203 protein-coding genes, 1 rRNA gene, 1 other RNA gene, 1 pseudogene and 1 riboswitch (1 of these 207 cut by a window edge) are annotated in these 230,686 nt (G+C 56.0%); of the genes and pseudogenes, 103 read left to right on the top strand and 103 right to left on the bottom strand.

Annotated elements, in window-relative coordinates:
- A protein-coding gene (gene yfcF / locus OC597_RS10180; RefSeq protein ID WP_262208595.1) for a glutathione transferase crosses the window boundary here: on the top strand, window positions 1-72 show its 3' portion. It extends 564 nt beyond the left edge of the window; the window shows 72 of its 636 coding nt (coding positions 565-636); the start codon falls outside the window, past its left edge; the stop codon is at window positions 70-72.
- Between the two features lie 71 nt (window positions 73-143).
- On the opposite strand, the gene OC597_RS10175 is transcribed toward yfcF, so the two are convergent.
- Genes OC597_RS10175 through OC597_RS10165 form a run of 3 tightly spaced genes read right to left on the bottom strand, consistent with a single transcriptional unit; the run spans window position 144 to window position 4,180 of the window.
- Window positions 144-1,388, bottom strand: a complete 1,245-nt coding sequence (locus OC597_RS10175; protein ID WP_262208593.1) for an aromatic amino acid transport family protein — start codon at window positions 1,386-1,388, stop codon at window positions 144-146.
- Between the two features lie 58 nt (window positions 1,389-1,446).
- Window positions 1,447-2,901 (bottom strand): NAD-dependent succinate-semialdehyde dehydrogenase, encoded by a 1,455-nt coding sequence (locus OC597_RS10170; RefSeq protein WP_261463322.1) that lies wholly within the window; start codon window positions 2,899-2,901, stop codon window positions 1,447-1,449.
- Window positions 2,902-2,914: 13 nt separating this feature from the next.
- Entirely contained in the window at window positions 2,915-4,180 is a 1,266-nt protein-coding gene (locus OC597_RS10165) for a 4-aminobutyrate--2-oxoglutarate transaminase (RefSeq protein WP_085119098.1), read from the bottom strand.
- A gap of 128 nt (window positions 4,181-4,308) precedes the next feature.
- On the opposite strand from OC597_RS10165, the gene pdxR reads away from it, so the two are divergent.
- Window positions 4,309-5,775 carry a MocR-like pyridoxine biosynthesis transcription factor PdxR gene (gene pdxR, locus OC597_RS10160; RefSeq protein WP_262208590.1) on the top strand — a complete coding sequence of 489 codons (1,467 nt, stop codon included), beginning with the start codon at window positions 4,309-4,311 and terminating at the stop codon, window positions 5,773-5,775.
- 26 nt (window positions 5,776-5,801) lie between these two features.
- Here the strand turns inward: pdxR and OC597_RS10155 are convergent, their stop codons facing one another.
- Entirely contained in the window at window positions 5,802-7,421 is a 1,620-nt protein-coding gene (locus OC597_RS10155; RefSeq protein ID WP_262208572.1) for an ABC-F family ATP-binding cassette domain-containing protein, read from the bottom strand.
- Window positions 7,422-7,719: 298 nt separating this feature from the next.
- Here OC597_RS10155 and OC597_RS10150 point away from each other — a divergent pair, with 298 nt between their 5' ends.
- From OC597_RS10150 to OC597_RS10140, 3 genes are all read left to right on the top strand, one after another.
- Window positions 7,720-9,741 carry an oxidoreductase gene (locus OC597_RS10150; RefSeq protein ID WP_262208570.1) on the top strand — a complete coding sequence of 674 codons (2,022 nt, stop codon included), beginning with the start codon at window positions 7,720-7,722 and terminating at the stop codon, window positions 9,739-9,741.
- Between the two features lie 84 nt (window positions 9,742-9,825).
- Window positions 9,826-10,098, top strand: coding sequence for a helix-turn-helix domain-containing protein (locus OC597_RS10145; protein WP_261257731.1), 273 nt, complete (start codon window positions 9,826-9,828; stop codon window positions 10,096-10,098).
- Window positions 10,091-11,347: a type II toxin-antitoxin system HipA family toxin gene (locus tag OC597_RS10140; protein WP_262208569.1), complete on the top strand. Its 1,257-nt coding sequence runs from the start codon at window positions 10,091-10,093 to the stop codon at window positions 11,345-11,347. Before OC597_RS10145 ends, OC597_RS10140 begins: the two co-directional genes overlap by 8 nt.
- Here the strand turns inward: OC597_RS10140 and rlmG are convergent.
- Window positions 11,341-12,480 (bottom strand): 23S rRNA (guanine(1835)-N(2))-methyltransferase RlmG, encoded by a 1,140-nt coding sequence (gene rlmG, locus OC597_RS10135; RefSeq protein WP_112347093.1) that lies wholly within the window; start codon window positions 12,478-12,480, stop codon window positions 11,341-11,343. The genes OC597_RS10140 and rlmG overlap by 7 nt on opposite strands.
- A gap of 149 nt (window positions 12,481-12,629) precedes the next feature.
- Between rlmG and OC597_RS10130 the strand changes: the two genes are divergently transcribed.
- From OC597_RS10130 to sstT, 5 genes are all read left to right on the top strand, one after another.
- Window positions 12,630-13,136, top strand: a complete 507-nt coding sequence (locus OC597_RS10130; RefSeq protein ID WP_099062136.1) for a M48 metallopeptidase family protein — start codon at window positions 12,630-12,632, stop codon at window positions 13,134-13,136.
- 72 nt (window positions 13,137-13,208) lie between these two features.
- Window positions 13,209-14,189, top strand: a complete 981-nt coding sequence (locus OC597_RS10125) for a Gfo/Idh/MocA family protein (protein ID WP_261425077.1) — start codon at window positions 13,209-13,211, stop codon at window positions 14,187-14,189.
- Between the two features lies 1 nt (window position 14,190).
- On the top strand, window positions 14,191-14,922 hold the full coding sequence (locus OC597_RS10120; protein WP_261257736.1) for a glutamine amidotransferase: 732 nt from the start codon (window positions 14,191-14,193) through the stop codon (window positions 14,920-14,922).
- Window positions 14,923-15,180: 258 nt separating this feature from the next.
- Complete coding sequence (locus OC597_RS10115) at window positions 15,181-16,158, top strand: TerC family protein (RefSeq protein ID WP_099062133.1); 978 nt, start codon at window positions 15,181-15,183, stop codon at window positions 16,156-16,158.
- A 265-nt stretch (window positions 16,159-16,423) separates the two neighbouring features.
- A complete protein-coding gene (gene sstT, locus OC597_RS10110) occupies window positions 16,424-17,659 on the top strand; it encodes a serine/threonine transporter SstT (protein WP_261257738.1) in 1,236 nt (411 codons plus the stop codon).
- A 65-nt stretch (window positions 17,660-17,724) separates the two neighbouring features.
- On the opposite strand, the gene OC597_RS10105 is transcribed toward sstT, so the two are convergent.
- The gene (locus OC597_RS10105) at window positions 17,725-19,215 is read right to left on the bottom strand and encodes a UxaA family hydrolase (protein WP_262208567.1); all 1,491 of its coding nucleotides are present in this window, start codon (window positions 19,213-19,215) and stop codon (window positions 17,725-17,727) included.
- Between the two features lie 20 nt (window positions 19,216-19,235).
- On the bottom strand, window positions 19,236-20,648 hold the full coding sequence (gene uxaC / locus OC597_RS10100) for a glucuronate isomerase (RefSeq protein ID WP_262208565.1): 1,413 nt from the start codon (window positions 20,646-20,648) through the stop codon (window positions 19,236-19,238).
- A gap of 387 nt (window positions 20,649-21,035) precedes the next feature.
- Between uxaC and OC597_RS10095 the strand changes: the two genes are divergently transcribed.
- The 11 genes from OC597_RS10095 to OC597_RS10045 all read left to right on the top strand — a co-directional run bounded on the left by OC597_RS10095 (window position 21,036) and on the right by OC597_RS10045 (window position 28,547).
- On the top strand, window positions 21,036-22,334 hold the full coding sequence (locus OC597_RS10095; protein WP_261285352.1) for an MFS transporter: 1,299 nt from the start codon (window positions 21,036-21,038) through the stop codon (window positions 22,332-22,334).
- 116 nt (window positions 22,335-22,450) lie between these two features.
- Window positions 22,451-23,227 carry a transcriptional regulator ExuR gene (gene exuR / locus OC597_RS10090; RefSeq protein ID WP_085119120.1) on the top strand — a complete coding sequence of 259 codons (777 nt, stop codon included), beginning with the start codon at window positions 22,451-22,453 and terminating at the stop codon, window positions 23,225-23,227.
- A 185-nt stretch (window positions 23,228-23,412) separates the two neighbouring features.
- The gene (locus OC597_RS10085) at window positions 23,413-23,859 is read left to right on the top strand and encodes a hypothetical protein (RefSeq protein ID WP_261257746.1); all 447 of its coding nucleotides are present in this window, start codon (window positions 23,413-23,415) and stop codon (window positions 23,857-23,859) included.
- A gap of 139 nt (window positions 23,860-23,998) precedes the next feature.
- On the top strand, window positions 23,999-24,673 hold the full coding sequence (locus tag OC597_RS10080; RefSeq protein WP_261257748.1) for a DedA family protein: 675 nt from the start codon (window positions 23,999-24,001) through the stop codon (window positions 24,671-24,673).
- Complete coding sequence (mzrA, locus tag OC597_RS10075; RefSeq protein WP_261257749.1) at window positions 24,673-25,044, top strand: EnvZ/OmpR regulon moderator MzrA; 372 nt, start codon at window positions 24,673-24,675, stop codon at window positions 25,042-25,044. The genes OC597_RS10080 and mzrA overlap by 1 nt, the downstream gene beginning before the upstream one ends.
- Before the next feature lie 222 nt (window positions 25,045-25,266).
- Window positions 25,267-25,638, top strand: coding sequence for a DUF1090 domain-containing protein (locus OC597_RS10070; RefSeq protein ID WP_261257751.1), 372 nt, complete (start codon window positions 25,267-25,269; stop codon window positions 25,636-25,638).
- 164 nt (window positions 25,639-25,802) lie between these two features.
- Complete coding sequence (locus OC597_RS10065) at window positions 25,803-26,108, top strand: ElaB/YgaM/YqjD family protein (protein ID WP_004948431.1); 306 nt, start codon at window positions 25,803-25,805, stop codon at window positions 26,106-26,108.
- A gap of 2 nt (window positions 26,109-26,110) precedes the next feature.
- Window positions 26,111-26,512 (top strand): phage holin family protein, encoded by a 402-nt coding sequence (locus OC597_RS10060; protein WP_099062125.1) that lies wholly within the window; start codon window positions 26,111-26,113, stop codon window positions 26,510-26,512.
- Window positions 26,509-26,796, top strand: coding sequence for a YqjK-like family protein (locus OC597_RS10055; protein WP_261425073.1), 288 nt, complete (start codon window positions 26,509-26,511; stop codon window positions 26,794-26,796). The genes OC597_RS10060 and OC597_RS10055 overlap by 4 nt, the downstream gene beginning before the upstream one ends.
- 295 nt (window positions 26,797-27,091) lie before the next feature.
- On the top strand, window positions 27,092-27,487 hold the full coding sequence (locus OC597_RS10050) for a DoxX family protein (RefSeq protein ID WP_099062123.1): 396 nt from the start codon (window positions 27,092-27,094) through the stop codon (window positions 27,485-27,487).
- A 73-nt stretch (window positions 27,488-27,560) separates the two neighbouring features.
- On the top strand, window positions 27,561-28,547 hold the full coding sequence (locus tag OC597_RS10045) for a glutathione S-transferase family protein (protein WP_261425072.1): 987 nt from the start codon (window positions 27,561-27,563) through the stop codon (window positions 28,545-28,547).
- A 35-nt stretch (window positions 28,548-28,582) separates the two neighbouring features.
- Here OC597_RS10045 and OC597_RS10040 read toward each other — a convergent pair whose 3' ends face one another.
- Window positions 28,583-29,488, bottom strand: coding sequence for a LysR family transcriptional regulator (locus OC597_RS10040; protein WP_085119136.1), 906 nt, complete (start codon window positions 29,486-29,488; stop codon window positions 28,583-28,585).
- 107 nt (window positions 29,489-29,595) lie between these two features.
- Here OC597_RS10040 and OC597_RS10035 point away from each other — a divergent pair, with 107 nt between their 5' ends.
- The gene (locus tag OC597_RS10035) at window positions 29,596-30,297 is read left to right on the top strand and encodes a pirin family protein (protein ID WP_261425071.1); all 702 of its coding nucleotides are present in this window, start codon (window positions 29,596-29,598) and stop codon (window positions 30,295-30,297) included.
- A 58-nt stretch (window positions 30,298-30,355) separates the two neighbouring features.
- Here OC597_RS10035 and rnpB read toward each other — a convergent pair.
- Window positions 30,356-30,734, bottom strand: an RNA gene (gene rnpB, locus OC597_RS10030) — RNase P RNA component class A.
- Between the two features lie 41 nt (window positions 30,735-30,775).
- The gene (rsmI, locus tag OC597_RS10025; RefSeq protein ID WP_085119140.1) at window positions 30,776-31,639 is read right to left on the bottom strand and encodes a 16S rRNA (cytidine(1402)-2'-O)-methyltransferase; all 864 of its coding nucleotides are present in this window, start codon (window positions 31,637-31,639) and stop codon (window positions 30,776-30,778) included.
- A gap of 62 nt (window positions 31,640-31,701) precedes the next feature.
- Between rsmI and OC597_RS10020 the strand changes: the two genes are divergently transcribed.
- From OC597_RS10020 to dolP, 4 genes are read left to right on the top strand one after another with little or no spacing between them, the layout of a single operon-like run.
- The gene (locus tag OC597_RS10020; RefSeq protein ID WP_261425070.1) at window positions 31,702-33,732 is read left to right on the top strand and encodes a penicillin-binding protein activator; all 2,031 of its coding nucleotides are present in this window, start codon (window positions 31,702-31,704) and stop codon (window positions 33,730-33,732) included.
- Window positions 33,729-34,082, top strand: a complete 354-nt coding sequence (locus OC597_RS10015) for a YraN family protein (protein WP_262208558.1) — start codon at window positions 33,729-33,731, stop codon at window positions 34,080-34,082. Before OC597_RS10020 ends, OC597_RS10015 begins: the two co-directional genes overlap by 4 nt.
- A 51-nt stretch (window positions 34,083-34,133) precedes the next feature.
- The gene (gene diaA, locus OC597_RS10010) at window positions 34,134-34,724 is read left to right on the top strand and encodes a DnaA initiator-associating protein DiaA (protein WP_004948462.1); all 591 of its coding nucleotides are present in this window, start codon (window positions 34,134-34,136) and stop codon (window positions 34,722-34,724) included.
- Window positions 34,725-34,733: 9 nt separating this feature from the next.
- Window positions 34,734-35,309: a division/outer membrane stress-associated lipid-binding lipoprotein gene (gene dolP / locus OC597_RS10005; protein ID WP_099062118.1), complete on the top strand. Its 576-nt coding sequence runs from the start codon at window positions 34,734-34,736 to the stop codon at window positions 35,307-35,309.
- A 45-nt stretch (window positions 35,310-35,354) separates the two neighbouring features.
- On the opposite strand, the gene mtgA is transcribed toward dolP, so the two are convergent.
- From mtgA to mnmL, 4 genes are all read right to left on the bottom strand, one after another.
- The gene (gene mtgA, locus OC597_RS10000; RefSeq protein WP_262208556.1) at window positions 35,355-36,086 is read right to left on the bottom strand and encodes a monofunctional biosynthetic peptidoglycan transglycosylase; all 732 of its coding nucleotides are present in this window, start codon (window positions 36,084-36,086) and stop codon (window positions 35,355-35,357) included.
- Window positions 36,083-36,736 (bottom strand): isoprenoid biosynthesis glyoxalase ElbB, encoded by a 654-nt coding sequence (gene elbB / locus OC597_RS09995; RefSeq protein WP_261257768.1) that lies wholly within the window; start codon window positions 36,734-36,736, stop codon window positions 36,083-36,085. The genes mtgA and elbB overlap by 4 nt, the downstream gene beginning before the upstream one ends.
- Window positions 36,737-36,973: 237 nt before the next feature.
- Window positions 36,974-39,313 (bottom strand): aerobic respiration two-component sensor histidine kinase ArcB, encoded by a 2,340-nt coding sequence (gene arcB / locus OC597_RS09990; protein ID WP_262208553.1) that lies wholly within the window; start codon window positions 39,311-39,313, stop codon window positions 36,974-36,976.
- Window positions 39,314-39,405: 92 nt separating this feature from the next.
- Complete coding sequence (gene mnmL / locus OC597_RS09985) at window positions 39,406-40,344, bottom strand: tRNA modification radical SAM protein MnmL/YtqA (protein WP_261258011.1); 939 nt, start codon at window positions 40,342-40,344, stop codon at window positions 39,406-39,408.
- Window positions 40,345-41,036: 692 nt separating this feature from the next.
- Here mnmL and gltB point away from each other — a divergent pair.
- The 3 genes and pseudogenes from gltB (at window position 41,037) to OC597_RS09970 (ending at window position 47,591) form a co-directional block, all read left to right on the top strand.
- Window positions 41,037-45,501, top strand: a pseudogene (gene gltB, locus OC597_RS09980) (glutamate synthase large subunit).
- Between the two features lie 10 nt (window positions 45,502-45,511).
- Entirely contained in the window at window positions 45,512-46,930 is a 1,419-nt protein-coding gene (locus OC597_RS09975) for a glutamate synthase small subunit (RefSeq protein WP_085119156.1), read from the top strand.
- Window positions 46,931-47,111: 181 nt separating this feature from the next.
- Entirely contained in the window at window positions 47,112-47,591 is a 480-nt protein-coding gene (locus OC597_RS09970; RefSeq protein WP_261257774.1) for a hypothetical protein, read from the top strand.
- Window positions 47,592-47,658: 67 nt separating this feature from the next.
- Here OC597_RS09970 and sspB read toward each other — a convergent pair whose 3' ends face one another.
- From sspB to zapE, 5 genes are all read right to left on the bottom strand, one after another.
- The gene (gene sspB, locus OC597_RS09965; protein ID WP_099062111.1) at window positions 47,659-48,156 is read right to left on the bottom strand and encodes a ClpXP protease specificity-enhancing factor; all 498 of its coding nucleotides are present in this window, start codon (window positions 48,154-48,156) and stop codon (window positions 47,659-47,661) included.
- A gap of 5 nt (window positions 48,157-48,161) precedes the next feature.
- Window positions 48,162-48,803, bottom strand: a complete 642-nt coding sequence (gene sspA / locus OC597_RS09960) for a stringent starvation protein SspA (RefSeq protein ID WP_085119652.1) — start codon at window positions 48,801-48,803, stop codon at window positions 48,162-48,164.
- 336 nt (window positions 48,804-49,139) lie between these two features.
- Window positions 49,140-49,532 carry a 30S ribosomal protein S9 gene (gene rpsI, locus OC597_RS09955; protein WP_085119653.1) on the bottom strand — a complete coding sequence of 131 codons (393 nt, stop codon included), beginning with the start codon at window positions 49,530-49,532 and terminating at the stop codon, window positions 49,140-49,142.
- Between the two features lie 15 nt (window positions 49,533-49,547).
- Window positions 49,548-49,976, bottom strand: a complete 429-nt coding sequence (gene rplM, locus OC597_RS09950; RefSeq protein ID WP_012147045.1) for a 50S ribosomal protein L13 — start codon at window positions 49,974-49,976, stop codon at window positions 49,548-49,550.
- A 276-nt stretch (window positions 49,977-50,252) separates the two neighbouring features.
- On the bottom strand, window positions 50,253-51,380 hold the full coding sequence (gene zapE / locus OC597_RS09945) for a cell division protein ZapE (RefSeq protein WP_262208549.1): 1,128 nt from the start codon (window positions 51,378-51,380) through the stop codon (window positions 50,253-50,255).
- A 231-nt stretch (window positions 51,381-51,611) separates the two neighbouring features.
- Here zapE and zapG point away from each other — a divergent pair, with 231 nt between their 5' ends.
- From zapG to degS, 3 genes are all read left to right on the top strand, one after another.
- The gene (zapG, locus tag OC597_RS09940) at window positions 51,612-52,013 is read left to right on the top strand and encodes a Z-ring associated protein ZapG (RefSeq protein ID WP_261257785.1); all 402 of its coding nucleotides are present in this window, start codon (window positions 51,612-51,614) and stop codon (window positions 52,011-52,013) included.
- 194 nt (window positions 52,014-52,207) lie between these two features.
- The gene (degQ, locus tag OC597_RS09935) at window positions 52,208-53,578 is read left to right on the top strand and encodes a serine endoprotease DegQ (protein ID WP_261425062.1); all 1,371 of its coding nucleotides are present in this window, start codon (window positions 52,208-52,210) and stop codon (window positions 53,576-53,578) included.
- A gap of 96 nt (window positions 53,579-53,674) precedes the next feature.
- Complete coding sequence (gene degS / locus OC597_RS09930) at window positions 53,675-54,733, top strand: outer membrane-stress sensor serine endopeptidase DegS (RefSeq protein WP_261257789.1); 1,059 nt, start codon at window positions 53,675-53,677, stop codon at window positions 54,731-54,733.
- A 70-nt stretch (window positions 54,734-54,803) separates the two neighbouring features.
- On the opposite strand, the gene murA is transcribed toward degS, so the two are convergent.
- The 7 genes from murA to mlaF form a co-directional block, all read right to left on the bottom strand.
- The gene (gene murA / locus OC597_RS09925) at window positions 54,804-56,063 is read right to left on the bottom strand and encodes a UDP-N-acetylglucosamine 1-carboxyvinyltransferase (RefSeq protein WP_012147050.1); all 1,260 of its coding nucleotides are present in this window, start codon (window positions 56,061-56,063) and stop codon (window positions 54,804-54,806) included.
- Between the two features lie 55 nt (window positions 56,064-56,118).
- Complete coding sequence (gene ibaG, locus OC597_RS09920) at window positions 56,119-56,373, bottom strand: BolA family iron metabolism protein IbaG (RefSeq protein ID WP_012147051.1); 255 nt, start codon at window positions 56,371-56,373, stop codon at window positions 56,119-56,121.
- A 140-nt stretch (window positions 56,374-56,513) separates the two neighbouring features.
- Complete coding sequence (gene mlaB, locus OC597_RS09915; protein WP_099062106.1) at window positions 56,514-56,816, bottom strand: lipid asymmetry maintenance protein MlaB; 303 nt, start codon at window positions 56,814-56,816, stop codon at window positions 56,514-56,516.
- Window positions 56,816-57,445 carry a phospholipid-binding protein MlaC gene (gene mlaC, locus OC597_RS09910; protein WP_261285363.1) on the bottom strand — a complete coding sequence of 210 codons (630 nt, stop codon included), beginning with the start codon at window positions 57,443-57,445 and terminating at the stop codon, window positions 56,816-56,818. Before mlaC ends, mlaB begins: the two co-directional genes overlap by 1 nt.
- 14 nt (window positions 57,446-57,459) lie before the next feature.
- Complete coding sequence (gene mlaD / locus OC597_RS09905; RefSeq protein WP_261257794.1) at window positions 57,460-57,993, bottom strand: outer membrane lipid asymmetry maintenance protein MlaD; 534 nt, start codon at window positions 57,991-57,993, stop codon at window positions 57,460-57,462.
- Window positions 57,994-57,997: 4 nt separating this feature from the next.
- Window positions 57,998-58,780 (bottom strand): lipid asymmetry maintenance ABC transporter permease subunit MlaE, encoded by a 783-nt coding sequence (mlaE, locus tag OC597_RS09900; protein ID WP_085119661.1) that lies wholly within the window; start codon window positions 58,778-58,780, stop codon window positions 57,998-58,000.
- 4 nt (window positions 58,781-58,784) lie between these two features.
- Window positions 58,785-59,600 (bottom strand): phospholipid ABC transporter ATP-binding protein MlaF, encoded by an 816-nt coding sequence (mlaF, locus tag OC597_RS09895; protein WP_099062102.1) that lies wholly within the window; start codon window positions 59,598-59,600, stop codon window positions 58,785-58,787.
- A gap of 4 nt (window positions 59,601-59,604) precedes the next feature.
- Here mlaF and OC597_RS09890 point away from each other — a divergent pair, with 4 nt between their 5' ends.
- The 12 genes from OC597_RS09890 (at window position 59,605) to npr (ending at window position 67,946) form a co-directional block, all read left to right on the top strand.
- Window positions 59,605-59,883 carry a hypothetical protein gene (locus OC597_RS09890; RefSeq protein ID WP_262208545.1) on the top strand — a complete coding sequence of 93 codons (279 nt, stop codon included), beginning with the start codon at window positions 59,605-59,607 and terminating at the stop codon, window positions 59,881-59,883.
- 20 nt (window positions 59,884-59,903) lie between these two features.
- Window positions 59,904-60,881, top strand: a complete 978-nt coding sequence (locus OC597_RS09885; RefSeq protein WP_261257797.1) for a calcium/sodium antiporter — start codon at window positions 59,904-59,906, stop codon at window positions 60,879-60,881.
- Between the two features lie 16 nt (window positions 60,882-60,897).
- Window positions 60,898-61,884 carry an arabinose-5-phosphate isomerase KdsD gene (gene kdsD / locus OC597_RS09880; RefSeq protein ID WP_261257799.1) on the top strand — a complete coding sequence of 329 codons (987 nt, stop codon included), beginning with the start codon at window positions 60,898-60,900 and terminating at the stop codon, window positions 61,882-61,884.
- A gap of 17 nt (window positions 61,885-61,901) precedes the next feature.
- On the top strand, window positions 61,902-62,456 hold the full coding sequence (gene kdsC, locus OC597_RS09875) for a 3-deoxy-manno-octulosonate-8-phosphatase KdsC (RefSeq protein ID WP_085119665.1): 555 nt from the start codon (window positions 61,902-61,904) through the stop codon (window positions 62,454-62,456).
- Window positions 62,453-63,031 carry an LPS export ABC transporter periplasmic protein LptC gene (lptC, locus tag OC597_RS09870; RefSeq protein WP_085119666.1) on the top strand — a complete coding sequence of 193 codons (579 nt, stop codon included), beginning with the start codon at window positions 62,453-62,455 and terminating at the stop codon, window positions 63,029-63,031. The genes kdsC and lptC overlap by 4 nt, the downstream gene beginning before the upstream one ends.
- Complete coding sequence (gene lptA, locus OC597_RS09865) at window positions 63,000-63,539, top strand: lipopolysaccharide ABC transporter substrate-binding protein LptA (protein ID WP_085119667.1); 540 nt, start codon at window positions 63,000-63,002, stop codon at window positions 63,537-63,539. Before lptC ends, lptA begins: the two co-directional genes overlap by 32 nt.
- A 6-nt stretch (window positions 63,540-63,545) precedes the next feature.
- On the top strand, window positions 63,546-64,271 hold the full coding sequence (gene lptB, locus OC597_RS09860; RefSeq protein WP_085119668.1) for an LPS export ABC transporter ATP-binding protein: 726 nt from the start codon (window positions 63,546-63,548) through the stop codon (window positions 64,269-64,271).
- Between the two features lie 50 nt (window positions 64,272-64,321).
- Entirely contained in the window at window positions 64,322-65,755 is a 1,434-nt protein-coding gene (rpoN, locus tag OC597_RS09855; protein ID WP_099062099.1) for an RNA polymerase factor sigma-54, read from the top strand.
- Between the two features lie 23 nt (window positions 65,756-65,778).
- On the top strand, window positions 65,779-66,066 hold the full coding sequence (gene hpf, locus OC597_RS09850; RefSeq protein ID WP_004948547.1) for a ribosome hibernation promoting factor: 288 nt from the start codon (window positions 65,779-65,781) through the stop codon (window positions 66,064-66,066).
- Window positions 66,067-66,229: 163 nt separating this feature from the next.
- Window positions 66,230-66,691 (top strand): PTS IIA-like nitrogen regulatory protein PtsN, encoded by a 462-nt coding sequence (gene ptsN / locus OC597_RS09845; RefSeq protein WP_099062098.1) that lies wholly within the window; start codon window positions 66,230-66,232, stop codon window positions 66,689-66,691.
- 131 nt (window positions 66,692-66,822) lie between these two features.
- The gene (gene rapZ / locus OC597_RS09840; RefSeq protein ID WP_012147065.1) at window positions 66,823-67,677 is read left to right on the top strand and encodes an RNase adapter RapZ; all 855 of its coding nucleotides are present in this window, start codon (window positions 66,823-66,825) and stop codon (window positions 67,675-67,677) included.
- Window positions 67,674-67,946: a PTS phosphocarrier protein NPr gene (gene npr / locus OC597_RS09835; protein ID WP_012147066.1), complete on the top strand. Its 273-nt coding sequence runs from the start codon at window positions 67,674-67,676 to the stop codon at window positions 67,944-67,946. The genes rapZ and npr overlap by 4 nt, the downstream gene beginning before the upstream one ends.
- 53 nt (window positions 67,947-67,999) lie before the next feature.
- On the opposite strand, the gene OC597_RS09830 is transcribed toward npr, so the two are convergent.
- The 10 genes from OC597_RS09830 to OC597_RS09785 form a co-directional block, all read right to left on the bottom strand.
- Complete coding sequence (locus OC597_RS09830; protein ID WP_261257806.1) at window positions 68,000-69,916, bottom strand: BglG family transcription antiterminator; 1,917 nt, start codon at window positions 69,914-69,916, stop codon at window positions 68,000-68,002.
- A gap of 51 nt (window positions 69,917-69,967) precedes the next feature.
- Window positions 69,968-71,182: a lactonase family protein gene (locus OC597_RS09825; protein ID WP_261257809.1), complete on the bottom strand. Its 1,215-nt coding sequence runs from the start codon at window positions 71,180-71,182 to the stop codon at window positions 69,968-69,970.
- Between the two features lie 92 nt (window positions 71,183-71,274).
- Window positions 71,275-72,015, bottom strand: a complete 741-nt coding sequence (gene dagF, locus OC597_RS09820; RefSeq protein ID WP_085119674.1) for a 2-dehydro-3-deoxy-phosphogluconate aldolase — start codon at window positions 72,013-72,015, stop codon at window positions 71,275-71,277.
- Window positions 72,012-73,130 carry a DgaE family pyridoxal phosphate-dependent ammonia lyase gene (locus OC597_RS09815; RefSeq protein ID WP_261257811.1) on the bottom strand — a complete coding sequence of 373 codons (1,119 nt, stop codon included), beginning with the start codon at window positions 73,128-73,130 and terminating at the stop codon, window positions 72,012-72,014. The genes dagF and OC597_RS09815 overlap by 4 nt, the downstream gene beginning before the upstream one ends.
- Entirely contained in the window at window positions 73,114-74,253 is a 1,140-nt protein-coding gene (locus OC597_RS09810; RefSeq protein WP_261285368.1) for an amidohydrolase/deacetylase family metallohydrolase, read from the bottom strand. Before OC597_RS09810 ends, OC597_RS09815 begins: the two co-directional genes overlap by 17 nt.
- 62 nt (window positions 74,254-74,315) lie before the next feature.
- Entirely contained in the window at window positions 74,316-74,966 is a 651-nt protein-coding gene (locus tag OC597_RS09805) for a DUF4310 family protein (RefSeq protein WP_037416299.1), read from the bottom strand.
- Between the two features lie 11 nt (window positions 74,967-74,977).
- Complete coding sequence (locus tag OC597_RS09800) at window positions 74,978-75,754, bottom strand: DUF4311 domain-containing protein (protein WP_012147073.1); 777 nt, start codon at window positions 75,752-75,754, stop codon at window positions 74,978-74,980.
- A gap of 30 nt (window positions 75,755-75,784) precedes the next feature.
- The gene (locus OC597_RS09795; protein ID WP_261285369.1) at window positions 75,785-76,081 is read right to left on the bottom strand and encodes a DUF4312 family protein; all 297 of its coding nucleotides are present in this window, start codon (window positions 76,079-76,081) and stop codon (window positions 75,785-75,787) included.
- Window positions 76,081-76,446 carry a glycine-rich SFCGS family protein gene (locus tag OC597_RS09790; protein ID WP_012147075.1) on the bottom strand — a complete coding sequence of 122 codons (366 nt, stop codon included), beginning with the start codon at window positions 76,444-76,446 and terminating at the stop codon, window positions 76,081-76,083. The genes OC597_RS09795 and OC597_RS09790 overlap by 1 nt, the downstream gene beginning before the upstream one ends.
- A gap of 34 nt (window positions 76,447-76,480) precedes the next feature.
- The gene (locus OC597_RS09785; protein ID WP_085119678.1) at window positions 76,481-76,828 is read right to left on the bottom strand and encodes a glycine dehydrogenase; all 348 of its coding nucleotides are present in this window, start codon (window positions 76,826-76,828) and stop codon (window positions 76,481-76,483) included.
- Window positions 76,829-77,253: 425 nt separating this feature from the next.
- On the opposite strand from OC597_RS09785, the gene rnk reads away from it, so the two are divergent.
- Window positions 77,254-77,664: a nucleoside diphosphate kinase regulator gene (gene rnk / locus OC597_RS09780; RefSeq protein WP_261257825.1), complete on the top strand. Its 411-nt coding sequence runs from the start codon at window positions 77,254-77,256 to the stop codon at window positions 77,662-77,664.
- Window positions 77,665-77,707: 43 nt separating this feature from the next.
- On the opposite strand, the gene OC597_RS09775 is transcribed toward rnk, so the two are convergent.
- From OC597_RS09775 to OC597_RS09765, 3 genes are read right to left on the bottom strand one after another with little or no spacing between them, the layout of a single operon-like run.
- A complete protein-coding gene (locus tag OC597_RS09775) occupies window positions 77,708-78,496 on the bottom strand; it encodes a sulfite exporter TauE/SafE family protein (protein WP_261285370.1) in 789 nt (262 codons plus the stop codon).
- Window positions 78,489-79,370, bottom strand: coding sequence for a formyltransferase family protein (locus tag OC597_RS09770; protein ID WP_261285371.1), 882 nt, complete (start codon window positions 79,368-79,370; stop codon window positions 78,489-78,491). Before OC597_RS09770 ends, OC597_RS09775 begins: the two co-directional genes overlap by 8 nt.
- A complete protein-coding gene (locus tag OC597_RS09765) occupies window positions 79,367-80,821 on the bottom strand; it encodes an FAD/NAD(P)-binding protein (RefSeq protein WP_261463305.1) in 1,455 nt (484 codons plus the stop codon). Before OC597_RS09765 ends, OC597_RS09770 begins: the two co-directional genes overlap by 4 nt.
- A 281-nt stretch (window positions 80,822-81,102) precedes the next feature.
- On the opposite strand from OC597_RS09765, the gene OC597_RS09760 reads away from it, so the two are divergent.
- Window positions 81,103-81,888: an AraC family transcriptional regulator gene (locus OC597_RS09760; protein WP_261257832.1), complete on the top strand. Its 786-nt coding sequence runs from the start codon at window positions 81,103-81,105 to the stop codon at window positions 81,886-81,888.
- Here the strand turns inward: OC597_RS09760 and cybC are convergent.
- Window positions 81,885-82,271, bottom strand: coding sequence for a cytochrome b562 (cybC, locus tag OC597_RS09755; protein WP_085119680.1), 387 nt, complete (start codon window positions 82,269-82,271; stop codon window positions 81,885-81,887). The two genes, OC597_RS09760 and cybC, sit on opposite strands and share 4 nt — an antisense overlap.
- A 156-nt stretch (window positions 82,272-82,427) precedes the next feature.
- Window positions 82,428-83,768: a metalloprotease PmbA gene (gene pmbA, locus OC597_RS09750; protein ID WP_099065079.1), complete on the bottom strand. Its 1,341-nt coding sequence runs from the start codon at window positions 83,766-83,768 to the stop codon at window positions 82,428-82,430.
- Window positions 83,769-83,945: 177 nt separating this feature from the next.
- Here pmbA and yjgA point away from each other — a divergent pair, with 177 nt between their 5' ends.
- Window positions 83,946-84,494 (top strand): ribosome biogenesis factor YjgA, encoded by a 549-nt coding sequence (gene yjgA / locus OC597_RS09745; RefSeq protein WP_085119683.1) that lies wholly within the window; start codon window positions 83,946-83,948, stop codon window positions 84,492-84,494.
- Window positions 84,495-84,524: 30 nt separating this feature from the next.
- On the opposite strand, the gene OC597_RS09740 is transcribed toward yjgA, so the two are convergent.
- The 5 genes from OC597_RS09740 to aaeX all read right to left on the bottom strand — a co-directional run bounded on the left by OC597_RS09740 (window position 84,525) and on the right by aaeX (window position 88,635).
- Complete coding sequence (locus OC597_RS09740) at window positions 84,525-84,824, bottom strand: barstar family protein (protein ID WP_261257841.1); 300 nt, start codon at window positions 84,822-84,824, stop codon at window positions 84,525-84,527.
- Window positions 84,825-84,829: 5 nt separating this feature from the next.
- Complete coding sequence (locus OC597_RS09735) at window positions 84,830-85,279, bottom strand: ribonuclease (RefSeq protein WP_112347131.1); 450 nt, start codon at window positions 85,277-85,279, stop codon at window positions 84,830-84,832.
- 242 nt (window positions 85,280-85,521) lie between these two features.
- On the bottom strand, window positions 85,522-87,489 hold the full coding sequence (aaeB, locus tag OC597_RS09730; RefSeq protein WP_261257843.1) for a p-hydroxybenzoic acid efflux pump subunit AaeB: 1,968 nt from the start codon (window positions 87,487-87,489) through the stop codon (window positions 85,522-85,524).
- Window positions 87,489-88,424: a p-hydroxybenzoic acid efflux pump subunit AaeA gene (gene aaeA, locus OC597_RS09725; protein WP_112347133.1), complete on the bottom strand. Its 936-nt coding sequence runs from the start codon at window positions 88,422-88,424 to the stop codon at window positions 87,489-87,491. Before aaeA ends, aaeB begins: the two co-directional genes overlap by 1 nt.
- A 7-nt stretch (window positions 88,425-88,431) precedes the next feature.
- Window positions 88,432-88,635, bottom strand: a complete 204-nt coding sequence (gene aaeX, locus OC597_RS09720; protein ID WP_085119167.1) for a p-hydroxybenzoic acid efflux pump operon protein AaeX — start codon at window positions 88,633-88,635, stop codon at window positions 88,432-88,434.
- Window positions 88,636-89,068: 433 nt separating this feature from the next.
- Here aaeX and aaeR point away from each other — a divergent pair, with 433 nt between their 5' ends.
- Complete coding sequence (gene aaeR, locus OC597_RS09715; protein WP_085119168.1) at window positions 89,069-89,980, top strand: HTH-type transcriptional activator AaeR; 912 nt, start codon at window positions 89,069-89,071, stop codon at window positions 89,978-89,980.
- On the opposite strand, the gene OC597_RS09710 is transcribed toward aaeR, so the two are convergent.
- Window positions 89,943-90,320, bottom strand: coding sequence for a hypothetical protein (locus OC597_RS09710; protein WP_262208536.1), 378 nt, complete (start codon window positions 90,318-90,320; stop codon window positions 89,943-89,945). The two genes, aaeR and OC597_RS09710, sit on opposite strands and share 38 nt — an antisense overlap.
- Window positions 90,321-90,322: 2 nt before the next feature.
- Window positions 90,323-90,604: a zinc ribbon domain-containing protein gene (locus tag OC597_RS09705; RefSeq protein ID WP_262208535.1), complete on the bottom strand. Its 282-nt coding sequence runs from the start codon at window positions 90,602-90,604 to the stop codon at window positions 90,323-90,325.
- A gap of 208 nt (window positions 90,605-90,812) precedes the next feature.
- Here OC597_RS09705 and uriH point away from each other — a divergent pair, with 208 nt between their 5' ends.
- Window positions 90,813-91,757 (top strand): uridine-preferring nucleoside hydrolase UriH, encoded by a 945-nt coding sequence (gene uriH, locus OC597_RS09700; protein WP_262208534.1) that lies wholly within the window; start codon window positions 90,813-90,815, stop codon window positions 91,755-91,757.
- Between the two features lie 88 nt (window positions 91,758-91,845).
- On the opposite strand, the gene OC597_RS09695 is transcribed toward uriH, so the two are convergent.
- From OC597_RS09695 to csrD, 13 genes are all read right to left on the bottom strand, one after another.
- A complete protein-coding gene (locus OC597_RS09695) occupies window positions 91,846-92,523 on the bottom strand; it encodes a hypothetical protein (protein WP_262208532.1) in 678 nt (225 codons plus the stop codon).
- 295 nt (window positions 92,524-92,818) lie between these two features.
- Complete coding sequence (locus OC597_RS09690) at window positions 92,819-93,202, bottom strand: CDI toxin immunity protein (protein ID WP_262208531.1); 384 nt, start codon at window positions 93,200-93,202, stop codon at window positions 92,819-92,821.
- A gap of 5 nt (window positions 93,203-93,207) precedes the next feature.
- A complete protein-coding gene (locus tag OC597_RS09685; protein ID WP_262208530.1) occupies window positions 93,208-102,852 on the bottom strand; it encodes a hemagglutinin repeat-containing protein in 9,645 nt (3,214 codons plus the stop codon).
- Between the two features lie 26 nt (window positions 102,853-102,878).
- Window positions 102,879-104,552: a ShlB/FhaC/HecB family hemolysin secretion/activation protein gene (locus tag OC597_RS09680; RefSeq protein WP_262208528.1), complete on the bottom strand. Its 1,674-nt coding sequence runs from the start codon at window positions 104,550-104,552 to the stop codon at window positions 102,879-102,881.
- A 291-nt stretch (window positions 104,553-104,843) separates the two neighbouring features.
- On the bottom strand, window positions 104,844-106,289 hold the full coding sequence (gene tldD / locus OC597_RS09675; protein WP_261285384.1) for a metalloprotease TldD: 1,446 nt from the start codon (window positions 106,287-106,289) through the stop codon (window positions 104,844-104,846).
- A 7-nt stretch (window positions 106,290-106,296) separates the two neighbouring features.
- Entirely contained in the window at window positions 106,297-107,157 is an 861-nt protein-coding gene (gene nit1, locus OC597_RS09670) for a deaminated glutathione amidase (RefSeq protein ID WP_099065513.1), read from the bottom strand.
- Window positions 107,154-110,969: an AsmA2 domain-containing protein YhdP gene (gene yhdP / locus OC597_RS09665; RefSeq protein ID WP_262208526.1), complete on the bottom strand. Its 3,816-nt coding sequence runs from the start codon at window positions 110,967-110,969 to the stop codon at window positions 107,154-107,156. Before yhdP ends, nit1 begins: the two co-directional genes overlap by 4 nt.
- 104 nt (window positions 110,970-111,073) lie before the next feature.
- Complete coding sequence (gene rng / locus OC597_RS09660) at window positions 111,074-112,543, bottom strand: ribonuclease G (protein WP_012147102.1); 1,470 nt, start codon at window positions 112,541-112,543, stop codon at window positions 111,074-111,076.
- Between the two features lie 38 nt (window positions 112,544-112,581).
- Entirely contained in the window at window positions 112,582-113,166 is a 585-nt protein-coding gene (locus tag OC597_RS09655) for a Maf family protein (RefSeq protein ID WP_207977309.1), read from the bottom strand.
- A 10-nt stretch (window positions 113,167-113,176) separates the two neighbouring features.
- Complete coding sequence (gene mreD / locus OC597_RS09650) at window positions 113,177-113,665, bottom strand: rod shape-determining protein MreD (RefSeq protein WP_012147104.1); 489 nt, start codon at window positions 113,663-113,665, stop codon at window positions 113,177-113,179.
- The gene (gene mreC / locus OC597_RS09645; RefSeq protein WP_261285387.1) at window positions 113,662-114,666 is read right to left on the bottom strand and encodes a rod shape-determining protein MreC; all 1,005 of its coding nucleotides are present in this window, start codon (window positions 114,664-114,666) and stop codon (window positions 113,662-113,664) included. The genes mreD and mreC overlap by 4 nt, the downstream gene beginning before the upstream one ends.
- Before the next feature lie 94 nt (window positions 114,667-114,760).
- Complete coding sequence (gene mreB, locus OC597_RS09640; RefSeq protein ID WP_012147106.1) at window positions 114,761-115,804, bottom strand: rod shape-determining protein MreB; 1,044 nt, start codon at window positions 115,802-115,804, stop codon at window positions 114,761-114,763.
- Window positions 115,805-116,216: 412 nt separating this feature from the next.
- Window positions 116,217-118,148, bottom strand: coding sequence for an RNase E specificity factor CsrD (csrD, locus tag OC597_RS09635; RefSeq protein ID WP_261257875.1), 1,932 nt, complete (start codon window positions 118,146-118,148; stop codon window positions 116,217-116,219).
- Between the two features lie 286 nt (window positions 118,149-118,434).
- Between csrD and acuI the strand changes: the two genes are divergently transcribed.
- The 14 genes from acuI (at window position 118,435) to OC597_RS09565 (ending at window position 134,886) form a co-directional block, all read left to right on the top strand.
- A complete protein-coding gene (gene acuI, locus OC597_RS09630) occupies window positions 118,435-119,412 on the top strand; it encodes an acrylyl-CoA reductase (NADPH) (protein ID WP_261257877.1) in 978 nt (325 codons plus the stop codon).
- Between the two features lie 123 nt (window positions 119,413-119,535).
- A complete protein-coding gene (gene msrP, locus OC597_RS09625) occupies window positions 119,536-120,537 on the top strand; it encodes a protein-methionine-sulfoxide reductase catalytic subunit MsrP (protein WP_261257879.1) in 1,002 nt (333 codons plus the stop codon).
- Window positions 120,538-121,137 carry a protein-methionine-sulfoxide reductase heme-binding subunit MsrQ gene (msrQ, locus tag OC597_RS09620; RefSeq protein ID WP_099065506.1) on the top strand — a complete coding sequence of 200 codons (600 nt, stop codon included), beginning with the start codon at window positions 120,538-120,540 and terminating at the stop codon, window positions 121,135-121,137.
- Window positions 121,138-121,378: 241 nt separating this feature from the next.
- Window positions 121,379-121,831, top strand: a complete 453-nt coding sequence (gene aroQ, locus OC597_RS09615; RefSeq protein WP_020832079.1) for a type II 3-dehydroquinate dehydratase — start codon at window positions 121,379-121,381, stop codon at window positions 121,829-121,831.
- Between the two features lie 32 nt (window positions 121,832-121,863).
- Window positions 121,864-122,328 carry an acetyl-CoA carboxylase biotin carboxyl carrier protein gene (accB, locus tag OC597_RS09610; RefSeq protein WP_261285391.1) on the top strand — a complete coding sequence of 155 codons (465 nt, stop codon included), beginning with the start codon at window positions 121,864-121,866 and terminating at the stop codon, window positions 122,326-122,328.
- A gap of 10 nt (window positions 122,329-122,338) precedes the next feature.
- Window positions 122,339-123,688: an acetyl-CoA carboxylase biotin carboxylase subunit gene (gene accC / locus OC597_RS09605; RefSeq protein ID WP_012147113.1), complete on the top strand. Its 1,350-nt coding sequence runs from the start codon at window positions 122,339-122,341 to the stop codon at window positions 123,686-123,688.
- 140 nt (window positions 123,689-123,828) lie between these two features.
- Window positions 123,829-124,071: a YhdT family protein gene (locus OC597_RS09600; RefSeq protein WP_112347145.1), complete on the top strand. Its 243-nt coding sequence runs from the start codon at window positions 123,829-123,831 to the stop codon at window positions 124,069-124,071.
- Window positions 124,061-125,506, top strand: coding sequence for a sodium/pantothenate symporter (panF, locus tag OC597_RS09595; RefSeq protein ID WP_261257889.1), 1,446 nt, complete (start codon window positions 124,061-124,063; stop codon window positions 125,504-125,506). Before OC597_RS09600 ends, panF begins: the two co-directional genes overlap by 11 nt.
- 12 nt (window positions 125,507-125,518) lie before the next feature.
- Complete coding sequence (prmA, locus tag OC597_RS09590) at window positions 125,519-126,400, top strand: 50S ribosomal protein L11 methyltransferase (RefSeq protein WP_261257891.1); 882 nt, start codon at window positions 125,519-125,521, stop codon at window positions 126,398-126,400.
- A 486-nt stretch (window positions 126,401-126,886) separates the two neighbouring features.
- Window positions 126,887-127,852 carry a tRNA dihydrouridine synthase DusB gene (dusB, locus tag OC597_RS09585; protein ID WP_037410551.1) on the top strand — a complete coding sequence of 322 codons (966 nt, stop codon included), beginning with the start codon at window positions 126,887-126,889 and terminating at the stop codon, window positions 127,850-127,852.
- A gap of 21 nt (window positions 127,853-127,873) precedes the next feature.
- A complete protein-coding gene (fis, locus tag OC597_RS09580) occupies window positions 127,874-128,170 on the top strand; it encodes a DNA-binding transcriptional regulator Fis (RefSeq protein WP_000462905.1) in 297 nt (98 codons plus the stop codon).
- Between the two features lie 356 nt (window positions 128,171-128,526).
- On the top strand, window positions 128,527-129,447 hold the full coding sequence (lpxP, locus tag OC597_RS09575; RefSeq protein WP_207977303.1) for a kdo(2)-lipid IV(A) palmitoleoyltransferase: 921 nt from the start codon (window positions 128,527-128,529) through the stop codon (window positions 129,445-129,447).
- Window positions 129,448-129,569: 122 nt separating this feature from the next.
- Window positions 129,570-130,265: a CTP synthase C-terminal region-related (seleno)protein gene (locus OC597_RS09570; RefSeq protein WP_262208510.1), complete on the top strand. Its 696-nt coding sequence runs from the start codon at window positions 129,570-129,572 to the stop codon at window positions 130,263-130,265.
- Window positions 130,266-130,950: 685 nt separating this feature from the next.
- A complete protein-coding gene (locus OC597_RS09565) occupies window positions 130,951-134,886 on the top strand; it encodes a non-ribosomal peptide synthetase (protein WP_262208508.1) in 3,936 nt (1,311 codons plus the stop codon).
- A gap of 31 nt (window positions 134,887-134,917) precedes the next feature.
- Here OC597_RS09565 and OC597_RS09560 read toward each other — a convergent pair whose 3' ends face one another.
- Both OC597_RS09560 and OC597_RS09555 read right to left on the bottom strand, forming a co-directional pair.
- Window positions 134,918-135,607: an LrgB family protein gene (locus OC597_RS09560; protein WP_112347148.1), complete on the bottom strand. Its 690-nt coding sequence runs from the start codon at window positions 135,605-135,607 to the stop codon at window positions 134,918-134,920.
- The gene (locus tag OC597_RS09555) at window positions 135,600-136,022 is read right to left on the bottom strand and encodes a CidA/LrgA family protein (protein ID WP_099063569.1); all 423 of its coding nucleotides are present in this window, start codon (window positions 136,020-136,022) and stop codon (window positions 135,600-135,602) included. The genes OC597_RS09560 and OC597_RS09555 overlap by 8 nt, the downstream gene beginning before the upstream one ends.
- Window positions 136,023-136,159: 137 nt before the next feature.
- Between OC597_RS09555 and OC597_RS09550 the strand changes: the two genes are divergently transcribed.
- Window positions 136,160-137,047, top strand: coding sequence for a LysR family transcriptional regulator (locus OC597_RS09550; RefSeq protein ID WP_261285395.1), 888 nt, complete (start codon window positions 136,160-136,162; stop codon window positions 137,045-137,047).
- A gap of 28 nt (window positions 137,048-137,075) precedes the next feature.
- Here OC597_RS09550 and OC597_RS09545 read toward each other — a convergent pair whose 3' ends face one another.
- From OC597_RS09545 to OC597_RS09525, 5 genes are all read right to left on the bottom strand, one after another.
- A complete protein-coding gene (locus OC597_RS09545) occupies window positions 137,076-138,725 on the bottom strand; it encodes a Na+/H+ antiporter (RefSeq protein ID WP_261257905.1) in 1,650 nt (549 codons plus the stop codon).
- Between the two features lie 196 nt (window positions 138,726-138,921).
- A complete protein-coding gene (locus OC597_RS09540) occupies window positions 138,922-140,283 on the bottom strand; it encodes an NCS2 family permease (RefSeq protein WP_219017089.1) in 1,362 nt (453 codons plus the stop codon).
- 337 nt (window positions 140,284-140,620) lie between these two features.
- Window positions 140,621-141,028: a VOC family protein gene (locus tag OC597_RS09535; protein ID WP_261257907.1), complete on the bottom strand. Its 408-nt coding sequence runs from the start codon at window positions 141,026-141,028 to the stop codon at window positions 140,621-140,623.
- 47 nt (window positions 141,029-141,075) lie between these two features.
- Window positions 141,076-141,744, bottom strand: coding sequence for a glutathione S-transferase family protein (locus tag OC597_RS09530; protein WP_262208506.1), 669 nt, complete (start codon window positions 141,742-141,744; stop codon window positions 141,076-141,078).
- A complete protein-coding gene (locus OC597_RS09525) occupies window positions 141,741-142,184 on the bottom strand; it encodes a lipocalin-like domain-containing protein (protein WP_262208504.1) in 444 nt (147 codons plus the stop codon). The genes OC597_RS09530 and OC597_RS09525 overlap by 4 nt, the downstream gene beginning before the upstream one ends.
- Window positions 142,185-142,395: 211 nt before the next feature.
- Between OC597_RS09525 and bhsA the strand changes: the two genes are divergently transcribed.
- On the top strand, window positions 142,396-142,656 hold the full coding sequence (gene bhsA, locus OC597_RS09520) for a multiple stress resistance protein BhsA (RefSeq protein ID WP_112347154.1): 261 nt from the start codon (window positions 142,396-142,398) through the stop codon (window positions 142,654-142,656).
- A 56-nt stretch (window positions 142,657-142,712) separates the two neighbouring features.
- On the opposite strand, the gene OC597_RS09515 is transcribed toward bhsA, so the two are convergent.
- Window positions 142,713-143,630: a LysR family transcriptional regulator gene (locus OC597_RS09515; RefSeq protein WP_261257912.1), complete on the bottom strand. Its 918-nt coding sequence runs from the start codon at window positions 143,628-143,630 to the stop codon at window positions 142,713-142,715.
- 130 nt (window positions 143,631-143,760) lie between these two features.
- On the opposite strand from OC597_RS09515, the gene OC597_RS09510 reads away from it, so the two are divergent.
- Both OC597_RS09510 and OC597_RS09505 read left to right on the top strand, forming a co-directional pair.
- Window positions 143,761-144,510 carry a 3-oxoacyl-ACP reductase family protein gene (locus tag OC597_RS09510; RefSeq protein WP_261257914.1) on the top strand — a complete coding sequence of 250 codons (750 nt, stop codon included), beginning with the start codon at window positions 143,761-143,763 and terminating at the stop codon, window positions 144,508-144,510.
- Between the two features lie 199 nt (window positions 144,511-144,709).
- The gene (locus tag OC597_RS09505; protein WP_262208502.1) at window positions 144,710-146,260 is read left to right on the top strand and encodes an MltF family protein; all 1,551 of its coding nucleotides are present in this window, start codon (window positions 144,710-144,712) and stop codon (window positions 146,258-146,260) included.
- A gap of 80 nt (window positions 146,261-146,340) precedes the next feature.
- Here OC597_RS09505 and ssb1 read toward each other — a convergent pair whose 3' ends face one another.
- Window positions 146,341-146,886 carry a single-stranded DNA-binding protein SSB1 gene (gene ssb1, locus OC597_RS09500; protein ID WP_085119715.1) on the bottom strand — a complete coding sequence of 182 codons (546 nt, stop codon included), beginning with the start codon at window positions 146,884-146,886 and terminating at the stop codon, window positions 146,341-146,343.
- 277 nt (window positions 146,887-147,163) lie between these two features.
- Here ssb1 and uvrA point away from each other — a divergent pair, with 277 nt between their 5' ends.
- Window positions 147,164-149,995 (top strand): excinuclease ABC subunit UvrA, encoded by a 2,832-nt coding sequence (gene uvrA / locus OC597_RS09495; protein ID WP_099063581.1) that lies wholly within the window; start codon window positions 147,164-147,166, stop codon window positions 149,993-149,995.
- A gap of 222 nt (window positions 149,996-150,217) precedes the next feature.
- Entirely contained in the window at window positions 150,218-151,270 is a 1,053-nt protein-coding gene (locus OC597_RS09490; protein ID WP_099063616.1) for an NAD(P)-dependent alcohol dehydrogenase, read from the top strand.
- A gap of 37 nt (window positions 151,271-151,307) precedes the next feature.
- Here OC597_RS09490 and maa read toward each other — a convergent pair whose 3' ends face one another.
- From maa to OC597_RS09465, 5 genes are all read right to left on the bottom strand, one after another.
- On the bottom strand, window positions 151,308-151,865 hold the full coding sequence (maa, locus tag OC597_RS09485) for a maltose O-acetyltransferase (protein WP_314733059.1): 558 nt from the start codon (window positions 151,863-151,865) through the stop codon (window positions 151,308-151,310).
- Window positions 151,866-152,031: 166 nt separating this feature from the next.
- Window positions 152,032-152,385: an MmcQ/YjbR family DNA-binding protein gene (locus tag OC597_RS09480; RefSeq protein WP_261257918.1), complete on the bottom strand. Its 354-nt coding sequence runs from the start codon at window positions 152,383-152,385 to the stop codon at window positions 152,032-152,034.
- 4 nt (window positions 152,386-152,389) lie between these two features.
- Complete coding sequence (locus tag OC597_RS09475) at window positions 152,390-152,806, bottom strand: secondary thiamine-phosphate synthase enzyme YjbQ (RefSeq protein WP_012147138.1); 417 nt, start codon at window positions 152,804-152,806, stop codon at window positions 152,390-152,392.
- A 135-nt stretch (window positions 152,807-152,941) separates the two neighbouring features.
- Window positions 152,942-154,135: an amino acid aminotransferase gene (locus OC597_RS09470; RefSeq protein ID WP_262208500.1), complete on the bottom strand. Its 1,194-nt coding sequence runs from the start codon at window positions 154,133-154,135 to the stop codon at window positions 152,942-152,944.
- 81 nt (window positions 154,136-154,216) lie between these two features.
- Window positions 154,217-154,684, bottom strand: coding sequence for an Lrp/AsnC family transcriptional regulator (locus tag OC597_RS09465; protein WP_099063584.1), 468 nt, complete (start codon window positions 154,682-154,684; stop codon window positions 154,217-154,219).
- Between the two features lie 214 nt (window positions 154,685-154,898).
- Between OC597_RS09465 and OC597_RS09460 the strand changes: the two genes are divergently transcribed.
- Window positions 154,899-155,666, top strand: a complete 768-nt coding sequence (locus OC597_RS09460; protein ID WP_261257923.1) for a transporter substrate-binding domain-containing protein — start codon at window positions 154,899-154,901, stop codon at window positions 155,664-155,666.
- A gap of 42 nt (window positions 155,667-155,708) precedes the next feature.
- Here the strand turns inward: OC597_RS09460 and alr are convergent, their stop codons facing one another.
- Window positions 155,709-156,788, bottom strand: coding sequence for an alanine racemase (gene alr, locus OC597_RS09455; protein ID WP_261285402.1), 1,080 nt, complete (start codon window positions 156,786-156,788; stop codon window positions 155,709-155,711).
- A gap of 17 nt (window positions 156,789-156,805) precedes the next feature.
- Window positions 156,806-158,230 carry a replicative DNA helicase gene (gene dnaB, locus OC597_RS09450; RefSeq protein ID WP_085119722.1) on the bottom strand — a complete coding sequence of 475 codons (1,425 nt, stop codon included), beginning with the start codon at window positions 158,228-158,230 and terminating at the stop codon, window positions 156,806-156,808.
- A gap of 179 nt (window positions 158,231-158,409) precedes the next feature.
- On the opposite strand from dnaB, the gene OC597_RS09445 reads away from it, so the two are divergent.
- Both OC597_RS09445 and OC597_RS09440 read left to right on the top strand, forming a co-directional pair.
- On the top strand, window positions 158,410-159,399 hold the full coding sequence (locus OC597_RS09445; RefSeq protein WP_261425037.1) for a quinone oxidoreductase: 990 nt from the start codon (window positions 158,410-158,412) through the stop codon (window positions 159,397-159,399).
- Between the two features lie 118 nt (window positions 159,400-159,517).
- Window positions 159,518-159,949 carry a lysozyme inhibitor LprI family protein gene (locus OC597_RS09440; protein WP_261257930.1) on the top strand — a complete coding sequence of 144 codons (432 nt, stop codon included), beginning with the start codon at window positions 159,518-159,520 and terminating at the stop codon, window positions 159,947-159,949.
- Between the two features lie 313 nt (window positions 159,950-160,262).
- Here OC597_RS09440 and pspG read toward each other — a convergent pair whose 3' ends face one another.
- Both pspG and dusA read right to left on the bottom strand, forming a co-directional pair.
- Window positions 160,263-160,481 (bottom strand): envelope stress response protein PspG, encoded by a 219-nt coding sequence (pspG, locus tag OC597_RS09435; RefSeq protein ID WP_085119725.1) that lies wholly within the window; start codon window positions 160,479-160,481, stop codon window positions 160,263-160,265.
- A gap of 159 nt (window positions 160,482-160,640) precedes the next feature.
- Window positions 160,641-161,651, bottom strand: coding sequence for a tRNA dihydrouridine(20/20a) synthase DusA (gene dusA, locus OC597_RS09430; protein WP_262208496.1), 1,011 nt, complete (start codon window positions 161,649-161,651; stop codon window positions 160,641-160,643).
- 205 nt (window positions 161,652-161,856) lie between these two features.
- Here dusA and OC597_RS09425 point away from each other — a divergent pair, with 205 nt between their 5' ends.
- The 4 genes from OC597_RS09425 (at window position 161,857) to zur (ending at window position 164,369) form a co-directional block, all read left to right on the top strand.
- A complete protein-coding gene (locus tag OC597_RS09425; RefSeq protein ID WP_261257933.1) occupies window positions 161,857-162,390 on the top strand; it encodes a tetratricopeptide repeat protein in 534 nt (177 codons plus the stop codon).
- A 37-nt stretch (window positions 162,391-162,427) separates the two neighbouring features.
- Entirely contained in the window at window positions 162,428-162,928 is a 501-nt protein-coding gene (locus OC597_RS09420) for an RNA polymerase sigma factor (RefSeq protein WP_212568985.1), read from the top strand.
- Window positions 162,925-163,683 (top strand): anti-sigma factor family protein, encoded by a 759-nt coding sequence (locus tag OC597_RS09415; RefSeq protein ID WP_261285404.1) that lies wholly within the window; start codon window positions 162,925-162,927, stop codon window positions 163,681-163,683. The genes OC597_RS09420 and OC597_RS09415 overlap by 4 nt, the downstream gene beginning before the upstream one ends.
- 173 nt (window positions 163,684-163,856) lie before the next feature.
- Window positions 163,857-164,369 (top strand): zinc uptake transcriptional repressor Zur, encoded by a 513-nt coding sequence (gene zur, locus OC597_RS09410; protein ID WP_012147151.1) that lies wholly within the window; start codon window positions 163,857-163,859, stop codon window positions 164,367-164,369.
- 108 nt (window positions 164,370-164,477) lie between these two features.
- Here zur and OC597_RS09405 read toward each other — a convergent pair whose 3' ends face one another.
- From OC597_RS09405 to OC597_RS09390, 4 genes are all read right to left on the bottom strand, one after another.
- Entirely contained in the window at window positions 164,478-164,687 is a 210-nt protein-coding gene (locus OC597_RS09405) for a CsbD family protein (RefSeq protein WP_012147152.1), read from the bottom strand.
- A 303-nt stretch (window positions 164,688-164,990) separates the two neighbouring features.
- On the bottom strand, window positions 164,991-166,337 hold the full coding sequence (gene dinF / locus OC597_RS09400) for an MATE family efflux transporter DinF (protein WP_262208493.1): 1,347 nt from the start codon (window positions 166,335-166,337) through the stop codon (window positions 164,991-164,993).
- Between the two features lie 101 nt (window positions 166,338-166,438).
- Window positions 166,439-167,047 carry a transcriptional repressor LexA gene (gene lexA / locus OC597_RS09395; protein ID WP_012147154.1) on the bottom strand — a complete coding sequence of 203 codons (609 nt, stop codon included), beginning with the start codon at window positions 167,045-167,047 and terminating at the stop codon, window positions 166,439-166,441.
- Between the two features lie 121 nt (window positions 167,048-167,168).
- Complete coding sequence (locus tag OC597_RS09390; RefSeq protein ID WP_261257941.1) at window positions 167,169-167,537, bottom strand: diacylglycerol kinase; 369 nt, start codon at window positions 167,535-167,537, stop codon at window positions 167,169-167,171.
- A gap of 149 nt (window positions 167,538-167,686) precedes the next feature.
- Between OC597_RS09390 and plsB the strand changes: the two genes are divergently transcribed.
- On the top strand, window positions 167,687-170,152 hold the full coding sequence (gene plsB / locus OC597_RS09385; protein WP_261257943.1) for a glycerol-3-phosphate 1-O-acyltransferase PlsB: 2,466 nt from the start codon (window positions 167,687-167,689) through the stop codon (window positions 170,150-170,152).
- A 59-nt stretch (window positions 170,153-170,211) separates the two neighbouring features.
- Here plsB and ubiA read toward each other — a convergent pair whose 3' ends face one another.
- Together ubiA and ubiC are read right to left on the bottom strand one after the other, a co-directional pair.
- Window positions 170,212-171,084, bottom strand: a complete 873-nt coding sequence (gene ubiA / locus OC597_RS09380; protein WP_085119732.1) for a 4-hydroxybenzoate octaprenyltransferase — start codon at window positions 171,082-171,084, stop codon at window positions 170,212-170,214.
- 17 nt (window positions 171,085-171,101) lie between these two features.
- Entirely contained in the window at window positions 171,102-171,626 is a 525-nt protein-coding gene (gene ubiC / locus OC597_RS09375; RefSeq protein ID WP_262208490.1) for a chorismate lyase, read from the bottom strand.
- A gap of 397 nt (window positions 171,627-172,023) precedes the next feature.
- Between ubiC and OC597_RS09370 the strand changes: the two genes are divergently transcribed.
- From OC597_RS09370 to OC597_RS09360, 3 genes are read left to right on the top strand one after another with little or no spacing between them, the layout of a single operon-like run.
- Complete coding sequence (locus tag OC597_RS09370; protein ID WP_099063598.1) at window positions 172,024-173,406, top strand: MFS transporter; 1,383 nt, start codon at window positions 172,024-172,026, stop codon at window positions 173,404-173,406.
- 22 nt (window positions 173,407-173,428) lie between these two features.
- Entirely contained in the window at window positions 173,429-174,430 is a 1,002-nt protein-coding gene (locus OC597_RS09365; protein WP_262208488.1) for a LacI family DNA-binding transcriptional regulator, read from the top strand.
- Between the two features lie 22 nt (window positions 174,431-174,452).
- Window positions 174,453-175,436, top strand: coding sequence for a nucleoside hydrolase (locus OC597_RS09360; RefSeq protein WP_262208486.1), 984 nt, complete (start codon window positions 174,453-174,455; stop codon window positions 175,434-175,436).
- A 55-nt stretch (window positions 175,437-175,491) separates the two neighbouring features.
- On the opposite strand, the gene malM is transcribed toward OC597_RS09360, so the two are convergent.
- From malM to OC597_RS09340, 4 genes are all read right to left on the bottom strand, one after another.
- Window positions 175,492-176,400 carry a maltose operon protein MalM gene (malM, locus tag OC597_RS09355; protein ID WP_261425027.1) on the bottom strand — a complete coding sequence of 303 codons (909 nt, stop codon included), beginning with the start codon at window positions 176,398-176,400 and terminating at the stop codon, window positions 175,492-175,494.
- Between the two features lie 95 nt (window positions 176,401-176,495).
- On the bottom strand, window positions 176,496-177,791 hold the full coding sequence (locus OC597_RS09350) for a maltoporin (RefSeq protein ID WP_261285410.1): 1,296 nt from the start codon (window positions 177,789-177,791) through the stop codon (window positions 176,496-176,498).
- A 29-nt stretch (window positions 177,792-177,820) separates the two neighbouring features.
- Window positions 177,821-178,930, bottom strand: a complete 1,110-nt coding sequence (gene malK / locus OC597_RS09345) for a maltose/maltodextrin ABC transporter ATP-binding protein MalK (protein ID WP_099063603.1) — start codon at window positions 178,928-178,930, stop codon at window positions 177,821-177,823.
- Entirely contained in the window at window positions 178,923-179,894 is a 972-nt protein-coding gene (locus tag OC597_RS09340) for an alpha-amylase family glycosyl hydrolase (RefSeq protein ID WP_261285411.1), read from the bottom strand. Before OC597_RS09340 ends, malK begins: the two co-directional genes overlap by 8 nt.
- 359 nt (window positions 179,895-180,253) lie before the next feature.
- Here OC597_RS09340 and malE point away from each other — a divergent pair, with 359 nt between their 5' ends.
- The 3 genes from malE (at window position 180,254) to malG (ending at window position 183,990) form a co-directional block, all read left to right on the top strand.
- The gene (malE, locus tag OC597_RS09335; RefSeq protein ID WP_037416088.1) at window positions 180,254-181,447 is read left to right on the top strand and encodes a maltose/maltodextrin ABC transporter substrate-binding protein MalE; all 1,194 of its coding nucleotides are present in this window, start codon (window positions 180,254-180,256) and stop codon (window positions 181,445-181,447) included.
- A gap of 63 nt (window positions 181,448-181,510) precedes the next feature.
- Window positions 181,511-183,088, top strand: coding sequence for a maltose ABC transporter permease MalF (gene malF / locus OC597_RS09330; RefSeq protein WP_261257963.1), 1,578 nt, complete (start codon window positions 181,511-181,513; stop codon window positions 183,086-183,088).
- Between the two features lie 11 nt (window positions 183,089-183,099).
- Window positions 183,100-183,990: a maltose ABC transporter permease MalG gene (gene malG, locus OC597_RS09325; RefSeq protein WP_112347184.1), complete on the top strand. Its 891-nt coding sequence runs from the start codon at window positions 183,100-183,102 to the stop codon at window positions 183,988-183,990.
- Between the two features lie 88 nt (window positions 183,991-184,078).
- Here the strand turns inward: malG and psiE are convergent, their stop codons facing one another.
- Window positions 184,079-184,486 (bottom strand): phosphate-starvation-inducible protein PsiE, encoded by a 408-nt coding sequence (psiE, locus tag OC597_RS09320; protein ID WP_012147169.1) that lies wholly within the window; start codon window positions 184,484-184,486, stop codon window positions 184,079-184,081.
- 225 nt (window positions 184,487-184,711) lie between these two features.
- Here psiE and OC597_RS09315 point away from each other — a divergent pair, with 225 nt between their 5' ends.
- A complete protein-coding gene (locus OC597_RS09315) occupies window positions 184,712-186,148 on the top strand; it encodes a capsule assembly Wzi family protein (RefSeq protein WP_261257964.1) in 1,437 nt (478 codons plus the stop codon).
- Between the two features lie 62 nt (window positions 186,149-186,210).
- Here the strand turns inward: OC597_RS09315 and pgi are convergent, their stop codons facing one another.
- On the bottom strand, window positions 186,211-187,857 hold the full coding sequence (pgi, locus tag OC597_RS09310; RefSeq protein WP_261257966.1) for a glucose-6-phosphate isomerase: 1,647 nt from the start codon (window positions 187,855-187,857) through the stop codon (window positions 186,211-186,213).
- Between the two features lie 271 nt (window positions 187,858-188,128).
- Between pgi and OC597_RS09305 the strand changes: the two genes are divergently transcribed.
- The 5 genes from OC597_RS09305 (at window position 188,129) to OC597_RS09285 (ending at window position 199,656) form a co-directional block, all read left to right on the top strand.
- Window positions 188,129-189,937, top strand: coding sequence for a cation:proton antiporter (locus OC597_RS09305; protein WP_261257969.1), 1,809 nt, complete (start codon window positions 188,129-188,131; stop codon window positions 189,935-189,937).
- A gap of 52 nt (window positions 189,938-189,989) precedes the next feature.
- Window positions 189,990-190,183: riboswitch (Lysine riboswitch) on the top strand.
- Between the two features lie 108 nt (window positions 190,184-190,291).
- On the top strand, window positions 190,292-191,659 hold the full coding sequence (gene lysC / locus OC597_RS09300; RefSeq protein ID WP_261257970.1) for a lysine-sensitive aspartokinase 3: 1,368 nt from the start codon (window positions 190,292-190,294) through the stop codon (window positions 191,657-191,659).
- Window positions 191,660-191,803: 144 nt separating this feature from the next.
- Entirely contained in the window at window positions 191,804-192,721 is a 918-nt protein-coding gene (panS, locus tag OC597_RS09295; RefSeq protein WP_207977261.1) for a ketopantoate/pantoate/pantothenate transporter PanS, read from the top strand.
- Window positions 192,722-193,106: 385 nt separating this feature from the next.
- Window positions 193,107-194,783 carry a ShlB/FhaC/HecB family hemolysin secretion/activation protein gene (locus OC597_RS09290; protein ID WP_262208480.1) on the top strand — a complete coding sequence of 559 codons (1,677 nt, stop codon included), beginning with the start codon at window positions 193,107-193,109 and terminating at the stop codon, window positions 194,781-194,783.
- A 49-nt stretch (window positions 194,784-194,832) separates the two neighbouring features.
- Window positions 194,833-199,656: a hemagglutinin repeat-containing protein gene (locus OC597_RS09285; protein ID WP_262208479.1), complete on the top strand. Its 4,824-nt coding sequence runs from the start codon at window positions 194,833-194,835 to the stop codon at window positions 199,654-199,656.
- A 51-nt stretch (window positions 199,657-199,707) separates the two neighbouring features.
- Here OC597_RS09285 and OC597_RS09280 read toward each other — a convergent pair whose 3' ends face one another.
- From OC597_RS09280 to OC597_RS09255, 6 genes are all read right to left on the bottom strand, one after another.
- Entirely contained in the window at window positions 199,708-201,357 is a 1,650-nt protein-coding gene (locus tag OC597_RS09280; protein ID WP_085119750.1) for a Na/Pi cotransporter family protein, read from the bottom strand.
- A gap of 161 nt (window positions 201,358-201,518) precedes the next feature.
- A complete protein-coding gene (locus OC597_RS09275) occupies window positions 201,519-202,511 on the bottom strand; it encodes an ABC transporter ATP-binding protein (protein WP_262208475.1) in 993 nt (330 codons plus the stop codon).
- 4 nt (window positions 202,512-202,515) lie between these two features.
- Window positions 202,516-203,301, bottom strand: coding sequence for an ABC transporter permease (locus OC597_RS09270; RefSeq protein ID WP_261257981.1), 786 nt, complete (start codon window positions 203,299-203,301; stop codon window positions 202,516-202,518).
- 17 nt (window positions 203,302-203,318) lie between these two features.
- Window positions 203,319-204,158, bottom strand: coding sequence for an ABC transporter permease (locus OC597_RS09265; RefSeq protein ID WP_219017109.1), 840 nt, complete (start codon window positions 204,156-204,158; stop codon window positions 203,319-203,321).
- Between the two features lie 9 nt (window positions 204,159-204,167).
- Entirely contained in the window at window positions 204,168-204,965 is a 798-nt protein-coding gene (locus OC597_RS09260) for an alkaline phosphatase family protein (RefSeq protein ID WP_129936882.1), read from the bottom strand.
- Between the two features lie 11 nt (window positions 204,966-204,976).
- Window positions 204,977-206,038 (bottom strand): ABC transporter substrate-binding protein, encoded by a 1,062-nt coding sequence (locus OC597_RS09255; RefSeq protein WP_099065628.1) that lies wholly within the window; start codon window positions 206,036-206,038, stop codon window positions 204,977-204,979.
- 192 nt (window positions 206,039-206,230) lie between these two features.
- On the opposite strand from OC597_RS09255, the gene OC597_RS09250 reads away from it, so the two are divergent.
- The gene (locus OC597_RS09250; protein ID WP_262208468.1) at window positions 206,231-206,941 is read left to right on the top strand and encodes a UTRA domain-containing protein; all 711 of its coding nucleotides are present in this window, start codon (window positions 206,231-206,233) and stop codon (window positions 206,939-206,941) included.
- 36 nt (window positions 206,942-206,977) lie between these two features.
- Here the strand turns inward: OC597_RS09250 and metH are convergent, their stop codons facing one another.
- A complete protein-coding gene (gene metH / locus OC597_RS09245; protein WP_410001336.1) occupies window positions 206,978-210,673 on the bottom strand; it encodes a methionine synthase in 3,696 nt (1,231 codons plus the stop codon).
- Window positions 210,674-210,871: 198 nt separating this feature from the next.
- On the opposite strand from metH, the gene iclR reads away from it, so the two are divergent.
- The 13 genes from iclR (at window position 210,872) to OC597_RS09180 (ending at window position 224,101) form a co-directional block, all read left to right on the top strand.
- Window positions 210,872-211,702 (top strand): glyoxylate bypass operon transcriptional repressor IclR, encoded by an 831-nt coding sequence (iclR, locus tag OC597_RS09240; protein ID WP_099065625.1) that lies wholly within the window; start codon window positions 210,872-210,874, stop codon window positions 211,700-211,702.
- A 74-nt stretch (window positions 211,703-211,776) separates the two neighbouring features.
- A complete protein-coding gene (gene yhfZ, locus OC597_RS09235; RefSeq protein ID WP_261425012.1) occupies window positions 211,777-212,676 on the top strand; it encodes a GntR family transcriptional regulator YhfZ in 900 nt (299 codons plus the stop codon).
- Between the two features lie 162 nt (window positions 212,677-212,838).
- Window positions 212,839-213,723 (top strand): hypothetical protein, encoded by an 885-nt coding sequence (locus tag OC597_RS09230; protein ID WP_262208465.1) that lies wholly within the window; start codon window positions 212,839-212,841, stop codon window positions 213,721-213,723.
- A gap of 144 nt (window positions 213,724-213,867) precedes the next feature.
- Window positions 213,868-214,221: a hypothetical protein gene (locus OC597_RS09225; protein ID WP_261285421.1), complete on the top strand. Its 354-nt coding sequence runs from the start codon at window positions 213,868-213,870 to the stop codon at window positions 214,219-214,221.
- 78 nt (window positions 214,222-214,299) lie between these two features.
- Window positions 214,300-215,475 carry a YhfX family PLP-dependent enzyme gene (locus tag OC597_RS09220; RefSeq protein WP_262208463.1) on the top strand — a complete coding sequence of 392 codons (1,176 nt, stop codon included), beginning with the start codon at window positions 214,300-214,302 and terminating at the stop codon, window positions 215,473-215,475.
- Window positions 215,472-216,701, top strand: coding sequence for a phosphopentomutase (locus tag OC597_RS09215; RefSeq protein WP_262208461.1), 1,230 nt, complete (start codon window positions 215,472-215,474; stop codon window positions 216,699-216,701). Before OC597_RS09220 ends, OC597_RS09215 begins: the two co-directional genes overlap by 4 nt.
- On the top strand, window positions 216,698-217,591 hold the full coding sequence (locus OC597_RS09210; RefSeq protein WP_262208460.1) for a phosphotriesterase-related protein: 894 nt from the start codon (window positions 216,698-216,700) through the stop codon (window positions 217,589-217,591). The genes OC597_RS09215 and OC597_RS09210 overlap by 4 nt, the downstream gene beginning before the upstream one ends.
- Window positions 217,592-217,596: 5 nt before the next feature.
- Window positions 217,597-217,950: a DUF2620 domain-containing protein gene (locus OC597_RS09205; RefSeq protein WP_261425006.1), complete on the top strand. Its 354-nt coding sequence runs from the start codon at window positions 217,597-217,599 to the stop codon at window positions 217,948-217,950.
- Between the two features lie 10 nt (window positions 217,951-217,960).
- On the top strand, window positions 217,961-219,262 hold the full coding sequence (locus tag OC597_RS09200; protein ID WP_261285426.1) for a YhfT family protein: 1,302 nt from the start codon (window positions 217,961-217,963) through the stop codon (window positions 219,260-219,262).
- A gap of 343 nt (window positions 219,263-219,605) precedes the next feature.
- Entirely contained in the window at window positions 219,606-220,145 is a 540-nt protein-coding gene (gene gntK / locus OC597_RS09195) for a gluconokinase (RefSeq protein WP_099065624.1), read from the top strand.
- A complete protein-coding gene (gntU, locus tag OC597_RS09190; RefSeq protein ID WP_261257988.1) occupies window positions 220,142-221,479 on the top strand; it encodes a gluconate transporter in 1,338 nt (445 codons plus the stop codon). The genes gntK and gntU overlap by 4 nt, the downstream gene beginning before the upstream one ends.
- 110 nt (window positions 221,480-221,589) lie before the next feature.
- The gene (gene edd / locus OC597_RS09185; RefSeq protein ID WP_262208456.1) at window positions 221,590-223,404 is read left to right on the top strand and encodes a phosphogluconate dehydratase; all 1,815 of its coding nucleotides are present in this window, start codon (window positions 221,590-221,592) and stop codon (window positions 223,402-223,404) included.
- A 55-nt stretch (window positions 223,405-223,459) separates the two neighbouring features.
- Window positions 223,460-224,101 (top strand): bifunctional 4-hydroxy-2-oxoglutarate aldolase/2-dehydro-3-deoxy-phosphogluconate aldolase, encoded by a 642-nt coding sequence (locus tag OC597_RS09180; protein ID WP_115183629.1) that lies wholly within the window; start codon window positions 223,460-223,462, stop codon window positions 224,099-224,101.
- A 30-nt stretch (window positions 224,102-224,131) separates the two neighbouring features.
- Here OC597_RS09180 and aceK read toward each other — a convergent pair whose 3' ends face one another.
- From aceK to rrf, 5 genes are all read right to left on the bottom strand, one after another.
- The gene (aceK, locus tag OC597_RS09175) at window positions 224,132-225,886 is read right to left on the bottom strand and encodes a bifunctional isocitrate dehydrogenase kinase/phosphatase (protein WP_261257991.1); all 1,755 of its coding nucleotides are present in this window, start codon (window positions 225,884-225,886) and stop codon (window positions 224,132-224,134) included.
- 70 nt (window positions 225,887-225,956) lie between these two features.
- Window positions 225,957-227,264, bottom strand: a complete 1,308-nt coding sequence (gene aceA / locus OC597_RS09170; protein WP_099065619.1) for an isocitrate lyase — start codon at window positions 227,262-227,264, stop codon at window positions 225,957-225,959.
- A gap of 47 nt (window positions 227,265-227,311) precedes the next feature.
- Window positions 227,312-228,910 carry a malate synthase A gene (gene aceB / locus OC597_RS09165; protein ID WP_262208453.1) on the bottom strand — a complete coding sequence of 533 codons (1,599 nt, stop codon included), beginning with the start codon at window positions 228,908-228,910 and terminating at the stop codon, window positions 227,312-227,314.
- 387 nt (window positions 228,911-229,297) lie between these two features.
- Window positions 229,298-230,227: a homoserine O-acetyltransferase MetA gene (gene metA / locus OC597_RS09160; RefSeq protein WP_044553861.1), complete on the bottom strand. Its 930-nt coding sequence runs from the start codon at window positions 230,225-230,227 to the stop codon at window positions 229,298-229,300.
- 376 nt (window positions 230,228-230,603) lie between these two features.
- Window positions 230,604-230,686, bottom strand: a 5S ribosomal RNA gene (gene rrf / locus OC597_RS26695); the annotation flags it as partial.

Genomic DNA, 230,686 nt, shown 5'->3' with positions numbered 1-230,686 from the left:
TATGCGCAAAAGCAGTGGCAACGTCCCTCGGTGCAGGCCTGGTTGGCGCTGCCGGATAAAATGCGCGGGTAAAAAAACCGGCGGCCACGACGCCGCCGTTCTCAATTATCGAGAAACAACATCACTTCTTGAGGGAAGGCAATTCACCATCCAGAGGGCAGATAACCAAACAACGACGCAATCGCGTACACCGCGCTGCCCAGATACAGCAATACGATGCTGACCTGCAACAACGGGTGTGTGATCCAGCTGCACTGCCAGCGTGGCGTTTGGTCGCCGTGCTTGCGCGCCCCACGCAGGATCAGCATCGGCATGATCGACAGGATCACCCCGCTGAATACCCCGGCGAAATACAGCGCGTTAACGAAGGACACCAGCCCGCTGTAAGCCAGCACGAACGGCGGCAACACCACCAGCATCAACACGCCAAAACGGCGCAGCGGCTGTTCGTCATTCCCCAGGCTGAACTGGTCGAAAATATTGGTCAGGAAGCTGCCGCCCAATCCCCAGTAAGAGGTCAGCATCGCGCACAGAGCAAAGATGTTGGCGGAGAAGAACGCCCACTGCCCTAACGCCTGGCCCCAGGAGATGGTCGCCACATCAGAGATACCCGCCAACCCGCTGAGTGCAATCACCGACATCGGCACCGCCGCCAGCAGCACAAAGGTCACCGCCATACCGACCATAATCGCCTTGGGCAGTTGCTCCGGCTTGTCCGAGAAGCCGCGTGCCATTTCCGGCACGATGTATTGCGCCGAGAAGCAGAACACCACCACGTTGAATACCGGCACCATAAAGCGCCAGTCACCGTCCAGCAGGTTGCGCATCTGGGTGGTGTCTTTAAGCAGCGTGGCCGCCACCAGCGCGGTCAGCATCACTACCATACCGATACTGATAAACTTTTCGCCACGGCCAATCGCCTTCAGCCCCAGGTACAACACCCCCGCGGCCGGCACGAAAAACAGCAGGCTGCCGATCGCCGGGGAGATACCAAACAGGGACTGCAACAGCTTGCCGCTGCCGGTCATGTAGGCGGTCAGCGCCCCGACGCTGTTAACGCAGACCGAAGCAAACATCAGCCAGGCGCCAATGCCGCCGACATAACGTTTTGCCAGCCCGCTTAATTGCAGGTGGGCGCGGGTGCGCAGGGTAGATTCGGCGACGTACAGCATGGTGATGGTGGTCAGGCTGCCCACCAGCACCAGCCAAAACAGTAATGGTAAAAAACCGGCCTTGCTGGAAGCGTAAGCGATAGACAGCACGCCGGCGCCAATGTTGGTGCCGACAATCATCGCCACCCCTTCGAGGAAACTCAGTGATTTGGTGGGTGCAGGTGCTCGCACCCCGGCGACAAGCGCCGGAGAAATAGAGGTATTATCAGCAGACATACGGCATCCTTTGTCTCCCGGCGGCCCTGGCCACCGGGATCGGTTAATTTCCCGGTGGTTAACAGCTCACATCGATACACAGGTATTTCAGCTCCAGATATTCCTCAATCCCGTAACGCGATCCTTCACGTCCGAGCCCTGACTGCTTCACGCCGCCAAACGGCGCGACTTCGTTGGAAATCAGTCCGGTATTGATGCCGACCATGCCGTATTCCAACGCTTCAGGTACCCGCCACTGGCGCGAGGCGTTCTGCGTGAACAGGTAGGCGGCCAGGCCGAATTCGGTATCGTTGGCCATGGCGATGGCTTCCGCCTCATCATGGAAACGGAACAGCGGCGCTACCGGGCCAAAGGTTTCTTCTTTGGCGAAGCGCATTTTCTGCGTCACGCCAGTCACGACTGTTGGCTGGAAGAAGGTCCGTCCCAGCGCGTGTGGCTGACCGCCGATAGCGATCTGCGCACCCTTGATCAACGCATCGTCGATATGGCTTTGTACTTTTTCCACTGCGTCCTGGTCGATCAACGGCCCCTGAGTAGTGCCCTCCTGGCTGCCGTCGCCGACTTTCAGTTGTTCGACCGCCGCCACCAGTTTGTCCACCAGACGGTCATAAATGCCATCCTGTACATAGATACGGTTGGCGCAAACGCAGGTCTGGCCGCTGTTGCGGAATTTGGAGGCCATAATGCCCGCCACCGCCGCGTCCAGGTTGGCGTCGTCGAACACGATCACCGGCGCATTGCCGCCCAGTTCCAGCGACAGTTTTTTGATGGTTGGCGCGCACTGCGCCATCAGAATGCGGCCGACCTCGGTCGAACCGGTAAAACTCAGTTTGCGTACTACCGGGCTGTCGCACAGCACTTTACCCACCTGAGCAGCATCGCCGGTGACCACCTGCAATACGCCCGCCGGAATACCGGCATCCTGCGCCAGCTTGCCTAACGCCAGCGCGGTCAACGGCGTTTGTTCCGCCGGTTTAACGATAATGACGCAGCCTGCTGCCAGCGCCGGCGCTACCTTGCGGGTGATCATCGCCGCCGGGAAATTCCACGGCGTGATCGCCGCGCAAACGCCAATCGGTTGTTTGACCACCACCAGACGCTGTGAGGCCAGCGGCGCCTGCAATACCGCCCCGTCGACCCGTTTAGCTTCTTCGGCAAACCAGGTGATAAACGAAGCGGCATAGGCCACTTCGCCACGCGCTTCCGCCAATGACTTGCCCTGCTCAGCGGTCATCAGCTGCGCCAAATCTTCCTGCGCTGCCAGTACCTTGTCGGCCCAGGCCAGCAGCAGTGCAGAACGTTGCTTGGCCGTCAGTTGTTTCCAGCCTTGCTGCGCTACCTGCGCTGCGTTAATCGCCTGCTGGGTTTCTTCACCGCTGACCAGCGGAATGCTGGCCAATTCGACGCCGGTCGCCGGGTTGATCACCGCTTCACGCTTGCCGCTCAGCGCATCGCACCACTCACCGTTAATCAGGCACTGGCTGCGCAGCAGCTCGGGATTATTCAATTTCATTGCCAATCACTCCTTATTGAGCCAGCGCGCGAGAAAGAATGCCCAGCGCCTTGGTGAACTGGTCTTCAGGAATGGTCAGCGGGTACAGGAAACGGATCACGTTGCCATTGACGCCGCAGCTCAGCAGCAACAGGCCTTCTGCCAACGCTTTCTGCTGCACCTGACGGGTAATCTCCGCCGAAGGCTTGCCGGTCTTCGGATCGTTGAACTCCACCGCCACCATCGAACCCTGCGCGCGGATATCCACGATCGCCGGGCTGGTCTGGCGCGCCTGCTGTAGCACTTCCACCAGATGCTGGCCCAGACGTTGCGAACGCTGGCACAGTTGTTCTTCTTCAATCACCTCCAGCACCGCCAGCGCTGCCGCCACCGCCAGTGGGTTACCAGCATAGGTACCACCCAGCCCACCCGGAGCTGGAGCGTCCATCACTTCGGCACGTCCTGCCACCGCCGACAGCGGCATACCGCCCGCCAGACTTTTCGCCATGGTGATAAGGTCGGGTTTCACGCTGTAATGATCCATGGCGAACAGCTTGCCGGTACGGGCAAAACCGGTCTGCACTTCGTCGGCAATCAGTAAAATGCCGTGTTCGTCACACAGCGTACGCAGCGCTTGCATGAATTCGGCCGGTGCGATGTTGAAACCGCCCTCGCCCTGTACCGGCTCCAGCACGATCGCCGCAACCTGCTTGGGATCGATATCCGCTTTAAAGATACGTTCCAGGCTGTTCATCGCGTCTTCGGTGGTCACGCCGTACAGCGCATTCGGGTATTGACCGTGGAACACTGAACCGGGGAAGGGTCCGAAGCCCAGCTTGTAAGGGGCCACTTTGCCGGTCAGCGCCATGGTCATATAGGTACGGCCGTGGAAACCACCGCCAAAGGTGATAAGCCCTGGGCGACCGGTATGGGCACGGGCAATTTTGACCGCGTTCTCTACCGCTTCGGCACCGGTGGTGAAGAAGGCGGTTTTGCATGGGCCTTCGATTGGCGCACGCTGGTTGATACGTTCCGCCAGCGTGACGTAGCTTTCGTAAGGAACAATTTGGTAAGCGGTGTGGGTGAAAGCCTTCAGCTGCTTTTCAATCGCGGCGATCACCTTAGGGTGGCGGTGCCCGGTATTCAGTACCGCAATACCGGAGGCGAAATCGATCACTTCATTGCCTTCTACATCCCACAGCGTGGCGTTCTCTGCGCGCTCTGCGTAAAAATCACACATCACACCTACCCCACGCGGGGTGGCATCCTGACGACGTTGATTCAATTCTGCGTTTTTCATGTTGTTCTCTCCGGTCGGTGGGCGGTGCCATCTGTACGTTTCGTTCACATTCGTGAAACAATGACGTTTATTTACACAGGATGTGGCCCTATAATCGAGAGCCAGTTACGATTAATTGAGGGATCCAATTGCGCTCATTGAGTGGTGACCTGTTATTGCAGCGTCTCGGCGAACAGCCCGATGACAAGCTGCATAAACGGCTATATAACGCGATCCGCACCAGCATTCTGGACGGCAGCCTGCCGCCCTCCAGCCGCCTGCCCGCCTCACGCGATCTGGCGCAGGAGCTTAGCCTTTCACGTAACACAGTTTTAACCGTTTATGAACAATTACTGGCAGAAGGATATGTTCTGGCGCGCGCCGGAAGTGGTACATTCGTCGCCGAAACCGTGCCGGACAGTTGTTTATCCACTGCCAGCGCACCAGCAGGCAGTGACGGGGAACAACGGGGTATTGAACTGTCAGAACGCGGTGCCGCTCTGTTGCACCACGCCAGCGCCAGCCCGAAACAGTGGGGAGCCTTTATCCCCGGCGTGCCCGATGTGAATGCCTTCCCACACCAGTTATTCAGCAAAATCCAGGCACGGATCAGCCGTCGCCCGGCCCCGCAGCGCCTGACCTACAGCAATCAGGGTGGCAGCCCGGAACTGCAGCATGCGTTGGTGGATTATCTGCGTGTGGCACGCTCGGTACGCTGTTCACCGGAGCAAATTCTGATTACCGAAGGTATCCATCAGGCGATAGATCTGGTGACACGGCTACTGTGCAATCCTGGCGACGACGCCTGGATTGAAGAACCGGGCTATTGGGGGATCCGCAATATCCTGCGGATGAACGACGTGAATATCTGCCCGCTGGCAGTTGATGAGGCTGGCATGGTACCGCCGGAGCAACCCACAAGTGCACCGCGACTGATATTTGTTACTCCGTCGCACCAGTATCCGCTGGGATCGGTGATGAGTCTGGCACGGCGACAACGCTTGCTGGCGCTGGCGCGCAACGGCGGCGGATGGATCGTTGAGGATGACTACGACAGTGAATTCCGCTTTTCCGGCCAGCCGATCCCGGCGTTGCAGGGGCTGGAAGCCGACGCGCCGGTGATCTATATCGGCACCTTCAGTAAAACGCTGTACCCGGCGCTGCGGCTGGGTTACGTGGTGTTGCCAAAGCCCTTGATGGCGGCGTTGAAAACCGCCCATGCCGAGCTGTACCGCGGCGGTCACCTGCTAATCCAGACCGCATTGGCGCAGTTTATTCAGGAAGGTCACTATACGGCTCATATTCGTCGTATGCGGTTGTTGTACGCCCGACGCCGGGCGTTTCTGACCGCATTGATCGAACAGCATCTGGGCAAGCAGGCGTTGAGCGAATTCAACAACAACGCCGGGCTGCACCTGATCCTTAACCTGCCGGACGAGGCTGACGACGTGGCGATCGCCGCCGTCGCCAACGAACGCGGCGTACTGGTGCGGCCGCTGTCGCGTTACTACATGCTGCCCAACCATCGCCGTGGCCTGCTGATGGGCTTCGCCTGCGTGCCGGAAGAGCAAATGGCCGCCGCCTTTACCCTGCTGCTGGAATGCATTAATCCCTGAAACGAAAAGGCGGCCACGGTCTTCCATCAAAAGACCTGAAGTTGCCACCCTTCCTGCCGCCACTGCAAACGGTGGGTCAATTTCAACGCCTGCAAAAAGGCCTCATCGTGGGAAACTACCAGCATCGCACCGGGAAAACTGGCCAGTGCGGCCTCGATCGCCAGCGACGACGCCAGATCCAGGTGGTTGGTCGGTTCATCCAGCAACAACAACTGCGCTGGCTCCTGCCGCCACAGCATGCAGGCCAACGCCGCTTTCAATCGCTCACCGCCACTCAGCGCCGCCAGCGGCAACAGCACCCGTTCGGCGTTTAGCTGTAACTGTGCCAACTGGCTACGCATCCTGCCCTCGTTGAGCGGCGAATCCTGCAGGCCAAGGTGTTCAACCACCGAAAGCGACAGATCGAGCTGCGAAAGATTCTGGTCGAGATAAGCCGTCGGCAGCGGACAGTGGCAATGACCGCCCCTGGCTGCCCATTGCCCCAGGATCACCTTCAGCAAGGTAGATTTACCGCAGCCGTTCGGGCCGGTCAGCGCCACGCGCATCGGGCCATCGATACGTAAATCCAGCGGCGGCATAGTGATAAAAGGCAGTTGCAACTGTTCCAGCACCAGAACCTGTTTGCCCGCCGCCACAGCACTGCCCGGCAGGGTCAACATGACCGGGCTGTCCTCCTCCACCCGCTGCCAGGCTTCACGCACCGCGGCATCGAGGGAGCCTTTCTGCTCCTGATGCTGTTTACGCAGCGTACCCAGGCTCTCTTTGGCCGCGGCCTTGTAAGCCACGCGCTCAAAGGAGGCGATGTTCAGCGTATCGACGGTTTTCAGCGTCTGCGCCGAGCGCCGCTGGCTGATGCCGTGTTCTTTCTGCTGTCGGGCACGAGTGCGCCGACGTTCCTGACGCGCATGTTCCAGCCCGGCACGGGCCGCCTGCTGCTCCAGCTCACGCTGGTGGCGATAATCATGGTAGTTACCGCCGTAGCTGTGCAGTGCGCCGGGCGTCAGCTCGACAATACGCTGCATGCGCACCAGCAGTTGTCGATCGTGGCTGGCGACCAGCAAACCGCCACGCCAGCTTTCTAACTGCTGATACAGCCCCTCGCGAGCGCGAGTATCAAGATGGTTGGTCGGTTCGTCCAATAACAAGAAGTCGGCGTTACCCAGCATCGCGCCGCACAATGCGGCGCGCATCCGTTCGCCACCACTGAGATCCTTCGCCGGCCGTTGCGGATCGAAAGCCGGTAACCCGGCGGTGGCAAATGCAGCCTGCAAACGATCGTTCAAATCCCACTGCCCTTCCAGACGATCGATATCGTCCGCCTGCGGCCGCCCTTGCTCAAGGCGGGTCAGTGCGGCAAAGGTCTCGCCGTAGCCCAGCAGTTGGGCCAGCGTGGTCTGTGGCGCGATGTCTGGCTGCTGTGCTACGTAGGCCAGTGAAGCATGAGATTCGACATGCCCACCACCGGGCAGATCCAGCCCGGCAATCAGCCGTAACAGACGAGTTTTTCCGACGCCGTTGCGCCCAACCAAGCCGCAGTGCTGTTGATCGAAAGTGAGATCCAATGGGCCGAACAGCGTTTCGCCGTCAGCAAACTGGCAGGTCAGTTGATGTAAAACAAAATGAGGGGACTGCGCAAAATGAGCCATAAGCACTCCTGGATGAGATCAAAACATCCCCACATGGCACCGGTGTGCTCAACGTGGGACAAGATATCAACAGGCGTGTTTGTTCATTTTCGGTGATGGCTCCGCAGAGAGAAGGAATTTCAACGCACAAATGCTAACCGATTTGTTGTTCACGATGCAAACAACAATAAAGATCCATGACATCTATCACATTCAGCGCAACGCAGATTCCCAACGGCAGAGACAACGGCTAGATTTATCTCATCCGACCACTTGGTCGTACATAATAATAATGATGAAAGATGCGATGGAGACTGCAATGAGCAATTACCCACACCTGCTGGCGCCGCTGGATCTCGGCTTCACCACCCTGAAAAATCGGGTGCTGATGGGATCAATGCACACCGGCCTGGAAGAACTGTCCAATGGCCCCGAGCGTATGGCCGCTTTCTATGCCGAACGCGCAGCGGCCGGCGTGGCGCTGATCGTCACCGGCGGTATCGCCCCCAATGAAAAAGGCGTGGTGTACCGCGGCGGCTCCACCCTCAGCCAACCGCAGCAGGTTAGCCACCACCGCATTGTCACCGAGGCCGTCCATCAGGCCGGCGGCAAAATTGCGCTGCAGATCCTGCATGCCGGTCGCTACAGCTATCAGCCGCAGCCGGTCGCGCCCTCCGCGCTGCAGGCACCGATCAATCCCTTCGCCCCCACCGCGCTAAGTGAGGTGGACATTCTGCAGACCATCGCCGACTTCGCCCAATGCGCAGCACTGGCGCAACAGGCCGGTTACGATGGCGTCGAGGTGATGGGTTCCGAAGGCTATTTGATCAACCAATTCCTGGTGTCGCGCACCAACCAGCGCGACGACCAATGGGGCGGCAGTTTCAGCAACCGCATGCGTTTTGCCGTGGAGATCGTCCGGGCCGTGCGGCAGGCCGTCGGCAGCGACTTCATTCTGATTTACCGTCTTTCGATGCTGGATCTGGTAGAGGACGGTTCCAGCTGGCAGGAGATCGAGCAGTTGGCACTGGCGGTTGAGCAGGTGGGCGCGACGATTATCAACACCGGCATCGGCTGGCATGAGGCGCGTATTCCGACCATCGCCACCATGGTACCGCGCGCCGGTTTCAGTTGGGTGACCCGTAAACTGATGGGCAAAGTGCGCATTCCGCTGATCACCACCAACCGCATTAACGATCCGGCGGTAGCGGAACAGGTATTGGCAGACGGCTGCGCCGACATGGTATCGATGGCTCGCCCATTCCTGGCCGACGCCGCCTTTGTGCAAAAAGCCGCCGAGGGCCGTGCCGACGAGATCAATACTTGTATTGGCTGTAATCAGGCCTGCCTCGACCAGATTTTTGAAGGCAAACTCACCTCTTGCCTGGTTAACCCACGCGCCTGCCGCGAAACCGAAATGCCCCTGATCGCGGCAGAAAAACCGAAGAAACTGGCGGTGATCGGTGCCGGACCTGCCGGACTGGCGTTTGCCACCACCGCCGCCAGCCGTGGCCACCGGGTGACGTTGTTCGACGCTGCCGATCAGATTGGCGGCCAGTTCAATATTGCCAAACAGATCCCCGGCAAAGAAGAATTTCATGAAACCCTGCGCTACTTCCGCCGCCAACTGGCACTGCTGGAAGTCACGCTAAAGCTGGGCAGTTGGGTGACGGCGGCCGATCTGGCTGAATTTGACGAAGTGATCCTCGCCTGCGGCATTGTGCCGCGTACTCCGGAAATCCCCGGTATTGATAACGCCAGAGTCCTGACCTATCTGGACGTACTGCGCGACAAAAAACAGGTCGGCCAACGAGTGGCGATTATCGGTGCCGGCGGCATCGGCTTCGACACAGCCGAATACCTCAGCCAGCACGGAGTATCAAGCAGCCTGGATCAGGCTGAGTTTAACCGTGAATGGGGCATCGACGACCAGCTTAACCAACGCGGCGGGCTGGCAGCGCAGGGGCCAGTGGCGCCACATGCGGCCAGGCAAATCTATCTGCTGCAACGCAAAACCAGCAAAGTGGGCGAAGGCCTGGGGAAAACCACCGGTTGGATCCACCGCACCAGTCTGGCGATGCGCGGCGTGAAAATGCTCAATAGCGTGAATTACCAGCGTATTGACGATGAAGGGCTGCATATTTCGCGAGCCGAGCAGGAAAGCTGCTTGCCGGTCGACACGGTGATTATCTGCGCCGGGCAGGAACCGCGTCGTGAACTGCAGCAACCGCTACTGGAGATGGGCAAAACGGTACATTTGATTGGCGGAGCGGACGTGGCCGCCGAGCTGGATGCTCGCCGCGCTATCGATCAGGGCACGCGGCTGGCGATGGCGCTGTAAAAACTGCTACTATAGTAGCAATAAATGCCTATAAATGACCTTATTTGCTATAATAGTAGCAATTAAGGTCGTCATAGGTGCACCATGATTTCCCTACACACTCCCTACGATACGCAACTCGCCTTGCAGGACTACCTGAAGCAATTGCGTAAACGCCATAAATTGTCCGTCACCGCCTTGGCTAAAGTCTCCGGGGTACCCAACAGCACCATCCGCAAATTCGAAGCCAGCGGCAATATCTCATTGCGTCAGTTCCTGATGCTCTATGACGCTCTTGGCAATCTGAATGAACTGCATCAACTGACCAAAAGCCAAAATAAGCCGCAAACTATCGAGGAGGTATTGAAGAATGCTTAATGTCCCTCTGTGGGTAAAGCGCCGTCTGAGCGATGGCAATGTGCAAAATGTTGGGCAGTTGGCAGAAAACACCACTGGTGTTTATTTCCGTTACGACGAAAGCTATTTAGCCTCTCATCAGAGTTCACTGTCCCCCTTCAACTTACCCTGGGATAACGCTTTACATCAGGCACCCCAACAGCCGCATTACGGGCTACAGGGCATTTTTGCCGATAGTCTGCCGGACGGTTGGGGGCTTTATTTGATGGATCGAGTATTTCGAACCCATGGTTATAACCCCAGAAAAATTAGCGTATTGGAACGGTTGGCCTTTACCGGTGAACGTGGGTTTGGTGCTTTATTTTATGAGCCTGACTTGCCATTCTCCCATCAGGATAACTCACCCGATTTAACGTTGATAACGCTAGGGAACGAAGCCGTTAAGGAATTTGAAGGGACGGAGTCACACCTGATTGCTCATTTGATGAATGCCGGCGGATCAGGAGGAGCACGGCCAAAACTAAGCGTCACTCGGTTAGCTGATGGCACTTTTTCTACTCAACAGAATGCTATCGGCAAGAAGCTTTTGGTGAAGCTAACGTCAGAGAAATTTGCCCTTGGCCACAGTGAAAGCCAGATCGAATACGTTTATATGATGATGGCACGGCAAGCGGGAATAGAAGTTGCAGACTTTACTTTGCTCAATATCGGTAAAAACCGCCATTGGCTCCAGCAAGATCGCTTTGACTGTGTGGGCGACCATGGCCGTTGGCACATGATTTCTGCCAGCGGATTATTGGATGCCCCATTCCGCGAACCTTCACTGGATTATGTCGATCTGATTAAGGCGACCCGAATACTCTGCGGTGTGGAAGAAGCCAGAAAGTTACTACGACGAGCCTTGTTCAATTATCTGACGGTAAATCAGGACGATCACGCCAAAAACTTTGCTTTTCTGGCCGATGATCAAGACAACTGGCGGCTATCCCCCTGCTATGACATCGTTTATAGCCCTTCGCCTTATGGTCAGCATATGACGGCTTTTAACGGTAACGGTTCGCAAATTACCGCATCGGCAATGACGATGATGGCCGGGCAGGCAGGTTTGGCAAACGCCAAGGCCGCAATGAATATGGCCGAAGAAATTTACAGCGTGGTAAGCCATTTCCAACAACAGGCTAATGCGGTCGGGGTACCAACCGCATTAGCCAAAGAGATTCAACGAGATATTGATGGAAAATGGCTGGCGCTACGCTCTGCCAATCAGTAACGTGCGCCGGATTTTACCGCTTTCAGGATCACGAACTTCTTGTTGGATGCGATCAGGGTGCAGTTGCCGAACAAACGCTTCAGCTTCTGGTGGTAATCCAGATGGCGGTTACCGACGATGCGCAGCTCGCCGCCGACCTGCAGGCAACGCTTGGCGTCACAGAACATCTGCCAGGCGGTATGATCGGTGATCGCATGCTGCTGGTGGAACGGTGGGTTACACAGCACCGCCTGCACGCTTTCACGCTCAATCCCCGCCAGCGAGTTATTCACTTCAAACTGACAACGATCCATATCCTGCGGCAGGTTATGTTCCACGTTCAGTTCGCTGGAGGCCACCGCCATGTAGGACTCATCAACAAAGCTCACCTGCGCTTGCGGGTTCTGCATCAATGCGGCCATGCCGATGATACCGTTGCCGCAGCCGAGATCGATGATGTGGCCTTCAATGTCATGCGGCAGATGATCCAGGAACAGGCGTGCGCCAATATCCAGGTTGCTGCGTGAGAACACGTTGGCATGGTTGTGGATAATCCAATCAGTGCCATCCAGCACCCAGTTGGTGGTTACCGGCGCTGCCGGTGGCACGATATCGGCGACGTCACAGTGGATCAATCGCGCCTTCTTCCATGCCAGGCTGGTGCGAGTGGGGCCGAGCACCTTTTCAAACAGCTGCATGGTTGAGGTATGCACGTCACGCGCTTTGGCCCCGGCGATGATCACCGTGTCCGGTGCCACCACATCACGCAACGCACGCAGTTGCTGTTCCAGCAAAGCCAGCGCTTTAGGAATACGGATCAGCACCACCGCCGGTGACGCAGGCAATTCGGCCAGGGTGTCCAGCAGCGTAACCTGCTCCGGATCCAATTCATTGAGCTTCAGGTTATGGCGCGTGGCCAACTGGCTCATATAGGAATCGCTGATGCTGTAAGGCTGATGACCGTGCAGCGCACAGGCCAGCGTGCCAAAGTTGTCGTTGAAAATCAGCACCGGACGATCGCCAATGTTTACATTTTCAAGCTGTTGCAGCAGATATTCGTCCGCCGCTTCCCACGCCTGTAGTTGGGTGGATTCTTCCTGTTGGGGATAACGTTCCAGCTCAAGTTGCTGTGTTCCCAGATCGAGTTGGCTCATTGCCCCTCCTGACTGATAAAATTTGGGCTGTTTATCCCCTAAAAACGTCCGGCAGTAAAATGTTTTTTCGGATAAATTGCCCTTTGCGGGCTTTGCGCGAAAAAACATCATACAATGACCCGCTGAATTATGGCCAATACGGGAAGACGATGTCCGAACTGACTTACCTGCAGGGTTACTCTGAACATCTGCAAAGCCAGGTGCAGCAGTTGATCGACCAGCAGCGTCTGGGTGAAGTGCTGTTACAGCGCTATCCCCAGGTGCACGACTGCACCACCGACAAGTCGCTTTATCAGTTTACCGTCGATCTGAAAAACCAGTATCTGCGCAATGCCCAGCCGCTGAGCAAAGTGGCCTACGACGGTAAAATCCAGGTAATGAAACACGCACTCGGCATGCACACCGCCATTTCCCGCGTGCAGGGCGGCAAGCTGAAGGCCAAGGCAGAAATCCGCGTGGCGACGGTATTCAAGCTGGCACCGGAGCCGTTTCTGCGCATGATCGTGGTGCATGAACTGGCGCACCTGAAAGAGAAGGATCACAACAAAGCCTTCTACAGCCTGTGTTGCCATATGGAACCCAATTACCATCAACTGGAGTTCGATACCCGGCTGTATCTGACCCACCTCTCCGTGTTTGGCAATCTGTATGCATAGCAGGATTCGCCTTCGGTAAATGCCGTGATAATCTGATTCTTTCTACCCGTCGCCTGGGAACCGGAGATATCTATGATTCGCTTTGCCGTTGTTGGTACCAACTGGATTACGGAACGCTTTATTGACGCCGCACACGAAAGCGGCAAGCTGAAGCTGACCGCCGTCTATTCGCGCAAGCTCGAACAGGCGCAGGCATTTGGTGCCAACTACCCCGTCAGTCTGTTTTTCGATTCCCTTGAGGCGCTGGCCCAGTCAGACGCCATCGACGCGGTTTACATCGCCAGCCCCAATAGTCTGCACTGCCAGCAGTCGCTGCTGTTCCTCAGCCATAAAAAGCACGTGATTTGCGAAAAACCGCTGGTGTCCAACCTGCGCGAAGCCGAGAAGCTGGTGGCCTGTGCGCGTGAAAATCAGGTGGTACTGTTTGAAGCCTTTAAAAGCGCCCACCTGCCCAATTTTCTGACTCTGCAGCAAACGCTGCCGAAAATCGGCCGGCTGCGCAAAGCCTTTATCAACTATTGCCAATACTCTTCGCGCTACCCACGCTATCTGGCCGGTGAAAACCCAAATACCTTCAACCCGCAGTTTTCCAACGGTTCGATCATGGACATTGGTTATTACTGCCTGGCCAGTGCCGTGGCGCTGTTCGGCGAGCCTAAATCGGTGATCGCCAGCGCGAGCTTGCTGGATACCGGCGTTGATGCGCACGGCACCGCCTGCCTCAACTACGGCGATTTCGATGTGACGATCTCCCACTCCAAGGTCAGTAACTCGGACATTCCGAGCGAGATCCAGGGTGAAGAAGGCACGCTGGTGATTGACAAAATTTCGGAGTGTCAGGGCGTGGTGCTAACGCCACGCGGTGGTCAGCGCCAGGATCTGACCCAACCGCAGCATATCAATACCATGCTGTATGAGGCGCAAGTGTTCGCCGGGCTGGTGGAGAAACGGCAGGTGGAGCATCCGGGGTTAGAGAATTCGCTGATTATCGCCCGCCTGCTGACCGAAATCCGCCGCCAGACCGGCGTGGTTTTCCCTGCCGACGGAGAATGACATGAAGCCGTTATTACTGATGCAAACCGGCGACGCGCCGGAGGTGATCCGCCAGGAAAAAGCCAATTTCGACGGCATGTTCCTGCAACAGGGAAACATTGATGCCGATCGCGTACAGATCGTGCACCTTCCCGCAGGCGAACAACCGCTGCCGCCGCAACACTACTCTGGCGTGGTGATCACCGGTTCACCGGCGATGGTCACCGAGCAACTGCCGTGGAGCGAACAGGCCGCAGAATGGCTGCGCCAGGCCATGCTGATCAAACTGCCTATTTTTGGCGCCTGCTACGGCCACCAGCTGCTGGCCTATGCGCTTGGCGGGGAAGTCGGCTACCACCCGCAGGGCATGGAGGTCGGCACACTGGAAATAGAACTGTTGCCCGCCGCCGCCAATGACCGGCGGATGGCGATGCTGCCGCCACGCTTCAAGGCGAATCTGATCCACGCGCAGAGCGTATTGACGCCCCCTGCCGGTGCCGTGGTGCTGGCGCGTTCACAGCAGGATGCTTATCAGATCCTCAGTTATGGCGATAACGTGCTGACCACCCAGTTCCACCCAGAGTTTAACGGGGCGGTGATGCACCAGTATCTGAGCTGGCTTGGCGAGCTCTATCCGCAGCAACAGGAGGAGTATCAGCTTAAGCAACAGCAGGTTAGCGATACGCCGTTCAGTCGGCTGCTGTTGCAAGGGTTTGTCGTCAGCCTGGGTGCACAAAAAGCCCTGGCCGGGTAACGCAATAAACGTTGACCGCCGACACATTTTGCATTACTTTCTGCCGTGCAAAGGGGAGTAACTTCATTGCCGGTTAATCGTCATTACGGTGCGCAAGCACCCGGTTACCGGGCAACCTGATGTCAGGGCGCACTAAGGTGCACCTTCATCAACGTTGTAAGTGAGACCTTGCCGGAAGGCGAGGTTTGCTTGCAGCGTTCATAAGAGCGGCTAGCGTCTTCCGACGTTGGCCGTTTTTGTTTTTGAAGGATATCTCTGATGATGAATACCGTTGGCACACCTTGGTTATGGGGCAGCTTTGCCGCCATCATAGTTGTGATGCTCGCAATCGACCTCCTGCTGCAGGGCCGCAAAGGCGCACATACCATGACGCTGAAGCAGGCCGCCAGCTGGTCGCTGGTGTGGGTCAGCCTTTCTCTGCTGTTCAACCTGGGTTTCTGGTACTACCTGAACCAAACTGCCGGGCGTGCCGTCGCCGATACCCAGGCGTTGGCCTTCCTCACCGGTTACCTGATCGAAAAAGCGCTGGCGGTTGATAACGTCTTCGTCTGGCTGATGCTGTTCAGTTACTTTGCCGTTCCGGCCAACCTGCAGCGTCGGGTGCTGATTTTTGGCGTATTGGGCGCGATCGTACTGCGTACCATCATGATCTTCGCCGGTAGCTGGCTGGTGACCCAGTTCCAGTGGCTGCTGTACCTGTTCGGCGCTTTCCTGCTGTTCACCGGTATCAAGATGGCGTTGGCGAAAGAGGATGGGGGAGCGATTGGCGACAAGCCGCTGGTAAAATGGCTGCGTAGTCACCTGCGCATGACCGACAACCTGGAAGGTGAGCGCTTCTTCGTACGCCGCAACGGCCTGCTGTTTGCTACGCCGCTGGTGCTGGTGCTGATCCTGGTGGAACTGAGTGATGTGATCTTTGCGGTCGACAGCATCCCGGCTATCTTTGCCGTGACCACGGATCCGTTTATCGTACTGACCTCTAACCTGTTCGCCATCATGGGCCTGCGCGCCATGTACTTCCTGCTGGCTAACGTGGCAGAGCGCTTCTCAATGCTGAAATACGGCCTGTCGCTGATCCTGATGTTTATCGGCGTCAAAATGCTGATTATCGATTTGTTCCACATCCCGATCGGTGTTTCGCTCGGCGTAGTCGCCAGTATCCTGACGCTGACACTGTTGATCAACGCCTGGGTTAACCGCCGGAATGACCGCCTGGCTAATAATAAAGCTCCATAATCTGTTATCCGGGGCGCTAGTCGCCCCGCGATTGTTTGGCAATTCGTCCCAAACGCCAAACGTTATTGCGATCACACAAATGTAACCAGTATGTTATCAAGAGTTGATCCGCCCTCAGAATTTCACCGCTGGCCCTTTCCAACCCCCTTGGTTTGCTGAATACTGATTTGGCAAACACACTTGGTTACAGATACAAATAAAGTTGTCCGGCGAGGTTCCCGCCGAGATAAAGCTGTAAGCAACATCATCGGGAAGAAAAAGCACTATGCAAAAACTACTACAAAAGATCACTCAGGGCAGTCTGGTCAAACAAATCATGGTCGGCCTGGTGGCCGGTATTATCGTCGCGCTGGTCTCACCGGCAACGGCTTCGGCAGTGGGCCTGCTGGGTGCGCTGTTTGTTGGCGCATTGAAAGCGGTGGCACCGGTATTGGTGCTGGTGTTGGTGATGGCCTCAATCGCCAATCACAAACACGGGCAGAAAACCAATATCCGGCCGATCCTGTTCCTCTACCTGCTGGGTACCTTCGCTGCAGCGCTGGTGGCGGTCGTGGTCAGCTTTATGTTCCCGTCCAATCTGGCGCTAGTGGCCGGCAATGCCGACATCAACCCGCCGGGCGGCATTGTTGAAGTGCTGAAAGGCCTGTTGTTGAGCGTGGTGGCCAACCCGTTCCAGGCGCTGATTAGCGCTAACTATATCGGTATTCTGGCTTGGGCTGTGGGTCTGGGACTGGCGCTGCGCCACTCTTCTGACACCACTAAATCGCTGATTAACGATATGTCGCATGCGGTCACCATGGTGGTGCGTGCGGTGATCCGTTGCGCCCCTCTCGGCATCTTCGGTCTGGTGGCTTCGACGCTGGCAGAAACCGGCTTCAGTGCGCTGTGGGGTTATGCCCAACTGCTGGTGGTGTTGATCGGCTGTATGCTGCTGGTGGCACTGGTGCTGAACCCGCTGATCGTGTTCTGGAAAATCCGTCGCAACCCTTATCCGCTGGTGTTTGCCTGCCTGCGCGAAAGTGGCGTGACCGCATTCTTCACCCGTAGCTCAGCCGCCAATATTCCGGTGAATATGGAGCTGTGCAAAAAGCTGAATCTGAACGAAGACACCTATTCGGTTTCCATCCCGCTGGGCGCGACCATCAATATGGCCGGGGCGGCGATCACCATTACCGTGCTGACGCTGGCGGCAGTGCATACCTTGGGTGTGCCAGTTGATATCCCAACCGCGCTGCTGTTGAGCGTTGTCGCGGCGGTCTGTGCCTGCGGTGCTTCCGGCGTGGCCGGGGGTTCGCTGTTGCTGATCCCGTTGGCGTGCAACATGTTCGGCATCCCGAACGACGTGGCCATGCAGGTGGTCGCCGTCGGCTTTATCATCGGTGTACTGCAAGACTCTGCCGAGACCGCGCTGAATTCTTCTACCGACGTGCTGTTCACCGCCGCGGCCTGCCAGGCGGAAGACCAACGTTTGGCAGATGAAGATCCACTGAGGGTGCGTTAATTTCTAAGCTAATGCCACAAGGCGCTCGTTAACGGGCGCCTTTTTTTGGTCTCGATACCACAGCCCTACAATGTCACCCCGCTTTTAAAAATCGCCAGTTCACGGAAGTCATTCACTTCATTACGCGCCGCCTGACCATTGGCAATCGCCACAATCAGATCGACAAACTGCTCCAGCAGGCTCTCCATTGGAGTACCGTGGATCAGCCGACCGGCGTCAAAATCAATCCAGTGGGGTTTCTTCGCCGCCAGTTCGCTGTTGGTGGCCAGCTTCACCGTGGGTACGAAACCGCCATAGGGCGTGCCGCGTCCGGTGCTGAATAGCACCATATGACAGCCGGCACCGCCCAGCGCGCTGGTCGCTACCGCATCATTGCCCGGTGCACTGAGCAGGTTTAATCCGGGCTGCCGCAGGCGTTCGCCATATTTCAGCACGTCCACCACCTGGCTCTGCCCGGCTTTCTGCGTGCAGCCGAGAGATTTTTCCTCCAGCGTAGTGATGCCACCGGCTTTGTTGCCTGGCGAGGGGTTTTCATAAATCGGCTGGTTATGGGCGATAAAGTACTGTTTGAAGTCGTTAACCATGCTGACGGTCTTCTCGAAGGTCGCCCTATCGCGGCAGCGGCTCATCAGGATCCGTTCGGCACCAAACATCTCTGGCACCTCGGTCAGCACCGTAGTGCCGCCGTTGGCGATCAGGTAGTCGGAGAAACGTCCCAGCAGTGGGTTGGCGGTAATGCCGGACAGGCCGTCCGATCCGCCGCACTCCAGTCCGAACTTCAACTCGCTCAGTTTGCCCGGCTGGCGACGATCGTCGCGCATCACCTGATACAGCCCGTGCAGCTGCTCCAGCCCGGCCTCGACCTCATCGTCATGCTGTTGGCACACCATAAAGCGCACCCGCTGCTCATCGGTCGCGCCCAGCGTACTGCGGAACACATCCACCTGATTGTTCTCACACCCCAGACCAATCACCAACACCGCCCCGGCATTCGGGTGGCGCACCATATTTTGCAGCATGGTGCGGGTGTTCTCGTGATCCTGACCCAGTTGCGAACAGCCAAACGGATGGCTGAACAGATGTACACCGTCTATCCCCTGCGCATCCTGGGTTTCCTTCAGAAAACGCTGCTGGATCTGCCGGGCAATACCGTTAACGCAGCCGACGGTCGGCACGATCCACAGCTCGTTACGGACTCCCACCTCCCCGCTGCGCCGGCGGTAAAGCTGAACCTCTCGGTCCGCAGCCTGTGGCGGTAACGTGGGAAAGGCCGGTTGATATTGATAGCTGTCGAGATCGCTCAGGTTGGTTTTGGCATTTTGCGAGTGAATATGTTCACCCGGTTCGATGGCTTCCAATGCATGCCCGATCGGCAGACCGTACTTGATGATCGCTTCACCGGCGGCAATCGGCTGCAAGGCAAACTTATGCCCGCGCGTCACCGGTTGTACCAGCTGAATGGCCTGCGTCTCCAGTTCCAGCGTTTCGCCGGCGGCCAGATCGCGTAACGCTACCGCGACATTATCCAGCGAATGAATTTTTACCATGCTTTGCATAAACCCACCTCGGGCAACGGCTACGCCAGTTCAATGGCGAAATAGTTTTTGGCATTGTCGAAGCAGATGTTTTTCACCATCTCACCCAGCAGCGTGATATCTGCCGGTACTTCACCGTCCTCCACCCAGCGGCCCATCATCTGGCAAAGGATACGGCGGAAGTATTCATGACGGGTATAAGACAGGAAGCTACGGCTGTCGGTCAGCATGCCGACAAAACGGCTCAACAGGCCCAACTGTGCCAACTGCGTCATCTGCCTCTGCATACCGTCTTTTTGATCGTTGAACCACCAGCCAGAGCCAAACTGCATCTTGCCCGGCGTGCCTTCCCCCTGGAAGTTGCCGACCATGGTGCCGATCACTTCGTTGTCGCGCGGATTAAGGCAATACAGAATGGTTTTCGGTAACCCACCCTGGCGTGCCTGGGCATCCAGCAGGCGAGATAGCGGCTCCGCCAACGGCCGGTCGTTAATAGAATCGAAGCCAATATCCGGGCCCACGCTGGCCAGCATGCGGCTGTTGTTATTGCGCAGCGCGCCGATGTGATACTGCTGCACCCATTCGCGGCGCTGATATTCGGCGGCCAGGAACAGCAGCACCGCGCTTTTGAACTGGGCACTCTGCTCCGAGGTAGGCAGCTTGCCGCTCAGGCGTGCCGTTAAAATAGCGTCCAGTGCGCTTTCGTCCGCTTCGCCATACACCACCACGTCCAGCGCATGGTCAGCCACCTTGCAGCCATGGGCGGCAAAATGATCCATACGTTTTTTCAACGCGTCACACAGCGCACTAAAGCGGCCAATATTGATATCCGCTGCCGCTTCCAGTTTTTGCAGGTAATCATTGAAACCCGGCGCATCAATATTGAACGCCTTGTCCGGTCGCCAGCTTGGCAGCACCTTGATGTCGAAACTGCTGTCGGCCGCAATCGCTTTATGGTGGCGTAAATCGTCGATCGGATCGTCGGTAGTACCGACCATCTTCACATTCATTTGCTGCATGATGCCGCGCGCTCTGAAATCCTCCTGCGCCAGCAAGGCGTTGCCGCGCTGCCAGATATCGTCCGCCGTCGTCGGGGAAAGCAGCGTGCCGGTAATACCGAACGGGCGACGCAGTTCCAGATGAGTCCAGTGATACAGCGGGTTACCCAAGGTGTGCGGCACGGTGGCAGCCCAGGCGTCGAACTTTTCACGGTCACTGGCATCACCAGTACAGAGTCGCTCAGCCACACCGTTGGTGCGCATCGCCCGCCATTTGTAGTGATCGCCCTTTAGCCAGATTTCATATAAGTTTTTGAAGCGGGTGTTCTCGGCAATCTGCTCCGGCGGTAAATGGCAGTGATAGTCAAAGATCGGTTGGTCTGCCGCATAGTCATGATACAAACGCCGGGCAAACTCACTGCCCAACAGGAAATCTTCGTTTAAAAACGTCGCCATATCTGGCTCCTCACCTTGCTTGCCGTTCGGCACTGTGTCCAATGCGACAAAGTTATCACACCAATTTTACTGAGCGTCCAGCAAAATATCATCCTCAGCTTTGGCGCCATCGCCCATAAAAGGCCGTTAACCGGCAGTTTTACAGCAAAAAACCGCCTGAATCGCATAATTATCCAGCAAACAGTATTGCCCAATTGAAAAATGGCTTTTGTGATATCACTCAACTTTTAAATCTGTATGACAAGTTATTGTCTCGCCACCCAGTCGTTCATGCGGCGGGAATACGTCGGTGACGGACAGGCCGGCGCAGAACAACAAAAAGGGATCACCCCCTAAAACGCTGCCGCCATCTCGGCGCCACCTATTGAAGACTGGGAGACATTTTGGATGCGTAAAATTAAAGGGTTACGCTGGTACATGATCGGGCTTGTGACTATCGGCACCGTGCTGGGTTACCTGACACGTAACGCGATAGCCGTTGCGGCACCGACGCTGGAAGGGACCTTACATATCACCACGCAGCAGTACTCATACATTGTCGCGGCCTACTCTGCCTGCTATACCCTGATGCAACCGGTGGCGGGATACGTGCTGGACGTACTGGGTACCAAAGTGGGCTACGCCATGTTCGCCATTTTGTGGGCGCTGTTTTGTATGGGTACTGCGCTCGCCAACAGTTGGGGCGGACTGGCACTGGCACGCGGCGCCGTGGGCATGGCAGAGGCGGCGATGATCCCCGCAGGGCTGAAAGCCAGCAGCGAGTGGTTCCCGGCCAAAGAGCGGTCGATCGCCGTGGGCTATTTCAATGTGGGCTCGTCGATCGGCGGCATGCTCGCCCCACCGCTGGTGGTCTGGGCCATCGTGGCACACAGCTGGGAAATGGCGTTTATCATCACCGGCGTACTGAGCCTGATTTGGGCCATCTGCTGGCTGATCTTCTATAAGCACCCGAAAGACCAGAAAAAACTCAGCAATGAGGAACGCGATTACATTCTCGAAGGCCAGGAAGCCCAACACCAAACCAACAACGCCAAGAAAATGTCCGCCTGGCAGATTGTGCGCAACCGCCAGTTCTGGGGCATCGCACTGCCACGCTTTCTGGCAGAGCCGGCCTGGGGCACCTTCAATGCCTGGATCCCGTTATTCATGTTCAAAGCCTACGGTTTTAACCTGAAAGAGATCGCCATGTTCGCCTGGATGCCGATGTTGTTCGCCGATCTCGGCTGCATCGTTGGCGGCTACCTGCCACCGTTTTTCCAGAAACACTTCAAGGTAAACCTGATCGTGTCACGCAAATTGGTGGTCACTATGGGGGCGGTACTGATGATTGGCCCCGGTATGATCGGCCTGTTCACCAGCCCTTATGCGGCTATCGCGCTACTGTGCGTCGGTGGCTTTGCCCATCAGGCACTGTCTGGCGCACTGATTACCCTGTCTTCTGACGTGTTTGGTCGCAACGAAGTGGCCACCGCCAACGGCCTGACCGGCATGGCCGCCTGGACCGCCAGCACCCTGTTTGCCCTGGTGGTCGGTGCATTGGCCGATACCCTGGGCTTCAGCCCGTTATTCGCTGCACTGTCGGTATTCGATATCCTCGGCGCCATCGCTATCTGGACCATTCTGCAAAATAGACCGGCCTCCGAGCCGCAGGAAGACCCGCTGCAGCCGGCCCCGGCACGCAGTTAACCCTGGCGCCCGGCCGCTGTGCCGGGCGTTCCCCCGCGTCCACTGGTAGCTCTGCCGGATAAGTGGTATAACAAATCCATGGTCACACGACCCTCCCTACCCTAAGAGCATTCACTATGGAATTCACTGAAACCAGACGCCTGTATCAGCAACTGGCCGCCGAGCTTAAGCAGCGTATTGAAAGCGGTCGGTACCCGGTGGGCGATAAACTGCCGGCCGAACGCTACATTGCCGAAGAGATGAACGTCAGCCGTACCGTGGTGCGGGAGGCTATCATCATGCTGGAAGTGGAAGGCTATGTTGACGTGCGCAAAGGCTCCGGGATCCACGTGATGTCCAACCAACAGAAAAACCTGGTGATACCGGGTGACAGCATTGAGTTTGCCACCGCCGGGCCATTCGAACTGCTGCAGGCGCGCCAACTGATTGAAAGCAACATTGCCGAATTCGCCGCCACCCAGGTCACCAAACAAGACATCGTTCAGTTGATGGAGATCCAGGAACAGGCACGCAAGGAAGATCGCTTCCGTGATTCGCAGTGGGATCTGAAATTCCACGTGCAAGTCGCGCTGGCCACCCAGAACACCGCAATGGCTACCATCGTGGAGAAAATGTGGGTGCAGCGCGTGAATAACCCTTATTGGATCAAGCTGCATGAGCATATCGACGACCGCTCCATCGCCAGTTGGTGTGACGATCACGATCAGATCCTCAAGGCCTTGATACGTAAAGATCCTTACGCCGCCAAACTGGCCATGTGGCAGCACCTGGAAAATACCAAGCAAATGTTGTTCAACGCCACCAGCGACGATTTTGAATATAACGCTGACCGCTATCTGTTTGCCGATAACCCGGTGGTTCATCTGGACAACGTGACCGCAGAAAATAAATAGCTCAGGCAGTCAAAAACCGTAGTGTTATGTCAGGTATTGTAAAATCCGCTGAATCGATGCCTGAACGGCGGTTTGCCGTGTAGTATTTCACCGTTGGCAACGTAGATTTCCCTGTTGCCAATCGTGCTATTTTGGTAAAGTTGAGCCACTTTTTTACCCTCTGCTACGGGGCGGGACGCGAATACATGCGCTGGTTGTTTGCCATGCTTATTGCTCTTTTTTGCTGGACCGGTTCGGTCTCCGGCCAAAAGCTATGCGCGGCGTCTTCCAAAGCCATTCCCACCGCACTGAACAGCCAGCCATCGCTAGCTGAACCGGTGTTTTCCCCAGAGGATCCGGTTTACCGGTCACCGGCAGAATTGCGACGTAAAGCGCCAGGTAAAATGCCGCTGCTGCTGCCGCGGGTACATTCTTACCCCGGTTCGCTACCCGTCCCCGCCCAACTGCTGCCGGTTTATTCGTTAGCCACTGAGTTGGGCCACAACACTCGACTCCCGCGTCAGAAATCACCTGCGCCAAACCGGCTTGCCCAGGTCAACTGGACGCTGCATACCCCGCAGCAGCAAAACAGGCTGGGCGGCTGGAAAGAAAGTAATATGCTTTATCGTGGCACGCTGACTTACCACTCTTGACCGGTGTCGCACCGATTAGAACCCACTAAAAGCAACGCCGTTTCATCATTATCAGCAGCCAGGATCGCCCGCGCGCTCTTCGCCCACTCCCGATCCGCCGCTGAGACAAAAACAAACAATGACGTTTTAGGAACACCGGATGGACATCATTAAAGAACTGTTACATGCCTTATGGCAGCAGGATTTTGAGACCCTGGCGAACCCTTCGCTGGTCTGGACTCTCTACGGCCTGTTGTTTTTAATCCTGTTCCTGGAAAATGGCCTGTTGCCGGCGGCGTTTCTGCCGGGTGACAGCCTGCTGATCCTGGTTGGCGTACTGATCGCCAAAGGCACCATGAATTTCCCACTTACCATTTTTATCCTGACCGTCGCCGCCAGTCTGGGATGCTGGGTCAGTTACATACAGGGCAAGTGGCTCGGCAACACCCGAACCGTGCAGGGCTGGCTATCCCATCTGCCGGCCCATTATCATCAACGTGCCCATCAGTTGTTCCACCGCCACGGGCTTTCCGCCCTGCTGGTTGGCCGTTTCCTGGCATTTGTCCGCACCCTGCTGCCAACCATTGCCGGCCTTTCCGGCCTGAGCAATGCACGCTTCCAGTTCTTTAACTGGATGAGCGGTCTGCTGTGGGTGGTGATCCTGACCTCGCTGGGCTTTGCCCTGGGCAAAACGCCGGTGTTCCGCAAATATGAAGACCAACTGATGTTCTGCCTGATGCTGCTGCCGCTGGTGCTGTTGGTTGTCGGGCTGGTGGGTTCGTTGATCGTACTGTGGCGCAAGAAACGCTCTGACAGTCAGGGGAAAGGGGCGTGATGACCAAGCGCCCACGCTGGCAGTACCTGTTGCTGATTGCGCTAGCTTTGCTGGCGCTCGCCACGCTGCTGGTGCCCTGCATGGTGCGTACCGAAAGCGAACTGCGCATCCGCGCTGGCCAGCAAGGCCTTTCGCTCCCCGACGGCTTTTATGTCTATCAGCGACTGGATCAACGCGGTATTCGCATTAAAAGCATCACCCCGGAAGGCGATGGTCTGGTGATCCGGCTGGACTCGCCGGAACAACAGTTGCTGGCGCGCGAAGCGCTGCAAAACATTTTGCCGCCGGGCTACATCATCGCCCTGAGCGAATCCCCTGTACCTACCCATTGGGTACGTGAGTTTGCACGTGCCCCACTCAATCTGGGATAATACCCCTTCAAATGAAGGGTTTTCCTTTCATCTGGCCTATCTGTTCAATTAATCATCAATCACTACCGAACTTAGGCGGATTCTTTGGGGGTCAACGCGATCCATGACTATGCTGAAAGTTAGCGTCAGTCAGCCGCGTAAGACTCCTGTCGCACTGCCCCTGTTGGCAGTCAGGAACAGAGGATGCGTGCCAATGCATCCCATTAATAAGGAACTGATAGTATGAAATTACGCCAAGCTATTTTACTGGCCCTCCCATTGCTCGCCTTACCCGCTCTGTCGTTCGCAGCAGAAAACGGCTGTGTGACCAAGGCACAAGAAATTCAAAAGCAGATCGATTACGCCACCCAGCACGGCAATACTCAGCGTGTGGCCGGGCTGAAAAAGGCATTGAGCGAAGTGCAAACCCATTGCACGCCAGCCAGCCTGCAGGCCGATCGCCAGAAAAAAATCGATGAAAAACAAAGTAAGGTCACCGAGCGCCAGCAGGAGCTGAAAGAAGCCCAGCAGACCGGTAACCTGGAGAAAGTGGCCAAGAAGCAGAAAAAGCTGGCCGAAGCTCAAGCCGAGCTGAAACAGGCCCAGGCGGAATAATTTTTTTACACCAGCGGATTTATCGCTGAGAGCCACGCCACACGGGATTTTTATTACCTATAAAATGGATGCTTAGTGATATCAGCTACCCATCCGCCCTTTGCTCCGGCGAAAAAATCCGCTATGTTGAAAGTCTGTCGAAGTTAACGTTAAGGAATAATCACATGGCACATGATTCAAATGCAGAAAACTTACGCGCTGAACTTAAATCCTTAGCCGATACGCTGGAAGAAGTGTTGAACTCTTCCACCGATAAGCCAAAAGCTGAACTGGAAAAGCTGCGCTCCAAAGCCGAAAGCGCGTTGAAAGATACCCGCGTGCGACTGAGCGATGCCGGGGACAAGATTGCCTCCCAGACCAAACAGATCGCCGGCCAGGCGGATGATTACGTTCGTGATAATCCGTGGACCGGTATCGGTATCGGCGCTGCGGTCGGCGTAGTGCTGGGCGTTCTGCTAGCGCGCCGCTAATTATGGCAGAACAGCCGCAAGTTCGCGCACAGGGCCCCGCTAAAGGGGTCCTGGATGTCGCCCAGCGTATCATCACCATTCTGGTCGGTATGGTGGAAACCCGGGTTCGGTTGGCCGTGGTCGAGCTGGAAGAGGAGAAAGCCAACCTCATCCAATTGCTGATTATGGCCGGCATGACCCTGTTGTTCACCGCATTTGGCCTGATGAGCCTGCTGATCCTGATTTTTTGGGCTATCGACCCTATCTACCGTCTGATGGCGTTAGGCGCGACTACCGGAGTGCTGTTGTTCCTGGCCGTGGTTGGCGCTATCTGGACTCTGGTCAAGGCCCGCCGCTCCACGCTGCTGGGCGCCACGCGCAAGCAGTTGGAAATCGATCGTTCCGAGTTGGAAGGTGAAAAATGAATCGCCGCCGCTATCTGGAATGGAGAAAAGAGAAGCTCATTAACAAGATCCAGCAGCAAAGGCTGGATCTTGCCGAGAACAAAACCCTGTGGCTGGAAAAGACCGAGCGCATCGATCGCGGTTGGCAAACCATTTTCGGCCTGCGTAAATACCTGGTGGTGGGCTCCAGCGTCATGGCGTTATATGGCGTCCGCCATCCCAGCAAGTTGATTCGCTGGTCACGCCGTGCTTTTGGTGCATTTGGTACTATCCGCTTGATTCAGAAAACCTTTTCCAACAAGTAACCCTTCGAAATTCCATCAATACTTCCGATATTTTGCCCGCCTTTTCACAGAAACTTTGCGTTTCTGTCGGCAAAGGCCGGGCAACTTTCTGATTCCCCTCGATTTGTTAGCAGGCTAAAGATTCAGTTTTTTTGAAAAAATACGACAGTTTTACTTGCTAACAAAGCGTACGCATCCCGATTAACATTCACTCCATCAATACGGAACGGGCAGGACAGGGTCAGAGACCCGGCATACCACCCACTAACATGACAAACGCCAAGACTGGCAAACAAAAATCACTTTGGAGTTGATGATGAAAAAATTAGAAGATACAGGTTTGCTGGTTGCTCGTATTCTGATGCCAATCCTGTTTATCGTGGCAGGCTACGGCAAAATGGGTGATGCGTATGCCGGAACCCAACAGTACATGCAATCGATGGGCGTACCTGGCTTCTTGCTGCCACTGACCATCCTGCTGGAATTTGGTGGCGGTCTGGCAATTCTGTTCGGTTTCCTGACCCGTACCGTGGCACTGTTCACCGCTGGTTTTACCATCCTGACCGCATTACTGTTCCATACTAACTTTGCGGAAGGCGTAAACCAGCTGATGTTCATGAAGAACCTGACCATCGCCGGCGGCTTCATCGTACTGGCCGTTGCAGGCCCAGGCGGTTTCAGCATCGACCGTATTCTGAACAAAAAGTGGTAAGATTTTAATACCGACTCTGGGGCCCGCATGTCGGGCCCTTTTGCTTTTTCACTCGGACACGAAGGAGACTCCCATGGGACAACTCGTCGATGGCGTTTGGCAAGACATCTGGTATGACACCTCATCCACCGGAGGCCGTTTCAAACGTTCAACCTCTCAGTTTCGCAATTGGGTGACCCCAGACGGTCAACCGGGCGAACACGGAGTCGGAGGTTTTAAAGCGGAGAAAGATCGTTATCACCTTTACGTTTCACTTGCCTGCCCCTGGGCACATCGCACCCTGCTGATGCGCAAATTGAAAGGGCTGGAGTCACTCATTCCGGTTTCCGTGGTGCATCCGCTGATGCTGGAAAATGGCTGGACCTTCGGCAGCGATTTCCCTGAAGCCACCGGCGACAGCCTGTACCACTCAGACTTTCTCTATCAGCTTTACCTGCGCGCCGACCCACACTACACCGGCCGTGTAACTGTGCCGGTACTGTGGGACAAACAGCAACAGACCATCGTCAGCAATGAATCTGCCGATATCATCCGCATGTTCAACAGCGCATTTGATGGTGTTGGCGCCCGCGCCGGTGACTATTACCCCACCGAGCTGCGCGAAAAAATTGATGAACTGAACGGCTGGATTTACGACCAGGTGAATAATGGCGTCTATAAAGCCGGTTTTGCCACCAGCCAGGAGGCTTATGACGAAGCGGTAAACGGGGTATTTGACGCACTGGCGCGACTGGAGCAGATCCTGGGGCAACAGCGTTACCTGACCGGCGATCGCCTGACTGAGGCCGACCTGCGCCTGTGGACCACGCTGATACGCTTCGATCCGGTGTATGTCACCCACTTTAAATGCGATAAACACCGTATCAGCGATTATCTCAACCTGTACGGCTTCCTGCGTGACATCTACCAAATGCCGGGCATTGCCGAAACGGTCAGCCTGCCGCACATCCGTAATCACTACTACCGCAGCCACGCCACCATCAATCCGCACGGCATTATTTCCATCGGGCCGGCGCAGGATCTGGACGAACCGCACGGCCGCGACCGGCGTTTCGGCTAACCGTTCCCCCTTTTGCTTAGCGGCGGAGGGGGTATTTACTGCCGTTCAAGTTGGGCAAATAGCCGTGGGATTTCGCGCAGGAACCAGGCTTTCGCCTCCCCCATGCTGTCACGCCGCCAGGCCATGATGATATCGACTTCGCGGCTGTATTCCGGCCCCACCACGCGTAAACGCCCTTCTTCGATGTCTTTCTCGACCATCGGGTAAGGCATGGTCGCCACGCCCAGCCCAGCCAGCAAAGCCAGGCGCTTGTCCTCAATGGTGCTGACCGTCAGACGCTGCTGTTTATCCAACAATTGTACGGTTAACACCGGGCGCTCACGTGCGGTATCCGCGACCGCAATACCGCGATACTTCACCCGGGTCACTTCGGACAGAGGCTCCGGCTCCAGATGGATGGGGTGGTTCGGCGCGGCCACATACACGCTCATCACCTTGTACAGCTTGCGGGTGTTAATTTCGGATGACGCGCGGAAATGCATGTCCGGGGCGATAACAATATCGGCACGTCCCTGCTCCAGCCTTTCCCAGGCACCGGCCAACACCTCGGTGAAGATCGATACCTGGGTATTGGCCTTCAGCGCCAGCTTATCGACCAGCGGGAACAGTTTGCTCGGGGGTGACAGTGCCTCGCTGACGATAGTCAGGTGCGTTTCCCAGCCGCGTGCCAGCGCTTCAGCATCGGTGGTCAGCTTGTCTGCCGCTTCCAGCAGTACCCGCCCACGCTCCAGCAACATACGCCCCACGTTGGTGAACTTGGTCCGGTGGCCGGAGCGGTCGAACAGCACCACGTCCAATTCTTCTTCCAATTTTTGCATGGTGTAGCTGAGTGCCGAAGGCACACGCCCCAGCTCATCGGCTGCCGCAGCGAAGCTACCACGTCGGTCGATCGCATCCATAACCCTTAACGCTTCAAGCGTTAACGCCCGATCTCTGGCCATCGAATCTCTCTGTCAGGAAATTTGAATATGCCGACCAGATTAACTGGCTAACAATCCGGCGTCCAGATGCTTACCATCTAGATAATGAATTTAGAGAGCCAATTGCCATGATTACATGCAGAACAGCACAACAATGCGGGCAAGCTGACTTTGGTTGGCTGCAGGCTCGCTACACCTTTTCTTTTGGACACTATTTCGATCCCAAGCTGATGGGCTACGCCTCACTGCGGGTGTTAAATCAGGAGGTGCTGGCACCAGGCGCGTCGTTCCAGCCACGCACCTATCCCAGCGTGGATATCCTGAATTTAATCCTGCAGGGAAAAGCGGAATACCGCGACAGCGAAGGTAACACGGTGAGCGCCAAGGCCGGTGAAGCCTTACTTATGGCTACCCAGCCGGGACTGAGCTACAGCGAGCAGAACATCAGCAGTGATACGCCGCTGACCCGTCTGCAACTGTGGCTGGATGCCTGCCCGGAGCGCAGCAACGAGCGAGTACAGCGCCTGATGCTGCCACAGGCCGGCCTGACGCTGTTGGCTTCCCCTGACGGTACGCAGGGCAGCCTGCAACTGCGTCAACAGGTGTGGATCCACCATCTGGATTTACAGCCGGGTGAACAGCAGACGCTGGCGCTGAACGGACCCCGCGCTTACCTGCAGTCGATCCACGGCACCATTGATGCCCATGGCGATCGCAACGACAGCCAACACCTGACCTGCGGCGATGGGGCGTTTATCCACGAGGAAAACCGCCTGACTGTCCGCGCTGAAACCCCGCTGCGCGCACTGCTGATCGACCTGCCGGTGTGAGTCGGATCCAGAAAGGAAAAAACCCCGCGTAACTTGCGTTACGCGGGGTTTTCTTTATAGAGGGAGTTGACCGGTAAGCCGGGTTCTGTCGTGGACAGTCATTCCTCTAGGCCAGCAATCGCTCACTGGCTCAAGCAGCCTACCCGGGTTCAGTACGGGCCGTACCATGTGAACCCCTATTTGGCCTTGCTCCGGGTGGAGTTTACCGTGCCACGAACTGTTGCCAGTCGCGCGGTGCGCTCTTACCGCACCCTTTCACCCTTACCTGATCCCGCTTGCGCGGGCCATCGGCGGTTTGCTCTCTGTTGCACTAGTCGTAGGCTTGCGCCTCCCAGGCGTTACCTGGCACCCTGCCCTATGGAGCCCGGACTTTCCTCCCCTCCATCTGTCTCCCCCGAAAGGGACGGCAATGAAGCGGCGACTGTCTGGTCAACTCCGGCGCGGATAGTAGCGTTGCGCTCACGGCAGGTCAACCGCTTTACTGTTCTTGTTGCTCTAACGCGTATTTATACAACGCATTTTTCTTCACGCCGTGGATCTCCGCCGCCAGTGCCGCCGCCTTTTTCAACGGCAGCTCTTTTTGCAGCAACGCCAGGGTCCGCAGCGCCTCCAGCGGCAATGCATCGTCCTGCGCCTTATGGCCTTCAACGATCAACACCATCTCGCCGCGACGACGCACTTCATCTTCCTGCACCCAGGCCAGCAGTTCACCGACTGGCGCGCCGGTGATCGATTCCCAGGTTTTGGTCAGCTCACGCGCCAGCACCACATAACGTTGCGGCCCCCACACGGTGACCATGTCCTGCAAACTTTCCAGCAAACGGTGGGTTGATTCGTAGAAAATCAACGTACGCGGTTCCTCTGCCAGCGCCATCAGCGTATCCTTACGGCCCTTGGTTTTCGCCGGCAGGAACCCTTCGTAGCAGAAGCGGTCAGAAGCCAGACCGGCGGCACAGAGCGCCGTGGTAGCGGCACAGGCGCCGGGTAGCGGCACCACGCGGATGCCGGCTTCGCGGCAGCGGCGCACCAGGTGATAACCGGGATCGTTGATCAAAGGCGTACCGGCGTCGGAAACCAGTGCAATGCTCTGGCCTTCCTGCAGTTTAGCCAGCAGTTGATCGGCCTTTTGTTGTTCGTTATGGTCATGCAGCGCAAACAACCGCGCGCTAATCGCAAAGTGTTGCAACAGCAACCCGGTATGGCGCGTGTCTTCGGCCGCAATCAGATCAACGCTTTTCAGTACCTCTAACGCACGGTGGGTAATATCCCCTAAATTGCCGATTGGGGTGGGCACCACATACAGCGTTGATGCAGAAATGACTGATTGTTGGTGTTGATTCATTGTTTCATCCGGGTTGCCGATTTAATATTGAGCATCTTGAAAAAAACATCACTGGATACAGTATGCTTTCCTCAACATTCGTTCGTACCAAAGCAGGGCGTTCAAAGCCTGTCCGACTTACCGCAGTGATCGCAGCAGCCCTTTTCCTTGCAGGCTGTCCAAGTCAGGCCCCGCAGACGCCGCCTGCCAATATACAGGACGAAGCGAGCGCCAGTTCCGATTACTATCTGCAGCAGCTGCAGCAAAGCAGCAATGATAACAAGGCTGACTGGCAATTACTTGCTATTCGCGCGTTGTTACGTGAAGGGAAACTGCCGCAGGCCAGTGAACAACTGAACCAATTACCGAAAAACCTCAGCAGCGTGCAGCAGGTGGAAAGCCAGTTGCTGACTGCAGAACTGCAGGTGGCGAACAAAAGCTACGTCAGCGCTCGCAGTACGTTGGGCCATCTGGATACCGGCTCACTGTCGGCCAACCAGTTGGTGCGCTTCTACCAGGCGCAGATTGCCGCCAATCAGGGCAAACCTTCGCTGCCGCTGATCCGCGCTTACATTGCGCAAGAGCCGTTACTGACCGGCAAGGCACATCAAACCAACCTGGATCAAACCTGGCAGTCGCTGCTGCAACTGACGCCGCAGGACATGAACAGCCTGGTGATCAACGCCAATGAAAATGTGTTGCAGGGCTGGCTGGATCTGCTGCGGGTCTATCAGGACAACAAGCAGGATCCCGATCTGCTGAAGGCCGGGATTAAAGACTGGCAGAACCGCTATCCGAAGAACCCGGCGGCGAAAACATTACCAACCCAGTTGAACCAGGTGCTGAACTTCACCCAGGCTTCCACTTCAAAAATCGCACTGCTGCTGCCGCTGAACGGCCAGGCAAAAGTGTTTGCCGACGCGATCCAAAAAGGCTTTGAAGCAGCGAAGAACGGCGTGACCCCTTCGACACCGATGCAACAACAGCAATCACAGCCTGGCAGCGCGCCGGTGCAAGCCGCAGCTCCAGCGTCAGCAGACCAAAATGCCAATGGTGCCGTCAGCACCTCGGCGCCAGAGGCTGCCCCGGTAACGGCCGCCCAGCCTGCTGCACCTTCCACTGCGCCGATTACCCCGCCGCAGGCCGCCAACGCACAGATTAAAGTGTATGATACCTCCAGCCAACCGCTGGCCGCGTTGCTGACGCAGGCTCAGCAGGATGGTGCAACCCTGGTGGTCGGCCCGCTGCTGAAAGAAAACGTCGATCAACTCGCTGGCAGCACTACCACGCTGAACGTGTTGGCGCTCAATCAACCGGAAACGCCGAAAGATAACCCAAACATCTGTTACTTCGCGCTTTCACCGGAAGACGAAGCGCGTGATGCCGCCCGCCACATTTGGGAACAGCAGAAACGGCAACCGCTGTTGCTGATCCCACGCGGTGCCTTCGGCGATCGCGTTGCCAAAGCCTTTAACCAGGAATGGCAGAAACTCGGCGGTCAGACCGTGCTGCAGCAGAACATCGGCTCCGCCAGTGAACTGCGTCAGATGGTCAACAGCGGTGGTATTCGCATGTCCGGTACGCCAATCTCCGCCGCACCGGCGCCGCAGGCCGTGACCATTGCCGGGCTGACCATTCCGGCACCGCCAAGCGATACGCCTGCCGCCAGCGGTGGCAGCGTAGACTCGGTGTATATCGTCGCCACCCAGTCCCAGTTGACGCTGATCAAACCAATGATCGACATGGCCACCAACTCACGCAGCAAGCCAGCAATGTACGCCAGCTCACGCAGCTACCAGGCCGGTGCCGGTCCGGACTTCCGCCTGGAAATGGAAGGCCTGCAGTTCAGTGATATTCCGCTGTTGGCTGGCGCTAACCCGCAGTTGTTACAGCAGGCCAGCAGCCAGTTCCGCAACGATTATTCGCTGGTGCGTCTGTACGCCATGGGGATGGATGCCTGGACATTGTCCAACCACTTTGCTGAAATGCGCCAGTTGCCCGGCTTCCAGGTCTCCGGCACCACCGGTGTGCTCACCGCCGCACCGGGCTGTGTGATCAACAGAAAGCTGCCTTGGCTGCAATACCGTCAGGGCATGATCGTTCCGGTCTCTTGAGTCAACGCGCCATAGGGGCGGGCTATGAGTTACAGGCCCGCCACTATCTGGAACGCGCCGAGCTCACCTTCTGCGCTGCCAATGTGGCGCTGCGCGGTGGTGAGCTTGATCTCATCATGCGCGATGGTCAAACCTGGGTGTTCGTTGAAGTCCGCTACCGCCGCAGTGACGCTTTTGGCGGTGCGGCGGCCAGCGTCACTTATCGCAAGCAGCAGAAGTTGCTGCATGCCGCCGCCGTTTGGCTGGCGGGACGCGGAGCCAGTTTTGACACATCGTCTTGCCGTTTTGATGTTTTGGCCATCACAGGTAGCCAGTTAGAATGGATACCCAACGCCTTCAATGCGGATTAATCGTGGTTTACCGGTGCAGACCGGCCCTTTGACTTAGTGGATTAATACAACGTGCTGGATAGAATTAAAGCCTGTTTTACCGAAAGCATCCAAACCCAGATTGCGGCGGCGGAGGCCTTGCCCGACGCCATCTCGCGTGCCGCGATGACGCTGGTTCAATCCTTACTTAACGGTAATAAAATTCTGTGCTGCGGCAACGGCACCTCGGCAGCCAACGCGCAGCATTTCGCCGCCAGCATGATCAACCGCTTTGAAACCGAGCGCCCAAGCTTGCCGGCCATTGCGCTAAATGCCGATAACGTGGTGCTGACGGCGATCACCAACGATCGGCTGCACGACGAAGTCTACGCCAAACAGGTGCGCGCGCTCGGCCATGCCGGCGACGTGTTGCTGGCAATTTCCACCCGCGGCAACAGCCGTGATATTGTGAAAGCAGTCGAAGCCGCGGTAACGCGCGACATGACGATTGTCGCGTTGACCGGTTACGACGGCGGTGAATTGGCCGGTTTGCTTGGTCAACAGGATGTCGAGATCCGAATCCCATCACACCGCAGTGCACGCATTCAGGAAATGCATATGCTTACCGTAAATTGCCTATGCGATCTGATAGATAGTACGTTGTTTCCCCACCAGGACGAATAAGGAACTGAGATGAAGCTGAAAGCCACATTTGCAGTGCTGTCCAGCGCCCTGCTGTTACAAGGCTGTATTGCAGGCGTTGTCGTTGGCAGCGCTGCCGTTGCCACCAAAACTGCCACTGACCCACGTAGCGTGGGCACTCAGGTAGACGATGGCACACTGGAAGCCCGGGTTGAAAACGCCCTGAGTAAAGACCAGCAATTGAAGAAAGATGCCCGGGTGGTTGCGACCGCCTATCAGGGTAAAGTGCTGCTGACCGGTCAGGCACCAAATACCGATTTGGCCGCCCGCGCCAAACAGATCGCGATGGGTGTTGAAGGCACGACCGAAGTGTATAACGAGGTCCGTCAGGGGACGCCGGTCAGTCTGAGCACCGCGTCTTCCGACACCTGGATCACCACCAAGGTCCGTTCGCAGTTGCTCACCAGCGATGCCGTGAAGTCATCCAATGTGAAAGTCACCACCGAAAATGGTGAAGTGTTCCTGCTGGGTCTGGTCACGCAACAGGAAGCACAATCTGCGGCACAGACAGCCAGCCAGGTGGGCGGCGTGAAACACGTCACCACCGCCTTTACCTACGTGAAATAACCAGTGGTCCGATGCCCTCTCCTGCGGGAGAGGGTGACGGCTCACTCAATCCAGATTATTTTCTTTCAGAAAACCTTCCCCACCCAACTGACGCATTTGGCGCATGATCCACTGTTGCCGTTGCACCACGTAACCGGAAGGCGCATTGGCCTTGAAGCGGTGTGGGTTAGGTAATACCGCGGCCAGTAATGCGGCCTCTGACGCGGTCAGACGCTTGGCCGGTTTGTTGAAAAAGCGCTGTGACGCTTCCTCCACGCCGAAAACACCGTCGCCGAACTCGACGATATTCAGGTATACCGTCAGGATACGTCGCTTGGTCCACACCAGCTCAATCCCCGATGTCAGCCCGGCCTCCAACCCTTTGCGCAGCCAACTGCGGCCATCCCACAGGAACAGGTTCTTCGCCGTTTGCTGAGACAGCGTAGAAGCACCACGGATGCGCGTAGGCCGACGTTCATTGTGGCTAAGCGCCTTTTCGATCGCCGCTACGTCAAAACCCCAGTGCTCCGGGAATTTCTGATCCTCCGCAGCCATCACCGCCAACGCCATCTGCGGGGAAATATCCTCCATCGACACCCAGTCGGAATGTGCCACATAGCCAAAATCGCCACTCAGCCAGGCACCAAGCTGCCGTTCAACCATCACCGCAGAAAAAGGCACGGGCAGAAAAGCAAAGGTGGCGATCCCCAGTAGCCACACGCCGACCAGCGTAATTAATCCGCGTTTCAGCCAAAACCAGGGCCGGGAGAAAACCGATTTGCCCGCAGATTTTCTCATTCAGTCAAATCCAGCACCCGTGAAACCAGCTTATCAATTCCGCTGGCCGCCTCACCGATCGATTTCGCCAGCATATAAGCCGGCGTGGTCACCACTTTGTTATCTACATCCACCACGATGTCATCAACCGGGCAAATCACCGGCTCACCGCCCATGGCATCAATTACTTCCCCCAGGTCGGGATCGTTGCCAATGGTCAGCCGCACTTGTTGATCCAACAGCTTCGGTAGCAACGCGGGGGCAATGCACATGAAACCGATTGGTTTATTTGCCTTATGCATTTGCTGAGTTAACTTAGCCAAATCCTTATCAATCCAGCATTCTGCCCCTTCACTGGCGAAACTGCTGAGATTCTTTGCCGCGCCAAAGCCACCGGGGACGATCAGGGCATCCAGTTGGCTGGCGTCGGCCTGTGAAAGCGGTTGGACTTTCCCCCTGGCAATGCGCGCAGACTCCACTAAAACATTGCGAATTTCTGGCATTTCATCACCGGATAAGTGATTAATAACATGAAGTTGAGGTTTATCAGGGGCAAAGCACACCGCCTGTGCCCCCGCCCGGTCCAACGCCAGCAGCGTCAGGACGGCCTCATGGATCTCCGTACCGTCATAAACCCCGCAGCCGCTCAGCACTACACCCACGTTTTTCATCACCCCTCCTCCTGTCGATACTGTCAACTGGTTAGTGCTCTGAGTTGACAAACACTAATCTACATCACACATTTTAATGAATCTTCTAACAAGAGCGCTTACATTTGCTATGTTGTTGGCTGTATGATGTTTAGGAATTCTCTACAACCTGCTCGACCAGAACATTAAAACCAATACGCAGGTTCACAATTTCCCTGGTGTTGGCGCAATATTCGCGCACCCCGGCCTAGGTCGGGGTCATTTTTTTTCAGCTTCCGCTACCCACTCACGCAGTACTTGCACATCGTTGCGCCACTCCAGCTTCAACTCATCAACCCAATCCTGCACGTTATCCCACCATGCCGGCAGCGTCGGGGTTTGAATTTGCTGTGCAATCTGTTGCAAATGACGCAGGCCAACCGAGCCGGCGGCACCTTTGATTTTATGCCCCTCTTCGGTGATGCCCTTCTGGTCGCGCGCCGTCATATTGGACTCCAGCACCGCCAGATAACCCGGCATCATCTGCTCAAACATCTCCAGGCTCTGATGAATCAACTGCGGCCCCACCAGGTCCATGTACTGTTCCAGCATGGTGGTATCCAGTAAAGACTCATTAATCTTCATCGTCTTTTGCTCCGTTTTCTTTGTGGTGTGAGAGGGTTGATGATCCCAGTAATGTTTTATCACCTTGGTCAGCGCCGGTACCGACAACGGCTTGCTCAGCACATCGTCCATTCCCGCGTCGAGGTACTCTTTTTTGTCTTTCAGCACGTTGGCGGTCAGCGCAACCAACGGCGGCAGCGCCTGCCCGGCATAGCGCTCACGCAGTATCCGGGCGATATCCAGCCCGGTCATGTCCGGCAACTGGATGTCCAGCAGCACCAGATCGAACTCGTCCGGATCGAACATCGCCAGCGCATCCTGGCCGTTCATCGCCACTTCAACGCTGTTACCCAGTTTCTCCAGAACCGAACGCGCCACAATCACGTTCAGCTCAATGTCTTCCACCAGCAGAATATGCAGCGCCGGCAATGGCAGCGCCTCTTCGACTGCGGTCTCACTTTCCGCTTCCTGTACCGCCGGTGCCTTGATGGATAAGGTAAAGCAAGAACCGTGCCCCTGTGTGCTGCTGACGGTGATATCGCCGCCCATGCTCTGCGCCAGACGTTTGGAAACCGCCAGCCCAATGCCCGTACCGGTCGCCGGACGGCCGCCGTGCTGATCCTTCACCTGATAATACATGGCGAAGATTTTGTCCTGTTCATCCTGCGGAATGCCCATACCGGAGTCTTCTACTTCAAACACCAGCCGATCCTGCTCTTCGCGCCGTACGCGCACCACAATTCGCCCTTGCGGGGTAAACTTCACCGCGTTGCCGATCAGGTTCCACAGGATCTGTCGCAGGCGGGTGCCGTCGGCAATGATTTGTTGCGGCAGCGGTTGTTGCGGCTCCATCACAAACTGCAGCCCTTTCGGCTGTACCAACAGGCCGGAGAGATTTTCCAGATCGGCCAGGAAGCCGGTGAAGTCTACAGGTTGGTTGTCGAGCTGCACTTTACGGCGCTCGAGCTTATCCATCTCGATAATGTCGTTGAAGATATTACCCAGCGTGATGGCGCTGACATGGATGGTTTTGAGGTATTTCAGCTGTTCGTCGTTTAATTCGGTATCGAGCAGAATACGGCTCAGGCCGACGATGCCGTTAAGCGGCGTACGAAGCTCGTGGCTGATCGTTGAGATGAAGGTGGTCTTGTCCCTGCTGGCGTTCTCCAGCGCGTCCTGATAGCGCTTACGCTCGGTTATATCGCGGCCAAAGCCCATCAGACCGTGGCGTTTACCCACGCGGTCGTAAAACGGCACCTTGCGCAGCTCGAAACAGGCCTTGCGACCATCCGGATAAACCAGCCACTGCTCGTAGGTCAGTGAGACGTTGTGACGGAACACTTTCTCGTCGGTTTCGATCACCTTCTCGGCAATGTCCTGACCGTAGACGTCAAATGGCGTCAGGCCGATCAGCTGCTTTTCGCTTTTGCCGGTCAGCAGCTCCATCGCCCGGTTACAGCCGGAGAACTCTTTGTCTTCGTTGCGGTAATAGACCAGATCCGGCGAAGCATCGAGGAAGGAACGCAACAGCGCCGACTGCTGGCCCAGTTCGATCTGCGCCAGCTCACGCTGCTCCATCTCTCCCGTCAGCTTGTCCATCACCTGCTGACGCTCTTCTTCCGCCTTGATACGGTCGGCAATTTCCTGATTCAGTTGGCTGATGTTGTCCTTAAGCTGTTGGTTAAGCTCCAGGTCGCGATGGCGCATCTCTTCCAGCTTATCCACCAGCCGCGTCAGGCGCTGGCGTGACTCTTCAAGCTGTTCGACCACCACCGACAGAAAGTAGACCGCCCATGGCGTAATCAGCAGGCCGAAGAAGATTGAACGCACCACGTCGATGCTTTCTACCTCTCCGCGCAACAGCATGGTGACCGCCATTTGCACCACCATTGCCAGCACCACCAGTGCCGATGCCAGCAGCAGCGAAAAGCGTACCAGCCCCAGTTTTACCATTAAATCAACGTAGTACTGGGCTAACACCCGGATTTGCTTCATAGCCGCTCCCATCAGACAGAATCTTGTAAATCATACCGTAAAACCCCGATGAGATAAGAAAGCAAACGCCGAAGTGTGGGAAAGATTGCAAATCAAAACAGTGTACAAGGACGATATTGCTGCTTTTCTGCCAATGCGCTGCCCTGACCGCCATGCTGTTGCAGGTAGCCCCCCACCGCCTGCATACCGTTCCAGCGGTTTTCGCACCATAATGGTGCCAATAGCGTCGGTCGGCGCGCGCTGGCGGAGATACGGTGATATATCACCTCTTTCGGCGTATGGCGGATCATCTCACCGGCGCTGGCGGCATAGTGTTCGAGCGACAGTTCGGGCAGTCGCCCGGCCTGCCAGGCCCGCGCCAGGGTGCTGCCGGTCACGATATGCAGCGGGTGCAGCTTGATGCCATCGACACCGCTGTCCACCACCTGTTGCAGGGTCGCCAGATGGTCGGCAGCCGTTTCCCCCGGCAGCCCGACAATCAGGTGGCTGCACACCTTCAACCCACGTTCACGTGCCAGCCGGGTGGTGCGCTGATAACAGGAGAAATCATGGCCGCGATTGATGCGTTTCAGTGTTTTATCGTGCGCCGTCTGTAGCCCCAGCTCCAGCCACACCTCATACCCCTGTTCAAGGTAGCCCGCCAGCAGATCAAGCGCGGCGGGCGGTACGCAGTCCGGGCGAGTCCCAACGCAGATGCCGACCATTTCGGCCTGCGCCAACGCCTGCTGATACATCTGTGCCAGCAGGCTTACTTCTGCATAAGTACTGGTGTAGGCCTGAAAATAGGCCAGATAGCGCTTAGCCCGGTTGACCCTGACCGCCTGCAACGCCAACTGTTCGGCGATACTTTGCTGCTGCATCTGTTCATCGGCGAAAGAGGCCACATTGCAGAAGGTACAACCACCGCGCCCCAGAGTGCCATCGCGGTTCGGACAACTGAAACCGCCGTGCAGCGTGAGTTTATGGATTTTTTCACCGTAGCGGCGCTGGAGATCGGCGCCAAACATATTGACTAATTGCGGCAACTGCATAATCTTGGAGATCTCTGTGCTCAAAGCCCGTGATGCTAATAAGAAACGGCTTTTCCCGCGATGACAGAGATCAACGCTTTCCCCGCAAGGCTTCACTAGGCATAACTATTCATTATAAATGCAAATAAAATCACTCGGGTCGAGATGAATTTTTCTTATTCTCACGCAACCGTTCCCGTCAATATGACAAAGCGATGAAAAATAGTTATAAACAACGAAAAATATTAACTTATTAGAACAAAACTCTGACATTCACACCCGCACTAGCATGGTGCAGAGATTCAGGCATTGCACTATAGTGAGACAGCTCACATTTCTCCGGGGTTCAGCGCTCCCCTGCGCAAGCTCAAAACTTGCTATAACATATTAAATATCAATCTATTGACCGCAATAAATCCCATAAGAAACCCCCTTAGGCCTATAGTTGACCTGCGTATTCTTTCTCGCTAAGTTGGAAGTCCGCTGGAAGCTTTCTGGACGGGCAAACGTCTCGTCATATTTATGCAGTAATTTAAGACTCCCTCTTAAAACAAGTCATTTACCACTTGTGAGAACCGTCACGAGAGGCCATTAACGGAGGGCGGAAAAGCAGATCGGCGCTATTAACCTTGCTGATTGGACTTCTGCCTGAAGGGAAGCCCCCTCGTGAAAAGGTTGTGAGAGTCACGCAGAGCCTGGGGAGGTTCACTGATATGTTGTACGATAAATCCCAAGAGCGGGACAACTGTGGTTTCGGCCTGATCGCCCACATAGAAGGCGAACCTAGCCATAAGGTGGTGCGTACTGCTATTCACGCACTGGCCCGTATGCAGCACCGTGGCGCAATCCTTGCTGACGGCAAGACTGGCGACGGTTGCGGCCTGTTATTACAAAAACCCGACCGCTTTTTCCGCATGGTGGCGGAAGAACGCAGCTGGCGTTTAGCCAAGAACTACGCCGTTGGCATGATGTTCCTCAGCCAGAACGAAGAGGAAGCCCGTGCCAGCCGCCGCATTGTCGAAGAAGAGCTGCAGAATGAAACGCTGTCTGTGGTCGGCTGGCGTGAAGTGCCGACCAACCCGGACGTATTGGGTGAGATCGCCCTCTCTTCTCTGCCACGCATTGAACAAATCTTCGTTAACGCCCCGGCTGGCTGGCGTCCACGCGATATGGAACGCCGCCTGTTTATCGCGCGTCGCCGTATCGAGAAGCGCGTCCAGGACGACAGCTTCTATGTCTGCAGTTTCTCCAACCTGGTGACGATCTATAAAGGCTTATGCATGCCTGCGGATCTGCCGCGTTTCTATCTTGATCTGGCGGACCTGCGCCTGGAATCGGCCATCTGCCTGTTCCATCAGCGTTTTTCCACCAACACCGTGCCGCGCTGGCCGCTGGCACAGCCGTTCCGCTATCTGGCGCACAACGGCGAGATCAACACCATCACCGGCAACCGACCGCCAGTGGGCACGAGCCCGTACTTATAAATTCCAGACGCCGCTGATCCCGGATCTGCAGAATGCCGCGCCGTTCGTTAATGAAACCGGCTCCGACTCCAGCTCGCTGGATAACATGTTGGAACTGTTGCTGGCGGGTGGGATGGATCTGATCCGCGCCATGCGCCTGCTGGTGCCGCCGGCCTGGCAGAACAACCCGGACATGGACACCGATCTGCGCGCCTTCTTCGACTTCAACTCGATGCACATGGAGCCGTGGGACGGCCCTGCCGGCATCGTGATGTCCGATGGCCGCTACGCCGCCTGTAACCTGGATCGTAACGGTCTGCGTCCGGCGCGCTACGTCATCACCAAAGACAAGCTGATTACCTGCGCCTCGGAAGTCGGGATCTGGGATTACCAGCCCGATGAAGTGGTAGAGAAAGGCCGAGTGGGCCCTGGCGAGCTGATGGTGATCGACACCCGCAGTGGCAGGATCCTGCACTCCGCCGAAACCGACAACGATCTGAAAAGCCGCCACCCGTACAAAGAGTGGATGGAAAAGAACGTCAAGCGCCTGGTGCCATTCGAGGACCTGCCGGCCGATCAGGTCGGTAGCCGCGAACTTGACGATTCACAGCTCGAGACTTACCAGAAACAGTTCGGCTACAGCAGCGAAGAACTGGATCAGGTGATCCGCGTGCTGGGTGAGATTGGTCAGGAAGCCACCGGCTCAATGGGTGACGATACCCCGTTCGCCGTGCTCTCCAGCCGTCCGCGCATCATTTATGACTATTTCCGTCAGCAGTTCGCCCAGGTGACCAACCCACCGATCGACCCGCTGCGTGAAGCGCATGTGATGTCACTGGCGACCAGCATCGGCCGCGAAATGAACGTGTTCTGCGAGGCGGAAGGCCAGGCGCACCGTTTAAGCTTCAAATCGCCGATCCTGCTGTATTCCGACTTCAAACAGCTCACCACGCTGGAAGGCGAATATTATCGCGCCGATACGCTCGATCTGACCTTTGATCCGGCCGAGCAAGATCTGGAGCAGACCGTTCGCTCCCTGTGCGACGAAGCAGAACGCAAAGTCCGCGACGGTGCCGTGCTGTTGGTGCTGTCCGACCGCGCTATCTCCACTAGCCGCCTGCCGGTGCCTGCACCGATGGCCGTAGGCGCGATCCAGACCCGTCTGGTAGATAAGAACCTGCGTTGCGACGCCAACATTATCGTTGAAACCGCCAGCGCCCGCGATCCGCACCATTTCGCCGTGCTGCTGGGCTTCGGCGCGACGGCGGTCTACCCGTACCTGGCCTACGAAACCCTGGCCAAACTGGTAGATACCCAAGCGATCGACAAGAAATACCGTGAAGTGATGCTGAACTACCGTAACGGCATCAACAAAGGCCTGTACAAGATCATGTCCAAAATGGGCATCTCGACGATTGCCTCTTACCGCTGCGCTAAACTGTTCGAGGCCGTCGGTCTGCATCGCGATCTGTCCGATTTGTGTTTCCAGGGCGTGGTCAGCCGCATCGGCGGCGCCAGCTTCAGCGATATCCAACAGGATCTGCAGAACCTGTCCAAGCGCGCGTGGCTGAAACGCAAACCGCTGGAACAGGGTGGCCTGCTGAAGTTTGTCCATGACGGCGAGTACCATGCGTACAACCCTGACGTGGTGAGCACGCTGCAAACCGCGGTTCACAGCGGCAAATACAGCGACTATCAGACTTACGCCAAACTGGTGAATGAACGTCCGGTGGCAATGCTGCGCGACCTGTTGGCCATTACGCCGAAGGGCACGCCAATCCCAGTTGATCAGGTTGAACCGGCCGAATCGCTGTTCAAACGTTTCGATACCGCAGCCATGTCTATCGGTGCACTGAGCCCGGAAGCGCATGAATCGCTGGCAATTGCCATGAACAGCCTCGGCGGCTTCTCCAACTCCGGTGAAGGCGGCGAAGATCCTGCGCGCTACGGCACCAACAAGGTGTCACGCATCAAGCAGGTGGCGTCCGGCCGTTTCGGCGTGACCCCGGCCTACCTGGTGAATGCCGATGTGATCCAGATTAAAGTGGCTCAAGGGGCCAAGCCGGGTGAAGGCGGTCAGTTGCCTGGCGATAAAGTGACCCCTTATATCGCCAAGCTGCGTTACTCGGTACCGGGCGTGACCCTGATATCCCCACCGCCACACCATGACATCTACTCGATCGAAGATCTGGCACAGTTGATCTTCGACCTGAAGCAGGTCAATCCGAAGGCGATGATTTCGGTGAAGCTGGTTTCCGAACCGGGCGTCGGCACCATCGCTACCGGCGTGGCGAAAGCCTATGCCGACCTGATCACTATCGCCGGCTACGACGGCGGTACCGGTGCCAGTCCGCTGTCTTCGGTGAAATATGCCGGCTGTCCGTGGGAACTGGGCCTGGTGGAAACCCAGCAGGCACTGGTGGCTAACGGCCTGCGCCATAAAATCCGCCTGCAGGTGGACGGTGGCCTGAAAACCGGCGTGGATATCGTCAAAGCGGCGATCCTCGGTGCGGAAAGCTTTGGCTTCGGTACCGGCCCTATGGTGGCACTGGGTTGTAAATATCTGCGTATCTGTCACCTGAATAACTGCGCAACCGGCGTGGCAACTCAGGACGAAAAACTGCGCCGCGATCACTATCACGGCCTGCCGGAACGTGTGGTTAACTACTTCCAGTTTATCGCGCGTGAAACCCGCGAAATCATGGCGCAACTGGGTGTCAGTCAACTGGTCGATCTGATTGGTCGCACCGAGTTCCTGACCGAACTGGACGGCATTTCTGCCAAGCAGAACAAGCTGGATCTGTCGCCGTTGCTGCAAACCGCTACGCCGCACCCAGGCAAGGCGCTGTACTGCACCGAAAGCAGCAACCCACCGTTCGACCAGGGGTTGATGAACAAAGATCTGCTGGCGCAGGCGGAACCGCATATCGAAGCCAAACACAGTAAGGCTTTCTACTTCGATATCCGCAATACCGACCGCTCAGTGGGCGCGACCCTGTCCGGTGCTATCGCTACCGTGCATGGCGATCAGGGCATGGCAGCCGACCCGATCAAGGCGTACTTCTCCGGTACTGCAGGCCAGAGCTTCGGCGTCTGGAATGCGGGCGGGGTTGAACTGACCCTGACCGGTGACGCCAACGACTACGTCGGTAAAGGCATGGCCGGTGGCCGTATCGCCGTACGCCCACCGATTGGATCTGCGTTCCGTAGCCACGAAGCCAGCATCATCGGTAACACCTGTTTGTACGGCGCTACCGGCGGCAAGCTGTTCGCCGCAGGCCGTGCCGGTGAGCGTTTCGCCGTGCGTAACTCCGGTGCCATCACCGTAGTCGAAGGCATCGGTGACAACGGTTGTGAATACATGACCGGCGGCATCGTCTGCGTGCTGGGGAAAACCGGCATCAACTTTGGTGCGGGCATGACCGGCGGCTTCGCCTACGTGCTGGATGAAGACGGCGAGTTCCGTAAACGTGTGAACCCAGAGCTGGTGGAAGTGTTGGATGTCGAACAACTGGCGATTCATGAAGAGCACCTGCGTGGCTTGATTACCGAGCACGTTCAGGCGACCGGTTCTTCGCGTGCGGAAGAGATTCTGGCTAACTGGCCGGAATGGGCGCCGAAGTTCGCTCTGGTCAAGCCGAAGTCCAGTGATGTCAAAGCATTGTTGGGTCACCGTAGTCGTTCCGCAGCCGAGCTGCGGGTTCAGGCGCAGTAAGAGGTCATTCATGAGTCAGAATGTTTATCAATTTATCGACCTGCAGCGCGTTGATCCGCCAAAGAAACCGCTCAAGATCCGTAAAATTGAGTTTGTAGAGATTTACGAGCCGTTTTCGGAAACTCAGGCGAAGTCGCAGGCGGACCGCTGTCTGTCCTGCGGTAACCCGTATTGCGAATGGAAATGCCCGGTTCACAACTACATCCCGAACTGGCTGAAGCTGGCGAACGAAGGTCGCATCATGGAAGCTGCGGACCTGGCGCACCAGACCAACAGCCTGCCGGAAGTGTGTGGCCGCGTTTGCCCACAGGATCGCCTGTGTGAAGGCTCCTGCACCCTGAACGATGAGTTCGGTGCGGTGACTATCGGTAACATCGAGCGCTATATCAGCGATAAAGCGATTGAGATGGGCTGGAAACCGGACATGTCCCACGTGCTGCCTACCGGCAAACGCGTGGCGGTGATCGGTGCCGGCCCTGCCGGTCTGGCCTGTGCCGACGTGCTGACTCGCAACGGCGTGAAAGCGGTGGTTTACGATCGTCATCCGGAGATCGGCGGCCTGCTGACCTTCGGTATCCCGGCCTTCAAGCTGGAAAAAGAAGTGATGGTGAAACGCCGTGGCATCTTTAGCGAGATGGGCATTGAGTTCCAACTCAATACCGAAGTGGGCAAAGACATCACCATGGAGACGCTGCTGAGTGAGTATGACGCAGTGTTCCTCGGGGTCGGTACCTATCAGTCCATGCGCGGTGGCCTGGAGAATGAAGAAGCGCCGGGCGTCTATGACGCACTGCCGTTCCTGATCGCCAACACCAAGCAACTGATGGGCTATCAAGCCGAGCAGCACGAGCCGTATATCAGCATGGAAGGCAAACGCGTGGTGGTGCTGGGCGGTGGTGACACCGCGATGGACTGCGTGCGCACCTCCGTCCGTCAGGGGGCAACCGACGTTATCTGTGCCTACCGTCGTGATGAAGCCAACATGCCAGGCTCCAAACGCGAAGTGAAAAACGCGCGTGAGGAAGGGGTGGATTTCAAATTCAACCTGCAGCCGCTGAGCATTGAACTGAACAGCGCCGGTCGCGTAGCCGGCGTGAAAATGGTTCGTACCCAGTTGGGTGCACCGGATGCCAATGGCCGTCAAACGGCTGAACAGGTACCGGGCTCCGAGCACATCATCGATGCCGATGCCGTGGTCCTGGCCTTTGGTTTCCGCCCGCATAAGATGGACTGGTTGGCCGCTCACGACGTTGAGCTCGATAAACAGGGCCGCATTGTGGCGCCGGAAAGCACCGATAATGCCTTCCAGACCAGCAACCCGAAAATCTTCGCCGGTGGCGATGCGGTGCGCGGTTCGGATCTGGTGGTGACGGCGATTGCCGAAGGCCGTAAAGCGGCCGATGGCATCATGAGCTATCTGGAAGTTTAATCTTTCCCAGCTTTCACCAAAGGGCCCGCGGTTAACTCTGCCGGGCCCTTTGTTTTTTCCATGCTGCCCACACGCTTTGTAACAACCTCCCCCACAGCCCGGCACCTGACCCGCTATAGTATTCAGTTAGCATCACTCAGAGGCGCGGTTGCGCCTGAAATCTTGATAAGGATAGCTAACCATGAAATTCTCCATTCCCTTATTGACCGGCGCTCTGCTGGTTATCAGCTTCAGTTCACTGGCTTCGTCGCTGGACCCTCAAGAAGTGGGTTATAACATTGAGGCGCACGGTGCGGCACCGGTGGTCGCTCAGTTGGCTAAAGCGGGTCAGCTCACCACGGTAGAAAACAGCATCAAGCTGGGCGACGACAGCTGGATTGCGCTAGCCCCCAAACTGGCCAATGGCGGCAACACTGCCTTCACCGCCGGCATAAAGTCTGCGCTGTCCTTTGCATTGGCTTACAACCCCGCCGCCGTGCTGCATGCGCTCGACAAAGGCAATAATTTGCCAATCAACGATATCTGCACCGCACCACCTGAAGTGCAGGGCGACACCGCTATCACCTCGTTTAAGCAGCGAGCTGCTCATGCCCTCACTACCGTGCGTATAGGTGACCTCAGCGCTCCACGTGACGCCTGTATTGCTGCATTGAAGAGCTGATAATCTCCTGGATCGCAGGCAATAAAAAAGGTCGCCAAAGCGACCTTTCGTGTTCACCACTGCGGGGTTATTTCACCACGCGTAGCGCCGGGCGACCACCACGTGGCGGCGGCGGTGGCTCATCGTCCGGATCGTTGCCTTCATCCAGATCAGGGCGATCACCATCAATCACCGACATCAGGCTTTCCGAAGGGATCGTCTCATTGTCCAAACCTTCAAACGTGCCTTCCGCTTCATAAGCGGCTTCCGGTTCGAACATGGTACCTGCGCCGTTTTCACGGGCATAAATCGCCAGCACCGCGGCCATTGGCACCAGGACCTCACGTGGCACACCACCGAAACGCGCGTTGAAATGCACTTCGTCGTTGCCCAATTCCAGGTTGCCTACTGCACGCGGCGCGATGTTCAGAACGATCTGACCATCACGGGCGAATTCCATCGGCACCTGCACGTCAGGACGCGTAACATCCACCACCAGGTGCGGCGTTAACTGATTGTCCAGCAACCAGTCATAAAACGCACGCAGCAGGTACGGGCGGCGCGGAGTCATCTGAGACATATCCATAACGCTTAGCCCCGAGTCTGCAGGCGCATTTCGCGCTCGGGTTCGGTCAGGGAGGCCAGGAAGGCGTCACGCTCGAACACGCGAGTCATGTAGCCTTTCAGCTCTTTGGAACCGGCACCGCTCAGTTCAATGCCCAACTGCGGCAAACGCCACAGCAGCGGCGCCAGGTAGCAATCCACCAGGCTGAACTCTTCGCTCATGAAGTACGGGGTCTGACCAAAGATAGGGGCAATCGCCAGCAGCTCTTCGCGCAGTTGACGGCGAGCTGACTCAGCTTCCTGACCGTTGCTCTGCTCGATTTTGTACATCAGCGAATACCAGTTTTTCTCGATACGCAGCATCATCAAGCGGCTCTCACCACGAGCAACCGGGTAGACCGGCATCAATGGTGGGTGCGGGAAGCGCTCATCGAGGTATTCCATGATGATGCGGGATTCATACAGGGTCAGTTCGCGATCGACCAGGGTAGGCACCGTCTGGTACGGGTTGAGGTCAATCAGATCCTGCGGCAGGTTATCCAACTCAACCTGCTCAATCTCAACGCTGACACCTTTCTCCGCCAGTACGATACGTACTTGATGGCTAAAAATGTCGGTCGGGCCAGAGAACAGCGTCATTACCGAACGTTTGTTGGCAGCGACAGCCATGAAAACCTCCAAGTTATCTAGAAAATACTGCGAATAGCCAACTGACAGGCTGCTATCCTGAATGATCTTGACCGCAGGCCAGCAACTCGCAGCAAAACCTTAGGTCATAAAAACGGCCTCGGAGGTAGACTGATAACTGCTGCATGGCGAACAGGCGCAAAAGTGGATGATAGTTTACCAGATTTTGCTTGTTTTGTGGGGGCTGTACGGTGATTTCGTATTGAATTGTCTGATATACCAAAGATTTTAGTAGCGACAAGTTGATTTTCAGGCATAAAAAAACCCGGTGAAGCACCGGGTTTTTGGCGTAAATTCCACTGCCGAGGCAGTAAAAAATTAACGCTTGGAGAACTGCGGACGACGACGTGCTTTACGCAGGCCGACTTTCTTACGTTCAACCTTACGGGCGTCACGAGTAACGAAGCCAGCTTTACGCAATTCACCGCGCAGAGTCTCGTCGTACTCCATCAGTGCACGGGTGATACCGTGACGGATAGCGCCAGCCTGACCAGAGATACCACCACCTTTAACGGTGATGTACAGGTCAAATTTACCAACCATATCGGTCAGTTCCAACGGTTGACGAACTACCATGCGGGCAGTTTCGCGACCGAAGTACTGTTCCAGGGTACGTTGGTTAATTACGATGTTACCACTGCCCGGCTTGATGAAAACGCGAGCGGCGGAGCTTTTGCGGCGACCAGTGCCGTAGTATTGATTTTCAGCCATTGCCTATAATCCCGATTAGATGTCAAGAACTTGCGGTTGCTGTGCCGCGTGAGTGTGCTCGGTGCCCGCGTAAACTTTCAGTTTACGGAACATTGCACGACCCAACGGACCCTTTGGCAGCATGCCTTTAACCGCGATTTCAATCACACGCTCTGGATTGCGGGCAATCATCTCTTCAAAGGTCGCTTGCTTGATACCACCGACGTAGCCGGTGTGACGGTAATACACTTTGTCTGTACGCTTGTTGCCGGTTACAGCAACTTTTTCTGCGTTCAGAACGATGATGTAGTCACCGGTATCAACGTGCGGGGTGTATTCCGCTTTATGCTTGCCGCGCAGACGACGAGCCAGTTCAGTAGCGAGACGGCCTAAAGTTTTACCATCTGCATCAACAACGTACCAGTCGCGTTTTACGCTCTCTGGTTTAGCTGTAAAAGTTTTCATTAGAAAGCTTACCCAATAATTAGTTACACGTTGGTGAACACCCAAACGCTCGAAAACAGTTGAGGCTCACACGACCATACAAGTCCAGCAAACCTACCCCTTCGAATAGCCATTGCCGGCACTAAAAAGTTTTTGGGAAAAAAACTTTGTTGTAACGTGGGGTCGCAAGATTATAGAGAAGTCGCTCACAAAGATCGAACGCTTTTTGAATAGAAACGCAATTTAGCGCTAACGGCGGAAATACGGGGACGCCGGTGGTCGGGGTCCCCCTGGACGTCACGGCAGATGCGGCAACTTCAGATACTCTTCACTCTGCATTTCTTGCAGTCGCGACAGGCAGCGTTGGTACTCAAACTTCAGTCGCTCCCCCTGGTAAATATCGAACATCGACACTTCGGCGGCGATCACCAGCTTGACGTGACGTTCGTAAAATTCATCCACCAGCGCCAGGAAGCGACGTGCAGTATTTTCTTTCAACGGCCCCATCACCCGCACATTATACAGGATCACGCTGTGATACAGGCGCGACAGGGCAATATAGTCCAACTGGCTACGCGCCTCTTCGCACAACGTGTGGAAATCAACCGCCAGCACGCCGTCTACCGCGCGGATCGCCTGCAACGGCCGGTGATTGATCTGCAATACCGGCGCCACCTCCCCTTCTTTACCTGCCAGCTTCACAAACATCCGGTCCATGGTCTGCCGGGTCTGTTCATCAAGCGGCGTCAGGTACAAGTGCGCCTGAGTCAAAGTGCGCAGGCGGTAATCAATACCGGCGTCAACGTTCATCACGTCACAATACTGATTAATCAGATCGATCGCCGGCAGGAAACGCGCACGCTGCAGGCCGTTGCGATACAGATCGTTCGGCGGGATATTAGAGGTCGCTACCAGCGTAATGCCACGGGCAAACAGCGCCTGCAACAAGGTAGCCAGCAGCATCGCGTCGGTGATGTCGGAAACAAAGAACTCATCGAAACACAGCACGTCGGTCTGCGCCTTGAAACCATCCGCGATGATTTCAAGTGGATTTTCCTGCCCCTGCAGCTCAGTCAGCTCTTCGTGCACCCGCAGCATAAAACGGTGGAAATGCAGCCGCAGCTTGCGGTCCCCCGGCAGGCTGTGGAAGAACATATCCATCAGCCAGGTTTTGCCGCGGCCAACGCCACCCCACATATATAAGCCCTGAGCCGGGCGCTGCGGAGCCGTTTCGCCGCTCTTGCCCAGCCAACGGTTGAACTTGCCGCGCAGGCCACCGACCGGCGCACTGACAGCAGGCGTCTGCTGTAATGCCTGATAGATATGATCCAGTTGAGTCACGGCCTGACGTTGCACCGCATCGGCCTGATATTCTCCCGCATCCAGCGCCTGCTGGTAGCGTGATAATGGTGATTGTGCCTGCATCTGTTCGATGTTCCCTAACAACGCTTAGAAATTATTTAGCCCATTTTCGCGACAATTTGGGGGGGCTTCTCGCCCTTATCGCTACAAATACCCGCTCAGGGCGCTACTGAAAACCCTGAAGAAATCAGGTCATGGCTCATCAGGATTCCACTCGGACAAGGTTAACGGTTATAGTGGATATTATTAAGTGAAAAATCCCTGCGGAACAACGAAGTCAAAATAGGAGTCATCATGACCTGGGAGTATGCGCTGATTGGTTTGGTGGTCGGTATCGTCATTGGTGCGGTAGCGATGCGTTTTGGTAACCGTAAATTACGTCAACAACAAGTTTTGCAGAACGAGTTGGACAAGAGCAAAACCGACCTGGAAGAGTATCGCCAGGAGTTGGTTGGCCACTTTGCCCGCAGCGCTGAGCTGCTGGACAACATGGCACGCGACTATCGCCAGCTGTATCAGCACATGGCGAAGAGCTCCAACAACCTGCTGCCGGACCTGCCAATGCAGGAAAACCCGTTCCGTTATCGCCTGAACGAAGTCGAAGCGGATAACGATCAAACGCCGGTAGAGATGCCACGCGATTATTCTGAAGGCGCATCTGGCCTGCTGCGTGGCGAACGTCCGCGCCGCGACTAAAAGCTGTTCTTCGCCCGTGGGCCAGTCCCACGGGTTTTTGCTCTCCCGCTTTTTCTTCCCCCACGCTGAGCTATCCTTAAAGCAGGCGCCTGAGTGAACTTTTCACGCAAATTCACGGTCTTATCCTTCACTATGGTATTGCTGCTGCATTATCATCACCCTTTCACCGGCAGGTATTGAGAGAGTTATAATCAATGAATAAAAAGTCGTTAATTCTTAGTGCATTGGCAATGAGTATTGGCCTCACACTGACCTCCGTACCGGCAGCCACCGCGGCGATGCCCGTCGCCGTTCAGGGACAACCGCTGCCAAGCCTGGCACCGATGCTGGAAAAAGTCCTGCCCGCCGTCGTCAGCGTGCATGTTGAAGGCACACAGGTGCAGCGCCAGCAGGTACCGGAGGAATTCAAACGCTTCTTCGGCCCCGATGCCCCAGGGCAACAACAAAGCTCACGCCCGTTTGAAGGGTTGGGCTCTGGCGTCATCATCGACGCCGCCAAAGGTTATGTGTTGACCAACAACCACGTGATCAACAACGCCGATAAAATCAGCGTGCAGTTGAACGACGGCCGCGAAGTGGACGCCAAGCTACTCGGTCGTGACGAGCAGTCCGATATCGCCCTGCTGCAGCTCAGCGACGTGAAAAATCTGACCGCGATTAAAATGGCCGATTCCGATCAACTGCGGGTCGGCGATTTTGCCGTGGCGGTCGGTAACCCGTTCGGCCTCGGTCAGACCGCGACTTCCGGCATTATTTCTGCGCTGGGCCGCAGCGGCCTGAACCTGGAAGGGCTGGAAAACTTCATTCAAACCGATGCTTCCATCAACCGCGGTAACTCCGGTGGCGCACTGGTTAACCTCAACGGTGAGCTGATCGGCATCAATACCGCCATTTTGGCGCCAAGCGGCGGCAACGTGGGCATTGGCTTTGCCATCCCGAGCAATATGGCGCAGAACCTCAGCCAACAGCTGATAGAATTTGGCGAAGTCAAACGCGGCCTGCTGGGCATTAAAGGCAGTGAAATGACCGCCGATATGGCCAAGGCGTTTAATACCGACACCCAACGCGGCGCCTTTGTCAGCGAAGTATTGCCTAAATCCGCCGCTGCCAAGGCGGGTATCAAGGCCGGTGACATTCTGGTTTCCGTCGACGGCAAAACCGTCAGCAGCTTCGCGGAGCTGCGTGCCAAAGTGGGTACCACCGCGCCGGGCAAAACCATCAAGGTCGGGTTGCTGCGCGACGGTAAGCCACAGGAAGTGTCTGTTACGTTGGATAACAGCGATGGTGCCTCCACCAATGCCGAAACGCTTTCTCCAGCCTTGCAGGGTGTTTCACTCAGCAACGGCGCCATTCCAAGTGGCGACAAGGGCGTGAAGATCGACAGAGTCGATAAAGGCTCTGTGGCCGCACAGATCGGCCTGCAGAAAGACGATGTGATCATTGGTATCAACCGCCAGCGTATTGAGAACATCACGGCGTTGCGCAAGGTACTTGAAGCCAAACCACCGGTGATGGCGCTGAACATCGTGCGCGGCGGTGAAACCATTTATCTGCTGTTGCGTTAATCGGTAATTTGTTTAAAAACCGGGCTCGGTGACATACTGCGCCCGGTATTCTCATGTTATCCTCCGTGTATCTTTCACCTCACGTACTAAAACTCCATGTTTGCTAAGCTCTTGCGTTCCATCGTTATTGGTCTAATCGTTGCCGGTCTGCTGCTGGCTGCGCTTCCCGTGCTACGTTCATCCAATACCCTGTTCGCAGAAAAACATGACAGTACCCGTGACGAAACACCGGTCAGTTACAACAAAGCGGTGCGCCGCGCCGCGCCTGCCGTCGTGAATATCTACAACCGCAATATGAATGGCACCACCAACGTTTTGTCGCTGGGTTCCGGTGTGATCATGAACGATCGCGGTTATATCCTTACCAATCGCCATGTGATCAAGGATGCGCAACAAATTACCGTAGTCGTCCAGGATGGCCGCCGCTATGAGGCCTTGTTGGTCGGCTCTGACAGCCTGACCGATCTGGCGGTGCTGAAAATAGATCCGGGCAACCTGCCGGTTATCCCAATAAATACCGCCCGTAGCGCTCACGTGGGTGACGTCGTGTTGGCCATCGGCAACCCCTATAATCTCGGCCAGACGGTTACTCAGGGGATCCTCAGCGCCACCGGTCGTATCAGTATGAGCACCACCGGTCGCCAGACCTTCCTGCAGACCGATGCCTCGATTAACCGCGGTAATTCGGGCGGCGCGCTGGTCAACTCGCTGGGTGAGTTAATCGGCATCAATACCCTGACCTACGATAAAGTCACCGATGGCGAGACGCCGGAAGGTTTGGGTTTCGCTATTCCCATCGAGCTGGCTACCAAGATCATGGATAAACTGATCCGTGACGGCCGCGTCATTCGGGGTTATTTCGGTATTCAGGGCAAAGAAATTATTCCTATGCGCTCGTCCAATTCCGGTATCGATCGCCTGCAGGGCATTATCGTGACCGAAATTACGCCGAACGGACCGGCAGGCAACGCCGGCTTCCATATCAACGACGTGATTATCAATGTCGACAACAAGCCGGCAGTATCGGTGCTGGAGACCATGGATCAGGTGGCGGAGATCCGCCCCGGTACAGAAATCCCGGTTGTCGTACTGCGCGAAGGTAAACGCACCACGTTGAAGATGACGGTGGGCGAATTCCCGGAAGACAACAATTAAAAAGGGCCCGGCAAAGCCGGACCCTTCAAGACTGCATTTGCGCCGGGGAAGCCCCCCGGCATCCTACAGATTATTCGCCTTTCACACGCTCGATATTCGCACCCAGCGCGCGCAGCTTGTCTTCAATACGCTCATAGCCACGGTCAATGTGATAGATACGATCGACCACGGTTACACCGTCAGCAATACAACCCGCAATCACCAGACTGGCTGAAGCGCGCAGATCGGTTGCCATAACCTGAGCGCCGGACAGTTGCTCAACGCCGTGACAAATCACAGTGTTGCTCTCGATCTCGGCGTGTGCGCCCATGCGGATCAGTTCAGGCACATGCATGAACCGGTTTTCAAAGATGGTCTCGGTGATCACACCGGTGCCTTCCGCGACCAGGTTCAGCAAGCTGAACTGGGCCTGCATATCGGTCGGGAACCCCGGATGCGGCGCAGTACGAATAGTCACCGCTTTCGGACGCTTGCCATGCATGTCCAGGCTGATCCAGTCTTCACCCACTTCAATATCCGCACCGGCTTCACGCAGCTTGGCCAGCACCGCATCCAGCGTATCTGGACGGGTATCACGGCACATCACTTTACCACCGGAAACTGCTGCAGCGATCAGGAAGGTACCGGTCTCGATACGGTCCGGCAGCACGCGATAAACACCGCCGCCCAGGCGCTCAACGCCTTCGATGGTAATGCGGTCACTGCCTGCACCGGTGATTTTCGCACCCAGCGTATTAAGGAAATTGGCGGTATCGACAATTTCCGGCTCGCGCGCAGCATTCTCAATCACGGTGGTACCGGTCGCCAGGGTTGCCGCACTCATGATGGTCACGGTAGCGCCAACGCTCACCTTGTCCATAACGATGTGTGCGCCCTTCAGGCGGCCGTCAACGGAAGCTTTAACGTAACCTTCTTCCAGTTTGATCTCAGCACCCAGTTGTTCCAGACCCGTGATGTGAAGATCAACCGGACGTGCACCGATCGCACAGCCACCTGGCAGGGAAACCTGGCCACGACCAAAGCGAGCAACCAGCGGCCCCAGCGCCCAGATAGAAGCACGCATGGTTTTCACCAGGTCATAGGGGGCACAGAACTCGTTCACGCCGCTGGCGTCAACGAACACCGAACCATTGCGTTCAATCTTGGTGCCTAACTGGTTGAGTAGCTTAATGGTGGTATCGATGTCCTTCAGCTTCGGGACATTCTGCAGCTCGACCGGCTCTTCCGCTAATAATGCGGCGAACAGGATCGGCAGGGCAGCATTTTTAGCCCCGGAAATAGCAACTTCACCGCTGAGGCGGGTCCGGCCCTGCACACGAAATTTATCCATTTGACTACTCTCTATTATCTAAACTGACGCTGCCCGCCCCGCTGGGCAAACAGCCTTAAAATCCGTTGAGTTTGCGGTCTCGCTGCCACTCTTCAGGGGTGTACGCCTTGATCGACAAGGCATGAATACGGTTGTCCGCAATGTATTCCATCAGCGGTGCATACACCGTCTGTTGTTTCTTGACGCGGCTCATGGCGGCAAACAGCTCACCGACCACGATCACCTGAAAATGGCTACCGTCGCCAGTAACATGTGCTTCATCCAGTGCCAATGCTCGCATCAGCACATCTTTAATCTCGTTATTTTCCATAGTATCCAGTTCTGCATCAAAAGGATCATAATCAGCCTGACATCTTAGTGGAATCAGACGTTTTCTTAAACTAAAGAAAAAGCCCCTGTGTAACAGGGGCTTTCTGAGGAGAAACCGTCTTTAGCCAGCCGAAAGTAGGGCTAACCAGCGGTATCGACAGGCATTATTGCTTGCAGGTTGTACAGCGTGATCAAGGTTTTCAGGCGATCGCTGACGCCAGAAATTTTTAATTCCACGCCGCGCTGACGCTGCTGTTCACGCAGATGTACCAGCAATGCCAGCCCGGAAGAGTCCACACGCTGCAGTTGCGTAACGTCGAGGACGGTTTTATCCGCCAGCAACGTTTCCCGCTGTTCCCACAGCGGCAACAGAGTTTCCCGATCCAGTTCACCGCGCAGGATCAGGGTCTGCTGCTGCGATTCAAAGCTGAGTGCCGTGGTCATCAGTTTTTCTGATCCAGCGTGATTGGACGCTGCGCCGCTGCCTGCAACTGTTTGGTCAGGCCATCAATCCCTTGGGTACGCAGGGTAGATGCCCACTCGTTTTGCTTGGTGGTGATCATGCTGACGCCTTCGGCGATCATGTCATACGCCTGCCAGTAGCCTGTTTTGCTATTTTTACGCCATTGGAAATCCAGACGCACCGGCGGACGACCGCCCTGATCAATGATAGTCACACGAATGGCCACGATATCGGCACTGCCCAGCGGCTGCTCAGGTTCAATCTGATAAGTCTGGCCGTGGTACATCGCCAGCGCCTGGCCGTAGGCCTGCTCCAGATAAGCCTGGAATGCGGTGAAGTAAGCTTCACGCTGTGCCGGCGTCGCGTCTTTGTAATAACGGCCCAACACCAGCGCACCGGCGTATTTGACCTGCACAAACGGCATCAACTCCTGGTGTACCACGGTACGCAGGTAGTTAGGGTCTTGCTTGATCTTTGGCTGCTCGGTTTTCAGACGGGTGAAGGTCTTTTGAGCCGCGTCTTGCATCAGGCTATAAGGATTGGTTTGATCGACCGCATTCGCCAGCGGCGCAACCACCAGCAGAGCAACCATAAGTAAACGTTTAAACATGCAGGCTTCCTCTCTTAATGAATCGGGGCAGCAGGTTGCGGCGCAGTCGCCGCGCCGCCCGCTTTGGCTGCGTCATCCTGACCGCCGCTCTTATACAGGAACTGGCCGATCAGATCTTCCAGTACCATGGCTGATTTGGTGTCCTGAATAGTGCCGCCGTCTTTCAAAATGGCGGTGCCCATATCCGGATCTTCAAAACCGACGTTCAATGCCAGATATTGCTCCCCCAGCAGGCCGGAGGTGCGGATCGCCAACGAGCTGGTGTCCGGGATCTGGTCGAATTTATCTTGGATGTCCAGGGCAACGCGCGGCGTATAGGTTTTAGGATCAAGCGAGATTTCGGCCACCCGGCCTATCATCACCCCACCGATCTTCACCGGTGAACGCGCTTTCAGACCGCCGATATTATCGAAGGTCGCGTAAATGCGGTAGGTCGGTTCGTTACCAATCGACTTAATGTTCGCCACTTGCAGGCACAGAAACACGATGGCGCACAGCGCAATCAGCATAAATGCCCCAACCCAGATTTCACTCTTCTTCGTTTGCATCGAATCAATTCCCAAACATCAGTGCTGTCAGCACGAAATCCAATCCCAACACCGCCAGTGACGAATGTACCACGGTACGCGTCGTTGCCCGGCTAATCCCTTCAGAGGTCGGCACCGCATCATAGCCGTTAAAGATGGCAATCCAGGTCACGGTGATGGCAAATACCACGCTCTTGATCAGGCAGTTGAGCAAGTCTTTTTTCCACTCTACCGCGCCCTGCATCGCCGACCAGAAGAAGCCGCTGTCGATGCCCTTCCAGTCCACGCCAACCACCGAGCCGCCCCAGATGCCCAGCGCGACAAAGATAAGTGTCAACAATGGCATACTGATCAAACCGGCCCAGAAACGCGGCGCAACAATACGCCGCAGCGGATCGACCGCCATCATTTCCAGGCTGGAGATTTGCTCGGTCGCCTTCATCAGACCTATTTCGGCCGTCAGCGCAGAACCGGCACGGCCGGCAAACAACAGTGCGGTGACCACCGGGCCCAGTTCACGTAGCAGCGATAACGCCACCATCATGCCCAGGCTGGCTTCGGCGCTGTAAGTGGTCAGCACCAGATAGCCCTGCAGCCCCAACACCATGCCGATAAACACCCCGGAAACCATGATGATCAACAGCGACTGGACGCCCACGCTGTGCATTTGCTTGAGCAACAGCGGCCACTGCTTGCGCGGCTCAGGCCGCCCGACCAGCGCGTTGAACAGCATCAATCCGGCACGCCCAAAGCTGGCGCTGGTGTCGATGCCACGGCGTCCTAACGACGCTAACGCCTGTAATAACATCAGCTTATTTACTCCCTAAACCTAACAGCTCGGCCTGATAATCGCCGGCCGGATAACGGAAAGGTACCGGCCCATCGGCAATACCATCCAGGAACTGGCGCACGCGCGCATCAGGATTGTTCTGTAATTCTTGCGCCGTGCCTTCGGCAATCACCCGATGATCGGCAACAATGTAAGCGTAGTCGGCGATGCTCAACACCTCCGGTACGTCGTGCGAAACTACGATGCAGGTGATGCCCAGCGCGTGATTGAGCTCATCGATCAGCTTCACCAGCACGCCCATCGTGATCGGATCCTGGCCGACGAAAGGCTCATCGAACATGATCATCTCTGGGTCGAGCGCTATCGCCCGCGCCAACGCCGCACGCCGCGCCATACCGCCTGACAATTCATTGGGCATCAGCTCAGCCGCACCACGCAGCCCAACCGCCTCCAACTTCATCATCACCGTGCTACGCAGGATCGGTTCCGGCAAACGGCTGTGTTCGCGCAGCGGATAAGCCACGTTTTCAAATACCGTCAGATCGGTAAACAGCGCGCCTGACTGGAACAGCATGCTCATTTTCTTGCGCGCTTCATACAGCTGATGGCGGGACAACGCGGGAATGTTATCGCCATCAAACCAGATTTCACCGCTGTCCGGCGCCAACTGGCCGCCGATCAAACGCAGCAGCGTCGTTTTACCAATACCGGACGGCCCCATGATCGCCGTCACCTTGCCACGGGGAACCGTCAGGTTGATGTCTTCGAATATCAGTCGATCGCCGCGCGAGAAAGTCATGTCGCGAACTTCGACCAGATTCTCTGCCTTCTGGTGCATGTTAATGGATCCTTTACGGCTCATTTTTGCCAAATCTACCCGCGATGTTAAAGCAACGGGCGCAATGCGTCTCATCTTTACAAAAACTTACCGGCATTTCGCTACCAATGGTGCCATAGGTTTTACTTTTACGCGCCACCCGGTCAAAATTGGCACCATAACGAAAAAAAACGAAAGTGTTCATATATTAGCCGGGAAATCCCGTTGCTGCGGCTTTAGCCTGCGCAACGGAGGGCAAAGCAAGATAGCCGAATTACGGCTTTTAACCAACGAACTGGGATAATACCCAACAAAGGACCCTGCATGTTTCTCGCGATAGCTTTATTAATCGTTGGTTTATTTTTACTGGTATATGGTGCAGACCGCTTAGTTTACGGTGCTGCGGTCATTTCTCGTTCACTTGGCGTGCCACCCCTGATTATCGGCATGACCATCGTCGGCATCGGCACTTCACTGCCGGAACTGTTCGTGTCGACCACCGCCGCGCTGAACGGGCAAATAGATATGGCAGTGGGGAACGTATTGGGTTCCAACATTACCAATATTTTATTGATCCTTGGCGTTGCCGCCCTGATCCACCCACTGGCTGCGCGTTCCGAAGTATTGCGCCGCGAACTGCCGCTGATGTTGGCGGTCACAGTATTGTGCGGTTTTGTACTGATGGATGGCACGCTAAGTCGGCTGGATGGCGTAGTGCTGTTGGCCGCCGCCGCCGTATTTATTTTGTTGATGTTGAAAATTGCCCGGCTGGCACAGCGCGAAGGCAACGACAGCCTGACCGTGGAACAAATGGCCGAGCTGCCGCAGGACAGCAGCAACACCGTGGCGGTGTTGTGGCTGGTGCTGGCCTTTATCATTCTGCCGCTGTCGTCCAAAATGGTGGTCGATAACGCCACGGTGATTGCGCACTATTTCGGCATGAGTGAGTTGGTGGTCGGTTTGACCATTATCGCTATCGGCACCAGCCTGCCGGAACTGGCCACCTCCATCGCCGGGGCACTAAAGGGGGAGGATGATATGGCGATTGGTAATATCATCGGCTCCAACATTTTCAACACGGTGATCGTGCTGGGCGTCCCCGCCCTGCTGTCCCCGGGCAGTGTCGATAGCGCCGCCTTCCACCGCGATTACTGGGTGATGCTGGCAGTCAGCATTGTGCTCAGCGCCCTGTGCATTGGGCGTAAACATCGTATCGGTCATCTGGCAGGCGCTCTGTTACTATGTGGTTTTATTGCGTATCTTGCGGTGCTGTTTTTTAACCCTTTCAATACTTTCGGCTAAACCGACGGGAATGAGCATGTCGAACATTCAGTTGCAACCAGGCTTTGATTTTCAGCAGGCAGGCAAAGAAGTGCTGCAGATAGAGCGCGACGGGCTGGCCCAGCTCGATCAATACATCAATGCAGACTTTACTCGCGCCTGTGAGTTGATCGCCGATTGCGCCGGCAAAGTGGTGGTGATGGGCATGGGTAAATCCGGTCATATCGGCTGCAAGATTGCCGCTACCTTCGCCAGCACCGGCACGCCTTCGTTCTTTGTTCATCCTGCGGAAGCCAGCCACGGCGACCTCGGCATGGTGACCGCACAGGATATCGTGCTCGCCATCTCCAATTCGGGTGAGTCCAACGAAATTCAGGCGCTGATCCCGGTATTGAAACGCCAGCAAATCCCGTTGATCTGCATGACCAACAATCCTGAAAGTTCGATGGGCAAAGCGGCGGATATTCATCTGTGCATTAAAGTGCCACAGGAAGCCTGCCCGCTTGGCCTGGCACCGACCACCAGCACCACCGCAACTCTGGTGATGGGGGACGCATTAGCCGTCGCCCTGCTGAAGGCCCGGGGTTTTACGCCGGAAGATTTTGCACTGTCACACCCGGGTGGCGCGCTGGGCCGCCGACTGCTGCTACGCGTGAGCGACATCATGCACAGCGGCGATGAAATTCCCCACGTCAGTGCCGATGCTTCGTTGCGTGACGCCCTGCTGGAAATCACCCGCAAAAATCTGGGCATGACGGTCATTTGTGACGATCTGATGAAGATCGCCGGTATCTTTACCGACGGTGACCTGCGGCGGATATTTGATATGGGCATCAATCTCAACGAAGCCAAGATTGTCGATGTCATGACGCTTGGCGGCGTACGAGTGCGCCCGAACCTGCTGGCGGTCGACGCGCTGAACCTGATGCAACAACGCCATATCACCGCAGTGCTGGTTGCCGATGGCGACCAATTGCTGGGTGTGGTACATATGCATGACATGCTGCGCGCCGGCGTCGTTTAATTATGGAAGAGAACTCAATGAGTTTGGTTGAAACCTGCTACGGGCCTGTAGAACAAGACGTCATGGCACGTGCCGGCAAAATCCGCCTGCTGATTTGTGATGTCGATGGCGTGCTGTCAGACGGCCTGATTTTCATGGGCAACAACGGCGAAGAGTTAAAAGCCTTCAACGTACGCGACGGTTACGGCATCCGCTGCCTGAAAACCTCGGATATTGAAGTGGCGATCATCACCGGCCGCTCTGCCAAGCTGCTGGAAGATCGGGCGAAGACCCTCGGCATTACCCATCTTTATCAGGGGCAATCCGATAAGCTTTTGGCCTTCCGCGAACTGTTGGATACACTGTCGCTAACGGCAGATCAGGTAGCCTATATTGGCGATGACCTGATTGACTGGCCGGTGATGGCGCAGGTTGGCCTGTCGGTCGCGGTGGCCGATGCACATCCGCTGCTGCTGCCACGCGCCCACTATATTACCCGCATTGCCGGCGGCCGCGGTGCGGTGCGCGAGCTGTGTGACATTATTCTTTTGGCTCAGAACAAGCTGGAGGACGCCAAAGGGCTGTCGATATGAGTAAAACCAAACTTTGGATCACCATCCTGCTGGCGGTGATCGCATTGGCGCTGATTGGCTGGAACATGACTGATGTCAATGACGATGCCGCGCCGGGACCGGCTAACAGCCAGGATCCGACTTATCAGAGCCAGCATACGGTCACCATAGTGTACAATCCGACCGGCAAGCTGAGCTACAAGCTGGTGGCAGAAGACGTTAAGTATTATACCGCCGATGAATTAAGCTGGTTTACCCAGCCGGTGATGACGCTGTTTGATGAAAACGCGGTGGCTACCTGGTCAGTTCGCGCCGATCGCGCCAAACTGACTAAAGACCGGATGCTGTATCTTTACGGCCACGTCGAGGTGAACAGCCTGACCACCACCTCACAGCTGGAAAAAATTAAAACAGACAATGCTCAGGTGAACCTGGTGACCCAGGATGTGGCTTCGGATGACGAAGTGACGCTCTACGGGACGAACTTCACCTCTAACGGCATGAAAATGCGTGGGAACCTGCGGGCCAAAACCGCTGAGCTGATTGATAAGGTTAAGACCAACTATGAAATTCAGAACCAACAAACAAAGCCGTAATCTATTGATCGGCAGCTTGATTTTGGCCGCCAGCGCTCCAGCCTGGGCACTGAAGTCCGACTCCAACCAACCGGTGAGCATTGACTCGCTGAAACAGTCTCTGGATATGCAGAGCAACGTCAGCACCTTTACCGATAACGTGGTGATCAAGCAGGGCACTATCGATATCAAAGCGGATAAGGTGGTGGTGACCCGGCCGGGCGGCGATCAGAACAAGACTTATATCGAAGCCTTTGGTAATCCGGTCACCTTCTACCAGATGCAAGACAGCGGCAAGCCGGTAAAAGGCCATGCGCAGAAGGTCCGTTACGATGTGGCGTCGCAGTTGGTGACCCTGACCGGGAACGCCTATCTGGAACAGCTCGACAGCAACGTAAAAGGCGATCGCATCACCTACCTGGTGCAACAGCAGCAAATGCAGGCGTTCAGCGATAAAGGCAAACGCGTGACTACGGTTCTGGTACCGTCGCAGTTGCAAGACAAAAACGGGCAAAAGAAGAGTAACTAATCACCTATGGCTACACTCATCGCAGAAAACCTGGCGAAAGCCTACAAAGGCCGCAAAGTTGTTGAAGACGTCAGCCTGAAAGTGAAATCCGGCGAGATCGTCGGCCTGCTGGGGCCAAACGGCGCCGGCAAGACCACCACTTTCTACATGGTGGTCGGTATCGTTCAGCGTGATGCCGGACGTATCGTGATTGACGAAGAAGACATCAGCCTGCTGCCGCTGCACGCCCGCGCGCGTCGTGGCATCGGCTATTTGCCGCAGGAGGCGTCGATCTTCCGCCGCCTCAGCGTGTATGACAACCTGATGGCCGTGTTGGAGATCCGTGACGATCTCAGCAGCGAGCAGCGTGCAGACCGTGCGGTAGAGCTGATGGAAGAATTCCATATCACCCACCTGCGCGACAACCTGGGCCAGGCGCTATCCGGTGGTGAACGCCGCCGCGTCGAGATCGCCCGTGCCCTGGCGGCTAACCCGAAATTCATCCTGTTGGATGAACCCTTCGCCGGGGTTGACCCGATTTCCGTTATCGACATTAAAAAAATTATCGAGCACTTGCGTGACAGCGGCCTGGGCGTGCTGATCACCGACCATAACGTGCGCGAAACGCTGGACGTGTGTGAACGCGCCTATATCGTCAGCCAGGGCAAACTGATTGCTCACGGCACGCCGGATGCTATTCTGGCCGATGAGCAGGTGAAACGCGTTTATCTGGGCGAAGAATTCCGCCTCTGAGTGCCAGCGCGTCCTGATGGACGACTGTTAACGGAAGTAGACTGAAGATTATGAAGCAAGGTTTGCAACTCAGGTTTAGCCAACAACTGGCCATGACCCCCCAGCTCCAGCAGGCAATCCGCCTGCTGCAGTTGTCCACGCTTGAGCTCCAGCAGGAGATACAGCTGGCGTTAGAGAGCAACCCATTGCTTGAACAGACCGATCTGCACGAAGAAGTCGACGCCAAAGAGACCGTCGAAACCGAAGGTTTGGATACCCGCGAGGCGCTGGAACAGAAGGACATGCCCGAAGAACTGCCGCTGGACGCCACCTGGGATGAAATCTACACCGCCGGTACGCCGTCCGGTACCCGTACCGATTACAGTGACGATGAACTGCCGGTGTATCAGGGCGAAACCACCCAGACCCTGCAGGACTACCTGATGTGGCAGGTGGATCTGACGCCGTTCTCCGATACCGATGCCGCTATCGCCACCTCGATCGTCGACGCCGTAGATGACACCGGCTATCTCACCGTGCCACTGGAAGACATTCTGGAGAGCATCGGTGACGAGAATGTGACAATGGACGAAGTCGAAGCGGTATTGAAGCGCGTACAGCGTTTTGATCCGGTTGGCGTCGCCGCGCGCGATCTGCGCGATTGTCTGCTGGTTCAGCTTTCCCAGTATGCCAAAGACACGCCATACCTGGCGGAAGCGCGGCTGATCATCAGCGAACATCTGGACTTGCTGGCTAACCACGACTTTCGCAGCCTGATGCGAACAACCCGCTCAAAAGAAGATACACTGAAAGAAGCGATGCAACTGATTCAGTCTCTTGATCCGCGTCCGGGCCAGTCGATCAACACCGGCGAATCCGAGTACGTGATCCCGGACGTGTTGGTGCGTAAGGTGCAAGATGTTTGGACGGTTGAGCTCAACAGCGACAGCATTCCACGCTTGAAGATCAACCAGCAGTACGCCGCAATGGGTAACAGCGCGCGTAACGACAGCGACGGCCAGTACATCCGCAGCAATCTGCAGGAAGCTAAATGGCTGATCAAAAGCCTGGAAAGCCGAAACGATACCCTGCTGAAAGTCTCACGCTGCATCGTCGAGCAGCAACAGGCGTTCTTTGAACAGGGTGCTGAATTTATGAAGCCCATGGTGTTGGCGGATATCGCCCAGGCCGTGGAGATGCATGAATCGACAATCTCACGCGTGACTACGCAGAAGTTTTTGCACAGTCCGCGTGGCATTTTCGAATTGAAATATTTCTTCTCCAGCCATGTGAATACCGACAGCGGAGGCGAAGCTTCCTCGACGGCGATCAGGGCAGTGGTGAAGAAAATGATCGCGGCGGAAAACCCCGCCAAACCGCTCAGCGACAGCAAGCTGGCCACCCTGCTCTCCGACCAGGGGATCATCGTGGCGCGGCGTACCGTCGCCAAGTACCGAGAGTCTTTGTCCATCCCGCCGTCCAACCAGCGTAAACAGTTGGTTTGACCTCTATTGAGAAGGAAGACATTATGCAGCTCAACATTACCGGACACCACATCGAAATCACCGAACCTTTGCGCGAGTTCGTGAACACCAAGTTCGCCAAACTCGAACAGTATTTTGACCGCATAAATCAGGTGTATGTCGTTCTTAGTGTGGAAAAAGTGCAGCAGATTGCGGAAGCGACGGTGCACGTGAATGGAGGCGAGTTGCACGCCACCTCGGAAGACGAGAATATGTATGCCGCAATTGATACCCTGATCGACAAACTGGCGCGTCAATTGAACAAACATAAAGACAAACTGAAACAACACTGACATTCTGGGCCGTTTCCGTCAGCGGGTACGGCTCAAACGTAGCCTCGGCCATCGGCGCGTTACCTGTATGGGTATCGCGCCGATAAGCCATCAAGGGTTAAACAAGGCGAAAAATCACCTCACAAGCCTCCTGCTTGCTGGTGTGGTTTTAAGTGAAGATGAGATGAACAACGAAACAATGCAATTAAGCTCGGTGTTAAACATCGAGTGCACCAGAAGCTCCGTCCATTGCACCAGCAAGAAACGGGCTTTGGAAATTATCAGCGAACTGGCCGCCAAGCAGCTCAACCTGTCACCACAGGTGGTGTTTGACGCGGTTCTCACCCGCGAGCGCATGGGCAGCACCGGTATCGGCAACGGTATCGCTATTCCCCACGGCAAACTGGAAGAGGACACACTGCGAGCCGTTGGCGTGTTTATCCGTCTCGACCAACCTATCGCCTTTGACGCCATTGATAACCAGCCGGTCGATCTGCTGTTCGCCTTACTGGTACCGGCTGACCAATGTAAAACCCATTTGCATACCCTGTCGCTGGTCGCCAAGCGCCTGGCCGACAAAACCGTATGCCGCCGCCTGCGGGCAGCGCAAAGTGACGAAGAGCTTTACCAGATCATCACCGAGTAACGCCCGGCTGGCGTGACTTCCAGCCCGGATAACGATACTGTTTAGCCACGACGGATCCCGGTTCAGATCGGGATCATAAAGTTTCTAGCGGTGGCGATAAACGCCACTGAGATGCCAGGGGGAGTTGCCACATGGTGCTGATGATTGTCAGCGGCCGTTCCGGTTCAGGGAAATCCGTCGCCTTGCGGGCGTTGGAAGACATGGGTTTTTACTGCGTTGATAACCTGCCCGTGGTACTGCTGCCGCAGCTTGCCAATACGCTGGCGGAACGCAATAGCTCCGCTGCGGTAAGCATCGACGTGCGTAACATGCCGGAATCGCCGGAAGTGTTTGAATATGCGATGACCCAGCTGCCGGACAGCTTTTCACCGCAGTTGCTGTTCCTCGACGCCGACCGTAATACGCTGATTCGCCGCTACAGTGATACTCGCCGTCTGCACCCGCTATCCAGCAAGAACCTGTCGCTGGAAAGCGCCATCGATGAAGAGAGCGACCTGCTTGAGCCACTGCGCTCCCGGGCCGATCTGATCATCGATACCTCGGAAATGTCGGTGCATGAGCTGGCCGAAATGCTGCGTACCCGCCTGTTGGGCAAACGCGAGCGCGAGCTGACCATGGTGTTCGAATCCTTCGGCTTTAAGCACGGCATCCCGATTGACGCCGACTACGTGTTCGACGTGCGTTTCCTGCCAAACCCGCACTGGGATCCGAAACTGCGTCCGATGACCGGCCTGGATAAGCCCGTCGCCTCGTTCCTCGATCGTCACACTGAAGTGCATAACTTTATCTACCAGACCCGAAGCTATCTGGAACAGTGGTTGCCGATGCTGGAAACCAACAACCGCAGCTATCTGACGGTCGCCATTGGCTGTACCGGCGGTAAACACCGTTCAGTCTACGTAGCGGAACAGTTGGCCGACTACTTCCGCTCACGCGGCAAAAACGTGCAGTCACGCCACCGCACGCTGGAAAAACGCAAACAATGACGGTCAAGCAAACGGTTGAAATCAAAAATAAACTGGGCATGCACGCGCGCCCGGCGATGAAGCTGTTTGAGCTGGTGCAAAGCTTTGATGCCGAGGTGATGTTGCGCAATGACAGCGGCACCGAGGCCGAAGCCAGCAGCGTGATTGCGCTGCTGATGCTGGACTCCGCACAGGGCCGTCATATCGAAGTGGAAGCCACCGGACCGGATGAAGCCAAGGCACTGGCCGCCGTGATCGAACTGATTAATTCTGGTTTTGACGAAGACTAACCGCCAGGGGCGCTGCATGCTGCGCCCTCTGACTTACACCCTATAGTTCCCCACTAGATCCGGCTTAAACAGTCCAGCGCCACCGCCTTGAAGCTGTCGAAATTATCACTGCCCAACAGGCGGCTCATCGAACGCTCGCGCACAAAGGTGACGAACAGCTCGTAAATCGCCATCGCCTCTTCGTAATCGCTCTTGCTGATCGCCAACAGGAAAATCACATGGGCAACCTCGCCCTCTCCCCAGGCCACGCCCTGCGGCGCCAGCAGCGTCACCACCACGGTTTTTTTCGCCAGCAACCCCAGTGAGTGCGGCAGTGCGATCCCTTCGCCCAGCAGGGTAGAGACAATCGCCTCGCGCTCCACCACCGACGGATAAAAATCATCGCCAACGTAGCCTTCCCGTTCAAGCTGGCTGCACACCTTCTTGAACAATTGCGCCTGAGTCAGCGGTTCGTTGACCAGCATAAAATGCTCGGCGTCGAAGAATTTCTCCAGCATATAGGGCTTGGTACGATCCACCAGCACCAGCTTGCCCAGTTGTTCGAGTTGATATTCGGTAGGGAACGGTGACATCACCACCACCGGCTTGTTCTTTTCGCTGACCCGCGCGTTGGAAATCACAAAGTCTTCGTCGATGTGGTTGAGCACCTCGTAATCACGCAGCGAAACGATGCGCGTCATCACCAATTGCGGGTATTTACGTGCAATCTGCGCCTGGATCATACGTACCGTCGAGTTACCGGTATCGCACACCAGCATCACCTGCGGATGCCGCTCATAACCGATGTTGTAATGCCGCTCCAGCCCAACGCCAATGTGCAGCACCAGATAGCCGATCTCATTTTCGCTCAGGGTATAAGGCGTGTATTTCCCCCAGCTGGAGACCGCGGCAAGCGTCACGTCATAGGCCATCGGGTAGTGCTGTTTAATGTTCGCCAACAGCGGGTTAGGGATATTAATCTGGTACTTCACCCGGGTGATCATGGTCTTGATATGGGTCAGCAGATCGGCGCGCAGCTGCTTGTCGCCCTGCAGGTTGTAGTTATAGTGCGCGTTGATGTACGAAAGGATGTAATCCACCAGCGCTTCTTCATCATCGGCATTGATCTCGGTCGGCTGTACTTCCTGCACCCGTCGCGCGGCAATATTCACCCGCAGATAAGCCTCCTCCGCCATCGACACCTCTTTGCCGCTGGCTTTGCGCAGCTCCCCCGCCAGCCAGGTCGATACCTTGCGCACCGCGTCATCGCCGTCCTCAACGTCAAAGTCCGGCAGCGGATAACCGTCGGTAATGCGCCGCAGCGCCACCGCACAGTAGAAAATCAGATATTGCTCGCCTTCGTCGGTCAGGCGGATGGCATATTGCGACAACAGTGGATGCAACAGCCCGGCAAAGTTCGCCACCTGCGGTTGCAGCAAGATCTCATTGTTGAGCAGCGGATTCTCGGTGTCGGCCAGGTGCAACTGGAATAACAGATCCGTCAGACAGGCGCGGATCGCCATCTCAGAACCAAACAGCTTCATGCCGTAGCGCGGTTTGGTTTCAATGGTCAACTGGTAGTGCGCCAGGCGCTCTCTCACCTCAGCCATGTCGTTTTGCAGCGTACCGCGGCTGACAAACCATTCATCGGCTAAATCTTCAAGCTTCAGAGAAAAGGCTGAGGTCAAAAAACGAATCAGCAGATAGTGCACCCGTTCCTGCGCACTGCGTGGCGTGGCGTGTTTCTTACGTTCCCGATGCTGCAGGGCGCTGAACAGCACGGCATCATCGATCTGCAGGCGATAGCCCGCCCCACGGCTATGCACAAAGTGGGCGCCGTATTTTTCCAGAATATCGTTCAACGCGGTGATATCGGCGCGCACGGTTCGGGTGGACACCGCGAAGCGCTTCGCCAGCTCATCCTGGGGCAAAGTCTCAGATTGCAGAGCATCAAACAGATAGGCCAAACGCGGGTAGGGAAATCGCACCATTCTCTTTCCGTCAATTAAGGTGCCCGCCTGGGGAATCAGGCGGGCAACGGGTTACTTCGCCACCGGCAAAAACACCATTTGCGAGGGACTGCCCACTGGCGTATAGCCTTCAACAAAGCTGAGTTTGCCGCTGGCCTTGTCCACGCTGAAGCGGGTGACGTTATCGCTGCGCTGGTTCATTGCATACAGATAATGTCCGTTCGGACTTAGCGTCAACGAGCGTGGATAATCGCCGCGCGTCCAGGTTTCCGCCACCGACTGCAGCTCACCGTCACTGCCGACGCTGAACTGCGCGATGCTGTTATGCAGCCGGTTGGCAACATACAGATTTTTGCCATCTTCGCTGAGAACCAGACCGGCAGCAAAGTTGGTGCCCTTATAGTCGGCGGGCAGCGAAGAGACCACATGTAACTGTTTCAGAGTACCTTTTTGGTTATCAAAACGGTAGCTGGTCAGCGTCGAGGCCTCTTCGTTTACCAGCAACACAGTTTTGCCGTCCGGATGGAATACAAAGTGACGCGGGCCGGCACCCGCGGAAGACGCAGCGATCCACGGTGGATCGTTCGGCGTCAGCTTGCCGCTGGTATCGTCAAAGCGCCACTGGTAGATCCGATCCAGCCCCAGATCGGTGGAGAATACAAACTTGCCGCTCGGATCGCTGGCGATCATATGCGCATGCGGCCCATTGTGATCGCTGATGGCGAAGCTGCCTTCCACCGCGCCTTCTGGCTTACCGGCACCTGCCGGCCCCTGCTGTTGCTGCACCGAACTGGCGTTACCCAGCTTGCCGTCGCTCTCGATCGGGAAGGCGGCCACGGTGCCGCTGACGTAGTTCGCTACCAGCAGATAACGGCCGTTTGGCGTAGGAGAAAGATATACCGGCCCCGCGCCTTGTGAATCGACCTGATTCAGCTGCGTCAGATTGCCATCGGATGGATTGATACGGTAAGCGATAATGCCGCCATGTTTAGTGCCGTTAAAATCTGCCACTTCGCTGGCGACATACAGTGTCTGGCCTTTGGCATCCACGGTGAGCTGCGCCGGATTGCCCTGTTTGCTGACCAGCGTTCTGGCGCTCAGCGCTCCGCTGGCCGGGTCAACCTGCACCCGGTAAACGCCTTCACCGTTGGGATTATAGGTACCGATATAAGCAAAATGAGATGACGTAGATTTCATTGCATCCTCAGCATGCAGCGCCGGGCTGGACATCGCCAGTAGCGCCAGGGTTAACGCGGTGCGTAGGGTTGGAGACTGCCAGTTTCGCATAGTTATCCTGATTATAGATAGCGGCGCGGTGTGCCCGCGCCTGTGGATACAGAGCCTGTCGCCTCCCTGCCTTACGTCATCCGATAATGCGTTTATCCCACCAGCTTTTTGGTGATTGCCAGCAGGGTTTTGACATCCTGTGGGCGGGTATTGCCTGTGGCTGAATCAATGATTGAGCTGTAGATATGCGGGATCACCCGTTTCACACCGGCGGCCAGTGCGATCTCGACGATCGGCTCGAAGTTTTCCAGATCGATGCCGCCGGTTGGCTCCAGCATAAAGTCATGCTCGGCGCAGGCCTGGGCCACATACTGGTATTCTTCTTTGCACGCCAGCCCGCCCATCGGGAAATACTTGATTGAGCTGCCGCCCATATCCTTTAACAGGGCGATGGCGGTTTCCACCGGCACAATGCCGTCTGGCGCAGCGGCGCTCAGCGGGCCCGTCGAGATCTTCACCCAGCCGACGCGGCCGGTAGGCGACACCAGACCGTTCACCACGCTGTCATTTTGGCCCAACAGCGCGCGGCTGGCGCCGACACCGGTAAACACCTGGTTCACGTGCTGTGGTTGCACCCGTTGGGAAATCAGGCTGACCATCGTCGATTGTTTCGGATCGCCCGCGCCCAATCCCACTGACAGCGCATTTTCAATCAGCCGTGCATAGCGCTGCATGTCAGCCACCGCACTGTCGACGTCCGGGTAGTTCTTGGAGAGAACGCCCACCAGCACATGTCCTTCTGCTGCCGAATAGATGTCCTGCGCATTGTCTTTCGAACCGGCCAATACGTTAAGGCACACGCGATCGCGATAGTAGTTAGGTTGCAGCTTCATGCTTGTTTCTCCGTAAACAGATTTTTAATACAGGTGAAGACGGTCATCAGCTGTTGTTGGTCAACGCTGCGCACGTCCACTTCAATCTTGCCTTCGTTGGCCTTATAGCCACGGAAGTAGATGGCGATCTCGCCGGTTTTCAACGCCTGCACAATGTCGTAGGTCGAACGCCCCAGCACCGCTTCGTCAAAGGTGATTTCCGCCCGCGCAATGTCGCGGCCGGCGCTGTCCCAGACGGTTTTGGCGCTGATGCCGGTCAGGGTGTTCAGACTGTCGATAAACGGCGTCATTCTTTCTACCATCTGCTGGCCGGTGGTTTTCTCCAGCGTCAGATAGCTTTCGATCGCCTGCGTCAGACCGAGAATGCCCTCTTTGCCGACCTTCATCGCCCGGCCGATACCGCCGGATTGCAGCTTCACCCATTCGACGTATGGCTTCTTGCCGATCACCAACCCGCTGGTTGGCCCTTCGATGGCTTTGGCGCCGCTGTAAACCACCAGGTCGGCCCCCATCTGGTAGTAGCACAGCAAATCTTCTTCCGCCGCGGCGTCGACGATCAATGGCAGGTTATGTTTGCGCGCCACCACCACCGCCTGTTCAACGGAAAGAATGCTTTTCTGCACGCAGTGGTGCGACTTGATGTAGAGAATAGCGGCGGTCTGCGGCGTAATGCAGGCTTCGAGCTGCTCGGCAGAACACTCGTTGGCGTAACCCGCTTCGACCACCTTGCCGCCACCCAGCGCAACCATGGTGTCGACCGGCGCGCCAAAGTTAACGTTATGGCCACGCGGCAGCACAATCTCACGCGGAACGGTGATCGGCGCGGAATGCAGATTCACCAGCAGGTTGGCGTTGTCTTTGACGATCAGGGCCGCCACCGACTGGGCGATGCCCGCCGAGGCGCAGGAAACGATCACCGCATCTTCGACGTTCAGCAAATTAGCGATATAGGCACCGGTCTTGTCGACCAGATCCTTGATTTCAAAATAGTGATTCAGGCCATAATCAACAGCGTCAATGACGTCCTGACGCGGCGTGGACACACCGAGCATGGTCATACGACCGGAAGTGTTAATGACCTGCTTTAAATTATATTTTTCATAAATCGAAGACATGAGCGGCTTTCCCTTCATCGGTTAATAGGATTTCCCCGGCCACTACGGCGGCCAGCGGAACCAGCAACTGTTGGCCGGTGGCCGATTGCCCTTCTGAGTCGGCAAACACCTGCGGCCCCTGGCGGAGATCAAACAGGGTGAAATCGGCGTCACAGCCCACGTCCAGCTGGCCCTTGTTGGCCAGGCGCAGCGCCGAGGCGGCGTTCTCCGTCACGCAGGCGATCACCTGCGGCAACGACAGCCCAACGCTGAAGAATTTGGACATCACCGTCGCCAGGCTGTGTACCGGCCCGGCCATGCGGTTGCGGCAATAAATATCGGAGCTGATGGTATGCGGCAAAATGCCCAGCGCAATCGCCTGCCGGGCCACCTCAAAGCTGAAACTGGCGGTACCGTGGCCGACGTCGAGCAACACACCACGCTGCAGCGCACGCTGGATAGACTCACGCAGCGTGCCCGCCGGGGTCAGAATGCGGTTCGGTTTGCCGTTGTAGCAGTGGGTGATAATGTCGCCACGGGTCAGCAGATCGGCGATCTCGTCCAGATCCGGCGGGTTATTGCCGATATGCACCATCAGTGGCAATAAATTGTTTTCCTGCTGGATCTCTTTGGCGAGTACCAGCGGCCGTGTGCCATTCTGGCCGACCACGCTGCTGCTCATACGCGCCTTGATACCGATAATAAAACCAGGGTGCTCGCCGATCGCCTGGCTGACTTTCTGCTTATCGATATCCGCCAGATCGGCCAGTTCGTTCTGCCGCAGCAGGCCAATACGTGAAATATTCAGGAAGGCGAAGACGTTGGTTTTGGCACTGCGTGTCAACGCATAAAACGCATCGATATCGTCGGTGCCGGTGCTACCGGCGTCGACCACCGTGGTGACTCCGCAGGCGGTGCCGACCAAATCCGGTTGGTCATGGTAAATCGGCGAAGAGGGATAACAATGCACGTGGGAATCGATCCAACCGGCGCTCAGATGGTGCTGACCCGCCAGATCCCAGTGCCGATGAGCACGAACGTCGTCAGCCAACTGCCCGACCTCGGCAATCTTGCCATCCTGCACCGCCAAATCGACCAACCGGCCATCCGCCAGTCTGGCGCGTCTGATCACTAAGTCATACATACTGCATTACTCCTTTTCAAGCAGGGGAGCGGCGAACCGCTCCCCGACAATCACAGTCGCATTTAAGCGATAGCTACCGGGAAAATAGCCCCTAACAGCATCGCCCCGAGGATCGCCCCGCCGGTGATTGGCTTATTCCAGATATAGAACAGCAGTGCGCCGAGCAGTGAACCAATGCCAATAGGGATCGAGGCGGTCATCGCAGACAGGATGATCAACGGCCCCAGGAAGCGGCCGGAGGAGTTACCGGCACCCATCATCACGTCAGCCCCGTAGGTGGAGTTGCTCTGATTGATGGTGAATTTACGCGCCAGAATGATCAGGTAGCCAATCGCCAGACCAATCACCAGGCCCGTTATCAGCGAGGCAGCAAAGTTGGCGACCGGGAAGATAATCCCCGCCCCCAGCAGCAGTGCCGGCACCCCCAACCCTACACCGGTCTGGATCGCACCGCCGATGTCCAGGATCCCCACCAACGAGCCTTCGATGATGCGCGCAAACAGGAAGCTGGCACCGAAGGCCGCCACAGCGCCATAAACGCCGGTATCCATTCCGGCCCGCAGCATGGAAACGAAGGCCACTTCGTTAAAGGCACCGATGCCGTACAGGTAGTACATGTGCGTCCCGGCGAACACGCCGGAAGAGAGCAGGCCAACAAAAATAGGGAATGACCAGTCGGCATACCAGAAGCCTTTTTGGGTTTGTTCTTCCATCATCCAGCTCCTTATTTACCGCTCAGGGTATTGTGAATGGCATCCAGCCAGCCCGGCACGCCGAGGCTGAAGGACTCGAGGACTTTCATGTCGAAGCCGCGGAAGAAACCGCTCAGCACGAACAACAGCACGATCACCGCCATCATGATCTTGGTGATTTTGTTCCAGCCGCTCTCTTCCACGCCTTTACCGATCAGGATACCCAGCACCAGACCCGGTACGGCGTTGCCCATGATCAACTGCGCCAGACCGCCGAAGATGGTGCCCCAGAAACCGGAGCGACGCCCGGCGTCGATCGCCGCCAGCCAGAAGATCACCGGCATCACGGTGTTCACCAGCAGGTTAGCGGCCGGTACCAACACTTTAATCGCCGTGACCTGCAGCGCAGCAGGCACTGCGGAGGCGGTGGTATTGAGGAAGGCCACTACCAGCATGCCGATAATGCCGCAGGCGATAGCCATTTTTTTCGGATCGTGCAGCGTTTGCGCCAGGTTGCGGTTTTTGACCATCAACGCCGCCGCCCCCCAATGTGGGATGATGCGGTGGTCAACGTCCTGCGTGAAGGCCCCCGCCGCCACGGAAGACGCCCAGGCGTTGAAGAAGAAGCCCAGACCGAATGAGAAGTGGGAAGCCGGATCACCCTCGCAGGAGTTCAACTCACCCAGGGTGCGGAAAGCGCCCATGCCTTGTGTGGTCGGGGCATGGAACATACGTGCGGCGCCGGCCCCTACGCCAACCCCCACCAGTCCGCCTATAATAAGCGACTTAAATAAGATGATTAAAAACATCAGTATACCCTTTGATTTATGCTAACGTTTTTATTTCGCGACGAAGACAACTTTTTCTGTATTGATGATTGTCACGTTCACGGTTATTTCCAGAGCAACGGAATAGTTCTTTCTTTCGCGCGGCAGGAAGAAGAACAGAAATTTTTCTTTTGTTATTTTCTCTTCCGCTTTTAATACGCTGACATCCTGCGGTTCAATACGCAGCAGAATATTACTGGTGGATTTTAATACCGCGCCCTGCACATTGGCCAAGGCGGAAGCAAAAGCTTTCGCTTTGCTGTCGCCCTTACCCTCCACCTTTACCGACGTTGTATATTGTTCTTTCATTACGGGTTGCCGTGTTTTTTAACGTAGGCTTCAACCAGCCTCTGGCCCAGTTCTTCTTTATCCATAAAACCGAAACCCAACACGGTGCAGCCTTCGTTAATTGCCGTCACGCCTTCATCAATCGAGCGCATGCCGTATTTGGCTTTGTAGCCGTATTTGGTCTGAGCGGTAATCGCACCAGCACCGCCGCTGCCGCAGAAAGAAATACCCAACTGCGCGCCTTCCGCTTTCATCACGTCGCCGAGCTTCATGTCTGCCGCTACGCCAGGGATCACAATGGCTTTTCCACCTGCGTTTTCAATGCCCTGACCCACTTTCTGACCTTTACCCAAACGATCGCCAATCACTACGGTAATCTGACCCATGGTATTTCTCCTGATTAAATTAATTCGTTAGCTGCTATTGGTTATTATCTTTTGCCACTTCAAAATGCACGGAAAGCAAATAAGCTTCTTCTATCGGCAGAGTACTAAAGGGATCCACGACCCTTTCCGCCATTTTCATTGATTCCTCTGAGATTTCATCAAACAACGATTTATCCACCTCAGGCAAAGGCTCACCGGTTATTGAGCGTAGTACCATGGCACGAATATGCGATTCCAGCATCTGTTGCTGTACGGCATTGGTATAAATGCCTTCTGCGCTCAGCATCGCGGTAATATCAGCCAGCACCTGCTCGGTTATCGCCCCGGCCTGACTGATATCGGGTTGCCCACTATTTTCTCTCGCAGCAGATCCATCATTCACTTTTCAGTACCCCTAGATCCAAACATGATTCTGTCAATCGCATAGCGCATCACCTGAATAACCCGCCTTCTCTGATGCCTTTACCCTAACCCCGGGAAGATTTTCTGTGTAGCGTGTTTTTTTCCAGTTGGAAGTGGAAATTCAGTGACCGTCAGGGATCCATTTCGCAAAATAGGCATTTACCAGATAATTCAATTAAATTACAAAAAGATAACACCACAAACTGTTTCCAGTTCGCGCGACGGTGGTGAAAAGCTTCGTGATCGGGATCTCTTTCTTTTCCCCGCTTAACCGCCTACTATCGGTAAGACAATTCGACATCAACAACACCCCCGCTCCTCTGGCGCGGGGGTGTTGCTTTTGTGCTGTTTTTCCGAATTTATGGGCGCGTAACCTGACGCCCTTTGATTTGACTGGAGAGTGGAATGACCAAACCAACCATTACTATTAATGAGCTGGATGCGGAGCGCCTGGATGCGCTATTGGCACAACCGGCCTATGCCAACACCGATGTCGCCGCCGCGCTGAACATCGAGCTGGATCGCGCCGAAATCCTGCCACCGTCCCAGATCCCAGCCAGCGTGGTGACCATGAACAGCCGCGTGCGTTTCCGCGACCTGCATACGGCAGAAGAACATGTGCGTACGCTGGTTTACCCGGCTTCGCTGAAAGATAGCCACGAACAGCTTTCGGTGATGGCACCGCTGGGCGCAGCGCTGCTGGGCATGCATATAGGTAACCAGATTACCTGGCAGTTGCCGAACGGCGAAGAAGCGCGTATCGAAGTGCTGGAACTGTTGTACCAGCCGGAAGCGGCGGGTGAATACCACCGCTAAGCGGTTATCAGGGCGGTACCCTACCGCCCTTTCTGTCTGTGTCTTACAAGCTGATGGCGATCAAAACCAGGATCAACAGCAACACGTAAATTCTGGCATGCAGCCTGTCGTTGACCTTCGGCAACCACCTTTTGGCAAACAGGATCCCCGAAATACCCGCCGCCACCAGCAGCCCAAGAATGGTGAGATTGACATAGCCCAGGTATTGCGGCCCGGTCATTTCCTTCCAGCCCAATCCGATATACATCAATGCACCAATGACGGCGACCGGGATCGACAGCGGGTTGGCCGCGCTGACGCAATGCTTCATTTCGTAGCCATGCCGACGCAATAAAGGCACCGTCAGCACACTGCCCCCCACGCCAAGCATAGTGGCAATCACCCCGATTAACGGCCCCCCGATCCACAGGGTCGCCTTTGACAGCACCGCACGAGCCGGCTTGACTAAAAAACCCTGTCTGAACAGGCAATCTGCGATCGTCACCAGCATATAAATTACAAACAGCAGCCTAACCACCCCGTCTTCCAGCAGGCTGGAGGCAAAAGCCCCCAACGCTGCACCAATGCCGATAAAATAGATCAGCGGGACGATGGTTTCACGCAGCAGGTTGCCGCTGCGCCAGTTGGTGAAGGTGGCATAGCCCGAATTCAGGATCATCACCGCCGTCGAGGTCGCCACCGCAATATGCATGGCCTGACCTGACTGTTCGCCCGAAGCGGCAACCAAATGATAAACAAAGGGCACCACCACAAAGCCACCGCCAAAACCGAACAAAATGGTGGTGATGCCGGTAATAAAACCGGCACCGAGGATGACCAGCGTTTCAATCATGGCTATGCGCCCGAATGAAATCATCAAAACCGGCTGCGAACTGACCGGCCAACGCATGGAATTCATCGCCGACAAACAACGCCAGGTAATGGCGGCGAATAGCATCATGGTCGACGAGTTCAATCCCCACCGCCTGTGCCTGTTCCAGGGTTTGTGCATCCGGGAAACCCCAATAACGGTAGTCGCCTTGCCGTTCCACGGTTATCGGTTCCCGCTCACCCACCCGCATTAACTGATTCGCCAAAAAAGCACCGGAACGGATCCCCAGCAACAGCATATTTTCCAAAAATGAAAGGTCATAGCGCAGTTCGGCGGGCTGGCGAGCGATCACCGGGCCGGCATCCCATTGTTCATCCATCTCGTGCAACGTTAATGCGCAGCGTTCCTCACCGTTCATCATGGCGCGAAAGAGCGTCATGACGCCGCGATAATGCGGCAAATCCCCTGGATGCAGGTTCCACAGCAATTTACCGCGCTGGCTGAAAGCCCGTACATAGTCGGCAGAAAACTTCTGATAACAGCGCAATGAAATCACCGCATCCATATTGCCCAAACTGCTGATAAAGGTGCGGTCATTGATATCCGTAATACGATGCGCATTCACCCCGGCATCCGCCAGGAAAACCTGCGGTGCCTGATAAGCCCCCTGGCAAACATCGGCATGTCGGCTGGCAAAGGGAAAGACGAAGTCATTCAGTACCTGACGCTCATAAAGCCCCAGTTGCCGCACCGCCGGCTCCTGCAAACGGCCCGACGCTTTCGCCAGCGGGAAATAAACCGTAAAAGTACACTCCTTGCTTAAGGCGCTAATAACGTCCTGACATGCCAACCAGGAAAAAATATCGTTGCCAACAAATAGCGCTACGTTTTTCATACTGTTGCCTTCTTGGTATTAAATATGCTGTTATTGAAAACTATTTTACTGATATCCCGGGTAATGGATTCCATTGCTGATGTATAAAAAAGATCGCCTTTCGCCGGAGCCCCCAGAGAGTAAAGGTTTTGTTCATTGCCCTGCTCGTCCGAGATTTTTAGTGTCAGGGGATTACACTTCACGCCACCAAAGATATTTTCTTGCACCAGGCCACCCTGCAACAAGGTGTCGTTCAACCGGTTTGGTTTCATTTGATAAGAAGGTGCCGTGCAATTAAGCAGATATTGGGTATGTACCGTCGAATTATGGCAGAAAGCTTTAAAACCTTGATGGTCCTTCTCGATATTGATCACACCGCCAAAAGCGCGCAGCCGTTGGCATTCAAATGCAGTGATAATTTTATTGGCATTTTTTAATGGCATGGCGTGCCGGTTGCGCATCCAGGACGAGTTATAGAAGCGCATAAATACCTGTCGATTATTTTCATCCATTTTTACCCAGGCCTCACACACGGCAGGATGGATAGCGGCCAGGTAGCTACAGATATGCTCACGGGCGAAGCGCGCCCGACTCAGGCTTTCAGCCAGATCGCGATAACAATCCTTACCGGCCCCCATCGCCGACAGCACCGTCAGCCGCTCCGGACCTGGGTAGTATTGCTCCAGCGCCGCGTTAATCACATGAACCAACTGATGGGCGTCGATATAGCTATGGTCGGCGACGAAACGGACCAGCCGTTGCCTGAATGCGGGTGGCGGTGCGCGCATCAGTGCAGGCTGCACGCTGGGGAACAATCCGGAACGCGACAGAGCGGATACATCACTCGCGCCCACCCGTTCAATCAGCTCGATAATCGCGTCTATCGCCGTCAGGCTACAGCCAATCACACCGATGGCTGAAGCCGGGCTGATAGCCGGCAATTCCCGATTAGCCTGGTAGGCAATAACGCCATCAATCGGATACAGGCTTTCCGCTTCATTATGCCCCGAACACAACACTAACGCGTTCATCTGCTCCGCAGCGCCACCGGCGGTGGTCAACAAATACCCCCCGGAATGCGAGCCGATCGCCTCGACTTCAGCGGTAATAAAATTCAGCGTAACGTTGCTGTCAGCCGCCATAAACACCGACATATCGCGAATAAAATCGAGATAGTCTTTATAAACCCAGCGAGGCGGATAGCGGTCTTTACAGTAGCGAGGGAAATGCATCGCGATCCAATCGGAAAAGTGCGCGCGGTCAAAAATATCCGCCGACATGTTTTCCGGCGTCATATTGAGGATATGGCTATCGAAGTCGCTGCTGTAAGCCATGCCACCATTAAAACCTTGCTTGTCATAAACCTTCAGCGAAAGATGCTTATTGCAATTATTAATCGACTTATTCTTAATAAAGTTATACGCAAAAGAAATACCCGCCGCACCACCACCAATCACACCGATCTTATACATGAAATATCACCTTATAGTCACAGCATTAAAAGAATAACTATTGCTTCAGGTGTTGGAATAAACCGTCATTTATTCCTTATTAACTTCTTGTATTGCACAGGTGAGATAACCCACCCGGCCCCGGCGTTTAAAATAATGAGGGTTCAATCAACAATAAAATACCTCGCCACCAAGGCAGCGTTATTTTTCTGCCCTGATAGTAGAGTGATGGCGACTGGCTTGCTTTATATGAAAGGCCAACTATCATTGCGTTTCGGCCAAACTGCACAACAACAGGGTTTATGCGCAACGTACGTATTGATGACCTCGACCACGTGCCGAGGCCGGTGATTGCCATAGGGACCGACTACCCTTCAGGCCATCTGTTGCCCATGCACAGCCACAGACGCGCTCAGCTACTCTATGGTGCCACCGGGGTGATGCACGTCTTTACCCGCCAGGGGAACTGGCTGGTGCCACCGCAGCGGGCGGTGTGGCTGCCGCCACAGATGCCGCATGAGGTGAGAATGGTCGGCGTCACCACCCGTAGTCTGTACATTGAGCCGACGGCGCTGCTGGCCTCTCAGCCCCAGGTTTGCCAGGTGGTTAGCGTGACACCGCTGATGCGCCAACTATTGATGGCGGCGGTCGATATGCCCCTCGAGTATCAGCAGCAGGGCCGGGATGGCGCACTGGTCAGTTTGCTGTTGCATGAGCTGGCCCAGCTGCAGTCCCTGCCACTGCACATCCCGCTGCCTGCCGATCGGCGACTAGGGGAACTGTGCCAGAGATTTCTGCAGCAGCCTGACGCGCACGACTCACCGCAGGTGTGGGCTACACGCCTGTATATGAGTATCCGCAGCTTCAGCCGCTTGTTCCGGGATCAAACCGGCATGTCATTTTCACAATGGCGTCAACGGGCCTGCGTGGTGTTGGCGCTGGCCCAATTGGCCGAAGGCCGTAGCGTCACACAGGTGGCTCTGGAATTGGGCTATGAAAGCAGCGCGGCGTTTGCAACCATGTTTCGCCGCGTGCTGGGGCAGGCACCGTCCTGTTATCTGGCCTCAGAACGGCGCGAAAGGGCTTAGCGGAATTTCTTGTGGTTGGTGTCGCGAGTTTGCTTGAAGCCTTGTGCGACCTGTTTGGCTTCGGCCAGCTTGCCCTGGTTGGCCAGCGCCAGCGACTGATCGATCTGGCCGATCAGCGTATCCAGCCCGTGGTGGAAATCTTTTATCTCCGGGCTATCGTTGGCTTTGTCTTCCATTTTCGGCGGCTTGCTTTGCTTGGCATCGACTGCCGCGGCGCGCATATTCTGCAGGCTTTGTTTGAGGGTATCCGTAGAGTCGGTGCTCAGCACCTTTTTGTAATTGCCGGCGATGGTATCCATATCGTCGGCCAGATCGGCCGCGACCGCCAGTGTACTGGCACCCAGCAGCGCCAACGCCAACAGCGCTTTCAGTTTGTTCGACATGCTTGCTCACCTTCCAGTTATTGTTTTATTTGACCCAGCCTAACCATAGGCAAGGGCACTGAAAACCGAAACCGAAGATTTGTAAGCAAGGTTAAAACGGGGGAAGGAAAGGAGAGTGATGCGGCTGGCAACCGAAGCGGCCAGCCGTAGCAGAGATTACTGACCGGCAATTTTCATGTCTGGCAACAACACGGAACCACACTGGATATTGCTGCGGGTTTCGATATCGCTGCCCACGCTGACAATATTGCGCAGCATGTCTTTCAGGTTACCGGCGATGGTGATCTCGCTGACTGGATACTGGATCTCACCATTTTCTACCCAGAAACCGGCAGCACCGCGTGAGTAGTCACCGGTAATACCGCTGACACCCTGGCCCATCAGCTCGGTAACCACCAGGCCGGTACCCAATTGCTTGAGCATGCCGGCAAAGTCATTACCCTGCCCGGCAATACGCCAGTTGTGGATGCCGCCCGCATGGCCGGTGCTGTGCATGCCGAGCTTGCGCGCCGCGTAGCTGGTCATCAGCCAGGTTTGCAGCACGCCATCTTTAACAATGTCGCGCCGTTGGGTACGTACACCCTCGCTGTCGAACGGCGTGGAAGCCAGCCCCTTCAGCAGGTGCGGATGCTCTTCGATGGTCAGCCAGTCCGGCAGGATTTGCTTGCCCAACGAATCCAGCAGGAAGGTCGATTTACGGTAAACGCTGCTGCCGCTGATGGCACCAACCAGGTGGCCGAACAGACCGGTTGCCACTTCAGAGGCGAACAGGACCGGGGCAGTCATGGTCGACAGCTTGCGCGGTGCCAGACGTGACAAAGTGCGACGGGCACATTCCTGGCCCACCCATTCAGGGCTTTCCAGATCGCTCATGGCACGGCCGATGGTATAGGCGTAATCACGCTCCATATCACCGCCCTGCTCGGCAATCACACAGCTCGACAATGAATGTCGGCTCGAGCAATAACTTTGCAACATGCCGTGGCTGTTGCCGAACACCTTGATACCGTAGTGGCTGTTAAAACTGCCGCCTTCGGTATTAGTGATGCGTTTGTCCGCCGCCAGTGACGCCTGTTCGGCGCGAGCAGCCAGTTCGATACCACGATCGGCGTCCAGCTCTGCCGGGTGGAACAAGTCCAGGTCCGGTGCCTCAAACGCCAACAGGTCTTTCTCTGCCGGACCGGCATGCGGATCCACCGAGGTATAGCGGGCGATATCCAGCGCCGCCTGCACGGTGCGGGCAATGGCATCCGGGCTGAGATCGGTAGAAGAAGCACTGCCTTTGCGTTGCTGATGATAGACGGTAATGCCCAACGCACCATCGCTGTTGAACTCAACATTCTCCACCTCGCCGAAGCGGGTGCTGACGCTGATACCGGTTGATTTGGTCACGGCAACTTCTGCCGCATCGGAGCCGGCGCGCGCCAGTTCCAAAGCCTGTGAGACGGCCTGTTCCAGCGCCTTGCGCTGTTCTGCAACTTGAGTGACTACTTTCATCAATCTGCCATACTTAATCAGAAAATCGTTGAGAAAAGTGCCGTGGCGGCGTGGTTGCGCGCGGAGTCACGCGCAAAAATCATGAGATTTATGCTTTTGAGTCTAACAGGAACCGCGTGGAATTTCGCATAAAGCCGGCAACCTGTTAGGATTAGCCTCTTTTTAACGGAGCCTACCATGAACAAACAGCCTGAAGACTGGCTCGACGATGTCCCGGAGAACATTGACGAGGAAGATGACGAGATTATCTGGGTCAGTAAAAGTGAAATTAAACGTGATGCCGAAGCGCTGAAAGACCTGGGTGTCGAACTGGTCGAGCTGGGTAAGAACGCGCTGGAACGCATCCCGCTGGATGAAGATTTACGCGCTGCGATTGAACTGGCGCAGAAGATCAAGAAAGAAGGCCGCCGTCGTCAGCTGCAACTGATTGGCAAGATGCTGCGTGCTCGCGACATAGAGCCGATTCAGACCGCGCTCGACAAGCTGAAGAACCGCCATAACCAACAGGTTTCGCTGTTCCACAAGCTGGAAGCATTGCGTGACCGCCTGGTGGAAGAAGGCGATGATGCGATCCCGCCGATCCTGGCGCTGTATCCGGAAGCCGATCGTCAGCAGCTGCGCTCGCTGGTGCGTAACGCACAGAAAGAGAAAGCCGCTAACAAGCCGCCGAAAGCTTACCGTCAAATATTCCAATACCTGCGCGATCTGGCCGAGACCGCCCAATGATCGCCGCCGTCACCACGGGATGAACTCGATTCATCCCCGGTGATGTGCAGGTTCACCGCTGCTTTCACGAATATTGAAACGCAGGCTGCCTTCCAGCTCTTCCTCCGCCTCTTCAAACAGCAGGATAATCGCGCCAAAGCGTCGTTTGCTGCGGGCGTTGAGATGGGTGAATTCTATCTCCACCGGCAAGCCGATGTCCGCAGTCACCACGTCCCACAGTGCGTCCAGATTGGCACCAAACGCCTCATCCAGCGCAAACTTATGCGCAAAGTCGCGGTAAAACGTCGGCAAATCGTTAATCTGATTAAAATCGAACTCTACTTTTGCCATCAAGCTCACTCCACCCGAATGAAGTTTTTATAATGGTCACGCGTGACAAAAATCAGGCCGTCGCTGGAATACAGCAAACGATCGGCGCCGCGCCGGCCGCATTGATAATTGATATCCGCCTCGCGCCATACCCGACTGCGGGCCGTGGGCAATTGCCCTTCACGGTTTGAGAAACGGTCGCCGCCAATCGCCTTGCCCGGCAGCACCGAACACAGATTACCGTTACGTGCATCCCATCCCTGTTCACGCGCCTGCTTCTTGGTGATGTAATAGTCTGGCAACCGCTGATGCTGCTGCAGGTAGCTCACTACCCTTTTCTGCTGCGTCAGTTGGTCAATACTCTGACCTTCGGCCACCGCCGGCACGTTGGCAATCACTCGATCATTACCGCGCAGTGCGTTAAAGCCGGCTATCACAACGGCGATAACTATCGCCACGAGGATCCGCTTGTTCATTGCTGTCCCTGATTTATGGCCCACAGGGGTGCATCAGCACCCATGCTAGTTGGATTTATAGATGAAAAGGATGAAGCAGAGATGACTGGCATGTAACGTTTTCACTTCAGGGAAACCGCGCCGAACACCCTGCATCACCCGTTCAAGCTAATCATGCCATTTTGCCGCGCGTCTGGCACTCAGTGCAACTCTGAAACAGGGCCAACTCAGGCAAGTATAGCCCCGGCGGGATATTTGAGGTATCAGTCAATCAACGCATGGCGATAGCGGTGCAGCATGTCGGCCAGGCGTTTTACCGGCCCGGTGACGCTGAGCGGTGCCTGATAATCCACCAGTTTCTGCTGATAATCGTTCATTTCGCTCAACAGCCGATCGTAATAATAAGCACGTTTTACATCGTTTTTCGCCGAGACCATATGGTCGGCGGTATTGCGGATTTGCTTATGGAAAGCCGAAAGCTCCTCGCTGACCGGGATCTCCGCTCGCTGCATACGCTGGTGAGCAATGATCAGGTTCAGCGCCAGCCGGTACTTGGCGATATCGTTCGGGAACATCATCAGCAGCTGATTCAACTGCTGATACAGCGCGGGCAGGTGGTTTTGCTGACGACGTGATGTCTTGGTGGTCAGCGCCGATACCGCACTGCCGACAAACTGGTTCAGCAGCGTGCGGCCGGTACGTTCGCGGGAGTTATCGCGGATTAACAACAGCACCATCAGGCCCACGCAACTGCCGAGGAACTGACCGAGCGCTCCATCGAGAAACTGTGTGACGTTGAACTCCATCGGATTACTCAACACCAGAATATTGATGGTCCCCGCCAGCAAGCCGAGTGAACCCAGCCGCCGTTTTTGCACTTCGATACCGATGAAAAACGCCAGCAGACCCAGGCTGAGGCACAGCAGTAAAATACTTTGCTGAGTCGCCGGCAGGATCACCATAAAGAACAGCGAACCGACCGGGATAGCCGCCAACATGCCCAGGATAAAGTCCATCGCCACCATACGTGGTGCCGGGGTACGCATCGCCAGCGAGGTGATCACCGCAATGATCACCATAAAACCGCTGCCGGAGGTCCAGCCGGTCCACAGCCACAGCAGGCTACCAAACGCCGTCGCCACAAAGGTGCGCAGGCCGTTAATCATCGCGTGGTGACCTTCCGCCGAGGTCGGTTTAACCACCACCTCACTGCTCAGCACACCCTCTTCAACCGCACTGATACTGCTGTTGGTGTGCACGCCTTTAGCCAGCAACAGGTAACGGGTAGCCGCTCCCACCCAACTGGTAATAGTCAGCAATGTTTCGTCGGTGCGATTGGTGGTCAACACCTGCCGCAACAGCTTCATTCGTTTATGAATTTCCTGCGGCGTTTCCGCCGGGACCATCAGCAACTCACGGATATTTTCCTTCAGCGCATCCGGGTGGTTCAACAGGATTAAATAGGTTTCACAGGCCTGGGTTATCAGCGTCAGCGACAGCGTATGCATCGCCAGCACGCGCCGGTTTACTTTCTGCCAGCGTGATGACTCCATCATCAGGTGACTGCGCATGCCGTTCAGCGCAGTGGTGCTCTTCACCAGATTGCTCCAGGCACGGTCGATGTCTTCTTTCTCGGCGTTGCTGATGCACATCTGCATCAACAGGTACTGATCCACCAGCAATTTATCTACCGCCCGGTCGATATCCTGTTTGATCGAACGCGGTGAAAACAGCAGATCCGCCAGCACGGCGCTGACGATCCCCAGCACGATCTCGCTACAGCGCTCAATGGCGAACTGCGGCGCTTCCAACAGGTGAGATTCACTGCTGGCAACGGTGACGATAATGATCAGCGCGGTATAACCTGCCAAGCCCCAGGCATAGGAGTTTTCAACTTTAACCAGGGAGGAAATCCAGGTGCAAAAGCCGGCCCAAATGCAGCACAACAAGAGCATCACCACCGGCGCACGCGCCGTAGTGACGATAATCACTATGCCAACAAAACAGCCAATAAAGGTGCCGATAATACGCAGCCAACCGCGATGACGAATAGCACCGGAAAAAGGCTCGCCACCCGCCGCAAAGGCCGTGCCAGCGGCCACGATGGCGGCGGTCATCGCCGACCAGCGTGGGGTTTCCAGATTAAGATGGAAGCCGACAAACAGGGCAAACACAATCGCGAAGCTGAGCTTGAAGGCAAATCTCAGCCGGATAAAGGTTGGGTTATTCATTAACCGAACTCACGCAGCCGATGCATCAAACGCACAAAAGGCGAGCCGCTGTCGGTAGCACGATCGTTCTTGCCGGTGATCACCACCGTGGCGGTGGTCCCCGCCGGGTACGGATGCAGTTGGTCTTTGTCGTCCAGCAGGATCTTCACCGGCACGCGCTGGGCCAGGCGCACCCACTCTAGGTTGCTGTCGATCGACGCCAGCCCTTTGCTGTTCACGGTGCTGCTGCTGTTGTTGACGGCGGCAGCCACGCTGTCGACGGTGCCGTGCATGATGCGATTGCTGCCCAGCGGGGTGATTTCCGCACGGTCGCCCTTGTTCAGGCCATTCAGCTTGGTTTCTTCCAGGTAGGCCAGAATGTAGAAACTGTTTTTCTTCACCAGCGCCACGGCGACTGAACCCCGGGTAATGTATTCACCGGCATGTACATTCAGGTTGGTGATCCAGCCATCGGCCGGCGCCCGCACCGTGGTACGTTCCAGATCCAATTTAGCCAGTTCACGGGTCGCCACTGCCTTCGCCAACTGATGCTCTACGGTTTGCAGCACGTTGTTAGCCTGGTCGATCTCTTCCTGCGACATCGCCTGCACACCGAGGCGCACACGGCGACCGGCTTCACGTCTTTTCTCTGCCGCCAGCGTCTGGTAATAGGCAACATCGGCGTTGGCTTCCGCCAGGGCCTGTTGATAGCGCGGCTGGTCGATAACCAGCAGCACCTGCCCTTTCTTCACCAGTTGGTTGTCCACCAGAGGCACGTCGGTCAACAGACCGGTGACGTCCGGGGCAATGGCCACCACGTCGGCGGTGAACTTGGCGTCACGCGTCCAGGGGGATTCTGTGTAGAACACCCAGGCTTTGAATATGGCGACGATCCCCAGCAGGACCAGAATCAGAGTGATCGCGATTCGGGTTATTTTTATTGAAAAATTTTTCACAGCGACCTCAAACGAAAAGACAGGTAATCAGATAGAACAAACAGCAGTACAGCGCGGTATTAAACAGCGCTGGATGCCAGACAAAATCGTAAATCCCGGTGGGTTGCAACAGGCGGCGCAGTAAAAAAAACAGCGCCAGCGACAGCAGTAACTCAAAAAATACCGGGGGAAACGACAGTCCGAAAATGACCATAACCGGAAGCAAACTCATCAATTTTTCCTTATCACTCACTGCACCGGGCGTTAACCTCCATACCCGTCATCTTTCAAGTTGCAGTGTTGTTACCTGCACTCGCTCACCCCAGTTACTTACTAAAGTAAGCGCCTGGGGATGAGCGAGCTGGGCGCCTAACTGCAACTTGAAAGCTATAGGGTATATATCCATTCACATTCTCTTTACATTTTAGCCGACACGCACCACTAATTCCGGCCCAGGCAGGTCAGGAACCTGAAATAAGAGTAAACTCTGGAGCGTACATCCGCGATAGGGACTGCGAGGATACCGGAGGGATCGGCCACTATGGCGCTGCCGATCGCGCTCGCGCGTTGGTAAGGTCTTTCCACCCGACCGGTTTATATTAGCGTGCTTACTATCAACTCATCAACAATCTGTGATCTAAATCACTTTTAAGCCAGAGTGAATAATGGAAAGACTAAAACGGATGTCGGTATTCGCCAAAGTGGTTGAATGCGGGTCATTTACTGCGGCAGCGCGCCAATTGGATATGAGCGTTTCGTCTATCAGCCAGACCGTCTCCAAACTGGAGAATGAGTTGCAGGTCAAGCTGCTCAACCGCAGCACGCGCAGCATTGGCCTGACGGAGGCCGGAAAAATCTATTATCAGGGCTGTCGCCGCATGTTGCTGGAAGTCAGCGAGGTGCACGAACAGCTGTATGCGTTTAATAATACACCGACCGGCACGCTGCGTATTGGCAGTTCCTCCACCATGGCACAAAACGTGCTGGCGACCATGACCGCCGATATGTTGAAAGAGTACCCTGGCCTGACGGTGAACCTGGTGACCGGCATCCCCGCCCCGGATCTGATCGCCGACGGGCTAGACGTGGTGATCCGTACCGGTGCGCTGCAGGATTCCAGCCTGTTCTCCAAACGCCTGGGTTCAATGCCGATGGTAGTCTGTGCCGCCAAAAGCTATCTCAGCCAGTACGGCACACCACAAAAACCGAGTGACATGGTCAATTTTTCCTGGCTGGAATACAGCGTGCGACCAGATAGCGAATTCGAGCTGATCGCGCCGGAAGGGATCAGCACGCGCATCGCACCACAGGGGCGCTTTGTCACCAACGATTCACAGACCATGATCCGCTGGCTAAAAGCCGGGGCCGGTATCGCCTATGCGCCGCTGATGTGGGTGATCGAAGAGATCAAACGCGGAGAGATCGAGATCCTGTTCAAAAACTATCATGCGGATCCTCGCCCGGTGTACGCGGTGTACACCGAGAAAGATAAGCTGCCGCTCAAGGTACAGGTGTGTATCGACTACCTGACCGAGTACTTTAAGCGCGTGGGGGAAGTCTATCAGGGCTATCGCTGAGCAGAACACGGCGCGCCAAAGCGCCAAGTACCAGCAATGCCAGCATACCCAGCCCCCAGATGAGCCAGACGGCATATCCCGCCCAGGTAAGCAGCAGCGGGAAAGATCCCGCCAGCCAACCGCCCAGTTGCTGCAACAGCGGCAACCAGCTGTCCAATAACGCCTGCGGCACCAGGCTGAGCAAACCGGTAAGCTGCGGTGCCAACTGGGCCGAACCGCTCTGTGCCAGCTCCGTCAGCGCAGGCAACCAACCCAATATGCCAGAGAGACCCCAGGCCAGCAGCGTCCACACTGCCATTGCCGCCAACAGCACTGCCACACTCCATCCACGCTTGGTCATGGCTATCCCCCGTTAGCGGCCTTGCCGCATTGCTGACAAAAACGACTGCCTGGCGGCAAAGGTGCGGAACATCCGCTGCATTGTGCCACTGCCGACTCAAAAGGTTGACCGCAACGGTGGCAGTAACGGGCTCCGGGCTTGTTAGGCGCCTGACATTGCAGGCATTGCGGCCCCTGCTCGCCATGCTGATTATAACGGTTGCCATGATGCCCGCTACGGTGCCCCGCACGTTGATGCCCGCCACCAAAACCGCCTTGCCCCAAAAGCTTTTTCAACATGCTCATCGCGCTTCTCCTTAGTGCTTTACGCCAGGTTGCAGAATAAACCCTGGAGTAAACTCCAGGGTAAAGCGCGCCAAGGGGGATTTACGTTTAATTACACCGCTAAATCAGCAACGCTTTGATGTGGTTAGCAAAAAGCATCTTCGGTCATTACCTCGCCCACCACCGGTGCGCTATGCTGCGGGGACCTCTCCCTGCATCAGGAATAACAATGAAAAAAATCATACTGGACTGTGACCCGGGACATGACGACGCGATCGCCATGCTGCTGGCCTGGGGTAACCCGCAGATCGATCTGCTGGCCGTAACCACCGTGGTGGGTAACCAAACGCTGGATAAGGTCACCCGCAACGCGCTGGCCGTCGCACGCATCGCCAATATCACCGGTGTGCCCTTTGCTGCGGGCTGCCCGCGCCCGTTGGTACGCCAGATAGAAGTCGCACCCGATATCCATGGCGAATCCGGCCTGGATGGCCCGGTACTGCCGGAGCCGACATTAAAGCTGGAACCCTGCCATGCGGTAGATCTGATCATCGACACCATCATGGCTCACCCGCCGGGTAGCGTGACGCTGGTGCCGACCGGCGGCCTGACCAACATCGCCATGGCGGTGCGCAAAGAACCACGCATTGCCGAACGAGTGAAAGAAGTGGTGCTGATGGGCGGCGGCTACCACGTGGGTAACTGGAGTGCGGTGGCAGAATTTAATATCAAGATCGATCCGGAAGCCGCGCACATCGTGTTCAATGAAAAGTGGCCACTGACCATGGTCGGACTGGACCTGACCCATCAGGCTCTCGCCACGCCAGAAGTGTGCGCCCGCATAGCGACTATCCCTACCGGGCCAGCCAGGTTTGTTGGCGAACTGCTCGAATTCTTCGGCAAGATGTATCAACAGGCGCAGGGCTTTAGCGCACCGCCGGTACACGATCCTTGTGCGGTGGCTTATGTGATAGACCCCGACGTGATGACAGTGCGTAAAGTCCCGGTAGATATCGAACTGACCGGCACCCTGACGCTGGGCATGACGGTGGCCGACTTCCGCGCCGCACCGCCGCCGGACTGCCACACCCAGGTGGCGGTAAAGCTGGATCAGGATAAATTTTGGGATTTGATGGTGGATGCACTGGAGAGGATTGGGGACGTGAAGGTTTAAGCTGCGGCTTGTAAGACAGGTAATAGTAAGGCGGCAGGCCGGGTGGTTTTGGATAACCGCCCGGCCTGGGTTTATCAGAGAAGATAAACTAGCGCTTTAGTAATGTAGTTAATTGACCATCCAACTGGCTAAGGCAGTTATCCATATATTCCGTGGTGACCTGTTTCACCATCGCATAATCACTGGCTTGCCATTGTGTCAGTGATGCCGAACGCGGGGTTGGGCTGCATTTAAATTGGTCAAAGGCTGAGAACATGTTTCCCCCCTCCGGCCGTTTATAAAAGGTAACGGCGTAGCGCAATTCGAATTGAGTATCACTTTTCGCCAGCTCTTGATAAACCAGCAACCACCTGGCGGGGGTGATATTCAAATTATTCTTGTAACTGTAACCAGCACCGTTCTTTTGCAACCAGTCGGCGATAACCACCTTGGCCTTAGGCACCAAATAGTTTTTGGTCGGTTCTGGCAAAGTATCTACACTGCTGCCTTTCAACGTATCCTTGCTGAAGGTACTGGCAGAAAGACCACCGGTAAGCACCGAGCTTAAAACTGACAGCCCCACACCGACACCTGTATCGGCCTGCGTGACAATACGCAGCTTGGTATCAGCATGTTGGTTATTATTATTTTCAGGTAGAGCAAAGAAAGTCTTCACGCCAATACTACTGCCATTAGCGGCGGTGACCTTTTCTACATTATTGGTTGATGAACAGGCAGTTAATAACAGCAAACTGCTCACCATGGAAACACACAGAACTTTTTTCATTACTGCTCCTTGTTAGTAGTATTCCAACATCATGTTGGGTTTTTATTGATATCGTTTATCTTTAATATAAAGATATTACTTTTCTTAATGATTAGCTTTGGGTGATTCAATCTTAAAAATAAAAAACCAGTATGATTATCAAACTATGAACACTCAACATCTCAAAGACTACCAGTTAACACTAATATCGAAGAACTAAAAGTCCCTACCCCTGATGCTATCTGCTTTCAGCCTCAGGAGCGTTGGAAATTTAGTGCACAGAACCAGAACCCGGCCAACTGACCGGGTTATTAAATTACGCATCACCAACTTTGATACCTAAGCGAAAAACTTCAGTTGGGAATAATGGTTGCAATATTATTTCACTATTGAAAATAAATAACTTTGGTGATAAAGCCGTAACATCATATACATTTTCAGCAATCAATTTTAATTTTGTTCTGAATATAGGAACACTAGAGTCATCTACAATAACAAATACATCATCAATTCTTATAACATTACCACGCAATATGTCATCAATGCTTTCATAATCAGAGTATTTTATTTTTGACCAATCAACGTTTCCCGCAACAAAGGGATACGTCCCAAAAATCTCAACGACATCATTTTCACACTCTCCATCAACAATATTAAAATCAGCACTTAATGCCTCTTTACACTCTTCGAATAAAGTCATTTAGCTTACCTATTTAGCTGTTTCAATATCGTTTCAAACGACTTTTCATTACCCTCAAAAAGTACGACCTGCTTTATCGCTTTGCCTGGCCCTTTCCCTTGAGAATAATACCATATATTAATATGAGTTCCTTTTTCTGGATCATAATCAACACGCCAGCCTATCTTTCCGTCATTAGATTGACGTCCAATGACCTTTCCATTCCCAGCACTTACCTCTAACCGCCCTATGACAGGTTTGGAATCTGATCCTAAATTACCCACAATACTCAATGCCTTGTTTCGAGCACCTTCCCAACTCTTCTCAGGTTTAAGTATTTGTTCTATTCGGTTTCCTGTCTGTGACCCAGCTTTGGCCTTACCAATCCCCGCAGCAATCCCGGCAGCACTGGTTCCTGCCACTTGGGCCAGAGAATTTATCGCAAGTTGCTTAGCTTCAGACGAATCACCTGACATCAGTGCATTGTGGATCGCCGCATTTCTGTCAGCTTCAAGCTGGATAGTCGTCACCTGAAGAATAGATAACTCGTTCTGTTCTTCTGAGCTTAACCCACCATTCGCACGAGCTTTCTCCAGCAACTCATTGGTTCGATTGGCATAATCGGTCTGTACCTTGCCAACTTCATTAGCCTTATCAACACAGTTCTGAGCACCTTTGCACTCTACAACGCTTTCACGCTGTTCAGCATTGATTTTCTTGTACTTCTCTATAACGGTACTTTCGCAGGCTGCAAGACCCTGGCACTGAGTCATCTCCTGACTACGAGATTTATTATCCGACACACTCAGCGCATTATTCTCCACCGCATTCTTAGCGGCTTGCGAACCTGTCACCACCCCGGCAGTGCTGTCTGAAACGAGACCGCCCGCCAGCCCTGCGGCCAGTTGACTCAGCGCGCTCACCTGCTGTTTCTCGCTTTCTGTCAGCTCCGAGATTTTACGGCCCTGGAACATCTCACTCAGTATTACTCGCGCTACCAGTTCGCCACCACCGGCACCCACCGCTCCGGCTACCGCTGACTGGTTGTTTAACTGCGCAGCTATCGCACCCAGCACCGCATGCGCCATCGCGTTGGCGGCTACGTTGTCATCACCGATACGCGCTTTGATTTCTCTCGCCAGATAAGGGGCTGCGCCGCTCGCCAAGGCTCCGGCCAGATTGTTCCCCGCCAGAGCCTGCAATGCCCCCGTTACCGCCTGCCCGGCTCTTTGCATATCGCTGCCGGTGCCATAGCTTTCCATCGCCTTTTTATAGGCATCACTATTACGCAGCACCTTGACGTCTTTTTCAGTCGGGTTGGCCGCTTTCGCCGCCTTCAGCCCATTGATATCACCCTGAGTGCGGATAACATCCATTGTCTGCCCGGCTATCTCGCCAATCAGCTGCGCCTGCTTCAGCCGGTTCTGCTCTTTCTCCTTGTCGAATATCGGCCCGATACTGCCATTGGCGTTCTCGGTATCCCGGCTGAGCTGATTAACATCCTGCTTTTGATTGGCCTGATCCCGAATAACCACGCTACCGCCCGACACCGCCGCCTGCGTGGTACCTTCTGCGTGCCCTTTATTACCTGCACCGGAAAGGGCTGCGCCTGCCAGATTGGTCAGCAGATCTGACCCCACCGGGCCACCGCTGCTGATACTCCCCCCCTGGTGTTCGGCCTTGAAATCCGCCTGATTATGGATATCGCTGAAGCCCAGTGTGCCGGTATCAAGACGGTTCTTATCCGCCGTGGCGGTGCTAGCAATGACCGCACCGTCCAACTGCGTATGTTCGCCAACCTTAACATCATAGCCGCCCTTGCCAGCAAATAGGCCGGTTTGCTCCTGCACGCTGTCATAATTGCTGTGCAGTTTGTCACGGCTCATGCTCAGGCTGGCGGAGCCACCCGCACCGATGATGGCCACGCTGACACCGCCACTGACGCTGGTCTGCTTGGCGTCGTAGTTATCGCTATCCTGCTGGCTTTGCAACGTCAGGTTACGTCCAGCATCTACCTTCACCGTTTCGCCACTGGCCTGGGCCCCCGACAACAAGGTGTCCCGGCCGCTGTGCAGCGACAGTTTGCCGCCACTGTCTATCGTCGTTTCACTCCAGAACGTGCCATCGCCATGCTCGCTGCCCTGGCTCTTGTTGGCATTGGCGAACACGCTCAATCCGGTCTGTTGTCCTACGCCAATACTGACGCCGATATTACCGCCGCTGCTCTTGTTGCTGCCCTCGGTCTTCTGCGTATTGGCCGCGCCCAACAGCAATACATCCCGTTCGGCATTCAGGGTGGTGTCTCCCCCCGCTTTTAGCTGGCTGCCCACCACGGCAATATCGCCGCTGTCGGCCGTGTTGCCTTTGCCGGTAGCCGTCAACTGCAAGTTATTGCCAGCAGTGAGCGTGGAACCGGTAACGGCAGTTTGCTCCTGATGCTGCTTCGACGACGATTTCTGGGCACCCAGCGAGATACTGATGCCGACCATGCTGCCTTCTTCGGTATCGGTATTGCCAAGCGTTGCCTGTTGCCCTGCCTGAACCGCCTGCACGCCGGACAAGGCTGCTTTGGTACCCTGCAATGCCGCCAGTCGCCCGTCGGTCTCCTGCTTCGCCTGTTGGGCGGTGGTCACCGCACTGTTGATGGCGCTGCCTACCGTGCCGGACAAGGCGAGGCTCAGGCCGCTCTGCTTCTGTTCAAAAGTCTCATCACGACGGCGAATATCCTGGCCCGGATCGATCTGCACACTATCTCCTGTCACCGACAGGTTCTTATCCGCAATCACGTCCGCACCGCCAATATGCGCCTTGCCGCCGGCCACGATATTCACGTCGCCGCCGGTTGAACCTATGGTGCTAACGCTCTGGCTTTGGGTAGTACCGTCTTCGTTCAGCTGATGGCGGGAAGATTTGCTGCCGAAGGTCACGCCGATGCCGCCGCCGCTGAACATGCCGCTGGTTTTTTTCTCGTTCAGTCGGTAACTGGATTGCTCCTCGGTCGCCGCCACAATATCGACGTTATTGCCCGCCTGCAGGTTCACCTTGCCGTCGCCGACCACCGTCGAGCCTTGCACCTTCAGGTCGTTACCGGCTTTGAGCGAGACGTTGTTGCCGCTCAGCAGTGCGCCCTTCTCGTGGGTGGCATAGTCCTCTTCCACCGTATGGGTGGTGGTTTTGGACATCAGTCCTTTTTTGACCTTGGTCTCTTCGAAGAAGCTGTAGTCGCTTTCAGTGGCGCTGTTCAGCGCGATATCGCGCCCGGCGCTCGCCGCCACGTCACCACCAGCCTGTGCCTGGGTGGCGTTGAGGGTTGCGTCCCGCCCGGCCTGAATGCGCGTGTCGCCGCCGCTGGCGATTTCCGTGCCCTGCTGGCGTATGGACTCATTCACCCGCTGTTGGCGGCCGCCGTGGCTTTCCTGGTATTCCCGGCTTTGCTGGGTATTGAGGTTCACGTCACGCCCGGCACGGAGGCTGACGTCGTTGTCTGCCACCAGCGCAGCTGCCTGCGAGTTCAGGTCACGTCCGGCCTGCAACTGCAGATCCCCGCCGCTGGTGAGGGTGCTACGGGTTGCACCACTGCTGATATGCTCTTTATTGTTAGCTTTATCAATAGCTTCAGTACGATTGGCAAGCAGGTTAATATCGTTGCCCGCCTGCATTTCCATTGCACCGCCAGAGGTAACCTGCGCTCCGGTAATATCGATATTGTTACCGGCCTGCATACTCAACGTATCTCCGGCGCGGATCACACCAGTATCACCGACTTCCGTGCGCGACAGCGTCAGCGACTGACCGCCCTGGGTACCGGTGGCATCCCACTGGCGGGCCTGGGTTTTGTTGATAATGCTGCCATCCTGGCTTGCAAGCTGGACACGCTGGCCGCTGATGGTTGAGCCGATATTGCTGATATCACCGATAGCACTCAACTTCAGCCCACCGGTAGCGTCGATCATCCCCTGATTAAGGTTGCTGATGCCCGCTTGGCTATTGACGTTCAGGCGCTCGCCGCCCTGCAGCGTGCTGCCGTCATTGCGGATGCTGCCACCGTTCAGGTTAACGTTATTGCCGGAAATCACGCTGCCGTTCAGTGGGGCGACGTCACCTTTGGCCAAATAGAGTTTGGGTGCCAGTACCGTCTGGCCGTTGACCGTCACCTTCTCCCACCAGACGATGCTGTGATCCAATTGTGAAACCTGTGCCGGTGTCAGGCTGATGCCAAACTGCAAATTCAGGCCGCTCTGCGCTCGTGCTGCGTTGTCGATCAGTTGCTGCATCTGTGCCAGTTCGGAACCGACGCCGTTAAGATAGCGCTGGCCGGTTTGGCTGAGCATCGCGTTGCTGATGTAACGGGTATCAAACGCCGCATCCCCCAGGAAGCGGTAGTCGTAGTCCGGATTGAGCTTCAGCCGGTCAAGGAAATAGGCCGAGCCGATAAACTGCTTTTCATTGGTGAAGCGGCTGTCGCTTTCACGCGGGGCAACGCCCGGCTGTTGGCCCAGCATGGCATAGAGATCGTCGAACAGGCTGTTGTCCAACTGGCCCAGGCCGTCCAGTTTTGGGTTGGTGGTGATCAGATACGGGCTGCCAGGATCGTCGGTCACAACAAAGCGGCCGTTACCGCCGCTCGGCAGTGGGTAATCCGCTAATTCTACGGCGTTATTGCCGAGCGTGCCGAGCGCCGCCTGCAGATTGTCTTTCCACTCCGGCGTGCCGAAAACGACGCTTTGATCCTTCGCCAACGCTTGCTGTTCTACGCCGCTGACGGCGTCAGGCTGCTGCAGGCTGTCCAGCGTGGGTCGGGTCAGGGTATGGCTGAGGCTACCGGCATTCGGGGTCAGCGTGGTATTGCTGATATTGTCGCTGAAGTTGGCGTTGACCGCGCCACCAGCCTGGATCACGCTGCGGTAAACAACGGTGTTTTCGTTCTGGTACTCTGGCTGCCCCGTTAAGCGGTACTGAATCGGTGTGTTGACGTTATCACGGATGTAATTGCCGCTCTTTTTGAAGTCAGCCAGTGGATGGTGCTTGTCGAAATCATACTGCGCGGTTTCGCCATCATAATGGTAATTCAGGTATTTACTCTGGCTCCCAGCCTGTGCACTCTCATTATTCAGCGTACTGCCAGTCAACGAGATATCGCCATTAGCCAACATATCGCTGGCGATATTGTCAAAACGCTTAACGGTGCCAACAATGTCTTTTCCGGCCGCAATACGCCCGGCTCCGCCGTTCGCAGTGACGATCACTTTGGACGATTCAACCAGAATTTTTTTGTCCACTGCGGGCGCTTTAGGCGCTAAATAATAGTAATCATCAACTGAACCGTTGCCATGCCCCATGCTACCGCCGGTACGCACGGTTTTGATGTAATAACCGAGTTCGCTTTCGGCCAAATCCCCCAGCTTCATATTGACCAGCGTCTGGCCATTCCACAATGGATCCTTCACCGCCGTCTGCTTCTCAGTACTCACCGACCAACCATCGCGCTGATTAAGCAGATGCGCGGTATTGATATGAATATCGCCGGTTTCGGTTTCTATGGTGCCGGAGGTGTTGACGATCTGGCTGTTGGCCTTGCCATCGGCGTCTTTCTGCATCCACAGGTCTTTGCCTGCCAGAATGTCGCCGCGCTGGTTAGTGATGCGATCCGCCAGTAACTTCATATCGCCACCGGCGTACAACATGCCGCTGTTGATCAATTGGTTAGCGGCACTCAACAGCAGATCACCGGCGGTGCCGATAAAACCGTTATTGCTGATGTCGCCACGGCTCAACAACTGCACCAACCCGCCCGACTGCAGGCTGGCGTCGGTATTTTGCGTGATCCCGGCAGCTTCGAGGCGCATTTCACCGCTACCGCCGCGCAAGGTGCCGGCGTTGGTTAATTGGCCGCCACTACGCACATCGACACTCTGGCCCTGAGTGGTGCCTTGCAGCAGAATATCGCCGTCACTGGTCAGGGCCAGCGCTTTGCCAGCGGCCAGGGTGCCGCTCTGGGTAAAGGCGTCCTTCAGCGTCAGCGTCATGTTGCCCAGCGCCACCAGTTGGCCGTACTGATTCAGCAGGCTGCTGGCCAGTGTCATATCGCCACCGCTCAACAGCTTGCCGCTCTTCTGGTTATCCACCTGCCGGGCTTTGATTGCCATCTGGCGGGTCGCCAGCAGCGTACCGCTGTTATCCAGGCTGTCCGCCTGCAGGGTTAAATTACCGCCTTGCAGCGTCCCCTTATTATTCAGACTATCGAGCGTCAGCTGGTTATCGCCGGTGGTGCTCAATGTGCCGCTGTTATCCAAACGGGTACCGTTGAACGTCAGGCTGCTGGCTTGCAGCCAGCCGCTGTTGGTCAGCGTCGGTGCTTTCAGGCTCAACGTGCCGCCAATCTTCAGGTTGCCGGAGTTGATCAACTGACGATCCAACTGCAGCACGCTGCCGCCATCGCCCTGCAGAGCCCCGACGTTATTTAGCTCCGCCGCCTCCAGCCGCAAGGTTCCCAGACTGCGCAGGTTACCGCCTGCCAGGTTATTGAATACGCCGCTCAGCTTGGCCTCGAGGTGGGTTTGCCCCTGCAGCCTGCCGCTGTTGGTCAGCTCTGTGGCCTTCAACGTCAATTCACCCGCCTGCATCAGCCCCAGGTTTTCGATGCTATCTGCATTCAGTTTCAGTACACCGTTACTTAGCATCTGTCCTGTAGCTTGTTGCACCGCCGCTTTTGCTATTTCGGCATCCAGCCGGTTAACGCCAATCAGTGTCCCGCTATTACTCAGACTCTCGCCTGTCAGACGTAATGCGCCCGCCTGCCAAATTCCCTGGTTATTCAGCGCCAATGCCTTGATCGCAGCTTCGCCATTGGAGAAGATCTTGCTACCCGCATCAGCATTAAGACTGCCGCCAAGATCCAGCAAGATCCCTTTGCCCGCCTGCAGCGTGCCTTTATGATCCAGTTGCTGAGCCGTCAGCGTAATACTCCCGCCCTGCCATAATCCGCTGTTATTCACCGTCGCCGCGTTGGTCGTGAGTTCACCGTCGCTAAGCAGCTTGCCACCGATGGCGTTGTTCAGATCCTTTTCAAGCTGCAACACCAGCTTTTGTATGCCGATCAGGTTGCCGCTGTTGGTCAGCGATTTGGCGGTAACGTGGGTGGTCGCACCTTGCGCTTCCCCCTGATTACTGATGCTGTCCGCCGCAAGCGCTAACGCGCCTTCGCTCAGTATTTTCCCGTCGTTGTTCAGCGTGGTTGCCGTCAGTTTCATCGGCCCTTCGCTCAGCAGTTGCCCGCTGTTCTCCAACGCCAGCCCAACCACGGCGGTTAAGCCGTTGTCGCCCAGCGCGCTGCCGGTGTTGTCCCAACGCTGCACGTCAATATCCATACTCTTGCCCTGCAGCTTGCCGGCATTATTCAGCCCAGTACCCTGCAGCGTCAGTATGCCACCGGCCAGGATCTGGCCCGCCAGGCGGTTTTGCAGATCTTTGCTGGTGATAGTCGCGTTTTCCCATGCCAGCAGCCGCCCGCTGTTGTCCAGACTATCGGCGTTGAGCGCCATACCTTTGGCGACCATCACCCCCGTGTTGTTCAATGACGGCGTGGTCAGGGTCAATGCATCTTCCGCTACCAGCTTATCGAAGTTGTCCACCGTTTTGCTGAACGCCAGGTCCAGTGTCTGAGCGCCAATCTGCCCGTGGTTGACCAAGCTATCGCCGCGAAGCTCCAGTCGTTTGTTGGCCAGCAACTCACCCTGCTGCTCCAGTCGTTTCACCTTTAGCGTTGCACTCTCATTGGCCTTCAGGTGCCCACGTTGCTTCAGAGAGTCTCCACTCCAGTCAATATTGCGCGCGTCTATTTCGCCAATGTTATCCGCCGTGGCGGCAGAAAACTTCAAATCCCCCAGCGTGTTGAACACGCCGGCCAACTGCGCGTCTTGCGCAACCTTGAGCGTCATATCCTGCATGGATTGGGTTCTGGCACCGGCCGTGGACACCAGTTTTTGAGTGTCCAGCGTCAGGCCTTGTTGGCTGGACAGCAGCCCGCCGAGTTGCACGTCATCAGCGGTGAGGGTGATATTGCTGTCGCTCAGCAACGATGAACCCAGCTCAGTCTTCAGCACGCCGGTGTGGTCCAGAGTAATTCCCTGCTTGCCGTTGGCTTTTCCGGCCAGTAAAAACTCGCCAGTCTGTACCGTTAACAAGCCATCAGCAGACAGTGAGCCACCGACATTAAGCTTGTCGCGCACCCGCAGATCGAGTTGCTGTTGGGAAGTGATCGTCCCCTGATTATCGACACCGTTGGCGGTGATGGTCTGTACACCGCCCGCCTTCAATTGACCCGGGTTATTGAGCTGGGTACTGGTCAGGTTCTGCGTGCCCTGTGCCTGTATCAGACCGGAGTTGGTCAGGTTCTGTGTCTTGAGGCGGCTGTCGTGATTGGCAGCCAGTTGGCCGCTGTTGGTCAGATGGTGGGTCTGCAAGTGCAGGTCGCGTCCGGCGGTCAGGGTGCCCTGCCAGTTGCCGTCGCCGCTGAGCGTCAGGTCAATATCCCCTTCGGCCGTCAGGCTGCTGTTTTTATCACTGCTCAGACTGGCGGCATTCAACTGCAAGCGGCCGTCCGTGTCGGCTTTGCCTGCCTGCAGTTTGCCTGCGGCGGTCAGGTTCATATCGCCTTTGGCGCTCAGCGTGGCCTGTTCCATAGCGATATCGCCACGGCTGTTCAGAGTAAGCGCCTGCTCCGCCTTATGCTTGCCGCTCAGCGTCATGCCCACCGCCGTGGCATTCAGGTTGCCCTGTGCCAGCGTGTTGTTCAGCCGCAGTTGACCATTGGCCTCCAGTTGAATATCGCCTTCACGCGCGGTGAGATTGCCGAGGTTAACCCCCACCCCTTTTTCACTGGACACCAAATGAATACGGTTGGCGTACATGCCGCCCAGCGCACCGGTATCGATAGCGATTTTGGGAACGTCCCCCTGACCGGCGATCGCCGTGGCCTTGCCTGTCGCATCCACCCGATTGGCACCGAGCGTAATGCTGAGGTCTTTGGCATGCAGTTCCGCGTTGATCGCGGTAGCGCGGGCGATCAGGGCGAATTTGTCGCTGTTGGCGGCATTCAGCCCCTTGCCCTGAATAGTGATCGCTCCCTGGGTCACTTCCAGCGCCTGCAGCTTGCCGTCGGCGTCCAGCACCGGCTTGCCGGTGGTCAGCGTTGCGTTGGGGGTATTGATAAAGCCACAGCCGTCGCAGGTGATGCCATAAGGGTTAGCCACCATCACGCTGGCCTGCTTGCCCGCCACCTCCAGGTAGCCGCGCAGCTGTGAAGGGTTGGGTGCTACCACCTCATTGATGATGCCCTGCGCTTCTTTACCGGCCTGCAGGTTGGGGTTGTTCTGAATCAGGCCGCCAAGCTGGCTCTGGTTGAGCTGACCGGTGGCGTTGTTGAGGATCATCCCCTCTTTGCCAACGTTGAAATCGTTGTATTTATTATGAGAAATACCGGCCTGATTCGGCGTGGCGATATTGACCACCGGCACGCCATTGGCAGCCTGATCGACCCGGGTAATACCCTCGGCCACGTTGATGCCTTCGGCCAGCGCCGGCAGCAGCGGCTGCCCGGCAAGCAAGATGCACAGGGTGTAGCTCAGCAGACGCTGATGAGCTTTAAGCGGTTGATTATTTTGGCGCTTCATCCTTGAAACCTTCCTGTGCATTAGCGTTAAAGTACGATATTGACCCGGTAATAAACCGAAACCCGATCCGGTTTGAGCCAATCGGGATAAGTCAGTGGCCAACCGACGGTCAGTTGGCTGCTGAAGTAGCTGTTACGGCTGCCCAGCCCTACGGCACCGCCCCACAGCGTGCCGGAGGCGTTGGCATCCAGCGCATCGTGATGCAGATAGCCGCCGTCCACCGCCGCCAGGGCGTTAATGCTGCCGAGGTAGGGCAATGTCACCAGCGTGCGGTTCACCTCGTTACGCCAGTAGCCGCCCTTGTCGCCGGAAAGGTATTGCTCTTTGAAGCCGCGCACCGAGCTATCGCCGCCAATCGTCAGGCGTTCGCTGCCGTACAAACGGTGGTTACTCCACTGACTGTATAAACTGGTGAGATAGGTCCACTCCTGCCCCAGCGGCAGGTAATAGCTGCCGGAAAGCGAAAGCTTGTGAAACTCGGCCCGGGGGGCTTCTTTGACTTTACCGCTGTCATTTTCCGCGCCCAGCCAAGGCACGCCACGGCTGTAGGCCGGGTTCAGGGTGGCGAAACCGCCCAGCAGTTTTTGGCTATGGCTGACGCCCAGCGTAACGCTGGTCAGCTTACGGCTGCTGCTTTCCAGCCGGGTATCGTTGAGATAATTACGATTAATACGGTGCGTCAGCCCGAGCGACATGCCGGTTTTCATTTCGCCGTCACGGAATAACACCCGCGAAACGCCCAGCCGATGAGTCTGGCTGTCGCCACTGGATCGCCAGTCAAAACCCTGGTTATTGAGGGTGGTCAGGTAGTCGCTGTAGGAATAGTTGTAATCCAGCGTCCAGTAGCCGTAAGGCAGGCTGACGCCGGTCTGCACGCTGCGCGCATTATGGTCGTTGGCAAAATCACTGCTGCGAGCGCCAGCGACAAACCATTGATCCGCCAGCCCCAGCAGGTTATTGCCGGTCAACGATCCGTTAATCTGCCCGGTCCCGGTGCTTTTTTGCCCGCTGTTGTCGAACCCCAGCCCGAGCATCAACGGGAACTCAGGTTTGGCGCTCAGATTGACCACCGAGAAGCCCGGTTGACTGCCGGGCAAGATTTCTATCTGCACCGGTTGCTGGCGCAGACGGTTAATCTGCTCCATGCCCTGTTCGATATCACGCAGGTTAAGGATGTTGCCCTGCAGGCCTGGGAAGGCCATTTTCAGCATGCGATCGTCCTGCTGCTCCAGCAGGATTTTCTCCAGTTTGCCTTCCAGCACCAGTAACCGCAGCTCGCCACGCGACAAATCCTGTTCGGTCAGAAATGCGCGACTGGTGATATAGCCACGACTGATATACCAGTCGGAGATCTGCTGCACCAGCGTTTGGATCTGCCCCAGATTCAGGCATTGCTGCAGATAATCCTGAGTAAGTTTGCGTTGCGCACTGGCAGGCAGGTGATCCGCGCCTTCCAGCCGAATATGGTTGATGGTGAAGCAAGGGCCACCAGCGCTGGCATTGGGGGCGGGGGCTACGGGCAAGGTCGGCGTCAGGCTGCGTTGCAGTTCCTGTCGCTGCTGCTGGTTTTGATCCAGCAATTCGCGCTGCTGCTGTTGGATAGTGTCGCGATCCGCCGGGCTAAGCAGGTTAGCGTCGGTGGCGGAAGAAAACAAAATGCACAATAAAGCTGCCGAGAGCCGTTGAGTAACTGAATCCATTCAGAAGACCATCCGTGTATTTTTTCGGCATTTTAACGGCGACAAAAGGAATGTAACAAGACGTGAACCATTAGTCGCTGACTGAATCAGGCCGACCGATAAGGAAAGATCCTAAACTAAACCGCATAAAATAATTTGAAATAGTTAAATGTAATTTATTGATTTGCACTGAAAGGAAAAAACAGTGAATCGCTCTTTATTTGAACGAAACCAAAAAATTGCCACTAATGCGACGAACGCCGCAAAACGAAAGCTAACAGGGGCTGAGAACCGGCCCCTGGAGAGAATGACTTACGCGGTACCGCCAACGGTCAGGGTATCCAGCTTCAGGGTCGGCTGGCCGACGCCCACCGGCAGGCTTTGCCCTTCTTTGCCACACACGCCGACGCCTTTATCCAGCGCCAGATCGTTGCCGACCATCGAAATCTGCTGCATCGCCTCAATGCCGGAGCCAATCAGCGTAGCGCCCTTCACCGGCTTGGTGATGCGGCCATTTTCGATCAGATAGGCTTCGGTGGTGGAGAACACAAACTTGCCGGAGGTAATGTCTACCTGCCCGCCGCCAAAGTTTGGCGCATACAGGCCGTATTCGACGCTGGCAATGATCTCTTCCGGCGTCGACTTGCCCGCCAGCATGTAAGTGTTGGTCATGCGCGGCATCGGCAGGTGCGCATAAGACTCGCGGCGGCCGTTGCCGGTCGGTGCAACGCCCATCAAACGCGCATTGAGTTTGTCCTGCATGTAGCCTTTCAGAATACCGTTCTCAATCAGCATGTTGTATTGGCCCGGCACGCCTTCGTCATCGATCGCCAGTGAACCACGACGCCCCTGCAGGGTGCCGTCATCCACCACCGTACAAAGCTCCGAGGCCACCAACTGGCCCATCTGGCCGCTGAATACCGAGGTACCGCGACGGTTGAAGTCGCCTTCCAGACCGTGGCCCACCGCTTCATGCAGCAGAACGCCAGGCCAGCCCGCGCCCAGCACCACCGGCATATTGCCGGCCGGGGCCGCCACGGCGGAAAGGTTAATCAATGCCATGCGCACCGCTTCTTTGGCGTAGGCATCGGCGCGGACTTCGCCATCAGCAATTTCCAGGAAATAATCATAGCCGAAACGGCCGCCGCCACCACTGGAACCACGTTCACGCTTGCCGTCTTGTTCCACCAGCACGCTGACTGACAAACGAACCAGTGGGCGAACGTCCGCCGCCAGAGTGCCGTCGGTAGCCGCCACCAGGATCTGCTCGTACACGCCGGTGATGCTGGCGCTGACTTCCTGCACCCGCTTGTCGGCCGCACGAGCGACCTTGTCGACACGGTGTAACAGGGCGATTTTCTCTTCACGCGGCAGACTTTGCAGCGGATCAAGCAGGGGATACAGCGCCTTATGGCTGATTTCACCCAGGGTATGCACCTGACCATTGCCGATGTCACGCACAATGCTGCGCGCCGCATGAGCGCTTTGCTGCAAGGCGTTCAGGGTGATCTGATCGGCATAAGCGAAGCCAGTTTTCTCGCCGCTAACGGCACGCACCCCGACCCCTTGATCGATATTGTAGGAGCCATCCTTGATGATGCCGTCTTCAATCACCCAGGCTTCGTGGTAGCTCGACTGGAAATAGAGATCGGCGTAATCGAGGCGGCGTTCGGCCAGTTGCCCCAGGACGGAAAACAGGTCCTGGTGGCTCAGCTTATTGGCAGCAAGTAACTGCTCACTGACAAACGTCAGACTCATAATTTTTTCACTCTTTTATGGAGGATTTTTTGTCAAACGGCGCCGTCAGCGACGTCTGGAATCGGTTGTGTTGCAATACCGGCATCTGTTCGCGAATCGTTTTAAGCCCGGCAATATCGACCCGGACTTTCAATGCCGAGACCGCATCCGGGTTTTCAGCCAGCACCTTGCCCCAGGCGTCCACCGCCAGCGAATGGCCCCAGGTGCGACGAGTCGGGCCATGGCTACCAACCTGTGCCGGTGCCAGGATCACACACTGGTTTTCAATCGCCCTGGCGCGCAGCAGGATTTCCCAGTGCGCTTCGCCGGTCACGCGGGTAAAGGCCGCCGGTACGGAAATCAATTCAGCACCCTGCGCTCGCAACGCCTGGAACAGCGCCGGGAAGCGCAGATCGTAGCAGATGGTCATGCCAAGCCGCCCGACCGGGGTATCCACCACCGTGAGCTGTTGGCCATGCTGATAAGTGTCTGACTCCCGATAATGGCCGTGGGAGTCGTTTATGTCCACGTCAAACATGTGCAGCTTGTCGTAACGCCCACGGATCTCGCCCTGGTCGTCAAACAGCAGGCTGCTGGTGGTGATCAGCGCAGGGTTTTCACGACTGACCAACGGCATTGAGCCAATCAGCAGCCAGACGCCATAACGCCGAGCCATCTCGCGCACCGCATTCTGCAGCGGTCCGTCGCCCTGGTGTTCCGCATGTTCACGATAAGCCGCGGAATTGGCGAACAGCAACGCGTTCTCCGGCGTCATCACCAGTTTTACCCCGGCATTGAGCTGCTTAATCTGCTGCTCAATCTGGGCCAGGTTGTCACGTACCCGATCACCACTGCACAACTGTAACAACGCAACGTTAGCATTTCTCATGGCGCCTTATTCTCCTTTGGCTTACGCAACACCTCATTGACCTTCGGCTGGTCCAGATCACCGCTGATATGGTAGCGAATCAGCGAGATTTTGCTCCACAGCGGCCCCAGCACCTGCGTGGCAGCAAACACCGCCGCGCCGACGATAGGGTTGATCACGAAGGCGGTAGCGACACCGACCGTGGTCGAAATGGCCGGTGCGACGACCGCTTCCATATCAATCCGTCGGCGTGCAAAATCGACCTGACCACTCATGGCGATATCCGCCGCCAGTCCGTCAACCAATAGATTATCGGTATGCATTATGCCATCTTTCAGCCACGCGGTGCTGCGGATGGAGTCAAAGTAGAAACCTTTGCCAAAGGTATCGCTGAAATCGAACTGCAGCTTACGTAACAGGGAGTCGACGCTGACCAAACGCAACAGCTGGCCGGCGCGACCGCCACCCATGCTGTCGATCTCACCCTTGCCCATATTGACCTTCAGCGCGCCGCTGAGAGTATTCATCTGCGGTTTCCACGGCGTGCCATGCCAGTACAGATCAAAATCAATGTCATAAGGCGCACCTTTCAACGGTATGGTGATGCCGAAGAAAGCGGCGGTTTCATCGATTTTGCCGCCCAGCAGTTTGCCTTTCAGCGAGCTGCGCTCTTCCTGAGCGTTCTGCTTCCACAGGCCGCTGGCGGTCATGCGCCCCTTGCCGGTATCGATCAAGCCATGCTCCAGGGTCAGGGTATCGCCCTGATTGGCCAGATCCGCCTCCACCTTGCCGAGGTTTTGCCCCATCACCCAGCACGACTTGCAGCGCAGCATCAACGACGGCCAGTCACGGAAGGAAACCTTTTCAGCCGTCGCCAGCGGGTTGGTTGCCGCGGTTGGAGTCCCCTTGCTGTCGCTAAACTGCGGATTGTAATAAAGATAGTTGATATCGGCCCGCCACGGCCCACGTTCGGTCACCCGCAAGCTGCCGTCAACTTCCTCGCCCTTGGCGTTGACCAGGGTGCCGCCGAGCTGTTGCTCCGCCGACAGTGTCAGATTGTGCCAGGCCTGACCGCCCAGCAGTAACTGCGGCGTTTTCAAAGCTACGGTGGTCGGGAAGTTAAAACCACCCACCTGGCCCGAACCGCCGCTTTGTTTCATCGCCGGTGCTATCAGGCCCAGCCACTTCTCACCGTCCAGCGCTGGCAAATTCAACGTCAGTGATTTACCGGCCGGTAACGGCGGGGTCCCGCTGCCTGCGGTTTGCCATGCCGCGCGCGCCAGCGTCACCTGCTGTTTGGCGAAGGTCCATTCGCTGTTGAAATGATTCTGCTTGCCGGCGCTGCCGGTCAGCATGAACCCATTCAGGCCACCCTTCACTTTTACGCTCAACGGCAAGGACTCACCCGCCGGTTTATCTAACGGGGAAGGTAAGTGACTGCTTACTTTTCTGAGGTCCGCATCCACGCCAATGTCATAGCTGGCCGCGCCCTTATGCGGTAAGACAATGGCAACCTGACCCTGCCAGGGAGCACTGCCGCTCAACGCATCGGCCACTTCCTGCGGGATACCCGGGAATTTGCCCGGCTGCCAGTCGGCCTTCAGGCCAACGTTGACCTTGTAGTCGCTTTTGCCTTCCAGGGTGGTGAAATTTACCGCGACCGGTTGCCCGAACCAGTTGGCCGACAGCGTATCACTGCTCAGGTTGCCGTTATCGAAGCGGAACTTGCCGCTGACCTTTTGCAGCTCACTTTCAATCGGCTTCACCAACAGTGAATTGTTGTTCAGCGCCACCTCGCCCGTAGCGCGAACCAGCTCGCCGTTCAAGGGGATATCGAGATGTAAGCGCCCACTGACATTACCACCAATCTGTAGCTCATCCAGGGCAGCACCCAGCGAATCATGCAGCGGGGTTTGTTCGAAATAGTTATGGATTTCCGCACCCTGGCCCGACACGTCGGCATCAACCAGCAAGCGTTCTTTCAGATAGTCCGGAATAATGGCGGTGACATTCTTGCCATCCACTTTGCCCAGCTTGGTCTGCGGGGCATTCATCCACAGCCCTTCGTTGGCAAAGTCGAGATCGATAGCCAGATCGGTTAGCGCCGGCCACTCCGGCTGGAACTGGAAGGTGGAGTGGCGCAGCGGGACAAACACCTCAAACTGGCCTTCGTGTTTGCGGTAAGGGAAATGCTGTGGGTCACCGTTGTAGAGCAACGTGGCGTTATCCACCTGCCCACCCTGAATGGCACCGCTGAGGTAATCCACCAGGTGCTTGCCCATCAGCGGTTCCGGGAAGTAACGCCAGGCGTCCGCCGCGTCATACAGGCGGATACCGGCCAGAATGCTCAGCCAGGGGTCGCCTTTGGCTGGCTGCTGGTAGCGGAAATCACCGTTAACCCACAGCGATTTTGCCTTCACATCCAGATTCTTGCTCGCCAGTTCCCAGCCCTGATCGTTGTTCAACCAGGTCAGCGCACCACGCGCGCTGCTGACTTCCAACGGAGCACGGAACATATCGCCGTACGGCAAGGTGCTGTCGTTGAGATCAAGCTGCAGGCGGCCATTCTCTACGCCACCGCTCAGCGCGCCAGAGAAGTGGTTAATCCCCGGCAGCAGTTTCCACGGCTGCCAGCTGACGTCCTGCCAACGGGCCTGGAAGCGGGTTTTTTCCGACTGTTTCAGCGGGATATCTAATGCCAGCGCGTTGAGCCTGCCTTGCGGCTGTAAATCGTTCCAGCGATCCAGTACGTCCGGGCTGAGGAACGAGAAGGTCGGCAACAGCGCAGCCAGGCGTTCAAGCTGAATGTTAGTGGCGCGCACGCGCAGCTCTTCCGTCTGCCCCGGCCCCATAAACTCGGTGTTTTCCGGCAACCACAATGCAGAAAGCTTTCCCTGCGGCCAGGCCTGACCGTCGGTGGCCAGGTTTAGCTGCGGCACTTCAACCTGCCAGCCGGTCCCCTGGCGGCTGAGCGTCAGCGCCAGATTGTCCACGTCCAGCCGGTGTGGCTGTTTCCCCACGTTCCAGTTGGCCGCGCCCTGCTTCAGCAACGCATTGCCACCGGCGATCTCACCGTTTTTGATCTGCAGCCAGGCCGCCAGGCTAAAATCGGCGCTTTCCAGACCGGTATTAATGCGCAGCCAACGGGTGAACCAGGGTTTCATGTCGATATTATCGGCCTGCATATAGACCGTACCCACATTCAATAAGCCCTGGTTATCACGCAGATCCATACGCAGCTGTACCACGCCATGTTGGCCATTCAGCGTCGACAGGCTAATCTGCCCTTCGGCACGGTGGCGATCGCGGCCGTTAAGCCAGGTAAGCTGTGGGATCTCAAATTCGGCGCGCGCACCGGCGGGCGTAAGGAATGAAATACGGCTGTCGCGCAGGTTGAAGTGATCCAACTGATGCAACAGTAAATCGCTGACTTTACCCGGCTCGATGGTGCTGCCCTGGTGCTCGTCGCCACCCAGGGTAGTATTGAGATCAAACTGGAGCTGGTAGAAGGTGAGATCGCGGAATTGCCAGCGCCAATGCAACAGCGACTGCCACACATCCAGCGCCAGCGTGACGCGTTCAATACGCAGGTTGCTTTTAGGCAGCGTGGCGCGCACGTTGCGCATTTCCAGCTGCGGACCGAAGGTTTCCCAACTTCCCTGCATAAAGTCGACCTGGACCGGTACGCCGGAGAGGCTTTCGACCTTGGCCAACAGTTGCGGGCGATAGTTGTTCAGTTCGGGCAGCGCCAAGCGCAGCCCGCTGATCAACAACGCCACGATGACAATCAGACTGGCGCCTGTAGCTAACAAAATCCCAGGCAGTCGCCTCACGCAGTTCTCCTTGCTTCCGCTGCCTGGCAACGGGAATATCTATGCATGGGGGGCCCAGCACGCTGAGCCCCACCCATACCGGACTTTGGTCGCCAACAGGCGAACTACATCATGACAACGTCAAACTGTTCCTGGCTGTACAAAGGTTCGATCTGCACCTTCACCTGTTTGCCAACAAAGATTTCCACTTCGGCCAACGCATGCGACTCTTCGCTTTTCAGCGCCTCGCCCACCGCCGCAGAGGCATAAACCAGGAAACGATCTGAATCATAAGCATGATGCACGCGCACAATTTCACGCAAAATTTCGTAGCACACGGTTTCCACAGTTTTCAGAGTGCCGCGTCCATGACAGGTAGGACAATCATGACACAGCACATGTTCAATGCTTTCGCGTGTGCGTTTACGGGTCATTTCAACTAAGCCTAGCTGAGAGAAGCCGTTAATCGTGGTTTTTACCCGATCTTTACTCAGCGCCAGTTCCAGTGAATGCAACACCCGACGACGATGCTCGTCATTGTTCATATCAATGAAGTCAATGATGATAATGCCGCCCAGGTTGCGCAGCCGCAGTTGGCGGGCAATCGCCTGGGTCGCTTCAATATTGGTATTGAAGATGGTTTCGTCGAGATTGCGATGGCCGACAAAGGCACCGGTATTGATATCCACGGTGGTCATCGCCTCAGTCTGGTCGATGATCAGGTACCCGCCGGATTTCAGCTCAACCTTGCGCTCCAGCGCCCGCTGGATCTCGTTTTCAACGTCGTACAGGTCGAAGATCGGCTGGCTGCCGGTATACAGCTCCAGCTTGGCGGTAATATCCGGGATGTACTCACCGGTAAACTCCACCAGCAGATCGTGGGTCAGGCGCGAGTCCACGCGGATCCTGTCCAGCGCCGCTCCAGCAAAGTCGCGCAGAATACGCTGCGCCAGTGCCAGCTCGCCGTACAGTTTGTATTTGGTCTGGTTGCGTTTTTTACGCTCCATCACCTTGGTCCACAGGCGTTTGAGGAAGGCGGCGTCTTGCGACAGCTCTTCTTCACCAATGCCTTCTGCCGCGGTGCGGATGATAAATCCACCCAGTTCATCGCAGTAACCGGCGACGGCTTTTTTCAGGCGATCGCGCTCGGCTTCACTTTCTATACGCTGCGAAACGCCAACGTGCGCTGCCCCCGGCATGAACACCAGGTAACGCGAAGGTAAAGTGATGTCGGTAGTCAGACGTGCGCCTTTGGTGCCCAGCGGATCTTTCACCACCTGCACCATCAGATCCTGCCCCTGGCGCACCAGTTCGGCAATATCGCGCACGTGGAAATTTTTCTGCTCATCACCGGCAACACATTCGGTGTGCGGCATGATATCGGAGGCGTGCAGGAAGGCCGCTTTGTCCAGGCCGATATCGACGAATGCCGCCTGCATACCCGGCAACACGCGACTGACGCGCCCTTTATAAATATTGCCGACGATGCCGCGCTTGGATTCGCGCTCGATATGGATCTCTTGCAGGATGCCGCCATCAATATAGGCAACCCGCGTTTCAGACGGTGTGATATTAACCAGTAGCTCAGCTGTCATGCCTTCTCCTCAGAGCCGGTCGATAATGGCAGCGCCCATCAACCGGTTCTTACATCACGTAATGCGACAAAATGACTGAGCAGCTCATGTGTTTCGACTAACGGCAAGCCCATCACCGCGTGATAACTCCCGGTTATCGTTCTGACGAAACAACCACCCTTTCCTTGAATTCCGTAGGCGCCCGCTTTATCCATCGGTTCGCCCGTTGCAATATAGTCGCAGATATCCTGCTGTGACAGGTTGCGGAATGTCACGTCTGTCACCACTAGCTGGCACAGAACGTCATGGCGATCGGCGATCGCCACCGCGGTCATGACCTGATGCTGTTTACCCGACAGCGCCGCCAACATTTGGGCCGCATGCGCCTCGTTTTGAGGTTTTTCCAACACCCGACCATTGAGTACTACAATGGTGTCGGCACCCAGCACCGGACAATCCTGCGGTGCCAGTGCCACGCCTGCTCTGGCCTTATCCTGCGCCAAACGGCGCACATAGGCTTCGGCAGCTTCCCCTTCCTGCCGCTGTTCTTCGGTATCCGTCAGGATGATTTCAAACGTTACGCCCAACAGGGTCAGTAATTCACGTCGACGGGGAGAACCGGAGGCCAGATAAAGCGAAGTCATTGATATACCCTTACTGTACGGCGAACTGACGGCGGATTTTGCGCATCAGCAGGAATAACCACGGCCACAAAATGCCGTTTACCACACTACTCCAGAACACCTCTGGGCGGAAAGAGACGTTGATCACTAAAAACTCAGCCCAGAACACCACAACGTCCATCGCCAGTGACAAGAGCACCACGATCAGCGCCTGTTGCCAGAGGGCCATGTTGCGGAACAGTTGGAATTTGAACGCGACCAGATAGGCAATGATCCCCAGCGCCAGCGCTCGCACACCCAGCGTCGAACCGAGGATCAGATCCATAATCAGCCCCAGCACGAAGCCGGTGCCAACGTTAACCCGGTGTGGCAGCGCCATCACCCAGTAGATCAGGATCAATGCCAGCCAGGAAGGTCGGAACATGTAGATCTGTTCCGGCCACGGCATAATTTGCAGCACCAGCGCCACCAGGAATGACAGCCAGATTATCCAGCGCCCATTACTGCGGTAGCGATTCATTGGGTGACTCCAGCGGCCGGTGCGGCGGTTGGCGGCACAGCAGCGCCGGTCGCCGGTGCCGGCAGAGGCAACGGCGGCCCCATGGCATCGGCTGGCGGCAGCACCTGCGGCATCATCTGCATCAGACGCTCGTTGGCAACACGATGTACTTCGTCCGGCGGCAACGGCATATCGCCATTACGGTCTGCGCCCCACAGCAACAGCAGGTAACGCAAGCGCTGCAGGCCTGCCGTAGGGCGTGCCTGGATCACCGTGTAGGCACGCTGGTTATCCACTTTGACCGAGGACACTACCGCCACCGGATAACCTTCCGGGAAGCGACCACCCAGGCCGGAGGTGACCAGCACATCGCCCACGCGAATATCGGTATTGTTCGGCAGATGCTCGAGCTGTAAATCGTCGGTACAACCGCTGCCTGCAGCGATCACCCGGATATCGTTACGCAGCACCTGGATCGGCAGTGCGTGTGACGCATCACAGATCAACAACACGCGGCTGGTGACTTTTGCTACGGCGACCACCTGGCCGACCACGCCTTTGTCACTGATGACCGGCTGGCCTTCATAAACGCCGTTGTCTGACCCTTTGTCGATCACCACCTGATCGCTGTAAGGATCGGAACCGGTCGAGATCACCTGGGTGACCATTTTATGTTCGTCCTGGCGCAGCGGCGAGCCTAACAGCTCACGCAAACGGGCATTTTCCTGCTTGAATTGGCCAAGAAGAAGAACATCGCTGTTTTTCAGCAGCAGTTCCTGTCGCAGAGCCCGGTTTTCCAGCTCCAGCTGTTGGCGGGTAGCCAGCGTTTCTGAAACGCTGTCCAAAACTTTGCGTGGCCCATTGGCCAGGAAATAGAAAGGGCTGACGGCCGTGTCCATGTAGTTTCGTATTTTCACGAACGTACCGAGACGGCTATCGGCAACGATCAGGCCAATAGCCACAATCACTGCCAAAAAAAGTCGTAGTTGCAGGGAAGGCCCCCTGCTAAAAATCGGCTTCATAAATTATGCGTGTTCCTCGACAACAGAAAGAGGAACCGTACCTGATTTTCGCTTTGCGCATTCATCCGATACGGTTCCTCCTTCCTGGGGCTGACTATTCTTCGCTGAACAAATCGCCGCCATGCATGTCGATCATTTCCAACGCCTTGCCGCCGCCGCGAGCTACGCAGGTCAGCGGATCTTCTGCCACGACGACCGGAATACCGGTTTCTTCCATCAGCAGGCGATCCAGGTTACGCAGCAATGCGCCACCGCCGGTCAACACCATACCGCGTTCGGAAATGTCGGAAGCCAGTTCCGGCGGACACTGTTCCAGCGCCACCATCACCGCACTGACGATGCCGGTCAACGGCTCCTGCAGCGCTTCGAGGATTTCATTGGAATTCAGGGTAAAGCCGCGCGGCACGCCCTCAGCCAGGTTACGGCCACGGACTTCGATTTCATGCACTTCATCGCCCGGATAAGCGGAACCGATGCCGTGTTTGATACGTTCGGCCGTCGCTTCACCAATCAGTGAGCCATAGTTACGACGCACATAATTAATGATGGCTTCGTCGAAACGGTCACCGCCGATACGCACGGAAGAAGAGTAGACCACACCGTTCAGCGAGATCACCGCGACTTCAGTAGTACCACCACCGATATCCACCACCATTGAACCGGTCGCTTCAGAAACCGGCAGGCCTGCACCGATTGCCGCAGCCATAGGTTCTTCGATCAGAAACACTTCACGCGCACCGGCCCCTTGGGCGGATTCGCGGATGGCACGACGTTCAACCTGAGTTGCGCCGACCGGCACACACACCAGCACGCGCGGGCTTGGCCGCATGAAGCTGTTGCTGTGAACCTGTTTGATAAAGTGCTGCAGCATTTTTTCAGTCACGAAGAAGTCGGCGATAACGCCGTCTTTCATCGGACGAATAGCCGCGATATTGCCGGGGGTACGCCCCAGCATTTGTTTAGCCTCATGACCCACGGCCGCAACGCTCTTGGGTGAACCGGCACGATCCTGGCGAATGGCAACCACCGAAGGTTCGTTCAGTACAATGCCTTGCCCTTTAACATAAATCAGGGTATTGGCGGTACCCAAGTCGATGGACAAGTCATTGGAAAACATGCCACGAAATTTCTTAAACATAACTAAAGGATAATCCTGCAAGCTGGGGGCGAAAAATAAAATCCGCCTACTTTACCAACCACACGAAGCAGCGACAAGGCGCAAAAACGTTCTACTTCGGTGAAAAATAGTCTGTATTGTTTCTGCTCGAATGCACGGAAATTGGATGAGGCCTGAATTCCCTGAACAAAGGCTCAGTTTACCACCCTGTCAGCGCACGAAACGGCGTAACACAGCTCATAAAATCTAACATATTCCCTGATTGCCGTTGGTGGTAAGTACCTACCAACGCTCAACAGAAAAGGACTGACAAGAGCCTATATCAAATAGGCGTCATTGTCGCAGGCAGTTTGGGGGTTATCCCAAAAAGACAGATAAAATAGCCCAGATGAATTGGCACTCATTCTACGTCAATTTTTGCCCAGCATTCAGGTTAAACGCGATAACGACGCGAATATTTTTTACGCCCTACGTCTATCGGTTCCGGCGACGCGAAAAAGTCGCCCTGCCCACCGAGGATCCCGCGATCTTTCAGCGTCTGCCATTCGTTGCGCGTCCGCACGCTGGCGGCAAAAACCTGAGTGCTGGTGCCTTCACAGGCGCCCGTCAGGCTCTGAACGAACAGCTGATTTTCATCACGCCGGTCAATACTCCGCACCAACCCAGGATGGAGCTTAACCAGCTCCACCGGTAAGGACTTGATATAGGAGGTACTCACCACGGTTAACCCCGCCTGGGACACCACCAGACGACAGCCCAATCCTGAGAGTAATCTCAGCACCGGACGTAAACGGTCGATATGTTGACACACGTCTGCCTCTGCAAGTTCAATCAGAATTCGCCGACGATGACTTTTTTCACACTGAAGCAGGCTATCCCGCAGCCAGCGCTGGAAAGAACGCTGCAATAAAGAGTCTACGCACAGCGTAAATGCCAGCGTTTCTTCAGGCCACAGTGCTAATAAAGGAAGGATGCGACTCAGATGCTGACGATCGTAGCTTTCCGCCAACCCCAACTGCTGTACCAGTGGCATATATTCAGATGGCAGCAGTTCCTGGGTCCCGTCATAAATCCGGCTCATGATCTCACGGTGATGGACTTCTCCGTCTACCGTCACCGCCGGTTTCTGGTACAACCGCGGGCCACCCCGCGCCAGCACCTGCTCCAACAGGGTGCGCCATTTGACGCTGCCACGCCCTTTTTCCGGCACCTGGCTGTCGTAAACATACCAGCCATTTTCCCCCTGCAGCGTGGCATGGCGCGTGGCCTGTTCTGCGTAATCAATCACCTGCTCGGTGGTTTGCCCGCTGCGGTACGCCACGATACCAATATGCAAAAATGCTTCGCGATCAATAAGCGCGGTTGAAGGCAGAGCATCAATCGCGTGAACCAACTGTGAGGCGATACCGTCAGCCTCTTTCAACGTGCGGTGCGGTAACAGGACGGTGAAATCACTGTGGAAATAGCGCGCCAACAGCGCCGCCGGATAGCGCATCACGAAGGTCGACAACAGATTGACCAGTGAATACATCAGTTCCTGTACCGCACTGTTACCGTGGATTTCCCGCAGCGTGTCGAAGTCGGGTAATCGCACCATCATGACGATGCCGTGCGAACCTTCCTCTTCCAGTTGGGTAGTCAGTTGGTTATCAAAGAACAATCGGTTGTTCAGCCCGGTTTTGGCATCCTGCGCGGCAAAGGCGCGGATCAGCGTATCAACCCGGCTGCGCTCCTCGCGTGCTTCCGCCAGATCCGCCAACAGACGATCGAGCGCACCGCTGACGTTCGCCGGCCATTCACGTACGTCGCCCTGCATCACGCTCTCTCGTTCTCCATTAAGAATGCGGCGCGCGCGGCGCTCCAGCCTATCTTCCCCATCGGCCTGTTCTCGCAGCCAGCGCAGGCTGAACAGCAGGATCACCACCATGATGACGATCGACAGCGTGACGGCCGCGGTGGATTGCAAAGAACGTACGTCGCTGGCGAAAGGGTCAATATAGGTAATACGTAGTGCAGCGCCGGGATGCTGCATCAGCGGCCGTGAAACTTGCCGGTAGCCATTGAGTGACTCCCAGGGCTGTTTTAGCGTCGGCAGATTATAAGAGAGGAGATTGCTGTGGCTGGTATCCACGCTGACGGCCACGATCCCGAGCGGGCGCATCACCAGAGGGAGCCATTTTTCCTGCTCCTGTGGTGGTTCATGCAGCATCGCCTGATCGAGCGAAGTCATCAGCGAATCGAAGCGGCGATCCAGCCGTTCCTGAGTGACATAAAAAAAGCTGTATGAGCAGCCCATCAGCATCAAAAACATTGCCAGAGCCACCAGCAGGGTGATCAATGCAGAGAGTTTGGTGGTGAATCGCATCCCTGTGCCTTGTCCGTTATCGTTACGTGGATTTTCACCTTTGGTCGTATAAAGGCCCCGAATTCGCTCAAAAGAATCCAACACAATACCCTGATTTTTTAATGAGTCACTGGCTTTGCCCTGACGAGACTCGCAGGTCATTCATGCCGCTCAAGCTACCAAGCATCGCCAACGAAGAAAACCTTCAATCACCCTTTTTTGTCTTTTATCAGGACATACAATTCTTATATGCATATAGTCAATCAAAGACAAATTCAGAATACAGGCTAATGAGAGGAAGAGTGACATGCGTGCACTGTTATTGGAACAACAAGACGATCAAACTCTGGCTCAAGTCAAAGATATCAGCAGCGATCTGTTGCCCGACGGCGACGTCACGGTAGACGTCAACTGGTCCAGCCTCAATTATAAAGACGCGTTGGCGATCACCGGTAAAGGCAAAATCGTACGCAACTTCCCGATGGTGCCAGGCATCGACTTCGCCGGCACTGTGCGCCAGAGCCGCGACGATCGCTTTAAAGAAGGCCAGAGCGTGGTGCTTACCGGCTGGGGCGTGGGTGAAAACCATTGGGGCGGCCTGGCGGAACAGGCCCGGGTCTCCGGTGAATGGCTGGTGCCGCTGCCAAACGGATTGGATGAACGCAAGGCGATGATCCTCGGCACCGCCGGTTTTACCGCCATGCTGTGCGTGATGGCGCTGGAAGAAGGCGGCGTACACCCGGATGACGGCGACATTTTGGTTACCGGCTCCAGCGGTGGCGTGGGCAGCACGGCGATCGCTATTCTGGCTGCGCTGGGCTATCACGTGACGGCAATCAGCGGCCGCGAAAGCAATACCGATTATCTGAAAGCGCTCGGCGCCAAAGAAGTGCTGTCGCGCAGCGGTTATCTCGAAGCCCCGCGCCCGCTGGAAAAACAACTGTGGGCCGGTGCAGTCGACACCGTCGGCGACACTATGCTGGCGCGAGTGTTGGCGCAAATGAACTATAACGGTACCGTCGCTGCCTGTGGCCTGGCCGGCGGTTACCACCTGCCGACCACGGTGATGCCATTTATTCTGCGCAATGTACGCCTGCAGGGCGTGGACTCGGTGCACACCCCGCTGCATCGCCGTCAAACCGCCTGGGAACGCCTGGCCGGTATCCTGCCAGACAGCTTCTACCAGCAAGCCACCCAGGAAATCACGCTGGAACAGGCACCGGCCACCGCTGCCGCGCTGCTGGATAACAAAGTCACCGGCCGCACTTTGGTGAAAGTCCGCTAAGCCTGAACGCCCCCCAACAACGGGGGGCATGTCCCGTCTGCGAAATTTCATATTTTCCCGTTGTCTCTCGCATAAGGCCTGGTTTCACGCCATGCTTATTCCATATACGCGGAGAAAAACAGCATGAGCAAACAACCTAAATTAACTGAGGCCGATGTCACGCCAGAGAGCGTGTTTTATCAACGGCGAAAAGTGTTGCAGGCATTAGGCATCACCGCCGCGTCACTGGCCCTGCCGCTTAACGCACAGGCCGATTTGCTGTCATGGTTTAAAGGCCACGATCGGCCCAAGGCACCGCCAGGCAAACCGCTGGAATTCAGCAAGCCGGCCGCATGGCAGGCCCAACTGGCTTTGACGCCGGAAGATAAGGTCACCGGCTACAACAACTTCTACGAATTCGGTCTGGATAAGGCCGATCCGGCGGCCAATGCCGGCGGTTTGAAAACCGAAGGCTGGCAGGTGCGGATCGACGGCGAAGTCGCCAAACCGATCACGCTGGATATCGATGACTTAATCAAGCGCTTCCCGCTGGAACAGCGCATTTACCGCATGCGTTGCGTCGAAGCCTGGTCGATGGTGGTACCGTGGATTGGCTTTGAATTGGGTAAGCTGATCAAGCTGGCGGAGCCGAACAGCAACGCGCGCTACGTCGCCTTCCAGACGCTGTACGATCCAGAACAGATGCCGGGCCAGAAAGACCGTTTTATCGGCGGCGGGCTGAAGTATCCCTATGTCGAAGGGCTGCGTCTCGATGAGGCGATGAACCCGCTGGCGCTGCTGACCGTCGGCGTGTACGGCAAAACGCTGCCGCCGCAGAATGGTGCGCCGCTGCGCTTGATCACCCCATGGAAATACGGTTTTAAAGGCATCAAGTCGATCGTCCATATCACTCTGGTGCGCGATCAGCCGCCGACCACCTGGAATCAGTCTGCGCCTAATGAATACGGTTTCTATGCCAATGTGAACCCGCACGTCGATCATCCACGCTGGTCGCAGGCCACCGAGCGCTTTATCGGCTCCGGCGGCATTCTGGATGTTAAACGCCAGCCAACACTGCTGTTTAACGGCTATGCCGAACAGGTGGCCTCACTGTATCGCGGCCTGGATCTGCGGGAGAATTTCTAAGTGCGTTTGACTCCAACCCATATCAAATGGATCAAGGTCGCCATTTATCTGGCGGCATTTTTGCCTTTTCTCTGGCTGGTACTGTCGGTGGATCAGGGTTGGTTTAGCGCCGATCCGGCCAAGGATATTCAGCACTTTACCGGCAGAATGACGCTGAAGCTGTTGCTGGCAACCTTAATGATCGCCCCGCTGGCACGCTATACCCGCCAACCACTGCTGATTCGTTGCCGTCGCCTGGTGGGGCTCTGGTGTTTTGCCTGGGCCACGCTGCATCTGATAAGCTATTCGACGCTGGAATTGGGGCTGAGCAATATCGGCCTACTGGGGCGCGAACTGGTTACCCGCCCTTACCTGACGCTCGGCATTATCAGTTGGCTAATCCTGCTGGCGCTGGCCGCGACCTCGACGCTGTGGGCGATGCGCAAACTGGGTGCCAAATGGCAAACGCTGCATAATTTGGTGTATCTGGTGGCGATCCTGGCACCGATTCATTACCTGTGGTCGGTCAAAACCTTTTCGCCACAGCCCTTCATTTATGCCCTGCTGGCCGTCGTGCTGCTGGCACTGAGATACAAGAAATTCCGCAATTGGTGGCGTTAACAGGCGGAACTTTTCTGTGTTCTACCCCTCATAATGCGATAACAGCCTGGCCAGTTTGCGGGTTTAGGGTTGAATATCTTCGCTGATAAGACCAGTATTTAGCTGCGAATTGCTACGATATCGTTATAATGCCCGACCTTGTTCCTGTTCTCAGGGTGAATTTTCCCCTTAACAGGTGACAAATCGGTGACATCGGGTTATTTTCTACGATGATGGTTTTATTGCCGGAGATACCAGCACAATGGCGGATAAGTTTCACATTTTGCTTCTGAACGGCCCCAATCTGAATCTGCTGGGGACGCGTGAACCGGAGAAATACGGTAGCACGACGCTAACAGAGATTGTTAACGGATTGGAAAACCAGGCATCCGCACTGGATATTACCCTGAGCCATCTGCAGTCTAACGCCGAGCATGCGCTCATCGACCGCATACACCAGGCGCGCGGCAATACAGATTTTATTCTGATCAACCCTGCCGCGTTCACGCATACCAGCGTGGCGCTGCGCGATGCATTGCTGGCGGTGCAGATCCCGTTTATCGAGATCCACCTGTCCAACGTGCATGCCCGCGAGCCTTTCCGCCATCACTCCTACCTTTCCGATATTGCGGTGGGTGTGATTTGCGGCCTCGGCGCGGATGGCTACACATTTGCTTTACAGGCAGCGGTTAACCGTCTGTCGAAAACCCACTAATTGCTACGCAAAAAGAGTACGGAATCACACTCATGGATATTCGTAAAATCAAGAAACTGATCGAACTGGTTGAAGAATCAGGTATTTCTGAACTGGAAATCTCTGAAGGCGAAGAGTCGGTTCGCATCAGCCGTGCCGCTCCGGTACAGGCTTACCCAATGATGCCGCAGGCATACGCAATGCCGGCACAGCCGCAGCCAGCTCTGGCTACCGCCGTGGCTGCCGCGCCAGCTGAAGCCCCTGCAGCACCAGCGGCCATGAGTGGCCACATCGTCCGTTCTCCAATGGTCGGGACTTTCTACCGCACGCCAAGCCCGGATGCGAAATCCTTCATCGAAATTGGCCAGAAAGTGAATGCCGGCGACACGCTGTGCATCGTTGAAGCCATGAAAATGATGAACCAGATCGAAGCGGATAAATCCGGCGTGGTGAAAGCCATCCTGGTAGAGAACGGCCAACCGGTAGAATTTGACGAGCCACTGGTCGTCATCGAATAACGAGGCGAACATGCTTGATAAAATTGTTATCGCCAACCGTGGCGAGATCGCGCTTCGTATCCTGCGTGCTTGTAAAGAGCTGGGCATCAAAACCGTTGCCGTGCACTCCACAGCCGATCGCGATCTGAAACACGTACTGCTGGCTGACGAGACCGTGTGTATCGGTCCTGCGCCATCGGTAAAAAGCTATCTGAATATCCCGGCTATCATCTCTGCGGCGGAAATCACCGGCGCAGTGGCGATCCACCCGGGCTACGGCTTCTTGTCTGAGAATGCTGACTTCGCCGAGCAGATCGAACGCTCCGGCTTTATCTTCATTGGCCCGAAAGCCGAAACCATCCGCCTGATGGGCGACAAGGTTTCTGCCATCAACGCCATGAAGAAAGCTGGCGTGCCTTGCGTACCTGGTTCCGACGGCCCGCTGACCGACGACATGGATAAAAACCGTGCCTTCGCCAAGCGCATCGGCTACCCGGTGATCATCAAGGCATCTGGCGGCGGCGGCGGCCGTGGCATGCGCGTTGTGCGCAGCGACAAAGACCTCGAGCAATCCATTTCCATGACCAAAGCGGAAGCCAAAGCGGCTTTCAACAATGACATGGTTTACATGGAAAAATACCTGGAAAACCCACGCCATATCGAAATTCAGATTTTGGCCGACGGTCAGGGTAACGCCATCTATCTGGCCGAACGTGACTGCTCCATGCAGCGCCGCCACCAGAAAGTGGTTGAAGAGGCCCCAGCGCCAGGCATCACCAGCGAAATGCGCCGTTACATCGGCGAGCGCTGCTCGAAAGCCTGTGTTGAGATCGGTTACCGCGGCGCGGGGACTTTCGAGTTCCTGTACGAAAACGGCGAGTTCTATTTCATCGAAATGAACACCCGTATTCAGGTTGAACACCCAGTTACCGAAATGATCACCGGCGTGGATCTGATCAAAGAGCAGCTGCGTATCGCTGCCGGTCAACCGCTGTCGATCAAACAGGATGAAGTGAAGGTTCACGGCCACGCGGTGGAATGCCGTATCAACGCCGAAGACCCGAACACCTTCCTGCCAAGCCCAGGCAAGATCACCCGTTTCCATGCACCAGGCGGTTTCGGCGTGCGTTGGGAATCTCATATTTACGCCGGTTATACCGTACCGCCGTACTATGATTCCATGATCGGCAAACTGATCACTTACGGTGAAAACCGTGACGTGGCGATTGCCCGCATGAAGAACGCCCTGGCTGAACTGATCATCGATGGCATCAAAACCAACGTTGAACTGCAGCAGCGGATCATGAGCGACGAAAACTTCCAGCACGGTGGCACCAACATCCACTATCTGGAGAAGAAGCTCGGTCTGCAGGAAACCTAAGGCAGGCTATTCGCATCGCCTGACAGAAGGCCGGTTAATCACCGGCCTTTTTCTTTTGTAACGGCTTGGCAAAAGCCGGCCTTGCCGTAGAATTCCTTACCTTTGGCAAAACCATCACCGTAAACCTATGGGGAACACTGATGGAAACACGCTTTATTCAAGCCCACCGCGAAGCACGATGGGCGCTCGGTCTGACGCTGCTGTACCTGCTGGCCTGGTCGCTGGCGGCCTATCTGCCGGACAGTGAATCCGGTATTACCGGCCTGCCACACTGGTTTGAAATGGCCTGTTTGCTGGTCCCGCTGTTGTTTATCGGCCTGTGCTGGCTGATGGTGCGCGGCGTATTCCGTGATATTTCGCTGGAGGACGGCGATGCAAACTGAAGTCATTCTGCCACTGGTCGGCTATCTGGTGCTGGTGTTCGGGCTGTCGATTTACGCCTACAGCCGACGCCAGACTGGAAACTTCCTCAGTGAATACTTCCTCGGCAGCCGCTCGATGGGCGGTTTCGTGCTGGCCATGACGCTGACCGCCACTTATATCAGTGCCAGTTCGTTTATCGGGGGCCCCGGTGCCGCCTATAAATACGGCCTGGGTTGGGTGTTATTGGCGATGATCCAACTGCCGGCGGTGTGGTTGTCGCTCGGCGTACTGGGCAAGAAATTCGCTATTCTGGCGCGCCGCTACAACGCCATCACCCTGAACGACATGCTGTACGGCCGTTACCAAAGCCGTCTGTTGGTCTGGCTGGCGAGTCTTAGCCTGCTGGTGGCGTTCCTGGGGGCCATGACGGTGCAGTTTATCGGCGGCGCACGCCTGCTGGAAACCGCCGCCGGTATCCCTTACGACACCGGCCTGCTGATCTTTGGCATCAGCATTGCGCTGTATACCGCCTTTGGCGGCTTCCGTGCCAGCGTGCTGAACGACGCCATGCAGGGCCTGGTAATGTTGATCGGCACCGTGCTGTTACTGATTGCGGTGATCCACGCCGCCGGTGGCCTGCACAGCGCAGTGGACAAACTCCAGCAGATTGACCCAGCGCTGGTGTCACCACAGGGTGGCGAACAGATCCTCAGCCTGCCGTTTATGGCATCGTTTTGGATCCTGGTGTGCTTTGGCGTGATTGGCCTGCCGCATACGGCGGTGCGCTGCATCTCCTACAAAGACAGCAAGGCGGTACATCGCGGCATCATCCTCGGCACCATGGTGGTGGCGGTACTGATGTTCGGCATGCATTTGGCCGGCGCGCTGGGCCGTGCGGTACTGCCGGATCTGAAGATCCCCGATCAGGTGATCCCAACGCTGATGATCACCGTGCTGCCGCCGTATGCCGCCGGTATCTTCCTGGCTGCGCCGATGGCGGCAATCATGTCGACCATTAACGCCCAACTACTGCAATCATCCGCCACTATTATTAAAGATCTCTACCTTGGCGTACGGCCGCAGCAAATGCAGAACGAACGCCTGATCAAACGCTTCTCCAGCCTGACCACGCTGATCCTTGGCTTGCTGGTGTTACTGGCGGCCTGGCGACCACCGGAAATGATCATCTGGCTGAATCTGCTGGCGTTTGGCGGCCTGGAAGCGGTGTTCCTGTGGCCACTGGTGCTGGGCCTGTACTGGGAACGCGCCAACGCGCAGGGAGCACTTAGCTCAATGGTGACGGGTGCGGTATGCTATACGCTATTGGCCAGCTTCAAGCTGCAGTTGGCGGGGTTGCACCCTATCGTGCCTTCACTGCTGTTTGGCCTGTTGGCATTTTATATCGGTAACGTCGTCGGCGAAAAACGTCGGACGGCGTCATCATTACCCTCTTAAAAGAGAATTGCTATGCCTTGGATCCAACTCAAACTGAACACCACCGGCAGCCAGGCAGAAGACCTGAGCGACGCACTGGTTGAAAGCGGCGCGGTCTCGGTGACCTTTCAGGACACCCACGACAATCCGGTGTTCGAACCGCTGCCAGGCGAAACCCTGCTATGGGGCGATACCGATGTGATCGGCCTGTACGACGCCGAAACCGATATGGCTGAAGTAGTGGCCATGCTGGAACAGCATCCGCTGCTGGGCGCCGGTTTCCGCCACAAGATCGAACAGCTGGAAGACAAAGACTGGGAACGTGAGTGGATGGATAACTTCCACCCGATGCGCTTCGGCGAGCGTCTGTGGATCTGCCCAAGCTGGCGTGACGTGCCCGACCCAACCGCAGTCAACGTGATGCTCGACCCGGGCCTGGCGTTTGGTACCGGCACCCACCCGACGACAGCGCTGTGTCTGCAGTGGCTGGACGGCCTCGATCTGGCCGGTAAAACCATTATCGACTTCGGCTGCGGTTCCGGCATCCTGGCAATTGCCGCACTGAAGCTCGGTGCAGCACGCGCTATCGGCATCGATATCGATCCTCAGGCCATTCAGGCCAGCCGCGACAACGCGCAGCGTAACGGCGTTTCAGAACGTCTGGAGCTGTATCTGCCAAAAGACCAGCCTGACGATCTGCTGGCCGACGTGGTGGTCGCCAACATCCTGGCCGGCCCATTGCGTGAGCTGGCACCGCTGATCGGTTGCCTGCCGAAGTCCGGCGGCTATCTGGGCCTGTCCGGCGTGCTGGCGACCCAGGCCGCGAGCGTGGCGCAAGCCTATGAAGATAAATTCACGCTCGATCCGGTCGCAGAACGCGAAGAATGGTGCCGTATTACCGGCCAACGTAACTAATTCCATTTTTGCTTTGATAAAAACCACCGATAACTTAACAGGTTACGGTGGTTTTTTTGATTTGGAGTTATTGCGAAGCGCTCATGCCATCATCAAGTAAGGCTATCGGGATAACTTCACCGTCGGTCTGATGGTCGATGGTGAACAAAGCCGTTGCTAACCGAAAACCTCACCACGCAATTTCAGCGTAATTGTGCCTATTCTCAACGGAATACCCTGATAAATGCCCTGAAATACTGCCTATATCCAGCTGAATCGATACTCATTACAGATAAAATTCTGTTGTATGGGGAATATTTTATTGCACGCAAATTAACCATATTTCGTCAACTCATTGTTAAATATATATAATATTTTTATAGATCCTGACGAGGTGCATTTTTATTGCCAAATAGCGCCTGATTGGTCAAAGTTTGGCCTTTCATCTGAACGCAAAAATGCGTAATATACGCGCCCTTGCGGACACAGTATGGTTACTCTTTGTCTATGCGCATTGGACACCACCAGCTTACAAATTGCTTGATTGCGGCCCCGATGGCCGGCATTACAGATCGCCCATTTAGAGCCCTATGTCATGCAATGGGTGCTGGGATGGCTGTATCCGAAATGCTCTCCTCCAATCCGGAGGTGTGGCGGACGGATAAGTCGCGTCTGCGTATGGTCCATAGTGATGAACCAGGGATCCGTTCCGTGCAGATTGCCGGATGTGATCCAGATGATATGGCCGCCGCAGCGCGTATTAACGTGGCCAGTGGCGCACAAATCATCGACATCAATATGGGTTGCCCGGCCAAGAAAGTGAACCGGAAGCTTGCAGGGTCTGCATTGTTGCAGTACCCGGATCTGGTTAAACAGATCCTCCACGCGGTAGTTAACGCTGTGGATGTGCCGGTAACACTTAAGATTCGCACCGGCTGGGAACCAGAACACCGTAACTGTGTAGAGATTGCCCAACTGGCCGAAGACTGTGGTATACAGGCCCTGACGATTCATGGCCGAACCCGTGCCTGCCTGTTCAACGGCAACGCGGAGTACGACAGCATTCGGGCAGTTAAGCAGAGTGTTTCCATTCCGATTATCGCGAATGGCGACATTACTGACCCGCATAAAGCCAGAGCAGTGCTCGACTACACTGGGGCTGATGCCCTGATGATAGGCCGTGCTGCTCAGGGGAGACCCTGGATCTTCCGGGAAATCCAGCATTATCTGGACACTGGGGAACTGCTGCCCCCTCCGCCGCTTGGCGAGGTTAAGCGTTTGTTGATAGGGCATATTCGGGAATTGCACGGCTTTTACGGCCAAGGCAAGGGATTCCGGATTGCTCGTAAGCACGTATCCTGGTATCTCCAGGAGCACGCCCCGAATGACCAGTTTCGGCGCACATTCAACGCCATAGAGGATGCCAGCGAACAGCTGGAGGCGTTGGAGGCATATTTCGAAAATCTTGCGTAACAAAAAAGAGCTGACAGAACTATGTTCGAACAACGCGTAAATTCTGACGTACTGACCGTTTCTACCGTGAACTCACAGGACCAAGTGACTCAAAAGCCTTTGCGTGACTCGGTGAAACAAGCACTGAAGAACTATTTTGCTCAACTGAATGGTCAAGACGTTAACGATCTGTATGAGCTGGTATTGGCTGAAGTTGAACAGCCACTGTTGGACATGGTGATGCAATACACCCGTGGCAACCAGACCCGTGCCGCCCTGATGATGGGCATCAACCGTGGTACGCTGCGTAAGAAATTGAAAAAATACGGCATGAACTGATACTAGTCAGTTTGCATGTTGAAAAGGCGCAACCTCGCAAGAGGCGGCGCCTTTTTCTTATCGGGCCTTCAGCCAAATTTATGTCGATGCGAATGAGAATATTCGCATGCCGCTCCTCCTTATCAGGCCGTATTGTGTGTTACAATCTACACTCCTGGAGCCGCCTTCGCGGGCCTACAGCCCTCCCTCCGAAGCCTGATAGCAGCGCGAACCGCCCTTCGAGTGTAAAGATTTAGTCAATTATGGAATCTGGCTAAACGATAGTGATGTCTGGGTGTCTGAGTGGTCGTATCGCAATTGAGGGGATCCTTGTGCGTTACAGGTTGCAGCCTCTATTAATGCATAAATGAGTTCATATGAAGCGTCCGCAAAAATTCAAAATGGCCCTGCTGCATCCGCGCTACTGGCTTACCTGGTTCGGCCTGGCCTTTCTGTTCTTACTGGTTCAACTCCCCTACCCGGTGCTGCACAAACTCGGTATGTGGATGGGCCGCACCTCGATGCGATTCCTGAAGCGCCGGGTTTCCATTACTCGCCGTAATCTGGAACTGTGCTTCCCGGACATGGACGTAGCGCAGCGCGAACGCAAAGTGATAGGTAACTTCGAATCCCTCGGCATGGGCCTGCTGGAAACCGGCATGGCCTGGTTCTGGTCAGATAAACGCGTCAAACGCTGGTTCAACGTTTCTGGTATCAATAATCTGAAAGCAGCCCAGCAAAATCAACGCGGCGTGCTGGTGATTGGCGTGCACTTTATGTCGCTGGAGTTGGGTGGCCGTGCCATGGGCCTGTGTCAGCCAATGATGGCGATGTACCGCCCGCATAACAATAAAGCGATGGAATGGGCGCAAACCAAAGGCCGTATGCGTTCCAACAAGGCCATGCTCGATCGCAAAGACCTGCGCGGCATGGTTCAGGCTCTTAAACGCGGTGAAGCCGTGTGGTTCGCTCCGGACCAAGACTACGGCCCACGTGGCAGCGTGTTTGCTCCGCTGTTCGCCGTCGATCAGGCCGCTACCACCAGCGGGACCTATATGCTGGCACGCCTGGCCAAGCCGGCACTGGTGCCGGTGGTGCTGATCCGTCGCGAGAAAGGACGTGGTTATGATCTGCTGATCCAACCGGCACTGGAAAATTACCCGATCAGCGACGAGATCGCTGCCGCGGCTTACATGAATAAAGTGGTAGAGAAAGAGATTATGCGCGCGCCAGAGCAATACATGTGGCTGCATCGTCGCTTCAAAACCCGGCCGGCCGGCGCCCCGTCGCTGTACTGAGCCAACCCCCAAACCGAGCCCGGCCAACGCCGGGCTTTTTTGTGCGCCGCATTTAGAAAACTACAGATTGGCGTTCGGCTTTACTGTAATCTCCTTTTTTACCCGCACAGGAAAAGGAAACGATGAAAGCTCAAGTTCGCATTGCTCTGGTCGGTGACTACAAACCCGAGGCCGTTTCTCACCAGGCCATCCCTATTGCTCTCCAGCTTACCGCCGCACACCTTAACGTCGATATCCAATCCCACTGGCTGCCCACAGAAACCATTACCACTCCCTCAGTGCTGCAAAGCTATGATGCGATCTGGGTGGTACCCGGCAGCCCGTATAATCATGATGACGGTGCCTTTATGGCGATCCGCCATGCCCGTGAGCAGAATGTCCCCTTCCTCGGTTCCTGCGGTGGCTTCCAGTATGCGATTGTGGAATACGCCCGTAACGTCATGGGCTGGCATGATGCCGGACATGCTGAAACCGACAGCGGTGGCCGGTTGGTGATTGCTCCGCTGAGTTGTTCGCTGGTCGAAAAAAGCGGTGCCATTCTTTTCCAGCCGAATACGCTGGCCGCCCGAGCCTACGGCAAGCTGGAAACGCATGAAGGCTACCACTGTAACTTCGGCGTTAACCCGGAGTTTGTCGCCGATCTACAGCAGCATCCGATGATTATCAGCGGGCATGACAGCGAAGGTGACGTGCGGTCTGTCGAACTGCCGGGGCACCGTTTTTACGCTGCCACGCTGTTCCAGTCCGAACGTGCGGCATTACGTAACGAGCTTTCCCCGTTGGTGGTGGAACTGATCAAGACCGCTGCAACGGCCTGACAAAGCGGATAATGAGGGCCATGTCGATATGGCCCTACCATTATTGATCACACTTTAAAAATGGCCGTAAATTCAATTATTATAAATGCACAGCATTCACCCTAATTTAATTTAAACATCACGCTCCCGTCACAATAAATACATCCAAACCAGATAAACAAACTCAAAAATTAAATAAGTGGATAAAAATCTTATTTATTACAAAATAATATATCATTAAGGATATTTTATATTTGCGCTATCTTTCCGAACGCTGATGGTTTTCGACAGACTGGAAATAAAACAATTGGAGTGAAATGCTGCGGCAAGTGTTGAGATAAAAGCCAATCCCACCATCTCTATGTGCAAGCTTGTTATTGCACGCGAAAAAACCATAAACAATAAATAAAAACAACAAATTAAAATCAAGTTACCCCCTTGAAATGGCTCTTCATAGAAGGAATCCATGTGCTATACCAATCCACCACCCCCTATTTTCAGATCATAATTAACGACTCATCAAAAAAAACATTCAAACCAAAACATTCAAAAACAAACTAATAAAATAAAAATAATTTCACGCGATCATTAAAAATAGTTAATGTGAAATTGGGCTAATTCACCATCACCTTTTATAATGTTCGAGTACTTACCGACTGCGCACTTATTTAAGTCGATTCTTTCATATATTTATGGAGGTGGTTCCGTGTCTGCTTATTCTCTCACGACGGTACAACAGGCCGTATGGCTTGACCAAAGCTTAAACCCTGATATTCCACTTTATAATGTCGGATGCCTATGGCGTGTAGAACGGGAGATTTCCTTCCCTCTGTTTAAACAAGCCATCCAGTACGTACAGCAACAGCACGATGCATTGCAAACCGCCCTGCAGGAAACGCCACAAGGCGTGACTCAGCGGCCACTCGCTCATAGAGCAATTGAGCTTCACTACCACGACTTTTCTCAGCAACAAGATGCCATAGGTCAGGCGGAAAACCACCTGCGGGAAATGTTTATTCAACCTTATCAACTGTATGAAGACCTGCTCTGGCGCTGCCATTTAACCAAGATCGACGATTCTACGACGCTATGGCTATTGGCCTCCCACCACCTGATTGCGGACGGCACCTCGATCTCTTTATTAAGCCGTATGATCATGGACCGCTATAAGCAATTAAAAGCGGGGGAAAAAAATGAATCCGGCAACTCACGCTACGGTGATTTCGTGGTTAGCGACCTGGCCTACCTCCAATCAGCGCGTTACCAGCGCGACCGTGACTGGTGGCTGGAACGTTTCGCGGCAGCGCCTCCCTCCGTTTTAGAACGGCGACAGCATTACGCTGAGCAACAAACCTATCCCAGCAACCAAATCATCAAACGTTTACCGCGAGAGCGTTTCCTGCAGTTGGAGCACTATGCCGCTCATCACGGCGGTTCTGCCATGCATTTTATGGTCGCTCTGCTGGCCAGTTGGTTCGCGCGGATTTGGCAGGTGGACAACGTGACCCTGGGGGTCCCGGTGCATAACCGCAGCACCAGCGATCATAAGCAGATGCTGGGTATGTTCTCCTCCATGATCCCACTCAATATTAACGTAGACCTACAGCAACCCTTTGCTCACCTGCTACAGCACGTGGGTAGTGAATTGCGCAAATGCTATCGCCACCAACGTTTCCCCATCGCCGATCTCAACCGTCAACTGAACCTGCATCAACAGGGACGACGCCAGCTATTTGATATCAGCTTTTCGCTGGAGGTTTTCCCGACCGATATTGAACTGGAAGGAAGCCAGTTTAAGGTCGAGAACATGCATCATGGCTACGAACAACTGCCATTAGGCATTTACCTGCGTCACTACCATCCGGGCGATGATCCGGTACTGGAGTTCAACCTTAATCAGGCCTGGTTTAGTCACGAAGAGGGTGAACGTATCGCCAACCGCGTCGTACAGATGCTCGATAGCCTGTTGGATGGCGATGCTAGTTTACCGCTGGGGCAACTGCCGCTGTTGCTGCCCACCGAGCAGCAACAAATTTTCCACCAATGGAATGACACGCAGCAAGACTGGGCGATACCGCAAGGCATTCATCAATTTTTAGAACAGCAGGCATTACGCACACCAAATGCCCCGGCACTTTGCTACGAACAGCAGCAGACCAGCTATTTGCAATTGAATCAGCAGGCTAACCAATTTGCTGATTTTCTGCGGCAGCAAGGGATACAACCGGATGACCGCATCGCCGTTTGCGTTAACCGCAGCCCAGAAATGGTGATGGCTCTGTATGCCATTTTGAAATCGGGCGCGGCCTATGTGCCGATCGACCCCGACTACCCACAAGATCGTTTGCGTCATATGCTGCAAGATTGCGGCGCGAAATACGTGCTGATCGATGAAGCCGGAGAGCAGGCATTACATCCGATCCGTGACATCGTGATCCCACGTTTGCACCTGCAGCACGACAGTCATCTTTGGCAGCACGGGCCCAGGGATAATCTTGCGCCGCTGGCTTCTGATCCGCAACGCAGCCTGGCTTATGTGATTTATACATCCGGCTCAACGGGGAAACCCAAGGGTGTGATGAATGAGCATCGGGGGGTCATCAACCGCTTGCTGTGGATGCAGCAAGCCTATCCTTTGACACACGACGACGTGGTGCTGCAAAAAACGCCGTTCAGTTTCGATGTTTCCGTCTGGGAATTCTTCTGGCCGTTGATGGTGGGTGCCCGTCTGGCTATTGCCAAACCCGGCGGTCATCAAGACCCCGATTATCTTGGTGCCTGTATTGCCCAGCACCAGGTTACTACGCTGCATTTTGTCCCTTCGATGCTGCAATTATTTTTACGGCATGGCGAAATGGCGCAGTGTGCTGCTTTGCGCCGCATCATCTGCAGCGGCGAAGCTTTGCCGCTGGCCACGGTGCAGCGCTGCCTGCAACAGCTGCCTCATGCTGAGCTGCACAACCTTTACGGACCGACAGAGGCCGCTGTGGATGTGTCCAGTTGGCAATGTCAGCCCGATGATGAACGGCCACTGGTACCGATCGGCAAGCCGATTGCCAATACACAGCTCCATATTCTCGACGCTCAGTTACAACCGCTACCGCCTGGCGTGGCCGGTGAGCTGCATATTGGTGGTATTCAGGTCGCCCGCGGCTATCTGAATCGCCCGGAGTTAAACGCCGAGCGTTTCATTGCCGATCCTTTCAGCCCCGATCCTCAGGGACGCTTGTATAAAACGGGCGATCTCGCCCGCTGGCTGCCAGATGGCAACATTGAATATCTGGGCAGAAATGATTTCCAGGTCAAGATCCATGGAGTACGAATCGAGCTGGGTGAAATCGAGCAGCAGCTGCGGCAGTGCGAAGGTATTGAAGATGTCGCGATACTGGCAAGAGAGGATGGACACGGCGGAAAACGTCTGGTGGCCTATGTGGTCGCACCGGATGAAGGAACGCATTCAGCACAGTGGCGTCTTCAACTGCAACAGCATTTACCCGACTTTATGGTGCCCTCCAGTTTTGTCCGGCTGAAGGCCTTGCCACTTTCCCCCAACGGTAAGCTGGACCGCAAAGCCTTACCGGCTCCTGCACCAACCGCGCAAGTATCATTGCGGCATGAAGCTCCACAAACCGAGCTGGAACAACAGCTTGCTGCCTTATGGTCTGAGCTGCTGGGGGTTGCCCAGATTGGCCTGGATGATGATTTCTTTGAACTCGGCGGTCATTCGCTGCATGCCATTCAACTGCTGGTCAAACTGAAGCGCTGCGGCTACCCAGCGGTCATAAAAACCTTGTTCTCTCACCCAACATTGCGCGCGCAAGCCAATGCGCTGACCAAAGAAAACGCTCCTGACGCCACCGCCCCGGTGGTTGCCGCGCCACTGCAGCAGCTGTTAGCCCGTCTGAATCAGACCAGCTTTGCCTTTAAGCAGGTGTTGCGCCTGAACCGGACCGTTGCTGCCGATGATATCTGGATGATTCATCCTGCGGTCACCGGCTGCGATATTTATCATGATCTGGCGAACTCGCTGGCAGGCTCCTTTAACGTGCTGGGGATTAACAATTACAATTTGTTTAACCACCCGCACATCACGTCCTTGCGCGAACTGGCATCACATTACCTCGAGCCTATGAAGCTGTCGCCCACCCGCCCGGTACGCCTTTTGGGTTGGTCACTCGGGGGATTGATTGCCCTTGAAATGGCGGCACAGCTTGAAAGTCGAGGCTTTCGTGACATCCAGGTATTCCTGCTGGATACCTTCTATCAAACCGCTTTCCAGGCTCGTAGCGAACCAGGCCTGCTGGCAGCCATGCTGGGGATGCTGGGTATTGAGGGGGAGGCCGCCGCCAGGGCACTGCGGGCAGAACCTACAGAGCTATCCCTGAATAAGGAAAAGCTCAGCGCACCGTTGCAGCACGCGCGGGTCACGCTATTTAAGGCCACGGAGGATGTGAATTTGAGTATCACCGACCCAGGGGATGGGCAAGAGTTGTTGGCGATTGCCGACAACGGACTGTCGTCGATCAGCCGTCATTTACAGGTCCAGCCTTTGGCCTGTAACCATCACTCCATTATTTTCAACCATGATGAAATTGGTCGCGTGTTGCACGAATCTTCTCGGGCACCCGCCGGTATTCGCTGAACTTAACCTGCCTGCGGCGCTCGCCGCAGGCTTACCACATCAGTTGCCCTATCAGCGGCGCGGCAATCACCGTGATAATCCCTGCCAACATCATCACCAGGCTGGAGACAACCCCTTCTTCCTGGCCCATCTCATAAGCTTTTGCGGTACCGGCACCGTGCGACGATGCCCCGAGCCCGGCACCTTTCGCCAGACTGCTGCGCACCGCCAACCGCAGGAACAACATGTCCCCCACCGCCATGCCGAACACCCCGGTGATCACCACGAACAGCGCCACCAGATCTGCCTGCCCGCCCATCTGTTTGGCGGCTTCCAGGGCAAACGGCGTGGTGATGGATCGCACCGCCAGACTGCGTTGCACCTCTTCCGGCAGTGTCAGCAGGCGTGCCAGCCACACTGAGCTGTAAACCGCCACCAGCACCGCCGTCAGTACCCCGGCGCTAAGCGACAGCCAATGGCGGCGAATGATATGCAGATTCTCGTATACCGGCACCGCGAAGGCGATAGTGGCCGGCCCGAGCAGCCACAGCAACCAGTGCGTTTCGCCAATGTAGTCCTGGTACGAGATATGGGTGACCACCAGCAACAGCACCAGGATCATCGGGGTCAGCACCAACGGCATCAGCAGTAAGGTACGGCGGCGGCGGTAGAGTTTTTTATTGGCGAAGTACAGTGCCAGCGTCACCAGAAAGCAGGCGATGCTAAGAGTAAAGTCATTCATCGCGCTGTTTTCGCCGCTGTAACCAGACTTCCAGTCGATAGACACGATCGACCACCAAACCTGTCGCGCCCAACGTCAGCGTGGTGCTGACCGCAATCACCAGGAAAATCTTCCAGCCTTCTACCATCAGCAACTGGGCATAGTTAACCACCGCCACCACCGCCGGGACGAAGAACAGCAGCATCTCAGCCAGCAGCCAGCGTGAACCGGCCCTGACCCAGTTCAACGGCAGAATACGCAACAAGATCAACGCCAACAGCATTAACATGCCGATAATATTAGCGGGCAGCGGCAGATGAAACTGTTGCACCAGCCGATCGGCAATCAAAAATAACACCGCGTATAAGACAACCTGGATCGGCACCTGCAAGCGGGCCAGCAGAGAGGGGGCAGCATGGCGTAACGCCAGTAACATGAAAGATGACCTTAACAAAAATTCACGGTTTACAGTATACGCGGCCAGGAAACCTCCCATGAAATGAATTAAAATTATCAACATCATGCCATCAGGGAATAGTTTCCCGAGGGTATTGTCCCTGAGGAGAACCCAACGTGGATGTCCGCACTTTGCGCTACTTCGTCGAAGTAGTACGGCAACAAAGCTTTACCCGCGCGGCCGAAAAATTGTTCGTCACCCAGCCAACCATCAGCAAGATGCTGCGTCATCTGGAAGAAGAGCTGGAGTGCACGCTGCTGATCCGCGAAGGGCGCAAGCTGCACCTGACCGACAGCGGCCAGGCGGTGTATCAGCGCGGTCTGGCGATTATCGATGAATTTCGCCAGTTGGAGGCCGAGCTGGAAGACATCAGTTCGGTAAAAAAAGGCGTCCTGCGATTGGGTATCCCACCAATGGTCGGGCGGCAGATTGCCGATTTGATCCGTCAGTTCCGCCAGACTTATCCCGGTATCGAACTGAAAATTTCAGAGTTGGGTGGGCTATCGGTCGAGCAGGCGGTGATGTCCGGTGAACTGGATCTGGCGATGACCATTCTGCCGGTCGATTCCGATCAGCCGTTGACCTTCCTGCCATTACTCGCTCACCCAATGTGCGTGGTCACACCGCGCACACCCCACTGGCTGAACCGCACCAGCATCAATATCAATGAGTTGGCCAACTGGCCGATCCTGCTTTATAACGAAGACTTTGCGCTCTACAAGATGCTGATGAAAGCCTTCCGTCAGGCCGGTTTTGAGCCACAGATTGCGGTACGCAGCGGGCAATGGGATTTTCTGGCATCGATGGTGCAGGCCGGAGTCGGCATCGCCACCCTGCCGGAGCCGGTCTGCCAATGGCTGGATAAGGAAAACCTGCTCTGGCTGCCGCTGGAACCGCGCATGGAATGGAAAGTGGGGTTAATCTGGCGCCAGGGCAGTTACCTGTCGCACAGTGCCCAGGCCTGGATAGCCTGCTGTCGCGACTACTGGCCACCGGTGAAATGAACAGGGCCGCATCTGCGGCCCCGTGGTATTAGCCTTCGCGCTCTATCAACAGCGCTTCCAGCAGGTCGAGATCGTGCAACAGTTTTTGCAGCGTCTCGTTACTGATTTTCTGCGTGGCGCGCAGGTGATACAACTCACCACGTTCGGCACGCAGTGCCGTCAGGCGGAAGCGCCGCTCGAGGTTTTCCAGCATCAGCGCATTCTCGATATCGTCTTTGGTGGTAATACGCCGCCGTAGCGCCCCGACCACCCGCGAACTGATCTCTTTCAGCACCTGCGGGTCGATATTCTCCTCGGTATCGACAGCCAGGCGTTCTTCCATTTTGTTGATACTTTCGATCGCCACCTCAGCCGCCATGGCAATCGCCATCCGCTCTTCACTCTTGCTGACGCTCTTGTCTGCCACCTGTACGCCGCGCAACAACAGCGGCAGCGCCATGACACCAGCCATCAACGAAAGCAGGATCACCCCGGCGGCGATAAACACCAACTGATAGCGCGCCGGGAAGGCGCTACCGTCACTCAGCAGCAGCGGAATAGACAGCACACCGGCCAGCGTAATCGCCCCGCGTACCCCGGCGAACGACGCCACCCACAGTTCACGCGTGGTGAAATCACCAAACTGCAACGGCCGTTTTTTCATAAAGCGGCGGCTGGCGTTTTTCATCAGCCACAGCCAGGTGAAACGTAATATCAATAACGCGCCGTAGATAATGGCGACATCGGCAAACAGGTACCAGGTCTGAATGGTCGGATCCAGCTCCGCCTGCAGGATGGAGGTTTCCAGGATCCCCGGCAGTTGCAGACCCAACATGATGAACACCATGCCGTTAAATACAAATTCCAGCATCGCCCAGACGCTGTTCGCACGCAGACGCATCGCCAGCGGTGCGTTGCGGATCACGCCGGACTGGCTGATGGTCATCCCCGCGGCGACCGCGGCCAGGATACCGGAGACGCCAATGTGTTCGGCAATCAGGTAAGAGGCAAAAGGCAATAACAGCAGGAACACGATTTGTGTCGCCGGGTCGTCACCACTCCAGCGGCTCATTACGCGCAACGATTTACTGTAGAGCCAGGTGACCGCCACGCCAGCCAACAGGCCACCGATCGCCACCTTAAGAAACTCGAGGGTCGCGCCGCCCACGGTAAACACCATGGTGCCCATCGCCACCGCAATGGCAAATTTGAGTGAAACCAGGCCGGACGCGTCGTTCATCAGCGCCTCGCCCTCCAACACGCCCATGATCGGCTTCGGAATGCGCCCTTTACCGACGATACCAGACAGCGCCACGGCATCGGTGGGCGACAGTACCGCCGCCAGCGCAAACGCCGCGACCAGCGGGATCCCCGGCACCATGGCGTAAATCAGGTAGCCCACGCCGACCACGGTAATCAGCACCAGCACCAGTGCCAGGCCAAGGATTTCACGACCGTGGTGCAGGAATTCGCGGGTTGGGGTTTTCCAGCCATCGGCAAACAGCAACGGCGGGATAAACAGCACCAGGAACAGTTCAGGGTCAAAGTCGACGTGCAGCCCGAAATGTGGCCAGGCCAGCAGCGCCCCGATACCGATTTGCATTAACGGCAGCGGTACCTGGAACGGCAACATACGCGTCACCACCCCGGACAGGGAGACCACCAAAATTAAGATGAGGATTGTAAAAAAGATTTCCATGCTTTCCTTAAACTCTAGGGTTCAAACCACAACAGCACATAGCCGGAGTATGCCCCCGATAGTAGATCACTTTTTTTACAGCGGTTAAAGCTTGTTGTGCCATTCAAAATGCAGTATCGGCAGAAGGAGACTTATCTGAAGCAGAAATGGGGATAAAACATCCCCCGCCGAAGCGACGGGGGAAACGACAAGGCGATTAGATTGCCCAACCGCCGGCATAGAACGCCACCAGGGCTACGGCAATCAGCACGGTGCCAATATTCAACCGACGCCATTCACCGGAGAAGATACGGCCAATCACCAGTGAGCTAAAGCCCAGCATGATGCCGGTGACGATATTACAGGTCAGTACGATAAACACCGCGCACAGCAGGCCAGACATCGCATCAACAAAATCGTTGAAGTCCAGCTTGGTGACGTTGCTCAACATCAGCAGGCCCACATACATCAGCGCCGGTGCGGTCGCGTAAATCGGCACCAGATAAGATAACGGCGACAGGAACAGGATCACCAAGAACAACAAACCGACCACGGTCGCGGTCAGGCCGGTTTTACCGCCCGCGGCGGTCCCTGCGGCAGATTCGATATACACTGCCGCCGGGGCTGCGCCCACCAGACCGGAGAAAATACTGCTCAGGGAGTCCGAAGTCAGCGCTTTGCCGCCGTTGATGATCTGCCCGTCTTTATCCAGCAGGTTGGCCTGACCGGCCACTGCACGGATGGTGCCGGTGGCGTCAAATACCGCCGTCATCACCAACGCCAGCACGCTCGGCAATACCACCGGCTGCAATGCCCCCATGATATCCAGACTGAAGATCAGCGAATGGCCGTTGGCATCAGCCAGACTTGGCATGGCGAACAGTCCCTGATATTTCACCGCCGGGTCAAACACCAGGCCAATCACCGAAATAGCGATGATCACCAGCAGGATACCGCCCGGCACACGCAGTTTTTCCAGACCAAAAATCACTGCCAGACCAAGCAGCGTCATCACCACCGGGAATGAGGTGAAGGCGCCCAGCGCCACTGGCAGGCCATCCAGTGGGTTCTTCACCACCAGGCCCACGCCGTTAGCGGCGATCAGCAACAGGAACAGGCCGATACCAATGCCGGTGCCGTGCGCTACGCCCATCGGCAGATTACGCAGGATCCAGGCGCGGATGCCGGTTATCGAAATAATGGTAAACAGCACGCCCATCAGGAATACCGCGCCCAACGCCACCGGAATGCTGATGTGTTGGCCCAGCACCAGGCTAAAAGCGGTGAAAGCCGTCAGTGAAATCGCACAGCCGATGGCCATCGGCAAATTCGCCCATAACCCCATCAGCAGTGAGCCCAGACCGGCGACCAGACAGGTGGCAACAAACACCGCCGTTGGCGGGAAACCGGCCTTGCCCAGCATGCTCGGCACCACGATCACCGAGTAAACCATCGCCAGGAAGGTGGTTAACCCTGCCACCACTTCCTGACGCACACTGCTGCCACGCGCAGAAATATTAAAATAGCCATCAAGCCCGCCTTTTGGTTTAACGGCGTTATTCGCTTGAGAATTCGACATGTTGCTGTCCCCTGTGTTTCATTGCCAGCCCGTTTCAAAGGCTTGTTATTCCGCTCACGCCTGTTTTGTAGGGTATCGTTTGCTTTCCGGTGCTTTACTCACGTCGCCAACTGGCTGCGCTCATAAAGGCAAACGATTAACTCTCAATGCATGATGCGGGTGATTTTTGGTGGTTTATTCAAGGCAAACGATTATCCAGCCTTATATACCCTCTGATCAACCAAAGATCGCGGCAATTTATGCAGAAAAGTATGGGGATCCATCATTATCGAAAAGACGGTATTTGTCACATAGGTAAATCTGATGGGAAAGCCCCCCGAACGGAGGGCAAAAAGGGTTACTGAGCCTGTGCGGCCTTTTCATCCATGTACATCAGTTCCCAGATATGACCGTCCAAATCCTGGAAACCGTGGCCGTACATAAAGCCGTAATCTTGTGGCTGGTTATAGGTGTTGCCCCCGGCGGCGATCGCCTTGCGCACCAGAGCGTCCACCGCGGCCCGGTCGGGCTGCGACAGGCACAGCAAAACCTCGGTCGCCTTCCTGGCGTCGCCAATCGGATTCGGGGTGAACATTTTGAATTTGTCGTGGGTCAGCAGCATCACATAGATACTGTCGCTGACCACCATGCAGGCGGCGGTGTCATCGGTAAACTGTGGGTTGAAGCTAAAGCCCAGCTGGGTGAAAAATGCCATCGATGCGGGCAAATCGCCCACCGGCAGGTTAACAAAAATTTGCGTAGCCATGGGCTACCTCCGATGAAGGTTGACCTCATCGAGTATAGCCCATTCCCTCAGCTCAGCAGGTCATAAGACCCACCCTGCTCAAGTGCCCGCTGATAGGCCGGACGCGAATGAATACGCTGCAGATAACCGCGCAGCTTAGGACAACCGTCCAGTGCGCCGCGTGCCGCCATTGCTTCCAGTGGGAAACTCATCTGGATATCCGCCGCGCTGAACTCGTTGCCGACAAACCAGCTACTTTTGCTCAGGTGCTGTTCCAGGTAGTCGCAATGCGGCGCGATCTGCTTATCCAGGTACTGACGCTGCACGCCTTTGCCAATGGCCCCCGCCACCGGCCGCAACAGCCAGGGGATCGGCGGCTGCCCCAGCCGGCTAAAAACCAGCTTCATCACCAACAGCGGCATTAGCGAACCCTCGGCATAATGCAGCCAATACCGGTACTGCTGACGGGCGTGGTAGTCCGTCGGCATAAACTGCCCCTGTGCATCGTAGGCTTCCTGCAGGTATTCAATAATGGCGCCGGACTCAGCCAGCGTCAGAGCGCCATCGACAATTACCGGCGACTTGCCCAGCGGATGGATCTTTTTCAACTCCGGGGGCGCCAGCATGGTTTGCGGATCGCGCTGGTAGCGCTGCACCTGATAGGGCACCTCCAACTCTTCCAAAAACCACAGGATGCGTTGCGAACGTGAGTTATTCAGATGGTGAACCGTGATCATAAGATGGCTCCTATCCGTTGCCACACCAGTTCGCCGATCTGCACGCCGTTGCCAAGCTGCAGCGGTACAGTACGAAGCTGGAGGCGATCGCCGGTGAAATGATAAAAGCGCACCTGTCGGCTACCGATCCAATTGGGGAACGAGCTGCCTTCAACCTGGTGCACTATCCGCTGGCCGCTCTCATCCACCTGATAGCGACCAAAATAACAAATCATATTGATAAAGGCGGCGTGGGTTTCCTGCCCGGTGCCCTGCGCCAGATCGTCGGCGGCAAAGCGTGGCCGGGTGGCGCTGTAGAGCTGCGCCGCCATGGTGCCGTTGGGCTCGTAGTTAATGCGACCCAACACCTGCTCGCCCAGCGGGTGATTGACCTTGCCGTCTTCCCCTTTGAACATGGAAGATACCAATGACCAGCTACCGATAAACGCGTTGACTGACATGTCACTTGCTCCTTTAAGGTTCCTGCTTACTCAAAGGGTAGTGGCGAATTTTGCCGCACGCCAGCCGGAATAACGTCGCCCAAAAATAAGTCAATTTATTTGATGGAGATTATCAAAACTCTCCGATTTTCTATTCAGTCGCTTCAGCCTATTATCTATCACATCGAGAGGGAACAACCTCTCACCTAAAAAATACCCTGAGGATTGAATCATGAAAAACATCAAAATTTTTGCTACTGCTCTGCTGCTGACTACCGCCTCTTTCGCCAGCGTTGCTGCCGATCAGCCCACTAATCAGCCTGCGGCTAATGCCCAGAAAATCGGTGTGGTGTCCGTCAGCGGCGCTTCTAACCTGAGTACGCTGGAAACTGAACTGGCCAACAAAGCCGCAGCATCAGGCGCCAACTCTTACCGTATCATCTCCGCCGGTGGCCAGAACAAACTGTACGGCACCGCAGAAATCTTCAACTGATCGTCAGACAGTAACTGACGGAAGAAATGAAGCCCCGTAAGGGGCTTTTCTTGTTTCTAGCGCGCATCAAAGCGAGCAGCCAGCTTCTGCAGGCGAAACTGTTCGGTAATAAAATCGACAAATACCCGGGTTTTGGTGGGCAGGAATTTTGTGGTGGGAAAATACAGATGCACGCTACCGCGATCGACATACCAGCCAGGCAAGACTCGCACCAGGCGACCACTCTCCAGATAAGGCAGAGCGTTCGGCATGCTGATCAGCGCAATACCTAACCCCATTTCCGCTGCCCGTGCCGCCGCTTCCGGCTCATTGACCGTCATTTTTATCGTCATGGTCGGCGCCCGTTGCTCGTTATCCGCATTGCGCAGCGGCAGGTTGCGGACTCGCCCGGTTTGCGGTGAGCGAATAAAAATGCCCGCATGACTCACCAACTGTTCCGGCTGCTGGAGCAACGGGTATTGGTTTAAATACTGCGTCGAAGCCACCAATACGCCGTGTGCCGGTGCCAGCTCACGGGCGATCATTCCCTGCGCCAGCTCGATACCGCCTCCCATTGCCGCATCGAAATGCTCGCCAATCAGATCGACCTGACGATTATCAAAATGCCAGTCTGGAACAATCGCCGGATAATCGGCCAGGAAGTCCGGCAGCATCGGCAAGACAAAATGCAGGCCGAAGGCCGTGCCCATACTGACCTTCAGTGTGCCCGCCGCGACCCCACCGCTACTGCTCAGGCCTTTCAAGGCGCACTGGATCGACAGCAATCCCCCACTGACTTCCTGCAAAAAGCGTTCGCCCTCCTCAGTCAGGGTCAATTTGCGCGTATTGCGCTGGAATAGTCGTACCCCCACCAATGACTCCAGTTTGGTAACGTTCTTTCCCACTGCCGCAGAACTGATCCCCAACTTGCGACCGGCGGCGGAAAAACTGCCACTCTCTGCGCTACTGACAAAGCACTCCAGATGCCCGAGCATGATTTATCCCCGTCGATTTCAAACCATTGGTTTAAGCTGATTATAGCTCTTTGTGGCTAGTTCCCAATCCGCGTTTCTCCGATACTGGACCGGTAGCTTTATTAACCTAATCCCACTCTGGAGAAACATCATGTCCGCTACTCTCTCTCTGCAAGGCAAAGTCGCATTCATTCAGGGCGGTTCACGCGGCATCGGTGCCGCCATCGCCAAACGCCTGGCGCGCGAAGGTGCCGCCGTGGCATTTACCTATGTTGCCTCTGCCGATAAAGCCGAAGCACTGGTCAGCGAAATCACCGCGGCTGGCGGCAAAGCTTTGGCCATCAAGGCCGACAGTGCCGATGCTGCGGCTCTGCAGCAGGCGGTACGCCAGGCAGTCAACAGCTTGGGAAATCTGGATATTTTGGTGAACAACGCCGGTGTGCTGGCCATGGGCAGCACCGAAGAACTGCCGCTGGAAGATCTGGACCGTACGCTGGCGGTTAACGTACGCAGCGTGTTCGTCGCCAGCCAGGAAGCCGCTCGCCATATGAATGACGGCGGTCGCATCATCAATATTGGCAGCACCAATGCCGAACGTATGCCGTTTGCCGGCGGCGCGGTATATGCAATGAGCAAATCTGCGCTGGTCGGTCTGACCAAAGGTATGGCTCGCGATCTCGGCCCGCGCGGCATTACCGTCAATAACGTGCAGCCCGGCCCGGTAGATACCGATATGAACCCGGCCAACAGTGATTTCGCCGAGCAGTTGAAAGCGATGATGGCGATCAGCCGTTACGGCAAGGATGAAGAAATCGCCAGCTTCGTCGCCTACCTGGTTGGCCCCGAGGCAGGTTATATCACCGGCGCCAGCCTGAGCATTGACGGCGGCTTCTCGGCGTAATATCAACAATCATGTTTAAGCTATCGACACGTTATCAATACGTGTCGATTTTTTTTGATTTTATCGACATGTTTCAAATGTAGCTCGTACCCGTTCTTTACCTTTCCAGATGGTCACGGTGCTCCAACAGACTGGCTATTTACGCCGGATAATCCTGGTTTGACTACAATGAAAAGACGCACCATTCGGAGTGTCTTCCATGAATGCCTTCTCTTCTCAACGATTGCTAATCGCCTGCCTGGCGTGTATCACGGCCCTGCTGTTCGTCAGTTCGGTTCATGCTGCTCCGGTGAAGGAAAAGCCGCCGGCACAGGAGGAGCGAGAGGCACTGGAAGTCAAAATGGACGACATCATGCAGCCCTGGAAAGGAGATTTGCCCGGCATGCTCGATCGGCGGGTGATCCGGGTGTTGACCACCTACAGCAAAACCTTTTTCTTTACCGTCAAGGGCACTCAACGTGGCCTCACCCATGACATTTTTATCGAGTTCGATCGCAACCTCAATCTCAAGTTGGCGAAGGATAAAAAGCTCAAACAACGCCATCTGAAGGTGCGCATCATCTTTGTGCCGGTAGCGCGCGATCAGCTACTCACGGCACTCAACGAGGGCAGAGGTGACATCGTGGCTGCCAACCTCACGGTCACTCCCGCACGTCAGGAACGGGTGGCCTTTACCGCGCCTCTTTATCCGAAAGTTCAGGAGCTGCTGCTCTCTGGCCCCGCTTCGCCGAAGGTGGAAAACCTGGAGCAACTCTCCGGCAAGACGGTGTTTGTGCGTTTTTCATCAAGCTATCACGAAAGCCTGCTGGCCCTTAACGCGCGCTTTGCCAAAGAGTCACTTCCGCTCATGACCCTGGAGGCGGCTCCCGAATCGCTCGAGGATGAAGACCTGATCGAGATGCTGAACGCCGGTCTGATCCCGCTTATCGTGGTCGATCGCCACAAGGCTTTGTTCTGGAAACAGGTTTTCCCCAAAATTCAGGTGCACGAGAATGTGGTATTGCGTGACGATGCCAACATCGCCTGGGCCGTTCGCAAGGAGAGTCCGCAGTTGCTCGCCCTGCTTAATGACTTCGTCAGGGACAACCGCCAGGGCAGTAAATTGGGTAATACCCTCCTGCTGCGCTACCTGAAGAACGCCAAATATGTCAAAAATGCGGCGGCAGAGAGAGAACGCAGCAAGATGCTGGCGCTGGTAGACGTGTTCAGAAAATACGGCGACCAATATGATGTGGACTGGCTGCTGATGGTGGCTCAGGGTTATCAGGAGTCGCGCCTCAACCAGTCGGTCCGTAGCCGGGTCGGTGCCATCGGGGTGATGCAGGTGATGCCGAGCACTGGTAAGGAACTGAAGGTCGGTGACATCCGCAAGCTGGATCCTAATATCAATGCCGGGGTGAAATACATGCGCTGGATGATTGATCGCTACTACGCGGATGAACCGATGACGCCGCTCGACAAGGTGCTGTTCTCGTTTGCCTCCTACAATGCCGGACCGGCCCGTATCGCCCGCTTGCGCACCGAAAGCGAAAAGCGCGGTTTTAACCCCAATGTCTGGTTTGGCAACGTGGAATACCTGGCCGCCGAACGGATTGGCGCAGAGACGGTGACCTATGTCAGCAACATCTATAAGTACTACATCGCTTACCGGCTCATCATGGACGAACAAGCCCGCAAACAGCAGGCGATGGATAAATCCAGGAGTACACCGGCCGCAGAAAAGGCCAAAGGCGCCCCCGTCGAGCCATGAGTTTGACGTGAAAGCGCCAATCCCTTAAAAACAAAAAAGCCCCTCTCGGGGCTTTTTCATCAGCTTCAGACAACCTGATATCAGAAAGGAATATCGTCGTCGAAGTCCATTGGCGGTTCGTTGCTGCTGGCTGCCGGCGCGTTGTTCTGCGCTGGGCGAGCCTGCTGGCCACCGCTGAACTGGTTGCCGCCCTGTGGCTGCTGAGGTTGACCCCAACCGCCCTGGCCGCCCTGACCACCGGAAGCCTGGCCGCCGCCTGCAGGTGCACCGCCGCCTTGACGGCCGCCCAGCATCTGCATGGTGCCGCCAACGTTCACAACGATCTCAGTGGTGTATTTTTCTACGCCAGCCTGATCGGTCCATTTACGGGTCTGCAGAGCGCCCTCGATGTACACCTGGGAACCTTTACGCAGATATTCGCCCGCCACTTCAGCCAGCTTGCCGAACAGCACAACACGGTGCCACTCGGTCTTTTCTTTCTGCTCGCCAGTCGCCTTGTCACGCCAGCTTTCGGAGGTTGCCAGGGTAATGTTGGCCACTGCGCCGCCATTCGGCATGTAACGGACTTCTGGGTCTTGGCCCAGATTCCCGACCAGAATTACTTTGTTTACGCCTCTGCTGGCCATGAGAACTCTCCTGATGATTGATTTTTACACAGTATAAACGAGTAAGTTTAACACGCTCAGCCCGAAACGACACCCGTGTTGATAACTGCATATTGTATTCCAGAATTGTCCTTTCTATCGACCTGGTTGCATTCGTGTACTGGATATTCATTCAGGTTTTTTTGTGTCATAATTATGCGTTTCGTACTGGCTGTGCCGGTTTTTTGCGCGTTTGATCACAAAATCGCCCGTAAATAACCCAGACAGGCGCGGTGTATCATCAAGACGGGAAGTGTAAATGGACAATATCGAAGTTCGTGGTGCTCGGACCCATAATCTCAAAAACATCAACCTGATTATCCCGCGTGACAAGCTGATCGTCGTCACCGGTTTGTCCGGTTCAGGCAAGTCCTCGCTGGCCTTTGATACTCTGTATGCCGAAGGGCAGCGTCGCTACGTCGAGTCGCTCTCCGCCTATGCACGCCAGTTCCTTTCGCTGATGGAAAAACCGGACGTCGACCACATTGAAGGTCTGTCACCGGCGATCTCCATTGAGCAGAAGTCGACCTCACATAACCCGCGATCCACGGTCGGTACCATCACCGAGATCCACGATTATCTGCGCCTGCTGTTTGCCCGCGTCGGTGAGCCACGCTGCCCGGAGCACCATGTGCCGCTGGCGGCGCAAACCGTCAGCCAGATGGTGGACAACGTGCTCAACCAGCCGGAAGGCAAACGCCTGATGTTGCTGGCCCCGGTGGTAAAAGACCGTAAGGGTGAGCACACCAAAACGCTGGAAAACCTGGCGACCCAGGGCTACATCCGTGCGCGTATCGACGGCGAAGTCTGCGATCTTTCCGATCCGCCAAAGCTGGAGTTGCAGAAGAAACACACCATCGAAGTGGTGGTCGATCGCTTCAAGGTCCGTGACGATCTGTCACAGCGCCTGGCGGAGTCCTTTGAGACTGCGCTGGAGCTGTCCGGCGGCACTGCGGTAGTGGCTGATATGGACGACACAAAAGCCGATGAGCTACTGTTCTCCGCCAACTTTGCCTGTCCCATCTGCGGCTACAGCATGCGTGAACTGGAACCACGGCTGTTCTCATTCAACAACCCGGCCGGTGCCTGTCCGACCTGTGACGGCCTGGGCGTACAGCAGTTCTTCGATCCGGAGCGCGTGGTACAAAACCCCGAGCTTTCACTGGCCGGCGGTGCGATCCGCGGCTGGGATCGCCGTAATTTCTATTACTTCCAGATGCTGCGTTCACTGGCAGAACATTACGCATTCGACGTCGAAGCGCCGTTCAACAGCCTGGATGCCAACGTGCAGAAAGCGGTGCTCAGCGGCTCCGGCAAAGAAACCATCGAATTCAAATACATCAACGACCGCGGTGACACCACCGTGCGCCGCCATCCATTCGAAGGCGTGCTGCACAACATGGAGCGCCGCTATAAAGAGACCGAATCGAGTGCGGTGCGTGAAGAGCTGGCGAAATTTATCAGCAACCGTCCCTGCGCCTCGTGCCACGGCACCCGCCTGCGTGAAGAAGCGCGTAACGTGTTCGTTGAAGACACCACGCTGCCGGAAATCTCCGATCTGAGCATCGGCCACGCCATGACCTTCTTCCAGAACATGAAGCTCAGCGGCCAACGCGCCCAGATTGCCGAGAAAGTGTTGAAGGAAATTGGCGATCGCCTGAAGTTCCTGGTGAACGTCGGCCTGAACTACCTGTCACTGTCACGCTCGGCGGAAACCCTGTCTGGCGGTGAGGCGCAGCGTATCCGTCTGGCCAGCCAGATTGGTGCCGGCCTGGTAGGCGTGATGTACGTACTGGATGAGCCGTCGATCGGCCTGCATCAGCGCGACAACGAACGCCTGCTGGAAACGCTGATCCATCTGCGCAACCTCGGTAACACGGTGATCGTGGTAGAGCACGACGAAGACGCCATCCGCGCCGCCGATCACGTGATCGACATCGGCCCCGGTGCCGGTGTACACGGCGGCCAGGTGGTGGCAGAAGGCACCGTCGAAGACATCATGGCGCAGCCGGAATCACTGACCGGCCAGTTCCTCAGCGGCAAACGCGAAATTGCCATTCCTGAGCAGCGCGTGCCGGCCGATCCGACCAAGGTGCTGAAAGTGAGCGGTGCGCGTGGCAACAATCTGAAAGACGTGACGCTGACGCTGCCGGTGGGGCTGTTTACCTGCATTACCGGGGTTTCCGGCTCGGGCAAGTCAACGCTGATCAACGACACGCTGTTCCCGATCGCCCAGCGCCAGCTCAACGGCGCTACCCTTGCCGAACCGGCCCCGTTCCGCGAGGTGACCGGCCTGGAGCATTTCGACAAGGTGATCGACATCGATCAAAGCCCGATCGGTCGTACTCCGCGATCTAACCCGGCGACCTACACTGGCATCTTCACTCCGGTGCGTGAACTGTTCGCCGGCGTACCCGAGTCGCGCAGCCGCGGCTACAACCCGGGCCGTTTCAGCTTTAACGTTAAGGGCGGCCGCTGCGAAGCCTGCCAGGGCGACGGCGTGATCAAGGTGGAAATGCACTTCCTGCCAGATATCTACGTGCCGTGCGACCAGTGCAAAGGCAAACGCTATAACCGTGAAACACTGGAAGTGAAGTACAAAGGCAAAAGCATTCACGAAGTGCTGGAGATGACCATCGAGGAAGCTCGTGAATTCTTCGACGCAGTCCCGGCGTTGGCGCGCAAGCTGCAAACCTTGATGGAAGTCGGCCTGTCGTATATCCGTCTCGGCCAGTCGGCGACCACGCTGTCCGGCGGTGAGGCGCAGCGCGTCAAACTGGCCCGTGAGCTGTCAAAACGCGGGACCGGCCAAACGCTGTATATCCTGGATGAACCGACCACCGGCCTGCACTTCGCCGATATCCAGCAACTGCTGGCGGTGCTGCATCAACTGCGCGATCAGGGCAATACCATCGTGGTGATTGAGCACAACCTGGACGTGATTAAAACCGCGGACTGGATTGTCGACCTGGGGCCGGAAGGCGGCAGCGGCGGCGGCGAGATCCTGGTTGCCGGTACGCCGGAAACCGTGGCCAACTGCGAAGCTTCGCATACCGCACGCTTCCTCAAGCCGTTACTGAAGAAGAAATAATCCCTGCCAGGCGGGCCGTTCCTGTGACGGCCCGCGCTATTCCCTGTTTCGCCAAAATTGAACAGAAACAGGCAAGATTTAGACATTTTCAGGCATTTCCCTCCCCGCTCGCAGCTTTTATCATCAATGTTCCCTCTGTGGCCCCCTGTTGTATTCAGGCCGCGTCTCACCGGCATCCTGCTGCCGGAAGCCATGCCCTACCCACTGATGACTGGAGTGACCATGAACATTACGCACGCCTATGCCGCGCACGACGCCAAGTCCGCGCTGGTTCCTTTTGATTACACGCCGCGCGTCCTGCGCGACCACGATGTTCAAATCAACGTTCTGTTCTGTGGCGTTTGCCATTCTGACTTGCACCAGGCCCGCAACGAATGGAGCAACACGATTTTCCCGGTGGTGCCCGGCCACGAAATTGTTGGCCGCGTGAGCGCCGTCGGCAACCATGTTTCACGTTATCAGGTCGGCGATTTGGTCGGCGTGGGCTGCATGGTAGATTCCTGCCGTAGCTGTCCGAGCTGTGAAGAAGGGCTGGAGCAATACTGTGAAAACGGCTTTACCGGCACCTATAACGGTCAGGATCGGCAAACCGGTGCCATCACCTACGGTGGCTATTCAACCGCAATGGTGGTGGATCAGGACTTTGTGCTGCGGGTGCCGGAAAATCTCGATCCGGCCGGTGTGGCACCGCTGCTGTGCGCCGGTATCACCACCTACTCCCCGTTGCGTCAATGGGGTGCCGGCCCCGGTAAAAAGGTCGGCATCGTGGGCCTTGGCGGGCTGGGGCATATGGGCGTCAAATTGGCCCGGGCGATGGGCGCACATGTGGTGCTGTTCACTACCTCTCAGTCCAAAGTGGAGGACGCCAAGCGCCTCGGCGCCCACGAAGTGGTGATCTCCCGCAACCCGGAAGAGATGGCGCAGCACACCAACAGCTTCGACTTTATTCTTAACACGGTGGCCGCCCAGCACGATCTGAACCCGTTCCTTAACCTGCTGCATCGCGACGGCACACTGACGCTGGTCGGTGCGCCGGAACACGACCACCCGTCACCGCAGGTGTTTAACCTGATAATGAAGCGCCGCCGCATCGCCGGTTCGCTGATCGGCGGTATTGCAGAAACCCAGGAGATGCTGGATTTCTGTGGTCAACACGGCATCACCTCGGACATCGAACTGATCCCGATGCAGCAGATCAACCAGGCCTACGAGCGGATGCTGAAAAGCGACGTAAAATACCGTTTCGTGGTGGATATCAACTCGCTGCGAGCCTAAGTCTCTCGGGCGCCAGCACGGCGCCCGATTTTTCTTCTTACAGCTGTTTAATCACCCGTGCCGGGTTACCGCCGACCACGCAGTTGGCCGGAACGTCTTTAGTGACCACCGCACCGGATGCCACCACCACGTTATCCCCCAGAGTCACGCCCGGATTAATCACCGCCCGGCCGCCAATCCACACGTTATCGCCAATGTGCACCGGTTTACCGAACTCCGCCCCGCCAACGCGGGTTTCCGCATCCAGCGGATGGGTAGCGGTATAGATATGCACTCCCGGTGCCAGCATGCAGTTATCACCGATATGCACTTCACACACGTCGAGGATCACGCAGTCAAAATTGGCGTAGAAGTTTTTACCCAGGAAAATGTTGTAGCCGTAATCGCAGCGGAACGTCGGCTCTATAGTCCCTCCCTGATAGCGGCCCAGCAGCTCGGCCAACCCCTGTTTACGCAGGTCAGTCTCGTCCGGGGAAGAATGGTTGTAATGGTGTACCAACTGGCGTGCTCGTTTGCGTTCGCTGCGCAGTAACTCGTCACCGGCGTCATACAGCTCGCCGGCAATCATCTTGCGTTTCTCTTCACTCATGGCCATCTGACGGCATCCTTTGGTCTGGTGGTTTATCGAGTATAAAAGCCTAGTCGTTTCCGGCAGACAACCGACGGGGAACGTTCCCATTATCGAGTCGCGATCACAATTTGGCCGAAAAAGATAAGGATGAGTCATGGGAAAAGGCAGGCGACACGCCTGCCCTCAATGCTTAAGCGCGCAATTCCTGGCGCACGTGCTCAGGTAACCCTTCAAGCACCAGCTGATATGAACTGTCGATCAGGGTATAAAACTGCGAGTTCGGCAGGTTGCCGTCGAGAAACACCGTATTCCAGTGCGCTTTGTTCAGCCGCTCGCAGGCGACAATCTCCGGATGATGTTCCCGCAGGCTCTCCGCCAGTTGCGGACTGGATTTTACCGCCAGCGCCGGTCGTCCTTGCACCTCGCACACCATGGCGAACATCACGTCGCCGACCTTGATCTGACTGGCCTGCCACTGGTTCTGGTCGCTCTGTTCTGCGCCCGGCTTCGCCATGCAGTACTCCAGCAGTGCTGTGTTATTCATTGGGTTATTCCCCCTGTAACGTGGCCACAATACGGCGTGAACCGCCGTGAATGCGGTGCTCCCCCAGCCAAATTCCCTGCCATGTGCCCAGCATCAGTCGCCCGTGACCGACAGGCAGCGTCAAGGACGTGCCCAACAGAGAGGATTTGATGTGCGCCGGCATGTCGTCCGGCCCTTCATAGTCGTGCTGATAGGGTGCGTTCTCTGGCACCTGACGCAGGAAATGCTGCTCCATGTCGGCTCGCACCGTAGGATCGCAGTTCTCGTTCAGCGTCAGCGAGGCCGAGGTATGTTGCAACAACAGATGCAACAGGCCAGTTTGCAGGCGGTGTAAGTGGGTTAGCTGGTCGGTAATCTCTTCGGTAACCAGATGAAAACCACGCGCTTTTGCGCTGAGGATTAGCGTTTGCTGATGCCACATGAGTGAGCGCCCCTCAATCAGTATATTCTCTATCCAGTTTGCGGCAACTCCGGCGGCAAACCGACAACAAAAAAGGGAGCGATATCGCTATCGCTCCCTTCGCATTACGATGAACGTTAATTCACCCTAACAATATTACTGCACTGCGGCAAACGCCTCGGCCACCTGATGCACGTTGTTATGGTTCAGGCCGGCCATGCAAACACGGCCGCTGTGGATCAGGTACACCCCGAACTCTTCACGCAGGCGATCAACCTGTGCCGCGCTGAAGCCGGTGTAGCTGAACATGCCGCGCTGTTCCAGCAGGTAATCGAAGTTACGCTGCGGCAAAGCAACTTTCAGCGCTTCCACCAGCGTTTTGCGCATCTCAAGGATACGGGTACGCATGGTTTCCACTTCTGCCAGCCACTGGGCTTTCAGTTGCGTATCGTTCAGCACCTTCGCCACCACCTGCGCACCAAAGTTTGGTGGGCTGGAATAGTTGCGACGTACCGTGGCCTTCAGTTGGCCCAGTACGCGCCCGGCCGCCTCTTCGCTTTCACAAACCACCGACAGGCCGCCAACGCGTTCGCCATACAGCGAGAAGATTTTCGAGAACGAGTTGCTCACCAGGCATGGCAGACCGGCTGCGGCGATAGTGCGAATGGCGTAGGCATCTTCAGTAATGCCGCCGCCAAAGCCCTGATAGGCAATGTCGAGGAACGGGATCAGTTCACGTTCGGCGATCACTTTAACCACTTCATCCCACTGAGCATTGGACAAGTCAGAACCGGTCGGGTTATGGCAACACGGGTGCAGCAGCGCGATACTGTGCTTCGGCAGTTGTTTCAACGCGCTCAGCATGGCGTCAAACTTCACGCCCAGGCTTTCGCTGTCGAAGTACGGATAGGTGTTCACCTTGAAGCCGGCACCGCCAAAGATGGCGATGTGGTTTTCCCAGGTCGGATCGCTAACCCACACCTGCGAATCCGGGAAGTAGCTTTTCAGGAAGTCGGCACCGACTTTCAGCGCGCCAGAACCGCCCACGGTCTGAATGGTGGCAATGCGGCCTTGTTGCAACATCGGGTGCTCGGCACCGAACAGCAGTTGTTGAATGGCAGTACGGTAAGGCAGCAGGCCTTCCATCGGCAGGTACACTGACGCGCCGTGATCCACGCTATTCAGCTGCGCTTCCGCTGCGGCCACCGCTTTCATCTGCGGAATAATGCCCTGCTCGTCATAGTAAAGGCCGATACTCAGGTTAACCTTGTGCGCACGGGGGTCTTTTTTGAATTTTTCCATCAGCGACAGGATCGGGTCACCTGCATAGGCATCAACGTTCTGGAACACGGGTTGTTCTCCTGGATTATTGTGGGTCGGGCACAGCGTTACGTTCCTAATATAGACGGAAAACAGCGATCGGTTTTAGCTTTATCTCGCCACCGGCAGCAAACCATTTTCCTTGATTCGATTGAGCACCACCGCCGTTTTGATATGCGCCACGCTTTTATGCCGCGAGAGCGTCTGGCTAATCAGGTCATCCAGCGCCGGCAGGTCCGCTACCGCCACTTTCAGCAGATAATCGGCATCACCGGTAGTTTTATAGGCGTCAAGAATAGCGTCCACTTCCTCCAGCATCTGGTGAAAACTGTCGATCTGCTCCTGGCCGTGTTGGGTCAGACTGACTTCTATCAGCCCCACCAACCCTAGCCCCACGGCCTCCGGTGCCAGCCGTGCGTGGTAGCCGCGGATCAGCTGCGCCTGCTCCAGGCTGATGCGCCGCCGGGAACACTGGGAAGCCGACAGCCCCACCAGATCGCTCAGTTCCTGATTGGTCAGGCGACCATTGGCCTGTAACAGCGTCAGGATTTTCATATCAAAATCGTCAATGTTGTACATAGCCACCTGTAAACTGTGTTAATAAATGTTGACGTTACAGCCTATCAGTTTTTTGACTGTGGATACCCTTCCCCCGCCGAGGTTGTGAAGCGCGCAGCAGCAATGCCGAACGTTTCCACCTGCTAATGGCATAAAAAATGGGTAACTCGCGCAAGTCAGCAACAATGAACGGCTAAAGCGCGCATAAAACCACGAATGTATAAAAAGGACGCCGATGAAAAAGTTATTACCTCTCGCACTGCTGATAGCCGCCGGGAGCGCCAGCGCACAATCGCATCTGGATAAGGTGATACAGCAAGGCACGCTGGAAGTGTGCACCACCGGTGATTACAAGCCCTACACCTTCCTGAAAGAAGACGGCAGCTATGAAGGCATTGATATCGACATGGCGGAATCGCTGGCCAAGAGCCTGGGAGCCAAGGTGAAATGGGTGAAAACCAGTTGGAAAACCCTGACGCCGGATTTTGTTGCCGGCAAGTGTGACATCGCCATGGGCGGTATTTCCGTCACGCTACAGCGGCAACGGCAGGTGTTCTTCGCCGACATGCTGGATACCGACGGCAAGATCCCGCTGGTGCGCTGCACTGATGTGAAGAAATACCGCACCATCGACCAGATCAATAAACCCTCCGTACGCCTGCTGGAGCCGGCGGGTGGTACCAACGAAGCCTTCGTACATGCCTATCTGCCCAAAGCTAAGCTGACGCTGACCCATGATAACGTGGGCATTTTCCAGCAGTTGGTCGACAAGAAAGCCGACGTGATGATCACCGACGCCTCCGAGGCGCTGTATCAGCAAAAACGTTATCCGAAGCTGTGCGCGGTTAATCCAAAAAAACCGATGCAGTACGGCGAGAAGGCCTACATGCTGCCGCGTGATGATTTGAGCTGGAAGCTGTATGTGGATCAGTGGCTGCACCTGGCCAAAGCGACCGGTGAGTATCAGAGCATTATCGATCGGTGGTTGGCGGTAAAGAAGTAACGCGTTAATGATTGGGACCGGCAGGCGCCGGCCCCTCACAGGCTATTCGCCGATGTATTCCATCGACACGCGCTGGGTCAGTTTGGTAATCAGTTCATAAGCGCTGATGCCGGTGCAGTCGGCAATACGTTCAACCGGCAACGCCTGGCCCCACAGCACCACTTCATCGCCGACCTTATCGGTAGCATCCGGCCCGAGGTCGACCGACATCATGTCCATCGACACCCGGCCCACGATCGGCACTTCACGGCCGTTAAGCCATACCGGTGTCCCCGTAGGTGCACTGCGCGGGTAGCCGTCGCCGTACCCCATGGCCACCACGCCCAAACGGGTATCGCCTGCGCTGATCCAGGTGCCGCCGTAGCCCACCGACTCACCGGCCTTGTGCTCGCGCACCGCGATCAGGTTGGATTTAAGCGTCATGGCCGGTTGCAGGTCATACTGACAGCCTTTGGAACCTTCCATCGGCGAGACGCCGTACAGGATAATGCCCGGGCGTACCCATTCATTGTGCGCATCCGGCCACAGCAGGGTTCCCCCGGACGCGGCGATTGAACGCTGCCCCGGTTTACCGGTGGCAAAGCTTTCAAAACACTGAATTTGTTTCAGCGTGGTATCAGATTCAGGTTCATCGGCACGACTGAAGTGACTCATGATATTAACCGGCTGCACCACGTTACGGCAGGCACTCAGACGTTGGTAGAATGCCTCGGCCTGTTCCGGACGCACGCCCAGTCGATGCATGCCGGTATCCAGCTTCATCCACACCGGCACCGGCCGCGCCAGCGTGGCCTGTTCCAACGCTTCAAGCTGTTCAATGCTGTGTACCGCGGTCTCGATATTATTGGCCACCAACACCGGCAGATCTTCGGCGGAGAAAAAGCCTTCCAGCATCAGGATCGGTTTGACGATGCCGCCGGAGCGCAGCATCAGCGCCTCGCCAATGCGCGCCACGCCGTAGCAGTCGGCGTCTTGCAGGGTGTGCGCTGTTTCCAGCAGGCCATGTCCATAAGCGTTTGCTTTCACAACGGCAATCAGGCGACTTTGTGGCGCCTGACGGCGCACCTGTTGCAGATTATGTCGCAGAGCGCGGCGGTCGATTACAGCGGTTGCCGCTTTCATTTCACTTCCTTAGCTGATTATTCGTCATCATATTGTGGTCCCGCGTAGTTATCGAAACGCGACCACTGGCCGTTAAAGGTCAGGCGTACGGAGCCGATTGGGCCGTTACGCTGCTTACCCAGAATAATTTCGGCAATCCCTTTCAGATCGCTGTTCTCGTGATAAACCTCATCACGGTAGATGAACATAATCAGGTCGGCATCCTGCTCGATGGAACCGGACTCACGCAGGTCGGAGTTGACTGGGCGCTTGTCGGCACGCTGCTCCAGGCTTCGGTTCAACTGCGACAGCGCCACCACCGGCACCTGCAGTTCTTTCGCCAGCGCCTTCAGCGAGCGGGAAATTTCGGCGATCTCCAGCGTACGGTTGTCGGACAAGGACGGCACGCGCATCAGCTGCAGGTAGTCGATCATGATCAGGCTCAGACCGTCATGCTCGCGGAAAATACGCCGCGCACGGGAACGGACTTCGGTAGGTGTCAGGCCGGAGGAGTCATCAATGTACATATTGCGCTTCTCCAGCAGGATGCCCATGGTGCTGGAAATACGCGCCCAGTCCTCGTCATCGAGCTGGCCGGTACGGATGCGCGTTTGGTCTACGCGCGACAGCGACGCCAGCATACGCATCATGATCTGGTTGCCTGGCATCTCGAGGCTGAAGATCAGCACCGGTTTTTCCTGCGTCATCGCGGCGTGTTCGCACAGGTTCATGGCGAAGGTGGTTTTACCCATCGAAGGACGGGCAGCGACGATGATCAGATCCGATTTCTGCAAACCGGCGGTTTTCTTATTGAGATCCTGGTAGCCGGTATCCACCCCGGTGACACCGTCGTGCGGCTGCTGATACAGCTGTTCGATACGCGCAACGGTATCCTCCAGGATGCGCTCGATGCCTTTCGGGCCTTCATCTTTACTGGCACGGTTTTCCGCGATTTGGAACACCCGGGATTCGGCCAGATCGAGCAGATCTTCACTGCTGCGGCCCTGTGGATCGTAACCCGCATCGGCGATCTCATTAGCCACTGAGATCATTTCACGCACTACCGCACGTTCACGTACGATATCCGCATAAGCACCGATGTTGGCCGCACTTGGGGTGTTTTTCGATAATTCGGCCAGGTAGGCGAAACCGCCGACGGAATCCAGTTCACCTCGCTGTTCCAGTGATTCGGACAGGGTGATCAGATCGATCGGTCGACTCATTTCCAGCAGGCGCTGCATCTCGGTAAAGATCAGGCGGTGCGGGCGACTGAAGAAATCGTTGGAGACTACGCGTTCCGACACGTTATCCCAGCGTTCGTTATCCAGCATCAAACCGCCCAACACGGACTGTTCCGCCTCCAGCGAATGTGGCGGCATCTTCAGCCCTTCCATCTGACGATCTCGTGGGCGATCTCTGGCTTCGTCTGCGTTTGTTCTGTTGGTTGGTTTTTTTCCTGCCATGAAACGTATTCTTTATCCGGTGGCGAATGGAGGATCCTGACGCGAGAGTATACGTGATTTTCATCTGTGATTCCTGCGCATAACCGATGCAAAAAAGGTATCAATCCGCACCAGGGCAAACTGGATCGTCGATGCTAAAACGCGTAGGGTGAAATCAGACTCCCACACGAGGTAATGAAATGGCAAAGCGCATCCAATTCTCCGCCACCGGCGGCCCGGAAGTATTGCAATACGTTGATTTTACCCCCGTAGACCCGGCAGCCGGTGAGGTGCAGGTCGAGAACAAGGCGATCGGCATCAACTATATCGACACCTACGTCCGCAGTGGTTTGTACCCGCCCGCCAAGCTACCGAGTGGATTGGGTACCGAAGCGGCCGGGGTGGTGATCAAGGTCGGCGCCGGCGTCAGCGCGGTGAAACCGGGTGACCGGGTGGTTTACGCCCAGTCAACGCTTGGCGCTTACAGCGAAGTCCACAATGTTGCGGTAGAAAAGGTGGCGCTGTTACCGCATAACCTGAGTTTTGAGCAGGGGGCGGCTTCCTTCCTGAAAGGACTGACAGTGCATTATTTGCTACGTCAAACCCATGAGGTACAACCGGGTGAAGTGTTCCTGTTCCACGCTGCCGCGGGTGGGGTCGGGCTGATTGCCTGCCAGTGGGCCAAAGCGCTTGGGGCCAAACTGATCGGCAGCGTCGGCTCCGATGAAAAGGCCGAACTGGCAAAACACGCCGGTGCCTGGGCAACCATTAATTACCATAAGGAAGATATCGCCCAGCGCGTGGCTGAACTGACTCAGGGCGAGAAAGTCGGCGTAGTGTACGACTCGGTAGGCCAAAGTACCTGGCAGGCCTCGCTCAATAGCCTGAAGCGCCGTGGCTTGATGGTCAGCTTCGGTAATGCCTCCGGCCCGGTCACCGGCGTCGATCTGGCCCTGCTCAACCAAAAAGGGTCGCTGTACGTCACCCGCCCTTCGCTTAACGGCTACATTACCAACCGTGCTGAACTGCAATATGCCAGCAATGAGCTGTTTTCATTGATTGGCAGCGGAGCGATCAAGGTCGACGTGAAGGAAGAGCAAAAGTTTGCGCTAGCCGATGCACAACGCGCGCATCAGGTGCTGGAAAGCCGCAGCACCAGCGGCTCAAGCTTGCTGATCCCCGGTCGCTGAGACAAATATCCTTACAAAAGGAAGGTAGCATAAAGTGCTGCGCAGCATCGAAAAATAACGACTAATGGAATATGATCCGCTGGCATTTAATGTTGATCAATAAGGAAATAAATTAGAAATGAAACTAAAAATGCTGACCGCAGCACTGGTTTTAACCGCAGCCCCTATGTTCATCGCAACGGCACAGGCCGCCAGCCAGAACGCAGAGAAAAGCGTTTTAATGGAATATCATTACTCTGCTGCCTATCTGCAATGCATGAATAAGCCGGATAATGGCACACCAAGCATGGCAGCCTGTATCGAAACGGAATTCAATCTTTGGGATGCGCGGCTGAACAAAGCCTATAAAGAATCTCTCAAGTTTAAAGCCGCACCAAAAGCCTGGCGTCAGGCGCAACGTGATTGGCTGAAGTTCAAAGACAGTCAGTGTATGGCATTGGTTGCTGCACCCCATGGTTCCGGCGATATGCTGGATTCTGCCATGTGTGAGCTGAATATGACTCTGGAACGCACGCTGCAGCTTGAAAGTGATACCTGGCCGGCAGCCTGATATCTCGGGATGGCGACCAATAGAAAAAGGCTCCTTACGGAGCCCTTTCTATTACTGCGTTTGTAGGGGTAGAGCAGAGTCCGCCAGAGACAGGGGGTTGCTTGAGCAACACTCGTATTGGGTATTATTGTCTCTTGCGGTGATGAAAAGGGTCGCATCGCTGCATCGACAAACATGCTAACAGCCCGGAAACGTAAAAAACACGGCTAATGCGCCGCATTAGCATTTAAAGCACCAAGCTGTGATCGCTGCCGCATTCAGAGCAAGTCTGTTGCGTAGATTTCAGCGTGACCGACTGATTATTCGACAAAAATTAGTAACGCCGTATTTGCGGCTTCTGCATCGAACGGTAGATCCAAACGACCACCACCGCCAAAATCAGCCACGGTAACAGCTTAATCACCATCGCAAACAGACCGCCAATCAACATAAATGCCGCTGCCACCAGTAACGCGGCGAACACACCCAGCAGCGAAATCCCGGTCACCATCAGCATGACGACAAAACCGACCAGAAAGAAGAGTTCCAACATGATTTTGCTCCTTCGCAAAACAAAGTATCTGCTGAGCTATTACAAGAAGCGTGCCAACACGGCGTGAAAACTAAGTGATTGAAATTAAAAAAAAGGCACATCACAGAACGCGACATGCCTGGTCAAAACAACTAACTTTTAGTCAGATTTTTATCTCTGTTACGCCATCTCGGTACGCGGTAAGCGCACCAAATCCAATGCCTGCTCAACCACACGAGCGTCAGCCCCTGGCTTGTGGGCATTTTCACTGAGATGTCGACGCCACTGACGCGCGCCCGGAACGCCCTGGAACAGGCCCAGAATATGGCGGGTAATGTGGCCCAAATAGGTGCCGTTCGACAGCTCACGTTCGATGTAAGGGTACAGCGACTCGATAATCGCCACGCTGTCCATCACATCGGTCTGACGACCGAACAGTTCGCTGTCGACTCGCGCCAGAATCCCCGGGTTCTGATAGGCTTCGCGTCCCATCATTACGCCATCCAGGTGCTGCAGGTGCTGCTTCGCCTCTTCCAGCGTTTTTACCCCGCCATTAATGGCCAGAGTCAGCGTTGGGAAATCACGTTTTAGCTGATAGACCCGCGGATAGTCCAGCGGCGGCACTTCACGGTTCTCTTTCGGGCTCAAGCCAGATAGCCAGGCCTTGCGCGCATGAATGGTGAACATGTCGCATTCGCCACGCCCGGCCACGGTGGCGATAAAATCACACAGGAACTCGTAGCTGTCCTGGTCGTCGATACCGATACGGGTTTTCACCGTCACCGGGATCGACACCACGTCACGCATCGCCTTGATGCAGTCGGCAACCAGCGTTGCCTGCCCCATCAGACAGGCGCCGAACATGCCATTCTGCACCCGATCGGACGGACAACCGACGTTGAGGTTAATCTCGTCATAGCCACGCTGCTCGGCCAGTTTGGCACAGTGCGCCAGGGCAGCCGGATCGCTGCCACCCAGTTGCAGCGCCACCGGATGTTCTTCTTCGCTGTAGGCCAGATAGTCGCCCTTGCCGTGGATAATCGCGCCGGTGGTCACCATCTCGGTGTACAGCAGCGTTTCCTTGGTCAGCAGGCGGTGGAAGTAACGGCAATGACGATCGGTCCAGTCGAGCATCGGCGCGATGGAGAAACGATTGGCGGCGTATTTTGGGGCATTGTTGTCTGTCGTCATGCTGGGCTACTGGCTACCTGATTCTGTCTGGTTTCAACGAACGGCATGCTGCCGCAAACGGCTATTATAACGACAATCGGCGGCATTGGGAAAACCGCCGTGCCGCCGGGTTAAAAAAGAACCCTAAAAAACGAATAAAAAAGCCCTGCCAGGTGTTCACTCGACAGGGGTGCAGCTCAGTGCCCTTCCCAATGAGGAAACAACCATGAACAGTTTCGTGAAACGCCTGCTGTTACCTGTCATTGCCGGTTCTTTGCTGTTTTCCGGGGCGGCCCTGGCAATGGGGGGTGACAGTAGCGGCCAGACTACGCCTACCTGCCCGAAAGGCCAGATATACGATACAAAAACCAAGACCTGCATGGTGGAAAAAAGCAGCATGATCGATGACAACGATCGGGCGAACTATGCCTATGCGCTGGCAAAAAGCGGTCGTTACCAGGAAGCGCTCGATATGCTCAATACCCTGAAGGATCCCAACACCGCCGTGGCGCTCAACTACCGGGGCTATGCTACCCGCAAGCTCGGCCGCACCGATGAAGGGATCGGCTACTATTTAAAATCAGTGGCGCTGGATCCGAAATACCCAAAAGTCCGTGAATATCTGGGTGAAGCCTATATGGTCAAGGGTCGTCAGGACCTGGCGAAAGAGCAGTTGAAGGTGATCCAATCGCTGTGTGGTACGGGCTGCGAAGAGTACCGCGATCTGGCGGCGGCCATCGATCACCACCCAGAATCATGATCTAGCCAAGCCGGAGGCCAACATCAGTAGCGACGCAATCCGCAACGAAATCGGTCAATATCTATCCCGCCTGTGGCGCTACGGCCTGGTGCTTTCCCACCGGCGGGATGTTGCCGACGATTTGGTACAGGCCACCTGTGTGCGGGCGCTGGAGCGTGCCGCACAGTTTGCCGTGGGGACGCGTATGGACCGCTGGCTGTTTGCCATTCTTCACTCCATCTGGCTTAACGAGATCCGTGCCCAGCATATCCGCCAGGGACAAGGTTTTGTCGACGTCGATGAACTGACCGGGGTAGAAAATAGCGAGGATCCGATTTGGGCTAACGAGGTAATGCAACGCGTGAACCGGCTGCCGGAAGCGCAGCGAAATACGCTGTTTCTGGTGTACGTGGAGGAGCTTTCTTATCGTGAGGCCGCGGAGGTGCTTGGCGTTCCCATTGGCACCATCATGAGCCGTCTGGCGGCGGCACGCCTGAGATTGGCAAACGACAGCGTGCTGCAAACCCGCTCACCGCAGGCAAAAGGAGAACAATCATGAGTTCAACCTACAGCGCGGATGAACTGCTGGTCGCCTACCTGGATAATCAACTGGATCCACAGCAGCGCCAGCTTCTGGAACAGCGCCTGGTCGGCGAACCGGCGCTGGCCGAGCGTTTGTCTTTACTGGCACGTAGCAGCCTGCCCTTTAAACAGGCATTTGATCCTTTGCTTGATGAAGCACCGGTACAACGGCTGCGGGCCGAAGGCCCTCTGACCGCCCCTGTAATGCAGCGCGGTGTCAGCCGGCGTAGCCTGATAGCCGCCGCCGTCGGTTTTCTGGCACTCGGCATCGCAGGCGATCGGGCCTATTTACAGCTCAGCCAGCCAGAAGAGAACTGGCGCGGTTTGGTCGCCCAGTATATGGCGCTGTACACCCCGGAAACGCTGGCAGGCTTCGATGACACAGCAACCCAGATCGCCCATCAGCTACAGCAAACCGGCGAGCGGCTAGGCATCGCCCTCTCGGCCCCGAAATTGATACTGAGCGGCGCCGAGTTGAAAAACGCCCGCGTGCTGGCTTACGACAAGCGGCGTATCGCCCAATTGACCTGGCAGGATGCGCAATATGGCGCGCTGGCATTGTGCATAATTCAGCAATCGGGCAAGCCGCTGCCCGCAGAGAGCGAGCGCCGTCAGGGCATGAACGTGGTCTATTGGGCCGATGGCCGTCATGGTTTTATGCTGATTGGCCATAATCCCGCGCCGGACCTGGCCGCATTAGCGAGTCGCTTGCAACACTCACTTGCCAGCTAAGGATTGACTGCCTCCGACTTCAGCCGCCAAGTGTGAACATCGTCACAATCCAGGCTGGCGGCAGGCGGTAAACCCATCGATTAGTGCGCCATATCAGAGGAAAAGGGGCCGACTCTCGGCGATTCGGCCGAAGCATGGTAAAATCGGCTTTTTTACGTACCGGGAAATTTGCCATGAACTCAAGCACCCAGGAAAAGCTGCTGGCGCAGGCTGAACAACTCTGTCAGCAACGCAATGTGCGACTGACACCGCAGCGGCTGGAAGTGTTACGCCTGATGGCACAGCAGCCCGGTGCCATCAGCGCTTACGACCTGCTCGATCTGCTGCGCGTCGCCGAACCCCAGGCCAAACCGCCAACGGTGTACCGTGCGCTGGATTTCCTGCTGGAACAGGGGTTCATTCATCGGGTCGAGTCGGCCAACAGCTACGTGCTGTGCCATCACTTTGAACAGCCGACGCATACTTCCGCGCTGTTTATCTGCGATCGCTGTGGTCAGGTGACCGAACGGACGACAGAAGGGGTCGAAGAGACGCTGCAAAAACTGGCGAAGGAGTCTGGCTTTGTCCTGCGTCACAACGTGGTGGAGGCCCATGGCCTGTGTGCGGGTTGCGTTGAAGTAGAAGCCTGTGACAGCAAGCATGACTGCGGCGAACACGATCACAGCATCGCCATCAAGAAGAAATAGGTTGGGTTTTCAGGTACCTCCCTGTACCTGGGGCCATAGCGTCAAGGGGATAAAAACGCCAGACCTTTAAAAGTAGCCTGTGGCCGCAATCCGCTGCGGCCCATCGCGCTACCAGCGATACTTGTTGTGGTCTTCCCAGGATTTCACTTCTTTCTCGGCCGCCTCTTTCTGGTAGCCGTAACGTTCCTGAATTTTACCGACAAGCTGTTCGCGTTTCCCTTCAATGACAGTCAGATCGTCATCGGTCAGCTTGCCCCATTGTTCCTTCACTTTCCCTTTAAACTGCTTCCAGTTACCGTCGGCTTGATCTTTGTTCATAACCTCTCCGTTACCTGTGATTAGTCAGTTTTAAAAAATCGTCGCTGGTCTTAACTGAGTAATAACTTTGGTCAATCGACCAGAACAAAAGGAGTATTTATTCCCATTCATTCCGCCAGCCACATGATTAACTATAGCTACAGATAGCGATAAAAAGGAAAAAGTCAGGATAAAAATTCACCAAATAAATATAATTCAGTAAAAACCCCAACATAACAGTAAGTAAGCGGAAACAATTTGGCTCAAGAAAATGTAACTCAATATGAATAAAAAACATAAATAAAACTAATGATTAAATGCTTTTTATCGTGCCGAATCCGCTGCAAACCAGGTCCCATCCACCCTGTGGCGATGCCAAATCCAACCGAGTGCGATACCACGCAGTGAAAGAAATACCGCCAGCGCCAGCCATAGCCCATGATTGCCCAGTATCGGCAGGGTAAACAGCGTCAGGCCATAGCCAGCCGCCGCGACTGCCATGCTGTTACGCATTTCTGCACCGCGGGTGGCACCAATAAACATGCCGTCCAGCAAATAGCACCATACCCCCACCAATGGCAGCACCACCTGCCACGGCAGATAGTGGCTCGCCAGCGCACGCAGCTCCGGTAAAGAGGTCAACGCCGCAATAATTTGTTGGCCGGCGACGGCATAGAGCAGACCAAAGCCCAACGCCACCAGACAGGCCTGCCGGCAGGCTGCACGCCACACTTTACGCAGTTGGCTATCGTCACGGGCCCCATAGGCATGGCCCGAATGCGCTTCCACCGCGTAGGCAAAACCGTCGAGCGCGTAAGCCGTAAAGGTCAGCAAATTCATCAGTACCGCATTTACTGCGACCACTTCGCCGCCAAGCCGGGCACCGAAAATAGTCAGCGAGGCAAAACACAGTTGCAGCAACAATGAACGCAGCATAATGTCGCGATTCAATGCCAGCAGACGCCGCAGATTACCGCGCCAGGCCTGGCGTAGCATCGGCACAGAAATACCGCGTATGCGCATCACTCGCCAGGATAGCCCTAACCCCAGCAGCAACGTGGCATATTCAGAGATGGCAGTCGCCGTCGCGGCTCCCTGCACGTTCCAGCCCAGCCCCATCACCAGCCAGATATCCAATACGATATTCAGCAGATTGCCGACAATCAGCAGGATCACCGGTGCACGCACGTATTGCACGCCAAGCAACCAACCCAGGATCACCATATTGGCCAGCGCCGCCGGGGCACTTAACCAGCGGATCTCGAGGAATAACCGAGCCTGCTCCAACACTGCCCCGCCACCACCGACAATTTTTAGCGCCAACTCAATCAGCGGATAGCGCAGCAGTACAATGGCCACCCCGGCCAACACGGCCAGCAGCAACGGTTGCATAAAGGCACGCGCCAACCCCTGTGGATTTTGTGCCCCCAGCGCCTGTGCGGTCAGCCCAGTGGTACTCATACGCAGGAATAACAGCAGCATAAACAGGAAGCTGGTCGCCATGGAGCCCACCGCTACGCCGCCCAAATAGGTCGGGCTATCGAGGTGGCCGATCACCGCGGTATCCACCAGCCCAAGCAACGGCACGGTGATATTGGAGAAAATCATAGGCAGCGCAAGGCGCCACAGGGCTTTATCGGTATCGCTGGTGAAGGCGGAAAGCAGGCGCATAGTGAAATGTTCCCGTGGCAGTGCGGTTTTAATCAGTCAGAAATGACATCGCCCCAGAGCTGGGGCGACTTAAATCAGAGGACGGTGTTTGAGCGTGGGGATTAAACCCAATCGCCGTTGCGGATCACACCGACCGCCAGACCTTCAATGGTGAAATTCTGCTGACGCAGATCGACCACAATCGGCTGGAATTCACTGTTTTCCGGCAGCAGCTCAACCACGTTACCGTGTTTTTTCAGGCGTTTGACCGTGACTTCATCTTCAATGCGCGCCACGACGACCTGGCCATTACGCACGTCCTGGGTTTTATGCACCGCCAGCAGATCGCCGTCGAGAATACCGATGTCACGCATCGACATGCCGTTGACCCGCAGCAGGAAATCCGCGCTGGGTTTGAACAGGGAAGGATCGACCTTGTAGTGTCCTTCGATATGCTGTTGCGCCAACAGCGGTTCACCGGCGGCTACGCGGCCAATCAGCGGTAAACCTTCTTCATCTTCCATCAGCAAGCGAATGCCGCGCGAAGCACCGGAGATGATCTCGATGACGCCTTTACGCGCCAGCGCTTTCAGATGTTCTTCTGCGGCATTTGGCGAACGGAACCCCAGACGCATGGCGATCTCGGCGCGCGTTGGCGGCATGCCAGTGGACGAAATATGATCGCGAATCAGATCATAGACCTCTTGCTGTCTGGTAGTTAGTGCTTTCATTCCGCCCCCTGTTTGTTTATACAGTCTTGCTGTGAGTATATACAGGTAAGTGCGGCTTGGGAACCGAAGAGTGAATAAAAATCAGGGATTAGCGACCCGCGTCGCAACAGGACTCCCCCACTCAGACAAAGTGCTGCCACAGCACCGAACCCCAGACAAACAGCGCCAGAATAATCGCCAGCAAGACCGCCGCCGAACCCATATCCTTTGCCCGTCCGGAGAGCTCGTGATGCTCGGTGCCCACCCGGTCGACAATCGCTTCAATCGCGCTGTTCAGGATTTCGACGATCATCACCAGCAGCACCGATCCGATCAGTAAAATGCGCGCTATCGCACCCACGTCCAGCCAAATCGCCAGTATGATAGCCAGCACCGTCGCCACCAATTCCTGGCGAAATGCCGCTTCGTGCTGCCAGGCAGCGGAAAAGCCTTTATAAGAGTAGCCGGCCGCTTTAATAATACGGGTCAGGCCGGTTGCTTGCTTTGTCATGTTTTTTAGTGCCTTTCGCAGAGGTCAGTCATAATTAAACAGTCTAGGCCAGGAAACGCTCCCGGCTCTCGGTTTTCCAACACCACAGATCTGCTACCCGGATTCTGGTATGCTTGCGGCGCATTGCTAACAAGAGGCTTCACGTTGTTATGTCAGGTTGGCGTAAAATTTATTATAAACTATTGAATTTACCACTCAAACTGTTGGTAAGAAGTAAGGTTATCCCTTCAGATCCGGTCACGGAGTTAGGGTTGGATCCCTCACGGCCGATTTTGTATGTTTTACCTTATAATTCCAAGGCGGATTTGCTGACGCTGCGCACCCAGTGCCTGGCGCAAGATCTGCCCGACCCCCTCAATCCGCTGGAGATAGACGGCACCGTGCTGCCCAGCCACGTGTTTATTCACGACGGCCCGCGCGTATTCCGTTACTACACGCCGAAAGAAGAGTCGGTAAAACTGTTCCACGACTATCTGGATCTGCACCGCAGTAATCCGGATCTCGACATTCAGATGCTGCCGGTTTCGGTGATGTTCGGCCGCTCTCCGGGGCGCGAAGGTCACGGCACCCCGCATCTGCGTCTACTGAACGGCGTCCAGAAATTCTTCGCCGTGCTGTGGCTCGGCCGCGACAGCTTTGTCCGTTTCTCCAATACCGTTTCGCTGCGCCGCATGGCGACGGAACACGGTACGGACAAAATCATTGCGCAAAAGCTGGCACGTGTGGCACGCATGCACTTCTCGCGTCAGCGTCTGGCCGCCGTCGGTCCAAGCCTGCCGGCCCGTCAGGACCTGTTCAACAAGCTGTTGGCGTCCAAGGCGATCGAAAAAGCGGTCGAAGACGAGGCTCGCAGCAAGAAAATTTCCCACGAAAAAGCCCAGCAGAATGCCATTGCGCTGATGGAAGAGATTGCTGCCGACTTCTCTTACGAGACGGTGCGCCTTTCCGATCGCGTGCTGAGCTGGACCTGGAACCGGCTGTATCAAGGCATCAACGTCACTAACGCCGAACGCGTGCGTCAGTTGGCGCAGGATGGCCATGAGATTGTTTATGTGCCCTGCCACCGCAGTCACATGGACTACCTGCTGCTGTCCTACGTGTTGTATCACCAGGGTCTGGTGCCGCCGCACATTGCTGCCGGGATTAATCTCAACTTCTGGCCGGCCGGGCCGATCTTCCGCCGTCTGGGCGCTTTCTTTATCCGTCGTACTTTCAAAGGCAACAAGCTGTACTCGACGGTGTTCCGCGAATACCTCGGCGAGCTGTTTACCCGCGGTTACTCGGTGGAATACTTTGTCGAAGGCGGCCGTTCCCGTACCGGACGCTTGCTGGAGCCGAAGACCGGCACCCTGTCGATGACCATTCAGGCGATGCTGCGTGGCGGTACCCGCCCTATCACACTGGTGCCGATCTACATCGGTTACGAGCATGTGATGGAAGTGGGCACCTACGCCAAAGAGCTGCGTGGCGCGACCAAGGAAAAAGAGAGTCTGCTGCAGATGCTGCGCGGCCTGCGCAAGCTGCGCAATCTCGGCCAGGGTTACGTCAACTTCGGCGATCCACTGCCGTTGACCACCTACCTGAACCAGAATGTGCCGCAGTGGCGTGAATCGATTGACCCGATCGAATCCCAGCGACCAAGCTGGCTGACGCCAACGGTCAACGATCTGGCGGCCAAGATCATGGTTCGCATCAACAATGCTGCCGCTGCCAATGCCATGAACCTGTGTTCCACGGCGCTGTTGGCCTCACGTCAGCGTTCGCTGACCCGTGAGCAGCTGCTTGAGCAGTTGGAATGCTACCTGCAACTGATGCGCAACGTGCCTTATGCCAGCGACGTCACCGTGCCAACCCAAACGCCGGATGAGTTGCTCGACCACGCGCTGAACATGAACAAGTTCGAGGTGGAGAAGGATAACATCGGCGATATCATCATCCTGCCGCGCGAGCAGGCGGTGTTGATGACCTATTACCGTAACAATATCCACCACCTGCTGGTTCTGCCTTCGCTGATCGCCACTATCGTGATGCATCACCGCCGGGTATCGCGTGCCGAACTGCTACGGCAGATTGGTCTGATTTACCCGATGCTGAAGGCCGAACTGTTCCTGCATAACGACAAGGAACAACTGCCGGAAGTGCTGCAACCGCTGATCAACGAAATGATCCGTCAGCAGCTGATCTGCGATAAGGGTGAGGATCTGGTGCTGAATCCAGCACGTATCCGTCCGCTGCAGTTGTTGGCTGCCGGTGTCCGCGAAACGCTGCAACGCTATGCCATCACCATGTCGATCCTCAGCGCTAATCCAAGCATCAACCGCGGTGCGCTGGAGAAAGAGAGCCGTATCATGGCCCAGCGTCTGTCGGTGCTGCACGGTATCAACGCGCCGGAGTTCTTTGATAAGGCGGTATTCTCCACCCTGGTGGCGACGCTGCGTGAAGAAGGCTACATCAACGACATCGGCGATGCGGTCCGTGAGCACACCATGGAGGTGTACAACATGCTGAGCGATTTGATTACCCCGGAAATCAAACTGACCATTGAAAGCGTCAGCATGCCGGCGGAAACCAACGCCCTGCCGGAGACGGCCACAGTGGAAGTGAAAGAAGACTAATTCACTGATACTAAAACGAAAAAGGCACCCTCGGGTGCCTTTTTTATTGCTGTAAATCGTTAGCCCTGCCAGTAGCTCAACGCGATACCGATAAACAGCACCAGTCCAACGTAGTTGTTATCCAGGAACGCTTTAAAGCAGGCGTCGCGTTCGCGGGTGGCGATCTGCTTTTGCTGATGGATAAACAAAGCGCCTGCCAGCAACAGCGACCAATAAAAAGCGCCGCTCATCTGCGTCAGATAGCCGACCCACAGCATCAACAGGAGCGTGGCGAACTGCAGCAAACCGACGATCAGTTTGTCGTAACGGCCAAACAAAATGGCGGTGGATTTAACGCCAATCTTCAGATCATCGTCACGGTCAACCATGGCGTACAGCGTGTCGTAAGCCACCGTCCAGCAGATATTGGCCAGCAGCAACAGCCAGCAGCTCAGCGGCAGTGACTCGCTAACGGCGGCATAGGCCATCGGAATGCCCCAGCCAAAGGCTGCGCCCAGCACAAACTGCGGCAGATGGGTGACCCGTTTCATGAACGGATAGGCCCATGCCAGCGCCAACGCGGCCAATGACAGCCAGATGGTCATCGCATTCAGCGTCAATACCAGCCCAAACGAGATCAGCACCAGCACCACAAACAGGATCTTGGCCTCTTTCTCGCTCACCCGGCCACTCGGCATCGGCCGCCCGGCAGTCCGCTTCACGTGGCCATCGACGGCGCGATCGGCATAGTCATTCACCACACAACCGGCGGCGCGCATCATGAAGACCCCGACCACAAACACCACCAGGACAGACAGCGACGGCACGCCCTTTCCCGCCAGCCACAGTGCCCACAACGTCGGCCATAGCAACAGTAAGGTGCCAATCGGCTTATCAATGCGCATCAGATGGCTATAAGCCTGCCATTTGCTTTGAATCACGCTTCCCTCCAAGGTATTTCCTCTCCTCATTATTCGGGGTCTACACGGCCCGCAGCGTACAGCGGTGAAGCCGGTAAAAACAGTTCGGTCAGCAACAGCGGTTTTCCCGCCAGTCGCAGGCGGGAGCGGCGTGCCCACAACGCATCTTGCCGACCCATGTGAATATAATCGCGGGTCAGGTCATCGCTGCTGAACAGATAGCGGCCCAACGGTAATGTCCCCAAATCCACCAGCGCCAGATCCGGGCCGGTCAGCGTTTCCTGCGGGATCACCGTGCGCCCCAGCAGCCAGGGCTGGTTGTCGCCCAGCAGAATTATTTCGCGCAGCCAATAGCGCGGGCTGTCCGGCAGGTGTTCGGCCTCTTCACCCAGTTGCTCGCGGGTAACAAAACATTCGCGCTGCGGCTCAACGTGTACCCGTCCACAGTGACGTTCGAAGCGGCGCGTCATGGATCCTGGCTCCATCAGCCAGTCGCTGACGGCGGCGGGCACCGGAGGATGTTGCGCAGATAGCCACTCCAGCGGCGGTAGGATCGAATCCCGATTGCCAAACATTGTTCTACTCCATGCCTGACGCCGCGCCCTGCGGCCGCGCCAGACCAAACAAACTGTTAACAGGCGCCCATTGTAACGCAGAAATTCAAAAGCGGCAGGCTGATTCGTGGGGTCATGCGCAGCAAAATACGTGACGAAAAAGCACCACAATGTCATCTTTCTGCCATCTGTTTTCTTTACCTTCGTTTCCCGGAGCGATGGGGATTCTGTGATCTTCAGCAAACTTTCATCTCTGCAGCATTGTTTTATCTACGCGCGTAGATACCCTTGTACTGCAGCGTTGAATCGCCATCAGTCCGACACTTTGTCAGCAAACTTTCTTGCCGACACCAGGGAAACTATCTTTACCGCGATCACGCCATAGGCGTGGCGCAGACGAAAAGAGGATATCAATGCCATGAGCGAAACAACGCTTGCAACCCCAAAGGCCACCGACGAAACCTTGGCGGCCGATGAACGTTTGGCCACCAAAGAAGGGCGCGGTCAATTCTGGCGCGCCACTTTCTCGTGCTGGCTCGGTACGGCCATGGAGTATGTCGATTTTGCCCTGTATGGCCTGGCGGCCGGCATGGTGTTCGGCGACGTGTTCTTCCCCGAAGCTACCCCTATGGTGGCGCTGCTGGCCAGCTTCGCCACTTATTCCGTCGGTTTTATCGCCCGCCCTATCGGCGCGTTGGTTTTCGGCTGGATTGGCGACCGTAAGGGCCGCCGCGTAGTGTTGCTCACCACGGTGGCGCTGATGGGCGTTTCTACCACGTTGATCGGGCTGATCCCCTCCTATGCACAAATCGGCGTCTGGGCTCCCATCTGCCTGGTGATCCTGCGTTTTGCTCAGGGCTTTGGTGCCGGGGCCGAGCTTTCCGGCGGTGCGGTGATGCTGGCGGAATACGCCCCGGCCAAACGACGGGGGCTGGTCGCCTCGATCATTGCGATCGGCTCCAACAGCGGTACCCTGCTGGCCTCGCTGGTGTGGTTGCTGATCTTGCAGTTGGATAAAGCGGATCTGATCGCCTGGGGCTGGCGTATTCCGTTCCTCGCCAGCATCCTGATCGCTGGGGGTGCTCTGTACCTGCGCCGCCACGTGCGTGAAACGCCGGTGTTTGAACGCGAGCTACAGCAAAACCGTCAGCGGATGCTGGACAACACTCCCGTTGCAGCGGATAACCGCAGCTACCTGCAACGCACCAAAGCCTTCTGGATCATGCTCGGCCTGCGCATTGGCGAAAACGGCCCCTCTTACCTGTGCCAGGGTTTTATCGTGGGTTACGTCGCCAAGGTGCTGATGGTGGATAAATCGGTACCGGCGCTGGCGGTGATGATCGCCTCACTGTGCGGTTTTCTGGTGATCCCCCTGGCGGGCTGGCTTTCCGATCGTTTCGGCCGCCGTATTACCTACCGCTGGTTCTGCCTGTTACTGGTGTTGTACGCCTTCCCGGCGTTCTGGCTGCTCGACAGTCGCGAACCGGCGATAGTGATTTCGGTGATTGTGGTCGGCATGTGCATCGCATCGCTGGGTATTTTTGGCGTGCAGGCCGCCTACGGCGTGGAGCTGTTCGGCGTCAAAAACCGTTACTCAAAAATGGCGTTTGCCAAGGAACTGGGATCGATCCTCTCCGGCGGCACTGCACCGCTGATCGCTACCGCGCTGCTGGCCGGTTTCGGGCACTGGTGGCCTGTCGCCTGCTATTTTGTTGTAATGGCCGGCATTGGCTTAATCACTACCTTCTTTGCACCGGAAACCCGCGGCCGCGATCTTAACCTGCCGCAGGACGCGGTGTAATCAGGGCGCACAGGAACCTAACTTGGATAATCAATCCGCGCGGCGCATCACCCGTGCCGACGTCGCCCGCGTAGCGGGCACCTCGGTCGCGGTCGTCAGCTACGTGATCAACAACGGCCCGCGCCCGGTGGCAGAAGCCACCCGTCTGCGGGTGCTGGCGGCGATCGAGCAAACCGGTTACCGGCCGAACGATATCGCCCGGGCGCTGGCGTCGGGGAATACCCTGACCTATGGGTTAGTGGTGCCCGACATTTCCAACCCGTTTTTCGCCACGCTGGCACGGGCATTACAGCGCGAGGCGTTCAATCACGGCCGCGTGCTGCTGTTGGGTGACGCCGGCGACGACCGGCAGCGCGAGCACGACCTGATTAACCACCTGCTGCGCCGTCAGGTTGATGGTCTGCTGTACACCAGTGTCGATCGCCATCCGTGGTTCGATCTGATCCGCGCCTCCGGCACCCCCTGCGTGATGATCGACACCATCGACAGCCATGCCGGTATCTGCGCCATTCGCGTCAATGAACGCGATGCAGCCTGCCAGGCAACACGCCACCTGTTGCAGCACGGCTACCGGGAAATCGGCATTTTTGTTGGCCCGCTGACCATGCTCAATGCACAGGATCGTCTGAACGGTTGGCGTGACGCGCTGCTCGAGGCCGGTATCACGCCGCGCGAAGAGTGGATTTTTGAAGCGCCCTACACTCGCCAGGGCGGCTATCAGGCCAGCCAGAAAATGCTGCAAGGGCCTCGTCCACGGGCCATCTTCACTTCCAACGAGCAGCAGGCGCTCGGCTGTCTGTCGGCGCTGGCGGAACATCAGCTGCGGGTGCCGGACGATCTGGCTATTATTTGCTTTAACGGCACCCAGCAATCCGAGTTCAGCGTGCCGCCGCTCAGCGCGGTCGAACAACCGATCGACGCCATGGCCAGGCAGGCCATTGCCATGCTGGCCGCCGGTGCCGCGCAGCCAGAGCTGCACGAGTTCGCCTTCCAGCTGCATATCCGCCGATCGTGCGGCTGCTAGTTTATTGATTCAGGTAACTGCTATGCGTTTGATTATTGATTGTGATCCCGGCAACGGCATTCCCGGTGCCAACGTTGACGACGGGCTGGCGCTGGCACTGGCACTGGCGGCCAAACCACAGCTCTCACTGGAGTTGATCAGCATCGTGGCCGGCAATACGCCACGCGACGTCGGCTTTGCCGTGGCCAGCCATCTGCTACAACAAACCGGTTATCAGGTGCCCGTGGTGGCAGGCGCAGCGCGAGCATTGAATGAAGCGCCAGAGCCCTGGCGCGCCCATCTGGATCGTGCGATTACCGATCCGCAGTTAGCCGCTCTGTGGCGTAATACGTCTTACCCGCAAGCCGCGACGACACCAGCACCGAACGCCGCCGTCGCAATCGGCGAACTGATCTGCAATCACCCCGGCGAGATCACCCTGGCGGCGATCGGCCCGCTGACCAACGTCGCCCATGCCCTGCAGTTGTACCCCCAGATGGCGCAGGCGGTGAAGGGAATTGTCATTATGGGGGGCGTGTTCAACGTCGAGGGCTACATCAAGGACACCAATTTCGGTCTGGATCCAGAGGCCGCCCGACAGGTACTGACCAGCGGTGCCAACATCACGCTCGCCCCGCTGGATGTCACCACGCAAACCATGCTGACCCAGGCAGACCTGCTACAAATGACCCAGCCCGACACACCGCTGTGCCGCTACCTGCGGGCCACAACCCAGCCCTGGATCGACTATTCCCGCCATACTCGTCATCTGCCGGGCTGCTGGATCCATGATGCGCTGGTCATCGCCTGGCTGCTGGAGCCGCAATTGGTCACCACGGAGGCGTATTTTGTCGATGTGGCGCTGGAAGGCGCAATGACACGGGGCAGCTCCCGTCGCTGGCGGCCAGAAAGTCTGCGCCTGACGGTCGGCATGCCGGAACCCGAAGGCCAACCGGTGCGGATAATGCAGCAGGTGGATAACGCGCGTCTGCTGGCGTTGATCGGCGAAACGCTGGCTCGCGAATGAAAAAAGGTGCGCCGGGGCGCACCAATCATCAAGCCAGCATCGGCAGCGTCGGGTACTACCCCTTGCCTTTCACGCTGCCAATAAACGTTTCACGCGCTGTGGTAGAACCCAGTTTTTCAGCCTCATTCATCAGTTTCAGCGCTTTATCGATATCGCCCGCCTTCACCGCCTGTTTGATGCCGTTGTTAAAGTAAGTTTCGGTGTCATTCAACATCGGTTCCGCCGGTTTGGTCGGTGCTGGGGCCGGAGTCGGCGCTGCCGCAGCCACCGCAGTAGATCCCACCACTACTGGTGCCACCGCAGGTGCCGGCTGCAGCATACCGATCATGATATTGCCGCTGCCCTGTTCAGCCGTCACTTTCAGTTTGATGGTGCCACTGGTGCTGTGGCTGGCAATCGGATCCGGAATATCCGGAGCAGCGTTACCCACACCCTGCGCATAAGCTTTCGCCGGGTTAATCAACCGGGTGGTTTTCGCCAGATCCTGACGAGTGGTGTACACCAGCAGATAAATTTGTTTCTGGCCGAGCGCCGGGGTCAGTTTTAACGTGCCCTCGAGGCGATCGGACGACATCGCCCCCGGTGGCTGATAAGGGAAGTAGCTGCTTGGGTAATAGGCCGCCGGGCGCTGGTGTTCATCCAGCACCAGTACGCTCGGCGCATAAATTGAGTTGTTCTTGCTGATGCTGCTCAGCGTCACTTCCAGCGAGCCGCGATCGGCTGGCAGCGTATAGGCGGCGATAGCGCCCTGAATGTCACCCTGATTAATTTGCGGGCTGACATTATCCAGTTTCACATCCAGGCTGACCGGTGGCACCAGCGGTTGCCATGGCAGGCTTTGCAGCGTGCCAGCACTGATAGCCGGAGCGATAGAAACATTGGCCGGTGTATCGGCATTGGCCACCAATGGCGCACCAAGGGTAAGAGCCAGTGACAGGCAGAGTGACAGCAGATTCTTTTTCATTGTTATACCCCACGGAATCCGACGCAGCTCAGGCAAGAGAGACGGTGTCGGCGAATACAGGTTGGGGAGAGCACCTGGCTCTCCCCGTTATCTCATTACCACCAGATTTCCATCTGAGCGCCGAAGGTGACTTCATCGTCATTGCCGCGGCTGAAGGTATGCATGCTGGTGTCGTTGTACGCGGTACCCGAGGTGTAACCGGCACCGGAGTCGCTGTTAGCGTAACCCCACTTCTCATCCCACTTGGCGTAGGTCGCGAACACGCGGATAGCCGGACGGGACCAGATGCTGTTGCCCGCCTGCCACTGCTGCGCCAGGGTGACTTTGTACTGGCCGTTGCGATCGCCAGTACGCTGGGATTTCACGTTGTCGTAACCGGCTTCCAGCAAGGTGCTCATGATTGGCGTCCATTTGTACATTGGACGCACGCCCACGGTGTACCAGGTGGTGCCGTTGTTGTTGTCGCGATCGATATCCTGGAACATGGCGACATACATCATCGCCCATTGATCGTTGAAGTCGATGGCACCGTGATCCAGCACGCGGATCATCTTGCCATTGTTGTCGATAGTGGCACCCTGGCTACGACCATTGTTCTGTGAGGTCATAGAGTCGGTGGCATATTGCAGGACAAACTTGTTGTAGCCAGTCAGGATGCTTTGAGTATGCTCCGCAGTCACCAACCAACCGTCTTTGCTGGCGCCATCGGCCAAACTATAACCATCTTGTGCATTGGCACGACCGTAGTCCAGACCCAGCTCCAGGGTACCGCCCGGGTTCAACTCCAGACCGGCCAGGCGCACGTCAAAGGTATCGTTGACGGTTGGGCGCTGCTTCCATTCATTATCCAGATAACCGTAAGAGCCGCCGGACTCAGAGTTACGGGTCACGGCAGCAGACAGCTTGCCGAAGCCCAGATCGATATTTTCCAGACCGGCACCCGGGCCGGAGATATCCCAGTAGTAGAAGTCGATCATGTGAACATCATGACGCTGATAGAAACGCTTACCGGCCCACATATTGGCCCCCGGTAACCATTCGATCAGGTTTTTACCCTGCACGTTCACTTCACGGAAGCCTGGCGTCACGTCTTCCCAGTCAGAACGTTGTGAAACCGAGTAAGCCAGGTTGGTGTCGAAGTAGAAGCTTTTGTCGCCCTCTTTCCACACTTCCTGACCCAGCTTCAGTTCGGCATAAGTTTCACATTCGTTACCGAGACGGTATTTACTGTCGGCGCCGGTGGCCTTGAAGCACTGTTGCTCGCCACCGCTACCGGTCCAGCCGATGCCGGAACGGGCATAGCCTTTAAAATCAAGGGCCATTGCCTGAGTGGTGAGCACACCAGCGGCGATTGCCAGTGCCAGAGGAAGTTTGCGCAGAGTAGTCATCATTATTCTCCTGTTATACAGACTGTGATGCTTTAAACGCCCGGCTCCTGGTGCAGCCGTTTACATGCCGTACCGTCTTCACGGAACAGATGGCAGCGGTGAGGCGGCAGGCCGATAGCGAATGTTGCACCTTCTTCTACCAGCACCACGTCGTTCTGGCGGTAAACCAGGTTTTGACGAATTGCCGGGATTTGGATGTGGATTTGCGTCTCGTTACCGAGTTGCTCCACCACCTGTACGTCACCGGTCAGCCGAACTTCAGAGGCGTCACCCGGCAACAGATGCTCGGGACGAATGCCCAACGACAGATTCGAGCCGACCTGTACCTCTGTGCCTTCCACCGGTAACCACACCAGTTGGCGGTTAGGCAGTTCAACCTGGACCTGTTGCGGCTCTGCGGCGGTCACTTTGACCGGCAGGAAGTTCATTTTCGGTGACCCGATAAAACCGGCGACAAAGCGGTTGGCGGGGTAGTGATACAGCTCCAACGGTTTGCCGATCTGGGCGACTCGCCCGGCGTCCAGCACCACGATTTTGTCGGCCAGCGTCATCGCTTCGACCTGATCGTGGGTGACGTAAATCATGGTGCGCTGCAAACGCTTGTGCAGACGGGAGATCTCAATGCGCATCTGCACCCGCAGTGCGGCGTCGAGGTTGGACAGCGGTTCGTCGAGCAGGAACACATCCGGCTCCGCCACCAGCGTACGGCCGATTGCCACCCGCTGACGCTGCCCACCGGACAGCGCTTTGGGCCGTCGGTCGAGCAGGTGAGCCAGTTGCAGCACTTCCGAAACCTGATTCACCCGTTGGTTGATTTCCGCTTTTTTAGCCCCCGCCAGCTTCAGGCCGAACGACATGTTGTCGGCCACCGACAGGTGCGGATACAGCGCATAAGACTGGAATACCATGCCGATGCCGCGCTCGGACGGCGGCACCTCATTCATCCGTTTATCGCCGATCATCAGCTCGCCGGAGGTAATGTCTTCCAGGCCGGCGATCATGCGCAGCAGCGTCGATTTGCCGCAGCCCGATGGCCCGACAAACACTACAAACTCACCGTCATCGATCGTCAGATTGACGTCCTTGGAAATCACCGTTTCGCCGAAAGCCTTATAAACGCTGCGCAATGTGACGCTAGCCATGCGTTACTCCCCTGCTTTCGCAGTTAACATTTCGTGTAAAAATGGCGGACGCAAAACCCGCCAAAACCCATTGATGACCCTCTTGCTGCGCGCCGTGCTGCCATGCCAGTGGCAAGGTCGCCTCAGACGGCGCGGCCGCCTGAGTATAAGGCTGCAGGTTAATCAGCGCTTCAAGGCATTGATCCTGATGGGTAATAAGTAAACGAACTACGCCATTACGCTGGCTGATGGCGCTCAGTTCACCCTGTTGGATCACCGGCAAACGGCGCAATGCCAACAGGGACTGGCAGTAACGTAAGGTCGAGTGGTTGTCATGCTGTTGGCGGCTGATGGCCAATGCGCGGTGTTCGATCGCCACCTGCTGATACCAGTGGATCTCACCGGCGGTCACTTGCTCCGGCGCTTCATGCCAGGGCATCGGCGTTTGCGCACCGAGCGGATCCTGCAAACCGGCCGCGTGCGGCAGACCCAGCTCCTCACCCTGATACAGACAAATAGGCGCGGGCAGCATGGCCAGCAACGTCAAAAAAGCATCGGCGGAGCGCAAATTGCCCTGCCCCCAGTGACTGACCACCCGAGGCTGGTCGGCATCACCGGTGCTCCACAGGCTGTCGGCCAGCGTGGTCCGACGGGCATTCAATACCTCAACCAGCTTCTCCACGCTAAAAGGCACCACTTCCAGCGCCAATGGGCTGCGCAGGTACTGCTGTGGCAGCGCAGCGCGACGAATGTGGTTTGGCCCATCGCAGTACCACAGGGCCAGCCCTTGGGCGGCGACGGCGGCGTCATCTTGTGCCGCCAATGCCTGCGGCAACACCAGGCCGTCGATCGACAACGTGCTCAGGTAGGGCAAAGCCGCAATCATGCCGTGAGCGTCACCTACACCGTCCCCGTTTCCATCGCGGAAACTGACCGGATGGATCCGGTACAGGGTTGGCTGAGTGGCGATAAGCATTGGCGACATAAATCCGGTTCCCTGCTGCACGTGGCAATGAAAATCAATGTGGCCGATAGTGCGGTAAACCCCACAAAGGGTAATCATCCGTAACAGAATTTTTCATGGGGGAGGAGATGGGAGGATGAGAGAACGACTGCAGCGGTGAGAAGTTCCACGCTTAAGACAAATCTGTGATCTGCCTGGCAAAAATCGTCCCCCTATTTTGTGTCTGACACCACAGAATAGAGCGCAATGTTAACTGGATCACACTACGCAGGCATGGGGCGTAGAGAGGGGGAGGATGAGAATGTGTCGCTTTGTGACCCACTATTACCGCGAAACCTCTCTCCTTGATTTACGTGCCCATAAAAAAGAAGGATTGGATTATGACTCGCAGCTTTACCACCGCCCGCACACTGGTGCTTTCGGCTCTGACCACCCTGGTGCTTTCTTCTTCCGCCTTCGCCAAGATCGAGGAAGGGAAACTGGTTATCTGGATCAACGGCGATAAGGGCTATAACGGCCTGGCCGAAGTCGGCAAAAAGTTTGAGAAAGATACCGGTATCAAAGTCACCATCGAGCATCCGGACAAGCTGGAAGAGAAATATCCGCAGGTGGCTGCCACCGGCGACGGCCCGGACATCATCTTCTGGGCTCATGACCGCTTTGGCGGCTACGCGCAGTCGGGCCTGCTGGCCGAGATCCATCCTTCCAAAGCCTTCCAGGACAAGCTGTTCCCATTCACCTGGGACGCGGTGCGCTACGATGGCAAGCTGATTGGCTACCCGATCGCGGTGGAAGCGCTGTCGCTGATTTATAACAAAGACCTGATCAAGCAAGCGCCAAAAACCTGGGAAGAGATCCCGGCACTGGACAAAGAGCTGCGCGCCAAAGGCAAGAGCGCCATCATGTGGAACCTGCAAGAACCCTACTTCACCTGGCCGATTATCGCCGCCGACGGCGGTTATGCCTTCAAGTATGAGAACGGCAAGTACAACATCAAGGACGTTGGCGTGGCCAATGCCGGTTCACAGGCCGGGTTGCAGTTCATCGTCGATCTGGTGAAAAACAAACACATCAACGCCGATACCGATTACTCGATTGCCGAAGCCGCGTTCAACAAAGGCCAGACAGCGATGACCATCAATGGTCCATGGGCCTGGTCCAACATCGAACAAAGCAAAATCAACTACGGCGTGACCCTGCTGCCGACCTTTAAAGGCAAACCGTCCAAACCTTTCGTCGGCGTACTGACCGCCGGGATCAACGCCGCCAGCCCGAACAAAGAACTGGCGACCGAATTCCTGGAAAACTACCTGCTGACCAACGAAGGGCTGGCGGACGTCAACAAGGACAAACCGCTGGGCGCAGTCGCGCTGAAGTCTTACCAGGAACAGCTGGCGAAAGATCCGAAGATTGCCGCCACCATGGAAAACTCACAGAACGGCGAAATCATGCCTAACATCCCGCAGATGAGTGCCTTCTGGTACGCCGAACGCAGTGCGGTGATCAACGCCGTCAGCGGCCGCCAGACGGTGAAAGCCGCACTGGATGACGTACAGACCCGTATTACCAAGTAACACACTACGTTGTGCGGGGTGCGGACCAGCGCCCCGCTGTAGCTCCACAGAAAGGAACGCCCTATGCAATTAGCTCACGCCGGGTCACCTGCGCGCAAAAAGTCGAAGTGGTGGCAGAGTGACATACTGAAATGGCTGGTCATCGGCCTGTTCAGCCTGGTTACCTGCTATCTGATTGTGTTGATGTATGCACAGGGTGAATACCTGTTTGCCATTCTGACGCTGATCTTGGTCAGCGCCGGGCTTTACGTCTTCGCCAACCGTCGTGCTTATGCCTGGCGCTACGTTTATCCGGGCATCGCCGGCATGGGACTGTTTGTCCTGTTTCCGCTGATTTGCACCATTGCCATCGCCTTTACCAACTACAGCAGCACCAACCAGCTCACCTTTGAGCGCGCCCAGTCAGTGCTGATGCAGCGTCAATTCCAGACCGGCAAGACCTTTACCTTCGGCCTGTATCCGGCGGAAAACCAACGCTGGCGTCTGCAGTTAACCCACCCGGACAGCGGCCAACAGCTGATTTCCCAGCCTTTCAGCTTTGATGCCAACGCACCGCAAACGCTGAAGCTGGTTGAGGAAGGCAGCGAACCGACAGGCGAACGCGCCACGCTGCGGGTGATCACTCAAAACCGCCAGGCGCTGAGCCAACTGGTAGCCCAGTTACCGGACGGCGGTGAGCTGCGCATGAGTTCCCTGCGCCAGTTTTCCGGCACCACCCCGCTTTACGCACTGGATAAGGACAGCAATCAGCTGACCGACCAACAAACCCATATTCAATACCGGCCAAACCCGGAGATTGGCTTCTATCAGGCGGTGAATGCCGACGGCAACTGGGCCAAAGAGACCCTCAGCCCAGGCTATACCGTGACTATCGGTGGGAAAAACTTCCTGCGCGTCCTGCAGGATGAAGGCATCAAGAAGCCGTTCGTGTCGATCTTTATCTGGACCATCGTGTTCTCGGTGATGACCGTGATCCTCACCGTGGCGGTAGGCATGGTGCTGGCCTGCGTGGTGCAGTGGGAAGCACTGAAAGGCAAAGCCATCTACCGCGTGATGCTGATATTGCCCTACGCGGTGCCATCATTTATTTCGATTCTGATTTTCAAAGGCTTGTTCAACCAAAGCTTCGGTGAAATCAACATGATGCTCAGCCATCTGTTCGGCATCAAACCGGCCTGGTTCAGCGACCCCATCACCGCCAAGAGCATGATTTTGATCGTCAACACCTGGCTGGGCTACCCGTACATGATGATCCTGTGCATGGGGCTGTTAAAGGCGATCCCTGACGATTTGTACGAGGCTTCGGCAATGGACGGCGCTACCCCGATGCAGAACTTTTTCCGCATCACTCTGCCGCTGCTGATTAAGCCGCTAACGCCGCTGATGATTGCCAGCTTCGCCTTCAACTTTAATAACTTCGTGCTGATCCAACTGTTGACCAACGGCGGACCGGATATGATCGGGACTACCACACCGGCCGGTTATACCGACCTGCTGGTCAGCTATACCTACCGTATCGCCTTCGAAGGCGGCGGCGGACAGGACTTTGGGCTGGCGGCGGCAATTGCCACGCTGATCTTCCTGCTGGTAGGCGCCCTGGCAATCCTGAATCTGAAAGCCAGCAAGATGAACTTCGACTAGGGAGAAAAATAATGGCTATGGTCCAACCCAAATCCCAGCGCCTGCGCCTGTGGATGACCCATACTCTGATGCTGTGCTTTATCGCCCTGATCATGTTCCCGCTGCTGATGGTGATCACTATCTCGCTGCGATCCGGCAACTTTGCCACCGGCAGCCTGATACCGGAGCAGATTTCCTGGGATCACTGGCGGCTGGCGCTCGGCATGAGCGTGACGCACGCCGACGGCAGCGTCACCCCACCGCCGTTCCCGGTACTGTTGTGGCTGTGGAACTCGATCAAGATCGCGGTGATCACCGCCATCGGCATCGTCACGCTGTCCACCACCTGCGCCTACGCTTTTGCCCGCATGCGTTTTCGCGGTAAAAGCACGCTGCTGAAAAGCATGCTGATTTTCCAGATGTTCCCGGCGGTGTTGTCACTGGTGGCGCTGTACGCCCTGTTCGATCGCCTGGGCCAGTACATCCCGTTTATCGGCCTGAATACCCACGGCGGGGTGATCTTCGCCTATATGGGCGGCATCGCGCTGCACGTCTGGACCATCAAAGGCTATTTCGAGACCATCGATAATTCGCTGGAAGAAGCCGCAGCGCTGGACGGTGCCAGCCCGTGGCAAGCCTTCCGCCTGGTGCTGTTGCCGCTGTCGGTGCCGATTCTGGCGGTGGTGTTTATTCTGTCGTTTATCGCCGCCATCACCGAGGTACCGGTCGCCTCGCTGCTGTTACGTGACGTCAACAGTTACACGCTGGCGGTGGGCATGCAGCAATATCTGAATCCGCAAAACTACTTGTGGGGCGACTTTGCCGCTGCGGCGGTGCTATCAGCCATTCCGATTACCGCCGTATTCCTGCTGGCGCAGCGCTGGCTGGTTGGGGGCCTGACGGCCGGTGGGGTCAAGGGTTAAAGGGTTTTTGCCACTGTAATGCGCTTGCTGTACTTCGTTCTATACCTGTGTCTTCGGCGGCCCCTATGGGCCGCCATTTTTATGCCTATTATTCTCTTTTTAACCGGTCGGTATTGGCCAGATAAAGCGTCACCACCAGTAACAATATCGCGGCAGAATAAATTAGCGTATCGATTGGATTTTCATGGTCCACAATGATCAAACGGATAATTGCGGTAATGCCGATATAAATAAAGTAACGCAGCGGGAAGTGATAACCCGACTCAAAGTATTTTACAATCAATGCGATAAACTCAAAGTAAAGAAAGTAAATCACAATTCCTTCAATCAGCAGATAGGACGTCGACTCCTCGTTGTTAACAAATAAGACTTTCGCCAAATGAATGGTTTCTTTAACCAAAAAGACGATCAGGATCGCCGCCAGCAGCAGCAGTCCAACATTAAGTACCCGTTGTAACCCTTTGGCGATCATCACCGAGCGGGAGGTTTTTGCCATAAATATTCCCCATCAATACCACTGTAGTTATCCGCGCATCCTAACATAGGCATTATCTTAAAAATTAATATCCGCGCGGCGCCAAGAAAAATTCAATACTATTCATACTGTTATAAATAAATGTTTCATATGGATATATTTGTAGCAAATTGAAATGTCAACTATGATGGGTCATAGATCTTTACATAAAACAAACAACTCGAATTAACAAGGGAATATTTATTTATGCGCGCTAAACTTAACGGACTGGTCGCCGCAGGCCTGTTTACCTGTGCATTAAGCAGCCATGCCAGCGGATTGGTAACCCCTGATAATGACCTGCGTAATGACCTCGCCTGGCTGTCCGACCGTGGTGTCATCAACGTCAGCCTGTCTACCTGGCCGCTGAGCCAGGAAGAAATCACCTCCGTTATTTCACAAGCCAAACCGGTAACCAATACCGAGAAAAACGTCCTCGACCGCGTTCAACGTCGCGTCGGTGACTTAAAAGCCAATATTCGTGTCAGCGGCTATGCAGCCACCGACAAACCGGGCACACCGCAGGGTTTCGGCCAGAACCAATATGCAGACCAAAGCCTGACTGTTGGTGCCGGGGCCAACGGCGAATTCTGGGACGTGCGCGTCCAGGGGTCGGTCGAGGGCGATCAACGCGTCAGCGATGGCTCCAAATTCAATATGAATGGCTCCTACGGCGCAGTAAAAGTCTGGAACCAGTGGTTGTCCTTCGGTGAGGTGTCCCAATGGTGGGGGCCGGGTTATGACGGCAGCCTGATCCGTTCCGACGCCGCACGACCAGTTGCCGGTTTTATGCTGCAGCGTGCCGACCAATCGCCGTTTGAAACCCCTTGGCTGTCGTGGATTGGCCGCTGGCAGTATCAACTGACTGCTGGCCAGTTGTCACAGTATTCTTCGGTACCACACACCAAACTGATCGGTGGCCGTTTAACCATGATGCCGACCAACTTCCTTGAGCTGGGCGCTTCGCGCATCATGCAATGGGGTGGTCAAGGTCGCCCGCAGTCCTGGAGCTCCTTCTGGGATGCGTTTACAGGCAATGACAACGATGACTCCGGTCAGGGCAACGATCCGGGTAACCAGCTTGCCGGTTTCGACTTCAAGCTGAAAATGCAGCCGCTGATTGGCCTGCCGGTCAGTTTATACGGTCAGTTGGTGGGTGAGGATGAAGCCGGTTATCTGCCTTCGCAAAACACTTACCTGCTGGGCCTGGAAGGCCACCCGGAGTGGGGCCCGACTACCATCAACTGGTATATCGAAGGGGCTGATACTCGCTCCGATATGAGCCGTAAAAACTATGTCTACACCCATTACACTTACAAAGGCGGCTACTACCAGCAGGGTTATCCGCTGGGTCATGCTATGGGTGGCGACGGTCAGATGCTGTCCGGCCGAGTAGAAATGGTACTGGATGATGGCCAACGCTGGAGCACCCGTCTGGTGTACGCCAAAGTGAACCCGAACAGCCAGTCAATTAACCAGGCATTCCCGAAATCCGATACGCTGAAAGGCATTCAGTTGGGTTGGGGTTACAACTTCGACTCGCAGGTCAAGTTTGATACCAGCCTGTGGTACACCGATAACAACGCCAGCACCGCCGACGACGTGGGCGCAGGCATCAGTTTCGAAGTGCCGATCAATCTGTAATCATTCAGACGTAAAAAAACCCGCCGCGGCGGGTTTTTTATTGGCATCAATTCAGGCGGTAATTAACGCCATGCTTTGAAGCGGTTGATCAGCGCATTGGTTGAGCTGTCATGGCTGCTGACCGCTTCGTCACCCGCCAATTCCGGCAGGATACGGTTAGCCAGCTGTTTGCCCAGCTCCACGCCCCACTGATCAAAGGTGAAGATGTTCAGGATCGCGCCCTGGGTGAAGATCTTGTGTTCATACAGCGCGATCAGGCTGCCCAGGCTGAACGGGGTGATCTCACGCAGCAAGATGGAGTTGGTCGGACGGTTGCCTTCAAACACCTTGAACGGTGCCACGTGCTTAACCTCTTCCGGCGTTTTGCCCTGTGCGGCAAACTCTGCTTCTACCACTTCCAGCGACTTGCCGAACGCCAGCGCTTCGGTCTGTGCGAAGAAGTTCGACAGCAGTTTGGCGTGGTGGTCGCTCAGCGGGTTGTGGCTGATGGCCGGGGCGATAAAGTCGCAAGGCACCAGTTTGGTCCCCTGGTGAATCAACTGGTAAAACGCGTGCTGGCCATTGGTGCCAGGCTCGCCCCAGATGATCGGGCCGGTCTGGTAATCCACCGGGTTACCGTTGCGATCGACATATTTACCGTTGGATTCCATGTTGCCCTGCTGGAAGTAAGCAGCAAAGCGATGCATGTACTGGTCGTACGGCAGGATGGCTTCGGTTTCTGCACCGAAGAAATTGTTGTACCAGATGCCGATCAGCGCCAGCAGCACCGGCAGGTTTTGCTCCGCCGGGGTTTGCGCGAAGTGTTTGTCCATCGCGTGCGCGCCGCTCAGCAGCTGCTCGAAGTTCTCGTAACCCAGTGACAGTGCAATCGACAGACCAATCGCCGACCACAGGGAATAGCGACCGCCGACCCAGTCCCAGAACTCGAACATGTTGGCGGTATCGATACCGAACTCGCCCACTGCCTTGCCGTTGGTGGACAGCGCCGCGAAGTGCTTCGCCACGTGTTTTTGATCGCCGGCAGTACTCAGGAACCAGTCGCGCGCGCTGTGGGCGTTGGTCATGGTTTCCTGGGTGGTGAAGGTTTTGGAGGCTACCAGGAACAGGGTGGTTTCCGGGTTCAGTGGCTGCAGCGTTTCGGCAATATGGGTGCCGTCGACGTTGGAAACAAAATGCATATTCAGGTGGTTTTTGTAAGGGCGCAGCGCCTCGGTCGCCATATAAGGGCCGAGATCCGAACCGCCGATACCGATGTTCACCACGTCGGTAATGGCCTTGCCGGTGTAACCTTTCCAGTCACCGCCAATCACGCGGTCGCAGAACTGTTTCATTTTGGCCAGCACCGCGTTCACTTCCGGCATTACGTCTTTGCCGTCCACGATAATCGGGCTGTTGCTGCGGTTGCGCAGGGCTACGTGCAGCACCGCACGGTCTTCGGTACGGTTAATTTTCTCACCGGCAAACATGGATTTGATCGCGCTTTGCAGATCGGTCTCTTTCGCCAGTGCCTGCAGCTTTTCCAGGGTCTCCGCGGTAATGCGGTTTTTAGAGTAGTCCACCAGCATTTGATCGTTGAAGGTGGCGGAGAACTTGGAGAAACGCTCACTGTCCTGAGCAAACAGATCGCTGATCTGCACATCTTTCATCTGTTCAAAATGTTGCTGCAGGGCTTGCCAAGCAGCGGTTTGACTAGGATTGATATTTTTCATAGCAACACTCTTAGGCTTGAGAATAAAGGTGACGTGGTTGTCCGATTGTAGCCTGTTCGACTGTGATTATGATCTCTTTTCTTGCGATAGGCGCTAACTGTCAAACGCCGCCGCATCGTTTCAGCTCTTCCCCTATACTTTTGGATAACAGCCTGTTATCAGGGTTAGTTAACTGTCACTAAACTGTGTCAGGTTATCACCACGTCATTGACGTAATTAGGCGAAGGATGCGCGCCAACAGGTTGCGCTTTGAAACACGAAGGACATGACTATGGAATTATCTGCCCCGTTGATGTTGGTGGTTATCGGCTTGAGTTCACTGCTGGCGCAGTGGTTGGCCTGGCTGTTGCGCCTGCCGGCCATTCTGCCGCTGTTGGTGTTTGGCGTGGTGTTGGGGCCGGTGGTGCATCTGGTTCAACCGGACGCGTTGTTTGGCGATCTGCTGTTCCCGCTGGTGTCGCTGTCGGTCGCCATTATTCTGTTTGAAGGGGCGCTGACGCTGCGGGTCGAGGAAATACGTGGCCTCGGTGGCGTGGTGCGCAACCTGGTGACCATCGGCATGCTGATGACCTTCCTGGTGATTGGTGTGGCCTGCTGGTGGCTACTGGACTTTCCGCCCGAGCTGGCCGCGCTGATCGGCGCGGTCACGGTGGTTACCGGCCCGACGGTCATCGCCCCGCTGATGCGAGTGGTGCGGCCCAACGCCAATATCAACCAGGTGTTGCGCTGGGAAGGCATAGTGATCGACCCGGTCGGCGCTATCTTCACCCTGCTGGTGTTTGAATTTATCGTACTGAAACAACATTCCGAGTCTTACATCCACCTGTTCTACACGCTGGGGATCACCGCTGCCGTCGGCCTGGTCGCCGGTGCGCTGTTCGGTTACCTGCTGGGTCTGGCGCTGCGCCGCGTCTGGCTGCCGGGCTACCTGCAAAACCTGGCGGTACTGGCGATTATGCTGACCGCTTTTGGCGTGTCCAACGCCATTGCCGACGAATCGGGCCTGCTGACCGTCACGGTGATGGGCATCTGGCTGGCCAATATGCGCGATGTGGATACCAGCGACATACTGGCGTTCAAGGAAGAGCTGTCGGCGATCCTGATTTCAGCGCTGTTTATCATTTTGGCGGCGCGGCTTGATATCCAGGCGCTGTGGAATATGGGCTGGCCACTGCTGGGCCTGCTGCTGGTAGTGCAGTTTATCGCCCGACCACTGTGTATTGCGGTGTCGACCTGGCGCTCTTCCCTGCACTGGCGCGATCGGCTGCTGCTGTGCTGGATTTCGCCGCGCGGCATCGTCGCCGCAGCCGTCAGTTCGCTGTTCGCCCTGACTTTGCAGCGTAGCGGCTACCCAGGTGCCGATCGACTGGTGACCGTGGTATTCGCGGTGATCATCGGTACCGTGGTGCTGCAAAGCCTGACCAGCAGCATGATGGCGCGCTGGCTGCGGGTGCAGCAGCAAAAACCGCGCGGAGTGTTGATCGTCGGCGCCAACAGCGTGGCGCGTATGCTGGCGCAGGCGTTGATAAAAATGAATATCCCGGTGATTGTCACCGACAGCAGCTGGGAGTATTACCGTCAGGCGCGCATGGACGGCATCCCCGCCTATTATGGCCATGCTTACTCCGAGCATGCCGAGAACTACCTCGATCTCAGCGATACCGCGCAGGTGTTGGCGCTGTCACCCAACCGCCATCAGAATGCGCTGGCGGTCTATCACTTCGGTCATATTTTTGGCGAGGGACAGGTGTTCGCCATCCGTTCCGGTGCACCGCTGAAAGGCCGTGGCAACAGTGGGGAAAGCTCGCGCTTCCGTCGGCATGAAGTTTTGTTTTCTCAAGAAGCCACCTACGCCCGGTTGAGCAGCTTGATCGCCCACGGTGCCACCATCAAGGCGACCAAGCTGAACGAAAACTTTGGCTGGCTGGAATATATTGAAAAAAATCAGGGGATTATTCCGTTATTTAGCCAACGGGAGGATGGCACTCTGCAACCCATTGGTACCGGTTTCGTCCCGGCGATGCCCTGTACGTTGATTGCACTGGTTCAAGATGAAAATCCCTCAACGTCCGGACGTTGACAGCAGCGCGATTACCGGCTATTCCTTACAGCCTACTTGCGCACCCGGTGCGCAAGCCAGAAGAGGTGCGTCGCCCAGGTAGAGTGTCAGAGGAGCCGTTTTCCCATGACGGCACTTGAGGGGGAGCGACGCCGAGGTAAGGTGATGTGCGGCATTCATCGTATCGACTACAGGGGCTGAATCCTCTGGGTTGTCACCAGGGATTGTCCGTAATGACAATCAGCAAGGTGGGGCGCTTCTGGGTGTACCGTAGCTTTAACCTCTACGCCTGCCCCCGTTTATCGCTCCTCCCTTGTGCCAAGGCTATGAAAAAAGCGCTCTCTGAATAGAGCCACCCTGACACGAGGTTTTTACATGAACCAAGCAGCACCCCAGAATTCCACCGTTGTCGCCAAATTCGGCGGCACCAGCGTTGCCGATTTTGAAGCCATGAACCGCAGCGCCGACGTCGTACTCGCCAATCCGGACGTACGCCTGGTGGTCTTGTCCGCTTCCGCGGGCGTCACCAACCTGTTGGTGGCTCTGGCCGAAGGCAGCGATGCCGACAAACGCCATTTCCAGCTCGATGAAATCCGTCGCATCCAATACGCCATCCTCGATCGCCTCGATAACCCGACGGTTATTCGCGATGAAATCGACCGCATGCTGGAAAACATCGCCATGCTGTCCGAAGCGGCGGCGCTGGCAACCTCAACGGCCTTGACCGACGAGTTGGTCAGCCACGGCGAACTGATGTCTACCCTGCTTTTCGTGGAGATCCTGCGTGCTCGCCAGGTACAGGCGGAGTGGTTTGACGTGCGTAAAGTGATGCACACCGACGACCATTTCGGCCGCGCCGCGCCAGACAACGCGGTGCTGAAACAGCTGGCCCAGTCTCTGCTCAAACCGCGTTTGCAAGAAGCGCTGGTGGTCACTCAGGGCTTTATCGGCAGCGAGCCGAAAGGCCGTACCACCACGCTGGGCCGTGGCGGCAGCGATTACACCGCAGCACTGCTGGGCGAAGCGCTGAGCGTCAGTCGGGTGGATATCTGGACCGACGTTCCGGGCATCTACACTACCGACCCACGTGTGGTACCGGCGGCAAAACGCATTGATAAAATCGGCTTTGAAGAAGCGGCAGAAATGGCCACCTTCGGCGCGAAAGTGCTGCACCCGGCCACCTTGCTGCCGGCCGTGCGCAGTGATATTCCGGTGTTTGTCGGCTCGAGCAAAGATCCGGCCGCCGGAGGAACTCTGGTGTGCAACACCACCGAGAACCCGCCGCTGTTCCGTGCGCTGGCACTGCGCCGCAAGCAAACCCTGCTGACGCTGCACAGCCTCAACATGCTGCATGCACGCGGCTTCCTGGCCGAAGTGTTCAACATTCTGGCGCGTCACAACATCTCGGTGGATCTGATCACCACATCCGAAGTCAGCGTAGCGCTGACTATGGACACTACCGGCTCAACCTCTACCGGCGGCAGCCTGCTGACCACCTCATTGCTGACCGAGCTGTCATCACTGTGCCGGGTGGAAGTCGAAGAGGATCTGGCGCTGGTAGCGTTGATCGGTAACAAGCTTTCCCAGGCCTGCGGCGTGGGCAAAGAAGTGTTTGGCGTGCTCGACCCGTTCAATATTCGCATGATCTGCTACGGCGCCAGCAGCTATAACCTGTGCTTCCTGGTACCGGGCAACGATGCAGAACAAGTAGTACGTACCCTGCACCACAATCTGTTCGAATAAACTATTATCATCCCTTGCGGGCGCGGCAGGCTGCGCCCCTACATCTAAAAAATCAGTTCATAACCGTAGGGGTTCAGTCCGCTGAACCCGCAAAAAAACACAACTCCATCCCATCGTTCTATTTGGCTAAGGAAAACCACATTCATGCTGGCAAAATTTACCCGATTATTCCCCCTGTGGGCGGTGCTGCTCGCCGTCGCCGCCTACTTCACCCCCACCACCTTTACCGGCATCGGCCCCTATGTCAGTCCGCTGTTAATGCTGATCATGTTCGCCATGGGCGTCACGCTGCGGCTGGATGACTTCAGGCGCGTGCTGTCCCGCCCGGGTCCGGTGGCGGCGGGGATCTTTCTGCATTACCTGATCATGCCGCTGGCGGCCTGGCTGCTGGCGATGCTGTTTCACATGCCACCGGATCTTTCCGCAGGTATGGTCCTGGTAGGCAGCGTTGCCAGCGGCACGGCTTCCAACGTAATGATCTATCTGGCCAAAGGCGATGTGGCACTGTCAGTGACCATTTCGGCGGTCTCCACGCTGGTGGGCGTCTTCGCCACACCGCTGCTGACCCGTCTGTACGTCGATACCGAAATCAGCGTCGATGTCATGGGCATGCTGCTGAGCATTCTGCAGATCGTGGTGATCCCGATTGGCCTGGGGTTGATCGTCCATCACACCTTTACCAAAACCGTCAAACGCATTGAGCCCATTCTGCCGGCGCTGTCGATGGTGTGCATTTTGGCAATCATCAGTGCCGTGGTGGCCGGTAGCCAAAGCCATATCGCCTCGGTCGGGCTGGTGGTGATCATCGCGGTGATCCTGCATAACGCCATCGGGCTGCTGAGCGGTTACTGGGGCGGCAAGCTGTTTGGCTTTGACGAATCTACCTGCCGCACGCTGGCAATTGAGGTTGGCATGCAGAACTCCGGGCTGGCGGCGACGCTGGGCAAAATCTACTTCTCACCGCTGGCCGCACTGCCGGGTGCCCTGTTCTCGGTGTGGCACAACCTGTCCGGTTCACTGCTGGCGGGTTACTGGTCCGGTCGGCCGATCAACAAAAAATAATTTCACTCCGGGGCGCAAATGACTGCGCCCCATCCCATCTACGAAATTTCGTATTTCCCACTGGTCGGATTGTCAGAATTACCCTCATCCTCTATTATCCCCCGACAAAATAAAAATTCAGATTCTTCCTATCCGTGCCGATAAAGTTTAAATGGCGGAGAGGTTAATTACTTTTTTTAGTTAATTAACTCAAGGGATCTGAAAATTAAAACAAGCAGCCTAATTATTATTTAGATATATACCCACCGTCTTAATTTGCCTGCGGCAAGTCGAGATATCACGCAATGTGCTTGTCGCTCGCTATTTCGGGCCGGCCGCTGGCCGTCCGTATATTGACCTCATGGATTGAGCAGGCCGCTCCGGCGGCTTCTCATAATGGATTACAATGATTAAAAAAACCGCCGCCCTGGTGCTGCTGTTCAGCACCGCGATCCCTGCCGCTACCCTGCCGGAAATGGAGCATTTCTCGCCGATGGGCGAATCACGCCGCGCTTTGCAAGACGGCACGCGTGAAGTCAATCAACAGATCGAGCAACGACGCTACCAACAGCTTAAACAACAGCAATTACTGGCAGAACCCGAACCCGCACCACCGGCACTGCCACGTTCTGCCCAGTGCCTGCCCATCGGCGGCGTGTATCTGCAGGGCATTACTCTGCTGTCGGCGAAAGATTTGGCGGCACTCAGCGCATTGCCACAGCGTTGCATCAGCAGTAATGACATCAACCGTCTGACCCGCGAACTCACCCGTTTATATCTTGATAAAGGCTATATCACCGCCCGCGTACAGTTTATTCGCCCCAATGCCGAGGGCGAATTGGGCCTGCGGGTCACCGAAGGGTTTATCGAAAAAATAGAAGGAGGCGATCGCTGGGTTAACAGCCAGTTATTATTCCCAGGACTGGAAGGTCAGCCGCTGAAATTAACCCAGCTCGATCAGGGATTGGATCAGGCCAATCGTTTGCAATCGAACAAAACCCGATTGGATATATTGCCAGGCAACCAAACCGGGGGTTCTATTATTCGGTTGCACAACCAACATGCCAAACCCTGGTTGCTGTCTGCCACCCTGGACAATTATGGCCAAAAAAATACCGGCCAGTGGTTAGCGCGCAGCACGGCAACGCTGGACAGCCCGTTCGGCCTGTCGGACTTTGCCAGTCTGAACGTCGCCGGTACGCTGAAGGATCCCTCGCAGCGCTACAACCGTGCCTATACCCTGCTCTATTCTCTGCCCTACGGCGCTTTTACCTTCAGCGGTTTTGCCAGCTATTCGCAATACATGAACCGTCAGCAGTTGGTGTTCAACAGCTATAAACTGCACGGTCAGACTCAACAGTACGGTCTGCGCGGCGACTATGTGTTTTACCGCGATCGCGATCAGATCAACGCCCTGAGCGGCCAACTGACCCACAAGCGCATCAATAACTATTTCGAGAGCGTACGTATCGGTCTAGGCAGCCCGACACTCAGCCTGTTCGAACTGGGGGTTAACCACCTGCAGATCCTGCCTACCGGGTTGATCAGCGCCAACCTCAGCGTGGAGCAAGGATTGCCGTGGTTCGGTGCCGATCGCCACAGCGGTGCCGGTCTGCCTGATGCCCAATTCACCAAGGGCAAGCTGTTCACCAACCTCACCCAACGCTTCACCCTGGCCGGTTCCAGTTACCAGCTCAGCAACCTGCTGTACGGGCAATACAGCCGCGACCGGCTGCCCGGCGTGGAATGGCTCAGCCTGACCGACCGCAGCGCGATCCGCGGTTTCAGCCGCAGCACGCTGTCCGGCGATAACGGCTGGTATCTGCAAAATACCCTGTCCCGCAGCTTTAATCTGGGCCAAAGCACCCTTACCCCTCGCCTCGGCGGCGACGTCGGCCGGGTGCTGCCCCGTGACAATCGGCCTTCGGGCTGGCAAAGCAGCGCCGGACTGAGCGCCGGAGCCACCCTGCGTTATCAGCGCGCCATCATCGACGTCGAAGCCAGCCGAGGCTGGCTGCTGTCCAGTAATACCCTGCCGGACGACCCGATCCAGGTGCTGGCCCGCTTCTCGTACACCTTTTAGTCAGTTGTTTTTTTTGCAGTACCACACGGCGATATACGGAGATACATGGATGAAAAATAATAACTTCAGGCTTTCGGCGGCGGGCAAGTTGGCCGCTTCACTGGCGATCATTCTCGCCTCACTCGGCAACGGTTACGCCGGTGATATTGTGGCGGCCAACGGGGCTAACGGCCCCGGGGTTTCCACCGCCGGTAACGGCGCACAGGTGGTGAATATTGTCACGCCGAATGACCACGGGCTGTCACATAACCAATATCAGGATTTCAACGTCAACCAGCCCGGCGCGGTGTTGAATAACTCACGCGAATCCGGACTGTCTCAGTTGGCCGGTCAGTTGGGTGCCAACCCTAACCTGAACAACCAGGCGGCCAGCGTGATCCTCAATGAAGTGATCAGCCGCAACCCGTCGCTGTTGCACGGCCAGCAGGAAATCTTCGGCATGGCGGCCGACTACGTGTTAGCCAACCCGAACGGCATCAGCTGTGACGGCTGCGGTTTTATCAATACCAGCCGCTCATCACTGGTGGTGGGTAACCCGATGGTGGAAAACGGCATGCTGCAGGGTTACAGCACGCTGGGTAATCGCAACACCCTGAGCCTGGATGGCAAACTGAACGCCGGTGGCGTACTGGACTTGATTGCCCCGCGTATCGACAGCCGCGGCGAGGTGATCGTCACCCCGGTATTTGATAAGAAAAGTGACAAGACGGTGTCGGCTATCAACGCTGTCACCGGCAATAACCGCGTCTCACGCGACGCGCAGGTGCTCAGCAGCCAGCAACCCTTGAGCGCGCTGGACAGCTACTATCTTGGCAGCATGCAGGCCGGACGCATCAACATCATCAACACCGCAGCAGGCAGCGGCGTGAAGCTGGCAGGCAAGCTGCAGGGCAGCGACGAAATCAGGGTGAAGGCAGACAACATTCGTGCCGAAAGCCAGATTAGTGATGACAGCAGTAGCCGTAACAGCGGTGAGAACTACCAAAACTATCGCGGCGGTATCTACATCAACGACCGTAACACCAGCCAAAAGCTGACCCGCACCGAGCTTGTGGGCAAAAATATCAGCCTGCTGGCCGATAACAGCAACCATCTGACCGCCACCGATATTCGCGGCGAAGAGGTTACTTTGCAGGGGGCCAGCCTGACGCTCGACGGCCAGCAACTGAAGCAAACTCAGGGCCATACCAACGACCAATGGTTCTACTCCTGGCAGTACGACGTCACCCGTGAGAATGAACAGCACCAGCAGGTCGGCAGCAGCGTCAGCGCCAGCAAAAATGCCACCCTGACCGCCACCGCTCAGGATGTGAAACTGCTCGGTGCCACTGTCGGGGCAGGTAACTCACTGAAAATTGAAGCCAAACACGATGTCCAGATCGCCGGGCTGGTTGAGCGGGAGAAAACCAGTGAACGCGGCTATCAGCGTAACCATACCTCCAGCCTGCGCACCGGCAGTTGGAATAACAGCAATGAAACCGAAAGCCTGAAGGCCAGCGATTTGCATGCCGGGGGCGATTTGACGCTGAGTGCCGGTAACCGTGTGGAGGCTCGGGGGGCAAAAGTGTATGCAGCGCACGATCTGACCGTCAATGCCAACGACCAGATCAACATCGACGTGCAGAAGACCGCCAACGCCAAATCGGTGCGTGACAATAAAACCTCATGGGGCGGCATCGGCGGCGGCGATAACAAAGACAACAGTCACCACCACGAAGTCAGCAACGCTTCCGACCTGACCGCCGATGGCACCCTGTGGCTGAACGGCAAACAGGGCGTAACCATTACCGGCAGCAAGGTCAAAGGCAGCCAGGGCGGTTTTGTTGAAGCCAGCGCCGGAGGCCTGCGCATTGATAACGCGCTCAGTACCAACGTCGACAAGATCAATGCCCGCACCGGTACCGCCTTTAACATTACCAGCAGTTCGCAAAAGTCCAACAATAGCCACCAGCAGTCCACCGCCAGTGAACTGGTTTCCGATACCAACCTGCAACTGGTCAGCAAACAGGATACCGACGTGGTGGGCAGCAAAGTGACCAGCGGCGGCAAGCTGGACATCAAAGCCGGTGGCAATCTCAATGTCAGCGCGGCAGAACAGCAGCAACGTGTTGACGAGCAGAAAACCGCGCTGGCGATCAACGGCTATGCCAACGAAAAAAGCGATAAGCAATACCGCGCCGGTTTACGCATAGAACATACCAGCGACAGCGAGAAAACCACCCGTAGCGAGCAACAATCGTCGATGTTGAGCGGCGGCAGCGTGACGTTGAAGGCGGATAAAGACCTGACCTTCAGCGGCTCCAAACTGGTGACCACCCAGGGGGATGCCAGCGTCAGCGGCAACAACGTCGCCTTCCTGGCGGCTGACAACAAGACCACCAGCGACACCGAGCAAACCAAAGTCGGCGGTGGGTTCTATTACACCGGCGGCATCGATAAAGTCGGCTCGGGTATTGAAGGCGGTTACGAGAACAGCAAAACGCACTCGCAAAGCAGCAAGGCCGTCACCTCAGGCAGTGATATCAAAGGCAACCTGACGATTAGCGCCAATGACCAACTGACTCAGCAAGGTGCACAGCATCAGGTTGGCGGTAAATATCAGGAAAATGCCAACAGCGTGGCCCATCTGGCCGCCACGGACAGCGAAAGCAGCAATACCCGCAAAACCGACGTCGGCGTGGATATCGGTGCCAACGTTGATTACAGCGCCATCACCCGCCCGGTTGAACGCGCCGTGGGCAAAGCCGCCAAGCTGGACGCCAACGGCGTGATTAACGATATCGGCAGCATCGGTCTGCCAAACGTCGGGATCGACGTCGCTGCCAACGGCGGCAGCAGCGAAAACAGTAACAGCAGTTCGCAGGCCGTGGTCAGCACCATTAAGGCCGGGGAGATTGCGGTTAACGCTGGCAGGGAACTGCAGGATCGCGGGACCCAATATCAAACCAATCAGGGTGCCGTAACGCTGAAGGCGGACAGCCACCGCAGTGAAGCGGCGGAAAATAGCCAACAGCAGAGCCAAAGCGATACCCGTGGCGGTGCCAGCGTGCGCGTTTACACCAACACCGGCAATGACCTGAACGTCGACGGCAAAGGTGAAGGCGGCAACAAACATAGCGCCAGCACCGGCAGCCAGGCCGTGACCGGCAGCATCACCGCCGCCAATGGCATCGACATCCAGGTCAAGCAGGATGCGGTTTATCAGGGCACTTCACTGGATGCCGGCCAGGGTAAGGCTCAGGTGAAAGCCGAAGACGGCAACATCCGTTTCGAGCAGGCTACCGACCGCAGTCATGAGAGCCACAACGGTTTCAATGTCAAAGTGTCAGCCAAAGGTGGCTCCACCCCGGAGACCAAAAACTTCGGTGTTGGGCTGGGCGGCGATCGCAGCGTGGGGGAAAGCGACGGCAGCAGCGCACAGGTTAGTCACATCGGTGGGCAACAGGGCGTAGAACTGGAGGCCGGTCGTGGGCTGACGCTGCAAGGCAGCACGGTCACCAGCCAGGGCGACGTTACGCTGAAGGCAGGCGATAAGGTGGCGCTACAGGCAGCCGAGTCGCACCAGACGCGTAAGGACGATACGCTGTCAGGGAATATCGATATTGGCGGTAACAGCACCGACAGCGACAAAAAAAGCGCGGGCGGCATTTCCCTCGGCGGTGCATTTGACATCGCCAAGGTCGATGAATCTTCCACCACCCGGCAGCGGGGAAAAATCACCAGCGGTGGTGCTGTGAACATTACCGCCAAAGGCAGTGACGACCAGGCGTTACACCTGCAAGGGACCGAGGTCAAAGGCAGTAACGTCGCTCTGAATGCCGAGCACGGCGGTGTGGTCTTGGAATCGGTGCAAAATCAGGAGCAGAAAAACAACTGGAACCTGGGGCTGAAGGCGAATGCCAAAGGCGGCCAATCCTTCAACAAGGACGCTAACGGCCAGGTTGATACCACCAGCGGCAGCGATACCCATACCCTGGGTGCCGGGGTAAAAGTCGGCGTCGACAAGCTGCAGAAAACCACCCAGAGCAACAGTCTGATTAACGCCAACGAAGTGACGATCAACAGCGGCAAGGACACCACTCTGGCCGGTGGCCGGATCGATGCCGAACGCGTACAGGGCAACGTCGGTGGCAACCTGCACGTCGAGAGCCGCAAAGACAGCGAAAGCAGCGTTAAGGTCAATGTGGACGTCGGTCTGAACCATACCAACGATCCGGCCAGCAGCATCACCTCCAAACTGTCGAAAGTGGGCACTCCGCGCTATGCCGGTAATGTGAAAGAGAAACTGGAAGGGGGTATCAACAAGGTCGCTGACGCCACCACCGACAAGTACAACAGCGTGGCCCGTCGTCTTGATCCCAAACAGGACACCACCGGCGCGGTTAGCTTCAACAAGGCCGATAGCAAAGTGACCCTGCCGGAAACCCTGGTGGGTGAAAAAGAGCAGGCACCGCTGTGGGATCGCGGCGCTCGCTTCCTCGGTAACAAGTCCAAAGAGAGCCTGACCGGCCCCGCCGGGCTGCAGGGTCAGTTCAAGGTCAACGCCGACGTGGTCAATAACGATGCGGTTGGCGTGCAATCCGCCATTAGTGGGAAAAATGACGTGACGCTGAACGTGCAGGGCAGCACCCACCTGACCGGCGCTGAGATCCGCAGCCAACAAGGTGAGGTGACGCTGGGTAACGGCAAGCTGGAACAACAGGACGTGGCGGGCAGCCGTTATCAGGGTGGCGGTCACCTGGATGCGGCCGCCTCTGCCGGTGGACTGTTGGGGATCGCCGGTAAAAGCGTGGTGAATCTGGAGACACCGGTCGGCGGCTACGGCAATAGCCAGACTGCCGATGCCAAGGCGGGTGTTTTCTCAGGTAAATAACTGGCGGTAAATAATCAAAATCATGCCCCCGGTTCAGCCGGGGGCATTTTTTTACAGCGTGCTCGGCGTATCCTCCCACTCGCGCTCGTCATCCTTCTCATCCTGATCCAGCACGTTATACGCTACCGCGCAGAACAGCGAGTTCAGGCGTTTCATGTCCCCCAACAGCCCCAGATGCAGCGAGCTGGTTTCGATACTTTGCACGTTCTGTTGGTGTAAACGATCAACATGCGCATGCGCGTAACGGCGATCCAGAATACGGAAGCGATGCTTGGAACGTCGTAACCGCTTGGCGCTGGTGAGGTCGCCGGACAGGAACACCGACAGGCTCAGCCGCAGGTTGCCGATCAGTCGCTCATACAGCGTGTCCAGCTCCGCCAGCCCCTCGGCCGAAAACGCCCGCCGCGCCGCATGCGACTTCGATGCGATATCGCCTGTCATGCGTTCAATGATGTCCCCGGCCTGCTCCAGGTTGAGCGCCATTTCGATAATTTCTGCCCAACGGCGCGAGTCTTCCTCGCCCAGATCCTCTTTCTGGATCTGCGCCAGATACAGCTTGATGGCGGTGTAGAGTACGTCGACGTCATCATCCAATCGACGCACCTCTTTATCCTGCCCGATCTTACCGTGCAGCACTTCGCGGTGCAGGATCATCATGTGTTCTACCACGTCACCCATGCGCAGGGTTTCACGCGCGGCATTGGCCAAAGCCAGCGTCGGCGTATCCAATGCGCTGGCATCCAGATGCCGTGGTCGCAGCCGGGGATCGTCAGCCGCCACGTCGGCGATCAGCGCTTCACACAGCCGTGCCATCGGCCCGGCCAGTGGGATCAGCACCAGACAGCGGATCAGGTTGTAGAACACGTGAAAATAGATCACCAACTCTTCGTTCTCACCGGGCAGCCGGGCCATCGCGTCTGCCAGATAAGAGACAAAGGGCAGCACCAGCACACAGCCGATCAGCTTGAACAACAGGCTGCCCAGTGCCACCCGACGGCCGGCGGCGTTCTGGCCACTGGTGTTGATCACCGCCAGCAGGCCACTGCCAAGATTGGCGCCAATCACCAGACACAGCGCCACTTTCAGTGAGATCACGCCGGAAGCGGTCAGGGTGGCGGTCAACAACACCGCCGCCAGGCTGGAATAGCTGACAATGGCGAACAACGCGCCGGTCAGGGCATCCAGCATCACATCGCCGGTCAGTGACGAGAACAGTACCTTCACTCCCGCGCCCTGGGTGATCGGCGTCGCAGCTGCGACGATCAGCTCCAGTGCCAGGACAATCAGCCCGAGGCCGATGCACACCCGGCCCATTTGCCCCACCCGGGTTTGCTTGCGGCTGAGAAACAGGAACACGCCGACCAGGATCAGCAGCGGTGATAGCCAGGAGAGATCAAAGGTCAGTATTCGCGCCATCAGCGCGGTACCCACGTCAGCGCCGAGCATGATCACCAGCGCAGGCGTCAGCCCCACCAGCCCTTGAGCAACGAAAGAGGTCACCAGCAGCGCGGTAGCGTTGCTGCTTTGCACCAGCGCGGTCACGCCGATGCCGGAGACGAACGCCAGCGGTTTTTTCTCCACGCTGTCGCTCAATACCCGACGCAAATTAGCGCCGTAAACCCGCATGATCCCGGTGCGCACGATGTGGGTACCCCACACCAACAGCGCCACCGCAGAAAGCAGATGAAGAAGGGTCAACACGGAAAATACACTCCATTCACGCCCGGCAAGACACAGCAAGCTATCCTGCCTGCCAGGCGTGTATCGGGCAGGACAGCGGCAACAGGCTGCAGACCGCTTATTGGAGGGTTAACGCAACGGCAGGAATTACCCTGGAGTTATCATTGAATGCCGCAGCGATGTCATGCAACTTCCCGTAATGTAACAGTTTCTAAGTGTAGCCCAATTTCACTGCCGTCAGGCCGCAAATCCTCGACCGAACGGTTGAGCACATCGACCAGCAGCTCCACGCCACGGGCCTGAACCCGATAGCGCACCACGTTGCCCAACAGGCTGTGGTTGAGGATCACCGCGGCGATCCCCTGCCCGGCAGGCAGTAGGGTCATGGACTCCGGACGAACAGCTACCTTACCGCGGTAAGTGCTGCCGGTCAAAACCGTCGCCTGTTCGGCGCTCAGCAGGTTGTAGTTGCCGATAAACCCGGCGGCGAAAACGTCGGCCGGCTGGGTATACAGGGTTTCGGCATCGCCGCTTTGCACGATTTGTCCTTTATTCATCAGCACGATGCGATCCGACAGCGTCAAGGCTTCTTCCTGATCGTGGGTGACGAAGATGGCCGTCAGGTTCAGCTCACGCTGGATCCGACGGATCTGTTCGCGCAAATGTTTGCGGATCCGCGCATCCAGCGCCGAGAGCGGTTCATCAAGCAGCAGCAGGCGTGGACGGGTCACCAACGAGCGTGCCAGCGCCACCCGTTGGCACTGGCCGCCGGACAGCTGATGCGGATAACGCTTCGCCAGTTCGGTCAGTTCCACCAGCGCCAGCACCTCCTGCACCCGCTGCTGGATCTGCCCGGCCGCCAGCTTTTGCATTTTCAGGCCGAAGGCCACATTGCCTTCCACCGTCATGTTCGGGAATAACGCATAGCTCTGAAACACCATGCCGATACCGCGTTTTTGCGGGGGCACCGGCACCAGATCCTGGCCCTGCAGCAGGATCTGCCCGCTGTCGACCGAAGTCAGCCCCGCCAGACAGCGCAGCAGCGTGGACTTGCCACAGCCGCTCGGCCCGAGCAGCGTGACAAACTCGCCCTCCTCGGCGGTGAAATCGATATCCTGAAACACCTGGGTCTGCCCATAGTGTTTGTTGAGGCGGGTGACATTGAGATAAGCCATCGGGTTAGCCCTTATTTTTATTCAGTAAGTTCGCCAACCAGGTGACAAGCAGCACCACGGCGAAATAAGAAATGACCAGTGCGCTGGTGAAATGGCCGCTGCCGTTACGCATGTTGAACAGGTAAACCTGCAACGTTTCGTACTGGCTGCCCACCAGCAGGTTGGCGAAGACAAATTCGCCAATCAGGAAAGAGAACGACAGCAGCACCGCGATCATCCCGCCTTTGCGCAGGTTCGGCAGCACCACCAATAATGCGGCTTTCCAGGTGCTGGCCCCCAGCAGATGTGCGGCATCCATCAGATCACGCAGGTTGATCGCCTGCATGTTGTTGCTGATGGCACGGTAAATAAACGGCAACGCGATGGAGAAATAACAACCAATCAGGATCCATGGTGTACCCAGCAGCGGCAGCGGATCGGCGGCGAACAGCTGCATCAGCCCGACCGCCGACACCACCGGCGGCACGGCGAACGGCAGCAGGATCAGCACGTTCATCACCGCATCCAGCTTGGGGAAATAGTAAGCAATTACAAACATCATCGGCAAAATCACCACCACCGCCAACACCAGAGTGCCGAAACAGATCAGCAGCGAGTGCCACAGCGCCAGCAAGAAGCGCGGATCGCTCCATAATGCCACCAGCCATTTCAGGGTAAACCCGTCCGGCAGGATGGTCGCGCCCCACTGGGTGGCCAGCGCATAAATCAGCGTCGCTGCCAGCGGTAATAGCAGGATCAGCAACAGCAGGCCGCTCACCACACGGTGATAACCGGTTTCAAAACGCGACATGGCCGCCCTCCGCAATATTATGAGCGAGCATTGAGGTAGCTCCTGCGCAACAGCCATTGATGGATCAGCGTGATAAACGCCATCATCGCCACCAGCAGCATCGCCAGCGCGCTGGCCAGATTCGGATCGAGGGAGATATCCCCCGCCACCAGCGCAGAAATACGTATCGGTATCACGTTGAAATTGCCGGTGGTCAGCGCATACACCGTGGCATAGGCACCCAACGCATTGGCCAACAGGATGACAAAGGTGCCCATCAGCGCCGGAGCCAGCACCGGCAGGCCGATATGCCGCCAATAGCGCCACGGGCTGGCGCCGAGCAGCGATGCCGATTCGCGCCAGTCTTCACGCAGCGCATCAAAGGCCGGGTACAGCAACAGCACCCCAAGCGGGATCTGGAAGTAGGTATAGAGCACGATCAGCCCGGTTTTGGAGTAAAGGTTAAAACTCTCCATCAGGCCGTACTTGCGCAGCAGCAAGGTCAGGCAACCATTCAACCCCAGCAGGATGACAAAGGCGAACGCCAGCGGCACCCCGGCAAAGTTGCTGGTCATGTTGGTAAACGACATCACAAAATCATGGAACCGCGTCTGGCCCAGCTGGCGCAGTGAGTAACTGCCCACCAGGGCAATCAACAGCCCATAGACGCTCGACCAGAGGGAAATCTCCAGCGAGAACTGAAACGCCTGCAGATAGAACGGCGAAGTCAGCACATCAACATAGTTGCCCAGCCCCCAGCCGCTGGTCTGGCTGAAAAAGCTGCTGATCGCAATCCACACCAGCGGCGCTATTTGAAACGCGCCGAACAGCAGGATGAACGGCAGCAGGCACAGCGCGGCAATCCACTTAGCTTTCATTATTCGCCCTTATGCCAACAACGCACGGCAACGCGGCTTGTCATGCGCCACCTGTAACAGTTCGCACAGCGTACCGCACAGGTCGGTTTGCTGCGGATTGGCGTCGCTTTGGCTGAATGCGCTACCGAAGACAAACAGCGGCACCTGACGCTCTTCCGGCAACACGCCACCGTGGCTGCGATCGTCATTCATCCCGTGATCGGCGGTGACCATCACCTGATAGCCATCAGCCAACCAGTCGGCCAGATAGCGCGACAATACCCCGTCGGCATTGCGCGCCGAATTACGGTACTGCGGCGAAGACAGACCGAAGCGGTGCCCGGCGTCGTCAATATTCATAGGATGGATCAGCAAGAAATCGGGCTGATGACGGCGGCGTAAACTTTCCGCGTCGTCAAACAGATGGGAGTCCGGGTAGCGGTCGTCATAATAAAAATGACCGTGCTGGATCGGCAGTCCGGTATCGTCGGTATGGCGATCGCGCGCGGCGTCGAACGGGGTACGGTTGTACAGCTCACTGAACCAATGATAGGCGGCCGCCGCGGTGGTTAGCCCGGCGGCACGCGCATAGTGAAACACGCTCTGCTGATGCGAGAGGCGTGACACCTGGTTATGCACCACGCCGCTCTCCACCGGCGGCACGCCGGTGAGGATGCATTCATACAGTGGTCGGGAGAGCGAGGGGAGCTCGCTCTCCAACTGATACAACCGTCCACGCCCTGCCGCACATTCAGCCTGCAGATAGCCCATGGCGTCATGCGCCACCTGATAGTTCAGGCCGTCCAGCAGTACGAGGATCGTTTTCATAATGGTTTAACTCACTGCTGCATAAACATAATGACGTTTTCCTGCCACTGACGCGGCAGCGTTTTGGCGCTTTGCTCCCAGGCTGCCGGATCGGCAATTGGATGGGCATTTTTATACTGTTCGGCCGGCAGCAATTTGGCTTTAACATCGTCCGGCAACGTCAGATGTTCGGCACGGATTGGACGGGCATAACCACGCGCCAGGTTAATCTGGCCGGCATCAGAGAAGATGTATTCACGCGCCAGCTTGGCGGCGTTCGGGTGCTTGGCGTATTTGTTAATAATGGTGGTGTAGCCGGAAGTGATTGAGCCGTCGGACGGGATCAGCACTTCAAAGCGGGTTTTGTCGATCTGGTCACGGTAGTTAAGCCCGTTGAAGTCCCAAACCACGCCAACCTGCACTTCGCCTTTTTCCAGCGAGGCGATCACCGGGTTACTCAGGCTCAAACGCCCGGCCTTGGCCAGCTTGCCGAAGAACTCCAGACCCGGCTTCAGGTTCTTTTCATTGCCGCCCATAGCGTAAGTCGCCGCCAGCACACCGCTGGCCGCCTGCGAAGCGGTACCCACGTCACCGATAGTGACCTGATAAGTCCCCTTCAGCAGATCCGCCCAGCTGTGCGGGATCTCTTTCACCTGTTTCTTGTTGATGATGAAGGCAATGGTGCCGGTATAGGCCAGCGCCCAGTGGCCGTCCTTGTCTTTCGCCCAGTCAGGCACCTGATCCCAGGTGGATGGCTTGTACGGCTGGGTCACCCCTTTTTGTACTGCAATCGGACCGAAGGCCGCACCCACATCACCAATATCCGCCGTAGCGTTGCTCTTTTCCGCGTCGAACTTGGCGATTTCCTGCGCCGAGCTCATGTCGGTGTCGGCATGTTTCAGGCTGTACTTGGTCAACAGATCCTGCCAGGTGTCTTTCCAGTTGGCCCAGCTGTCCGGCATGCCGACGCTGTTGACTTCCCCTTCCTTCTTGGCAGCCTGTTCCAGCGCAGCAAGGTCGGAATCGGCAGCCCAGCTCATTTGGCTGGACAGGACAATGGCACTGGTTAACACAGAAGCGCACAAACGTTTCATAACTGATGCTCCGGGTGGTAGTGTGGAAGTGGCTGGACTAGTCCAGCAAGAACCAAGCCAATCTAACGGACGAATGTGATAATTATATGTCAGTCTAAAAAAGCAGCATTTTTATCGTATTTGGTGCGTCACAGGGCTGCCGTTGGTCTACCTTAACTGGGGCGATAAGCACTGAAATGGGGCAACTGTTGCATGAGTGAAGGAACAACAACCGTGGCGACGATTTGCCAGACTCTGGCTAACCGTATCGCCAACGGGGAATTCAGCGCCGATGGCAAACTGCCTTCTGAACGCGCCCTGAGTGAACAGTTTTCCACCACCCGCATTACGCTGCAGGAAGCGCTCGGCCAGTTGGAGGCGCAGGGGGTGATTTACCGTCAGGTCAGGCGCGGCTGGTTTATCTCGCCGCCACGGCTGGTGTACAACCCGTTGCAGCGCAGCCATTTCCACGCCATGGCGCAGCAACAGGGGCGTGATGCCCACACCGACGTGATCGACACCGCCACCCTGCCGCTATACGGCGACCTGTGCCACCGGTTGGCTTTGCCGCCCGGCAGCGAGGTTTACCGCATTCGTCGGCTGCGCTATATCGATGGCCGCGCGGTGTTGTACTGCGAGCACTACCTCAATCCCGCCTACTTTGCCGGTATTCTGGACGAAGATTTAACCCAGTCGCTGACCGGGCTATACGCCGAACGCTACGGTATTCGCTATGGCCGGGTGCGTTTCGATATGTTGCCTACCTTGCTGCCGCAGGAAGCGGCCGCGATGCTGAAAGTGACCTACGGCAGCCCGGCGCTGTTTATTACCCGGGTTAACCGCGATCAGCACGATCGGGTGATTGATTGTGATTTGGAATATTGGCGTTACGACGCGCTGCACATTGATGTGGAGGCACAATGACAGGGGCGCGGCCAGCGCGCCCCTAAAGAAGGATGATCAGTCGGCGTCGTAGCCGAGGTTAGGTGCCAGCCAGCGTTCAACCTCGCTGACGCTCATGCCTTTACGCGCCGCATAGTCTTCCACCTGATCGCGCTGGAGCTGCGCCACCGCAAAATACTTGCTCTGCGGATGGCTGAAGTACCAGCCAGACACTGCCGCCCCCGGCCACATGGCGAAGGACTCGGTCAACACCATGCCGGTATGGCGGTTAACATCCAGCAGGCGCCAGATCTCCGCTTTCTCGGTGTGCTCCGGACAGGCCGGATAGCCCGGTGCCGGACGGATGCCCTGGTAGTTTTCGCGGATCAGTTCTTCATTGCTCAGGTTCTCTTCGGTCGCGAAGCCCCAGTGCAGCTTGCGCACCTGCTCATGCAGGTACTCGGCGAAAGCTTCCGCCAGACGGTCCGACAGCGCTTTGACCATGATTTTATTGTAATCATCGTGCTGCGCATCATAGGCCGCCGCCAGTTCATCCTCTTCCAGACCGCCGGTTACCGCGAAGGCACCGAAGTAGTCGGCCTTGCCGCTGCTTTTCGGCGCGACAAAGTCCGCCAGGCAGTAGTTCGGGAAGTCGGTTTTTTCGGTCTGCTGGCGCAGGTGGCGGCTGACCACCAGCACCTCATCACGGTTCTCGTCGCGGTACACCTCAACGTCGTCGCCGACGCGGTTGGCCGGGAACAGGCCATAGACGCCACGTGGGTTGAGACTGCCGTTGGCAGCCAGCAGGTCCAGCATCTGGTTAGCATCAGCGAACAGCCGTTTGGCCTCTTCCCCCACCACTTCGTCTTCCAGAATGCGTGGATATTTACCCGCCAGCGACCAGGTCATAAAGAACGGCGTCCAGTCGATATAATGACGCAGCGTCTCAATGCCGGCCTCAACCGGATAAACACCCAACTGCTTCGGCACCGGCGGCTGATAGTTTTCCCAATCCAGCACCATGGCGTTATCACGGGCCTTCTGCAGGTCAACCGGCGGGGTACGCGGTTTTTTACGCGCGTGCTGGATACGCACGGTTTCATATTCTTTACGGGTACGCGCCACAAAGTCATCGCGCTGGGTGGCGGAAAGCAGCGCCGACACCACACCCACGGTGCGCGAGGCATTCTGTACGTAAGTGGTTGAGCCGCTGTAGTTCTGCTCAATCTTCACCGCGGTATGGGCCTTGGAGGTCGTCGCGCCGCCAATCAGCAACGGCAGGGTAAAGCCCTGACGCTCCATCTCTTTTGCCACGTTGACCATCTCGTCCAGCGACGGGGTGATAAGCCCCGACAGGCCGATGATGTCCACGTTTTGCTCACGCGCGGTTCTGAGGATTTTCTCCGTCGGCACCATCACGCCCAAATCGACAATTTCGTAGTTGTTGCACTGCAGTACCACGCCAACGATGTTTTTGCCGATGTCGTGCACATCGCCCTTCACCGTCGCCAGCAGGATTTTGCCTGCCGTAGAGCCTTTCTCTTTGCTGGCCTCGATGTACGGCTCCAGATAGGCCACTGCCTGCTTCATTACGCGGGCAGATTTCACCACCTGCGGCAGGAACATTTTGCCTTCGCCGAACAGGTCGCCAACCACGTTCATCCCCGCCATCAGCGGCCCTTCGATCACTTCGATCGGGCGATCCGCTCTCTGCCGGGCTTCTTCAGTATCCAGTTCGATAAACTCGGTGATGCCTTTGACCAGCGAATATTCCAACCGCTTTTCGACCGGCCAGCCGCGCCATTCCGCCTGCTGTACCGCCACTTCGTTATCTTTGCTGCCGCGGTATTTTTCCGCCAGTTCCAGCAGGCGCTCAGTGCTATCGTCACGACGGTTGAGGATCACATCCTCCACCGCCTCGCGCAGTTCGGCACTGAGATCGTCGTAGATCGCCAACTGCCCGGCGTTAACAATACCCATGTCCATGCCGTTACGGATCGCGTGATACAGGAACACCGCGTGGATCGCCTCACGTACCGGATCGTTGCCACGGAATGAAAACGAGACGTTGGAAACGCCACCGGAGATCATCGCGTGCGGCAGGTGGGTTTTGATGTCGGCACAGGCTTCGATAAAGTCGACGGCATAGTTGTTATGCTCATCGATACCGGTGGCGACGGCAAAAATATTCGGATCAAAAATGATGTCTTCCGGCGGGAAGCCAACGCGCTCAGTCAGGATTTTATAGGCGCGGCGACAAATCTCGAACTTGCGCTCGCGGGTATCCGCCTGGCCTGCCTCGTCAAATGCCATCACCACCACCGCAGCACCGTAGCGGCGCACCAGCTTGGCATGATGAATAAAGGCCTCTTCGCCCTCTTTCATCGAGATTGAGTTAACAATGCCTTTGCCCTGGATGCACTTCAGGCCTTTCTCGATCACCGACCATTTGGAGGAGTCGATCATGATCGGCACGCGGGCAATATCCGGTTCACCGGCGATCAGGTTAAGGAAACGCACCATCGCCGCTTCGGCGTCGAGCATTCCCTCATCCATGTTGATGTCGATAATCTGTGCGCCGCTTTCCACCTGCTGACGGGCCACAGCCAGCGCTTCGCTGTATTTCTCTTCTTTGATCAGCCGTTTAAAGCGGGCTGAACCGGTGACGTTGGTGCGCTCGCCCACGTTGACGAACAGCGTTTTGGCATCGATGTTCAACGGCTCAAGGCCAGCCAGACGGCAGGCTACCGGGATCTCCGGCAGTTGACGCGGCGGTACACCCGCCACTGCCTTGACCATCGCGGCAATGTGTTCCGGCGTGGTGCCACAGCAGCCACCGATAATATTCAGGAAGCCGGCATTCGCCCACTCGCCAACCTGTTTCGCCATCTCTTGCGCGTCCAGATCGTATTCACCGAAGGCGTTGGGCAAACCGGCGTTGGGGTGAGCGGTAACGTAGCTCTCCGAGATGCGCGACAGCTCAGAAACGTATTGGCGCAGTTCGTCCGGGCCCAGCGCACAGTTCAGGCCAAAGCTCAGCGGCTTGACGTGACGCATCGAGTTATAAAAGGCTTCGGTGGTCTGGCCGGACAGGGTACGACCGGAGGCGTCGGTGATGGTGCCGGAAATCATGATCGGCAGCGCAACGCCCAGGGCTTCAAATTCGGTTTCCACCGCGAAGGCGGCGGCTTTGGCATTCAGGGTATCGAAGATGGTTTCGATCATGATCAGATCGACGCCGCCCTCCACCAGCGCCCGCGTCGATTCGCGGTAGGCTTCCACCAGCTCATCGAAAGAAACATTACGGAACGCCGGATCGTTGACGTTCGGTGAAATAGAGGCGGTGCGGTTGGTCGGCCCCAGCACCCCGGCCACGTAACGCGGCTGCTCTGGCGTGCGGGCGGTCCATTCATCGGCGCAGGTTCGTGCCAGGCAGGCGGCCTGATAGTTAATCTCGGCGGACAGCGACTCCATATGGTAGTCGGCCATGGCGATAGGCGTGGAGTTGAAGGTATTGGTTTCGAGAATATCGGCCCCGGCTTCCAGGTAGCCGTAGTGAATGGCGGTAATCACTTCCGGCTTGGTCAGCACCAGCAGGTCATTATTGCCTTTCAGATCGCTCTGCCAGTCGGCAAAACGTTCGCCACGAAAGTCGCTCTCTTCCAGACGATAGCTCTGGATCATGGTGCCCATGCCGCCGTCCAACACTAAAATTCGCTGCGCTAACTGCCGGCGCAGTTGTTCTACTCGATTTGTCACTGTAGCCCCTTCAATTACCGATCCAGCCCATCGCTCAATTGCTGCAAAAACCAACGAGCCATCCTAGCACAGGTTGTGGTGGCAGAGGGGGGAGCGCTAATTGAGAGTTTTTCAGGTTGTCGGACAACAGATCCGATGAGCTGATTGACGACTTGCAATTCATACGTAAAAAACGAAAATGAATTCCATCATACGGAAAAAGGAATGTGGATTATGGTCACCCCTGCTCCCGCCAAACGCGGCAAAAAGCCCCGTGCTGCATCCCCGGCCGCCAGTGCGCCCACCGGTCAGGTGCAGTCGTTGACCCGTGGCCTGAAATTATTGGAATACATTGCCGAAGCACAGGGTAACGTGGCGCTAACCGATCTGGCCCAACAGGCCGGCTTACCGAACTCCACCACCCACCGCCTGCTTACCACCATGCAACAGCAGGGATTCGTGCGTCAGGTGGGCGATCTGGGCCTATGGACCATCGGCTCACATGCCTTTGTGGTCGGCAGCAGCTTCCTGCAGAGCCGCAACCTGCTGGCGATGGTGCACCCAACGCTGCGCCGCCTGATGGAAGAGTCCGGCGAAACGGTTAATCTGGCAGTGCTGGACACCAGCGAGTACCAGGCAATTATTATCGATCAGGTGCAGTGCACCGCGTTGATGCGCATGTCGGCACCGATTGGCGGCAAACTGCCGATGCACGCTTCCGGCGCCGGGAAAGCCTTTCTTTCCACCCTGTCGGATGAGCAGGTCACCAAACTGCTGCATAAAAAGGGTATGCAAACCTATACCCAACATACCCTGACGCCGCACAACCTGAAGGAAGGTCTGGCGCAGATCCGCAAGCAGGGCTTTTCCTTTGACGATGAAGAACATGCGCTCGGCCTGCGCTGCGTGGCGGCCTGCATCTTCGACGAGCACCGTGAAGCCTTCGCCGCTATATCGATCTCCGGCCCGGTATCACGCATTACCGACAACCGCGTGATTGAGCTGGGTGCGCTGGTGATCCATGCAGCGAAAGAGATCAGCCTGGAATATGGCGGTGTGCGTTAAAAAGTGAGCACCGTCGTTGCATTAAAACTTCAAATAATCGAATATTATGCGCTTTATCGCCCAATGAGCCGCCAATGAGAGATAAGTTCATTAAGAAAGAAGGCATTGCGATTATCCAGCTTGCCCGATATTTGCTGGATGAGCAGCCATTGAATCGTTTACGCACTATCGATGAGCTTTCAGAAAGTTTTGGCCTCTCCGTTGGCATTGTACAGAACGCGCTTAAATCATTGGAAACCAGTGGCTGTATTCAATTGGAACGCCGTGGGCGCAACGGTACGCGATTAAAACAACTAGATTATCAGGCACTTCTGGCGCAAGCCGATATTGGCAATCTGGTTTGCGCCATGCCGCTGCCCTATACCAAACTTTATGAAGGCCTGGCCAGCGGCCTGAAAATTCAGTTTGGGCAAATCCCCCTCTATTACGCACACATGCGCGGAGCAAGCGTACGCATCGAATGCCTGCTGGACGGCATATACGATATGGCGGTGGTTTCCCGTTTGGCTGCCAGGCAAGTACTACAGGACGGAAAAGCCCGCATTGCACTGGAATTAGGCGCGGGATCTTATGTTTCAGAGCACCAAATGGTTTGCCGCCGTGGTGAGCAAAATAATATCCATCGCGTAGGCCTGGATCCCCGCTCGCCCGATCAACGTCAGTTGTCAGAACTCTACTTTCAGGACAAAAACGTACAATACATCGATACGCCCTACCACGACTGTCTGACTCAAATTGAAAAAGGCAATATTGATGCAGCAATCTGGAACGTCGTGCAGAATTTTGCCAGCAGCAATTTGATTGCCATCGCTTTGCAAGGCCAGCCCCAATATACCCAAGCCACCGAAGCCGTATTATTGATCCGCAACGATGACACGCTGATCCAACGCCTGGTGGCACGGCAGGTTGACAAAAAACAACTGCTGGAACATCAGAAAAATGTCCTATCCGGAAAGGAAGAGCCGTTTTATTAATTAAGTGTTGTATATAATTAATGCCAATAACGGTTTACAGCCCCATCACAGCAGAACCCCTCATTTCATATTAATACCCACCAAGAGGTATAAGGTAACAGTGTGACTTTTGTTCCAGACATTATATCCACGCCTTTAGGTATATAGATAAGGAATTTAAAAATGAAACACACAAAAAACAATAATCACGGCGACTACACTGATTTTCTTACCGCAATAAGGACATTTGAATGCTCAATCGATCCCCTGCAAGCCCACTATTACGATCAACATTATGAAGATGATAAAGCAGTAACTTATCAGCAAGTTGAATATCCCGGCCGCGTGATCCGTGATAAAAATGGCATTCCAAAAATCAGTACCACCTCAGTGAAAGGTTACTTCATTAAGCTAGGTGTGGATAAATTCTATACTCGCGGTTCCTCCGCCCCTGAAATGTTTCGGGCCATGCAATATGCTGTGATGAACTACCTGGGCTTTGTTGGCTATCAGTTCAGCGAGCATGACCTCTGGGATCTTGGCTATTACAGTCATTATGACAGCAATGGTTTACCCATGTATTATTCAGATGTCGACGTCAGTAATTGGTCCAATGGGGTGCGTGATAAAATAATGGTATTCCCTGAAGGGAAAATCCACGTTACTGACGTTAATACCTGGCAGGGAACATTTACCGGAAAACATGATATTAACTCTTTCGATGATGTCATTAACCCGGATAAACAAGAATTTATTGCCCTCGACCATTTTGATAATAAATACCAAAATATTGTTTTACAGTTATCCGCCCTGGGAAAAAATCTGGGTGATTACCTGGGAACAACCCTCCGCTGGAGCGCATGCCAGCCCCCATTAACACCACCGGGCAGTCGTCCTGATAGCGTAGAGATCACCTTATCGGGTTTGCTGGCTGGCGCACACTTACGCGGTGCGGAAGGCGTCGTTGCCCTATTGGTTAATCACGAAAATCATGCCGACGAAAATGGCACGGCCATCTTGCAATATGTTTATGATTTTGGTGGTTACACTACGCCTTATGATAAGTAAGTCGCAGCCTAAGATCACCGGCGCCGGAAACGGCGCCCGACGATCTTTGTGATCCTGTTCAAATAACAATCGCCTGGCAGTTGTCGCCCCCGTTTACCTCACTTAACATCGCATATTATATGTTCAAAAAAATGAGGATATAGGATGATAAATCAGGGCCTGGATACACTGCGACAAGCCAAAGTGATTGATGAAGATATTTATCAAGGCATGTTGGCGGTCATCGAGCAACTGCAACGCCATTATTGTCTGCGACCTCTTCCGACAGAACAAGGCTGGTTAGCCATCGCACATATGGCAAATGCACTCATGCGCTGCCGTCAGCAACAACCGGTTTCCCCATTGGATAACGAAATATTGGCGGAGATCGCTGAAGCCGGAAAATTAGAAGAAATACGAGAGCTAAACACGGCACTCATGAAAAACTTCAACGTCGAACTCCATCCTGATGAAGAAGGCTACCTGCTGGCCAATTGGTACAGTTTAAGCCAACTGTGAGCCTCAAGTTTATTTCTCATAAATATTCAAATAAATGAATATTAAGTCCAGGGACGACAACCAGGAGTATAGGGAACGATGTTTATTACCGCATTACAACGGCAAAACCCTGAGTTAATCAGCGCTGCACTGTCTTTGTGGCAACAGCGCATTATTCGCCCGGACAGCTACGTGATCGATGTGGATGCCGTTGAGGAAAATGCCCGGCGTATCCTGCACACGGCCCATCGGCATCACCTGACCCCCTATGTCATGAGCAAGCAGTTTGGGCGTAATCCCTGGTTGTGCCAGCGCATCATTGCCCAGGGATTTCCTGGTGTCACTGCCGTCGATTTTAAAGAGGCGCGGCAATTAATGCAGCATGGCGTGCCTTTGTCTCATGTCGGGCACCTCGTCCAGATCCCGGACGGTGAAATTGCAGCCATCCTGATGCAACGCCCCGAGGCGATTACCGTGTTCTCTGTCGCGAAGGCGCGCGCCATTGCCGTACAGGCGCAAAAATTAAATCTCACGCAAGCTTTATTACTGAAGGTCTATCACCCGGACGATGATCTCTACCCAGGCCAGGAGGGCGGGTTCTTGCTGGATGAAGTGGTGGCTGCTGCCAGACAAATCACCCAGTTGGAGCACGTGAAGGTGCTTGGTGTCACCCATTTCCCGTGCCTGCTAAGCCAGGAAGCGGGTGATATCCCTCAGATTACCCCCAATTTCTCCACCCTGATCGAAGCGGCAGCGCGCCTGCGCAAAGCCGGTTTTCAAATAGATCAGATCAATGCGCCTTCGGCCAACAGTTGCTCAACCCTCGCGCTGCTCGCACAGCTTGGCGCTACTCATGTGGAGCCCGGGCATGCCTTTACAGGTACCGTCCCCGCCAACGCCTTCGGCACCGAGCCCGAATCGTTGGCAATGCTATATCTGACTGAAATTTCACATAATTATAAAAACATCAGTCTCTGTTATGGCGGCGGTCACTACCGGCGCAGCCATGTCAGGCATGCGCTGATATTCACCCCAGACGGCAAGATGCATCAAGCCGAGGTGGTACCGCCGCAGGATCACAGCATTGATTATTACCTGGGGCTAAACGGGCAATTTCCCGTCGGGAGCGCCGTAGTGATGTGTTTTCGCACGCAAATTTTTGTAACTCGCAGCGATGTCGTCATGGTATGCGGAATTTCGCAAGGAAACCCGCAGCTTGCCGGAGTATTCGACAGCCAGGGCAATAAACTCAACAACTCAGGAGATTTCCGGTGAACAAGTTTGTGGTTATTGTTTTAGATGGCTTTGGTATTGGCGCGATGGACGATGTCCCTCAGTTACGTCCTCTCGATAAAGGGGCTAATACCTGTGGTCATATTTTACAAAAGCACAGCCAATTAAGGCTGCCAACGTTAGAAAAATTAGGCCTGATTGATGCTTTGGGTTTTCAACCGGATAACGTTATGCGTCCCTCTCCGGCCGCAAACTACGGCACTGCAAATTTGCAACATCAAGGCGCAGACTCCTTTATGGGGCATCAGGAAATCATGGGCACTCGCCCTACCGCCCCATTACGCATGCCCTTTTCCCTGGTAAGGGAGCAGGTTGCCCAGGCGCTCAATAACGCCGGTTTTCGGGTAGAACGTGTCGCGCTAAAAGCGGGTTTATGCTATTTGCGCGTCAACGGTGCCGTCGCCATTGGCGATAATCTCGAAACCGATCCTGGTCAGGTTTATAACGTGACCGCCAATTTGGACGCCATTGATTTCGCCACGGTTCGCGCTATTGGCGATATTGTTCGTAGCCAGGTTCAGGTGAGCCGCGTCATCGTCTTTGGCGGCAATATCGGCAGTAATGCAGCCTTACACGACGCTGCTCAGACATCTGCGGACACCTACGTTGGGATAAACGCGCCAAAATCGGGTGTCTATCGCCATGGCTTTACCGTGGTTCATCTCGGTTACGGCGTTGATCAGAACGTACAAGCTGCAGCCAGTTTGCATCACATCGGCGTTCCCACAGTACTCATCGGTAAAGTCGCCGATATTGTCATTAATCCTGATGGCACCAATTACCCGGGCATTGCCGACTCATCAGAAATTATGCAATTGACCTTGCAGGAGATCCAACAACCCGGCCCAGCGTTTATCTGCACCAATATCCAGGAAACAGACCTCGCGGGTCATGCCGAAGACAGCGACCGTTATGCCGAACGGCTGCAGATCGTAGACAGTTATCTTGCTCAATTACTGGCACTGCTTGGGGAAGATGACGCACTGTTGGTCATGGCCGACCACGGTAATGATCCGACCATTGGCCATGCACGTCATACGCGAGAAAAAGTGCCATTACTCTTCTGGCGCGCCGGCGTTCAAGGCATTGATCTCGGCGAACGCTCAACACTGGCTGACGTGGGGGCCACGGTATGTGATGCCTTTGGCGCTTCCCCACCACAAAGTGGTCATTCGTTCTTTTCCCAGCTCAATAAGGGGCAACTATGAATCCATCGCCGCAATTTGATCGTCGTGGTTACACCTATGCGCACGAACATCTGCATATCGATCTGTCACCGTTCAAACGAGATATGGATTGTCGACTGGATTGCTACGCCTTACTCGTCGATGAAATGAAAACGCTGGTCAATAAGGGTGTACTGAACCTGGTTGAGGTCACCAACCGTTATATGGGGCGAAACCCACAATTCATGCTGGATTTGATGCAAGAAAGCGGTATTAACATCCTGGCGTCAACCGGATATTACCAGCAGGAGTTTTATCCGCCCCATGTTGCACAACACAGCGCTCAGCAACTGGCGCAGGAAATGATCGACGAAATAGAACAAGGTATTGACGGTACCTCGTTGCGCGCAAGCGTTATTGCAGAAATTGGCAGCAGTGTAGACGTTATTACTCCAACGGAAGAAAAAGTCTTCCACGCCGCCGCCCTGGCGCATTTGGCCACCGGGAAACCTATTTCTACCCACACCAGCTTCAGTACCATGGGGTTGGAACAGCTTCAATTATTAATGCATCACGGCGTCGCCGCAGAACATATTGTTATCGGTCATTGTGACCTTCGCGATCAATGGGAGACATTGCTGCGTATTCTGGAAACCGGTGCATTGATTCAATTCGATACTATCGGCAAAAATAATTATTACCCGGATGAAAAACGCGTTGCCACCTTACTGGCTCTATCTCAGAGAGGGTTATTAGGCCAGGTTATGCTCTCTATGGATATCACCCGTCGTTCACATCTGGCGACCAATGGCGGCCCCGGATTTAGCTATCTCATTGATATTTTTGTTCCTATGTTATTACAGGCAGGGATCCACCAGCAGGAAATTGATCTTATGCTGCGCGACAATCCCAACACTTTCTTCAGAGGATAATAATAATGAAAAAGATCGGTATAGCAGGTTTACAACGCGAGCAAATCAAACAGGTTATTGAATCTACCGCCCCCGGTAAATTTGAGTGTTTTATCCAAAACGATATGGAAGCGGCCAGTAAAGTCAAAAACGGCGAATTGGACTATTTTATTGGCGCTTGTAATACCGGAGCCGGAGCCGCGTTATCTATTGCTATCGCCATTATCGGCTACAACCGGTGCTGCACCATTGCCAAACCAGGAATACAGGCAAAAGAAGAGCAAATAGTTAAATGGATCAATGAAGGGAGAGTCGCTTTTGGCCTTTCGGTGGAACATGTTGAACATGCCGTTCCGATATTGATTGCTCACTTGAATTAAGGAGGCCGTCATGGAGCAATATCTGCATATTGTTATCGTCGCCTTGCTCACGGGCATGACCTCACTGCTTTCTCATCGGTCCGTGGCGGTATTTCACGATGGCATTCGTCCCATTCTGCCGCAACTGGTCGAAGGCAATATGAACCGCCGGGAAGCCGGGAGCATAGCATTTGGCTTGAGCATCGGTTTTGTGGCTTCCGTCGGGATCTCATTTACCTTATCGACCGGTCTATTGAACAGCTGGTTACTGTTTCTGCCTACCGACATCATCGGCGTGCTGGCATTTAACAGCTACCTGGCTTTCACCTTAGGCATGGTCTGGGGCGTATTGGTCTTAACCAGTCTGGTTCCGATCAATACCCTGCTCACCGCCCTCCCGGTGGATATTCTGGGGTCGTTGGGCGAACTTTCCAGCCCGGTGATTTCGGCCTTTGCCCTGTTCCCGTTGGTGGCTATCTTTTATCAATTCGGCTGGCGTCACAGCCTGTTGGCCGCCATCGTGGTGCTGATGGCCCGTGTCATTGTGGTGCGTTTTTATCCTTTGCTTTTCCCTGAGTCCATTGAGATTTTCGTTGGCATGGTCATGCTGTTAGGCATAGCCATATTTCGTGATATCTCCCAGCGTAAACACCATGAGCAAAATCATGGAGCCTCCGTTTTCGAAGAAAGAACCTCACGAATTATCAAAAACCTACCGCTACTTGCCATTACCGGTGCGCTGATATCAACGGTTGCCAGCCTGAAGCTGTTTGGGGGTTCTGAGGTCTCTATCTATACCCTGGCAAAGGCCTGGGCACCTGGGGTCTCACCCGAGGAATCCTCGGCGTTGGTGAACCAGGCCGCACTGGCTGAATTTATGCGGGGATTAGGCTTTATTCCGCTGATTGCCACCACTGCGCTGGCGACGGGCGTATACGCGGTAGCTGGATTTACCTTTGTGTTCACCGTGGGCTATCTGGCTCCATCTCCATGGTTGGCGGCCATTCTTGGTGCGTTAACCATCACGCTGGAAGTGCTGTTATTACGCTCTATTGGTCGTTGGTTGAGCAACTATCCTTCGGTTCGCAATGCTTCTGACAGTATCCGCAACGCCATGAATATGCTGATGGAATTCGCCTTGATGATCGGGGCCATTTTCGCCTCTATCAAGATGGCGGGCTACACCGGGTTCAGCATCACCGCCGCACTTTATTTCCTTAACGAAGCGCTGGGACGGCCAATATTGAAAATTGCTGCCCCGGTGGTTGCTACCATCATCTGCGGTATTTTATTGAATATTTTGTACTTCTTGGGGTTATTCGTTGTGAGTTAACCCCAAACTGGGGCAGTCCAGAATTCCGCGAACCATTCTGCGAATGCCAAACTGGAGATCGAACGGCGGTTAGAGCAATAGAAGCTTGCACAGTGGCGTTGCCATTGTGCAAGCCATCTCCCCCCATCCTGGCCTGTTTCGCCCCCACTGTTGTCAGCATGTAAAACGCTGTACCGATCCTGTTTATCCCGTCCAATAAAAACTTGAAGCCGATCACAGTTAGCGATCCTGCCTGCGAAAGCCCATTGCAACTGGCGAAACTTCCTTCGACAATGTTACCGATAACATGTTACCGGTAACAACTGACGCAGGGTAACGCCACTTGTCGTTTTGGAGCTAAGCCATGACCAATAATCAAAACCGTATTTACGTCATTATGGGCGTTTCCGGCAGCGGTAAGTCCGCTGTGGCCGCCGCAGCGGCCCGCCAACTGTCCGCCGGGTTCCTCGACGGCGATTTTCTGCACCCGCGTAGCAATATCCTGAAAATGGCCGCCGGTGAACCGCTGAATGATGAAGATCGTGCCCCGTGGCTGGCTGCACTCAACGATGCCGCCTTCGCCATGCAGCGCACCAATAATGTCTCGGTCATCGTCTGTTCAGCGTTGAAAAAACACTACCGCGATCGCCTGCGCGCTGGTAATGGCAACCTGTCGTTCATTTACCTGCACGGTGATTTCCCGGTGATCGAAGCCCGCCTGGCGGCACGTAACGGCCACTTCTTCAAACCGCAGATGCTGGTGACGCAGTTTGCCGCACTGGAACAGCCGGGCGCAGACGAGAGCGATGTGATGTCTGTAGACATCAACCAACCGCTGGAAGGCGTGATCGCCGACACCGTTCGGCATATCCAGAGCTTCCTGCCACAGGATGTGTGCGCGTGAATACTGTAACGCTGGTCGGTACCGCAGTCGGCTCGGTTCTCTTACTGCTGTTTCTGGTGATGAAGGCGCGTATGCACGCCTTCGTTGCGTTAATGCTGGTGTCTATCGCTGCTGGGATCTTCTCCGGCATGCCGCTCGATCGCATCGCCGATACCATGCAGAAAGGCATGGGCGACACACTGGGCTTCCTGGCCATCGTGGTGGCACTGGGGGCAATGTTCGGCAAGATACTGCACGAGGTCGGTGCACTGGATCAAATTGCGGCACATTTGCTGAAACGTTTCGGCCAGAGCAAGGCTCATTTCGCTCTCGGTATCGCCGGTTTGATCTGTGCCCTGCCGCTGTTCTTTGACGTGGCCGTGGTACTGCTGATCGGCATCGTGTTTGCCGTGGCGCGCCGTACCGACGGCAACATCGTTAAGCTGGCCATTCCGCTGTTTGCCGGTGTCGCCGCCGCCGCTTCATTCTTGTTGCCGGGGCCGGTACCGATGCTGCTGGCTTCCCAAATGAAGGCCGACTTCGGCTGGATGATCGCCATCGGCCTGGTCGCCGCGGTTCTCGGCATGCTGATTGCAGGCCCGTTGTACGGCAGCTTTATCAGCCGCTATGTGAACTGGCCGATGCCGGCGGATGAAAACGAACCGACGCTGAACACCGCCAACCTGCCGTCATTTGGCCTTAGCCTGGCGCTGGTACTCTGCCCACTGGTGCTGGTCGGCATGAAAACCATTGGTGCCCGCCTGGTCACGCCTGGCTCGCAGTTACAACAGTGGCTGGAGTTCATTGGCCACCCGTTTATCGCCATTTTAGTCGCCTGTTTAATCGTGATTTATGGCCTGGCAAAACCACGCGGCATGACCAACGAGCAAACGCTGGCCATCTGCTCTGCGGCGGTCCAGCCCGCCGGGATCATCCTGCTGATGACCGGTGCCGGGGGCGTATTCAAACAGATCCTAGTGGATTCCGGCGTCGGCCCGGCACTGGGTGATGCCATGATCGGCACCGGTCTGCCGATCGCCGTCGCAGCCTTTGTATTGTCCGCCATGGTGCGGGTGATCCAGGGCTCCGCCACCGTGGCCTGTCTGACCACCGTCGGCCTGGTGCTGCCGGTAACCAGTCAACTGGGGCTCGGCGGCGGACAACTGGCCGCACTGGCAATCTGTATTGCCGGTGGGTCTATCGTGCTCAGCCACGTCAACGACGCCGGCTTCTGGCTGTTCGGTAAATTTACCGGGGCCAATGAGCTGCAAACGCTGAAAACCTGGACGGTGATGGAAACCATTCTGGGCAGCGTGGGCGGCATCATCGGCATGGTCGCGTTCACCCTGTTTTAAAACGCCATAACGACATAACAGCGCCCCCGGCCTTTGCACATCAGGGCCGCAATCCACCACCGGGGGCACCGCCACAGGCGGCGTCTATAACAATAGCATGTGAGGAAGGTATGATTAATCCAACCCTATCCCGTGTCACACAACGCATCATCGACCGTTCCAAACACAACCGCGCCGCCTATCTGGCACGCATTGAGGCGGCTCGTTCACAAACCGTTCATCGCGCACAACTGGCCTGCGGCAACCTGGCACACGGCTTTGCCGCCTGCCAGCCGGATGACAAAACCGCGCTGAAAAATATGGTGCGCAGCGATATCGCCATCATAACCGCTTATAACGATATGCTGTCCGCCCACCAGCCCTACGAAAACTACCCGCAAAAGCTTAAACAGGCACTGCACGCGGTAGGGGCTGTCGGCCAGGTGGCCGGTGGTGTACCGGCAATGTGCGACGGTGTGACCCAGGGGCAGGACGGCATGGAGCTGTCGCTGATGAGCCGCGACGTGATCGCCATGTCTTCCGCCATCGGCCTGTCGCACAATATGTTCGACGGCGCATTGTTCCTCGGCATCTGCGACAAAATAGTCCCGGGGCTGGTGATGTCCGCCCTGTCCTTCGGCCACTTGCCGTCGCTGTTTGTGCCCGCCGGCCCGATGAGCAGCGGCTTGCCGAACAAAGAGAAAGTACGGGTACGCCAACTGTACGCCGAAGGCAAGGCTGACCGTCTGGCACTGCTGGAGGCCGAAGCCGCCTCCTATCACGGCATCGGCACCTGCACCTTCTACGGCACCGCCAACACCAACCAGATGGTGATGGAAGTGATGGGGTTGCATCTGCCGGGTGCTTCCTTCGTCCACCCGGATACACCGCTGCGCGATGCATTGACCGACGCCGCTGCCCGTCAGGTGACCCGCCTGACCGAGACTGCCGGCAACTATCTGCCGATCGGCCAGCTGGTGGATGAAAAAGTGGTGGTGAACGGCATCGTTGCCCTGTTGGCGACCGGCGGCTCCACCAACCTGACCATGCATATGGTGGCCATGGCTCGCGCTGCCGGCATCATTATCAACTGGGACGACTTCTCCGAGCTGTCGGACGCCGTGCCGCTGTTGTGCCGTATCTACCCGAATGGCCCGGCAGACATTAACCAATTCCAGGCCTCCGGTGGCGTCGCCCTGGTGGTACGCGAACTGTTAAAGCACGGCTTGCTGCACGAAGACGTGCACACCGTGGCCGGTTTTGGCCTGGCGCGCTACACCCAGGAACCGTGGCTGGACAATGGCCAACTGGCCTGGCGTGAAGGGGCGGAGACGTCGCTCGATGCCAAGGTGATCGCCAGCGTAGATGAGCCTTTCGAGCATCACGGCGGTACCAAAGTGTTGGCCGGTAACCTCGGCCGGGCGGTCATGAAAACCTCGGCGGTACCGACGGACAACCAGATTATCGAAGCACCGGCGGTGGTATTTGAAAGCCAGCATGACATTGTTCCGGCGTTTGAAGCCGGCAAGCTGGATCGTGACTGCGTAGTGGTGGTGCGCTTCCAGGGACCACAGGCCAACGGTATGCCCGAGCTGCACAAACTGATGCCACCACTGGGCGTACTGATGGACCGTGGATTTAAAGTGGCCCTGGTGACCGATGGCCGCCTGTCCGGCGCTTCCGGCAAGGTGCCTTCCGCCATCCACGTGACCCCGGAAGCCTACACCGGCGGCATGTTGGCCAAGGTGCAAAACGGTGACCTGATCCGCGTGAACGGCCGCACTGGCGAGCTGGCATTATTGGTCGATGCCAAGCAGTTGGCCCAGCGCGCGCCTTACCAGCCCGACCTGAGCGCAGAACATATCGGCTGTGGTCGTGAACTGTTCGGTGCCTTGCGTAGCCAGCTTTCCGGGGCCGAACAGGGCGCCTGCTGTATTAAATTTTAACCGATAGCATGGCCGTGCAGCCGACGGCGGCGGCCATAACTGGAGAAAACCATTGATGAAAAATTGGAAGACAAGCGCAGAGCAGATCCTGATGGCCGGACCGGTAGTCCCGGTGATCGTCATCAACAAGCTGGAACACGCGGTACCCTTAGCGAAAGCCCTGGTAGCCGGAGGCGTACGGGTATTGGAAGTCACCCTGCGCACCGCCTGCGCGATGGACGCGATCCGCGCCATTGCCAAAGAAGTGCCAGATGCGATTATCGGCGCCGGTACCGTCATTAATCCACAGCAGTTGCAGGAAGTGACCGATGCCGGTGCCCAGTTCGCCATCAGCCCGGGCCTGACCGCCGATCTGCTGAAAGCAGCCACTGCCGGTTCAATCCCGTTAATTCCCGGTATCTGTACCGTGTCGGAACTGATGCTGGGCATGGATCACGGCCTGCGTGAGTTTAAATTCTTCCCGGCGGAAGCCAACGGAGGCGTGAAAGCGCTGCAGGCTATCAGCGGCCCGTTCCCACAGGTGCGCTTCTGCCCAACCGGTGGCATTTCACCGAACAATTATCGTGACTATCTGGCGCTGAAAAGCGTGCTGTGCATCGGCGGCTCCTGGCTGGTACCGGCAGATGCGCTGGAAAGCGGCGACTACGCACGCATCACCGAATTGGCGCGCGCCGCCGTTGCGGGTGCGAAAGCTTAATCGTATTGGGCGCGGTGATGAACTGCGCCCTTAAGCCGTGGCGGAGGTTGCGGGCAGCGCCGCCCCACTGCGCTGGCTGAAACGGCGTTTTTTACGGTAAGCAAACACGTCCTCCACATGTCCATCACGGATGCGCTGTTGCAACCCGCGCCAATAATCGGCCTCGAACAGGTCGCGATGCATCTCTTCAAACACCTGTCGGATGCGCCGGTCGCCACACAAGAAATGCCTGAACTCCTCCGGAAACACATCATTGGGTGACACGCTATACCAGGGTTCGCTGGCCAACTCATCTTCCGGGTAGCGCGGCGGCGGAATATCGCGGAAGTTGACCTCGGTCATGTAGCAAATCTCATCATAATCGTAGAACACCACTCGCCCGTGCCGGGTCACGCCAAAGTTCTTGAACAGCATGTCGCCGGGGAAAATATTGGCGGCGGCCAGTTGCTTGATCGCATTGCCGTATTCTTCTATCGCGTCGCGCATCTGTTGTTCATCAGCCTGCTCCAGATACAGATTCAGCGGCGTCATGCGTCTTTCCATATACAGATGCTTGATCGCGATGCGATCGCCCAGATCCTCCAGCTTGTCCGGCACCTCACGCTGCAGTTCCGCCAATAATTCCGGACTGAGACGCGCCTTGTCGACGACAAAATTTTCGTACTCCTGGGTATCCGCCATGCGCCCCACGCGGTCGTGTTCCTTTACCAGTTGGTAGCACGCCATGACCTGCGCCTGCGTCACCTCTTTTTGCGGCGCAAACTCATCCTTGATCACCTTGAACACCCGATCGAACGACGGCAGGGTAAAGACCAGCATCACCATGCCCTTGACCCCCGGCGCGATGATGAACTGCTCCTGCGAACCGCTCATAAACGTCAGGTACTCGCGGTAACATTCTGTTTTCCCGTGCTTCTGGCAGCCGATCGCCATATACAGCTCGGCGGTGGTTTTGCCCGGCAGGATTTCGCGCAGCCACTCGACCATCGCCGCCGGCAGGGGGGCGTAAACCATAAAGTAAGAACGGGCGAAGCCGAACACGATGCTGGCCTCGGCCTTGCTGGTCAGGCAGGTATCAATAAACAAGGCGCCGGAATCACTGTGATGGATTGGCAACAGGAAAGGATAAACCCGGTCTGCCACTCGCAGCTTACCCACCAACCAGGCCGCTTTGTTACGGTAAAACAGTTCGTTGGCGATCTGGAACGTCGCTCCAGCCAACTGCTGCACACTGAAGCTTTGTTGCAACGCCAGCGTGATGTAATCAATATCGCGCGATAAGTTTTCCCACGGTAACCGCAGAGGTAAATCAGTCAGCAGATTGTACAGCATCGCCGAGACGTCGCCGTTGGCAGTGAAATCGCGTGACAGTGGGCGCGGGATATCGCGAAAGCGCCCTTCCGGCTGGGAGCTGAAAACAAACAGTTTCTCCGGCGTCAGATCGCGGTGCCGGAACAGCCGGCAGTAGACGGAATTGAAGAAGCTTTCGGCAATCTCAAAGCGCGGGTACTCAGGCAGCAGATCGGTATACACCGCCTTCACCCGGCTGGGGAAATCCGCATCATAATATTTTTGCCCGGTGATGCACTTCAGTTGCTCGACCACCAGGCCGACGTGATGATCATACAGATGGATACGCTTTTTCATCGCCAGCTGCACTGCCGGCCAGTCCGCCCGCTCAAAACGCTGCTGCGCACCGGCGGTCACCTCCAGGAAGCGGCCGTACTGTGCATCAAAGCCCTGCAGGATCGTCTGTGCGATCAACAGCTCCAGTTTTGCCGCCATCCTTACCTCCCGCCAGAAAATAGAGCCTGCATAAGCAGGCTCCGGGTTACCACTTGTCAGCGTTGCCGCCTCAGAACTGCTGTTCTTCCGTCGAACCGGTCAGCGCCGTCACCGAGGAGGCTCCGCCCTGAATAATGGTGGTCACCTTGTCGAAGTAACCGGTGCCCACTTCCTGCTGGTGTGAGGCAAAGGTATAACCACGAGCCACGGCATCGAACTCCGGCTGTTGCACTTTCTCGACGTAGTGCTTCATGCCCTCGCCCTGCGCATAGGCGTGCGCCAGGTCAAACATGTTGAACCACATGCTGTGAATGCCTGCCAGCGTGATGAACTGGTATTTGTAGCCCATCGCTGACAGCTCTTCCTGGAAGCGAGCGATAGTCTGATCGTCCAGGTTCTTTTTCCAGTTGAACGACGGCGAGCAGTTGTACGCCAACAGCTTGCCGGGGAATTTGGCATGGATCGCATCGGCAAAGCGCTTGGCCGCCTGCAGATCCGGCGTGGATGTTTCGCACCACACCAGGTCAGCATAAGGGCAATATGCCAGGCCACGGCTGATCGCCTGCTCAACACCGGCATGGGTACGGAAGAAACCTTCGGCAGTGCGCTCGCCGGAAACAAACTCGCGGTCGTAAGGATCGCAGTCAGAGGTCAGCAAATCCGCAGCATCGGCATCGGTACGCGCAATCACCAGCGTCGGCACACCGAGTACGTCAGCGGCGAGACGCGCAGCAACCAGTTTCTGGATCGCTTCCTGAGTTGGCACCAGCACTTTACCGCCCATATGGCCGCATTTTTTCACCGCCGCCAGTTGGTCTTCGAAGTGCACCCCGGCAGCACCGGCTTCAATCATCGCCTTCATCAGTTCGAAAGCGTTCAGCACGCCGCCAAAGCCGGCTTCGGCATCGGCCACGATCGGCAGGAAGTAGTCGGTGTAACCTTTGCTGCCCGGTTCAATTTTGTTGGCCCACTGGATCTGATCGGCGCGGCGGAAGGTATTGTTGATACGCTCAACCACCCCCGGTACGGAATCGACCGGATACAGTGACTGGTCCGGGTACATCGCAGACGCGGTGTTGGCATCGGCCGCCACCTGCCAGCCGGACAGGTAAATCGCCTCGACGCCAGCCTTGGCCTGCTGCAACGCCTGACCGCCGGTCAGTGCCCCCAGGCTGTTGACATAACCTTTGCGTGATTTACCGTGCAGCAGTTCCCACAGCTTGGCGGCGCCGTTCTGCGCCAGCGTACAGACCGGGTTAACCGAACCGCGCAGATTAATCACGTCTTCCGCGCTGTATGGGCGGGTGACCCCTTCCCAGCGGGCCGACTTCCATTCCTGTTCCAGCTGTTGGATCTGTTGAGCACGAGAGGTAGACATAATTTTTATCCTTTTCAATAATGTAGGGTTAATGGTCAGGAACAGGTTCAGGCCAGCAGCTCATAGCCAGGTAAAGTCAGGAAATCGATTAATTCGTCTTGCGTAGTGATACGTTCCATCAGGCGCGCAGCCTCTTCGAACCGGCCAGCGTTAAAGCGGGCCTCACCCAACTCTTCACGTACCACCCACATTTCTTCTTTCAGCATCTGGCGGAACAGCGCCTTGGTAACCAGCTGACCATCGCTCAGGCTCTTTTCGTGGTGGATCCACTGCCAGATAGAGGTTCGGGAAATTTCTGCCGTCGCCGCATCTTCCATCAGGCCGTAAATCGGCACACAGCCATTGCCGGAGATCCAGGCCTCGATGTATTGCACCGCCACACGGATATTGGCCCGCATGCCTGCTTCGGTACGTTCACCGTCACAAGGTTCCAGCAGCTGCGCAGCACTGATTGGCGCGTCGTTTTCACGCAGCACTTCCAGTTGGTTCCGGCGCTCACCGAGCACCCGGCTGAACACTTCCATGACGGTATCCGCCAGGCCTGGATGTGCCACCCAGGTACCGTCGTGGCCGTTATTGGCTTCCAGCTCTTTATCCGCCCGGACCTTGTTCAGCACCCAGGCATTTTTCTCAGCGTCTTTGCTCGGGATAAACGCCGCCATACCGCCCATGGCAAAGGCACCGCGCTTATGGCAGGTCTTGATCAGCAAGCGGGAGTAGGCGCTAAGGAATGACTTTTCCATGGTGACCGACTGACGATCCGGCAATACGCGATCGGCATGATTTTTCAGCGTCTTGATATAGCTGAAGATGTAATCCCAACGGCCGCAGTTCAAACCGACGATGTGATCGCGCAAGTGATATAGGATCTCGTCCATCTGGAATACCGCCGGCAGCGTTTCGATCAGCACCGTGGCTTTGATGGTGCCGCGTGCCAGGGAGAAACGATCTTCGGCAAAGCTGAAGACTTCGCTCCACCAGGCGGCTTCCTGCCAGGACTGGGTTTTCGGCAAGTAGAAATAAGGGCCGCTACCTTTGGCCAACAGTTGACGATAGTTGTGGAAGAAATACAGCGCGAAATCAAACAGGCCGCCCGGGATCGCTTCCCCCTGCCATTGCACGTGCTTTTCCGGCAAATGCAGGCCGCGTACGCGAGCAATCAATACCGCCGGGTTCGGCTTCAACTGATAAATCTTGCCGGCTTCATTGGTGTAAGAGATGGTGCCGTTCACCGCGTCATGCAGGTTGATTTGGCCATCGATCACTTTGTCCCAGCTCGGCGCCAGTGAGTCCTCGAAGTCCGCCATAAACACCTTCACATTGGCGTTCAGGGCGTTGATCACCATCTTACGTTCAACCGGACCGGTGATTTCCACCCGACGGTCGCGCAAATCCTCAGGTATGCCGCGGATAGACCACTCACCATTACGAATGGAAGCAGTTTCCGAAATAAAGTCTGGAAGATCACCTTGATCGATCTTCTGCTGCCAGCAGGCACGCGCAGCCAACAGTTTGTTGTGCTGTGGAGTAAACTTACTCACCAGTTCCGCCAGGAATTCGACCGCGTCATCCGTCAACACCTGCCGCTCAGCAGCGGTGAAACCCTGCGTAAACGTTAACTCCGTGCCTACTATCTGTTGCGTCATTGTCTTGCTCCTTCCCATCGTTGCGCACCGCTGCCGCTAGCCAGTCCGGCGCATCTTCATCAAAAATCAGTGTGGATCAGGGCCGATAAAACGATCCTTAACTGGTCAGATCTCTTCTCTCTGGATCTAAGAATACTCAACTAAAAATAAAAATCAAAAACGATTTCCATTTTAATATAAAATATTTTATTAACCTTTTATTATCAATTAGTTAATATAAATAACAATGAACACCAGTAAGGAAACCGGTTCCATAAACTGATGCGAATTAATTTAAGTGATTGTTAGACAATGATTTTTACTAGAATAGCGAAGAAAAGAAGGGGTGCAGATGAGGGATAAGTCGCGTCGGCGGCCTCGATTCAGCCGCCGATTGGGGTAAAAGGGTTACTCGAGAGTCGGGTTCATATGACGCAGATCGTACGGTGTGATTTGGTAAACATAGTAGTTGAGCCAGTTGGCAAACAACAGGTGACCATGGCTGCGCCAGGAGGCTTTTGGTGTGAGTTCGGGGTTATCATCGGGGAAGTAATTCAGCGGTACCACAGGATTAAGACCGGCCTCGTTATCGCGACAATACTCACCCGCCAACGTCAGCGCGTCATACTCCGGGTGCCCGGTAACAAACGCCAGGCGCTTGTCCTTACTGGCGAACAAATAGGCCCCGGTCTGCTCTGATTCGGCCAGGATATCCAAATCCGTGTACTGGCGGATGATCTCCGTGGGGAAGTCCGCATAGCGTGAATGGGGAGCCAGGAAGGTCTCATCAAAACCGCGGGTCAGCAACGCGTGCTGTTGCAGTGTTTGATGCTGATAAACACCCGACAGTTTCACTTCACGGGTCATCTTCGGGATACCGTACAGAATGTTCAATGCAGCCTGTACCGCCCAACAGACAAACAGCGTGGAAGTGACATGGTTCTTGGCCCAATCAATCACCCGTTCAATCTGTGGCCAGTAAGCAACGTCGCAGAAATCAACCAGCCCCAACGGCGCACCGGTGACAATCAAGCCATCAAAGTTCTCATCCTGAATGTCTTCAAAATCACAGTAGAAGTTGTTCAGATGCTCCGCCGGCGTGTTCTTCGACTCGCGGCTATCGATACGCAGCAGTTGAATGTCAATTTGCAGCGGAGAGTTGGAAAGCAGGCGTAAAAACTGGTTTTCTGTTTCGATCTTTTTTGGCATCAGGTTGAGGATCAGCACTTTCAGCGGCCTGATTTCCTGAGTTTTTGCCCGAGAGGATGCCATCACAAAGACATTCTCATTGCGCAAGAAACTGACTGCAGGTAACTCATCAGGAACACGAATCGGCATTGCTTAATCCTCACATATCCATTTAAACGTTTAGACTTCTAGATGCCCGAAGATAGCGGTTTTTGGGCACAATGTCGAGTGTTCAACGGGAAGGTGAAAATGTTTCATTGCGTTGGTACAGATGGAACTCATACGCTTTTTGAAGACGAAAAGCAAAAAGGCCATCCTTGCGGATGGCCTCTTGGCTTAATTGATGCTTGGCAGTGTCCTACAATACTCGTCTCATCCTGAGACTCCCCCCTTCGGGGCCGCCGCAAGCGGCGTTAAAGCCCGTTCCCGACGGGCTTTTCGCATACCCATGCTCGAGCAGAACGATATACGACAGATAAAACAAAAAGCCCTACGCTTTCACGTAGGGCTTGTTGCTTTAATTGATGCTTGGCAGTGTCCTACTCTCGCATGGGGAGACCCCACACTACCATCGGCGCTACGGCGTTTCACTTCTGAGTTCGGCATGGG

The organism is Serratia proteamaculans (assembly GCF_946227095.1).
Classification (GTDB): Bacteria; Pseudomonadota; Gammaproteobacteria; order Enterobacterales; family Enterobacteriaceae; genus Serratia; species Serratia proteamaculans_E.
This window is presented reverse-complemented; position numbering and strand designations above follow the sequence as displayed.

Bases quoted from the DNA above. Each gene is read 5' to 3' on its own strand.
- OC597_RS10175 (WP_262208593.1), bottom strand. From the start codon at position 1,388: ATGTCTGCTGATAATACCTCTATTTCTCCGGCGCTTGTCGCCGGGGTG.
- OC597_RS10170 (WP_261463322.1), bottom strand. From the start codon at position 2,901: ATGAAATTGAATAATCCCGAGCTGCTGCGCAGCCAGTGCCTGATTAAC.
- OC597_RS10165 (WP_085119098.1), bottom strand. From the start codon at position 4,180: ATGAAAAACGCAGAATTGAATCAACGTCGTCAGGATGCCACCCCGCGT.
- OC597_RS10155 (WP_262208572.1), bottom strand. From the start codon at position 7,421: ATGGCTCATTTTGCGCAGTCCCCTCATTTTGTTTTACATCAACTGACC.
- OC597_RS10150 (WP_262208570.1), top strand. From the start codon at position 7,720: ATGAGCAATTACCCACACCTGCTGGCGCCGCTGGATCTCGGCTTCACC.
- OC597_RS10145 (WP_261257731.1), top strand. From the start codon at position 9,826: ATGATTTCCCTACACACTCCCTACGATACGCAACTCGCCTTGCAGGAC.
- OC597_RS10140 (WP_262208569.1), top strand. From the start codon at position 10,091: ATGCTTAATGTCCCTCTGTGGGTAAAGCGCCGTCTGAGCGATGGCAAT.
- rlmG (WP_112347093.1), bottom strand. From the start codon at position 12,480: ATGAGCCAACTCGATCTGGGAACACAGCAACTTGAGCTGGAACGTTAT.
- OC597_RS10130 (WP_099062136.1), top strand. From the start codon at position 12,630: ATGTCCGAACTGACTTACCTGCAGGGTTACTCTGAACATCTGCAAAGC.
- OC597_RS10125 (WP_261425077.1), top strand. From the start codon at position 13,209: ATGATTCGCTTTGCCGTTGTTGGTACCAACTGGATTACGGAACGCTTT.
- OC597_RS10120 (WP_261257736.1), top strand. From the start codon at position 14,191: ATGAAGCCGTTATTACTGATGCAAACCGGCGACGCGCCGGAGGTGATC.
- OC597_RS10115 (WP_099062133.1), top strand. From the start codon at position 15,181: ATGATGAATACCGTTGGCACACCTTGGTTATGGGGCAGCTTTGCCGCC.
- sstT (WP_261257738.1), top strand. From the start codon at position 16,424: ATGCAAAAACTACTACAAAAGATCACTCAGGGCAGTCTGGTCAAACAA.
- OC597_RS10105 (WP_262208567.1), bottom strand. From the start codon at position 19,215: ATGCAAAGCATGGTAAAAATTCATTCGCTGGATAATGTCGCGGTAGCG.
- uxaC (WP_262208565.1), bottom strand. From the start codon at position 20,648: ATGGCGACGTTTTTAAACGAAGATTTCCTGTTGGGCAGTGAGTTTGCC.
- OC597_RS10095 (WP_261285352.1), top strand. From the start codon at position 21,036: ATGCGTAAAATTAAAGGGTTACGCTGGTACATGATCGGGCTTGTGACT.
- exuR (WP_085119120.1), top strand. From the start codon at position 22,451: ATGGAATTCACTGAAACCAGACGCCTGTATCAGCAACTGGCCGCCGAG.
- OC597_RS10085 (WP_261257746.1), top strand. From the start codon at position 23,413: ATGCGCTGGTTGTTTGCCATGCTTATTGCTCTTTTTTGCTGGACCGGT.
- OC597_RS10080 (WP_261257748.1), top strand. From the start codon at position 23,999: ATGGACATCATTAAAGAACTGTTACATGCCTTATGGCAGCAGGATTTT.
- mzrA (WP_261257749.1), top strand. From the start codon at position 24,673: ATGACCAAGCGCCCACGCTGGCAGTACCTGTTGCTGATTGCGCTAGCT.
- OC597_RS10070 (WP_261257751.1), top strand. From the start codon at position 25,267: ATGAAATTACGCCAAGCTATTTTACTGGCCCTCCCATTGCTCGCCTTA.
- OC597_RS10065 (WP_004948431.1), top strand. From the start codon at position 25,803: ATGGCACATGATTCAAATGCAGAAAACTTACGCGCTGAACTTAAATCC.
- OC597_RS10060 (WP_099062125.1), top strand. From the start codon at position 26,111: ATGGCAGAACAGCCGCAAGTTCGCGCACAGGGCCCCGCTAAAGGGGTC.
- OC597_RS10055 (WP_261425073.1), top strand. From the start codon at position 26,509: ATGAATCGCCGCCGCTATCTGGAATGGAGAAAAGAGAAGCTCATTAAC.
- OC597_RS10050 (WP_099062123.1), top strand. From the start codon at position 27,092: ATGAAAAAATTAGAAGATACAGGTTTGCTGGTTGCTCGTATTCTGATG.
- OC597_RS10045 (WP_261425072.1), top strand. From the start codon at position 27,561: ATGGGACAACTCGTCGATGGCGTTTGGCAAGACATCTGGTATGACACC.
- OC597_RS10040 (WP_085119136.1), bottom strand. From the start codon at position 29,488: ATGGCCAGAGATCGGGCGTTAACGCTTGAAGCGTTAAGGGTTATGGAT.
- OC597_RS10035 (WP_261425071.1), top strand. From the start codon at position 29,596: ATGATTACATGCAGAACAGCACAACAATGCGGGCAAGCTGACTTTGGT.
- rsmI (WP_085119140.1), bottom strand. From the start codon at position 31,639: ATGAATCAACACCAACAATCAGTCATTTCTGCATCAACGCTGTATGTG.
- OC597_RS10020 (WP_261425070.1), top strand. From the start codon at position 31,702: ATGCTTTCCTCAACATTCGTTCGTACCAAAGCAGGGCGTTCAAAGCCT.
- dolP (WP_099062118.1), top strand. From the start codon at position 34,734: ATGAAGCTGAAAGCCACATTTGCAGTGCTGTCCAGCGCCCTGCTGTTA.
- mtgA (WP_262208556.1), bottom strand. From the start codon at position 36,086: ATGAGAAAATCTGCGGGCAAATCGGTTTTCTCCCGGCCCTGGTTTTGG.
- elbB (WP_261257768.1), bottom strand. From the start codon at position 36,736: ATGAAAAACGTGGGTGTAGTGCTGAGCGGCTGCGGGGTTTATGACGGT.
- arcB (WP_262208553.1), bottom strand. From the start codon at position 39,313: ATGAAGCAAATCCGGGTGTTAGCCCAGTACTACGTTGATTTAATGGTA.
- mnmL (WP_261258011.1), bottom strand. From the start codon at position 40,344: ATGCAGTTGCCGCAATTAGTCAATATGTTTGGCGCCGATCTCCAGCGC.
- OC597_RS09975 (WP_085119156.1), top strand. From the start codon at position 45,512: ATGAGTCAGAATGTTTATCAATTTATCGACCTGCAGCGCGTTGATCCG.
- OC597_RS09970 (WP_261257774.1), top strand. From the start codon at position 47,112: ATGAAATTCTCCATTCCCTTATTGACCGGCGCTCTGCTGGTTATCAGC.
- sspB (WP_099062111.1), bottom strand. From the start codon at position 48,156: ATGGATATGTCTCAGATGACTCCGCGCCGCCCGTACCTGCTGCGTGCG.
- sspA (WP_085119652.1), bottom strand. From the start codon at position 48,803: ATGGCTGTCGCTGCCAACAAACGTTCGGTAATGACGCTGTTCTCTGGC.
- rpsI (WP_085119653.1), bottom strand. From the start codon at position 49,532: ATGGCTGAAAATCAATACTACGGCACTGGTCGCCGCAAAAGCTCCGCC.
- rplM (WP_012147045.1), bottom strand. From the start codon at position 49,976: ATGAAAACTTTTACAGCTAAACCAGAGAGCGTAAAACGCGACTGGTAC.
- zapE (WP_262208549.1), bottom strand. From the start codon at position 51,380: ATGCAGGCACAATCACCATTATCACGCTACCAGCAGGCGCTGGATGCG.
- zapG (WP_261257785.1), top strand. From the start codon at position 51,612: ATGACCTGGGAGTATGCGCTGATTGGTTTGGTGGTCGGTATCGTCATT.
- degQ (WP_261425062.1), top strand. From the start codon at position 52,208: ATGAATAAAAAGTCGTTAATTCTTAGTGCATTGGCAATGAGTATTGGC.
- degS (WP_261257789.1), top strand. From the start codon at position 53,675: ATGTTTGCTAAGCTCTTGCGTTCCATCGTTATTGGTCTAATCGTTGCC.
- murA (WP_012147050.1), bottom strand. From the start codon at position 56,063: ATGGATAAATTTCGTGTGCAGGGCCGGACCCGCCTCAGCGGTGAAGTT.
- ibaG (WP_012147051.1), bottom strand. From the start codon at position 56,373: ATGGAAAATAACGAGATTAAAGATGTGCTGATGCGAGCATTGGCACTG.
- mlaB (WP_099062106.1), bottom strand. From the start codon at position 56,816: ATGACCACGGCACTCAGCTTTGAATCGCAGCAGCAGACCCTGATCCTG.
- mlaC (WP_261285363.1), bottom strand. From the start codon at position 57,445: ATGTTTAAACGTTTACTTATGGTTGCTCTGCTGGTGGTTGCGCCGCTG.
- mlaD (WP_261257794.1), bottom strand. From the start codon at position 57,993: ATGCAAACGAAGAAGAGTGAAATCTGGGTTGGGGCATTTATGCTGATT.
- mlaE (WP_085119661.1), bottom strand. From the start codon at position 58,780: ATGTTATTACAGGCGTTAGCGTCGTTAGGACGCCGTGGCATCGACACC.
- mlaF (WP_099062102.1), bottom strand. From the start codon at position 59,600: ATGCACCAGAAGGCAGAGAATCTGGTCGAAGTTCGCGACATGACTTTC.
- OC597_RS09890 (WP_262208545.1), top strand. From the start codon at position 59,605: ATGGATCCTTTACGGCTCATTTTTGCCAAATCTACCCGCGATGTTAAA.
- OC597_RS09885 (WP_261257797.1), top strand. From the start codon at position 59,904: ATGTTTCTCGCGATAGCTTTATTAATCGTTGGTTTATTTTTACTGGTA.
- kdsD (WP_261257799.1), top strand. From the start codon at position 60,898: ATGTCGAACATTCAGTTGCAACCAGGCTTTGATTTTCAGCAGGCAGGC.
- kdsC (WP_085119665.1), top strand. From the start codon at position 61,902: ATGAGTTTGGTTGAAACCTGCTACGGGCCTGTAGAACAAGACGTCATG.
- lptC (WP_085119666.1), top strand. From the start codon at position 62,453: ATGAGTAAAACCAAACTTTGGATCACCATCCTGCTGGCGGTGATCGCA.
- lptA (WP_085119667.1), top strand. From the start codon at position 63,000: ATGAAATTCAGAACCAACAAACAAAGCCGTAATCTATTGATCGGCAGC.
- lptB (WP_085119668.1), top strand. From the start codon at position 63,546: ATGGCTACACTCATCGCAGAAAACCTGGCGAAAGCCTACAAAGGCCGC.
- rpoN (WP_099062099.1), top strand. From the start codon at position 64,322: ATGAAGCAAGGTTTGCAACTCAGGTTTAGCCAACAACTGGCCATGACC.
- hpf (WP_004948547.1), top strand. From the start codon at position 65,779: ATGCAGCTCAACATTACCGGACACCACATCGAAATCACCGAACCTTTG.
- ptsN (WP_099062098.1), top strand. From the start codon at position 66,230: ATGAACAACGAAACAATGCAATTAAGCTCGGTGTTAAACATCGAGTGC.
- rapZ (WP_012147065.1), top strand. From the start codon at position 66,823: ATGGTGCTGATGATTGTCAGCGGCCGTTCCGGTTCAGGGAAATCCGTC.
- npr (WP_012147066.1), top strand. From the start codon at position 67,674: ATGACGGTCAAGCAAACGGTTGAAATCAAAAATAAACTGGGCATGCAC.
- OC597_RS09830 (WP_261257806.1), bottom strand. From the start codon at position 69,916: ATGGTGCGATTTCCCTACCCGCGTTTGGCCTATCTGTTTGATGCTCTG.
- OC597_RS09825 (WP_261257809.1), bottom strand. From the start codon at position 71,182: ATGCGAAACTGGCAGTCTCCAACCCTACGCACCGCGTTAACCCTGGCG.
- dagF (WP_085119674.1), bottom strand. From the start codon at position 72,015: ATGAAGCTGCAACCTAACTACTATCGCGATCGCGTGTGCCTTAACGTA.
- OC597_RS09815 (WP_261257811.1), bottom strand. From the start codon at position 73,130: ATGTCTTCGATTTATGAAAAATATAATTTAAAGCAGGTCATTAACACT.
- OC597_RS09810 (WP_261285368.1), bottom strand. From the start codon at position 74,253: ATGTATGACTTAGTGATCAGACGCGCCAGACTGGCGGATGGCCGGTTG.
- OC597_RS09805 (WP_037416299.1), bottom strand. From the start codon at position 74,966: ATGGAAGAACAAACCCAAAAAGGCTTCTGGTATGCCGACTGGTCATTC.
- OC597_RS09800 (WP_012147073.1), bottom strand. From the start codon at position 75,754: ATGTTTTTAATCATCTTATTTAAGTCGCTTATTATAGGCGGACTGGTG.
- OC597_RS09795 (WP_261285369.1), bottom strand. From the start codon at position 76,081: ATGAAAGAACAATATACAACGTCGGTAAAGGTGGAGGGTAAGGGCGAC.
- OC597_RS09790 (WP_012147075.1), bottom strand. From the start codon at position 76,446: ATGGGTCAGATTACCGTAGTGATTGGCGATCGTTTGGGTAAAGGTCAG.
- rnk (WP_261257825.1), top strand. From the start codon at position 77,254: ATGACCAAACCAACCATTACTATTAATGAGCTGGATGCGGAGCGCCTG.
- OC597_RS09775 (WP_261285370.1), bottom strand. From the start codon at position 78,496: ATGATTGAAACGCTGGTCATCCTCGGTGCCGGTTTTATTACCGGCATC.
- OC597_RS09770 (WP_261285371.1), bottom strand. From the start codon at position 79,370: ATGAAAAACGTAGCGCTATTTGTTGGCAACGATATTTTTTCCTGGTTG.
- OC597_RS09765 (WP_261463305.1), bottom strand. From the start codon at position 80,821: ATGTATAAGATCGGTGTGATTGGTGGTGGTGCGGCGGGTATTTCTTTT.
- OC597_RS09760 (WP_261257832.1), top strand. From the start codon at position 81,103: ATGCGCAACGTACGTATTGATGACCTCGACCACGTGCCGAGGCCGGTG.
- cybC (WP_085119680.1), bottom strand. From the start codon at position 82,271: ATGTCGAACAAACTGAAAGCGCTGTTGGCGTTGGCGCTGCTGGGTGCC.
- pmbA (WP_099065079.1), bottom strand. From the start codon at position 83,768: ATGAAAGTAGTCACTCAAGTTGCAGAACAGCGCAAGGCGCTGGAACAG.
- yjgA (WP_085119683.1), top strand. From the start codon at position 83,946: ATGAACAAACAGCCTGAAGACTGGCTCGACGATGTCCCGGAGAACATT.
- OC597_RS09740 (WP_261257841.1), bottom strand. From the start codon at position 84,824: ATGGCAAAAGTAGAGTTCGATTTTAATCAGATTAACGATTTGCCGACG.
- OC597_RS09735 (WP_112347131.1), bottom strand. From the start codon at position 85,279: ATGAACAAGCGGATCCTCGTGGCGATAGTTATCGCCGTTGTGATAGCC.
- aaeB (WP_261257843.1), bottom strand. From the start codon at position 87,489: ATGAATAACCCAACCTTTATCCGGCTGAGATTTGCCTTCAAGCTCAGC.
- aaeX (WP_085119167.1), bottom strand. From the start codon at position 88,635: ATGAGTTTGCTTCCGGTTATGGTCATTTTCGGACTGTCGTTTCCCCCG.
- aaeR (WP_085119168.1), top strand. From the start codon at position 89,069: ATGGAAAGACTAAAACGGATGTCGGTATTCGCCAAAGTGGTTGAATGC.
- OC597_RS09710 (WP_262208536.1), bottom strand. From the start codon at position 90,320: ATGACCAAGCGTGGATGGAGTGTGGCAGTGCTGTTGGCGGCAATGGCA.
- OC597_RS09705 (WP_262208535.1), bottom strand. From the start codon at position 90,604: ATGAGCATGTTGAAAAAGCTTTTGGGGCAAGGCGGTTTTGGTGGCGGG.
- uriH (WP_262208534.1), top strand. From the start codon at position 90,813: ATGAAAAAAATCATACTGGACTGTGACCCGGGACATGACGACGCGATC.
- OC597_RS09695 (WP_262208532.1), bottom strand. From the start codon at position 92,523: ATGAAAAAAGTTCTGTGTGTTTCCATGGTGAGCAGTTTGCTGTTATTA.
- OC597_RS09690 (WP_262208531.1), bottom strand. From the start codon at position 93,202: ATGACTTTATTCGAAGAGTGTAAAGAGGCATTAAGTGCTGATTTTAAT.
- OC597_RS09685 (WP_262208530.1), bottom strand. From the start codon at position 102,852: ATGAAGCGCCAAAATAATCAACCGCTTAAAGCTCATCAGCGTCTGCTG.
- OC597_RS09680 (WP_262208528.1), bottom strand. From the start codon at position 104,552: ATGGATTCAGTTACTCAACGGCTCTCGGCAGCTTTATTGTGCATTTTG.
- tldD (WP_261285384.1), bottom strand. From the start codon at position 106,289: ATGAGTCTGACGTTTGTCAGTGAGCAGTTACTTGCTGCCAATAAGCTG.
- nit1 (WP_099065513.1), bottom strand. From the start codon at position 107,157: ATGAGAAATGCTAACGTTGCGTTGTTACAGTTGTGCAGTGGTGATCGG.
- rng (WP_012147102.1), bottom strand. From the start codon at position 112,543: ATGACAGCTGAGCTACTGGTTAATATCACACCGTCTGAAACGCGGGTT.
- OC597_RS09655 (WP_207977309.1), bottom strand. From the start codon at position 113,166: ATGACTTCGCTTTATCTGGCCTCCGGTTCTCCCCGTCGACGTGAATTA.
- mreD (WP_012147104.1), bottom strand. From the start codon at position 113,665: ATGAATCGCTACCGCAGTAATGGGCGCTGGATAATCTGGCTGTCATTC.
- mreC (WP_261285387.1), bottom strand. From the start codon at position 114,666: ATGAAGCCGATTTTTAGCAGGGGGCCTTCCCTGCAACTACGACTTTTT.
- mreB (WP_012147106.1), bottom strand. From the start codon at position 115,804: ATGTTTAAGAAATTTCGTGGCATGTTTTCCAATGACTTGTCCATCGAC.
- csrD (WP_261257875.1), bottom strand. From the start codon at position 118,148: ATGCGATTCACCACCAAACTCTCTGCATTGATCACCCTGCTGGTGGCT.
- acuI (WP_261257877.1), top strand. From the start codon at position 118,435: ATGCGTGCACTGTTATTGGAACAACAAGACGATCAAACTCTGGCTCAA.
- msrP (WP_261257879.1), top strand. From the start codon at position 119,536: ATGAGCAAACAACCTAAATTAACTGAGGCCGATGTCACGCCAGAGAGC.
- aroQ (WP_020832079.1), top strand. From the start codon at position 121,379: ATGGCGGATAAGTTTCACATTTTGCTTCTGAACGGCCCCAATCTGAAT.
- accB (WP_261285391.1), top strand. From the start codon at position 121,864: ATGGATATTCGTAAAATCAAGAAACTGATCGAACTGGTTGAAGAATCA.
- accC (WP_012147113.1), top strand. From the start codon at position 122,339: ATGCTTGATAAAATTGTTATCGCCAACCGTGGCGAGATCGCGCTTCGT.
- OC597_RS09600 (WP_112347145.1), top strand. From the start codon at position 123,829: ATGGAAACACGCTTTATTCAAGCCCACCGCGAAGCACGATGGGCGCTC.
- panF (WP_261257889.1), top strand. From the start codon at position 124,061: ATGCAAACTGAAGTCATTCTGCCACTGGTCGGCTATCTGGTGCTGGTG.
- prmA (WP_261257891.1), top strand. From the start codon at position 125,519: ATGCCTTGGATCCAACTCAAACTGAACACCACCGGCAGCCAGGCAGAA.
- dusB (WP_037410551.1), top strand. From the start codon at position 126,887: ATGCGCATTGGACACCACCAGCTTACAAATTGCTTGATTGCGGCCCCG.
- fis (WP_000462905.1), top strand. From the start codon at position 127,874: ATGTTCGAACAACGCGTAAATTCTGACGTACTGACCGTTTCTACCGTG.
- lpxP (WP_207977303.1), top strand. From the start codon at position 128,527: ATGAAGCGTCCGCAAAAATTCAAAATGGCCCTGCTGCATCCGCGCTAC.
- OC597_RS09570 (WP_262208510.1), top strand. From the start codon at position 129,570: ATGAAAGCTCAAGTTCGCATTGCTCTGGTCGGTGACTACAAACCCGAG.
- OC597_RS09560 (WP_112347148.1), bottom strand. From the start codon at position 135,607: ATGAATGACTTTACTCTTAGCATCGCCTGCTTTCTGGTGACGCTGGCA.
- OC597_RS09555 (WP_099063569.1), bottom strand. From the start codon at position 136,022: ATGTTACTGGCGTTACGCCATGCTGCCCCCTCTCTGCTGGCCCGCTTG.
- OC597_RS09545 (WP_261257905.1), bottom strand. From the start codon at position 138,725: ATGGAAATCTTTTTTACAATCCTCATCTTAATTTTGGTGGTCTCCCTG.
- OC597_RS09540 (WP_219017089.1), bottom strand. From the start codon at position 140,283: ATGTCGAATTCTCAAGCGAATAACGCCGTTAAACCAAAAGGCGGGCTT.
- OC597_RS09535 (WP_261257907.1), bottom strand. From the start codon at position 141,028: ATGGCTACGCAAATTTTTGTTAACCTGCCGGTGGGCGATTTGCCCGCA.
- OC597_RS09530 (WP_262208506.1), bottom strand. From the start codon at position 141,744: ATGATCACGGTTCACCATCTGAATAACTCACGTTCGCAACGCATCCTG.
- OC597_RS09525 (WP_262208504.1), bottom strand. From the start codon at position 142,184: ATGTCAGTCAACGCGTTTATCGGTAGCTGGTCATTGGTATCTTCCATG.
- bhsA (WP_112347154.1), top strand. From the start codon at position 142,396: ATGAAAAACATCAAAATTTTTGCTACTGCTCTGCTGCTGACTACCGCC.
- OC597_RS09515 (WP_261257912.1), bottom strand. From the start codon at position 143,630: ATGCTCGGGCATCTGGAGTGCTTTGTCAGTAGCGCAGAGAGTGGCAGT.
- OC597_RS09510 (WP_261257914.1), top strand. From the start codon at position 143,761: ATGTCCGCTACTCTCTCTCTGCAAGGCAAAGTCGCATTCATTCAGGGC.
- OC597_RS09505 (WP_262208502.1), top strand. From the start codon at position 144,710: ATGAATGCCTTCTCTTCTCAACGATTGCTAATCGCCTGCCTGGCGTGT.
- ssb1 (WP_085119715.1), bottom strand. From the start codon at position 146,886: ATGGCCAGCAGAGGCGTAAACAAAGTAATTCTGGTCGGGAATCTGGGC.
- uvrA (WP_099063581.1), top strand. From the start codon at position 147,164: ATGGACAATATCGAAGTTCGTGGTGCTCGGACCCATAATCTCAAAAAC.
- OC597_RS09490 (WP_099063616.1), top strand. From the start codon at position 150,218: ATGAACATTACGCACGCCTATGCCGCGCACGACGCCAAGTCCGCGCTG.
- maa (WP_314733059.1), bottom strand. From the start codon at position 151,865: ATGGCCATGAGTGAAGAGAAACGCAAGATGATTGCCGGCGAGCTGTAT.
- OC597_RS09480 (WP_261257918.1), bottom strand. From the start codon at position 152,385: ATGAATAACACAGCACTGCTGGAGTACTGCATGGCGAAGCCGGGCGCA.
- OC597_RS09475 (WP_012147138.1), bottom strand. From the start codon at position 152,806: ATGTGGCATCAGCAAACGCTAATCCTCAGCGCAAAAGCGCGTGGTTTT.
- OC597_RS09465 (WP_099063584.1), bottom strand. From the start codon at position 154,684: ATGTACAACATTGACGATTTTGATATGAAAATCCTGACGCTGTTACAG.
- OC597_RS09460 (WP_261257923.1), top strand. From the start codon at position 154,899: ATGAAAAAGTTATTACCTCTCGCACTGCTGATAGCCGCCGGGAGCGCC.
- alr (WP_261285402.1), bottom strand. From the start codon at position 156,788: ATGAAAGCGGCAACCGCTGTAATCGACCGCCGCGCTCTGCGACATAAT.
- dnaB (WP_085119722.1), bottom strand. From the start codon at position 158,230: ATGGCAGGAAAAAAACCAACCAACAGAACAAACGCAGACGAAGCCAGA.
- OC597_RS09445 (WP_261425037.1), top strand. From the start codon at position 158,410: ATGGCAAAGCGCATCCAATTCTCCGCCACCGGCGGCCCGGAAGTATTG.
- OC597_RS09440 (WP_261257930.1), top strand. From the start codon at position 159,518: ATGAAACTAAAAATGCTGACCGCAGCACTGGTTTTAACCGCAGCCCCT.
- pspG (WP_085119725.1), bottom strand. From the start codon at position 160,481: ATGTTGGAACTCTTCTTTCTGGTCGGTTTTGTCGTCATGCTGATGGTG.
- dusA (WP_262208496.1), bottom strand. From the start codon at position 161,651: ATGACGACAGACAACAATGCCCCAAAATACGCCGCCAATCGTTTCTCC.
- OC597_RS09425 (WP_261257933.1), top strand. From the start codon at position 161,857: ATGAACAGTTTCGTGAAACGCCTGCTGTTACCTGTCATTGCCGGTTCT.
- OC597_RS09415 (WP_261285404.1), top strand. From the start codon at position 162,925: ATGAGTTCAACCTACAGCGCGGATGAACTGCTGGTCGCCTACCTGGAT.
- zur (WP_012147151.1), top strand. From the start codon at position 163,857: ATGAACTCAAGCACCCAGGAAAAGCTGCTGGCGCAGGCTGAACAACTC.
- OC597_RS09405 (WP_012147152.1), bottom strand. From the start codon at position 164,687: ATGAACAAAGATCAAGCCGACGGTAACTGGAAGCAGTTTAAAGGGAAA.
- dinF (WP_262208493.1), bottom strand. From the start codon at position 166,337: ATGCGCCTGCTTTCCGCCTTCACCAGCGATACCGATAAAGCCCTGTGG.
- lexA (WP_012147154.1), bottom strand. From the start codon at position 167,047: ATGAAAGCACTAACTACCAGACAGCAAGAGGTCTATGATCTGATTCGC.
- OC597_RS09390 (WP_261257941.1), bottom strand. From the start codon at position 167,537: ATGACAAAGCAAGCAACCGGCCTGACCCGTATTATTAAAGCGGCCGGC.
- plsB (WP_261257943.1), top strand. From the start codon at position 167,687: ATGTCAGGTTGGCGTAAAATTTATTATAAACTATTGAATTTACCACTC.
- ubiC (WP_262208490.1), bottom strand. From the start codon at position 171,626: ATGTTTGGCAATCGGGATTCGATCCTACCGCCGCTGGAGTGGCTATCT.
- OC597_RS09370 (WP_099063598.1), top strand. From the start codon at position 172,024: ATGAGCGAAACAACGCTTGCAACCCCAAAGGCCACCGACGAAACCTTG.
- OC597_RS09360 (WP_262208486.1), top strand. From the start codon at position 174,453: ATGCGTTTGATTATTGATTGTGATCCCGGCAACGGCATTCCCGGTGCC.
- malM (WP_261425027.1), bottom strand. From the start codon at position 176,400: ATGAAAAAGAATCTGCTGTCACTCTGCCTGTCACTGGCTCTTACCCTT.
- OC597_RS09350 (WP_261285410.1), bottom strand. From the start codon at position 177,791: ATGATGACTACTCTGCGCAAACTTCCTCTGGCACTGGCAATCGCCGCT.
- malK (WP_099063603.1), bottom strand. From the start codon at position 178,930: ATGGCTAGCGTCACATTGCGCAGCGTTTATAAGGCTTTCGGCGAAACG.
- OC597_RS09340 (WP_261285411.1), bottom strand. From the start codon at position 179,894: ATGTCGCCAATGCTTATCGCCACTCAGCCAACCCTGTACCGGATCCAT.
- malE (WP_037416088.1), top strand. From the start codon at position 180,254: ATGACTCGCAGCTTTACCACCGCCCGCACACTGGTGCTTTCGGCTCTG.
- malF (WP_261257963.1), top strand. From the start codon at position 181,511: ATGCAATTAGCTCACGCCGGGTCACCTGCGCGCAAAAAGTCGAAGTGG.
- malG (WP_112347184.1), top strand. From the start codon at position 183,100: ATGGCTATGGTCCAACCCAAATCCCAGCGCCTGCGCCTGTGGATGACC.
- psiE (WP_012147169.1), bottom strand. From the start codon at position 184,486: ATGGCAAAAACCTCCCGCTCGGTGATGATCGCCAAAGGGTTACAACGG.
- OC597_RS09315 (WP_261257964.1), top strand. From the start codon at position 184,712: ATGCGCGCTAAACTTAACGGACTGGTCGCCGCAGGCCTGTTTACCTGT.
- pgi (WP_261257966.1), bottom strand. From the start codon at position 187,857: ATGAAAAATATCAATCCTAGTCAAACCGCTGCTTGGCAAGCCCTGCAG.
- OC597_RS09305 (WP_261257969.1), top strand. From the start codon at position 188,129: ATGGAATTATCTGCCCCGTTGATGTTGGTGGTTATCGGCTTGAGTTCA.
- lysC (WP_261257970.1), top strand. From the start codon at position 190,292: ATGAACCAAGCAGCACCCCAGAATTCCACCGTTGTCGCCAAATTCGGC.
- panS (WP_207977261.1), top strand. From the start codon at position 191,804: ATGCTGGCAAAATTTACCCGATTATTCCCCCTGTGGGCGGTGCTGCTC.
- OC597_RS09290 (WP_262208480.1), top strand. From the start codon at position 193,107: ATGATTAAAAAAACCGCCGCCCTGGTGCTGCTGTTCAGCACCGCGATC.
- OC597_RS09285 (WP_262208479.1), top strand. From the start codon at position 194,833: ATGAAAAATAATAACTTCAGGCTTTCGGCGGCGGGCAAGTTGGCCGCT.
- OC597_RS09275 (WP_262208475.1), bottom strand. From the start codon at position 202,511: ATGGCTTATCTCAATGTCACCCGCCTCAACAAACACTATGGGCAGACC.
- OC597_RS09270 (WP_261257981.1), bottom strand. From the start codon at position 203,301: ATGTCGCGTTTTGAAACCGGTTATCACCGTGTGGTGAGCGGCCTGCTG.
- OC597_RS09265 (WP_219017109.1), bottom strand. From the start codon at position 204,158: ATGAAAGCTAAGTGGATTGCCGCGCTGTGCCTGCTGCCGTTCATCCTG.
- OC597_RS09260 (WP_129936882.1), bottom strand. From the start codon at position 204,965: ATGAAAACGATCCTCGTACTGCTGGACGGCCTGAACTATCAGGTGGCG.
- OC597_RS09255 (WP_099065628.1), bottom strand. From the start codon at position 206,038: ATGAAACGTTTGTGCGCTTCTGTGTTAACCAGTGCCATTGTCCTGTCC.
- OC597_RS09250 (WP_262208468.1), top strand. From the start codon at position 206,231: ATGAGTGAAGGAACAACAACCGTGGCGACGATTTGCCAGACTCTGGCT.
- iclR (WP_099065625.1), top strand. From the start codon at position 210,872: ATGGTCACCCCTGCTCCCGCCAAACGCGGCAAAAAGCCCCGTGCTGCA.
- yhfZ (WP_261425012.1), top strand. From the start codon at position 211,777: ATGAGAGATAAGTTCATTAAGAAAGAAGGCATTGCGATTATCCAGCTT.
- OC597_RS09230 (WP_262208465.1), top strand. From the start codon at position 212,839: ATGAAACACACAAAAAACAATAATCACGGCGACTACACTGATTTTCTT.
- OC597_RS09225 (WP_261285421.1), top strand. From the start codon at position 213,868: ATGATAAATCAGGGCCTGGATACACTGCGACAAGCCAAAGTGATTGAT.
- OC597_RS09220 (WP_262208463.1), top strand. From the start codon at position 214,300: ATGTTTATTACCGCATTACAACGGCAAAACCCTGAGTTAATCAGCGCT.
- OC597_RS09210 (WP_262208460.1), top strand. From the start codon at position 216,698: ATGAATCCATCGCCGCAATTTGATCGTCGTGGTTACACCTATGCGCAC.
- OC597_RS09205 (WP_261425006.1), top strand. From the start codon at position 217,597: ATGAAAAAGATCGGTATAGCAGGTTTACAACGCGAGCAAATCAAACAG.
- OC597_RS09200 (WP_261285426.1), top strand. From the start codon at position 217,961: ATGGAGCAATATCTGCATATTGTTATCGTCGCCTTGCTCACGGGCATG.
- gntK (WP_099065624.1), top strand. From the start codon at position 219,606: ATGACCAATAATCAAAACCGTATTTACGTCATTATGGGCGTTTCCGGC.
- edd (WP_262208456.1), top strand. From the start codon at position 221,590: ATGATTAATCCAACCCTATCCCGTGTCACACAACGCATCATCGACCGT.
- OC597_RS09180 (WP_115183629.1), top strand. From the start codon at position 223,460: ATGAAAAATTGGAAGACAAGCGCAGAGCAGATCCTGATGGCCGGACCG.
- aceK (WP_261257991.1), bottom strand. From the start codon at position 225,886: ATGGCGGCAAAACTGGAGCTGTTGATCGCACAGACGATCCTGCAGGGC.
- aceA (WP_099065619.1), bottom strand. From the start codon at position 227,264: ATGTCTACCTCTCGTGCTCAACAGATCCAACAGCTGGAACAGGAATGG.
- aceB (WP_262208453.1), bottom strand. From the start codon at position 228,910: ATGACGCAACAGATAGTAGGCACGGAGTTAACGTTTACGCAGGGTTTC.
- metA (WP_044553861.1), bottom strand. From the start codon at position 230,227: ATGCCGATTCGTGTTCCTGATGAGTTACCTGCAGTCAGTTTCTTGCGC.